Genomic DNA, 230,686 nt, shown 5'->3' with positions numbered 1-230,686 from the left:
CACATGAAAAAACTTAAAAATATTACTGGAATCAAAAACACCAAATTGATTAGAGATACCGCTCGCTTTTTTTTCAACCTGTTTCTCTCCCTTTATTTCATGTTGGTTCTACATGTCCGTTGTTATATGTATACCTGTCATTGCTTCATCTCCGACAGATGAATCTGCACCAGCTCATAACCGGCCACGCCCAACGCAGTGAACTTACCATACTCATCCTGCCTAAGGTTACGAATGTACTCGTCTCCGCGGTACAAATGCCCGGCGCACTGGAATACTTTCAGTTCTTCCTTATCGGGAGTCAAGGGAATATTGCCTACAATCCTCCACGTTCCGTTTCGAAGATTTGCCGGAGAGGTGAAAATCACGCTGCTTTGCCGGCTTCCGAACCGGTAGCTGAGAAAGGCTCCATCCTCCACATTTGTATCATCCAGCTCCAAGCGAATTACACCGAACGAAAACGCCTTTTTGAAACGGTCTTTTAGCGCACAAACCACCTGGCATACTGCAAATCGTCCATCATGCATGGGAATCATAAATATATCGCCTTCGCTATATCTCTTTCTCATACGCATCCATTAACAGCTGCAGCCGAACTAGTAATTACATTTATCCAAACTTGCACGATCACTGCCTCCTCTGACTGACCGACTCTTTACTTAACTGATTTAAACTATATCATTATTTGGTAATCCCCAGTATCCTCCAAACGATCCTTTTAAATGAATACCTGATTTTAGGTACAGCTATCATAAAAACAGAGTATATTCTCTTCAAAAAAGCATATTCTCACCAATTATGAACTCCATCTGAAAGAGACCGAACATTAAATCGAAATAGTAACTTATTCCTGTCCACCTTCGGCTTACAACAGTAAACCCGCGCTGGGCGCGGGTTCTAATGGGACTATGTTCTTATCCACCAACAATTAAGGTACCTACAAACAGGTTACCAGTTCAATCCATGTGTTTCAATGTATTGCTTTGTAGCCGCATCCCCTGAATCTACTGACACTTTACCTTCTGCTTTAACCGGAACACCTGCTTTGATGAGTAATTGACCAATGTGGTACTGTTCGTCTGCCTTGCTAATTAGACCTTCAGCCTTTGCTATATCTTCATTAGTAGCTTCCTCAGACAAAACAACGTGTGGATAGTGGACAATTCCTAGTTGATCACCTGTTGATACACTTCCTACGGTATCCATATAGAACCCGGTTACAGGAAGCTTGCTACGATCTAACATGTAGGCCAGCGTCATCGTATAGCAAGCAACCGCGGATGATATTAGTAATTGCTGAGGTTCTGCTCCATGACCGCTCCCCCCTTTTGGCACTGGGATGGCTTTTCACGGAAGATATTTGGATCAGATCATTAATTCCAACCTAACCCTTCCTAACAAAAAAAGGATAAGCAATTAAATGCCCATCCATGTCAATTACATTTTTTGCTGTGCTACAGGCCTTGCTGAAACGGCTGCTTCCTCAAATCCTTTGGCCGTAGGCCATTCTCCTTTGCTTTGCGGTGCCAGAAGAAATAGGTAGCGGACAAACGCCATAAAATACGTGGGAAGTTTGGCTGAATAAACAGCGATTTTGCACTACTTTGGGTAAGGATAGCATTGGAAAGCTGGGTCATTGCCGTGCCGAGATTCTTTAGAGGGCCTTTTCCCAAAGGCACCTTTATGTTGAGCATTTCTCCTGCTCCGTGACCTACTGCCATTCCAAAACGGAAGCCGCAGCGTATGCACCAGTTACTAACAATATCCGCTGCAATGGTGCACTGATGCCCTTCATAAAATCCATTATTTATTAGTGCATAAACAATGAGGTTCGGGTTTCCTTGCTCATTCTGCCGGTAATTCTCCAATTCGACCATCATCCGTAGTAGATGTGAAGGAATGGCATCAAAATAGAGCGGAAATGCTAGTACCATTACATCGGCATTGTTAATTTCCCGGTATTGCTCATACTTCAACTGCTTTGCATTTACCCGGTAAAAACTTAGCTCGTTGTCTTCGCTGATGAGTGGCTTGAGCTTTTCTAATAGAAATCCAGAGTTGCCCGGCCCACCTTTGGGGCTACCATTAATCTGAGCAATCTTCATTGCTGCACCTCCGTCAAACCGTGAAGTGTGTTGTGAAAAGAAACACTATAATTGGACACATCCAGATTTATTGCATTGGCCCGAGTCAATGCTTGTGCCGTTTGGCGTTCAGACTCCGTTATTCCTTCTCCATAGAAATAGACTGTGAACTTGAACTGCCGCTTGTAGCGTTGCTGGTGATGTGTCTCCCCATTTTTAATTACAAAATAGGGAAGGATATAAGGTAGTGCCCGGTTCAATACATTGCTGACGAACGGGCTGTATCCCCCATACACGTTGCGGCTGATAAGCACGAACTCATCACAGGCGGCGAGCCGTTCGCCTATGTGCTTATAGGGGTCTTTAAGCACACAGGTTCCCGGAGTGCGAACCCAACAACCAAAGCAGCCTACACAATGACGAATGGAACCCGTTTCTCCGATGATCTCATCAGTATCCCTTCTGTAGCCACTTAGCTGAGAGTCATACTCATGGTCTGCTAAATCATGGACAATCAGTCTCATTTGCTTCTCCTCCTGATTGAAGAATGACTTGCCATACCTCATGCCAATTGCCTGAATATCGAATACCGCTGCTGGATAGTAGTGATGCCACGCCGTGTACAAGCGACCAATAGGCCATCAGCATTTTGGCGTCCAGCTCTGATGGAAGACCCAAACTGCGGAACAGCCGATAGCCAGTTGCCCGGAATAACGCAAATGGCGGGTAAGGCGGAACACCTTCTGCTCCTTCGTCTACCTGAATGATAATACCCGACTGAAAAAAGAGAAATGGCAGGTAAGCAGGATGCTGCTCGAAAAAGGCAATATAGGCCGTTCCAAGCTTTTCCATTGCGGTCATGGGGTCGTTTTGCTCTTTAATGGAGTCTTGCAGGGAAGCTGTAAACTGCTCGGTTACATGATTTGCCATTGCCGTCAACAATTCCTGTATATCCTTGAAGTGGCTGTAAGGAGCTGCGTGACTGACACCGCATTTGACTGCAACTTTACGCAAGGAGAAACCTCCTAAACCCTCCTCACCAATTAGCTCAATGCCGGTTTCAATTAATGTGTTACGTAAATCTCCATGATGATAGGGTTTAGGCCGCAACAAAAACGCTCCTTTCTACATCTTTACAATGTAAAGATAACCTTTAATCTTGGCGCTGTCAAGATTAAAGGTTATCTAGGAAATCATTCAATTTTGACGAAGAACCACGAAAAAGTACCCTGAATTTCGAAAGTACTTTATGAATTTCATTCAGCAGGTCTTCTCCATGGATTGTCAGAGAATTGGACTGGCCGGATGACTTTACATGGAACTCCGGCAGCGATAGAATTCGGTGGAATATCTTTAGTCACTACACTCCCAGCCCCGATTATGCTATTCTTCCCGATGGTTACGCCTTGAGTAATCTTAACGTCACCGCCAAGCCATACGTTATCTTCCAGAATGATTGGCGCCGAATACACCCCTTTTTCTGCACGTTCAAAAGGATCTTCCGCATGATTGGCACCATACAGTCCTGCTCTCGGACCAATATAAACATCGTTGCCAATTTTCACTTCGTTACAATCGAGAATAATCATGTCATGATTGATATAAACATCATTGCCGATGGAAATATTAAAGCCGAACTCACACCGGAAATTAGACTCGATGTACACGTTCTCCCCCACTTCTGCAAACAACTCTTTTAAAATCGACATGTCGTACTCATCATCGGTATTGACTTTATGATTGTACTTCCTGCAGCTCGAAATCGCATGAGCTCTAAGTGCAGACACATCTTTTCCGGCATCATCATACATGTTACCCGAATTAATCATCTTCTTTATCTCTTCGATATTCATAAGCCCTCCTGGTCCTAGTGTATTTCTACACTTGAAGTGAACAATCCATCCATGCGAAACACGGATCTATCATTTTATGTTGTACAAGATAAAATTATATCACTGCTGCTTTCACTTCTTGTAATCCAAATTAATCTCCCGGATCTTTTCCAGCGCCACCTTCGGTTTTCGGTCTTCGGTAAGCAGGCCGTTAACCTCATGCTGCACGTCCGTAATTTGCGTATAACAGTAGCCGGAAATAAACGGAATTGCCTTAATCGCTCTGGTTATGCTGCCGAATCGCTCCAGGAAAGCTTCCTCACTGTCCACCTGATTGCCGTAACCCCAGCCATGCTCGCTCCGGAAAGCAATCCCTCCATACTCGCTGATGATAATCGGCTGGCCTTTATAACTGTAGCCTTGGGCGAACGCAAATTTCCACTCGTTGTACGTACCGCGGCTACCCGTAATCGAGTCTTTATCCTTGTAGGTTTCGTACAGATCTTCGCCCCGTTCTACATAATCATGAAGAGTCAAAATATCGGAAATGGTGTGCTCCCATCCATCATTGGTGATGACTGGACGATACGGATCAATGGATTTGGTCAAATAATAAATACCTTCCGTAAATTTCTGCTGCCGCTCGTCATGGATAATATTCTGAATGCCCCAGGATTCATTAAAAGGCACCCAGGTAATAATGCAGGGATGATTGTACTGCTGCTGCACAACCTCAATCCATTCCTTGGTAAAATGTTCCACAGCTTCATCGTTATATTCATAAGCAGCCGCCATTTCGGACCAGACCAGCATACCTTTGACATCACACCAGTATAGGAACCGGGCGTCTTCAATCTTCATATGCTTGCGCAAACCGTTGTAGCCCATCTCGAATATCGCCTCGATATCTTCTATCAGCGCTTCTTCGGACGGAGGCGTCAGGTGAGTTTCGGGCCAGTAGCCCTGATCCAGAATCAATCTTTGGTAAAGGGGAATATTGTTCAGCAGGATTTGGCCGTCTCTGATCGAGATTTTGCGCATACCGAAATAAGAGCCCACCCGGTCGAGCTCTCTGTCTCCTTTATACAGCACAAACTCCACATCAAACAGGTTTGGATTGCCCGGAGACCACAGGTTTTGTAGCCAAGGCCCGTTGATACTGCTCATCATGCCGGTTTCGAGCGTCAGCCAGGCTCTATCCACCGAAAGGCTAAGCTTCCTTACCGTTTCGCCCTTAAATGTAATTTCTGTTTCCAGCCGGAGATCATTTTTGTTGTTCGCACCGTTAAAGCGGAAGTCAAACCGGATCATTTGACGGTCGATATCCGGCGTCATTTTCACCATATCCAAGCGCGTTTCATGGACATGTTCGAGCCAGACGCTTTTCCATATGCCTGTCGTCTGCACATAAAACGAATCATGATTCCTTCCGGCCCAGCGCTGCTTGCCCCTAGGCTGAAGACAGCTATCGCTGTCTTCCACTTTCAGCACAATTTCATTTTCGGCGTTTTGCTTAAGCAGGTAGGTAATATCAAAGGAAAACCGGGCATACGCCCCTTCATGCTCCCCCGCAAAACTACCGTTTACATAGCAGGAGGCTTTGTAATCCACACCTTCGAAATGCAGGATCGTTCGTTTCCCTTCTGCCTCTGGAGAAAGTGCCAGCTTTCTGCGATACCAGATCTGCGCATGGAATTTCTCCTCGCCGATCCCGCTCGCCCGGGTCTCATAGGTAAATGGAACATTTATTTTTTGTACGGCCGGAAAATGATCCATCCAGCGTTCCGCAACACCGGCTTTTTCATCATCGAAACTGAAATCCCACTCCCCATTCAGATCCAGCCACTGGCTCCGTACAAATTGGGGTCTCGGATAGTTTTGCATATAAAATTTCGTAGCTGCTGTGGGCATCTTAGCACCAATCCTCTCTCTGATCACTGATATATCCTCTGTATTTCATATCACAGATTACTATCTTGTTTAGAGAAAGAAAATGATTTATTCTATCTAATGACTGATCTATTATCCTATTGAGGAGTGGAATTCACTGATACATCTGAAGCGATGCGGGTACAATGTGATTCATCCGGAAGGCTTTACGGTCGACCGCCCGGGCGGCTCTGGGGATTACGTTTTTTTATTCTTCCGGAGCCAAATGGAGCTTAGGATTCATTCGCAAACTGTGTTTGTTGAACCTAATACCTTTATTATTTTTAATAAAAACAGCCCATATTTCTACCGGGATGCCGAACAGCCTCTGGTCCATGACTGGTTCCATTTTGAAATGGAGGATGCGGATGCTTTTTTTGATCGGCTGAATCTCCCTTTAGATGCTTTAATCAAAGCATATGACCCCTTGTATATTTCCAGGAAAGTGAATGATATTCATTGGGAGAATCTGCAGACTGGAACATTTCAAAATGAGATCATTGATTATACCATTCGTTGCCTGTTCATGAAACTCAGCGATATTCGAAATCATCTGGAACCACACAATCAGATTAGTAAATATTATAATCAGTTCCTGAACCTGAGAAATGAAGTTTTTAGTTCTCCTTCTACCTGGTATACCGTCGAGTTCTTGGCGGACAAGATGAATATGAGCCGGTCTTATTTTCAAAATATATACAAACAAATCTTTGGCATATCGGTAATTAACGATATCATCCTTAACAGACTAGGGTATGCCTCCTATTTACTGAAGAACACAGCATATACGATCAGCCATATTTCTGGAATTTGCGGTTATGAGAACGATGTACATTTTATGCGGCAATTCAAAAAGTTCATAGGAATAACTCCAAGTGAATACAGAGGAAGGCAAAACACCTCCAAGGTTATCTCCATATCTAACGACATGGGCTCAACCTGTTGAAGGTGTTTTGATTTGTCTCACTATTTAACTACGATTTTGTCAAAGTTATTCTCTTGCACGTTTTTTGCGGCATCGTCAAGCTGCTGCTTGGAGTCTGTTCCTTTCTTGGAGAATGATTCTTGAACGACGGTAGACATAGCTGCATAAAAGTCCTGGGTACCAAACTGCGCTTCCGGCTTACCTTCCAGCAGGCCGAACAGCTGCGGATCGTATTTGTACACATTGTCATATTTATCGTATATAGCTTTGACCTTTGAGGCATATTCGGAATCTTCACTGAAGTATTCAAGCGGTGTAGGAACATAATATTTGCCTTCAGCTTTACGCGCCTGGATCGTGTCTTCTACGGATTTCAACGCATCATCGGTAAAATAATCGAATGTAATGTAACGGAACGCCATTTCCTGCTCATCCTTCGTGGCGTTCGGGTTAATGACGAGATAATTGCCGCCCAGAATCCCGTAATGCTTCCCTCCGGCCTCGGCAGCAGGCATCGGGTATGCGATTACATCTTCAGGCTTCATCCCGCCTTCATTCAGAGCTGGCTGGATCACATCGAACGCGCCGGCAATTACCATTGCCGTCCGGCCTTGCTGGAATGAGCTGACCGCGTCTCCCCAGCCAAGCGCCCAGTCCTGCGGAATTGCATCCGCTTCCCATTTCAGCTTCTTATAGAAATCAAGCGCCTTGACACCTGCGTCTGTATTGAATGCAGTTGTAACCTTGCCGTCATTGACAGTTTGAATCTCTCCGCCGGCTTCGAACAGGAAATTTGTCCAATTCCAGCCTGCTTCATTGCCTTTGGCCATTGGTGCGATCCCTGAGATTCCTTTCTTCGGATCCGCCGCTCCCTTGGCAGTGTTATACATATCTTCCCAAGTCCAATCAAGGGCCGGGATCTTAACATTCTTTGCTTCCAATAGCTTCTTATTCACAATTGTGGAGGTAATGTAGCCATTTTGGGTTATTCCATATACTTTACCGTCAACGATAAATTGATTTTGCAGAACTGGATTAATATCATTTTTGTACTGCCAGTTATTCCAAAATTCCGAAATATCAGCCACCCAGCCCCGTTCTATAAGCAATTGCGCCTCGGTTGCCCAGGTGTTGTAGAAAGTCGGCGCTTCATCGGAGGCCATTTTCACTCCAATCTCGTTAACGTTGTATTGCCAATCATCCTTAACGATAGTCACGTTTGGATATTTTGCCTGGAACCGGGCTATCTTATCATCTTCTTGTGCGCGAAGCGTGGTATCATCCGGTAACGGATAGTGGATTTTGATCGTTATTTTCTTCTGGGTAATGTCTTCCGTTGGTTCCCCGGTCTTTACGGCGTTACTGTTGTTCGAGTTGCTCTTGCCCGCTTCACTGGAGGTTTTGTCCTCATTGCTGTTATTGCCCCCGCAGCCTGCCAGCAGCGAACCGGCCAGCATCAGGCACGTTAATAGTGTTGTGAACTTGCGCATTGAAACTCCCCTTTTCCATTTGTGTTGTCGCTACAGCTTAATCTTAATGCCCCGTCACACTTAAGACGATGTGCATTCATATGGGGATCATGTGTGTCTTTACGATCTGAAATCGCTATCTCCCATTCCTCTATCCCTTGACCGCCGACAGGCTTACGCTGCGCATAATGAATCTCTGGAACACAAGAAACACGAAAATCGGCGGGATCATTACCATGAACAAAATCGAGAATTTAGTACTGCTGTCCAGGCTTCGCGCATTGATGACATACTTGTAGATCGCGGTTGCCAGCGTGTATTTATCCTCCGTATGCATGACGAGCGACGGCCAGAACCAATCGTTCCAGGCGGTGGAAAATATGAAGATCGAAAGCGTTGCGAAAATAGGCACGGACAGTGGAACCGCAATCCGCAGGTAGCTGGTCAGGTCCGAGGCGCCGTCGATCCGCGCTGCTTCGAAAATTTCCGGGTGGATGCCGTCGAAGAAATTTTTCAACAGCAGAAAGTAATAAGCATTTGCTCCGGCTGGAAGCCAGAATGCCCAGTATGAGTTCAGTAAGCCCAATTCTTTCAAATTCACAAAGTTCGGAATCATGTAGCTGGAGGCCGGAATGAACAACGTCATTAAAATGAAGAAGTAAATCGCCTTGCTGTAAGGAACCCGAATCCGCGAGATACTGAAGGAGGCTAGACCGAGTACCACAATCGTCATCAGAAGATTGCCTCCGAAAACGAACAGTGTGCTTTTGAGGAAAATCGGCAAATCAATATAATTCCAGCCTTTTCCGAAGTTCTCGAAATGCCATTCCGTCGGGAAAAAACGCGGCGGGAACGTGTTAACCTCCTGGTTCGATTTCAGCCCGTTAAACATCGTCATTGCGATTGGATACAGCATTGTGACTGCCATCACCGCAATGCACAACATCATGAAGCCATATACGATTTTATTACCCGGCTTCTGCAGGTCAGAAGAAGAAAGGATGCCTCTCTCTGCCATGTTAGTATTCCTCCCTGTTCAGCTTGAATTGGATAATGCCGAGTACACCCAGCACCAGAAACATGAGTACACCAAGCGCGGTTCCGGCACCATAATCAAGCTGGGTGAATGCGTATTTGACTGTAAGGAGTGCATAGGTCAGCGTAGCCTTGTTCGGCCCGCCGTCAAGCATGGCAAGTTGAGACTGGTATGACTGGGAAGTCCCGATCAACTGCAAAATTAACATCAGACCGATCAGATTCCGTATCGACGGGAGCGTAATGTGCCAGATTCTTTTCCATACACCCGCACCGTCGATTTCTGCCGCTTCGTACCAATCCCTTGGAATGCTCAGAACGCCTGCCAGATAGATCAGCATCGCTGAACCGAACTGCTGCCACGTTTCCATGAATACGAGTGAAACCATGGAGAACCTTCCATCCGAAATGAATGAGACTGGTTCGGCACCGAACCAGCCGAGCACCGCATTGATCGGTCCAACCGGGTCGTACATCCATCTCCACATGCCGTAGAGCACGACGCCCGGCACGACAAAAGGCAGATAGGCCGCGATTCGCGCGAACCCCTGGAACCATTTCAGTTCAGAAATCGCGATCGAAGCAGCAATCGGCACCCAGAAACCGATGACCAGTGTCAGCAGCATAAAGTATAATGTGTTTTTGACAGATACTAGCAGATCCGGGTTGTTAAACACCTTGATATAGTTGTCGAAGCCGACGAATGTGTTGCCTTTGACAAAATCAATATTGTAGAAGCTGTAAACCATTCCCTTGATGATAGGGACCCACAGGAAAACGATAAAGATTACGATGGCCGGCACGAGGAACATGTACCCCCAAAAGTATTTCCTCCATGGCGGCTTTCTCTCCGGTTCCTTTATCTTGCGTTTTTCTGGTTCCTTGACTATGCTTCCTGGTGAAATCACTGCTTCTTCCATGAGATTCCCTCATTCCTCTATAATGTCTAGCTTTTATTTTAGAAAAAGGAGGGAGAACCGAACATGTCTAAAACTATGTGAATGATAACCGATCTTCCGTTGTTGCGTTCCAAGGTTATTTTTTCAGGTCAGTGGGACTTACGCCAAAGTGCTTTTTAAAAATTTTGCTAAAATGCTCCGGCGATTCATATCCGACCCGCTCAGCGATTTCATAACGGCGCAGATCCGTATTCAGGATGAGCGCTTTGCTCTCCTCCATCCGCAGCTTGATTACGTATTCCCAAAGATTGAAGCCGGTGTTCTTCTTGAAAAGATAGCTCAAATAATTGGGGCTGACATGGTTTTTCTTCGCTACCTCATGAATGGTCAGACCTTTTTGATTGTAATTGGCCTCGATATATTGTTTGGCACTTTCGACGATCCGGTTGTTCTGCGTGGTTAGTTCTTCTGAGGAAGGGTCATGGGTATAGTTATGCCAATTGAAATCACCATAGTAAAAAACAGGACAATCCCCCAGGTCCCAGCCCCATTCAATCGCTTTATCCGCCTGCCGCTTCAACAAGCTAATGAACTCCGAACCTTTCAGGATTTGGCTAATACCGATGACGGACCCAATACCCAGATACTTCTGCACATGATGATGCAAACTGCGTCCGATCATTTCTAGCTGATTGATTTTGTTCACATCGAGCTCATCGTAGCCCGACTCACTCCACTGCAGAATTATACTAAGTTCATACTGGTCTGAATAACACGCCAATGCGTTCCATTCCGTATACAGCAGCTCCTTAGCCACGTTGAGCACGGCATAATGGAACAGCCTTATATCGCTTTCGGAATAGGCCGATGCACCGTTATTCGTCTCCCCGGAGCCTTTGTTGTCCAGCTTCAGCTTCATTTTCAGAACTGAAAAATAAGGTCCGAGAAGCCCCAATTCCCGCTCCAGTTTGCTATGCTTTTTTCCGTCCACATCGGCGGGGATATTATCCCGAAGCAGACCGATTAACCCTTCATTATGTTCCGCAACCGGATTTTCCATATGAAAATGCTCCGCATGCCGTGACAAATAGTCGTCGAAATTCTGTGTCGGCTTATCCATTTTTAGCAACGCATTGCGGACCGAATCCAGGAACTGCTCACTGTTCAGCGGTTTGATTAAATAATCTTTAGCTCCCAGCCTCAGTGCCATTTGGGCATAATGAAACGTTTCGTGCGCTGAGATGATGATCGTCTGCACCCAGGGCTTAATCAATTTGGCCTGCTGCATCAGCTCAATACCGTTCATCCCTCCCATCTGGATATCCGTCACAAGCAGATCAATGTCCTCCATCCGGATATAGTCCAGGGCCTCCTGCCCGCTATAGGCGGTGTAAATCCCTCCAATCCCGAGTCCTGAAGATGTTAGCAGCCCGGCCAAGCCTTGGCAGATGAGCGGCTCATCATCAACGATCAGAATATTGTACATAGTTAACTCCTCCTGGTTACCTAGTTCTGCATCTGGTTTGTTTGGGGAAAGTGAAGTGTTGTCCTCGTTCCCCCTCCTGGGCGTCTCTCAAAAGACAAACCGTAATTGTTGCCGAAATGAAGTCTAATTCGCTGATGAATATTTCGGATGCCGTAACCGAACGCAGGATCGGGTGTTTCCTCATCCAACAATCGGTTGATCAACTCGTAATCGACGGGTTTATAACCGTTGTCTTCGATATTGATGTAAATCTCATTTTCCTCAGTCCGGGCACGAATGAGAATTTCCCCGTCTTCGCCCATATGCTTCACGCCATGAATAATCGCATTTTCGACCAGAGGCTGCAGCGAAATTTTGGGAATCAGGGCCGGGAGCAGCCCGGCAGGGATCTCGATCGTGAATCTGAAACGGTAATCGTGCCGATGCTGCTGAAGCTTAATGTAGGCGGATACATGCTCCAGTTCTTCTTCCAGCATAATGAGCTCCCTTCCCCGGCTCAGACTAATTTTCATCAGCTTAGACAGCTCCTTGATCATTTCGGCAGAGGCGCTATTCCCCTCCATCGAACTTTTCCAGTAAATGCTCTCGAGTGTGTTGTACAGCAGATGCGGATTGATTTGCTGATATAGCAGCTGCAGCTGCGACTCCCTTTGCTTCAAGTCCATCTTATATTTGTAATGGATCAGATCGTTTAGACGATGAGCCATGTCGTAAATCGAAAATATCAGCACATTGATTTCGTCCATTTTGTTTCGCTGCGGCGGTTCGGGCACGACATTACCGGGTTCATACCGTCTTACGAAATACACGAGCTTCTGGATCGGCGTCATCAGAGAACGCCAGAAATACAGCATGAAGACCAGGCTGGCGGCAAAATAGACGATTGATATAAGCCAGATCAGCTTTTTGATTTCGTTCTGCTGCTGAAGCAGGGCTTGAAGCGGTACTTTGTAGACCAGCTTTTGCTGAAGCGCGGCATTATTATTGATGACATAAATATACTTACTCGTAATGACATCCTTGACGCTGACCCCGGAATCAATGGAGTTCGCTTCGGGAGGCAGTTCAAGCATCGTGCTGGGATCGGAAGTGCGCGCGGTTAATATCCGGTTATCCCAATCGGTAAAAAAGAGTTCACCATCCGGCAGTGAAACGGTTTGCAGTGCTTCGCCCACCCGGGCCTCCAGATTCGTTACGACCAGTACACCTATCGTTCCGTTTTGGTAAATACTGTTGATCGCCCGGATGTAGGCCAGTGTTTTCTGGTTACCCTGACCTTTGGTAGGCGGCGATAAATGCTCGACCAGTTGGAGATAGCCCTTCCCCTTCTTCGATACCGCTTCATCGAACCACTCCGGTTTTTCTTCGTCCGAGAAAAAGTACACACCTGATTTCTGCGGTCCCGGATAAAACGGTGCAAAAAAATAGGTGTTTTTCGGATCATAAACGTAAAGCGAGTAATACAGCGGCTCACGTTCGTCCGTCTCCTGTGAATACGTCGTCAGGAGATTCTCTAGTTTTTCGTAGTTTTTCACTCGCTCCAGCGCCGTCTCTCCGCTTGAAACCGGATTCAATTGCTGCAGCAGCGAATTTTGAAATACGGTGGACGTTACCTTGTTCACTGCTTCGATATCGCGGTTGATGAGCCGGAAGTTTTGTTTGCTCAGTTCGATATAAGCGTTCGTGACATTCCGCTTCAAAATTTTCCCTGCCTGATCATTGCCATAAAAGTTCAATACCAGCAGCGGGATGATGATTACGAGGAACAGCAAAATTAACTGCTGCTTCACGTTCATTTTATTGAGCGGATTGGCGGGTTTAGGTTTCAACGGTCTTGCCCCCTCATGCTTTAAGTGTAGCAAAAAAAACAAAACGGAAAGTATGTGTGTTTCTACGCACTTCATGGGCGCTTCTCCGGTTCCGGGGCAACCCGTCGCGTGAGACTTTTCGTCTTGGCATTTCTTCCCTAGTGTAATGGATTTCGTACCGGTTGCCAGCAAAAAAATACGGCTCGCCATGCGAAAAGGACCTCAGGGTAAACCCTAGGGTCCTTTTCATGGGCGTTCGAACAACGCCCGAATTACTTTCGCCACTATCCAGTGTTAAAATAATCAAACCAATTCATGCAGCCCGGCAATCACGCGATCCGCCTCGCCCAGGATGCCGGCGCTTCCGATGCCGACCACAAGACATCCGGCGGCTTTTCCTGCCCGGACCCCAGCAGCTGCGTCTTCGAACACGACGCATTGGGTAGGGTCAAGGCCGAGCGCCGCACTCGCCGTTATAAACACCTCAGGGTCAGGCTTCGCCATAGACACCTTCGTTCCGTCGATCACGGCATCGAACAGATCCGTGATGCCGAGCCGGTCTAGGATAAATAGCGCATTTTTACTGGCTGAGCCGAGTGCGATTTTGACACCTTGGACTCTAAGCGCCCGTAAATACTCCGCCGCTCTCGGTAAAATCTCCGAAGGTTCGAGCCGGGAGATATATTCGATATACTCCTGATTTTTAGTCTCCGCCAATTCATTTCGTTCTTCTTCGCCCATCTGCAAGCCGCCCACCTCAAGCAGAATATTCAGAGACTCCGCCCGGCTTACTCCCTTCAACCGCTCGTTGTCCGCCTCGGAAAATTCGAAACCCAAGCGTTTCGCCAGCGAGCGCCAGGCCAGATAATGGTATTTCGCCGTATCCACGATGACTCCATCCAAATCGAAGATAGCGCCTTTCATCGTTTCCAGCATGTGCATCTCTCCTTAATCTATAGTACAAACCGCACCATTTCTCCCGGCTGAACAAGGGCTGTGTCTCCTCCGGCCCGGAATTCCAGCGCCCGGCTGTTGTCTTCCATCGCCTTCACTAAGATTTCATCGGTGCTAACCCGGACCGTAAACCGCTGGCCCAGCAGCACTGGGCTGAACTCCAAAGAATGCCAGTTCTGAGGCAGTTCCGGTTCGAGACGCACCGTCCGCCCATCGAACCGGATACCGGCGAACCCGAGCACCGCCGCCATCCATGCTCCCCCGTTTGCCGCAGGATGAGTTCCTCCGATGTACAAATCGCCGACATATTGCTTGGAGTCGCCAGTAAGGTCGATCGTGGCTGTGCGGAGAAAGTAGGAATATGCCCAGTCCGGGGAGCCGATATCTGCAGCTACCAGAGCGTATATACAGGAACTTAGGCTCGACCCGTGCTCGGTCCGGGGCTCGTAAAACTCCCAGTTGGCACGTTTGGTTTCCCAATCATATTCATCCTCGAACAGATGAAGCATCAGCGCCACATCAGCCTGCTTCAGAATCTGCGTCGTTGTCGCCAATCCGTTTCCGCCGCCCAAGTACTCGTTTTTATTGAGAATTCTGGACTTTAACTCCGGCAGCGTAATATCTTCCAGGGTGAAATAGCGGTCGAACTGCTCGATCAGCCTGGTTGTCGGGTCCGGATGCGGAACATACAGACGTGCATACAAATCGGAGATATGCCCGGGCTTAATTGCGCCCCCCTCCATCAAAGCCTCGTATTGGTCAGGACTTTCTTCGCGCAAATAAGCAACCGCATCCAGGGCGTAGCGAAGCGTGCGTTTCACCATCGCATTCGTGAAGGCGTTGTTGTTGACCCGCTCGTGATACTCGTCCGGGCCGGTCACATCGAGAATCTCGTAGCGTTCCTTTCCCGGATTATAGTAAGCATAAGAGTAAAAGAAACGGGCACATTCCCATATCGTCTTCGCTCCGCCATCCCGCAGGATGCTGCCGTCTCCGGTAAAACGATAATACTGCCAAATCCCGCAGGCAACATCCGCGCTGATATGCACCTGTTTGTCGCGGAAATAGGTGCGCATCGGCCGTCCGGTAAACACGTCGTTCACGTTGAACAGCGTGCAGGCGTCATCGCCCGTCTCCTGGCTCTCCCAGGCGTAAAAGGCCCCTTCATACCCGTATTCCGCTGCCTTTCTCAGCGCGCCGCCCAGTGTATGAATTCTGTACATCATGATGTTGCGTGCTACCTCTGGCTGCGTATACAGGAAGAACGGCAGCATGAACATCTCGGTATCCCAGAATACCGCTCCTTTATATACCTGGCCGGACAAGCCCCGGGCCGGGATCGACAACCGCTCCGAATGCCCGGGTGCGACGATTAACAACTGATACAAGCTGTAATGCAGCGCCAGCTGTGCTTCCTCGTCGCCTTCAATTACCACATCGGTGCGGCTCCATTTCTCTTCCCATTTGCCTGAATGCTCACTCAGCAATGCCCCGTAGCCGAGTCCGGCCGCTTCACGGCATAGTCTTAGTGCAGCAATGCCCGGATCTCCCGCGTTATCCTGGCCGGTGAACACTGCCGCGTATTTGTACAACGTATACGTTTCCCCCGCGCGGCAGGAAATCCGGATTTCCCGGAAGATGGAATCTGTTCCAAGCCCGGAACTAGCAGTTACTTCAAACGGTAGTCCCGGAGCGCCTTCCCAGGTTTCGGCGACAGCCACCGGCACTTTAAGCTCATGAGTCGAGGCGGTCAGCAGCAGGCTGCCTTCCCGCTCCGAACCCTTAAATTGCTCCAGATGCGGGCCGTTAATATCCCATACCTCTCCGTCAATGCCAGTAAAGATAACAAGCTCTCCGTCTGCATCCGCCTCTACTGTCAGCCGGGCGGCAAGCAGGTTCAGCCGCTTCGCGCAGCAAAACCGCTCTGCCGTCAGCGAAACCCGCCGTTTCGTCGTTTCACTGTCTCCAACTACCTGAAACACCGTACGGCGGCGGTGAACTGCCCGGCGGATGTCGAGCTGCTGCTCATGCTCGAGTACTTCAGCACCCGCACCCTGCCCGGTTCCGGCGGAATGGACGCTCAGCGGCGTCCCGTCCCATTCGAGACGTGCAAACAACCCATTGGGTGCGTTCACCGGTTCGCGCCACCGATCCCCCACCCGGTCGTACAGACCGGCCAGCGTCACCGCCGGCAATTCCTCCCGGGTAGCTTCCTCCATCGTGCCCCGGTAACCCATGTACCCGTTCCCGATCATGAACTTATTGCCGCTCGCGGCGATCCGATCTTTGTTGAAGCCCCGTTCACTTATAATCCATTCCATTACGCCTTCACCCAACCTTTACTCGGGGAATAGTGATATTAACGGCTTCTGAGCCGACACGGCAGCTCTGCCCATACACAGTAATATCGACGGGCTCGCCCGATTCAGCCCGGAACAATACATATTCCTTGCAGACTTCCACGAATAGCTTCGTTCCGCGGAAAGTAATCGGAAAGCTGTATCGTTCCCAGCGGTCCGGGATATCAGGATTAAACGTGAGTTTCTCACCATCCGAGCGCATGCCGCCGAAGCCATAGACGATATTCATCCAGGCAGCGGCGATGGACGTCGTGTGCAGTCCCTCCCTGGTATTGCGGTTATAATTGTCCAAATCGAGTCGTGTAGCAAACTCGAAGAATTTGAACGCTTCCGCCGGCCGGCTGATCTCGGAAGCGATGATCGAATGGATCGACGGCGATAGAGAGGATTCGTGAATGCATCTCGGCTCGTAATAGTCATAATTTGTGCGCTTCACTTCCAGCGGGAATTGCCCGCTGTACAGGAACAAGAACATCAGCACATCTGGCTGCTTGATCATATCGTACCGGTACAACCGGTCGTAGGACCAATGTGAATACAGAGGGAAATCCTCTACCGGAATAGCATGGATGTCTAGATGCGGCATATCGAAAAAGCCGTCATGCTCCTCGTATATGCCGCTCTCCTTATCCTGCGGGATCTTCATCCGTTCTGCCTTGTTCGCCCAATCAGCCTGCTCTTCCGCGATCAATCCGAGCCGCTCCGCAAGCGCTTCGTAAGCGGCTTCTTCCTCTATGTGCATCTGGCCGATCACTTCGAGCGTGTATTCAAACAATTTTTTTGCCATCAGGTTGATGTAGCAATTGTTGTTGACCATCAGTTGGAATTCGTCCGGCCCCATGACACCGAAATAGCCGAATTCACCGGTCTTCTGGCCAAACTGCCCTCGCGAAGCATAGAAACGGCTGATTTGAATCAGCATTTCCAGCCCTTTTCCAAATAAAAACGCTCTGTCCCCGGTGATATTCACATAGTGACGTATCGCGTATGCGACAGCGGTTCCCACATGAAGCTGAAGATTCGAGTGCTGCCACAAGTCGCAGCTTTCTGTTCCGTCAATCGTAGCGATCGGATAGAACGCACCTTCACAGTCCAGCTCCTTCGCCCTCTGCAGCGCGTAGGGAAGCGATTTATAGCGGAACTCCAGAAGACTTCTCGCCGCTTTCGGATTGTTGAAAATGTAAAACGGCAGACAATACGACTCCGTGTCCCAAAATGCCAGGCCCCGGTAGGCTTCGCCGGTCAGCCCTTTCGCCCCAATATTGAAGCCGGAGTTATCTCCGTGGTAAGTCTGGTACAACTGAAAAATACAGAAGCGGATTCCCTGCTGATTCTCCAAGTCTCCTTCAATCTTAATGTCGGAAGCCTTCCACATATTGTTCCAATATTCCAGCTGTCGCGCAGCTGCTTCATCGTAATCGAGTATGAGACACTGCTCCGCCTGCTGAACTCCCTTCCCCCAAACGTCCTTGTGTTCGAGTGCGTGGTCCTTTTCGGCGTAATTCATGACCATCTTGTCCAGCGTCGTGCGCTTCCCTTGCTCCAGCTTGAGCAAGACGTCACAGCCGATAAAACGGTCGCTCTCTACAGACGAACTGTTGAGCTGCGCGTCTGTTTTTAACCGGAAGGCGGAGAACAAACGATTCTTCGTATTAACGGTTTGTGCCATTATTGCGGCCATGCCGCCGATTTCTTGCCGATTCAGTGTCTCCCAGTAACAGCGTCCCTGATCCTCATGAACAATGGAGAAGTCCAGCCCGGAACGAACCTGGACCATACTAGAGAAATTCAGCGGCTCGAACGTAATCCGTTGGCAGCCCAGATGGGAGACGGTCATACTCACAAACCGCTCGAACCGGATTTTCACGCTTTTTCCGTTATTCAAGTGCCATATAAGTTCCCGAGTATATACTCCGCTTTTGAAGTCCAGCTCGCGGCGGTAGTCACTGAACCGGCTTTCCGCCAAATCCAGGGTTTCCCCGTCAATCGTAATCCGTGTATACAGCCAATCCACCGCGTTGACCATGAAACGTAGCGATTTGATGATTCCTTTATAGTGGGCTTCAACTTTGCTCTCTTCAAATAGCCCGTTAAAGTAGCTTCCCAGCAGGCTGTCTCCGCCGTAACCTTCTTCCGGATAGCCCCTGACCCCCATATATTCGTTTCCCAGCGAAAAAATCGACTCGGAAACCCGGTTGCGGTCCGGGTCAAACCCTTCCTCTACGACTCTCCAGGGGTCTACCGTCAAGTATTTGTCCGCGATTTTCGGCATGCTAATGTTTCCTCTCCTTTACGCTTTTGCTCTGTACAATTACAGAATAGCCAAAAGCGAAAGGCGGCCAAATGTCCAACTCTCATGAGCTTGTGTGTTATCTTACGGAGTTTCGGTTCGTGGTTGGTTTGCTGTGTCGTTCCCTCGAAATCTTAGTTCTGCACATGAATCCGATAGAAACAAACCTATTTATGTAAACCCAACCTATTTTACAATTAATAGGAAACTACTTTGCCTGATCTGAAGATGAAGGGAGGCACATGTGTTAACTTGATACCGTTTACATTTTCGTTATGAGCATAAGATGCGATTTATCGAAGGGACTTTAATCTGAAGGGAGAGTTGAATTCGTGAATAACCAAAAACGATTTATCGCCTGGGTGTGCATTGTAACTTTAATCGCAGGAACGCTTCTGGCATCTGTTGGCTTTCCTGCCTCCTCTCATGCAGCAGGACGGCCTAATCTGGCGGCAGGGGCATCCGTATCCGCGTCCGGACATGCCGATGTTTATGTTGCCTCCAATGTCACGGACGGGAATTCCGGTACGTATTGGGAAAGTGTCAACCATGTCTTCCCTCAATGGGTACAGGTTGATCTCGGCAGCACGGCCTCCGTTGATCAGGTTGTCCTGAAGCTACCGGCCCAATGGGAGAGCCGTACGCAAACCCTTTCCGTGCAGGGAAGCACGGACGGAAGCAGCTTCTCGAATCTTAAAGCTTCAACCGGATACACATTTGATCCGAATACCGGAAACACGGTAACGATTGACTTCACTGCAAGCATTGTCCGTTATGTACGTATCCATGTAACTGCGAATACGGGCTGGCAGGCAGCGCAATTATCCGAGATTGAGGTCTACGGTACGATTCCTCAAGTTGAGCCCTCGCCGATCCCCGGGAAAATTGAAGCTGAAAGCTATACTACAATGAGCGGTATCCAGACCGAACCGACTGCAGATACCGGTGGCGGTCTTAATGTAGGATGGATAGATGCCGGCGACTGGCTGGACTATAGTGTAAATGTACAGAGCGCCGGAACTTATAATGTAGAATACCGGGTAGCTGGAAATACCGCCGCCGGCGGGATTCAGCTTCAATCGGGCGGAGCAACGCTGGCTGCTACAGAAGTACCGGATACCGGAGGATGGCAAAATTGGCAGACCGTCTCAGCCATTGTTACGCTTAAGGCCGGGCCGCAAACCATCCGCGTCTTGGCGAGCGGAACGGGTTTCAATCTGAACTGGCTCCAATTCACCCCAAGTTCCACTTCAGATAACGAGGCTCCTACGCCGCCCTCAGGCTTAGCTTTTACGCAGCCGGATTCAGGTACGATTCTCCTCGCTTGGAACGCCTCGACCGACAATGTGGGCGTTAGCGGATATGACATTTACGCCAACAACCAGCTTCGAGGCAGCGTTAACGGCTCCACCCTCACGTATAAGGACACACAGCCCGCGAACATAACGGTGACCTATTACGTGGTTGCCAAGGACAGTGCCGGAAATGGTTCCGCACCAAGCAATTCCGTAACACGCAGCGGCTCAGGCACAACTGAGTCAAACCTCGCAATCGGCAAGCAGATCACTGCCTCATCTTCTACATTTTCTTTTGTAGCCTCAAATGCAAACGACAACAACGTAAACACCTATTGGGAAGGCAGCGGACATCCAAGCACCCTCACCATAGACCTTGGTGCCAATGCCAACGTTACTTCGGCAGTACTCAAGCTAAATCCTGACAGCGCATGGGCAACGCGCACCCAGACGATCCAGGTGCTGGGCCACAATCAGAATTCCACGACCTTCACGAGCCTGGTCCCGGCAGCCTCGTATACATTTGATCCAGCTTCTCACAATACCGTGACCATTCCTGTCAACGCAAGCTTGAGTAAACTTCAGCTTCGGATTACGGCGAACTCAGGAGCGCCGGGAGGACAAGTCGCCGAATTCCAAATTTTCGGTACGCCTGCACCTAACCCGGATTTGACGGTTACGGATATCTCCTGGTTACCTGCTTCTCCAGATGAGAGCCAAGCCGTAACACTAAAGGCAACCGTTCAGAATATTGGCGCTGTAGCCTCACCCGCTACAAGTGTAAACTTCTATCTTGGTACTGCGCTGGCTGGTACGGCTAATGTCGCCGCACTTGAGCCAAACGCTTCGGCGAATGTCTCCGCGGTCATTGGTGCAAAGGATGCCGGCTCTTACACCGTCATCGCTAAGGTGGACGAGGATGGTAAGGTCTTTGAAACAAACAAAGCGAATAACAGTCTTACTTCAACTTCACATTTAGTCATAGGACAAGTGCAAAGCTCCGATCTCATCGCTGCCACTTCCTGGACACCGGGCAACCCGAGCACCGGCAACACAGTCTCCTTTACCGTCAATCTCAAAAATCAGGGAACGATCGCTTCCGCGAGTGGATCTCATGGAATCAAGGTGGTGCTGAAGAACCCTGCAGGCGATATTGTCAAGACCCTCACCGGTTCCTATAACGGTTCTCTGACCCCAGGAGAATCGGTTAACGTCACCATAGGGACATGGACAGCCGTCAACGGAAGCTACACCGTAACGACCACAGTTGAAGCTGATGCTAATGAAGTAGCGCTCAAGCAGTCCAACAACAACAGCGTGTCCAGGCTGTATTCCGGCCGCGGCGCCAACATGCCGTTTACGATCCTGGAGGCAGAATCCTCGGCAAACAGCACCAATGGGTCAAAGCTCACCCCGAATTTTACACCGGGCGATTTTGCCGGAGAAGCCTCAGGCCGTTCGGCGGTCTACCTGGATAAGACGGGCGAATATGTGGAATTCACACTGCCCTCACCAGCGAACGCATTCGTTCTGCGCAATGCTGTTGCCGAGAATAGCACGGGAACAGTTAGTATTTATGCGGACGGCGCGGATAAAGGCAATTTTACCGTGACTTCCAAGTTCTCTTATGTATACGCAACACCTTCAACGCTCGGACGGCTTGGATACGATAATTCAGGATCCAAGGCTTACTGGCTGTATGAAGATGCCCAGCTCATGTTGGACAAAGTCTATCCGGCCGGGACCAAAATCAAGATTCAGAAAGATGACGGAGATATTCCTTGGATCTACGTGGACATGATTGAGACAGAGAATGTTGCTCCGCCCGCCTCGAATCCGGATCCGGGCAAATATGTGCAGGTGTCCGGCACCAAGTCCATCGAGCAAGCCTTAAGTGAATTCCGGCAGGACCCGTCCAAGAAAGGGATCTTCATTCCCGCTGGGGAGTGGACGATTTCATCCAAAATCTACTTGTACGGCCGGGCGACAGAGATCATCGGTGCTGGTCCATGGCACACCAAGCTGGTAGCTCCAAAAGATCAGACGAATACAGATGTCGGATTCAACATCAGTTCGGCCGCTAACGGTTCTACCATCAAGAATTTGTCTGCTTGGGGTAACTATGTCTACCGTCAGGACGGTCCGGGCAAGTTCATTGACGGCAACGGGATGCAAAACGTCACCATCGACAACATTTGGGCTGAACACTTCATCTGCCTGTATTGGGGGGTGAATTCCTCCTACAATACGTTCACAAACAACCGGATTAAGAACGTTTTTGCCGACGGCATCAACATGACCAATGGTTCTTCCTATAATATCATCAATAACAACTATGCCCGCGGGACCGGCGACGATTCGTTTGCCCTGTTCAGCGCGATTGATTCAGGCGGCTCCTACAATCTAGGCAATAAATACACTAACCTCACCGCCACCAATGTCAGACGTGCAGCCGCTTTTGCCATCTATGGAGGAGAGAATAATCTATTCCAGAATCTGTACGGCGCTGATACGCTAACTTATCCAGGCGTAACCATTAGCAGCTTAAGCTTTGGATATAACACATTAGGCTTCGGTAACCAGGATACGATCATCGACGGGGTGACCCTGGACCGTACAGGTGGTGATTTCTGGACCAGTGTGGGAGCGGATGATAAGATCAACGATTATCAGAACTATGCAGCCATCTGGTTCTTCGGCGGAGACCGCGATTTCAAAAATATCCTTGTCAAAAACGTCGATATCAATAACCCGGTCTACTTCGGACTGATGTTCCAATCGAAATCTCCGGAAAATCTGCCGATGCAGAACGTTAGGTTGGAGAACATTACGATCAATAACCCGACCCGCTACGGCATCAAGCTGGTAGCAAAAGCTGAGGATGGGCAAGGTCCTGCCGTCGGCGCAGCAAGCTTCACTAACGTGAAAGTGAATAATCCGGGTGTAACCGCGATCTACGGCGAAACCAAAAACCCCGGGTTCAACGTCATTCGGATATCAGGTAATAACTGGTAAAATAGATACGATATACTCCCCTCCATGTAGACAGGTTAAAAATAAACCAGCTACTTGGAGGGGAGTATTTTTGTCGAATTCACCTTAAGAATTTCTTTAGAAATATCCTACGATGTTCTTCAGGATTTGTTTTTATGATGAATTTTAGTGGATTGGGGGGTCATCTATAATAAATGAATATCTATGTGAAAATTTTAATCTATCTCGGCAGCAGCTTATTAATTGCATTCTTCTTGACATTAATTCTCTCTTATTGTTTGGCTTATTTTCTTGTTGGTTTATCACAGTTTGTTGATGATTCTACTACCAGATTTTTCGCAGATGATGTTTGTAATGTTCTTCCCCACCCTCTCCCCTCTGCACACTCTTCAGGTTTTCTTAAGATTTTCTTTAGAAATACTCTCATCAATTCCTTAGTTTTTCTCGTTACGATACCTCTATCGACAAGAGGAGCTGAAAATAATGACCGGTAATACAGTGTTAGACTTTATCCATCAATATGGTTATCTATTCTTTTTTCTCGCCTTTTCCTTGGGGCCATTTGGAGTCCCGATCCCCAATGAAATAACCATCCTTACTGGTGCCATACTAAGCCGCTCAGGCGTTATTAATCACTGGACTGCTTATATCTGTATTCTGGCAGGTTTTCTAACGGCGATCACGGTTGCCTATTTTGCAGGAAAGTTATTCGGTCACGGATTTAAGAAAAAGCTGTTGAACAATAAACACTATCTACAAGCCGAATCCATCTTAAGAAAAAGAGGCAATGCAGCGATGTGTATCGGGATGTTCATCCCGGTTGTACGTTATTTTATGCCTTTGCTGATTGGACTGAGCGGTATTCATTATAAAAAATTTGCTCTTATTGCGTACTCAAGCGCCTTGCTCTGGACGATAACTTTTTTTGCTTTAGGAACTTTTTTTGGAGATCCTATTTTATCATTGCTGCATGCTTGAGTTTTGAGGCCGAAACCAACCTGAAATTAGAAAGGATACGACAGAAAATGAATACAATCTTAGTTGTAGACGACGATCCGGATATTCGAGATGTGATCCATGTATATTTGCGTAATGAAGGATACCGTGTAATTGAGGCAGCCGATGGCGGGGAAGCGCTGAACATCATCCAATCAAGTCCCGTCCACCTCGTTATTTTGGATGTCATGATGCAACGCATGGATGGGATCACTGCCTGTATGAAAATAAGAGAAATTTCAAATACTCCAATCATCATGCTTTCGGCCAAAGAAGAGGATATTGATAAAATTATCGGTTTGACTACTGGAGCGGATGATTACATGGTCAAGCCGTTTAACCCTTTGGAATTGATCGCTCGTGTAAAAGCTCAATTCCGCCGGCAATCATTAATTGGAAAAGAAGAATTCAAATCGCTGATCCTGATCAAAGACCTGGTGATCGATAAAAATAAGCATTCCGTTAAACTGAAAGGAAATGAGATTTCGTTGACCCCTTTGGAGTTCGCGATTCTGCTGCTGTTAGCGAGCCGGCCTGGTCAAGTTTTTAGCTCAGAGCAAATCTACGAAAGCGTGTGGAAAGAGCCTTACGGGTATTCTGACAATACCGTTATGGTTCATATTCGCAATCTCCGGGAGAAATTAGAGGAAACTCCAAGGGAACCTCAATACATTAAAACAGTATGGGGAGTTGGCTATAAAATTGACTAAGCGTGCTCGAAAGCTACACCACAAAAAGCGAATTCAAGTCAATATTCTAATTCGGATGATCATCAGCCTGGTAATTTCAATTAACATAAACAATGTTTTCATTTTAACTTCACTTAAACTTGGTAATGCTATGGAATCTGATTGGTATCTTCGTTTTTTCCCTTATCTGAATACACCTTTGTTTATCGTTAGTTTCATCAGTATCTTTTTATTCTTGACCCACAAAATTGTACAGGACTTGATCAAGCTTGAGCAGGGGCTTGAAATTATCGCTGAAGGAAATTTGGGTTATCGCGTAACTGTCGACCGTCAAGACGAACTTGGAAATGTTGCCATGAACATTAACAGAATGGCGGAGCGTTTAGAAGAACAAATCGCGAAGGAACGCAAAATCGAACAATCTAGGATGGAAATGATTACAGGCCTCTCACATGACTTGCGCACTCCTCTTACAAGTATCATCGGCTATATCCAGCTTCTCAAAACTGAATCTTTCCAAGATAAAGACGAATATTCACGTTTTGTTCAGAACACGTACAACAAGGCTGTACATTTGAGAAAGCTGCTTGACGATTTGTTTGAATACACCCGGCTAACCTCTGTCGACGATACCCAATTGAATCGGAAGAAAATTGATTTATTCCAGCTTTTAGAGCAATTGCTGTTTGAATTTGAACCGCTTGCTCAAGAAAACGGCATTCAAATTGCAAAAGAGATTGGAGCCTCTCCAATAAGCACTTTTGTGGACAGCGAAAAAATTGCCAGAGCGATCGACAACCTTTTGATGAACGCCTTAAAATATTCCTTCAAGCCCGGAGTGATTCACGTTCGATTGATACAGCATAGTACACATATAACTATTGAGGTTCAAAATAAAGGCACACCACTTACGGAAGATCAAGTAAATAAGCTGTTTGACCGGTTTTATAAGGTCGATTTTTCAAGGAGCAGTGAAGGCATTCAGGTCGGATCCGGTCTCGGTCTTTCTATTGCGAGGAATATCGCGGAGCTGCATCAAGGCAGCCTGACGCTTCATCATACCGGTGACGTTTTTTCGTTTCAAATGACGTTGCCACTATACACTTCTAACCATTGAATTTAGTCATTAAGGTTGACGAGCGAGGATTAAGAAAATATACAAAACAAGGCAAAAAACTTCATCAAGCTTTTATGCTCAATGAAGTTTTTTTGCCTTATATAATTACGTCTTAATTAATTATAGTTATATTTCAAACTCTTCCGTTGAAACTGAAAGACCGCCGTTCTGCAAACCATTGTTATTGGCTACAGCAAGAACGTACACTCTATATTTAACCCCTTTAACAATTAATTCACCGTTAACATCCCTTCTCGAGGCTACAACTGCAGGATTCGTTCCATTAGGAGTTATCGACGTAAAATACGAGGATTTAACCGCAATTGCTTCCGCAGAACCAAAACCTTGCTTGGATGGAACTACCAGGATCCGGTATTCCGAAATATTGGACTCGTTAGCGGATGGGTTGAATCTGACTAGTATTTTTCCATCATTCACACTATACGTTACATTGGTGACCGATCTCACCGGAAGCTTAGTAGATAAAGTAATTACATTCGACTCTGAAGACAACACATTGGTGCCGGAATACTTCCCGCTTCCAACGGTTAAGACATATATTTTGTAGCTGATGCCACTCTTAATCATTGTACCGTTTACGTCCCGCGCGGACGATTTCAAGACTTGACTGGTGCTGCTTCCTGAAGTGCCTACCGCCGTATAATTGGAGCTGGAGACATTATTCGCCTGGGATAAGCTGAAGCTGCTGTAACTGGAAGTAGGGACCACCATGATACGATACTGGTTAATGTATGTCTCATCTGTGGCATGGTTAAAGGATACTTTTAAATCACGCCCATCTTCGTAATCACTCACATCACTTACATCCAGGTTCGAAATAGGTGACAATCTGTAGTCTAGAGTTAACGTAATTAATGGTGCGTCAGCCGAAAGAATATTGGTGCCCAAATTTTTCCCGCTTCCAACCGCTAACACGTACACTCTGTAAGGTGTTCCATTCTTAATGAAATCACCACGCACGTCTCTTGCTGACGAGGCTAACACTTGACTGGTGCTAGATCCTGTTGTGCTCACCGTTGTGTAATAAGAGCTGTAGACATTATTCGCCTCAGATAGACTAAAGTTGTTGTAATAAACTGTAGGCACAATTAGAATTCGGTACTGGCTAATATACGTTTCATCTGTAGCGTGGTTAAAGGATACTTTTATATCCCGGCCATCTCCAAAGTCACTAACGTCGCTTACACTTAAATTAGAGATATTTACCGAGGACAGCGTAATCGCAGATGAAGCAGCAGACAACAAATTATTGGCTGCATTGCTTGCACTATCTACCCCCATAACAAACACACGGTAACTAACTCCAGTCTTAATCAGAGCCCCATCCACGTCCCTGGCTCCAGATGACAATATTTGGGCGATATTGGATCCCGTTTTGTTGACCTGCGTATAATTTGAACTGATAACAGCATTGGCTGCCCCTAGACTGAATGAGGAATAATTAGAAGCTTTGACCACAAAAATCCGGTAAGAGCTTATCCTGGACTCATCCGATACTTTATTGAAACTTACAAATAAATCACGGCCATCACTATAATCACTCACATCATTTACTTGTACGTTGCTTGGCGCAACTACTACAGTATTATTGTTCAGGGTTATCGCCGCCGAACTAATCGAAAGAGCACTGGTGTTGTTGCCTTTACCCACTGCCAGGATATAAGCTACATAGGTTTGATTGCTTCTAATGAGTTCACCATCCACATCCCTTGAATTAGCTGTCAGTCTAATCGTAGGGTTAGTGCCTGTAACTAATACCGTGGAGTAATTGGAGGACGTTACCTTTTCTGCAGAAGATAGGCCAAAGGAACTCCAAGCTTTTACAATCATTACCCGGTAATGATCCACCAGTGATTCATTAGAGGATTGGATGAAGCTGATCTGAAGATCCCGGCCGTCACCATAATCACTCACATCCTTTACCTGCACATTCGATGACGGATTTACAATCCCGCTTGCGCCGTCTGAAGTTGTTATGGTCACCACTTTTGTAACCGGGTTCCACCCCACCTTATGCCCCAGTGCCTCACTGATGAATCGTGTAGGAACCATCGTTCTCCCTTTCAAATTTTGACCAGGCACATCTAAAGTTACGGTTGTATTGTTAATCGTGGCTATCTTTGAGCCAATCTTTAACATAATCGTTGTATCATCTTTAGTGGCAGTTACCGTCTGGGATTTCTGATTCCACTTGATGGTGGCATTAAAGGCTTCAAAAATTGCCCGTAACGGTACCATCGTCCGTCCATTCACCATCACCGGTGCCCGATCTGTAGACAATTTAACTCCGTCAATAACAATGCTGATGGGCGAATTAGCAGCGTTCACTGAAGATTGAAGCATCATCGGCAAAGCTAATAAGCCCACTAAAATAGAAATACATAACTTCTTCACAGATTCACCCTCCTGGAATGACGATTACATTCTTTTCCTAACCCTTTGACGCTCCGACATAGCTAAAAGTTTCACGCTTTATTGGTTACAATATTTTAGTCTATGTGATTAAAAAAGACCGTGAAAAAACAACAAAGCAGCGATTCTCCCGTTATTGGAAAGCCGCTGCTTTGTGTTTTTGGTCATCAATCACTTCAATATGTTAATTAAGGTCTAATCAATACCTTAAGTGCTTCACGTTTATCCATTGCACGATAACCCTCAGGGACACCGTCAAGATCTACCGTTACATCAAATACACGGCCAGGTTCCAGTGTTCCATCGAGAATATCCGGTAATAGCTCTTCCATGTACGCACGTGTTGGTGCCGGCCCTCCCGCAAGCTTGATGTTCCGCCCGAATAGACTTGCAAAGCCAACAGGAGCTTCTTCATACTGCGGAACGCCTACGCGGCTAATCACTCCGCCAGCACGCACGGCACCCAGACTCATTTCGTAAGCAGACATCAGCCCGACACACTCCAGAACAACATGTGACCCTTCCCCATTTGTCAACTCCCGGACTTTGGCAATACCTTCTTCTCCTCGTTCAGGAACAATATCAGTGGCACCAAATTCAATTCCCAGATCAGTCCGTTTCTTATGCCGGCCCATCAAAATAATTTTTTTGGCGCCGAGCTTCTTGGCTGACAGAACAGCAAGCAGCCCGACAGCCCCATCTCCAATCACTGTCACCGTTGTATTCTCATTTACGCCTCCCATCAGCGCAGCATGGTAGCCTGTACCGTAGACATCAGATAATGTCAACAGGGAAGGCAATAAAGGGGAAGTTTCATCAATTTCGTCAGGCAATTTGAACATACTTCCTTGTGCTTGCGGTACTCGGACAAATTCAGCCTGGCAGCCGCTCATGAAGCTTCCGTGTACACAGGAAGTCATCAATCCTTCCCGGCAAAACGGACAGGTGTTGTCTCCAACCGCAAAAGGCACTATAACCAAATCGCCCTTCTTGAATCCGGAAACAGATGCCCCCATTTCCTCTATTCGTCCAATAACTTCATGTCCCATGGCTTCCCCATGCTCATGGGCATGCATGTTATGATACGGATGCAGATCACTTCCACAAATACACGCAACAACAACCTTTAATATGGCATCTGTTGGCTCTTGCAATTGCGGAACGGCTACTTCTTCAACGCGAACATCGCTGGCTGCATACATAATATTTGCTTTCATTTTTAAGCTCCACCTTTTCTAATAATAATTTAACGTAACATACCTCATTATCTAAAACCGGCATTAGACCCATACACCGGATGTGGTACATATGAATCCTCCAGTAATGAAATTTCTTCAGGAGTTAAGATAACCGAAAGTGCGGCAGCCGCATCTTCAAGGTGAGTGATTTTCGTAGCGCCGATAATAGGAGCTGTGACCGGTTCTTTCTGCAGCAGCCAGGCAAGTGCGATTTGAGCGCGGGGAACGCCATATCTTGCTGCGATTGCAGCAACCTGATCAATAATGATCCTGTCGGCTTCTGCAGTCGCATCATACTTAGCTTTTTGCACTTGATCGGTTTCAGAACGTTGTGTGGTCTCTTGCGAATTCCGGGTCAATCTGCCTGATGCAAGAGGAATAAATGGAATGACACCGATGTTTTCTTCCTTGCACAGCGGCAGCATTTCCCTTTCCTCTTCACGGTAGATCAGATTATAGTGATTTTGCATCGTCACAAAACGGGTCCAGCCATGCTTCTCAGCGACATGCAGCGCCTTTTGAAACTGCCAGGCATGCATAACAGAAGCTCCGATATATCTAGCTTTCCCGGCTTTTACTACATCATGTAATGCTTCCATGGTTTCTTCAATCGGTGTATGATCATCCCAGCGGTGAATTTGATACAGATCGACATAGTTGGTTCCAAGGCGTTTGAGACTTTTATCAATTTCACTCATAATTGCCTTTCGGGAAAGTCCGGAGCCGTTTGGACCTTCATGCATGCGCGAAAAAACTTTTGTCGCCAGAACAATTTCATCCCGGTTAGCATAGTCCTTAAGTGCACGGCCGACAATTTCCTCGCTTGTTCCTTCTGCATAGACATTTGCCATATCGAAAAAGTTGATGCCAAGCTCCAAAGCTTTTTTGACTATAGGACGGCTGTTCTCTTCATCAAGTGTCCATTTGTGAGATCCTCGTCCAGGTTCACCAAAGCCCATACAACCAAGGCAAAGCCTAGAAACATCCAACCCGGTATTTCCAAGTTTCACGTATTCCATTTGATTCCCTCCCGGCATTAGCGATCAGATAATAATTTCCCTCCGAAACCAATGTTTTCTCTCTCGCTTTCCTTAATCAAAACAAAAGCCGACTCGGGTACATTCATAATATCCTCTACAATACGACATTCAAGGCAGCTTCAGGATGGAGAGCATAAGCCGGATACGCTTTTGCAGCTTGCTCTACTTGTTCGTCGGATAGCTGCATGACTCCATAGACTGCGTAAGGTGCCAGATAGCGGGTCCCGATCATATTGCTTGTTGCCTGGAAAGGCCGCAGCAGCTCTGGAAGGGTATACGTGAATGCACCGTCAGGTGTATAGGAAGCTTCAGGAGCACCTAAGCTAATTGCAAGCATTAGTTCCTTGCCGTGCAGTTTGTTGCCCGTGCTTCCGTATGCCCAACCATAGGTAAGAACGGCATCTTCCCATTTTTTCAGCAGAGAGGGTGTGCTGTACCAATAAAAAGGAAATTGCAGAATGATACGGTCGTGCTGCTCTAATAGCTCCTGCTCGGCTTTAACGTCAATCTCCTCGTTGGGATAAGCTTCGTATACACGGTGTACAGTAACACCATCTTGTTTGTCCATCTCCTCTACCCAGCGGCGATTGAGACGGGAACCAGAAAGGTTGGGGTGGAATACGAGTACGAGTGTTTTCATTCAGAATCTCTCCTTATCTCTATTTAGTAATTCGTTGTAGTGGCTGAGATAAGAATAACAGGAATAAATATAGATTTCTTTGTCAGGAAGCTCATTTTGTTTGTTCATTTAGCTCATCTTGACTTCATCCTCTGTGAGCTTAGATTTCTGCCTAAATTCCGATGGCGAGAGGCCAAAACGGAGCTTGAACACTTTAGAGAAATGGGTGATGTTCTCAAATCCGGTAGAGTAGCAGACATCAGTGACGGAAAGCGTCGTTTCTAACAGCAGCCTCTCAGCTTTATCCAGCCTACGGTTGCGAATCCACTTCAAGGGAGAAGTATGGTAGGTTGCCTGAAATTCCCGTTTGAACGTCGACAGACTTCTGCCCGATAGATACGCCAGATCCTGCAGGGATACGGGATTAGTGAAATTCTCCTCCATGATTCTAGCGATACTGTTATTGTCATTGTCATAGCTGCCCGGCTGCACCAGCTGATATAAAAACCGTTCATTTGAATTTGTCAGATGAAACAGCAGCTCCATCAGTTTGATCTTAACCAAACCGTCACTGACCTGGCTAGGCTGGTTAAAATAAGGCTGCAAGGACACAAAATAAGTTCGGGTAAGATCATTAACCGGAATAATGGACACCGGAACAACATCGCCTACGGGATAAATCGGCTTCACTCCAACGAATTGCACAAATTCCTCCAGTAATTTTTCATTTAGAAAAAACATCATATAATCCAGCATGTACCCGGAACCGGATTCCCCCGATTTGTCATATTCAATCAAAATTGATTTATGAATAAATATCATTTCATTACTACGTACGGTATATTCCCGGTCTCTGAAACGAACCGTATAGGTCCCTGATTTCACGTACAATAACAGATGATCCTTAAGAAAATAAGAGCCTTTTCTCCCTTGAGTATGCAGGCAGAAAGTAATTACAGATAAGCCGTTTTGCTGTAAGCTTCCTGTTTTGTCTGGTGCCTTGATCAGTTCTTGCGGTGCCTTGAGCGCTTTTCCAATACTATTGGACATGAGCAGTCCCGCCTTTTTTATGCTTTTGATTTATGAAAGCTACCCCAATACCAGCTAATCCAATCAATAATAGGATTATTGCATTAGTGGAAACCAGCGCTTGCACAGTATGGACGTGAAATATTTGTCTAATTAACGTCCCTTCATACGGTGAAAGTGTGGCTCCTAAGTTATAAGCGACCAACACTATAGTGGTGCCGAGCTTAGCCATTTCCGCAATTTGCTGAGTAAAGGTATGCAGCAGATAGGGCATGATGCAACGGAATGAAAATCCGATAACCATTGAACACAATGTAGTAAGGGCGATACTTTGCGAGACCGTAACTACAAACATGGATATTCCAAGTAAAAGAATGGATAAAGGAACGATAAAATCACTGACCCATTTATAGATCCTTCCAAATGAGAAGCCGGCAATAAAGGCTCCTAAGCCTATAAAAGCAATCATATTGCTGCCGTTCGTTGCGTTTCCAATATTCTGCTCCAAAAGCAAAGGAGTAATCTGGATATTATAGTTGATAAAAATAGTTACAATCGCAAACAGTAAAATGCCAAAACCAATCATCACTTGAAAAGACTTTCTTTTGTCACTTGGATTGATTGATTTCGTTGTCAGGTGTTCCGTTCTGTTTTTCTTCAACTTTCTTTTATCACCGGGAATAAAGAAAATGAATGCTACAAAAATGGGTAGTGCCAGCGCATAAACATAAAATGATGTATACCAGCTGATTCTCAATAATTGGCCTACAAGCAGCGTCAGACAAATTCCGCCAAGTCCTTCAAAGGAGCTTTCTAATCCAATTAAGGTTGCCTGTTTACCTGGATTCTCGTGATACAAATCGCTGATCATCTGAATGATTAACCGGTTAAATAGGCCTATTCCCAAACCAAACAAACAGCGGGAAATGAACAACAGTGAAAAATAATCATGCTGTAGTGCGGGGAATATCCCTGCAACGAGAACAACTCCCAATCCCGTTAATATGGTTACTTTCTTCCCAAGCAGAAGCTCAAGCCGATTTCCGGCTAAAACACCGAGAATGACGAATAGTGAAGGTATTGTAGTCAATAACCCTACATGCGTTAGAGATATTGCCGGAAAATCCTTTGCTATCGCAGGAATGTTAGCAGCGATTACTGGTCCTGAAGAAATTAATAACGCAACTGACAGTAATGAATATATCTTTAGCTTTTCCATGGGTATTGAGTTATTCATGCATCCATCCCTTTCACCCCAATATCATTTTGTCTCTCACTTTATCACTTGGAGTTAACTTTAAGTCAAGGAAGCAAATACGATTTTTTATAAAGCAATAACGCATGGAGTCATGGACTCGATGCGTTATTGCTTTTTCATTGATTAGCTGGTCAAAGCTCTTTACCATTACTGCTAATTACTTTTTTGTACCAATCAAAGGATTTTTTCCTGCTGCGTATTAACGTTCCATTTCCGGAGTCATCTTTATCCACATAAATAAAACCGTATCTCTTACTCATCTCTCCAGAACTTGAACTTACCAAATCAATACAGCCCCAGGTAGTATACCCCAGCAAATCAACCCCATCCTCTTCCACTGCTGTTATAAAGGCTTGGCATACTTCTGGCTCATACAATAATGCCCCCTCTTTTTGGTGCTAGATAAAATAAAACAAACGAGAGCGCTTTATAAATTCCTGTTTACAAGCTTCCCACCTCCACAAATAACTTCTCTACATAACAAAAAAGCTATTTATCTGTAATACATAAAGGCTGCATTCACTGCACCTTTAAAATATCACCACATAAATAGCTATAGCCAATACCTATATCTCATGCTTTATTATGCCTTTAAGGCATGCTTGATATGTTGTAAAAAGCGGGCCGCGGTTTGGCTGAAGATCTTGTGTTTTTTCCAGACAATTACACATCCGAATTGAAGCTCGGGATAAAAGGGTATAAAGCATAAATTGTCAGATTGCTTCATTGCAAAAGCACCCTCAATACAAATTGCACTCCCCATTCCCTCTTCCACGAGATTAATCACATTGGATATTAAGTTATAGGTAGCTACAAGGCGTAATTGTGAATGCTCATCGGCAAACCAACTGGCAATCTCATTTTGTAATACAGACCGGCTGGGTATAAGCAGAGGCACTCCGGCCAGATCTTTAGAAGTCACATATTCCTTCTGTGCAAGCGGTGACGAGGTCTTTGTAAGAACTCCCCAGCGTTCCTTTTGTGGCAGTCTGATGAAATCGTATTTTTCAATATGAATAGGCTCTAGCAAAATCCCAATTTCAAGTAATCCCTTATCTATTTTCTCCTTTATCTCATCGCCTGTCCCGCTAAAAATGTGATAACTAACCTGCGGATATTCAATATTGAATTCTTTTAACAATTTTAAAATAACATTTGATGTTAATGATTCAACACTTCCAATGGATATCGTTCCTCCGACCAGGTTGTTCTGATCTTTAAATTCTTTCTCTGTTTTATCCGCAAGGATAAGGATTTCTTCAGCTCTCTGACGCAAAAGCATCCCTGCATCCGTTAGTGTTATCTTGCTTTTCCCGCGTACAAACAATTGAGTTCCTAAGTCTTTTTCCAGATCGGCCAACTGCCTGCTTAACGTCGGTTGTGTCACGTGCAGAATAGTCGCCGCATGTGTAATGTTTTCTACACGGGCTACTGTAAGAAAATACCGAAGCACTCTTAATTCCATTGCTCCTCCTGATTTACATTTATTTTAAAATCTCAATTGTTACGACCACTTAAAGTTAAGGTGCTATTCCAAACCTTTCAAGGATTCAATCATATTGATTCCGGTCACTTTACGTCTGAGCAGCAGGTTGGCCAAAAGAGTGAGCACATAGGCGACCAGTGCCGACACCAATACAATAAACAAATTTAAATGATTCGGGATTTGCTGATGGGTGCTTGACAACGCTTTTACAACCATCTTATAGACATATCCGCAAACCGGGAAGGCCGCTAGCACTGCCAACGTCGTAATAAATATATTTTCCAAAAATATAAGCCGGTTGATTTTGTTTTTGTAATAACCCAACACTTTAAGCGTTGCAAGCTCGCGGTTCCTCTCGTAGATATTGATCGACGATATGGTGTAGATCGCGCCAAAGGAGAGGATGACTGCGCAAATAATAAACATTATAAAGACAAAGCTGTTTTGCTGCAAAATGTAACGGGCCTCCTTCCGGAGATCCGCCTTATCGTAAATGGCATCCACTCTTTGATCTTGCTCAAAATAGCTCCGGATGCCCGCCGGATCTGCCGATGGATCGGTTTCCAACAAAAGCGAGGTTGGCTTGTATGTCAGCCCCAAGCTGGTCAAATACTCCGGCGTGATGTAGAAAGTCGGGCTTGAATACTGCGTAGAGATGTTTAGCACCTTCATCTCCACCGTTTTGTTGCTCATCCCGGGGGCAGTAAACGTAATTTGGACGGTATCCCCTTCAGCAATACTGTATTGATCGGCATAAGATTTCGGCACCAACACACCAGTATGATCCAAATACAGCGGATTGTCTTTTTCGTCATAGAAATGAATAAGATTGTTATCCTTTTCCGTTACAAGCAACGAAGCTTTTTCAGTTTGGTTATCCTTTTTAAGTTCAATGGGAAATGCGGACAAGACGTGATGGCTTTTAATACCGGCGGGGAGTCTCATTAGCAGGTAAGCGTGTTTTATACCATGAGGCCTATGGACGAGGCACACTTGCGGCTATTTACGAAAAACTGGATGACAAAGACATACGGCAAGCCCGCGAGCAGGACATTTCGATCGAAACGTTGAGTCTTCAGAAGTTATTCCTGTATTTGATCGAAGGGGGGCTTTGAAATGGGGACTTTGGCCGTTCATTTAAGGGCAACTTACAGACAACTCAAAATGTATATCTGGTTCGTCCTGATGATCATCGTGCTTGGTAGAATTGCTGAACTTATCGTTACCTCTCTTACAGACAGCAGCGGAATATCCCGCCTATCGGAGACCAACATGCTCATTCTGCTTTTACCGCTGATGGCCATCGCGTTGCCGCTTAGTTATTTCAAACGGATCGTTCATTTGGGCGCTAGCCGAAAGCAATATTTCAAAGGTCTGCATGCCGTTTTTGCCGTCTGGGCGGCAGCCGTTGCTTTGAGCAACTCCATATGGATCACGCTGCAAATCCATGTATTACACAATTATGCCAGCACCGTTGACTTAGTCGATGCCTTTCATTGGAATGACTTTGGCTTTGCAGGCTCATTCCTTTATCAGACGGCCTTTTACCTGATGGCCATGGCACTTCTGAGCATGTTGGTATCAGGGTATTCCAGCCCTGTCGGCTGGCTGTTGTCCGCGTTGATTCTCACGGCCATCCCGGTCGGAACGGCGGTTCCTTCGCTGAGGGTGCATGTCGTATCCTTTTTCAAAACGCTGCTGTTTAACGATTCGCTTCTGCTAGGCGTCGGATTCAACCTCTTGCTTTACCTTCTATTTGCGGTAGGCGGGTGGCTTTTCACGAGGGTGAGAGTTCATTAATGACGCGAATAGAAAATAGAAAAAGGCAAAACCCTACCTCTTTCTAAGGTGGTGGGTTTTGCCTGATTTAACGGATTTTAACCTCCATAAACCTCAAATGAATAATGTCCCGCACTGAGGCCTTTTGGCAAGCCGTTGTAGACAATCCTTACATACCTTCCGGTTGCGTTAAACCGGTCAACCCGCGTCTGAGCAGTTGATGTTTGACCAGTCTGGTTCGAGGCTACATTCCACTCTATCCCGTTAATTGAAGTTTGAATGACGTACAGGAAATTACCTTCCTGATGGAATTTCACCCGGATTCCTGTGAGAGCTTGTTCCTCTCCCAGATCGACCTGCCACCAGTGACCCGGGAGCTCGTCCTCCGCCAGCCACATCGTATGCCCGATGCCATCATTCCCGTTGCTTGCTTTATGATGGTTATCTTTCACGCTATCACTTGCAGCTTTTTTGCCCAAGGCAAGCTCACGGCTCTGAGGGATTTGCACCCCTTCCGAATGGGAATCAGGCTCTTTTTTCTTCAATAACATGCGGAGTGCATTGATTTCCAGCGTCATTCCGGGAGCAAAGTCGTCAGTGGACATGTAATCCATCAGGCTTTTACGAAGCTGTGCCGCTGCAGGTCTGTGCTCCAATGCATCCTCGATATTAATGCCACAGATGAGTAACTTGCCCATACCGACGTTATATTCCGTAAGATTTGTCAGCTTCCGATTATGATAGAAATTAGGAATAACCTGAACGATCGGATCAAATGGCAAATCATCATTTATTACGAGCGATACTGAATGATCGAGCAGATCCTTCCATTGATACTCTGCATACTCCCTTGTCGGGAAGTGTTTCAGTGCCGGATGAACAGGATTTACGATAATACCGCATGGATTTTCAGTTGCAAAATGTACCGGGCTCCAGAAGACAGGATGGAACTTCCCTCTAGCTGAATGTTCTAGCTCACCCTCTTTGGCGAGGAAAAGAATTCGTTCTCCATCTGCCAATTTACGCAACAACTCGTCATCCAGTGTTTTGGTTACTGTAATTTCTGGCGTGATATCGACCTGCTCCTCCGTGTGAGGATATACCCAGATTGGCCATTCGTTACGAATTTCCGTACCTACCAATTCCAAAGATACTGTCAACCGGTCACTTTTTCGGATTTGTTTCAGAACCTCAGTTGTAAATTGTCCAAGGACAATACCGGATCCAAGAGGAATCTTCTCTGCCTTTACATAACCATGATCAAGACTGATCCCTTCCCCATCCGCTATAATCCATTTAGTGCAGGCGTCTGATAAATCGCTGGGGCCGAAATGTGCCATATTTATTTCTGCAGTATAGGTGTCCTCAGTGGTGTATATCCGTTTTGGCATACGGAGAAGTAACACAGTAGCATCACAGAAATTACGGAATTGCCGGGGGTCTATCAACCCCTTAGACTTCCAGAATGCATTTAAAATACCGACAGTAGCCGTACTTTGACCTGGAAAGTCATGCAAATCAAGCAACTGGAATCCGCCGAGCTCCGGCGTACGCAGTGCTGCTTCGATTTCTTCACGGTATAATTGGAGCGCAAGCATGCCGGAGCCGTGGACCAGCTTACGAATATCGCCCAGCAAACCGCGTTTATCCAGATCCGCACGAATGACCTCCAAATTGACCGGACGCAATGCTCCATGGTACAGTTCGATCTCTTCAACATCCGGATAAACGGTATACTGGCCTACTTCATGTGTCACAACGGGAACTGGCCTTCTGGCTATAGCCTCACGGAAGTCGATAAGCGTGGAACTGGCTATCCCATCAAGAAAATATTGTCCGCGTGCTCCGGCTTCATCAACGGTCTGGGCGCAGAACAGATCATCTGCCGGGTCCAGCGGACGGTCCCAATTCGTGGTGAGCGTATACATATGCCTGTCATCAAATGCCTTCAGGTCTGCGACCATGCTGTGAAGCAAATCGAAATCACCGTTCAGCTCGTTTCCGTTGCTGTAAATACAGAAGGATGGATGATTCCCGTATTTCAGCAGGATACGACGTGCTTCTTGAGGTAAATAAGCGTAATGTTCCGGATGCGCCCCGACCGGCGAATTCCACGTATCCATCCACATTGGACCTTCAACCTGCAGATAAAAGCCTAATTGGTCGGCAGCTTCAAACGCTTTTTCCGGCGGGCACCAGGAATGAAACCGGATATGATTCAAGCCGTAATCCTTAGCCGTTTCGAATAGGCTGAGCCAATCGGCTAGCTCCATCGGAGGATGACCTGTCAACGGGAAAATACAGCATTCCAATGTTCCCCGCAAAAAAAGCGGCCTGCCATTGATCTCCAGCACTCTCCCATTTCGTTGAAAACTCCGCAAGCCGAACGTTTGGCTGGTTACTGTCTCTATCTGCAGTTCCCCAAGGTTAACCCGTCCTGCGATCTTCATCTCATAAATATTGGGGTTGAACTCGTCCCATAATAGCGGTTCATCTCCCATCTGATATAACCATTCAAAGGACTCCGAGGAGAACGCAGAAAGCTGCATGGTTTTCAGAAGGGTTGGCGCTCCATGCTGTATTTTGCCGTGACAGATACTGGCTGTTAAATCTATTGTTGCACGTATCTCTAAATCGGTTGTATTGTGACATGTGCCTTTAACAGTTACTGAGTGCAGCCCCGGGTCGGGATATATCTGTAGATCCTTAATGAAGAATGGCTCTAACGCTTGCAGCTCGATTCGTCCAACAATTCCGTTCCAGATGGATTGGGTTTCTTCAGTGTATGCGCTGGGATAGGTACCTAGATTCTGGATGTCACGATTATCTACCCGAATGGTGAACCGGTTTGTCTCTCCAGTCCGAATATATGCGGTCACGTCAAACTCATGAGGAACAGACAGACTATCCTGCTGGCTGACAAGCTGTCCGTTCACCCATAATGTCGACTGGAACATTACCCTTTCCAGAAATATCATGAAATTCCTGCCCGCCCATTCAGCCGGAACTGCCGTCTCGTATTCGTACCAGGCAGCTCCATAGTAGGAATAGCGCTGGCGTAAGGAACGGACTGACTCCCTGTTCATCTCATCGCTCCACTCCTGTACATCACCTACTTCATTCAAAGTCAATGTACCCGGTAGTCTTACAGTCCCTTGAGATTTGAACATCTTGGAATCATACCAAAGCTCCGACTCCCCCCTATCCTGAGGATCGAGAGCGTATTTCCATGTCCCCGTTAGATTAAGGGTTTTTGCCTGCTGTGTATATGTCATATAGCCACTCCCTTTACAATGTCGAATTGCTAGCTAATGCTTTTATCTTGTGTTAGACTCATATACAATTGTAAATTAGAGCAGCTCCTGAAAGGAATGAGGATATGGCTAATAACCCTAACTATCCTGCTATGCGCATAATGGATGAGCAGTATACACATCCCGCTGGCATCCTCGTATCGGACTATTACAGTCAACCTTACGGATATACCTGCTACCGGCCTGAGGGGACCAAGGATTGGCTAATTATGTATACTTTATCGGGTAAAGGCTCCATATATAACGGAGACGGAGAATATCTGTCCTGTACAGAACGTATGTTAACTATTGTATCCCCCGGAACCCCCCAGGATTATTTTACGGATGAAGGATATACGTGGGAGAAACTGTGGGCACACTTCCTGCCACGTTTGAATTGGATGGACTGGCTGCCCTCCAGCAATACGAAGGGTCCGATCTTTCATCTGCACATCGACGATGAGAACTCCAGCCGTGCCATAGAGTCAGCCTTCCGGAGAGTATTATATTATAGACTGCATAGGGATATATTGCTGCGGGATGAGTTGACGCTGAATGCGCTTGAGGAGATTATTCTTCTGGTCGCCAGCCAGAATCAGCGGAAGAAGGAGCTGGACCCCCGCATAAGCGAAGTGTTGGATATACTCGGTAAAAATTATATGGAAGAACATTTAGTTGAGGACCTTGCCAGTAGAGTATGCCTCTCTCCTTCCCGGCTGTCCCATTTGTTCAAACAACAGGTGGGTGATACCATCATCGAAACACTGATCAAATACCGGTTAAACCAAGCCGAGAAGCTGATCAAATATACGGTACGTCCAATTACTGAGATTGCTCTTGGAGTCGGGTTCAATTCCCCGGATTATTTTTCAAAAAAGTTCACCGGTTATTTCGGAGTGAGCCCATCTAATTATCGTAAGCAGCAAAGGGATAGAGTGAACTAGAAAACCCGCGCTGGGCGCGGGTTCTAATGGGACTTGGTCTATAGCGGATTTTTAGTGCCTTCCATTCATATTCAAGGATTAATCATATACTTCATCCATAACCCGCCATCGTCCAGTTTTTCTACACTCTTTAAAAAGAAATTTACCGGCTTGGTTTTTTGTAGTCGGGCGCTCGTTTCAAATAATGTCAAAGAGTTAGCTGCACCATCTACTACCGGGACTAAGACTAAGCTAACCTCATCAATTAAACCTTCATTCAAAAAGGAGCCGTTTAAAACTCCCCCACCTTCAAGTAAAACTTTATCGATAGAAAATAATTTTTTTAGCTTTTCCACTACTACAGTGAAATTCAAGCTTTCTTTGCCGCCAAAAATATAAGAAATGCCTAGTTTCTTCAGATGAGCTAGGTAAGCATCCGATACCTGTTCAGTTAGTACTTCTACAATATGATGACCAAATCGATCATCATCATCTGTAATGATATTTTTTGTCCATCCTAATTTTCCGGAAGGGTCTATTGCAACTGCATAGTTTTTAGCATCGGTTTCCGCTACGTAATCTGTTCTAGGGATAATCGGAGTGTTTTCTTGATCCAGGTTTAATTTATTTCCAAATGTGAAGTGTTCCTCCATGGTAATTCTTCCGCAAATCCATGCCTGGCATCCGTAATGATCATGAATTTCCTCGTATTTCTTGGTAAAATATGCTGTTCGATCCTCGCCTAAGTAATCTCCAACGATTTTTCCATCCAATGACGTTAGCATATGACAAATAATATAGGGTCTGTCCAATACTATCCCTCACTTTCTTTGCTCTTCCTTAGTAAAATGGTTACAAAACTCAAAACCAAAGACAGTAATCCTACTAATACCACGTACGGTGTGCCTATTTCAGATATAAATAATCCGCCTACTGCTGCACCAATGGTTGTCCCAATGTTACATGCAGATAAAAATAAACCATTAGCAAAATCAGGTGCTTCGGGAGCTGCGGACATCATCAGGTATTGATTTATGTTTGCTCCTATTCCCGCTAAAATCCCCCAAATTAAAGTAATGATCGCCGCCGGTATGCTAAACTGACCAAATAAGAATAATAGGATATAGACAGTTCCCAACACAAAGGGAAAGGATACTACAGACTTGTAAGCATGATTAGTGAGTAGTTTTCCGGCAATTATATTTCCAATTATATTGGCACCACCATATATAAATAACGTTAAGCTAATCGTATTCAAAGGCATATTCGTAACAGTTTCCAGATACTCAGCAAGATACGTATAGACTCCAAATACAGCTGAGTTTAATAAAATGATTGCTAAAATCGAAAGCCATGTCATTGATTTTTTTAATATGGATACTTGTGCACCGTAAGAAAGTCTTTCCTCAACAGGCATAGACGGAACAAAGAGTATTGTAGCAATGAATACCACAGCGTTAACAACTGCAAAGAATACCATCGCCATTTGTAAAGAAAATGTATTCGCAATAAAGCTTGCGATAGGTACACCAATTACCATACCGGCAGACACTCCAATGAATACTTTTGAAACAGCTTTTGGAGCGTCTTCCTTGCTAACTGAAGTAGCAGCTACTGAAAATGCCAAAGAACAATAAACCGGATGAAACAAGGCTGGAATAATGCGGGCAATTAATACAATGGTAAAGTTAGTTGTAAATATGGAGACAATGTTTCCCAAAACGAAAACACCAAGTACAAGTACCATGACCTTCTTCCGATTTATACCCGAAAATAATAACGGCATAGTCGGCCCAGACACAGCAACTGCGAGTGCAAAAAAGCTTACCAACCACCCTGCTTTGGCTATACTGACATCAAAATGCTCTGAAATAGCAGGCAGTATACCAATAAAGCCCATTTCAGTATTTAAAATACCGAAGACTCCTACGGTTAAAATAAAAATCAACAAATTGTTTCGTTTAGCCAAAAAAACAACTCCTATCTTCACATGTAAATTGCTGGATTAACAAAAGAATTTGTTTAATCAACTTCTGTCTATTATTATATGAGTAAGAAGCTTACAATCAATGGTTAAAAAAGCGCAGTTTGTTGATATCTCAACACAGCAATTGAAAATGTTAATTATCTATTAAAGATTGGTGGAGTACAGGATGGCAAAAATGGACCGGAGAATTATTAAAACGCAAGAAGCCTTGAAAAAAGCTGTAATTGAATTGATGAGAGAAAAAAATTTCGATGAGATCACCATTCAGGATATTGCCGACCAGGCCAACCTAAACCGCGGAACCATTTATCTTCATTATCAGGACAAATATGATCTGCTCGATAAACTGATCGAATCACACATGAACGAATTGGGCGAGATGGATGAATGGGCATGTAAGCTGGATTGGAGCAATGGGCTTGTACCTTTTTTTGAGTACTTTGAGAAAAACTATTTATTTTTTTCAACTATGTTAGCCAGTAAAGGAGCCCCCTCTTTTAGAACCCGGCTTCTTAATTATGTTATGGAAGGATTTAAAGGGGAGGTTGATAGAGAAAGCGGAAGAAATGTGGATTTAAGTGAAGATGTTATGCTGCAATATGCCGGTACCGCTTATGTAGGGGTGATTGAATGGTGGATTAGAAGTGGAATGCCGTATCCGCCGCAAATCATGGCTAAGCAAGTTGGAGCATTATTGGAGAGAAGCTTATAGTTGAGGATAAAAAATGCCCTGGTAAACAAGGCATTTTTTTATATAGTACGCCAGCTCAGCTATTACAATAATTCGATATACCCTTCTGTTCCATTCACGCGAATCCGTTGCCCGTCTTTGATCAGTCTGGTAGCATTTTCTACTCCGACAACTGCCGGCAAGCCATATTCACGCGCGATTACTGCTCCATGGGTCATCAGTCCGCCAACTTCGGTGACTAAGCCTTTGATGGATACAAACAATGGTGTCCAGCTAGGATCAGTAAACGAGGTGACTAAAATATCTCCATCTTCCAGATAGGCATCTTCCATATTTAAGATGACACGTGCCCGCCCCTCAATCACTCCGGAAGAAACAGGCAGACCTGCAATAGCTTCAGCCGGCAAATTTTCTCGTTTGTACTTGCCGGAGAGTATTTCGCCATCAGAAGTGATAACACGTGGCGGAGTTAGTTTTTCATATAACTTATACTCGTCTTTTCGTTTGCCGATCATCTTGTAATCCAATTTTTTGGTGCGTACGGCTTCGTGAAGCTCTTCAAAAGTGAGGTAATAGATATCTTCTTTTTCACGAACAATGCCCGCTTGTACTAGTTGTTCGGCTTCTTTCAGTAAAGCCTTCTTATAAACGAAGAAGCGGTTAATATAATTATATTTTGGGTATTCCCGATATCCAATGAGATTCCGGACTAGGTCAATCATTCGTTTTGTCTCTTTGGCTTTTTGTTCGCCATCCGGTAATTGCTTCAATCGCTCTAATAACTCTTGTTCTTTTGCCAACGCTTCCTGTCGCCCCTGCTCAAACTTCCGCTTTCCGGCATTAGGCTCAAAGTTTTTGATGTTACCCAGAATCATGGAGACAAGTGTAATTGGTTTTTCGCTCCAACGGGTTCTGGTAATATCGATTTCTCCGGCACATCGCATTCCGTATTTGCCCAGATAAGCATAGATAGCGTCTTGGGTTTCCTGTCCGCCATCAAATTTAACCAGCTCATCCAGGAAATTATCTTCTTTTACATGTTGTAAATAATTAATGACTTCCGGATAAGGACGTATCACATCTGCGACATCCATTAGAGCCAGACCCATTTCCGAAGTGATATTGTTTGGTACAGATTGAGACAGCGTATCTGCTGCGTTTTTTTCACCCAACCACTCCAGCATTTTTTCATTGATCCATGATGAAGCATTCATAGCAGTCATAATCACACCAAAGCTTCGTGGATCAGCTACGCTCTTCCTCTCCCTTAATTCCTGGATATCTCCCGGGATAAAATCAAATAGATCGGCTCCTGATTTCGTTTGGATCTTATGTTGCAACTCTTCGATCGCTGCTTCACCTCGCTTAATCAAATCAGAAACGATTGTCGGATCGTAATCGTTCAGTGTTTGATAATTCGCAGGCGCCTGATCTTGATTGCTTTTACCGTTACTCTGTTCTTTCTTATCTTCCGGTATCGGTTTTATAAAATTCCCCCGCTCTATGACGGTCGTCAATGCATCTTTTATGAGCGGATCGTTTTTTCCCAAGACATTTATTAAAGTTTCCCTGCCGGAAGATGAAGCCAGCATAAGTGAGACATCAACAAACAACCTTCCACCGGCTTTACGCATGGGAGCAGGAGTTAGTAACAGGTAAAAAGACAGTCCCAGTGGTTTCATGGGGTCGGTCATCATTTGTTGATGACCGACGGATACGTAAACGTGATTTTCTTGATCATTCACTTCAGGGATCGGGTATAAAGTAGTGATCGGCCGGCTCTGGACAATATAAAATGTACCATCAGCCAAACACCATTCGATATCTTGCGGCTGGCCGAAATAAGCTTCGATCTGTCTTCCGATGCGTGCCAGCTGTAGAATTTGTTGTTCAGTAAGTGTTTGAGCCGTTTGCTGATCAGGATCGAGCTGCCGGGTCTCTGTTCCGCCTTCTTTTCGCCCGTGGATAGCCAATTTTTTGGTTGCGATTCTCTTCTCGACGATTTCCTCTTCCCGCACTTTATAACAATCGGCAGATACCAAGCCGGAGACCAGCGCTTCACCAAGTCCAAAACCGGCATCAATGGATAGCAGCTTCCGATTGGAGGTTATCGGATCAGCGGTAAATAAAATCCCTGAAGTCTGCGGGAAAACCATCCTTTGTACGACAACGGATAAATGAACCTGACTGTGGTCAAACCCATTTTGCATACGGTAGATTACTGCGCGATCCGTAAATAGGGAAGCCCAGCATTTGCTGATATGCTGCAGGATCGCATCCTTGCCGATGATATTTAAATAGGTATCTTGTTGACCGGCAAAAGAAGCATGCGGCAAATCTTCAGCAGTCGCACTAGAACGCACTGCAAAGCCAAGTTCATCACCGAACCGGGAGAGATAGTGAGTAACTGCGCTCACAACATCGGAAGGAATTTCTGCTTCCATAATGATTTGTCGAATCTTCCTGCTGATTTCAGCAATTTGATCCCGATCTTCTACTTTTAGCATGGTTAGCTGACCCACCAAAGCATGATATGTTTCGTTTTGTTCGATGGCTTTTTGATATCCCGCTGTTGTAACACAAAAGCCTTCGGGTACTTGTATTCCTTCAATCTTGGATAATTCCCCTAGATTCAACCCTTTTCCGCCAACGAGCAAAAGCTGCGTGTTGTCCATTTCCTGAAAACCGAGAACCAAAGTACTCATTCAACATCTCTCCTAATCCTTTAATTGAGAAAAAACATTTGACAAGAGTTTGGTGGCGTGGTACACTTAGAGTGTAGGATGCTATAATTATGAAAAAATAACTTACGACGGTCGTGTTTTGATTATATCACCGTGTCTGTTTATGTGCAATATAAAGAACCTGGAGTTTTTCCAGGTTCTTTTTTCGCTTTCCCGCTATTATTTTATGGGATTCTCACCTGAGGGGAAGTAAACGACCGATAATCTCCGTCCCGCCGCCAATTTCGGATTGGATGTATTCAAGCTGTTCCTCTGCGGCAGAGAAAATCACCGCTGTCGACGGGCCTCCTGAGGCGTTCAGCTTCTCCGTGATCCCTGAAACTGCCTGAAAACTGCAGCCGTTCAGCTCAGCCAGAAGATCAGCCTCATACCCGGCCCCCTTTGAGCCGACCGGATGAATCTCATGCACCTCAGGTGAGGCTACAAGTGACTGTAGCTGCCGGATGCTGCATATTTTTGCCCCTTGCTCCAATACTGCACTCCCGATCAGCGGTTCCCCCAGCATAACCACACAGTCACCGGCAAGCGACCGCTTCAGCTTCAGCCGTTCCTCATCGGTTTCTCCGATAACGGTAATCCCTACGCCTGTCTGGCACGACCCGAAATTGTCCTCCGTGCTGCCATTCAAATGGGCCTCTGTGAGTCCGGCTTCGTCCAGCAGCCTTTGTATTCCACGGATAATTTCGCTTCCTGTCGGATACTTTTCCACAGCTAAGGTATCCACTACGGTAAGAATGTCCGCACCTACGGACAGAACCTCCATAACCGCAACCCGGGCTGTATAATAGCCGACGATATCCGGCGGAGTCTGCACAGCATCCATTGGCTTGTTTCCGATACTTGCGCTAGAGTCACAGCCTATGACGAGCAACCGGCTTCCCGCTCTTCGCACCAAAGTTAAATCACGAATTTTTTGTACTGATGGTTTCATTATTGCAATTCCCCTTGATTTGGAACCGCGAATTGGACTCACGGTCTAACCTTAATATTCACCTTTAATTACAAAAAACGAGCCCCGAATGGTTCCAGCCAGTTTGGACTTTTGTCTTGCAAACTTAAACTTTTCTTCTAACTCCTTGGGTATCTCCATCCCCTCGGAAAGCTTAAAACCAACGGCCCGCTTCTTAGGGTCATCAACCGTATACATGACATTAATCGAAAGACCATCCTCATAAAAGACATAGGCCATTTTGATATTTTCCACCTGAAACCGTGACGTTTCTAAAGGTTTGGCTGCAAACTCAATGTCCCGTTCCTCTTTCAGAATTTGGTTCACATAGTCAAGGGTCTCCTGGCTTTCGCTGGCTGGTACAACCGTAAATGTATGCTCGTATTTGTTCATAAAGTAACGGGCTTCATTTGCACGTAAACCGGCAAGCGCTTCTGCTACAGGCGAAGACTCTAAACCAATCGTAGACACATTTTTAAAATCAACGATATAGGACAACTGCGTCCCTCCTCTCATCTCTTTATTTCCGTACAACAGGAATCCACATTTCACCAAAAACTAAGCCGTTCCGCTGGCCCATCTCCACCGATGTATTAGGCGCGCCAACATAGGCAACATTCTTTGCTTCCGGCAAGGCTTGACCAAAGGCAATGCCGGCAAGCTTATTATTTAATTCATCAGCCGTCTGTGCTTCTCCTTTAACAACCAGGTATTCTCCCTTAGGAAATTGAATGACTCTGGCTTCTTCCGGTGCCGCCGCTGCTTCTGCCAGGACGCCGGCATAATGCATCATCTTGCCATTCACCGCTTCGTTCACGGCAAAAATGTAGTCATTTGCGGCTATAGCTTTTAAAATATCGAGCCTTCCATCTTGGCTGACGTCCTGCCAAAAGTCTGACTTTTCCTTATTTATACCAGCATAGTCTGTGTAATCGCTCTTAAGCTCAGTTCCTAAACCTATAACGGTAAAGCCTTCTTTTTCTACCAGGGTATATTCTGCCATATTCAAAACCTTCCTTTTTTGTGGATTATCAAATGATTTGTCTTCTTCACTTGATGAGTATATGATAATCTTGAATCATGTCAAAAAATGATACTGTTTAGGAGCCCCGATGAAAAAAGTTGAACGGATTAATATCATCATGCGGTATATCAACAACCGCGCCCACTTTACAATTTCTGAAATCATGCAGGAATTTAACATCTCCCGTTCGACAGCGATTAGAGATATCAGAGAGATTGAGGCCATGGGCATGCCGCTAGTCGCTGAGGTTGGAAGGGATGGGGGCTATTCTGTCATGCATAACTCGGTCCTTCCCGTTGTCCGCTTTACCGATAATGAGGTCAAAGCTCTTTTTATTGCCTTTATGGCCACAAGAAATCAACAGCTCCCCTATCTAAAGAGCCGTCAGTCTTTAACTGAAAAATTACTGGGTCTCATCTCGAGCAACCAGCAGGATGACCTTTTTCTTTTGAATCAAATCTTGCTTTTTGAAGGGACCAACCCCTATAATCCCGACCTGCTTGATCTTTCAGACCTCCCCCATCCCATGCTGGAAAAACTGATCCAAATCCTTCTTTCGGATAGCTATTTATTGATTACCACCAAAGAAGATAAGGTAATCAAGTCTTATCCAATCTATCTCTTACACCTTTATCGTGAGAAAAGTCTTTGGCTGATTGAAGGCTTTGACTTACAGGAAGAAAAGAAGCAGATTTTTCCTGTGGACCATCTCACGGATGTCACGCCCTACAGGGAGAAAAAAAGACTAAGCAAGAAAATGATTTTAGAAAAACTAAGTAAGCAGGAAGAAGTAAACAATCTTGTCCTTGAACTTGGTCCAAAAGCGATTGCCCAATTCAAAAAATACCATCCACTAAAAGTTTCAATTTCCTATACGAATCCTTACCAAACCACAGCCATTCTTGAGACTTTTATCAATGTAGATAAGCCTGAAGAATTGACCGAGATAATAAATTGGCTACTTTTCCTGGGTGGGGATATTAAGGTTAGGGAAGTGCCAAAAGAAGTCTTAGAAGGTTTACAAGATAGATTACGCTTATACTGCCCATAATTAGCGGCAGTTATCCCTTTTCTACAATTTCACTTCATCATCGCTAAGGAAGACACGGATTACAATATCCTGGTCATGGTTGCCGAAGCCGGCTCCATAAAGTGTCAATCCTCCAATGTTATCGGCCTTCTCGTCAACTGCGAAGCGAAGTGTCCAGAATTGTTCCGCTAGCTTGATATCTGCGATGGTCACGTCTGACATCCGCTCCTCATCTATAAATGTACCAGTGGAATCAATACGGATCGTCTTCAATAATCCATACTGGTTCACATTTCTATGCCACCATTTCGGCGTATATTTGCCCCGCGCAGCCCTGCCAAAGTCAGCCGGGCTTGTCCAGGTCCCAAGCACAACACCGTTAAAGATGAATTGAATATCCGAAGGCCAATGATCACTCAAGCCGGGCGCTTCTGAGGCAATCTCCATCGAAATTTCGATGGCATCTGCAGCTTGATCAGGAAGCAGATAGTTAGGCGTCTTGTACTCTACATATCCTAACCCGAACCACAAAATGGCGGCGTGAACCCGCTCGGGATCGAGAAAGTAGCGCGGATCGTCCCAAATTCCGATTTCCTTTTCCCGGGTGCCAAGCCCGCATGTAGGCTGGATGTCAAAAGCGGTATAATGACCGACTGAAATCGTCTGCTCTCTTATCCTCTTGCTTTGGCTGGCGGATGGCAGCTTGATCTCGATATGTTTTTCTGTGAGGAAGCACATTTTATGTGTGCCTCCCTTCAGGCGAACCCTGCGGCTCCCGACTAATCCGGCTTGCTCAAGCTTATGGATGTGCATGGTAACGATGGAAGGGCTAAGCTCTAAATTAGCCGCAATATCCTTTACATTAATTTCTCTGTCGGCAATGAGGCTCATAATTCTCCATCTGACTTCACTTGCCAATGCTTCATATAACGGCATGAATTTTTGTTCTCCGTTTGCTTTGATCATAATCATTAACTCCTGACTATGTTTATTGAAATCACATTTATATTAATTTAATAAAATTAATATGAAACTTCAACCTTGTTTCATTGAAAGTTTTTATTCAATGGTGTTTAATTCTTGTTAGTTATAGATCATACTGAATTCTTGTATATATGAATTTATTAATGAGGTGGAGAAATGAAATTCAATAATCCGGTCGTCAAAGGATTTTATCCTGACCCCAGCGTATGCAAAGTTAATAATACCTATTATCTGGTTTGCAGTTCCTTTCAGTATTTCCCTGGCGTTCCGATTTTCGAAAGCAAGGATCTGATCAACTGGACCCAAATCGGTCATTGCCTGACACGAAAGAGCCAGGTTCAACTGGAAACTGTGGACAGCTCCGGCGGTGTATTTGCTCCTACCCTGCGTCACCATAATGGACGGTTCTACATGACAACCACAAATGACACTACACGTCAGAACTTCTATATCTGGACTGACGATATTTATGGTGAATGGTCTGAACCCATTTATGTCGATCAAGGGGGAATTGATCCGGATTTATATTTTGAAGAAGGCAAAACGTATTTCATGAGCAATGGGACTGACGATTTCGGAGCCAGCGGCATTGTCCAATGTGAACTCGAAATTGAAACCGGACGCAAGCTGACGCCTAGCCGTTCAATATGGCAAGGAACCGGCGGACGTTATTTGGAAAGTCCTCACATGTATAAAATAAATGGACGATACTACCTGATGGCTGCTGAAGGCGGAACCGAATATGGCCATATGATTACTTATGCCCGGGGAGATTCAGCTACTGGCCCGTTCGAAGCCTATGCGAACAATCCTGTACTGACTAATCGTAATTTGGGCGGTTACGAGCTGCAGGGAGTCGGCCACGGTGATTTGATTCAAGATGACGAAGGGAACTGGTGGCTCTTCCATCTCGGATTCCGGCAAACGGGTCAGTATCTTACGTATCACCACTTGGGACGCGAAGTGTTTCTAGCCCCGGTTACCTTTGGAGAGGACGGCTGGTTTACAGCAGGCCATAATGGCACCACCCTTTTGAGTTTCGAGACAGATCGTATCGCAGACACAATCCTTCAACAGGAAAAGAAGGTCTTTACGTTTGAGAACACGGATTGGAATCTGGACTGGTGTTATCTTCGCCATCCGGTTGCCGAGCATTATCAGTTAGAATCCGATAAGGTGAAGCTTACAGGAACCGGAGTGACGCTGGATGTTCCGGCATCCCCGACATTCATAGGCATTCGTCAAAAAGACTTCAATGCGGTCATTTCATGCGAAATCAGCCTGAACAGCGGCGAAGCAGGTATTACGCTCTATATGGATGAAAACCACCACTATGATTTGGCACTGCGCGGGAATCAAGATGGATACGAAGTTATCGAACGGCTTAATATCGGAGAAATTAAATCTGTTGAAAAAGCTATAGCTCTGAGCAATTGCAATCATGCCACATTGGTTGTTAGGGCTACCCCTACTCAATATCACTTTTACGTGCAGATAGAAGGTACTGAGACCTTGCTTGGAACTGCCCAGACGAGATATCTCTCCTCAGAAGTAGCAGGAGGGTTCACAGGTGTACTTATCGGTCTGTATGCCACTGGAGAAGCCCCTGATTCCACTGCAGAGTTTACACGATTTAGCTGCGTGTATTCTTAATACTTATTTTAAGAAAGACTGCCGGCAATATCGCCGGGCAGTCTTTCCCTTTCTTATCAAGTAGTATGCTTCTCTTCATATTCGCTGGACAATTCCTTAAGCGGTTTGATTTTACCATGGGGATGCTGAGCTTGCTTTCGTGACTTCCAGGCAGCTTCGTTCCTTCTCTTCTGGTGAGCCATAAAAGATATCCTCCTCTGGAAATTGAGATGTATACTACTCCCTTATGTTGTCATTCCTGGGCTACGTTCATTCATATATATTGTTTGCATCATAAATAATGTTGCCCAGCCCGCCATCTAACCTCTTCAAGTTTTTGTCCACTGCTTTTGCAAAATAGCTTTTTTGCCCCATGAACTCAAATGGGATATCATCTGTCTCTCTGTTCATAATTTCACTGCAAAGAATGATTATTTGTTGAAGGATTTCACCTGGAGCCACGGCTTCATGATGGCACAAGTATACACGGTCATATTTCCCTCTGGTTTGTAAATCCAAATGCTTCATAGACTGTTGATACTTCTCCACCGAGTAGGAATTTTTATCGAACAGGAAGGTGGAATGGTTACAGGCATCCCCAAGGATCAATGTCCGTTCTTCTGCGATCAGGATAGCCATCGTTCCCGGGGTGTGGCCTCCTGCCGCATATATCTCTAAGTGAATCCCCCCTAAATCAAAGCTATCTCCCTCCTGCAGCTCTTTGAAATTGGGATTCATGACCATAACGAAATCGTTGTCTTCAAGCTTAGGCGTCCTGTCCCCAAGGGCCATTGAGATGTATTCTTTTCTGACTTCCAAATCTTTATGTTCCATGAATACCTGGATATCCTTTGAACTCATATAGACCAGGTCAAATTCAGGAGCCCCCATCGCATGATCCACATGCCCGTGTGTGAGAATAACCGTTAACGGTTTTTTGGTTAATTTCTCAACAAATGCTTTCAGGTTTCCGATCCCCAAACAGGTGTCAATTAATGCGGCCTCCCGCTCTCCTTCAATCAGATACAAAAATTCATTCGTTAGGCTTGTAATTTGCGTTACATGTTCTGAAATTTTTTGCGAGGTGTAATAGTCCATGTTCTCCTCCTATTGCTTCAGCACTAAAATTTCTTCGGCTGCCGCCTCGATATCCTCTTCCCTGATGCCAAAGAAATCCATCTTCTTCAGCGTATTTAATGAATGTGACAGCCCGTCTATATCTCCAAGTGAAATAAATTCAACCGCCATAGGAATTCTTTTCTTTAAGACTTCTAGCGCTTTATCATGTTTGGCCAATTCGGACAGGCGCGTATTCATGGAGAATAAATTTCTAAAATCCTTCAATGGATAGTAGGTAAATTCATGAATTCCTGCTTCCAAAAAAATCGTCTCTCCATCATATTCGGGAAGCTGTACTTCGGCGGTCCGGGAGAAAGGAACTTCAAATCTAGCCCATACACTGCCGTCCGCATTAAGCCTCCACTGTGATCCATACTTTCCGCTAACGGAATCATACTCTGCTGAAAAGTATTGAAACTTTCCGGTGATCTGCGGAGCGAACAACACCTTCTTGAATCCGGCTTCCAGAGGCCTGATTCCTCCAAGATCCCTGTAGAGGTATTCAACAACCGAACCGTATGCATAATGATTTAATGAGTTCATAACGGTACCGCTCATGCTGCCGTCTGCGAGTACCGAGTTCCACCGCTCCCAAATGGTGGTGGCGCCCAAATTCACACAATAAAGCCAGCTTGGATACTCTTCTTGCAGCAAAAAGTCTAAGGCTTCCTCCTCCATGCCATTTTCGGCCAGAACCTTGCACATAATAGGTGCCCCTACAAAACCGCCGGTTAATCTGTTGCAATCCTTATAGAATCTTTCACGAAGACCTTCCATCAACTTATCTTTATCTACATATATGCCAAAATTAAAGGCAACCAGGTAACCGGTCTGAGTGTCTATACTTAATCTGCCTGAAGTCGTAAAGTACTCATGAAGAATGGCCTCTAACACTTTCTCCGACAATTCTACGTATTTTTTTTCATCTGCTTCTTTTCCCAGTATGTTAGCAGCCTTAGCGACCATTTTAATAGATTCATAATAGTAGCAGGAGCTGATAAAGCTGTCGTCAGTACCGCCTTTGAAGCTCTGCGGTGATCTCCCGTCTTGTGCTAACCAGTCTCCGATATGGGAGCCGAAATTGTACAGGTATTGCTGGCCCCGCTTCTGATCTTCTCTTGTTATATAATCAACCCAGTCTTTCATCATAGGATAGTTTTGTTCCAGAACATCCTTGTCTCCGTAATGGCTGTAGAGCACCATCGGTAAAAATGTTCCAATGTCGCCCCAAACGCTAGTTGCAATTGGCTCACCGAACACTGGAATAAACGCCGAAATGATTCCATTATGTTTCATTTGTTCAGTTCTTAAATCATGCACAAATTTATTGTAAAATGCCCTTGTATCCATGTTATATGACGCGGTTCCTGCAAATACTTGCGCATCTCCAGTCCAGGCCAGACGTTCATCCCTTTGCGGGCAATCCGTAGGAAAATCAATGAAGTTTGACTTTTGACCCCATAGACAGTTTTGAAAAAGCCTGTTGATCTTTTCATTTGAAGTTTCAATATATCCGCTTTGATCCAAATCAGAGTATAGAACTTTAGCAACAATATCATCCTTAGCTACATTTCCAATCCAGCCTGTGACCCGGACATACCGGAATCCAAAGAAGGTAAAATGGGGTCTTACGACTTCTTCTGTACCATCCGATACATAAATAAATTGGGATTTGGCTGAACGGTAATTATCATTGTAGAAGTTCCTGTCCTGCAGTATTTCTCCAAAATCAAAGATTAGCTTTGTTCCTATTGGGGACGTATTGCGGAATTCAATAAACCCGGAGAGGTTCTGCCCCATGTCCAGTACCGTCTCTCCCGCAGGTGTAACTATAATTTCCTGAACAGCTCTTACTTCTTTTACTTTAACGGGCAGGCTGTATCTGCTGATCAGCTTAGCTTTGTCCAGATCGGCAATACGGACTTCTTTTTCTGGATTGGCTTGCCCGGACCATAGCATGCGGTTGATAATTTCTCCATCATAGATATCGCTTAGTTCAATATCAGAACCGAGGTAATGCCAAGTTTTATCCGTGTGTATCACCTGGACTTCATCATTCTGGTACGTAATATGAAGCTCGGCAATGCAAGCAAATTCACTTCCGAAATTCTCTTTCAAATCGCCTAGTCCAAAGCGTCCTTTATACCAGCCGTTCCCGAGCATAATCTCCACCGTATTGTTACTGGACAGCATACCGGTAATATCATAGGTCTGATACTGATATTCACTGTGATAATCACTATACAGAGGGGCGAGATACTCGTCCCCTGCTTTCATTTTATTAATTGAAACTTCATATAGACCCAATCCGCTAATGTACAGGCGGGCACTTTTAACGGGATTCTCTATAGAGAAATCTTTCTTGAACAGTGGATGGAAATGATCTCCTTCCTGGGTACCAATCCAACTGGCACTCCATTGTTCATTCATTTTGCCTGTCTCAAAGGAGGCTGTGCCGCTTGTAGCAACCTCCCCTTCTTCTGTTTCGACTTCAATGCGATAATAGTACTTCGTCTTAGGCTGACAATCCATTAGGATTGCTTCTCCTGTAGAATCCAAATTTTCGTTTTCTTTGATATATAGAACATTTGCAAAATCCTCAGTTAAGCTCACTTCTATTTTTGCTCTCTTTTGCCGCTTTGACTGGGTATCCTTAACCTTCCACGAGCACTTTAGCATTGGATATGCGAAGCCAACCGGATTCTTGATTCCGTTCATTCTTACATCTGTTACCTTCATGTCTTTGTCTCCTTACTGTAGTTTACTTACTCTTGCTTCCTGCAATTCGGATAGTATCCTATCTCTCTCCTGTCCTTTGAATTTGCATAATAAAAGTGGGATGGAGCCCAGAATGGAACTGATCCCGGCCCCAAAAGCAGTAATGAAAAACAGGCCTTTGAGAGTAAATGCTGACTGCGTGACGGCATCCGTATTAAACTGAATGGCGGTCAGCAGGATACCGGTGACAAATGAGCCTACTGCAGACATAATCTTTGCTGTCAGTGATTGAATCGAGAACATTAAGCCTTCTGCCCGGTAGCCGGTCTTCCATTCTGCATAGTCTATTGAATCAACGACATATATTGTGGATAGACTCATACTCATCGAGATGAAAAAACCTGCGAATATAGAAATGATGAAAACAAAGGTTAAATTTTGATAACCCACAATATAATAAATTGCTCCTGTTATTACTGAAACAATTCCGCTATAAAGCAATAAATGCGGCGTTCTGACTACTTTAAGCAATTTCGGAATAACCACAGGCGTCAATAAAAATCCGATCATTGTAGGCACCATAATAAACGATAGCAGTGCGATACTGCCGAGATTATAAATCGCATAGTAACTGGTCAACATCGTAACAACCATCGTTAATACCTGGAAAAATTGACTGACAATATACGCCTGCAACGGTTTGTTTATTTTCAATATGTTAACGATGCTCTTAAAGCTGGTCTTCTCGGTTCTGGGCTTCACTCTTTCTTTCGACACAATAAACAGGGTGATAAAGCTAATAGCCGCAAGCAAAGAGAACAGCCAGCCCAGATACGAATACCCTTGCCCACTGTGAGGCAAACGTGCAAAGTAGGATACTAGAAGCCCTCCTGTTAACGAGACCAAGAGCGATCCGAGCGTCGTAGCAGATCTCGTTAAGCTGACAATGGAATTGCGTTTCTGAGGATCTGTGGAGATAATCGCCGACATGCTCCAGTAAGGGACATCGAAAAGTGAAAAACCAATACCCCAGAGTGTATAAATAAGTGCAACATAGGTAATCTGTAAGGCATGTGAAGAGAAATTGGGATTAAAAAACAACAATGCGGTGATAGCCGCCCAAAACAACCCTCCAAACAAGATATACGGTCTCAGCTTCCCATACTTCGTTCTTGTATTATCCATCAGAACACCTACAACCGGATCGCAGAAAGCATCAATAAACTTCGTGACCAGCAGAATAGTCCCGATAGTTATCGGAGATATTTTCATGACGGAAGTAGCGAATATCATAAAAAATGTAGATACTAATCCCGAGAGGACAGAGTCCCCGAGCCCTCCAATGGTATAACTAACCAGTTCCCTCTTCTTAAAGGGTGTTTTAACAGCGTTTTCATAATATTGCTCAAAACCTTTGCTCATCATCTTCCCTCCGCTCAAGTTACCGTTTCCCCTTATAACTGTCCAACTGACCAAACCTTTTTTGGATATCCAATAGAGCTATAATAAATCATGTAAACCCTTTCACCAATGTCGGTAGCTGTTGTTTTGACTAACCAAAAGTGATACATTCACAAGGGGAGGGAATTTAATGAACTATAAGGAATTAGATGTTTTATTGTTCGAATTAACAGATTTGGAGAAAGAATTGCAACACTCAGAGCTCTCTGATGAAACAATAAAAGAAAAGATCCTCTCGCCATCCTCTTCAAGTGAGTGGATTCCTACCTACACCATGGAAAATAATGTTCTGAAATTGAATGTTGCAGATGAAATATTTGTGATTTCAAGACATACCCGCTTCGCCAAAATGCTTAATCACACGCACAATTTATTCGAAATGAACTACATTTACAGCGGGACCTTCTATCAGGAAATTCAGGGAGAAAAGTTCAAATTAAGTGCAGGGGATATTATCATCCTCAACAAGAATGTAGAGCATTCTATCAGTAAAGTGGGACAAGAGGATATCTTAATCAACTTCCTCGCGAAAAATGAATTTTTCGACAACCAGTTCGTGTTTAAAATCCTGGGAGATAATATTCTAGGCAAAACGATTGCTTCAATCATAACCAATATAACCAAAGAAAAGAATTTTCTATTATTTCGAACGGAAAACAATTGGCAAATCAAACAAACGATTCAGAACATATTGTGTGAAGCTTTTGACAGTAAACCCACCAATCCCGAAATTATCAAAGCGTATTTAACGATTCTATTCAGCAGGCTTCTGGAAAGTGAAAGCTACGAGATTTTTCTAAGGGAAGGCGTTAGAAATACCAGCATATCCGTAGTCGATTTATTGGCTTATATGGAGGAGAACTATTTGGACATTACGCTGGAACAAACCGCGAAGCAATTTCAATTTTCACCGGCCCATTTGAGCAGAATCGTTAAAAAAGTGACTGGAAAAACCTTTTCAGCAATCGTCCAGGAACAAAGGTTCAAACACGCTGCATTGCTGCTGCAGTTGTCTGATCAGAGTATTGATGATATTTCCAGAGAAATCGGCTACAACAACCTGACCTTTTTCTATAAAAAGTTCCAGTTCCTATATGGGATCACTCCGAATGAGTACCGGAACTCCTTTAAAGCAAAGTAAAAAAAAAGAGAGGATTGCTCCTCTCTCTTAGTGAAAATCAGATATCAAGCGCAGCATGATATCCTTGATATATCGCAGTTGTGATCGTAGATGCCTTAACACAATCTCCAATCTGTGCAACATAAGGTGCACAATCAATTAACTCATCCACTGCTTTTCTTCTTGGACGTTGTCCAAGCGCGCAAATGACTGAACCGCCTGGAACAAGATGCTCTTCACCATTTGGATCAGCGCAAACAACACCTTCCTGCTTAACACGTAGCCCTTTAAATCCTAAATGAACCTGAATGTTATTCTTTTCGATTTCTTTTAGCATAATTGGACGATGTCTAATATTTGCATCTGGAGCCAGTTCCGTCCTCATCTCTACCAGATGTACAGATTTGCCTTCCTGGGCAAGATGAATGGCTGCTTCACAGCCTGCCAGACCGCCTCCCAATACGACTACGCTATCGCTAACCCTATCCTTCTCCAGATAATAGTCATTAACAACAACAACGTTATCACCGTCAAGTCCTGGAATTGGAGGAACAATTGCTGCCGAACCGACAGCTATAATTAATGCATCAGCATTTTCTTTCTCTGCATACTCTTTAGTGACAGATGTATTCAAGCGAATCTCAACACCGGAGTCTTTGGCTAATTTTCCAAGAGTCACACCTAACTCATACATTTCGTACTTAAACGGAATCGCCTGTTCTCCCCTCAAAATACCGCCTACCTCGTCAGACTTCTCACATAGAATGACTTTATGCCCGCGTTTAGCTGCAGTAAGAGCTGCATAAAGTCCGCCTGGGCCTCCGCCTGCTACTAAAACCTTACGCGGATTAGGAGAAGGATATATTTCTGTCCCATCCATTTCACGGCCGATCAATGGGTTAACCGTACAGCGTCTTGTCGATGTCTCCGCACGTTCCGCCATACAGGTGAAGCATCTCAGACACTTAATAATATCCTCGTCACGGTTGCTCATTACCTTTCTTGGAAGCTCTGGATCGGCCAACAGTGCGCGGGCCATTTCAACAACATCCGCCTGACCGCTGGCAATGATTTCTTCCATTTGAGCCGGGTCATTTAATCCGCCAACCGTTGCAACCGGAACACTTACATGCTTCTTGATTTCTGCTGCGAGATAAACATTGCTTCCATGAGGCAGGAACATCGAAGGGTGCGTGATTCCAAAGCCTGTCTGGTAGGTTCCGGCAGATACATGAAGCAAGTCGACTCTTGATTCGATTAATTTGGCAATTTCAATGCCTTCTGTCAGATCATAGCCGCCTTCAAACAACTCCGAACCACTCATTCTAAACTCTATGGGAAAGCCGGGACCCACAGCTTCACGGACGCTATCCAGAACCTCCTGTGCAAAACGTACCCTGTTCTCCAAAGATCCGCCATACTTGTCTGTTCTGCGGTTGAAATAAGGCGAAAAGAACTGGTTAATCAACCATCCATGTCCGCCATGAACCATGATCATTTCATAACCTGCTCGCTTAGCAAGTCCGGCGCATCTGCCATACGCTACTACGATATCAGCAATTAGTTCTTGTGTAAGCTCTTTTACTTCTCTGCCGTCAGGACGGACTCCGGGACTTGGTCCCCATTGAGCAAGTCCTTGCTTCTTATTTTTATCAGTCAGATATGTTCCTGCATATTGCCCGGAATGAGACAATTCCACACTGGCAATTGCACCATGACGCCGAATAGCATCTGCTGTGTAGGTAAAGCTTGCAAGAGAATCTACTGTCTGCAGATCTAGATGGTACATATGGGAGGCTTCTGTTTCGGGATGAACCACAACTTCACTGACTGTAACTGAGGCAGCACCGCCTTTTGCCCGTAATTCGTAAAATGCTGTAGATTTGGGGCCAATCGTGCAGTCTGCTGTAATGTCTGTACCTCCCATAGGTGAGCCAAACATTCTATTTCTGAAGGTTACATTTCCAATGGTGATGGGTTTGCATAGGTTTGGATATTTTCTTTGCATGATTTCATTCTCCTTCTCTGTAGATGTTTCTTTCTTACGTTTAAATGATAGCTTTCTGATTCTTATTCGCAGCTCTCTCCTGATACTTGACAGCCCGCTTGTATACAAATGTTAGAATAAATCCGGTTATGCCAAAAATGGCGGCAATGACAAAAGCTCTCTGATAACTACTGTCTGTACTGTATACATTCTTCATAATGGACGGCCCGAAATATCCTGCTAATGCAAATCCAATAAACATAATTCCATAATTCACACTGTTATTTTTTGCACCAAACTGATCCGCAGTAAATCCGGGAAATACCCCCATCAGTGCGCCAAAGCTTAAACCGATAACGGAAATACCGATATAAAATGTCGCAACACTACTTTCACCTGAAAAATAAAGCAATGTGAGTCCTACTACCGAAAAGAGAGAAGCAAAAGCCAGGGTATTGATTCGGCCAATTTTGTCTGAAATATAGCCTGCAAGAATTCGTCCGCCAGTGTTAAACAGAGCAAGTACAGAAACAACTGTCGTAGCGGCTGCCGCAGACAGGCCAACCATTTTTTGAGCTATAGGTGAAGCTTGAGATGTACACATTAGTCCGGCAAAAGCTCCACTGATCAATAGCAAGATCATTACATAAAATAGTGGACTTGCAAGCATGCCTTTCCAGTCTTTGTCGTTTTTTAACGAACGGCCAACATTGACAGCCTTTGGTGTCCATCCTGCCGGGACAAAATCAGATGGGCATTTCTCAATGAAGAATGAAGCGGCACATACAATAATAAGGAAGGCTATACCGATTATTTTGAATGCTGCCGTTACACCAGAGTGACTGATTATACCATTGGCAATGGGAGGTATAATCACTGAGCTTAACCCATAAGCAGCCGTTGTTACACCGCCAACTAATCCGCGTTTGTCAGGGAAAAACTTAATCGAGTTGCTAATTGTGCATCCGTAGACCATTCCTGTTCCAAGGCCGAGTACGATGCCATAAGCAAATACCAGGAAGCCTACAGATGTTGCGAACCCTGATAAAATCATACCGCCCCCAAATAATAGGCCCCCTACAAAGATCACTTTCTTTGGTCCGAACCTATCATTAACCCAGCCACCTGAAATCATTGTGATAGGCCCTACTGAATTGGTAATTGTAAATGCAATAGCCAAATCACCCGGTGTTAGGTGAAGTCCTGTAATGCTGCTCAGATATTCTGCCATTGGGGCAGCAAATACACTCCAAGCATAGATTGATCCAATACACAGGTTAATAAAGCAGCTCGCAATCAGGATAATCCATCTCTTTTTTGTAAATTCCACTTCAATTCTCATCTCCTTATATTGTGAAATCATTCACATCGTAATTCGATTTAATATTAGCATGAGGCTTTAAATATATCAATATAAACATGTACATATTTATATGTTTCATAAAACATGTTTTCTTTCTTCTACGCAATTTTATTGTTGACTGGCTAAATATGTTATACTAAACACAAAAACGAAGATCATCCGTAGGAAGAGAGCCATATGAGAACTTTAAAATACGCCATTTTAGGTTTGCTAAATAAAGAATCAATGACTGGTTATGATATAGGTAAAGAGTTCAGTAAAGATCTGGGTGAATTTTGGAATGCAAAGCACAGTCAGATCTATCCGGAATTAAAGAAGCTGCTTGACGAGGGTCTAATCGTTTACGAGATTCAAATTAGCGGGGAAGTATTAGAAAAAAAGCTGTATTCCATTACGGAGAAGGGTAAGAAGGATTTTTTGCAATGGTTGAAAAAAACAGAACCTATCGAGCCCACTCCTAAAGACGTGTTTAGACTGAGAATGTATTTTTCGAATAACTTGGATGCAGCTACCCGATTACACCTGCTAGAGCATCAACTGCTTCAACATCAGGACAGGCTAGCACATTTACGCAAAAATAAAGAACGTTATGACAGCATGCCTCCGCTTGACAGTGATAATTTTGGTGATTATCTTGTGTTAGATGGTGCTATTTTACGTGAAACTGTAACGATACAATGGCTCGAAAATTATATTAATATTGTAAAAAAACAACCCATTTAGTACATACAGAAAGACCCTCACCAAGCTGGTAAGGGCCTTTCTTATGCTTGCTTGTATTATTTAACATCCTTGCCTGTAAAAAGTGAAACTCTTGCTTTTACCAGCTCGGTATATTCCTTCTCCATTTTCTCTGCTCCAACGTCGTTCATTTCTTTGAGGAATGCATCATATAGCTTGTCGAAGTCTGCAGGCTTAGCGAGAATGGCTTCCGGAATGCGTTTGTGAACGATGTCCTGCGTCTTCTGGTAGATGACCTGATAATCCCCATCCGTCGGAACCTGCATATTATACAGTGCCCCCCATTCTTTGACTGGGAATTCATCCGCAGCCGGGAACAGATCCTTCCATGTCTTCGCCTTATAAGCCGCTAAAGCTTCCTTCTCGGCATTCGAGTAGCTGGCGATGATTTGTTCCGGGAAGTTGGTGGTATAGTAATTGTCAGTTGAATCCTTGACCCCGTCTCCGTAACGGACTCCAAAGATCGAGTACAAACCGATGCCTGTTTGTTTCGCGAAGTTAGCTGCATCATTGACTTTTTGGTTACGGATCTCATCCGGGATTACGCGCTTTCCATTCTCAACATTATACTGCTTGCCTTCGATTCCCCAATTTCGCAGAACCTGTCCTTCATCTGAGGACAGCCAGTCGATAAATTTGATAGCACGGACTGGGTCTTTGCAGGATGTCGAGATGCTAATGCCATACCCGTCAACACCGATGGCCTGCATGGAATTATCTTTGAATTGCTTACCCATTGTAACAGGCAAATGAGCGTACGTATATTCGTCTTTGCCGGCTGACTTCAGAGCATTCTCGGCGTCCTGGTATTCCCATTCTACAGAGGTAAGGCCGAGCACGCGTCCGCTGGAGATTTTCGATTTATACTGATCATCCTTTTGCACAAAGGAATCCTTATCCAGCAAACCTTCATTATACATATGATTCAGCCAGCGGAAGTAATCTTTTTCTTCCGGACGTTTGTAATGAAGCATCGTTTGATAAGTTTCCGGAACCACATAGTATTCACCGTCACCTGCCCCACCTGTAGTCGCCGCGGCTTGATTGGTTACGGTAATCATACTCTTCCAGCCATCCGCATTTAACAACAGCGGAATCGTAGGCTGTCCGTCCGTTGTCGGGTGTTTGGCCACATATTTTTTGAGGGCGCTTTCATAATCCTGAACTGTTTCAATTTTCGGATAACCAAGTTCCTTGAGAACTCTAAGCTGAATTTCAAATCCGCCCGTTGCATCAAAAACCTGTTCATCTACCCCGACATTGGTTGGAATTGAATAAATGGCTTGATCTTCCTTGCTGTATTTCATGCGGTTCATACTCTTGCTCATAACCTTTTTAATATTTGGAGCATATTTATCGATAAGATCGGTCAAATCGATAATCCCGCCTGCATCCACCAGCTTGCCAAGCTCTCCTTTGGCGTAGATGATATCGGGAAATTGTCCGCTGGCCGCCATTAAAGAGATTTTGTCCTGTCCGCCGCCGCTTCCTACATCAAATTCGGCATCAAGAGTAACCCCGGTTTTGGCGATAATTTCTTTCCCTACATCATCCTGCATGTTGTTCCAGTTCGGATTAGCGTCAGCTCCAAAAAATGAAAACGTAATTGGGCTGGTATCATCGCTGCTGCTACTGTCATTTACATTATTGGCAGTGTTGTTTTTTGTGCTGCTGCAGCCCGCCGATAGGAGCAGCATACTTGCTAACAGCGCTATTCCGCATTTCTTCGGCAATTTCTGAATCATGGTCATCATTTCCCCCTTATAGTGTTAAGAGTGACTGTTTTCGTTATTAATTTTATCTTTTACTCCTGCTGCAAACCTTGATTATCAAGTCATAAAACAGCATAATATGGACATAGACAACAACGGACTGGGTGGGAATATTTTGAGTAATGTATATCTAAACTGGTTTACGACCGATGAGAAATTCCCCTTTTTTATTCAATATGGAGGACATGAGGAGGAGATATCGCTTCACCAGCATGTGGATTTCTCCGAATTGGTCATCGTACTGAATGGTCATGCTACACATGTCGTCAATAATGAAGAATCTTTTATCAAGAAAGGGAATGCATTTGTTCTGAACGGCGGAACTCCTCATGCTTACAAGGCACCACATGATTTCAAAATTTGCAACGTAATGTACAAGCCTGAGATGTTGAAGTCAGCCGGGCCGGATCTGCGGTCCTTGAACGGTTATCAGGCGCTCTTCATTCTGGAGCCGTTCTACCGCAGCATTAATCCATATCAAAGCAAATTGAACATGTCGATTGCAAGCCTTGAATATGTCTCGGCGTTAGTTTCAGTCATGATTAAGGAATATGAGACCAAGCAGCAAGGCTATCAAACCATGCTCGTATCACGGTTTATGGAGCTTGTCGTTTATTTGTCCAGGCAATATGACCATCAGGAGACAGGGGTAGACAATAGTCTGATGCATCTGGCCAGTGCAATTTCTTACATTGAGGACCACTATCTGGACCAAGTGACGCTTGAGGAGATTGCGGCCAAATCGGATATTTCCGTCAGACATTTGAACCGGATTTTCCAGGCATATTATCAAACAACGCCGATTGCATATCTTCACCGGCTGCGTTTGGAGCGGGCTTGCACATTGCTAAAGCAAACGAACCGCTCCATTACAGACATTTCATACGAGTGCGGATTTAACGACAGCAATTACCTCACCCGCCAATTCAAAAAAAGCTATGGTGTGACGCCGAAAGCATTTCGTAAAATGCAATAACCGATGCTTCTGCCGGCATTTCTCTGTTTGCCAAAAGTCATTTCAGACAAAAAGTGCTGATCTGTACATCGCCCTTGAGGTGCAGGTAAACCTTATATCGTTCTATTGGGACAAGCCCAGATGGAACCTCACATTCCACAGTCGTCCAAGCTTGAGTTCCGCCAGTAGGCAGTACGGGACAGACAAGAACGAAATCACCTTCAGGGGAATTAAGCGTTAAGGTGATCTCCCCTCCCCGGATATTACCCGTAACCCTGGCGGTGAACTTTACCGGCCATTCGCTTAGAGCTACGTCATGGAAAGCAATCCAGCCGCAGTCTTCAACAGGGCGAATGCTCTCTCCTCCTTCGCGGCATTCATCAATGTAAACCTTGTCATAATCATCATAGTTAACCGCTTTAACCGATTCCCCAAGTGAGCGTGCAGGGATCTTCTCTCCTTCTACGTACAGTGAAGCCATAGAAGTGATGTTGGAAGAAGATGGCCCGGCCATGAGCGTGTACATTCCCTTCTCCACACAAAACCGTTCACGGGTTACGTCCCAGAATGCCAGTTCCTCCGTCTTAAATGTGAATAAAATGGTTTTGGATTCTCCCGGGTGCAAATACACCCGCTCGAAACCTATCAGCGTTTGTAGTGGACGTGGGACACGCGAGCTATCGGCTCGAATATAGAGCTGAACGACTTCGTCACCAGGTCTGCTTCCGGTATTGCCAACATTGACAGAAACTGAGAACGTTGCATTTTCGTTGACAGCCACGCGGTCGAGTGACAGCTCACCGTATTCAAAGGTTGTATAGCTAAGACCATGACCGAACGGGTACAGCACTTCTCCATCGAAATACTGATAGGTGCGCTTTCCCTTTATAATGTCGTAATTCATAAGATCCGGCAGTTGATTCACCGAGCTGTACCAGGTCATGTTTAACCTGCCGGCAGGATTGTAATCACCAAAAAGCACATCGGCTACGGCATGGCCGAGCTCTTGACCGGCATGCGATGTAAATACGATTGCTGGGACATGCCCGTTTACCCAATTTATCGCAAAGGGATAGCTGCCAACGATTACGACAATGGTCTTTGGATTTACAGCCCGGACTGCCTGAATAAGTGCATGTTGAGCAGGAGGCAGTATGAGATTTGCCCGGTCGACTGTCTCTTTTCCATTGATATAGGGGTTGTTGCCGACAAATACAATTGCCGTCTCTGCTTCTTTTGCCAAGTGCATGGCCTCTTCAATCCCGTGGTGCACGATCTCAAGGACAAATTCGCCGATGCCGTCATCTTCATTTACTTTTAAAAGCCCAAGTTCACTTAGGACAACAGGTTTGTTATCCCATGATTTTATCGTGATGCGGCCATTTTCCAGCACTTCGAACCTGAGCGTTTCCTTGACGTACCAGCCTTCCACTGCTTCTGCGGTAGCAGTCATAAAACCATTTTCACTTTCCGTTACATATTTATTACTGTCCATTGCCCGTAATGTGAAGCTTCCGAAGCCCCAGTCATTGTACTCAAACACTGCCGCCTCAGCTGCGGTGCTGCAATCTGCCGCTAATACAGCGGGAATATTCTCGTGATCCCGTATGCACACATATTTCCCGCTGGTAACTGAGCGTAAGCGAATTTGATCCACACCTGTTGTATATCCAACCGGAAGGTCCTGTATTTTTTCTCTAATCCCTTGGAGCGGGGTAATGCGGTAAGGCGGCGTTCCGCTATAAGCATCAGTGAAAGCCTCATTAGCCAAAGGTCCGATTACCGCAACAGAACACATTTTTGGCCTTAGCGGCAACACACCATCATTTTTCAGCAGGACAATGGATTCTTTGGCTGCTTCAAGTGACAAAGCCTTGTGCTCCGGAGAACACAATTTCTCCTCTGGAACGTGGCTGTAAGGATTCCGCTCTGCAGGATCAAATTCGCCCAGCCGAAACCGTACGCGAAACGTATTACGCAGCGCCTGGTTGAGGTCATCATCCGTCAGAAGTCCTTGATATAGTGCATCACGCAGCGCTTGAAAGGATAGCGGCTGATCATCCGTTATGCTATCAATACCAGCTTTGATCGACCCCGCTACGGCTTTTGCATAAGAATCAGTGTAATGATGATCAGTCACCGTTCCCAGAATGTCCCCGGCATCGCCAACAACAAAGCCGTCCATGCCCCACTCGCCTTTGACGATATCGTTCACTTCAGAATTAAGGTTGCATGGAGTTCCGTTAACTCCGTTGTAAGCAGTCATTATGGAACCGGCGCGGCCCTCCCGGACCGCTGGTTCAAATGCCTTTAAATAATATTCGCGTTTATTGCGCGGGTCGATGCTGACTGATGCACTGCCACGGTTCTCTTCATTGTTGTTGGCATAAAAATGCTTTAACGTTGCGACTGCCTTGTAATAGAAAGGGTCGTTTCCCTGAAGACCTTGGACCAGGCTGGTTGTCAGTTTTCCCGTTAAATAAGGATCTTCTCCATACGCTTCTTCGGTACGGCCCCATCTTGGGTCCCGCTCCATGTCTACTGTTGGTGCCCAAATCGTTAGACCATTAACGGTGGGGTTGCGCTGATAGTACACCCTGGCCTCCTCGCCTATAGCGGAGCCGATTTTGTTGAGCAATTCGGGATTCCAAGTGCAGGCAAGACCTATGTTCTGTGGAAAAACGGTTGCTTCTCCTAGCCAGGCTACCCCGTGCGCTCCCTCCGTGCCGTGCTTGTACTTGTGTATTCCAAGACGCGGAATATCCGCCTGGTACTGGCACATCAGTTCGATTTTTTCCTCGCGGCTAAGGCGCAGAATGAGGTCATCAACCCTCTCTGCCAGCGGCAGATCCGGGTTCCGATAAGGAAGCATTATTCAGTCACCTCATAATCGAACCAGTCAAATGACGCAGGAGCAGGGTCCGGCGCTTCAGAGATTGCATACATGGCTGCCATTACTCCAACAAAGCCGCCCGCGACTTCGGTGGAGAGAAGATGGGTTTCACCCCAGCCTATTTCTATTGTATCCTGTTGTGAGGTATGGACAGATGCCACAAATTTCTCGGGCAGAGCCTGGAATTGAAGCACAATCGGCCCTTCAGGACAATCGCGGGTTTCCACCGTCTGCATTGAACCGACTGTCCGGCGGAAGATCAGCTTCCTGCGGCCTTGAACGGATTTTACTGCCAGGTCGTAATGATGCTTCTCATCCATATACATGGTTAATCCCGCTTCTTCTCCATCGTGCTTCGGATCGAACTCCAGCTTAGTCTCCACTCTGCAGGAAAAGTGACAAAGGCGGCGGCCTACAAAGGTGGGAGAACCCACTTCATTTAATGTTGCTGCTTGTCCATGCAAGACAAGAAATCCCGGACGTTCCGCTAGTGACCAGCTTCCCTCAGCAGGATTACGTAAGAATGTCCAGATCATATCCAGCTTCACATCATTGAAGTCGTCTCTGCGCGGCTTGGCTGGCCATGACACTTGAGGCAGCTTGGGAGCATCCATGACCGGCTCAATATGCGTATTATTGCCTACAATAGGCCATCCATCAGGTGTCCAGCTCACTGGCGCCAGAAAAACCTCTCTTCCCAAATGATGTCCCATCGGGTAAGATACCGGTCTTATCCCCAAGCACACAGCCCACCAGCTTCCGTCATGGGCTTCGATTAAATCCGCATGGCCTGTTGCATATATGCCGTTCCCCATACTTCTATTCGTGAGAATCGGATTGCTTGGACAGGCTTCAAATGGCCCATAGGGATGTTTGCTTCTTGCGATCGTTTCCATATGTCCATATTCGGTTCCCCCTTCGGCAATCATCAAATAGTATAGTCCGTTGATTTTGTACAAATGAGGTCCTTCGGGATGAGCTCCTCCTGTACCTTTCCAAATCAAGCGTTTCTCTGACAGTGTGGCTCCGGTTTCAATATCAATCTCGCATTGGTAGATGCCATCGCCATCAGCTCCGGTAGTTGGAGACTGTAAATATACGCGGCCGTCGTCATCAAACAGCAGAGAAGGATCGATACCACCTTGCGCGAGCTTCACCGGTTCCGACCAAGGTCCCTTAGGGTTCTGTGTCTTGACAAAGAAATTCCCGCCTCCGCTTACATTGGTAGTCACCATGTAAAACCAGCCGTTGTGATAACGGAGGGTTGGTGCATAGATTCCGCCAGAACTCCATGCACCCGAAAGTGGAAGCTGTTTCTCTGTTGTGAGGCAATGGCCGATCTGCCGCCAGTGGACCAGATCCTTGCTGTGAAAGATAGGGACTCCAGGGAAATATTCAAAAGAACTTGTGACTAGATAGTAATCATCACCGACACGGCAAATACTTGGATCAGGATGAAAACCCGGTATGACGGGATTGTTGTACTGCATAATCCGCACTCCTGTCTATTTTTTATACAGATTATATAGCTCTCTCTGTTATTTCCACATTGTAGTATACTTTCACTTTGCCAAACCTTCATTTTCAAGTCATATGTTTAGCATGATCTAGTCATTGCACTCTCCAGTTTCAAAAAATCGTCGATCGTTGCCATGTCAGTGTCCACCTCATCCATTGATTTCTAATTTTCGGGTTAAAGAAGGCGTCCAGAAGTAACCTGCCATCCCCAATAAAGTTATCAATCCACCAAAGAATTGAAACCCGGAGATCGTCTCACCCAAGAATAAGTAGGCTAGAAAAATAGCCAAAACAGGTTCTCCAATTATCCCTACAGAAACCGTAGTAGCCCCTATTGATTTCAACAGCAGATTAAAAATATATTGTCCAAATATGGTTGGGATTACGGCAAGCAAAAAGAAATATATCCAATCCGCTGATTCATACTCGACCAAGGAGTAATGATTGAATAAACTGCTGACGAGCAGAACGCTGCCACCAATAAAGAAAACAATAACACTGTATAAATTGGCGTCGATTTTGTGACTTACTTTTTGTCCTGCCAGCATATATGCCGAAACAAAAATGGCCCCTATTAAGGATAATCCGTCTCCTATTAACGCCTCCCTTGAAACCCCGATGTCTCCCCAAGCTATAAGGACTGAACCGGACAGAGCTGCTGTCAGACAAACAATGCTTAACAGGCTTCTTCGTTCTCTGAATAGATAATATGAACCGATCATTACAAATAAAGGCTGCAAGGTTAAGATGACCATCGAACTTGCAACGGAGGTATGCTTCAGGGATTCCATCCAAAATAGAAAGTGCAATCCGAGAAACAGGCCGGCTAAAATCACGGTACCCCAATCTTTTTTGCTCATCGGGAAGGATCGGAGCGTTTTCCAAGGAACAAAAGGAAGCATAATAATTACTGAAATATATAATCTGTACATCCCGGCTACAGAGATTGGTGTATCTGAGGATTTGATCATTATGGAAGAGATCGAAACAGCCAGTATGCTGATGAAAAGCAAAATGTACGGATGTAACTTTAACGACGGTTTATTTATTTTCACATATATACCTCCATGCTGTTCTATACGATTCCTGTGCACAGGATTGTCGTAATGAATCTAGGCCAGGTATAATAATATCATCAACTCCTGATTGGTTGTGCAATTATATCTTTCATTAGTATAGAAATATCGTCATTTGGAAGGAAGGTGCGTTTGGATGGAAAAAAAGCTGCATGAGACCATCTTGTATCCTGATACTTCGTTTCCATATATTATGTACACGGCTTCTGCAATTGAAATGATCCCTGAGGGCAGAGGATTTAACGATTTACATTGGCACGAAGATCTGCAATTCACTTTAGTTACAAAAGGAACACTGGTAATACAAGTGAATGGTATTGATCATGTATTAGAAACAGGCCAGGCTATTTTTATTAATAAGGGCGTTCTTCATGTTACAACGGAGCTAAAACAGAATGGTCAATATGTCAGCTTTAACTTCCCTGAGAAACTGCTGGCTTTTTATGCAGATAGCACTATGGAAAAAAAGTATGTACTCCCTTATACAAATTCATTCTTATTGGCTTACGTAATCAAGGGTACTGCTGAATGGGAAGGTCAAGTCCTTGAAATGCTGCGGGAAATGAAAAAGAAATTCGATACGGGAAAAAACTGGGGATGGGAATATGAGGTTTCGATCAAAACCGTACAATTATGGTTAACCTTAATCTCCAATATTTCTCTTTCGTCTGAAGAAGCACCTAAATATTTCAAGCTGCAGCAGGAACGGCTTCAGGTTATGCTCAGTTTTATTCATCAGCACTACTCTAACAACATAACACTGCAAGAAATCGCTGATGTAGCACATCTGAGTGTTTCGGAATGCAATCGCAGTTTTAAGAGAACTATTCATATGACAGCTTACGATTATTTGATTAAGTACCGTATTAAGAAAAGCAGTGAACTGTTGATGTCAACCGATTATACAATAACCGAAATAGCCCAAAAGGTCGGGTTCAATCATGTAAACCACTTCATTCAATCCTTTAAAAAACATCATGAAAAAACACCTAGAGATTTCCGGAATTATAGAAATGAAATCATTGATTAATGTAAAGCGCCGAGAAATTAAAAAGAGAACGCCCGGTTAGGGACGCCCTCTTTGATTTAATCGAACCGGTATGTCCAAAATTGTTCTGTCCCGAACCGGTTCCGGATCTCCTCATCTGTCAGTTCCCGATTCCCAACAAGCTCCGCTGCCTGGAATTGCGTACGGTGTGCCTGAATTGAGGCCATTTTCTCGGCAAGAAATGCGGTCACGTCTATGGTTACGTCCGCTTTTCCGATCATCTGCTCGTGATTGCTGGAGAACGCGTTGCAATATACAAGTGGCCGCTCTGCTTCAGGGAGTTGGCTGATCGTTCGGATGACAGCGGCTCCTGTGGCATCGTGGTCAGGATGCACACTGTACCCTGGATAAAATGTGATAACTAGCGACGGGTTCAGTTCCTTGAGCAGCGCTTTGACTGTATTGTCCAGCAATTGCTGGTCTTCGAACTCGACCATTTTATCGTGGAAGCCTAGCATTCTTAAGTCTTGTATGCCAATCGCATTGCTAGATGCTGCAAGTTCTTCCTTACGGATGCCCGGTAAGGTGACACGGTTTGCGAACGGCGGAATCCCCATGTTTCGCCCCATCTCCCCTAAGGTCAGACAAGCATAGGTAACTTGAGCACCGCTTTGTATGTACATTGCTAACGTCCCTGCTGCAACGAATGATTCGTCGTCGGGATGGGGGAACACAACTAAAATGCGCTGATGTTCAGCTCGTGTAGTATTCATGGCTTCTCCTCTGCTTTTCATCAGAACTTTTCCCGGCTTAGTTGCAGTGCAACCATTAACTTTCCTTGACTGTCGTGCCCAGCCATGATGAGCCGCTCGTTATCTAACTCATCTACGTGTGTAAGGCCCTCGGCATAAATCCAGCCCTGTGTTGTCTTTAAGCCTATCCGGTATGGACCCGTGCCGGAGATGGAGCCATGTGTATATCGGACAACCGCATTGGAAATAAACGCTGACGCCGGGTGACGGGTACTGTCCAGGTGACTGGTGTAGGCTCCTGTTGTGACTTCAAGGTGTACATATAAATCCTGACCGGCAAGGCGGTCGATCCGGGCTTGTATCTCTGGTGGATGAATCGGTTGCATGGTAGCCTCCTTGTGTGTGATAACGTGAAGTATGGTGTTATTTTAACACAATAAAGCAGCATTTTTAATGATGCCTAACCATGTTTTTTGTCCTTGTTGTGGCGAGTCCAGGGATACTGCCTCTACTGTATCGTCAAGAAATTCCGTCTCTATGCTACAATAAAGAAAGACTGGAGGATGAATTGAAAATGTCTTTTTGGTCCCATCACAGAAATTCCTTAACTGCAGGCATTATTCTGCTGATTGTGTTTATAAGACTACTGCCCGATGAGATGTGGGCAAGATGGATCACATTCATGCTGTATCTGATTTATATTCTCGGTTTGTGGGGAGTTCACGTGTTGTCCTCCACCCGAATGCGAGGTCTGTTGTCTATCCTTCTCTATGCGGCGTTGATTGGATACTGGTTGGCTTTTCCCGGTCAGATAGCAATACTACTGTCTCTGCAAGGTGTGCTAATCAGTTACAGCGCGCTGAAGCTGACTAACTGGACAGCCGAGCTTCTATGCTTATCCTTCACGCTGTTAACGTTTCAGCTTTTAGTGCTGTATGACAGTCAAACCTGGGAGATACTATTAAGGGAGAATCTCTTCGTTTATGTCGGTTTGTTCGTGGGGTTTCGCTTGATCCGGCTAAGAAGACTTCGGCAGCAGGAGCAACTCCGGTATACGGAGGAACTGGCGGTAATGCATAAGGAATTGACGGAGACACACACAAAACTGCAGCAGGCCCATGAGGAACTGGAGCTGGCGACCGTGCAGTCGCTGCGTTACGCAGTGCTGGAAGAACGCAGCCGGATTGCCCGTGACATTCATGACAGCATCGGACATCGTCTAACGTCCGTTATTGTGCAGCTGCAGGCGCTCCCCTATGTCCTGAAAACCGACGAAACGCAAGAATCGGAACAAATTGTAAAAAATGTGCTGGAAGTGGCGCGCGGTTGCCTGCAAGAGGTGCGTTCTGTCGTGCATAATCTCGGAGCCGACGGGACAGGTGCCGGTCTCGTCTCGCTGCGCAGCCTTGTTCAGCATACCACTGTTCCTTCCAGCTTGGAGATTCATCTGGATATGGAGGAACAGGCTGATCAAGAGAATTGGCCGCTGGAAATCGCCGTCGTGCTGTACCGCTGTCTACAGGAAGCGTTGACCAATACGATTCGTCATGCAAATGCGCAGAAGGTAGACATCTCTGTGACGCAGAGTGAGAATGCTGTAGAATTCCATTACCAGGACGACGGTATACTTACGCCAGGCAGCGATTGGCAAGAAGGCTTTGGATTGGGCGGCATTCGGAAACGATGCCAGGATGCGGGCGGACATTGCATGATTACAGTGAAAGAGCCGCATGGTATGGTGATTGATATCTGGCTTCCACTGGAGGCCAAGGAGGAACATAGACTTGGATAATTCACGTATTTTGCTGGTTGACGACCAGCCGCTTGTGCGGCAGGGCATGAAATATATTATTAGCGCCCAACCCGATATGGAGGTAGCCGGCGAAGCCAGCAACGGCCTGGAGGCCATTGATTTGGCGTTAAAATTGGACCCGCATCTCATTCTGATGGATGTACAGATGCCTAAGTGCAGCGGAATAGAGGCTGCACGGCAGATTTTGCAGCAGCGGCCCGGCTGTAAAATTGTCATCTTGACTACCTTTGATACGGAGGAATACATTCTTGACGGCATTCGCGCCGGCGCCATTGGTTATCTGCTCAAGGATACTGAAGCTGAGGACCTGCTGGCCGCAATTCGGGGTGCGCTTCGCGGCGAAGTGATTTTCCGGACGGCACACGCTGCGAAGCTGATCGGACAGGCACTAGAGAAACAAGGCACGCCCTGGACTCTTCAGCAATCAAATCCGCATTCGGCTGAACAGACTGACCTGAAGCAGATGTTTACCAACCGCGAGCTGGAGGTGCTTCAGCAAATGGCTTATGGTCTTCGCAACGAAGCAATCGCCGCCAAGCTATTCCTAAGCGAGAGTACCGTCAAGACACATGTGCACCGGATTTTGCAGAAATTCGACGTCCAGGATCGCACGCAGGCCGTGGTATATGCTATCCGGAACAGAATAGTGGAATAGACGAGCAGCACCTTCCCCTATCCATCTACAGGTGGATGAGCGAATGCAAAAATCAAACGGCAGGTGGACGTGGTAACTCCTTGCATAAGGTTATGATGAAGCTATCAACTGACCTGCAAGGAGGAGTTTCATCATGACAACCAGCCATTGGATCTCAACATTTGCTATTTTTGCCGTGCTCGTGATAAGTGTATACGGCCGTAAGTCATTTAATCTGGTTCGCTTGCTCTTGCCTATTCCTATTCTGGCCTACTTTGGATCAACGTATTTAAAGGATATCCCTAAGGGCGGAAATAATGGATGGCTGCTCGCAGCTTTTATCCTGTTCGGCGGCCTAATCGGTCTACTTCTCGTTTTACTAGCCCGTGTAGAATATGATTCAAAGGCTGGAAAATCGTATATTTCAACTGGTATACCTAGCATTGCGGTGTTGTCCATAATCTTTGTTCTGCGTGTTATTCTAATCGAGTGGGTCACGCATAATGGACAAGAAGCTTACAATTTCTCAATAAAACACCATTTTGATCTTAATCTGCTTGGACCGATTTTTATACTAATGGCTACAGCAATGATTATTGTTCGTGTAAGTGGCATATTCATCAGAGTCGCACAGAGCAAATCTAGAACATTGACTAAACGGGTTGTATAAATCATCTCTGCGAACAGCAAAACTTTATCGCAGGGATAGATACACTTATTTCGGCTAAAAAGCCTGTTTATTGGACCAGGTTCTTGTCCCGTCAAAGGAGAAGGACTTGGTCCCTTTTTTAATGTATTACATTAAGTATCTTCCCGTTATCGACTGCTTCGAATGGATGATCTGCGAAGGTGTGCCCTCGAACACCACCTGGCCGCCTTTGCTGCCTCCATCCAGTCCCATATCGATAATCCAATCTGCTTGGCTGATCACATCGAGGTTGTGTTCGATGACGATCACCGTATTGCCGGTATCTACGAGGCGGTTCATGATCTCTACAAGGTGCCCAATATCTGACATATGAAGGCCGGTCGTCGGCTCGTCCATTACATAAATGCTGCCCTGCTTATGCAACTCACTTGCCAGCTTGATGCGTTGGCATTCCCCTCCTGAGAGCGAACTGAGCGGCTGGCCGAGTGTAATATAGTTGAGTCCCACATCGCTCATCGCCTGGAGCTTGCGCACAACCTCTTTTAGCTGAAAAAAGTCCAGTGCCTGTTCCACAGTCATCTCCAGCACATCTGCAATTGACTTGCCGTTCAGCTTGTACGCAAGCACCTCTTCCTTGAACCGTCTGCCTCCGCATACTTCGCATGGCAGCTTCACACTCTCGAGGAATGCCAGGTCTGTATACACAACACCGAGCCCCTGGCAGTTCTCGCAAGCGCCCTTGGAGTTGAAGCTGAACAAGCCTTGATTCACCTTGTTCGCGGAAGCAAACGCCTTGCGCACATCATCCATAATGCCCGTGTAGGTCGCGGGGTTCGAGCGGGTTGACACTCCTATTGCCGATTGGTCGATAACGATCGCATCCGGATGCTGGCTGAGGAATACTTCGTTAATCAGCGTACTTTTGCCTGAGCCGGCGACACCTGTAACTACTGTCAGTACTCCTGTTGGGATATCCACACTCACATTCTGCAGGTTGTGAAGTGTAGCTTCCTTAATAGGCAGCTTGGCGGTTGGCTGTCTGAAATCGTGCTTCACCTGGAGCGGTCTCTTCATATAGTTGCCTGTCAGCGTACCTGCCTCCAGCAGTCCCTGGAAGCTTCCTTCATACACGATGGTACCGCCGTGGCTGCCTGCATGGGGCCCGACGTCGACAATATGATCCGCCAGCTTGATTACATCGGGATCATGCTCGACAACAATTACGGTATTGCCCTTGTCACGCAGCTTCTGAAGCAATTCATTTAACCGGTGTACATCACGGGGGTGCAAGCCAATACTAGGCTCATCGAAGATGTAAGTGACCTCTACGAGACTGCCGCTCAGGTGCTTCACCATCTTGACGCGCTGTGACTCGCCGCCGGACAAAGTATCCGTCTCGCGGTCCAGCGTCAGGTAGTCAAGTCCGATATCCACCAGATGCTGTAGCCGCTCCGTCAGCGACTTGACGACCGGCGCGGCGGCAGGATCGTCAATCTCCCGAATGACGCGAATAAGCGATCCGGCCTCCATGGAGGACAGCTCTGCAATATTAAATCCATTGATCCGGCAACTGAGCGCGGCCTGACTGAGTCTCGCGCCGTGACAACTGGAGCAGGGACCCTCGGAGATGTACGGCGCAACAGCCTTCTGTGTGCGCTCGGACTTCATCTTCACATCCTGCTTGATGTATTTGTTGGTGAACTTCTCAATGACGCCTTCCACTGTAATATTCATTGCCTTCCCGGCGAAATCCATCTTCACTTTCCTTGCCTTGGCGTACAGCAGCTGCTCCAGTTCCTCCTCCGAATAATCGCTCAGCTTCTTGTCGGGATCGAAGTCCCCCGACTGCAAGATCATGTTCAACTCCCAGCCGCCCATCGAATAATCCGGCAACAGAATTGCCCCTTCATTGAGCGACTTTGACATGTCCAGCGCTTTGCTCATGTCAACCCCCAGCCTGCGGCCGATGCCGCTACAATCGGGGCACATGCCTTGCGGATCGTTAAATGAGAACATGTTAGCTTGGCCAATATAGGGCTGACCTACTCGGGAGAAAAGAAGACGAAGAATTGGCGAGATATCGGTAATCGTGCCCAGCGTGGAATGAGAACCGCCGCCCAGCCGCTTCTGATCTACAATAACCGCCATGCTCAGGTTCTCAATCGCGTCTGTATCCGGCTGCGGAACGCGGGGCAGGAAATTACGCACGAACATGCTGAAGTTCTCATTCAGCAATCGCGTGGATTCTGCAGCAATCGTATCAAAGACGATTGATGACTTGCCGGACCCGGATACTCCGGTGAAGATCGTGATTTTCCGCTTCGGAATGCGCAAGGATACGTTCTTAAGATTATTCTCTCTCGCACCCGAAATTACGATATACTCCTGATTTGATTCGCTCATGTCAACATCCTTCCGGGTAGTGTTAATGGACACCGTTTTGTCACACTTAGATTATAGGCGACCACTTGGTGTTGTGTCATCAGGATTAATATACCCTCATACAAAAGAAACCCGCAAAAAAAGTGCATAGCCGCCGCCATGCACTTTCCCAGATTCTCATATTCTTCTAATCCTGTTGTAAAAACGTCCGGGTCCGCTCAAGCCGCGGGCTGCCAAAGATCTGCTCCGGTGTTCCCGATTCGGCAATTTCCCCGTTGTCCATGAAGAATACACGGTCCGCCACATCGCGGGCAAAGTTCATCTCATGCGTGACGATCATCATCGTCATGTTCTCCTCCGCAAGCTGGCGGATAACCCGCAGCACCTCGCCGGTCAGCTCGGGATCAAGCGCCGATGTTGGCTCGTCAAACAGCAGAATGTCCGGGTTCAGCATCAGCGCTCTGGCGATAGCTACCCGCTGCTTCTGCCCGCCCGACAGCATGGAAGGGTACACGTCCGCCTTATCGGCAAGACCCACCTTGGAGAGCAATTCCATGCTTTTGGCGGTAATATCCTGAACACTCTCCCGCTTCAGCGTTCTCGGAGCAAGCTCCAGATTCCCCCGTACGCTCAAGTGGGGGAACAGATTAAAGTGCTGAAACACCATGCCCATGGTCGCGGTGATCTCCCTTATGTCCGCGCCACTAGCGTATTTGCCGTTCTCTACCAGCGGCTTGCCGTGGATTAAGATGCTTCCGCCGGTAACCTCCTCCAGATGGACAAGACTGCGCAGCATCGTGCTTTTTCCGGAGCCGGAAGGCCCGATCACCGCTACAACCTCTCCCGGGCTCACATCAAAGGTAATCTTTTTCAATACATCTAGACTGCCAAAGGATTTCTGCAATTGTTTGACTTCAATCATACTACTCATAGTTGGACAGCCCTTCTACTCAAATTTGAAACGTTTCTCCAGTGCCTTGAAGAACAGCGTCAGTATTAGTGTCATCAGCAAATAAATAACGCCGGCTACTACAAATGGGGTCACCGTAAAATCACGGTTCACCGCCGTCTTCGCGTAATTCAGCAGCTCCGGTACGGCTACGGCATATAGCAAAGCGGTGTCCTTGACCAGGGTAATCGACTCATTGGCTACCGCGGGCAAGGCGATCCGGAACATTTGGGCGAGAATTACCTTGCGCAGGGTCTGCCATTTGCTGAGCCCGAGAACCTTGGCCGCTTCATGTTGTCCTTTATCAATTGAGAGCAGCCCGCCGCGGAAGATCTCGGCAAAATAAGCGCCATAATTAAGGATAAAACCAAGACTGGCCGCGACGAAGCGGTCCAAGACCAGATACTGACCAATCACCGGAATCTGCGGCAATCCGAAGCAGAAGAACAGCAGCTGCAGCAAAAGCGGAGTTCCGCGCATGACGTAAATATAAGTGTGTGCAATCCAGGCCAGCGGTTTGATGGTGCTCTTGGCCATCAGCGTCACCAGCATTCCAAGCGGAATGGACAGCACGATGACAATCAGGAACAGCAGAACGGTCGTCCGCGCACCCTCCAGCATTGGTCCGGCAATTTTAATAATATAATCCATATTCATTTCTACAACCGACTCCTATGGGTAACAATCTTAGTTCAGTACTTTGTTCTCTCCGAACCACTTCTTGGATATTTCGGCAGCCTTTCCGTCACTGCTCAGTTCGTCCAGAGCCTTCTGCAGCTCAGTCAGCAGCGCTTCATTGCCCTTCTTTATCCCGATGCCGTATTGCTCAGGTGCAAGCGATTCAGCCAGCAGCTTGTAAGTGCCCGGTTCCTTGGACATGTAATATTTAGCCACCACTTCATCGATGACCACTCCATCCAGCCGTTTGGACTTCAAGTCCGTCAGGGCAAGCACATTGTCCGGAAATTCGGATACATTCGCAATCTTCGCTTTGACCGGGCTGGAATTCAGGGCATCGGCAGCAGATGAGAGACTTTGCAGTCCGACTTCTTTTCCGGCCAGATCATCCAGCTTCGTTAACGATGAATCCGCCAGCACGACAACAACCTGGCTGTTCTCCAGATAAGGCTTAGTAAACAGCACCTTCTCCTTGCGCTCGTCCGTTATGGTGTAGCCGTTCCAAATCATATCAATGCGCCCGCTGTTCAGCTCCGATTCCTTGGACGACCAGTCAATCGGCTGGAAGGTAACCTCTTTACCCATTTTCTCAGCCGCCGCTTTCGCATAGTCAATATCAAAACCGACAATTTCATTGTTATCATCCCTGAAGCCCATCGGGGCAAACTTATCATCTATGCCAATTACCAGCTTGCCGTCATGGCCGTTTGAACCGGAGCAGCCTGCTATTGCTGCAATTGCCATAACTATTAATAGAACCATTAAGCCTTTTCTCTTCATCTCTCTAATCCCCCTAGTAAGTAACACACAGTATCATACGCTTTAGTTCGTTAACACGTTATCAGGTTATCATGATAACATATCATGTGAGCTGCGTCGATAGCAACATAATAATAGAAATGCAAAAAGTGACTCTCTACGAAAGAGGGTCACTTTTTTACGCTATCTTATGTTCCTTTAAAGCTACATTTGATAAATGTATTTGACCTTGTTATTGATGAAGTATAAGTACACGTTGCCGTAAACGAGATATCCCAAATCTTCGTTAATGCTGTCAGGCTCGCCCCAGGAAAGGAAAACCTCCTCCGGCTTCATACCGACGATTACCCTCTCTTCACGGATAGCCGTCCATGCTTTGTCGCTGATGTCTAAGAAACTACGCGGATTTTTAAAATAAAAAAGTCCGGTAATGTATTCATACCGGTTACCGCTCGGCTCTATCTTCATATTGATATCCTGACCATTTGCCCGGCGGATGATGATCTCCAGATTTCCATTATTAGGATTGGAACGGAGGTCTTTGATCGAAACCTTCTCCATATTCTTAAAAGGGCTGTTGGGAATTTCCGAGTTTATCACCCATACAGTCTGCCCGTTAAAGAAATTCCTAAGTGCTTGGAGCAGTTCTCCGGTGTACAGGGTATAGTTCTCATAGGTGTCCAAATCCAGTGTCCAAATGGTTCCTGCTTCATTCTGCATGGTGAAGGTCAGGCTGATATCATCATACTGGACGTCTGTCACCCAATGGCTACCTGGATGCCCGTACAGGTAGACCTTTTTGCCGACAGCCAGGCCCATGCTACCAGGCAGCTTACTGATCGCGTACAGCATGCTATTGCTCTTCGCCTTGCCCTCCTCAGTGCTCCAGATGAACAAAGATGTCGCGCTGGAGGCGTATTTGCCGTCAATGGCTCCGAGCTTAAGCAGCGTTTTGAAGGCGACATAATTAGAGTTGTTGTACAGGACAGAGTTGTCCTTGCTTAGCTTGGTGCTTCCTTTGCTGCCACTAATGGTTACAACAGAGCCTGCAGAGGCAACAGAAATATCCGGGATCTGATTCAAAAGCTTCACCGGCACATATGAAGAGCCGTTGACGAGCACTGACTTGGAAGCCGAGATAATAAGCTTGCCGTCTACAAAGGTTGAGATTTCCTCATAAGACGGTGAAGCGGCTGCAGCGGCCCGTCCGGTACCCGCAGGATAGCCCAGTCCTACTACGAGCAGCAGGGCGGTGAGCAGCATTACAATTTTTTTCATAGGTATTCTATTTCCTTCCCCCAATGATGTATGCTGTCCGGCTGAATGCCGGAGCAGCTCAATAGTGATTTCGACGGGAGACCAATAATTTCCTCCATTAATTTCAATGGAGTCCCAATACACTCTTGGCCTGTTTTTTCCCTGACTCAAGAATGCTGTCACTCACTACGGGATCCTTTATACCTCTGGCGAGTATAAGCGATCCAATCATAATGCTGAGCACTTCCCCGCCGGAAGACTTGTCACAGCCTGCAATCTCTGAGATGAAGTCAATAAACCGCTCCAGCTCTTGACTAAATACTTCACGTATCTCTTCTGAAGACTGGGCTATTTCACCAGAAAGCGTTGGTATAATACAGCCTCCCTCGATATTATCCCGATGGGCTGCACTCAAATATTGATTAATAACCGCATCAAATTTCGAATTATCATTCTCCTCCAGCGCAACTGTCCGCAAAGTATCCAGTGTATGATTTACAATACTGCTGCACGTTTCAGCGATCAGTTGTTCTTTGCTTGCGAAATGCGAATAAAATCCCCCATGCGTTAAACCAGCCCCCTTCATGATAAAAGGGACACTTGTCTCTCTAATCCCATTTTTTCTAAAAGCTTGAGCAGCACTGTCAAGAATACGAGCGCGAACCTTAGCTTTATGGCCTACTGGATATGGCATTTCAACACCCTCTTTAATTTGAATCAAAATATTATATTCATCATATTATCATATTTCAGTTGTTCAGACACTGGTTAATGTGCAATGACAATTGTTGACCTTTTAAAATATGATGACTATAATATATTATGATCATCATATTTTAAGGCGATGGAAAAGGAGCGAGTACAATGGATATTTCTCAACAAGTAGCTTTAGTTAGTGGAGCCAACCGGGGGTTCGGTAAGTATTTGTCTATGGAACTCTTAAAAAGGGGTGCAAAAGTATATGCTGGCGCAAGAAACCCGAATTTGGTCAACATTCCTGGAGCCATTCCTTTGCAGCTTGACATCACAAATCCCGGCTCCGTAAAGGCTGCGGCGGAAGCTGCTCAAGATGTTACTCTGCTTATTAATAACGCCGGTTCGTCAACTGGAGCCTCTTTTCTAACAGGCAGCTTGGACGATATCCAGTTAGAATTTAATACCCATGTATTCGGCACGCTTTCAGTGATTAAGGCTTTTGCACCTCTTATCGAGAAAAATGGCGGCGGATCAATTTTGAATATTTTATCCGTATTATCATGGTTCAGTTCAGACAGTGCGGGAGCCTACTCGGCTGCAAAGTCTGCTGAATGGGCAATGACTAATGCTCTACGATTAAGTTTAGCCCCCCGAAATATCACAGTCGCCGGGTTACACGTAGGTTATATGGATACTGACATGACTGAAAGATTAAATGCCCCTAAGTCTGATCCAAAAGAGATTGCCAAAATTGCAGTAGATGGTATTGAGGCCGAGCTTTATGAAATCCTTGCCGATGAGATCAGTAAGAAAGTGCAAAAAGGTCTTGCCGGCGGCGTTAAAGCTTTATATCCGGAATTAACAAAATAAAGCAACACAATATTTGAACTCTCTTAGCCGGGGGCTGGAGATCTCTGCGCTTCACCTGGAGATCCTCCAGCCCCCCACGGTTATAACATGTAAAGTTTATCGGGTATAAACTATAATTTTCTATATTCACAGGGCCACCTTTTCCTGCTAACATCATTTGTAAGCGGTTAAATTAGCATATACTTCCGAAGCGGTTGTTGTACGAACCTGAATCTGTGAAGCATTGCTGACAAAAATATTTAGGAGGAAATGACGTGACCAAGCCTGTGCAGCCAAATGAGCCGATTGTAACTCATATGTATACCGCGGACCCTTCCGCACATGTATTTGAAGACAAAATTTATATTTATCCCTCTCATGACCTCGATCAAGAGATGGTCTCTAATGACAACGGCGATCAATACAATATGGAGGATTATCATGTTCTGTCCTTGGAAGAAGAAGGCTCCGTTTGCGTAGATCACGGCGAAGTGCTTCATCTGAAGGATGTTCCGTGGGCCAAGCAGCAAATGTGGGCCCCTGATGCCGCATACAAGAACAATACCTACTATTTGTATTTCCCGGCTAGGGACCATGATGATATTTTCCGGATTGGCGTAGCGACAAGCTCCTCCCCTTCGGGGCCATTTAAGCCTGAACCGGACTATATTCCCGGCAGCTTCAGCATTGATCCCGCCGTACTCGTCGATGACGATGGCAAAGCCTACATTTACTTTGGCGGCCTGTGGGGAGGCCAGCTTGAAAAATGGCAGACAGGCACATTTATCGCGGATGCCGAGGGGCCGGACGCAGCAGCACCTGCACTTGGGCCAATCGCAGCGGAATTGAGCGAGGACATGCTGAGCTTCAAGGGCGAAGCCAAAGAAATATCCATTGTCGATGCGAATGGTGATCCGATCCTTGCCGGCGATGAAGAGCGAAGATATTTTGAAGGTCCATGGGTACATAAATATAACGGTTATTATTATCTTTCTTATTCCACCGGCACTACCCACACTATTGTTTACGCTATCAGCAAAAATCCGCTTGGGCCTTATGTATATCAAGGAAAGATCCTTACACCGGTGGTAGGCTGGACAACGCACCATTCCATTGTTCAATTTAAGGAAAAATGGTATTTGTTCTACCATGACAGCTCCTTATCCGGGGGAGCCGACAATAAGCGCAGCGTGAAATATACGGAGCTGAAATACAACGATGACGGCACCATTCAAACCATTCATCCATACAAGGATGCCATAGAATAGTTACAGAACAAACGGCTGTGCCGCCTTTCAAGGTCGGTGCAGCCGTTTCTGTACAATTTCCGCTTCAGAACACAAATTGAACCAGGAGCATATAGAGCAGTGTGCCGCCAGCGATGGATATCAACATATTTCTTTTCTAGATATGAAGCCAAATAATTAGGGCAATGGAAGTCAATTCGGGTACACCGTGGTTCCCGGAGAAAATGGTGATATCCTTGATGCTGTAGATCACTAGCAAACCTAGAGCCGCCGAAGGCAGCACTTTGCCGAGATATTGCACATACTTTGGTGCGGGACGTCCCGAGGGGAACAGGATAAATGGAATGAATCGGGTCAGCATCGTTCCCAGGACAACCATCCCTATCGTGATGATTTTCTCAAGCAAGGTCATGGACATCATGTCCTTCATCTGCCTTTCTGTCTGGAGATTTTCTCATAAGGGAAAGAACAAGAAGAAGACCGATCATAGATGGAACGATAAAGCTGCCACTGCCCCAGATAAGCAAGCAAACGATGGAGATGCCTAAACCCAACAATGCACTGTGATGTGTGCTCTCTTTCATCCATTGTTCAATAAAGATAACCACAAAAAGAGCCGTCATTACGAACTCAAGACCTTCCATATTGATGTGAACCAATGAACCGAATATTCCGCCAATGGCAGCGCCGAGTATCCAGTAGCTATGATTAAGCGCGGTCACGAAAAACATGTACCACCCCTTGTCCACTTCCTTGGGGATGTTTGCCGTGTAATTGATTGAAAACGATTCATCACACATTCCGAAAATCAGATAGAACTTTTTGAGTCCGGTCCCCCTGTATTTCTCAAGCATGGATATGCCATAAAATAAATGCCGGGCGTTGACCATTAAGGTCATTAGCAGGGCACCTAGTGGATTGAACGGACCGAGCAGCAGGTTCACTGCAACAAATTCCATGGATCCGGCAAAAATAAGCAGAGCCATTAGGATCGCATATCCCGCGCCAAAGCCGGATACATTCATGAAAATGCCGTAGGCAATCCCTAGAAACAGGAAGCCGGCCAGTATGGGGACTGTGGATGGAAAAGCCGATTTAAATGCCAATTGAAGCTCACTTCTGTTTATCATGGTTTGCATAACTCCTTGACAAGATTGTTTTTCTTCGTTAGTTTAGCAATGTCAATCCATACAATCAACGATGGAATTGTATGCATTACAATATTAGGAGGTGTGCTATGCCATACAATTCGTTTGAACATTATCCGATGTCGTGGAAGCCAGACAGAGATAGATTGACACGGCCGCTTTACCGCTCTCTCGCCCTGCTGCTGGAGCATGACATTACGCATGGATTTTTGGCTCCGGGCACAAAGCTTCCCCCTCAACGGGAGCTGGCCGATTTTCTGGATGTGAACTTCACAACAATTACACGCGCATACAAGCTTTGTGAGCTGAAAGGATTAATTCATGGTGTAACCGGTAATGGTACCTTTGTCTCTGCGAACGCGGCCCAATCAATTACCATTTCGAAGGCTCCATCTTCCAACGCATCTATTGATCTTGGTTTTGTGGCCTCATTCGAACAGACCAATGAGCTGGTTGCCGAGACCGTTAAGAATGTAGTGGAGAAAAAATATCTGGAGCAGTTGTTGAATTACAATGATCCTGCAGGTATTCCGCATCAGAAATTGGCCGCGCTCAATTGGATGAAGACCTTTGGTGTCCAAGCTGAAACTGAACATGTGGCCATCGTTTCGGGAGCGCAAAATGCCCTGGCGATTACTCTCCTTGCACTGTTTGAGCCCGGGAATCGAATTGCGGTTGATATGTATACGTTTGCTAATTTTATTGAAATTTCCAAAATGCTCCGCATCAAACTAGTCCCTATTCAGGGTGATGATTGTGGAATGCTGCCTGAAGCTCTGGAAGACCAGTGTTCTCACTTGAATATACACGGGGTGTTCTTGATACCTTCCTGTGCCAATCCTACGACCATTATGATTCCGGAGCAACGAAAAAAGGAATTGGCTCAGGTCATTCAAAAGCATCGTTTGATCCTGATCGAGGACGACATTCACGCCTTTTTGTCAGCGGGCATTATTGAGCATTATGCTAAGCCGATGTATCAGCTGCTTCCTGAACAAACGGTTTATATTTGCAGCACCTCCAAGTCCATCTGCTCGGGTCTTCGAGTGGCCTATATCGTGTTTAACGAAGCCTTCAAAGACAAAATGATGAAGGGCATATACAACGTTAATGTCAAGACATCCTCACTCGACACTGAGATCATAACCGAGCTGATTCTGTCAGGAAAGGCAAATACGATTGTTGCAGAGAAAAAACAACTGGCTCAGACGGCCAACCAGTTGTTTGCCCAGTTCTTCCCAAGCGCACCCCGCATGGGACATCCGCTTAGCTTTTATAGATGGCTTCCTTTGCCAAAAGCTAGGCGCGAAGCTTATTTCCTGGATCGGGGGATTCGTGTATACCATTCCAATCGGTTTCTGAGCGGAGGTAATGCGGAAGAGAGCTATCTAAGAATAGCTCTTTCTTCCACTGGTTCTTTGGAGGAATTAAGAAGAGGCCTAGAGATTTTAAGAGGTCTGGTTAGCAATTAAGATTTAGCATTTACAATTCCGTAATGAATAAGGTCTTCAAATTTATTTTCTTTATATACATGCTGTAATAGTACGCCTTCTTGCACCATGCCCGATTTTTGCATAACCCGTCCAGAGCCTGGATTTGAAGCAAAATATCTCGCGTATACTTTGTGGTAATGCTTTTCTGAAAAAGCAAACTGAATGACCGCTTTTGTTGCTTCAGTTGCATACCCCTTCTCCCAATTGTCCTCACCTATCCAATATCCAAGCTCGCCGTTTCTGTGTGTTTGGTTATTGGTGAGTCCTATGGCTCCATAAAGCTCGTTAGTACTTTTGTCAGTAATGGCAAACTCATATGATTTGTTATTGTTGAAATTATCTTCATGTGTCTGAATCCAAGATATTGCACATTCAATGGGGTATGGATAAGGCAGAGTCAATGTACTTTTATAGATATTGTAGTTATTGCAGAGCCCGGAGACACGTTGTGCATCAGATAATTCAAAGGGTCTTAAAATCAATCTTTCGGTAGTAATTGTTCTTTTCTCTTGATTGTACATTGATTTACCTCCGTCACTTCTGCCCTTTCTATATTTTCTTTAGTTCACCTTATATATTTAGTCGTTACATAAGTTCGTGCCGGCTCCGCTGCCGATTCTGGAAGGTTACAATTTCCCGCAGCCCCGCCTGCTTCAGCAGCTCCAATTGCTGATCCGCATAGCAGCCGAGGTCGTCAGGAAAGTGGGCATCGGTAGAAGTTGTGAAAAGTACCCCCTTGGCCGCCAATACCGCCAGAAAAGCTAGACTTGGGCACATTTCCTGGATCGGATAGCGGTACAACATTCCGGCGTTGATCTCGGTAGCCGTATCATGCTCGACCAGCAGATCTGCAATCCGCTCATACATCGGCAGCAGCCGCTGCTCGTCCGGGCGGTAGTTGAAGGCCTTCAGGTTATCCAGGTGGGCAACAATATCGAACAGGCGCGAAGAAATCGCACCACCGACAAGCTCGAAGAACCGGGTATAGAGAGCTTCCAAGTCGAATTGTTCAAAATGCTTCTGCGTCGCCGGATTGTCAAAGCCCCAGCCATCAACAAAATGCACCGAGCCGATGACATAGTCGTACGGCTGTTCCTCCAAGATCCTGCTTAGCTCCTGCTCGCAGCCCGGGAAATAATCGGCCTCAATGCCGAGCCGCAGCTCAATCCCTTCTTGCCGCCACTTCTCCTTCTGGCTCTGAATGCAAGCTGCAAATTCGTCCACATCCGCTATGCACACCTGTTCCAGCCATTCCCGCTGCAAGCGGCCTATCGGGCTATTATCCAGAAGCATGTGCTTCTCGGAATAAGCTTTATATTTCTTGAATCGGTATAGATGATCGACGATGCCGACAGTGTGCATACCGCGCTCCTTGGCTTGCTTCAGGTACAAGTCCAGCCACTCACCGGTATAAGCCCCGCCTGCAATGCGCCGTTCCAGCAGACAAAAGCTTTCCTGCATCCAGGCCAGTGTGTGTTTCTTCTCACCGCTGTCAGCCATAGCTGTCAGACTCTCCAGTGTACGCTGCAGCCACCTTGGCGAATACGGCCCTTCTTCCAGATGAAGATGAAAATCTACCTTCATTTTGTAAGTCCTCCTGATATATTCCTGTCAACGCTAGTCAATTACGCTGCCATCCTCCAGCCTGATCCAAGTCTCGAAGCGCCGTTCTCCTTCCAGAAGCTGAATGATCCGTGCGCCCCGCTGCAGCGCCCCATATGTGTTATGCCCGGTAACCCGGCCATAGGCCAGCGTAATTCCGTGCAGATTACCTATGTAATCATTGTCATGATCATGCCCGGCGAAGGCTGCCATCACATCCCCCGCTTCCAGCATTGCCGCGAACCAGCCGCTGTTCACTTTGGAGCAGCAGACCATTTCGCCTTTTCTCCCCGCAACTCTTCCCGATTGCCACACTTCATGATACTCAGGAATGGGAATGTGCATAAAAGCCAGCGCAGGCAGCGCCCCGCCGTTTCTCTCCCGGATCTTGGCTGATTCCCGGGTATACCAGGCAATCTGATCGGGGTGAATCCAGGCATATCCGCCAATTGCTTCAGGCGCATATTCACCCGAATCCACGAAATACAGTGCTGCTGCTTCCCGGTCTCCGGTATGGCTGAAGAGCGGCAGCACATAGTTACCAGTACCGTGGATCTCTTCCGGCCCCGCTTCGGCCATGCATAACTCATATTCTGTCAAAATCTCCTGCAGCTCCGGCCGGGTCACTCCCTTCTCCGAATCGTGGTTGCCATAGATCACGGCAAATGGCGTTTCCGCCCGTGCCGCAACCTCAATGACCCTGCGGAAGGTGGCCTTTGGGTCCACCGTATCATGGCTGTAAATCAAGTCGCCGCTGAACACTACCAGATCCGGCTGCTCGGTTTCCATAATGCGCTCCATAAGAGCCAGTGTCCGGGCATCATGCTCCGGGTTGATCCCGTCTTGAAGATGAATATCGGTAAATTGCACAATCTTAAAGGTTCCATCCGTGTGGAAGGAGAGACGTCGCTTGTTCATTTTGAACCTCCTGGGATTCAAATTCTCATTTTGAGATATCTGTGTTGTATTGTGTGTGATTAGTTTGTTTATTGTGTTCTTTTCTTTTAAAATATCATTAATATCCAAAAGAATGCAAGAGAAACTTTCTTTCCTAAGGACGATCCGCTGTGATCTTGAGGCTTTGGAATGCCTTCACTCCTTCAGCAAACCGCTGTAACCCATCTTTAAGCCGCACTTTCGGACAGGCGTAGTTCATTCGAATGAACGTGCTGCCGTTTCCGCCAAACATGGCCCCTTCCGAGACATACAGCCCCGTTTCTTTTCTTATATACTCGCATAAGGTTTTTGTATCCCGGGTTACAGCACTGCAGTCTATCCAGGCCAAATAGGTGGCTTCCGAATGAATGACTTGAAGCTTCGGGAGCTGACTTGCTGTAAACTGTTCGAGAAGCTGCTTGTTCTCCATTAGGTAGCCTAATAATGCAGCAAGCCAAGGTTCGCCTTCTGTAAATGCCGATATGGCTGCTTCAACCGCAAAAACATTAGGTTCAGCAACCTCATCTGTATTAATCCCCCGATTCACGAGCTCTCGCAATCTAGGATTTGGTACGATAATACTCGAAGATTGTATTCCCGCAAGATTAAATGCCTTCGTTGGTGCTACACAGGTGATACAATGTTGGGCAATTTCTTCTGAAACCGATGCAAAGGGGATATAACGATGCCCAGGATGGGTTAAATCACAATGAATTTCATCGGACAGGATAAGGACATTGTGTTTGATGCACAGATCCCCCACCTTTTGCAGAACATCGCTGTCCCAGACCTTACCGATTGGATTATGCGGATTGCAAAAAATTATCAGCATGGTTTCGGGAGCGGCCAGCTTTTTTTCCAGATCCTCAAAATTAATAGAATACGTATGGTCCGAATATACCAGTTCGCTTACGAGAACGTTTCTCTGATTATTCACAATAGAGTTGTAAAAAATATTATATACAGGGGCCAGCACCAGCACATTGTCACCGGCCGTGGTCATTTTGCGCACGATGGAAGAAATCGCCGGCACCACACCTGTGCAGAACATTATCCATTCGTCCTGAACACGAAAATGATGTCTCCTGCCCCACCACTGGGCAACTGCATCAAAGTAGGCGTCCGGTACGGAGGTGTAGCCAAAGATACGGTGGTCTAATCTTTTTTGAAAGGCCTCGATCACTTCTGGGGAGGTCTCAAAGTCCATATCCGCTACCCACATGGGCAGCTCCTTGGAGCCGACGTCCCATTTATAAGAGTTTGTACCGAAGCGGTTCGTCATTTTATCAAAATTATAATTCACAAGGCTCACCTGCCTGTTCCAGTTCATACCGGGTATTTGCAGCAGAAATATCTTCATCATCCAGGATTAATTCGCCAATGTCCTTCGCTTTAATCTTTCCGGCAATCGGGTTCTTCACACTGTCAATCCGTGTCGCTGCATCCACATCGATCGTCGAATATTCAAATGCCAAATCCGTATTGATGAGCTTTCCATTCTCAATGACCAAATGATCCATGTAACACATGCCTTGATTGCTTTCAATGGTACAGTTGATAAAGGTGATATTCTTGGAATTCCAGCCGAGATACTCGCCAATGATAAGCGAATCATATACAGTAACATTCTCACAATTCCAAAAGGCGTCTTTTGAGATCAGCTTCGCGTTACGGATTTCTATATTTTTCGCACCATCAAAGGCATAATTCCCTACCAGGGTCAAATCATCAATTGTAATATTCTGACTGTTCATTCCAAAGTAATCTCCATGTGCAGTCACATGCTCCAAGCACACGCCTTCACAATTCCACAAGGTCTCCTGTGCATTTGGAAAATTTACATTCACCAGGCGGATATCGCTTGAACGCCGTAATGTTTTGGGCGCTTCTATAACACTGTCATGGATTGAAATATGGCGCGTATACCAAATTCCCGAGCGTGCCATTTCCAGAAATGTGCTGTTCTCCACATGAATGTGTTCGCTATACCAAAGCGGATACTTCCATTTAAAAATACTATTATGGATTGAAATATCGCGGCTTTCCTTCAGCGGCGATTCACCATCCGCAAAAACAGAATTTGTGATTACAAGCTCCCTGCTTTTAAAAAGCGCCCGCTCTCCGGTTAACAGTTGTTGATTCAGTGTGTTCAAAGGTTATTCCTCCCATCTCTTAAAGCCAGCTTACACCTTGAAGTTAACTCTAAGTCAAATTTCAATAATTAATACTTGCATTGAAGTCCACTTTAAGGTCTATACTTCTTCATGAACCCATGAAAAGCTGAAAGGAATGACGGATATGCCAAAAAAACAGACAGCAGGACGGGACCTGCTGGGCGATTTCGCGCCTAAATTTGCTGAGCTCAACGACGATGTCTTGTTTGGTGAAGTATGGTCCAGAGAGAAGGAATTATCTCCCCGCGACCGCAGCATGATCACCGTTTCTGCATTAATTGCCGGAGGTAACTTTGAACAATTGACTCCCCATCTTCATAAAGCGAAGGAAAACGGAGTGACAAAAGACGAAATTGCGGAGATCATTACTCATCTTTCGTTCTATGCCGGCTGGCCCAAAGCCTGGTCTGCATTTAACCTTGCAAAGGAAATCTTCAAAAGCTAAAGAAAGAAGGAATAAAATATGGCTAACGAACAGTTAAGCAACAGTACGATCTTCCCGCTTGGACAAAAGGTTCCAGCAAACTTTATCGGTGATGCTTACCTGCAAATGGTGTTTACCGATGCTACCCCGCTCAATGCACCCATTGGAAATGTGACCTTTGCTCCGGGCGCCCGCAATAACTGGCACTCTCATAAAGTCGGCCAAGTCTTATTGGTGACCGGCGGCGAGGGCTGGTATCAGGAAGAAGGAAAGCCGGCGCAATTGCTCAAAACCGGCGATGTGGTGAATATCCCGCCGAACGTGAAGCACTGGCATGGCGCTACCAAAGACAGTTGGTTTGTACACTTGGCGATCACGCCAGGTGATACGGTTTGGCTGGAGCCTGTTGACAGCGAATGGTACGATAAGCTCTAAAAATAACGCATCGAGTCCACGGATTCGATGCGTTATTTTCATATTGGGGTCTGGTCGTAACTGCGGGGAATGTTTGGACTTCCGGCCGCTGTTGTCTCCAGATTTCTTGATTTGTACCGCTGTTCGCGGTGGAAATCCGCAGACAAAGGCGGACGCTACCGCTCCTACAGTTCCAAACTTCCCCTCCGTCACTTCTGCCCTTTTTATGTTTTCTTTAGTTCAACTGATAACGCCTAAATGACAGTGCTGCAATACATAAAGCAATAGCGACCGCTGCAAGTCCTGTCCAGCTTACCCCCAGCATAGATGAACCTTGAGCGGCAATCCCGCCGATTCCGGCGGCTGCAGCTATAGAAAGAGCTATCATACTTTCAATGGTTAAAATCCTTGGATTCGTTGATTACTGCACAAATGATAGCGAAAGATATTTCGAGAAGATGAGGCCGATATTAAATGGTGGCTGAGGAATGGGATGCCCTTTTTATACCGGCAGGGGAGAAAGCTGGAGAACAGCGACTGAGCTGTTCCTGCTCGCAGCGCTGTATTTTATCGGGACTGCTGTGTATGTGCCTGATTTCTCTGAGGTTACTCTTCTATAAACTCAACAACCTCTGCTCAAGCATTATTGCTAATTCTTCAGCGGTATTCCAAACGATTGGACGAATATCTGATGTGTGTACAAAAAGCTTATCGTCATCGCTGCTGTTCACGGTCCATATCACCGGGATATTCAAACCGAGCGCATATCCTGCCGTAAAATACACCTCAGGGGATTCGCCGGTTATATCCGCGATAATCAGCTTGCTGTCCGTGATAAGCTCCAAGGAATACTTTTCATGAGTCTGCGTTTTCGTATGTGTAAGCAAGCGCGGCAGATAGCCACACTGCTCGATTTTAGGCAACAGCTTTTCCAGCCACTCAGTGCGTAGCTCCTCCTTATCCGAGATGAGAACGAAGCATGGCTTTAATTCTTTCCCTTCAGTGCTTGCGGCGGCCTCGCTCCATCCTTTTTCCGTAAGCTTAAAGCTCAAGCCTTCCCTGATGAGCAGCTGCTCATTTCTCAGCTTTTCGATGATATATACCAGCTCTTGCTGATTGGGAGAATACGTCAGGTTGTAGCTGCTGGAGAGTGGGTGAATGACAACCGCTTCCTCTGGGCCTTCGGAATGTCTGTACAAATATTGCAGTAGCCGGTGTCCTTTATCTTCAATGGTCACAGGGATTTTCGGAGAATTGGCAATGGACTCCATGTCCTTGACCGATAGAGCAACCTTTTCATCACAATCTGTCAACTCCCGGATGTAAGCCGATACTAAATGAAGCATGTCACGTTTCTTTTGATATGGGAAGGAATTAATAGGTTCGTAGCTGTCTCTCAGTAGACTATAGAACCCGCCGGGTGAACAAGAACAGCCTAAATATCTATCGTAATCGCCTTCCGGTTTAATGGGGACAATCTCATCACAGAACAAACAATGTTTCTTATTCATGTCAACATATCACCTCTTATTAATAATATCCCCTACCTTACCAATATTTTTTTGAAAAGTAGACAAGAAAATATTTCCTTCAGCGCCGGACATGGTAAGTGAAATGATCAAAAGAGCCACTATGATCCCACCAGGTTTTTGTGTCTCAAATCACTATTGCCGCGTAGCAAAGGACGTATAGTTAAGTAGTCTGGAGCTCTGGCAGACATGATTTTTTTCGGGTAGGAGGTATTGTTGTTATGAAGAGATATATCCCCAACCAGCACGGAGCTTGGGCCATGCTTATCCTCCCTTTTCTGTTCGGAATAGCAGCTTCTACAGGGCAGGTTATACACATTCCGTTGTTTGTTTGCTGGCTTCTGATCTACTTGTTCAGCTTCCCCTTGCTGCAATGGGTAAAGACAGGGAAATCTGAACGTTATATTCAGCCCATTAAGGTATACGGGATTCTGCTGCTGCCGTTAAGCATTTATCTGCTGATTTCCGAGCCTGAGCTATTATGGTTTGTCCTTCCACTGGTTCCCTTGTTTGCTGTTAATCTCTACTATGCCAAAACCAAAAATGAACGCGCCTTGCTCAATGACATCTCGGCTATCCTAGCATTTTGCCTGATCATTTATCCTGTAGCTTATGTCGGCAAGGGAGATAGCTGGAGAACAGCGACAGAGCTGTTCCTGCTTGCGGCGCTGTATTTTATCGGGACTGCTGTATATGTCAAAACAGTTATTCGTGAACGAAACAACCTCCGCTTCTATTACGGATCAGTTCTGTATCATCTGCTGTTTGCACTGGTTGGGATGCTCCTATTCCCTTCATTGCTTGCTCCACTCGTCATCCTGCTGTTGCGGGCGGCAATCCTGCCAAAGACAGGGGTTACAGGCAGGCGTACCGGTATGATTGAAATAGGCTTTTCCCTCATGTTATATGTGTCTGTGCTTGTGTTGTATTTCTAGCCTTTGGCAGCAAAAAAGGATGCTCTTCTATTGGTGATTCAATAGAGGAACATCCTTTTTGCTTGCTATGATGTTATTCAACGATCATGTCCTGATTGCTGGATCCTGGAGGGACGATTGGATATACATTCGATTCCTCGGTAATATCGAACTCCATGACGACAAGGCCGTCTGTATCGAGCGCAAGATCAATAATATGCTTCGCCTCGGCCAGATTGCGTGCCCGGAAACCGTGAGCGCCAAAGGATTGGGCCAAGGCAACAAAATCTGGGGAACTGATGCGCACGGAAGAATAACGGCGGCCAAGAAATAGCTGCTGCCACTGTCTTACCATGCCCAGGTAGCCATTTTTGAAGATGGCGACTTTGACGTTCAGCCCCAGATCAACAGCGGTCATGATCTCCTGCATATTCATCTGAAAGCTGCCGTCTCCTGTGATGCAAACGACATGACGGTCAGGAAAAGCCACTGCAGCGCCAATGGCCGCAGGCAAGCCATACCCCATAGTGCCAAGCCCTCCGGAGGTCAGAAAAGAGCGGGCCTCCGTGAAATTATAATGTGTAGCCGTCCAGATTTGGTGCTGGCCTACATCCGTAGCGATGATGGCATCTCCATCTGTAGCATTTTCTATACACTGGATTACCTCTTGGGGCATCAACTGGGTATTCTGCACCCGGCGGGATTTCGCTGAACGCTTACGCCAGCTCTCGATTTGCTGATCCCATGCAGAATGCTCCTGAATATGTATGATCTCTTGCAGTCCGGTAAGCAAATCTGCACATTGTCCAGTAATTGCAAGATCAATCGGAATGTTCTTGTTAAGCTCCGATGTATCTATATCGACTTGAATTTTATAAGAGTCCGGGGAGAACGCCTTCCGGTTGCCGGTAACGCGGTCACTGAACCGAACCCCGAGACAGAGCACAACGTCGGCACTCTGCAGCGCACGATTGGCAGCCACTGTCCCGTGCATTCCGACCATACCCAGATGCAGGGAATGTCCTGATGGGAAAGCACCTAAGCCCATTAGCGTGCTGGCTACGGGAAGGTTGAATTGCTCTGCGAACTCTTTTAACAATGCCGGAGTATTGCCTGTTATACAGCCCCCGCCAATCAGCACAAGCGGACGTTCTGCATGGTTCAACCGTTCTGCTGCAAGCTGAATATCCTGAAGCCCAATGTCGGCATTCGGGTGATATCCCCGGATCGAGGGCTGATGTTTCTGAGCGTCAGAATAGCTCTCACTTATGAAGCTCGCGGTCATCACATTCTTCGGCAGATCAATAAGGACTGGCCCTGGGCGTCCAGTTGTAGCGACATGGAACGCCTCATTCACAATTTTCGGAAGATCAGCGATTTCCCTGACAATGTAGTTATGCTTAGTAATGGGCATCGTCATCCCATAAATATCTACTTCCTGAAAGCTGTCCAGCCCAATAAGCTCAGTGGAAACCTGGCCCGTAAGGACGATTAATGGAATGGAATCCATAAAAGCTGTGGCAATTCCGGTAACTGCATTGGTTGCACCCGGGCCGCTGGTGACAAGCGCCACTCCCGGGCGACCTGTTGCTCTTGCATATCCGTCAGCGGCATGAACCGCTGCCTGCTCATGCCTAACTAGAACATGCTGGATGCTGTTGTAATCATACAAGGCATCGTACAAAGGCAATACGGCACCGCCCGGGTACCCGAATATGGTTGTTATATTTTTCTCAATCAACATCTGAATCAGCAGCTGAGCTCCGTTCATTGGTGCAATTCGTCTCCTGTCATATAAGTCGTAATATGTGCTCCGTCAACCGCCAATATAGGACATCCCGATCTTCGTTCTGTTCCTTACGGTTTGTTCCGTCCGTTCATCGGAATAGCGGTCTGCCCGCAGCTCCCATACGCTCCTTATGGCTGCAAGCAGGCTCCGGTCATCCGCCCCGCCGCGAAGCAGCGCCCTAAGATCAAAACCACTCGAAGCGAACAGGCAGGTGTAAAATTTCCCGTCAGAGGATAACCTGGCGCGTGTACAGGAGGAGCAAAAGGATTCAGACACCGAAGTAATAAATCCGATCTGCGCCTCGCTGTCCTTGTACCGGTAGCGTTTGGCAACCTCTCCAAAATAATTGTGGTCAAGAGCTTCGAGCTCGTAGGTTTCCTGGAGGCGCTCCAGAATTTCTTTTTTCGTTACGACTTTTTCGAAGCTCCAGCCATTGTCATTACCGACATCCATATACTCGATGAACCGCAGCGGTATATTTCGTTCTTTGAAATAACCGGCCATTGGCAGAATTTCCGACTCATTCACGCCTCTTTGGACCACCATGTTCACTTTGACTTCAAAACGGGCTTCTATCGCACGATCAATCTGCTTTAAAATAAAGTCAGGCTTGATGCCCCGCCCATTCATCCTTCCAAAAAGCTCCGAATTCAGCGCATCCAGGCTGATATTCAGCCGGCGAAGCCCCGCATCGTATAACGGCGTCGCCTGATGTCCCAGCAGCATCCCATTGGTCGTTAAGCCGATATCTTCCACACCGTCAATTGTTCGAATCTTACCAACCAGCTCGGGAAGATTACGCCGCATCAGCGGCTCGCCGCCGGTCAGCCGGATTTTGCTTACGCCAAGAGAGACGAACAGTCTGGTCAAACGCTCGATTTCATCAAAGGTCAGCAGCTCGCTTGTCGGCAGAAAGGCATAATCGTCACCGAATACTTCTTTTGGCATGCAGTAGGAACAACGGAAATTGCACCGGTCTGTTACCGATATCCTCAAATCGTGGATGGGCCGCCGCAGTTGATCTTGTAGTGGATGTGCATTCATCTGGCCATCGTTCCTTTCGAAAAGCTTACTTCAGCGAGATATCGCTAAACGTGCCGACATACCGGACATCTTCACCTGTCTCGTCTTTGACAGCACTGATATTCAGCCACTGCAAATACTCCTCGCCATTCTTGCGTTTGTTCCAAATTTCACCCTGCCACATCCCTTTCGACTTGATCTCACTCCACATATCGAGGTAGAAATCCTTGGATTGGCGTCCTGACTTCAGAACACTAGGGTGTTTGCCCAATACTTCCTCTTCTGTATAGCCTGTAAGCTTCGTAAATGCCGGGTTGACTGTCTTGATGAGGCCGGTTACATCTGTTACGAGAATTCCCTGTCCGGTTGAGTTGAACACTTCAGCGGTTAGCGCCAAGCGGTCCTGATAATACAGCCATACTACAAGCACCAGACTGGCCAGCGCTACCTGCGACAGCAGCATGAATCCGATTGAATATTGGCCTGTAGCCGAATAAATGATAGACAGCATAATCGGTGGAAAAAAGCCGCCAAGCCCGCCCATCATGGACACAATCCCGTTGGCAATCCCCGCCTGCTTATTGAAGTACAGGGGCATCAATTTGAAAATTACGCCGTTTCCGATCCCCGCACTTACCGCAATCGCAAGGCAGCCCGCTGTATACAGGCCCATGGAAGGCAGAAATGCAAGTACGATCGCTGCAACCGTATAAATACTGAACGTGCCAATCAGCAGGAACAAAGGCTGGAATTTATCCGCAAGCCAGCCGCCTACCGGACGGAAAAAGGTAGCAACCGCAATGAATCCGGCTGTGCGCATCCCTGCATCCACTTTATCCAGGCCGAAGTTCGAGACCAGGAAGTTCGGCAGATAAATCGTGAATGCCACGAATGATCCGAAGGTAATGAAATAGAACAGTGAGAACAGCCAGAGCTTCTCATTTTTGGCCACACCTTTAATCTGTTCGATAATCGGTGTTTTCAGCTTGGGTTCATGCCGGTCGCCGAAAAGGAAATTCAACGCAATAAACACAAGCAGCAGGATCAAGTACAGCTTAACAGTCGGCGACCAGCCAATCTGTTTGGCTATTAACGGAGCGGAAAAGGTTGTAATGGCAGTTCCGATATTACCGATTCCGTAGATCCCGTTAGCCAGACCATGCTTTTCTTTGGGAAAGTACTTTGGCAGCGAAGTAACCCCAACGGAGAATACAGCTCCGCCGATTCCAAGAAACAGTCCTCCAATAATTAGATGAGTCATCGTAGAGGCTTCACTAATAAAGTAGACAGGGAACAGGAGCATGATAAAGCTGGTCATAAAGATAATGCGTGCTCCAAAAATGTTTGCATAATAGCCAAGCGGAATTCTTAAAATTGAACCTAAGATAACTGGAATTGCTGTGACCATTGCCAATTTTCCGGGCGGGATGCTGATGTCCTCGGAGATAAAGGGCATTAGGGAGGAAATAATAACCCATACCATAAATCCGGTGATCAAGTTTAACGTTTGTAGCGGCAACTGCATCTTTTTGATCATTCGACTCACCTTTTCGCATTTATTCTCATGATTGTCTGTACAGATACTCCTGTCCTCATTGTATCCGCCGATCCCCCTGTCCAGATATAGGGGAGTACCCTTTCCCTGACAGGGTAAACCCTGAAAATAAATATAAGGAGCTTCATGGCCGGAAAATAAAAAAAGCCGCTTCAAGAAAAAGCAGCCAGTGTGTTTCAGGTAATGAGCGTATTCAGTTTTTGGCTTAGCCGTTCTTTGTCCAAGCGGCTTAGCTGCTGTTCAGCCATCGGGTAAATGACCGTCTCTTCTTTTACAAAATGCACAGTCAGTACTTCAAAAGCCTCTCCGGCGTTTTGAACAGCTTCACGGATATCCTCAAGGGATAGCAGATCCAGTTCGCCGCTTGTGTGATGCAGGAAATGGACGATATATCCGTCAATCTCACGGTGCTCCTCTTGAATCCCAACCAGCGGTCCTTGTTCAAACCCGATATAAGTGCCCAGCAGCGGAAAAAAATGCTCTTCTTCCTTCGTGGTATGTTTCTGCAGCGGATTGATAAAATCAAGAATTCCTTCACGCAGCTCTTGCAGCCGCCTCCTGCCTTCCTCCAGGCTTATCGTTTCCTGTTCAAACCACAGCACGTTGGCATGCCATTTTCCCATTAAAAAGGATAGATAGCGGTGTTCATTTTCAAGAATACGCATGGCGGGTGTTGTAAACTGCAATTCTGCATAATCCGGCATGCAGCGGCTCCTCCATTCGCTGGTTAGAAATCCAGCATTTTTTTTCTCAAAGCGTATTCAACCAGCTCGGGCCGGCTTTTCAGGTTCAATTTCTCCATGATTTTAGCTTTGTGGGCTTCAACCGTTTTTACGGATATGAACAGCTTTTCCGCGATTTCCTTGTTGCCATATCCCTTGGCGATGAGCGGCAGAATCTCTAGTTCCCGTTTTGAGAGCAGCTCGAAGAGATCTTCTGTAGTGGTGGTCTTATCCTTTTTGATGAACTCGCGGACAAGAGAAGTCGCCATTTTGGGATGGATGTATGTTCCGCCTTCGTAGATGGTACGAATGGCAAGTAGAAGCTCCTCGTCCGGCGCGCTTTTGAGCACATAACCGGAAGCTCCGTTCTTCAGCACATGGAACAGGTATTCTTCATCATCGTGCATGGTGAGAATCAGGATTTTGGTATCCGGGTAGTCCTCTTTAATCTTGCCTGTTGCGATCAGGCCGCTTTCTCCCGGCGGCATGCTCAGGTCCATGATAAGAATATCCGGCCGGAATTTGGCTACCATTGTATAGGCCTCTTTTCCGTCAGCCGCCGCTCCTATAACCTCAATATCATCCTGAAAATTCAGGATCATGGAGAATCCGCTGCGTACTATCGCATGGTCGTCTGCAATGACGATCTTCATCAGAATCTCATTCCTTTCCTTGTGCGAGCCCTACTGGAATCTGTAAAAGGATCCTTGTGCCTCTGCCAATCCCCGAATCCACGCTGAAAGTACCGCCTACCAATTCTGCCCGCTCCTGCATGCCATAGAGTCCAAGTCCGGTCCCGCTGGGTTCGTCCCCCTGATGAAAGCCTACTCCATCATCTTCGATCAGAAGCCGCAGCACACCGTCTATTTCTGTAAGGGACACTTTGACCGTATCAACCTGCGCATATTTTAGGGCGTTCAATAAGGCTTCCTGACAAACCCGGTACATGACCGTTTCGATTTCACTTTCATATCGTTTCTCTGCAAGCTGGGTCTCATATTCGATCACAAGACCATAGCTTTGCTCCATCCGCTTGAAGTGTGACCGAAAGGCAGCATCCAGTCCCAGATCATCGAGCGCTGCCGGCCTAAGCTCCACAGACAGATTGCGGATATCATTCAGCAGCCGGGTCATCGATACTTCGGTGTGCTTCACTTTTTTGAGCAATTGCTCGTCATCAGTCATATATTTGAGCACGCGAAGATCAATCACGGCGCTCATTAGCTCCTGGGCCACGCTGTCATGCAGCTCGCGGGAAATCCGCTTGCGTTCCTTCTCTTGCGCTTCAATGATATGCTTCATCATTTTGTTCTGATAGAACTTTTCTTGCGTCTTGAACTGTCTGGTTAAATCTCTGAGCATAAATACCCGAATGCCGTTCTCGAAATCTATCGTATGGAAGGAGGCTGCGTAAGGCACAATCCCTTTGTCCTTCGTCTCCAGGTACACCTGATAAGAAGTGAAATCCTCAGAGTCCGGTGTATTGAAATAACAATTAAGACATGTGCGCAGCTCCGTTTCACTCGTATACCCCCGGCAAGTTCCGCAGAGGGCCAGGGGATTTCCCTGATACAGCAGCTTCAAGATATCTTTGTCTACGATATTCTCGGCAGCCGGATTCATTGCCAGGGCTTTCCCCTCATTGTCAAAAAAGAACATGGCCTCCGTGCTGTTCTCAAACAGCTTCGTCATCAAAGCATTTGGCAGATCCATTCCGGGTTTCATCAATTCAGCAACAAGTCCTTCCCGTTCAAGTCTCCAATTCCTTTACGCGCCACTGCTTCGAGGTCCCGCAGCATATCATCGGTTACCTGCCGTTCTCCCCTGAAGCCGCCGAGAAGCACGCCTGCAACCCGGGCATCATTCCACATCGGTACAGCTACTATGCTGTTCAAATTCTCCATCTTAATAATTGGAAAGGTAAACAATGTATCAGGTTTCACATGTTTTTGCACAGAAGAGAGTAAAAACGGCTTGCCGGTCTTGAATATGATGCCCGCTATCCCTCTTCCGGATTGCAGCACAATCCGTTTGAATCGGTCATTCGTGTTCCCGGAGGCGTATTTCCATCGGATAACATAGTCATATTCTGCCGGTTCAGCAAGGGCCAGTGACAAGAAATCATAACCTAAAGCCTCGCGGATTTGGTCAAGCTCGAGCTGGTAATCCACCTTATTCATCATCGTTTTCTCTCCTAAATTGAACAGGAAAGAAGATCACGCTTGCTTTCCTTAATTCAATTTTTTATTTCTTCTGTATAGAATATAACTTCTGCCTACATAATTCAACGGAACACTCCAGACATGGACCAGCCGTGTGAACGGCCAAAAGGCGAAGATGGCAAAGCCCGAAAGAATGTGCACCTTGAAGGAAAACGGCACATCGCCCATGAGTGACGGATCGGGTCTGAACATGAACAGGCCCCGGAACCAGACGGAAATGGTCTCCCGGTAATCAAATTCAGGCTGCACGGCGTTGGTTACTACTGTGGAATACATCCCCATGAAGACGATGAAAAGCAGCAGTGCATTGACAATCAAATCGGAGGCGCTGCTGAGCCGGCGGACGTTCTTGATCGTAAACCGGCGGGAGGTGAGGATAATCATGCCCAGCAGTGTTGCCACGCCAAAAAAGCTGCCAATGTAAACTGCGCCAATGTGGTAGAGATGATCATTTACACCTACCGCCTCCAGCCATGTCTTCGGAACCACAAGACCGCCGATATGGCCGAAAATGACCGGAATGATTCCAAGGTGGAATAAGATACTTCCATATTTCAGCTGCTTCTTCTCGATGAATTCACTGGATTTAGCGGTCCAGTTGAACTGGTCCTTACGGTAGCGGAAAATATGTCCAACGATAAAGACTGCCAAACAAATGTAAGGGAAAATAACCCATAAGAACTGACCAGACATATTCATTAACTAATGGCCTCCTGCCCTGCACAAGCTTTAAATGTTTCACGGAGTCCCTTCACCAGGTGGTAATAAGGACTTTGATTTTTCTCCAGCGCCTTGAGCAGATGATAGGTGCCATCCTCAAGGATCGCAATCAGCATCCGGAAATTCTCGGGAGCTCCCGGGACTTCAAGCCATTCGGCGGCATACAGAAATTCGCACATAAGCGGAAGATAGTCGGGCAATTCGCCTTCCGGCATTTCCAGCCCAAACATTTCGTACAGAAGCTTCAGCTTGGCGAGCATCTGCCCCCTCTCTTTGGCCTCCTCAAATTTAAAAAAGGTCATATACAGCGCGCAGTCTTTCTGGAAATCAAAAGTGGCCGCATAGCTCTCCTGGATCTCATCCAGACTGAAGGTCTGCATGACTGACCAGTAGGTGTGCACATGGGCATAACCCGGATGCCCGCTGCCGAACGCCTCTTCCAGAAAAGCCGGATGAAAATCCAGCTTCTCCGGGTACATGAGCTGCAGGGCGAAATATCTGAAGGACGATTTGTAATTGTGAAGTTTGGTCAGATCAATCACGCCAAATCCCTCCATAGAAGTTTTCTTCATACATTTCCTTGCCGGACTTCATTGCGGTTCCGGTAGAGCTGACCGGACCGCAGCCGTCACAACCGGAGCCTGAGCCCATATCGCCCATGATATGTCCGAATCCGGTGGAGCCTTGCGCACGGTAAGGATTCATATGCTGTTCCTTGTGGGAAGTCGGGATTACAAAACGGTCTTCATATTTGGCGATGGCGAGCAGCCGGTACATTTGCTCCGTCTGCTCTGCGGTCATGCCCACACGTTCAAGCCGGCTAAGATCGAACTCCTGTCCTGCGGATTTGGCGCGCATGTAGGAGCGCATCATTGCCATCCGCTGCAAGGCTTCTTTTACCGTACCCGTATCCCCTGCAGTCAGCATGTTCGCCAGGTACTGGATCGGCGTCCGCATTTCTTCGATGGCCGGGAAAATCATATCCGGGTTCTTTAGCGAATCTTTGCCTTCAAAGTAATTCATGATCGGGCTAAGCGGCGGCACATACCATACCATCGGCAGCGTGCGGTATTCCGGATGAAGCGGGAATGCCAGCTTATGCTCGATGGCAAGCTTGTAGACCGGGGAGTTCTGCGCAGCCTCCAGCCAGTCTTCCGAAATGCCGTCTTTTCTTGCCTGAGCAATCACTTCCGGATCATGCGGATTCATAAACAGATCGCATTGTGCTTTATATAGATCTTTTTCGTCCGGAGTTGAAGCGGCGTCAAGGACTTTGTCGGCGTCGTACAGGAGAACGCCTAAATAGCGAATCCGGCCGGTGCAAGTCTCGGAGCAGACCGTCGGCAAGCCCGCTTCCACACGCGGGAAGCAGAAGGTGCATTTCTCTGCTTTGTTGGTCTGCCAGTTGAAGTACACCTTCTTGTAGGGGCAGCCTGTCATGCAATATCGCCAGCCGCGGCAAGCCTCCTGATCGACAAGCACAATTCCGTCCTCGTCCCGTTTGTACATCGCACCGGAAGGACAGGAGGCCACACAGCTCGGATTAAGGCAGTGCTCACAGAGTCTGGGCAGGTACATCATAAAGGATTTCTCAAAATTGAATTTGATCTCTTCCTCAATCTTCTGGATGTTCGGATCAAGCGGTCCGGTTACATGTGCGCCAGCCAGATCATCCTCCCAGTTCGGCCCCCATTCCAGATCCATCTTCTCGCCCGTCACCGCAGAATGAGCCCGGGCGACCGGGGAATGCTTCTGTTCGCCTGCATTCGTCAGATGCTCGTAGTTGTATGTCCACGGCTCGTAATAATCCTTCATTTCCGGCATGTCGGGATTGTAGAAGATTTTTCCAAGTGCGATCTTGGACAGCTTGTTGCCGGATTTCAGTTCAAGCTTGCCTTTGCGAAGCTGCCAGCCGCCCTTGTAGAGCTCCTGGTCTTCCCAACGCTTCGGATATCCGATTCCGGGTTTAGTTTCGACGTTGTTGAACCACATATATTCCGCGCCTTTGCGGTTAGTCCAGGTCGTCTTGCAGGTCACACTGCAGGTGTGGCAGCCGATGCATTTATCCAGATTCATTACCATTGCTACTTGTGCTTTAATTTTCAAGCCAGTTGACCTCCTTCATTTTGCGTACGGCTACGTAGACATCCCGTTGGTTGCCGATGGGACCATAGTAGTTGAAGCCGTAACTGAGCTGTGCATACCCGCCGACCATCTGCGTAGGCTTAAGATGAATTCGTGTAGGCGCATTATGGCTTCCGCCGCGTGTGTCTGTGATTTCGGAGCCAGGTACTTGAATATGCTTGTCCTGAGCATGGTACATGAACATGGTGCCTCTCGGCATCCGGTGGCTGACGACTGCGCGTGCCGTTACGACACCGTTGCGGTTGTACACTTCGAGCCAGTCGTTATCGGAAATGCTGTGCGCTTCCGCATCCTCGTTGTTGATCCACACCGTTGGACCGCCACGGAACAGCGTCAGCATATGCTGGTTGTCCTGGTAAGTGGAGTGGATATTCCACTTGCCATGCGGTGTTAAATATCTTAATACAAGCGTATCCAGTCCGCCCTTCACTTCCTTGTCGGAAGTTCCGAAGACCATAGGCGGCAAGGTTGGCTTATAGACAGGCAGCGATTCTCCATACTGCAGGAAGATCTCATGGTCAATATAGAAATGCTGTCTTCCTGTCAGCGTGCGGAAAGGAACGAGCCGTTCGATATTCGTTGTGAATGGCGAATAGCGGCGGCCTTGCTTGTTCGAGCCGCTGAATACCGGTGTCGGAATCACTTCCCGCGGCTGTGCGGTGATGCTCTGGAAGGTGATTTTCTCTGCCGCCCGGTCAGCCGAAATATCTCTTAGCTCAACGCCCGAATCCTTTTCCGCTTGCGCATATGCCTTCTGGGATACCCGGCCATTGGTGGCTGAAGACAAATGAAGAATGGTATCTGCCACCTGGCGGGCAGTTTGCAGCTTCGGCAGACCGTTTTTGATTGACTCATCGGTATACACTCCGCTAATCCGCTTCAGTTCCTCGTATTCTTCGGCTACGGAGAAGCTGATACCGTGCGCACCTGCTTTGCCTGTTGCAAGGTTAGGCCCAAGCGAGCTGTATTTGTCATGAATTTTGGTATAGTCGCGCTCCACGATGCTTAGATTTGGCATTGTTTTGCCCGGAATGGCTTCAATTTCTCCCTTGGCCCAGTCTTTGACAAGGCCCATAGGCTGTGAAATCTCACTAATTGAGTCATGGCCCAGCGGTGAGGCAACAAGATCTTTATAGACCCCAGGCAGATGCGATTTCGCCATTTCGGAGAAAACCTCCGCAAGCTGGCGGTAAATATCCCAGTCCGAACGCGATTCCCACAGCGGATTAACTGCCGGGTTGAACGGGTGCACAAACGGGTGCATGTCTGTTGAGGACAGGTCTGTTTTCTCATACCAGGTAGCCGCAGGCAAAACAATGTCTGCATACAGCGGTGTTGTAGTCATCCGGAAATCGAGCGCGACCATCAGGTCGAGTTTGCCTTCTACATCTTCCCTCCAGATGATCTCCTCCGGCTTCTGCTCTTCATTCGGCTGGGCAAGCAGCCCATCGGAAGCTCCAAGCAAATGCTTCATGAAATACTCCTGCCCCTTGGCGGAGCTTGAAATCAGGTTCGAGCGCCAGATAAACAGTGAACGCGGGAAATTCTCCGGTGCGCCGGGGTCTTCAACCGCAAAGCGGGTTGTCCGCGACTTGATCTCTTCCAGGGTGTGGCTGATAATCTCCGGATTGGACTTCTTCCCCTGCTGCGCAGCTTCTTCAGCAAATAGCAGACTGTTCTTGTTGAACTGCGGGAAGGAAGGCAGCCAGCCGAGACGCGCAGCAAGCACGTTATAGTCAGCCGGATGCTGATAGGCTACATCCCCGCCCGTCGGCGATTTCAGTGAATCGGTGCCGCTCTCCTCGTAACGCCACTGTTCTGTGGCAAAATAGAAAAACGATGTGGCATTCTGCTGCCGGGCAGCACCTTGCCAGTCCTTGGCGAACGCGACGGTTGACCAGCCTTCGATCGGACGGCATTTCTCTTGACCGACGTAATGCGCCCAGCCTCCGCCATTCACACCTTGGGAAGCGGTTAGAACGACCAGATTCAGGATGGAACGGTAGATGGTATCACTGTTGAACCAGTGATTGATCCCTGCGCCCATGATAATCATCGAGCGTCCGCCTGTATCTATTGCGTTCTGGGCAAATTCACGGGCAATCTGAACTACAACACTAGGTTTCACACTCGTAATCTTCTCTTGCCAGGCAGGCGTGTAATGAGAGGATTCATCATAGTAGTCCTTGGCATTAAGCGGGCTGTCTGTACGTGCGATGCCATACTGGCTCATCATCAAGTCATAGACAGTGGCGACAAGCCGTTCTGTACCGTCCGCCAGACGTACTTTTTTGACCGGAATCATCCGTTTAAAAGTGCCATTTCCCGAATTATCGAAGTACGGGAACACGATTTCTGCCCACTCTTCGCCGTGGCCTTCAATGCTCAGCGCCGGCTCCACTTTGCTTCCATCTTCCCGCTCAAGTATCAGGTTCCAATCTTTGCCCTGCTCCCACCGCTGCCCCATGGTGCCATTAGGAACAATCATTTCACCGGCTGACTCGTCAAAAATTACAGGCTTCCAGTCGGAATGCTCCGAGGTGTCGCCGAGATCGCTTGACCGGAGGAAACGGCCGCCTTTAAGCGCATCTTCGTGCGGGTCCAGCAAAATCAGAAAAGGCATGTCTGTGAATTGCTTGGCATAATCAAGGAACATCGGTTCTTGACGCTCCATGTAGAACTCATTCAGGATTACATGTGTCATGGCCTGGGCGAGCGCAGCGTCAGTCCCGGGATTTGGCGCCAGCCAGTTGTCGGCAAATTTGACATTCTCCGCAAGGTCCGGTGCCACCGATACAACTTTGGTTCCTTTATAGCGCACTTCCGTCATGAAGTGTGCATCCGGTGTCCGGGTAAGCGGCACATTGGACCCCCACATGATCAGGTAGCCGGCATTGTACCAGTCGGAGGATTCGGGAACATCCGTCTGCTCACCCCAAATTTGCGGAGAAGCCGGAGGAAGATCGGCGTACCAGTCATAGAAGCTCAGCATTTGTCCGCCCAGAAGCGATATGAAGCGCGCGCCTGAAGCATAACTGATCATTGACATTGCCGGAATGGGAGTGAAGCCGGCGATCCGGTCGGGACCGTATTTTCTGATCGTATAGATGAGCTGTGCTGAAATAAGGTGCAGTACATCGTCCCACGCCACACGAATATGACCGCCTTTGCCGCGGGCCTTCTTGTACTGGCTAGCCTTCTCAGGATCTTCTACAATGCTGGCCCAGGCGTCAATGTAATTGCTGTGCTGGGACAGGGCTGTTTGCCATAACCGCCACAGCTTCCCGCGAATATAGGAGAATTTCACCCGCAGAGGACTGTACTCGTACCATGAAAATGTGGCTCCGCGGGGACAGCCGCGCGGTTCAAACTCAGGCATATCCGGTCCGCAGGAAGGATAATCAATCTGCTGGTTCTCCCAGGTAATGATGCCGTTCTTCACGAACACCTTCCAACTGCAGGAGCCTGTGCAATTGACTCCGTGTGTGGTGCGGACTACTTTATCATGTGACCAGCGCTGGCGGTACATGTTCTCCCAATCCCGGTTCTTCTCTTCGAGAATGGACCAGTTCCTGGAATAGCTTTCGATTGGTTTAAAGAAATTAAGGCCGTATTTTTTCTTCATCTGAGACGAACACTCCTTTACAGCATTCAATTAATACCATTATGTATCTGCGGCGCCATACTTCCCATTAGGGAATGTCCTATTGAGCAGCGGGAATTCCCTCGATTCTTAGTCAAAGCAAAAAAGCCTTCCTCACTGTGAGAAAAGCTGATCTTAAACGCTGCCGAAGCGCGGGAATTTGATGCTGTAAGGGACTTCCCTCTTTTATATCGGGTAGAAGCCTTACCGGGAATTTCACTACTTTCTTGTGTGCTATACTGAACAAAAAACGAGAGGATGAAGCTATATGTCAGGACCTTCATTACGCCAGTTGCACGCCCATCATGCGATTCATCAGGGAGGGCTATCCGGTGCTGCCGCCAAAACCGAAGAGATAGAAGAGCTTCTGAAAGTGAACGAATTCGAAGTGACCCGCCAAGCGGCCGACCATTTGATTGAGTACTGGGAAACGCGGATTCTTAGTCACGCCGATGCTGAAGAAGAAGGCTTCTATCAGGAAGTCGCTGAGAAAAATCCTCATCTGCAAGATGCAATTACCCGTTTATCTCGCGATCATGAACTGTTGAGAATCATAGTAAGAGATGTTAAGACAGCGCTTGGTACTGAAGGCCTTACTCCTTCGGTGATTCGGCAGTTCTACGCGCTGCTGGTTCTGAACTCCGTTCATAGCCGGGATGAAGAACGTCTGTTGTTTGGGGAGTCATAATCCTATCCTGCTGCAGAACAGCCCGCAAATCATCTTTGTTGCTCAATAAATCTTGCAGTGTGTATTCATCCAGCACCTGCAGATAGGCTTGAAGCGCTTTGCCAAGCGCTCCTTTAAGTCCACACACCGGGGAGATCGGACAGCTGCCGCCTGAAGGATTGAAGCATTCGACAAGATAGAAATCGTCCTCCATCCGGCGCACGACCTCCCCGATATTAATCTCTTCAGGTGCAAGGGCAAGCCGTACCCCTCCTCCCCGCCCTCTTACCGTTTCAATATATCCCGCCTTGCCTAGTTCGTGCGAGACCTTCATCAAATGGTTTTTGGAGATATGGTATGCGTTCGAAATGTCTTGTATGGTTGATAATTCAGATAGCTCTTTGGCTCCAAGATATAGGAGAATTCGTAAAGAAAAATCCGTGTACAACGTAAGTCTCATGTTTTTCTCCAATCGACATGCATAGTAAGTGATATTTATTACAAATAATATCATATATATTGTCCAAATTGTTAAAGTGGTATTTTAGATATATCTTTTAATTTAAAATCAGTATATATTAATTTTGTACTAATTGAGAGGAGTGGATCGTTATTTTATCACAGCAAACCAGGGACATTGTCAAATCCACAGTACCCGTCTTGGCAGAACATGGCACAACCATTACATCGGTGTTTTACCGGAATATGTTCGCCGCCCATCCTGAGCTACTTAATGTATTTAACCATGCCAACCAGGCACAAGGCCGTCAGCAGGCAGCACTTGCGAATGCGGTGTATGCAGCGGCAGTCCATATTGACAACCTCGAGAATATTCTGCCTGCAGTGGTTCAGATCGCACACAAGCATGTCAGTCTTGGCATTAAGCCGGAGCAATACCCGATCGTCGGCGAATTTTTGCTGAAAGCGATTAAGGAAGTGCTGGGTGATGCCGCAACGGATGACATTCTTAAGGCTTGGGAAGAAGCATATGGTGTCATCGCAGCTGCCTTTATCGGCGTTGAAGACAGCATGTATAAGGAAGCGCGGGAACAGGACAATGGCTGGAACTTCTTCAAGCCGTTCACTGTAGTGAGCAAAGTGCAAGAGAGCGACAATATTACATCGTTTTATCTGAAACCGTCTGACGGCTCCAATGTGCCGGACTACAAGCCAGGCCAGTATATCTCTGTGCGTGTTTTGATCCCGGGTGAGAAATACACAATGATCCGCCAGTACAGCCTTTCACAAGCGCCAAAAGCGGATGAATTCCGCATTTCCGTAAAACGCGAAGCAGATAATGATCCGAATGGTGTTGTCTCGCTGTATCTTCATGAGCAGGTGGCTGAAGGAGATACTGTTGAAGTTAGCGCTCCAGCCGGTGAATTTTTGCTTGATGCTTCCAAAACAACACCGGTAGCCTTTATCTCTGGTGGCGTAGGCATAACGCCGATGATGAGCATGCTCGAAACCGTGTCGTCAACCACGCCGGACCGGCCGACTGTATTTCTGCATTCTGCGCGGAATGAAGCGCTCTCCGCTTTCGGTGCGGATATTGAGAAATATGCTGCGGCTATGAGCAACGTCAAGACCAAAACCTTCTATTCCAGCGGTCCCGATGGCATAATTACAGGCGAAGTCCTGAAAGCATATGTGGACATTTCCGGTGATGCGTATGTTTGCGGTCCGGTACCTTTTATGGAAGCCATGATCCGGGAATTACACGCCCTAGGAATGAAGGAAGAACAAATCCACTATGAGTTTTTTGGCCCGTCCTTGCAACTGGATAGCAACTAGGCATGTGCGTCAAATCACTCAGGCTCCTTACCCGCTGCGTTATGCTTTCTGTATTGAAACTGCCACTTGATGGTAAGTAAGATTTTCAGGAGGATTGCATAATGGATAAGGTAGCTGTGGATTATGAGAAAATGTATTACGGATTTCCGGTGATTTTGGTGAGCTTTTACGATGCCGATGGGCGTCCGAATGTAACTACAATCTCTTCTTCGTACAGGGGTATCACCAGCAATACGCGGATTTACAACGTTAAGGAAATACAAATATAAAAAGCCTAATTTCTCAGGTGTTATAGGTGAGAAATTAGGCTTTAGTTACTTCAGAAATGCACCCGTTTGCGGTATAATTTTTTAGCTATTTTTATTATTATATAAACTATTTTTAATCCTCACGAGGTAAGATTTTTACGGTTGCACTTACAGGTCCTTCCCTTAACATAAAGGACAAGTTTGAAACAACGTTCATCCTATCGATTCACATTTTAATGACTGTCTTCAGGAGTGGATCATTCGGATTAATCTGCCGCTCCATTGCATTCTGTAACTCGTCTAGTGGAAGGATATCAGTTACATACTTCTGCGGATCGATCACTCCGCTGGCAATCAAATCAATGGTTTCTTCGAATTCCACTCTTGTACAGGATACACTTCCAATCAGCTGTATCTCCTGAAGGACGGCTCGGTTCATGGAAAATGAGACTTTAGGATCGATAGAATTTCCGATCATTAGTACTTTTCCGCCCGGTTTCACCGCGTCGATGCATGTGTCCAGTGTATCGCCCAGACCAACGGCCTCAAAGGCAATGTCAAATCCACCATCAGATGCCTGCTTGAGAATCTCAGCCTGATTCGGATTATTTCCATCGAAGTAATCATCAAATACACCGAATTCCCTGGCTTTTTCTATTTTAATATCGTTTACCTTAGACACTGCTACATACGAGGCGCCGGCTTTCTTAGCAAGTTCTCCGATAAAATGTCCGATGATTCCGGTTCCTACGACCAGCACCTTATCATGAAGCTTGATGCCGGACTTCTTTACTGCATGGTAAGCGACCATCAGCGGATCAATGAGACTTGCTGCCAGATCCGTTACGCTGTCCGGAAGCAGATAAGCATTGGACTCTCTGCCCACAAACTTCTCTGCATAGGCTCCATTACAGACAAATCCAATATAGTTCGTACCGTTTACCTCTCTGCACAGATGTTCCTGACCTCCCATGCACATGTCGCATTTACCGCAATACAGATTTGCCCAGAAAGTCACACGGTCACCAGTCTTAAATCGCTTGCTATCGCCTGGGTTTGTGACTGTACCGCAGAACTCATGCCCCATAACAAAATCGGAGTCTCCCTGTTCACCCCAGCCCTGTCCGACCTTCCACATATGGATGTCGCTTCCGCAGACACCGCATGCATTCACATCAATTTCCAGCATGCCTGGTTTCATTTCCGGTGCTGGAATACTCTTTATCTCAATTTTCTTCGGACCTGTCAGCACGGCGGCCTTCATCATTTTTACAGTCATCAATATGTCCTCCCTTGTTTTTACTTCTGATTAGGTAAATCATTACTTATTCGGCTATGAATCATTCAGGGTAAACTATTTTAATCCTCACGAGGTAAGATTTTTACGGTTGCACTTACAGGTCCTTTGCTTAACATAGCTGAAAGATACATATTATTACCGTATTTGTCTTTGTAAGCTTCATCAATTTTTTCAGTTAATGCAGCATCCGTATCCAAAGGCTGGAATGTAACCTTGTACTCCTCATCATTTAATTTTATCTTTCCAGCTTTTTGTTGAACAGCGGATTTATACCACCTTGAATTAAGACCGTTATAAGCTCTGACATATAGATTATTATCTACAACAACAGACCAAATCCAAGTTGGTGTCCCCGGAGTTTTACCGTCACTGTAAAAGGGTGATATATACATATCATCAGCCTTTGAAAAAGCATCAATTTGTTCTTGGCTCCAATTGATTTGCATAGCTTTCACCTCCTATTTTTTAACAGTTGATCCATAATTCACTTTATAACGTAACCAAACTGCATTTCCCCTCAATTTTCGCACCTTAGACTCAACATGAAGTAATACAAATACCTTGTTTATTTTAATTTCCCGCCAAATACCGGGAAGAAACTATGCTCACCGTAATCCTGGATGTGCCCCACATTCTTCAAAGTCTCCATATCTGCATCTTGAATAACAAAATCAAGGTCTGCATTGTTTCTCATGTGATCCGGATTTGCCGTCTTAGGAATTACTACAAGACCTAGCTGTAAGCAATAACGTAGGCAAAGTTGGGCAATAGATACCCCGTACTTATCAGCTATTACTTTCATCCCTGCATGATCAAGGACTGCACCGTGAGCAATTGGTGAATATGCCTCTACCAGAATGTCATTTTTCTGGCAAAATTCAATCAACTCGAAGGGGGTATTACTCACATGTGCCAATATTTGATTTATCATGGGCTTGATTTCACAACTTGAATGAATATTTTCTATATCATCCTGAAGGAAGTTAGAAAGACCGATTGCCTTTACCTTGCCTGTCTTATAAGCACCCTCCATTGCTGACCATACTTCTTTGTTTTCCTCGAAGTAACGGTTCTCCTCACGGAACTCCTTCCAAGGCTGTGGGCTGTGGATAATCAGAAGGTCAATGTAATCCAGTCCCATCTTTGCTAAAGACTCATCAATGGACTGCGTAACTGCATCGTAGGTCTTTGCTTCTGCAGCAACCTTAGTCGTGATGAAAAGTTCTTCTCTAGCGACACCGCAGGAACGGATTCCTTCGCCTACACCAGTTTCATTTATATAAGCCTGAGCCGTATCAATATGACGATATCCGATAGATACCGCATCACGGACTGCCTGTGCTGTCTGTGCATCGTCAAGTAGCCATGTACCAAGACCTAACTTTGGAATTTCAATACCATTTGATAATTTGTAAGTTTCATTAAACATGTTTTTGTCTCCTTTGCATTGTTATATTATTTGTAGTGCTTTGTCTTATATAGTTGGTCTTCTCATTTCTTATTAGGAATTTCTTCAATTTAACCCTCTGAATGATTTTATTTCATTTCTATTATTCCAAGAGTGCTAAACTAAATTCACTTAATAAATCAATATTGATTGATTAATCAACATCTGTTTATAATTATAAATGGATTAAAGTTGCGTTCAATAGTTAAATTAACGCAATTCGTTGATTACTCAACACATCAATAAAAATTGTTGAATTTATTTAGATAAAATGAGGGAAAATAAATGCCTAAAGTGGATAGAAGAATAACCAAAAGCCAAGAAGCTATCAAAAAAGCTGTTATCGAACTGATGTCTGATAAAAATTTTGATGATATTACCATTCAGGATATTGCTGACCGGGCAAATGTTAACCGAGGAACCATTTATCTTCATTACTCAGATAAGTTTGATTTACTGGATAAAATCATTGAAGAACATATTAATGAACTAAAGGTAATGTGCGAATCAGCAGCTGAAATGGATTTAGATTTTGTAGAATCGAATGTAGGCTGGTTCGAATACTTTGAGAGCAACTATTCATTCTTTTCAACGTTGTTAGCAAGTAGTAAAGCATCTTTTTTTCGTAGTCGGTTCCAAGAGCTTCTCATCGAAGAAATGAAAAATGATATTGACACAACAAAAGGGATAAATCGAGAATTGAATGAAGAGGTAATACTTCAATTTATTGTTACATCTTTTGTAGGAATTGCGGAATGGTGGATCACAAAAGGGATGCCTTACCCGCCTCGTGTTATAGCAATACAACTAGGGATTTTGATAGACAGAAATCTCTAAGTTTCCCCAAATGCTATTTCAATAGTTAAACAGTTAGTGATAACAAAACATGTAATGTGGACTGTAACTTATCAGGTGACGAGTGGTCTGAGATGAAGATGATTGTAACTGAAGTGTCTGAAAGATGAGAAAGGGATAGTTTCGATGATGGTTAAAGTAAAAGTTGGTAATAAAGCTAGGTAATATTCGCAACTAATTATAAACACTTTATAAACTTGTTAAAAAAGTCAATCTCTCCATATAAACTCGGCTTTTTGTTTTCGAATTTCCTTAACGTACAAAATTTCCATTATGTTGGCGGTACCCCGTACACGTTGAAGGATATGATGGTCCTTGGCTTCAGCAGCAAGGGATATGCCATCAATCAGATAAAAGAGGTTCGTGATTTCATCGTCAATGTGCCTGACCGTTCTCTGGTAGAAGCAATCAGCTATTGCGGAGCGCATTCCGGATATGATCTGAACAAATTTGACAACGTCAATCTAACGCATGTTCAATCGCAGGCCGTTAATGCTCCTATGATCCGGGAATGTCCAATCGCCATTGAATGTACGCTCACGGATGTAATCGAACATGATGAGTTCAAGGGGATTACTAACATACTGGCTAAGATCAAGGGCAGATATGTTGCCAAAGAGTACCTGAACGCTGAAAACGGATTGGATTCCTCCAAATTTGACCATGTTCTCTATATCGGGGACGGCCGCCAAAAGAGCTTTAGATATTTGCAGTAGACAAATAGGGTTTCAGAGCTTATCCCTAAGTTCTGAAACCCTATTATTATGATAGCGTCCTCTTATATAAAACTGGTATTGCCGCTGCTATAAGGATCATACCCATAAAAGCGGGTGCGGCAGACCCAAGCGATACATAGATTTGACCTCCAATGATCGGCCCGATCATTCTTGCTAAAGCCTGAATAGATTGGCTGCCCCCTTGAATCCTTCCTTGTTCACCAGAATCGACAGACTTGGAGAGCATTCCGTTGAATGAAGGCCCAAAGATCGAATCACCAAACCCGAATACAAACATTCCAGCGATAAAAAGCGGATAAAATGAGAACAAAGCAGATAGCGCAATAAGACTGTAGCCTATAATCTCCGAGACCATTCCAAGAATTGCTATCTGTGTATCACTAAGTTTTATCAAAAGCTTTGGCATGATGAAACCTTGTGAAAGGATGTCTTGGACGCCCATAATTGAGAATATAAGTCCGATTAGTGTTGGCTTCCAACTGAAGGTATCCATTGTAAATTGTGATAAAACTGACTGTAAAGATCCGCCCGGTATCCAAAGCAAGAACGCTGAGACAAGCAGCCTTTTTAAGCTTTTCATGGAAAGCAGGTTTGCAAGCTGTGTAAATGGATTCAGTCTTACCAAGGTAATCTCTTTCAGTCTGCTATTCTTGTTAAGGCTCTCAGGCATAAAAAAGTATCCATACACAACATTCAATAAAGTTATTGCTGCTCCAAAATACATGGGTACAGCATAACCAAACTTGGCAAGCAATCCGCCTAGAGTCGGGCCAATGACGGTGCCTACACCTACAACCGCACTCACCCACCCGAAGTATTTGGTTCTCTGCTCTGGAGGAATGATGTCGGCAAAATATGCGAAGATCGTGCTTATGCTCCCGCCTGTTATACCTTCTATTATGCGCCCGGCAAATAGCACCCATAGAGCTCCTCCTATGCCGAAAACCAAGTACCCGATTGCGGAACCTAAAAGGCACACTAAGAGCAATGGACGACGGCCATATTTGTCGCTCAAAGCTCCAAGTACGGGAGCTGCAAAAAACACACAGACTGCATAAGATGAGGTCAGCAGCGTAACAACTATAGCTTGTTCTCCCGGATTGCTGATATAAGGCTGCACTAAGAATGGGACGACAGGTGCTATGATGCTGAAGCCTATTCCGCAAAGAAACACAGAGATAAGACCGAAGATTAAAGCGTGTGTATCTACGGTTTGTTCTGTGTTCTGTTCATGGTGTGATCTAAACTTAGACATTAAATTCTCCTTCGAAAGCTGTTATTTTGTTTCCTTGGAAACACGATTATCGTAGCGTTATTTTGTTTCCTTGTCAACAAAATAATAGCAATAAAAAAGGCAGCCTCTTCTCAATTGAGCCCGGCTGCCTGTGGTTTCATTTTCAATATTCAAATTTATTCCGTCTTAACATCTACACCCAGTTTCTTTATTTCTGCATCCAAATGCCTGCTATACTTATCCAGGAAGCTAAGCATGCTGTCAAATTGTTCATCGGTGACCTGTTCAAATACGGCCTTATCCCGCTCTTGAAATTCCTTGTGCAGGTCCTCATGGATTTTATAAATGACTTTCCCTTGCCCAGTAAGCCTAAAATAGATTTCTTTCTTGTTATCCGGCTTCTGGTAGCTCTCGATAAGGCCTTTATTTATGAGCTTCTTAGTTAGTTTACTTATGGCACCGCGAGTCATATAAAAGGACTCCGCGAGGTTTGTCACGTTGGAATCCGCATTTTTTTCGATGTATTCGATGCAATGTACTTCAGAAGACTTATAACCCCTAAGACTGTCTTCCATCTTATCCTTATTAAGCCAAACCATCTTGTTATACAAGTCCCTGAAACCCATTAAGAGCTGATCTTCTTTATTCATGGTCTGTCCTCTCCCACCCGCTCATGCAGCTTTGCTTGTTCGAGTAAATTGTATACGAAATCGGCTTTTGCAATCATTCCTTGTACAGATGTGCTTCCGAAGTGCTGTATATCAATAACGTCTTCTCCGAAAGCCTTGAAGAGATTTGCCTTTTCGCTTTGAAATATAGTATTCCACTTTTCATCGTAAGGAACCACACTTATATTTTCATCAATTTCCATCTAATATTTCACCCACTTTATTATCCCTGTTTTTACCATGCGGAACACACTGCCTATCTGAATCGTTATTAATGTATTATAACAAATTTCAAATAAGTTAGAAGCATATAGCAACGCAGCTCAGATTGCACGAAGCCAGGCGCATCTTGTTATCTGAATCTGCGGAAGCGGCAGATGCTGCATTTCGGGTAGGGTATGAAAGCGCTAGTACCTTGGGTATTTATCCTTATCCGCTTCGGTAATTTCCCTAATCACCCGGCATGGGTTGCCGGCGGCTATAACCCCTGAAGGAATGTCTCTGGTCACTACGCTCCCAGCCCCGATAACCGTATTGTCCCCTATGCTGACTCCCGGAAGAACAGACACTCCCCCGCCAATCCATACATTATTTCCTACCGTGATGGGATAAGCAATTTCCAAGCCCTGATTGCGTTGTTCTGCATCCAGCGGATGTCCGGCAGTGTAGAATCCAACATTCGGCGCAATAAACACATTGTCCCCAAATTCAATCTTAGCCGCATCCAGCATGACACAATTATGATTACAGTAGAAGTTCTCGCCAATTTCAATATTATATCCCTGGTCGCATAGAAAGGGCTGCTCAATCAGAAACTTTGTTCCGGTCTTTGCAAAAAGTTCTCTGATCATGGCCTCTCTCTCCGCTATCCTGCTTGGACGAAGGTGGTTATAGTCATAACACAGCTCTTTGGCCTGAAGACGTTCTTCCACCAGTTGTTTATCATTATTATTGTCGTACAGCAATCCTTTTTGAGCCTTTTCTTTCTCAGTCATTGCCATTGCAAAAATCTCCTTCGATTGTAAAGGTGTAGTGTCCAATCAGTTTATCCGAATACCTTGCCAGGCGCAACGTCAAGCGCATTTTGCCTCTTTGGAGGAAAATTGCAGTGCCATGTCGAATGATAGAACCATTATGAAGAAAACGAAAATATGGATCATATCTACAATATTTATGGTCGTCTTGAGTGCGCTGCGTTATGAATGGCTGCAGTATACGCTGGCTGCAAACTATCCTGTTGCGGAACGGGGGGTGCTGGATCTGCGGGGATGGGAATCTCTAAGCAAACATTCTTTGCCGTTGAATGGCGAGTGGGAATTTTATCCTGGTGTACTTCCCTTTGAGAATGGCAGTTCAATGTCTGGGCTTCAATCACCGAAACAATGGGTCCAGGTTCCGGCCAGCTTGAATTTCAAAGAGGGTTCATCTGGCAAGGGGAAGCATGGCTCCGGCACTTACCGCTTGAGGATTCTTGTGGACCCGGACAAGGGAGAGTCTTACGGCGTCCACATCACGAGGATAAAAAGTGCATCAGAAGTATACATAAACCGTGAGCTGCTCGGACACTCAGGACAGCCGGGACTGACCAAAGACAGCTATTCACCGCTGGAAAAACCGTATACGATGTATTTTACATTAAAAAATGAGAGAGAAATTGAACTTATCATACAGGTCGCTAATTTTGACAGCATTCGTGGCAGCGGGATTGTTCATTCCGCTACCTTCGGACTGGAAAATGTACTTAGAAAAGACATGGAATTAGAAGAAAATGTGCTCTGGATTGCTTGTGTGGCTTATGCTCTTCATGCCCTTTACGGATTTTTATTATATATATTAGGAGCGCGGAATAAGCAACTGCTGTCCTTTTCCATGATGGTGGTTTGTGTCATTTTCGCTACGCTGCTAACCGATGTACGGCTATTGTATAAATGGCTTCCCTTTTCCTACGTCTGGGGATACAAAATTATTTATATCGTTATGCTGTCAGGCGCGTTTTTTTTGCAGCAATTGATTAAGGACAAATTCCCTGCATGGTTGCCGCCCCGGGCGGTTCGAGTCTACAATTTCCTGTGCGGCATTGCGATTGTGGCGGTGTGTCTTCTGCCTTTACGTATTGTACAGGGGTATGAAGCCCTGTTCTTTGCGCTAATGTTCATTCCTTGTCTGCTTATGCCCTATGTGATGTACAGAGCAACGGTCAGGCAGGTGACGGAAAATATTTATCTGCTCCTCGCGGCTCTCGCTGCGGTTAGCAGTATGATTTGGCTGATTATTTACGAAAAAGCTCGCATGGAGGTTCCCTCATATCCCTTCGACCTAATTATAGCGATGATTTGTATTGCGGCCTTTTGGTTCAAGCGTTTTATCGGGGTGTCACGGGACGCTCAGAAGCTCGCAGGTATACTGCAAAAGGCGGACAAGCAGAAAGACGAGTTTCTTTTTACAGTAGCCCATGAACTGCGCAATCCGCTGCACGGGATGATTAACCTTTCACAGTCGGTTGCCGATAGAGAACAGAATAAACTGGGGGTTAACAGCGCTAATGACCTGCACCTGCTGGTCAACGTTGGCCGCCGCATGTCTTATATGCTGAACGATTTGCTGGATATGGCCCGGCTGAAGGAAAATCAGATTCATTTGCATTTTGAGGCTGTCTCCGTTCATGGCGTTGCTTCCAGCGTGCTTGATATGCTTCGTTTTATGACTGAGGGCAAGCCGATTCAGTTGGTCAACCGCATTCCGGCGGATTTCCCTTCAGTATTTGCTGATGAGTATAGATTGAATCAAATTTTGTTCAACCTTGTACATAACGCAATTAAGTACTCCGAAGCGGGCGAGATATCGGTGAATGCCGAAGTGAAAGCCGGACGGGCAAGCATATCGGTTGCAGATACGGGGATTGGGATGGATTTGGAAACAACGAGCAGAGTATTCGAAGCGTATGTTCAGGCACCTTTGGATTCAGCCTCCCCAATGGGAGGCGTTGGCCTGGGGCTTAATATATGTAAGCAACTGGTTGAAATGCATGGAGGAACGATAGGGGTACGGTCGGAGACCAATGTAGGCTCTATTTTTACTTTCACATTAAGGCTTGATTCTGACGCGGCTGATGAAAAGCTCACTGCACCACAGCCTGAATCTCCAGATAAAATTGCTGTAAGCAGTGAGGCTATAGCTACTTTAAATGAGTCCCCTTCTGACATGGAGCTAAACCCCACTTCGTCTCCTGACAGGATGCGGCTGATGGTTGTTGACGATGATCCGGTTAATCTTAATGTGCTTAGAGCAATTTTTGCAAATGAGCCATATGATCTCTTTTCGGCTGTCAACGGTGTAGAAGCACTGGCACTGCTGGAAAAAGGCGAATGGGACATCATTATTTCGGATGTAACCATGCCGATCATGTCCGGATACGAACTGACGGCGCGAATTCGCGAACGTTATTCTATTGCAGAGCTTCCAGTCCTTCTTTTGACGGCCAGTGACCGGGATAAAGATATTGAGGCGGGATTCCGGTCCGGGGCAAATGACTACGTAACCAAACCGGTGAATGCTACGGAGCTGAAATCCAGGGTAAGGTCGCTGACCAATCTCAAAAAATCGGTAAACGAAATCTTGCGTATGGAAGCTGCTTTGCTGCAGGCACAAATCAAACCTCATTTCTTAATCAATACGTTTAACGCGGTATCTGCACTCAGCAAGATTGATCCAATCAAAATGGATGATTTAATTGATGAGCTGACCAACTATTTCAGGCTTAGCATAGATTTTCGAAATTCGGACCGCCTGATCACACTTGACCGGGAGCTTAGCCTCATTCGTTCCTATCTGTATATCCAGCAGAAGCGGTTCGAGGACAGGCTTCAGGTTGTATGGGAGCTTGACGATAATATACAAGTCCGCATCCCTCCTCTGACAATTCAGCCGCTTGTAGAAAATGCGGTAACTCATGGCCTATTAAAGAGGTCTGCGGGTGGTGAAGTCCGAATTAGAGTAGCCGATATTGGCCGGGCTGTCGAGATTTCTGTTGCCGATAACGGGATTGGGATGGATGAAGAAACACTGAACCATATTCTGGATATTAAAGCAAACGGAAGAACGGGGATTGGTCTGCTGAATACCGACAGGCGGTTAAAACGATTTTGCGGCAGTGCGCTGAGAGTGCAGAGCATTGCCAATTCGGGGACTGTAGTTTCATTCCGTGTGGAGAAAGAACGCTTATAGCAATTTTACGCAGCACAACAGCCGGGATCTCCCCGGCTGTTTTAGCTTTGTTCACTGAAGTTAATCAAGCCATCACTCAGTTGATCTCCAAATAATCAAGGTACGCATCCCATGTTCCGTCATCTGCCGTAACAACAAGCTCAATCTCTTGATTTCCGGTTCCATGACTGACATTGGTTAGAGTATAGACCGCAGGACTGCTTCCGCCGAAGTAGAAGGTACCTTTCGTCACACCACCGATCTTCAAATCGACTCTGGCCATATTAGAGTTATTTGAAGCCCCACGAAGTGAAAAATTATGGGTACCGCTCCCGAAATACTGCGTGTATTTCACCGAGTCATTGCCCGCATATAAAGCGGCTCCGTTGAACGGTGAGCTGATATTCGAGGTGTACTGGCCGCCTTTAGTCATATTCTCTGCTTCCATTTTCGTGCCTGTGCTTGGAGTAGGAGTAGGTGTTGGTGTTGGTGTTGTACCACCGCCTCCGCCGTCAGGCGCGACGGCCCGGCCTGTGCTCGGCGAGATCATGCCGGAGCACAGGCCACGGCTCTTGAGATTCTGCGCGATCTGCGGAATCGCTTGGAGCGTAGTCTGGTACTGGTCATGCATCAGAATTACATCGCCGTTTTGCAGCCTGCCCGCAGCGGCTACGATCTGGGCGGTGGTAGCGCCGTTCCAGTCCTGGGAGTCAACGTTCCAGAGTACTTCGGTAAGACCATTTTGGGCCTCAAGGGACTTTAGCGCTCCGTTGGTCTCGCCATACGGCGGACGAAACAGCTTCGGAGCCGTTCCGGTAATCGACTGGATCGCCTGCTGAGTCCGAGTGATTTCCGACGACATCTGCGAGCTGCTCAATGTAGTCATGTGAGGATGCGTATAGGAGTGGTTACCTACCCACATGCCTGCAGTCACTTGGTCCCGCACCAGAGACGGGTTATTCTGCACATTTTGCCCGAGGTTGAACATCGTTGCGCGCAGCCCGGACTGCTTCAGCGCATTTAGCAGATTGGTCGTATTACTGGGATTCGGGCCATCGTCGAATGTCAGGCCTACGTAGCCCATAGAGCAGCTGGCATCGGCAGCATTCGCGACAGGCTTCGCCGGATTAGAGAATGAGAACAAAGTACCGAATAGTACCAGGGCCACGGCCCCTTTTATTACTTTTGAAGTGAACATAATAGTATCTCCTCACACATGAAATGCTAATATGGTCGTTCGCTTATTCCGAACCGCTTCATTTAATTAATTGATCTCCAAATAATCAAGGTACGCATCCCATGTTCCGTCATCTGCTGTTACCACAAGCTCAATCTCTTGATTTCCGGTTCCATGACTGACATTGGACAAGGTATAGACCGCAGGATTGCTCCCGCCGAAGTAGAAGGTACCTTTTGTCACACCACCGATCTTCAAATCGACTCTGGCCATATTAGAGTTATTTGAAGCCCCGCGAAGTGAAAAATTATGGGTACCGCTCCCGAAATACTGCGTGTATTTCACCGAGTCATTGTTGGCATATAAAGCGGCTCCGTTGAAAGGCGAGCTGATATTAGAGGTGTACTGGCCGCCTTTAGTCATATTCTCTGCTTCTATTTTCGTGCCTGTGCTTGGAGTAGGAGTAGGTGTTGGAGTTGGAGTTGGAGTTGGAGTTGTACCACCGCCTCCGCCAATCGTAATTGTATTACTGGTTATCGTGGCACTGCCGCTGCTTTGATATCCCTCTACCGTAAGCGAAGTTTCGTACATCTTCCCCATGGTCATTCCTCTGCTCTCCCATGCTTTAAAGTGTTCGCTAACAGATATGGTTCCGCTCGTACGTTTCGATGTCCGGACACTCCAATATTGCTTGAAAGTTGTGTTGCCTTTAATGGAAGGCTGATTGACTCTGAGGGTCTCATATATATCATATGTACCCCCGTCAACGGTAATAGTGCCTTTGGAGGTTCCACCTGGCGGGCGCCAGCTGCCCCAGCTATCGACGATATAATATTCTACGAGCGGGTCAACTGTCCATCCATAGACACATAAATACGAATTGCCGTTTGGCTGGTAGTTGGCACTATAGTTTACTGATATGTTTCCAATTTGCTGATGTGTCTGGGTCTCATCGAATTTCTTGCCTTTACGGAATAATGCATTTCCAATGTTACTCCACTGGGCACTGAACGTTCCGCCACTATCCAGAGTCATACTTGTGGTCCCTGAGTCCTTCCACAGCTCATAGTAATAGCCGTCTTGGGTGCCGGTTTGATTTGAAGTGATTGTTGTTGCCGCCTGTACGTTTGCCGTAGGCAATATAAGCACAAAACAAATTAAAATCGCCCAGGCTAGCCTCATTCTTTTTGCTTTCATTTGAATTTCCTCCCATATATATTATTGTAAGCGATTACATTAAATATGTTACCATAGCTCCTTTATAATTTATCTGCACAAATTTAAGGTTTTACTTTGGAAATTTTAGTATTTTTATGGGTTGGTCTCTCTGCACACATTAAAAGAAAAGTAACCTACCTTTAATTAGGCAGGTTACTTGTTGAACAAATTGAGTCTATTTAAATCTGAAAACGAACGGGTGTGTCACATAAGACTGTTAATTATTTTCCAGAATCGACTCCCGCAGGCTTTTGGAAAGACTTTTAACAACCAAATTATAAGAGTGGTCGATCATAAAAAAGATATCAGCCTCTGGCACAGAACCATCAAGGGTGACGGAGTTCCAGTGTTTTTTGTTCATGTGGTAGCCTGGCCGAACTTTATCATGCTGCTCTCTCAAGTTATCTGCGATTACCGGGTCGCACTTTAGGTTGATGATCGTATGCTTCTCTAAATTCTCAAAAATAAGAGCGAACATTTTACCTTCGATTCTGATTACCAACGGATCAGGCCCAAAGGGATAATCCTTAGCCGCTCTCTTTTTCTTTAAACAGTATTCTATTATATTCTCTTTCATATTGTCCTTCATATTAGCAACGCTCCTACTTTGACTTTCACCATATAATCTTATACTAAGGTCCGTTAGGTATAAAATCAAGAAAGGCCGCTATCTGCTAAGTGTTTTTTCCTTTTCACCTATAGTCTGCTCATACCGTGTGATTTTAGTTTCCAAACGTTCCAGCGTTTTTTTCATAACTTCCATTCTTGAGATGAGCTGTTTACGTTCTTCTATCAAAAGGTCTTTTCGTGCCTCGGCAGTTTCATCGCCCTGTTGCAGCAGCTCAAGGTACTCAATCAGTACTTCAATCGAAAGACCGGCATTTCGCATGCATATAATGAACTCAACCCAGTTGCAGTCTTCTTCTGAATACTCTCTATTGCCGCTTTTGTTGCGGTTCACGTGAGGAATCAGTCCGATCCGTTCATAATAACGGAGGGTATCCTGTGAAATATTGAATCTCTCGCTTACTTGCTTTATCGCCATCGCCATATTCACTCACCGCCTAATACCGTATTGTTCACAACTACATAGAGAAGTGTACAGTCTGGAGTTAACTCCAAGTCAATACCCAGCCGGTACTTTAATGGTTATCTGAACTAAAGACAAGCTTGGCCGACTGCTTGGCCTGTTCAATCACATTCATGACCTTCTCGCTATGCTCCAGCATCACCTTGACCTTTGCCAGATCCTGCTCTCTGATGATACGCTCAAATTCAACGAATTCATCATACATACGATGAGGATGATCCTTGTGATCCACCCGGATTGGTGTTTCCTTATTAGGAGTGTAATAGAAGAAGTCGCATACATTCGCTGAACTTGGCACGTGTATATATGCTTTATTTCCTTGAATGTTCACACTGCTCTGGGCAGTACTGTCCTTCGACCCGATGCAGACACACTTGAAATTGCCGTAATCAAGCAGCAGCACACCGGAAGTATCAATTCCACGCTCCATGTTGGCGTAGTACTCCACCTTCTCAGGACTCCCGAAGAAGCCGACCACCAAATGAATATTATATAAATTAATATCCATCAACGCTCCACCGGACATTTCCGGGCTGAATGCAGGTGGAGTCTCTCCGGCTTTGAAGGCGTCGTAACGGGAGGAATATTGGGAGTAGTTGCATTCCACGATCTTAATCTCACCGAGCTTAGGCAGAAATTCCTTCATCTCCAGAACATTTTTTAAATACTGATTCGTGATTGCTTCCACCAATACCAGCTTTCTTTGCTGCGCGAGTTCTTTCAGCTCACGAAATTCTTTCACATTAGAGGTAAAAGGCTTCTCACAAATGACATGCTTGCCGCTGAGCAGCGCTTCTTTCGAATATGCATAATGAAGATGATTGGGCAGCCCGATGTAGACAGTATCGACCTCCGTATTCATCAGCATGTCGCTGTAATCCGAATAGGTCTGAGCAATCCCGTATTTCTGTTGCAGATCAAGAATTTTCTCCTGGCTGCCAGCTCTGGAACAGATAGCCTCCAAAGAGATGCCAGGGATCTCATGAATAAAACCCAGCAAATCCCCTACGATCATTCCGGCTCCGACAATTCCCAATTTCATCTTAGCTGCACCCCTCTATGCCTTTTTCAAGGATTTGCATGACTGCCACCGTTTCTTCGTCCTTAATCACTTTTTCTTTGCCATGGACAATGGCCTGATAAATATCGTCGTAGACTCTGGCGTAGTCCCCTTTTTCCGAGACGACCTTTTCTTCATGATACTTGCCTTCATCATCCAGATAGGTTACAATGCCATAATGCTCCGGCAGGTCGATACCGAAATCAGCATGTCCCTTAGGCAGATAAAATAATTTCAGATGCTCTTCCTGACGGTCGATCGTTTGTTTTACGAATACCCCTTTTTTACCGTACACCGCAAAGCTTGGCCGTGCTTTTAAGCGGAAAAAGCTTGATTTGATGGATACTTTAAGTGAAGGGTAAAAGAAATCCAGATCAAAGTAATCATTCATTCTCCCGGGACCCAGCAATTGCCGAACATCGTAGTGAATGGATTCCGGTGCCCCAAAATAAGAAAGTGCCTGGTCAATAGTGTGAACTCCATGTCCGTACAAGTAACTGTTAAACTTAGAAAATTGCGTTACCGAAAGCGGAGTTTCCGGGCGGTAATAATCATAATTCAGCTCCACTTCCAGCAACTCGCCAAGCTTGCCTGATTCAATCACTTTTTGGGTTGTGAGGAAATCCGAATCGTAACGTCTGTTCTGGTAGCATTGTATGATCAGGTTCTTCTCTTTAGCGTATTGAAAGATGGACACCGCTTCATCTGTGGTTAACATGAATGGCTTCTCAACAAGCACATGCTTGCCGTGGTCCAGCGCCATTTTGGCATAAGCATAATGGGAGTCTATATGTGTGCAGACAACGATCAACTGGATCTCTGGATCATTCATCAACGTTTCAATATTATCGGTGTAGAGCACACCTGGCGCCTTCTCCCACTCACTTTTCTCTGGATTGCGGGCGTATATGGTTTTCACTTTCAAATTATCCCGGTTCATCGAAAAAGGCAGATGATAACGGTTTGTGCTTTTGCCATTCCCGATATATCCAATGGTCAGCATGTACATTCCCCCCTAAGGTTTTGTTTCATTTATTATAGAAGAAGACAGTCGGACGTAACAGATTAGCCGGCAAAACGGTACAATCGACCAATTCCTCGTGTCCAAGGCGGTTAATTTTTGAACAAAATGTTTATTGAGGTGAAGCTATTGAGGATACTGCTGCAATTAGCGGAAATGCATAACTTTACGCCTAACGAAAAAAGCATCGCCGCCTATATTTTGACTCAAAAGGAAAGCATGCTGCATTTGAATATTCAGGAGCTGGCAAAAGCAACATATACTTCGCATTCGGCGATTAACCGGTTAACGCACAAACTGGGGTTATCCGGCTTCAAGGAGTTCAGCATCAATCTGGCCCGTGAATTCCAGCAAAGTACCCAAAGTATTTCCAGCGTTGATCCCAACTATCCGTTCGGTCTGGATGAGTCTCCTCTGCAAGTGGCGAAAGAAATTGCCGAATTAATGAAGGAAACGATTGATAAAAGCTTTACCTTCATGGATGATGGCCTGCTGGCACAGACAGCCGCGCTGCTGGATCAAGCTGCAAGGATCTTTATCTATGCCGTAGGCGATTCCCAAATCCGGGCGAAGAGCTTTCAGAACAAATTGATTAAAATCAACAAATACGCAGTAATTGCCACCGAGCTGTCGGAGTGGGCTTACCATACGGCTAATCTCACACCAGAGGATTGCGCGATCTTCCTGACCTACCACGGACAGTCGCCGATTTATGTAAAAGCAGCACGGCATTTCTCACGTGAAAAGATCCCTTTCATCACGATTACGGCGTCCCGTCAAAGTGAAGTGGCCAAGCTCAGTAATCTGTGTATCTATGTGCCTAATGATGAAGAAAAACATGCCAAAATCGGCACATTTTCCTCCCAAATCGCCTTTGAGTACGTACTGAACGTGATTTATTCTTGTATCTATAAAATTTCTTATACAAAAAACAGGGAATCCTCGGCGCGATCATTCAAGAGTATCACCCATAAGCAATATGAAGAATGAATATCCCTTCCGTTGAATCGGCGGTATTGACGTAAAAAGGAGTTTACCCTGGACAATCATTAGGTAAACTCCTTTTTCTATACAACCAGTTTATCGGCCCATGCGTTCAGCCCGCCCGTCATGTTCACTATTTTATAGCCTCTCTCATTCAAGAGCTCACAGGCAAGTCCGCTTCTGCTGCCGCTCTGGCAGATCACGATGGTTTCTTGCTCAGGGTCCAGTTCGTGGAGTCTTTCCAGAAGCTGCCCCAGCGGGATATGCTTGGCCCCCTTGATATGCCCCATAGCCCATTCCCCATTTTCACGGACATCCAGCATCCTGAGGGAAATCCCTTTATTCAACTGTGCTGCTACTTCCTTAGACGTTATTGCTTTTGGAATGTTAAATGCCATACAAGTCCTCTCCTTTGGTTAAAAAGCTCATTTTATCAGTGACTTTTGACGAGCAGCTCGATGGCCTGCTTGACCAGTTTGCCGGTATCCTGATTGCCCGCTGCCTGTTCTGCCAATATGCATTGATGCAAGTTTTCCGCCACCAATTGCGCTATGGCTTTATCCGACGCATTGCGAACAGCAGATAGCTGAGCAACTACTTCCTTACAGGAATTACCTTCCTCCATCATCCGCAGTACGCCTCTAACTTGCCCTTCTATTCTCCGCAAACGGGTTTTTAGTTCATCTGTATACTGTATTTCCATTATCACATCTCACCTTTCTGATCATCTCATTTCATATACCCCTAGGGGTATTATATAGCTAAAAATAATTTTGTACAACCTCATGCCTGGATACAGTGATTCAACGGGATTTCCCGCTAGTTTATCAAATGACCCGCCTTACAAATGAGCGTACCTACTATCAAGAAAAAGCCCTGGATAATATCGGAATGGACCGGTATTCTTCCAGGGCGCAGATAGAAATTGTGAACATCCTTAAGGCGAATTATCTTAAGCTAAGTCGAGACCTGGCAGAGCAGCAATGTCCGTGCCGGTAATGACGGAAACGATACTTGTGCGAAGCTGCTCCGCATTGGGCGCCTGGTATGGATCGGCATTGAAAATGATAGCGTCGGCAATGTATCCTTCCGCAATACGCCCTAATTCGTTGCCGCTTCCCAGAATCTCAGCAGCGTTATCGGTGGCAGACTGCCACGCTTCTGCGCGGGTCAAGCCGTACTCCATCAGCGTATCGAGCTCCTGAAGGTTGTACCCGTGGAGCGCAGGCGTGGCATAATCCGTACCGAATCCAAGACGGACTCCTGCTCTTTTGGCATAGTCAATGGCTTTTGAATGGGCTTCGGCGGCGCGGGCAGCCCGATCGCAAATCACCTGGTTCAGCGCCAGTACTCCTTTCGGATCTGCAGCTATGCGGTAAATCGAAGCTGTGGGCACATAAGCAGTCCCGGACTCAGCAAGTCTGCCTGCCTGATCCGCAGTCAGGAACATTCCGTGTTCTATAGACTCTACGCCAGCACTGATAGACCAGTCAATTGTCACTCCACCCCAGGTATGAACCAAGACTTTTTTATGGTGGGCATGCGCATTCCGGACAATGAAAGCGAACTCTTCCTCCGAAAAATTCGGATCAAGCACTTTGTCAGTAGGCGCTCCAAGACCGCCAGTGGCCATGATTTTGATCCAGCCTGCTCCTGTAGCGAAGATTTCTGCCATCCGGTGCTCTAAATGCTGAACGCCGCGGGCATCTGCTGCGCCAAGCATATCGCTGCTGGTCTGTACCCGCAGCGGCTGCTGATAGTGCTGCACAAGATGCTGAATGGTGCTTGGGAGAATCCCGCCCGCATCGCGCGCAGTCGTAACACCGGTCCGCAGTGTCGCTTCAAAGGCCTTGGCCTGCATAGCTTCAACCTCGCCGCTGCTCCGTTTCAATTGGTCGGCGTGGTCAAAGTCTGTCCAGGCCAGATGCGTGTGGAGATCAATGACACCCGGACTTATCCATAATGGTGTGGCAGGTTGAGATGACTCGTCGTGCTGCGGCTTCGAGCTTTCAACAATGGATGAGAACCGTCCGTCCTTGATTACAATGTCAAAACGTTTCCCTGAGGTGCCAGCAATGGCAATATCCTTGAAGGTTTGCAGCTCTGGATGGTTAATGATCATGCTCATTCCCCCCAAGCCAGCCGGACAGCCGTTATGGCATGGTCAGGTTCTTGATTTAACAATTGAGCGAGTGTAGCCACAGCTTCTTCCACGCTTTGCCGGCTTGCGTTCGCTCCAAAATGATTGATCCGCAGAAGCTCCCCGAACAATTCTCCGTCCCCTGGAGCCACGATGCCAATAGGCCGATCTATAAGCAAATTATGCTCCCCTGCAATTCGAACCGTTGTTGTCAACGTAGAATAATGTCTGCTATCCTTCTGCCACGGCGTAAGCCCCAATGCCTTAATACCGGCAACGGCTGCGGCTGCGGTCCGTTCGTGACGCTTGATCACCTGTTCCAGGCCTTCCTCTTCAATTTGTGTCAATGCCTGTATCAAGGCTCTGGCTTCCAGAGTCGGGATATTTGGCGGAACGCGTAATGGTATAGCGCTGCCCGCAGATGGCTTCAAGTCCAGCAGGGACAGAATCGAATTACGCGGTGCACTCAGGTTAGACGCAAGGAATTCCCAGCCGCGAGGTGAAATGCTTACGGCACTGACACCGTTAGGCCCGGACAGGGCTTTTTGTGCACCAATCACTGCAAAATCCACTTCCCATTCATCCACCAGCAGGGCCTCTCCCCCGACTGCCGACACGGAGTCCGTTACCGTAATGAGGTTATTATCCTGGGCGAGCTTGAATATTTCCTTGGCGGGATTAGACCCGCCTGTCACCACTTCTGCCTGCACAAAGGAAATGGCGCAAGGCTTAAACTGCTCAATCGCGGAAGCAACCTTCTCTGCAGTAACCACCTCGTCAAAGGGGACCTTCACTTCAGTAACCGTTGCTCCGCCGCGCTTAAGCCATTCTCCAAATAAACTTCCATAAGGACCGGTTACCACGTTTAGAATGGTACGCCCCGGCGCAGCTATTCCTGCAGCCACCGCCTCAATTCCCAAAATAGCCTCGCCAGGGATGATGACCGGGGGGTGCTGAGTAGACAAAAGCTTGGAGAGCAACCGCGTAAGCGTATTGAACTCAGAAATTGAAAGCGGGACAAATCCTTTATGTTCTTGGTTCATAAAAACCTCCTGCTGATCTTGATTTCGGCATTTTCGGAACTGCAGATAACAGCTCGCGGCTGTAGGCAGCTTCAGGACGAGTAAAGAATTGATTCTTGGGACTGTTCTCAACAAGCTTGCCCTGCCGCATAACGGCTACTGTATCGCTAATCGCATGAATAACTCCCAGATCATGGGAGATGAACAGCATAGTCAGATTAAGCTCAGTTTTGAGTGTGTTGAATAGTTCGAGCACACTAAGCTGAACGGAAACATCCAGGGCACTCGTCGGTTCATCCGCGATCAGAAGGCTTGGCTCAACGCTTAATGCGCGCGCAATAGCGATCCTTTGGCGTTGTCCGCCGGAGAATTCGTGCGGAAATTTGTCCAAGGCTTTTGCCTCCAGATGAACACGTTCCAAAAGCTCTTTGCATCTTTTCTCAACCGCCGTGCGGTCTACAATCTTATGAAATAATAGCGCTTCGGAAAGAACCTGCCGGATGGAATGCTTGGGATTTAGCGACGCATCCGGGTTCTGGAAGATCATCTGTATTTTTTTGTGCTGTTCACGGCTGCGCTTCTTCACTAATTTCTGAGCTCCCAGCAGAATCTGCCCTTCATCAGGAGCGATCAATCCGGCAATTACCCGTGCCAAAGTGGATTTGCCAGAACCCGACTCGCCGACAAGACCGAGGGTGGTATGCTCCTGCACACTCAGATTAATGTGATCCAGCGCAGTAAATCCGCCGTAGCGAACTGTTAGATTCTGTACCTCCAGCGCAGTATTCATTCAGCTTCGCTCCCTTCAAGTTCCGGCAGCGGAAGCACGGAATCAATCAGCATCTGTGTGTAGGGATCAGACGGATTTTGCAATATATACTGAGTCTCACCATGCTCCACAATCCGCCCCTGCTTCATCACACATAACTTGGAGCATAAGTTAGCTGCAATCGCCAGATTGTGTGTTACAAATACCATGGCAAAACCCAGCTCACTTTGCAACCGGGTAATCGTTTCGATAATTTGCCGTTGAACGGTAACGTCCAGCGCGGTTGTCGGTTCATCACAGAGCAGAATGTCCGGCTTGCATGCCAGTGCCATAGCGATAACTACTCGTTGACACTGACCACCCGACAACTGGCTCGGATAGCGGTCCGCTTTCTTTAAAGAATCGGGAAGCCCTAGCATTTCGAGCAATTCCAGCGCTATTCTGCGTGAAGCCTTCCGGCCGGCTCTCTGCCTGTAATACACGACTTCCGCGAGCTGATTGACAACCGGGCAGAGCGGGTCCAGCGCACCTCTGGGGTCCTGGAACACCATCGCGCTGCTTGCCGCAGTCTCGATGACCCCTCCGCTCTGCTCTACCCCACGGGGAAGCAAGCCTAGAATGGCACGCAGCGTAAGCGATTTGCCGGAGCCCGACTCGCCGACGAGTCCCAGGCTCTCCCCTTTGCCCAGTGAAAAGCTGACATTGCTGACCAATGGTTCTTTTGACTTTGTAGCGAGCGACAGAGAATCTATTGTCAAAATCGGATGTGTAGCCATCATTTTTTCCTCCATATGTCTGCCAGCCCATCACCCACAAGCGACAGCGCGATCCCCGTATACACCACTGCAAAACCGGGAACGGCCGAAAGCCACCAGGCGGTAGTTATGAAGGACTGTCCGTCCGCGATCATCGTCCCCCAGTCTGGAGTCGGGGGGGCAATGCCAATGCCAAGATAACCGAGTGTTACAATGGCGACCAGCAGCCCAACCATATCGGCCATTAGGACAACTACTGCTTGAGGCAGAACATTAGGCAGGAGATGGCGCAGAATAATTCTTACTCCGGGAAGTCCCAGAGTCTGGGCTGAGGCCACCCATTCCTGCTCACGGAACGATGCGCTGAGACCTTTGACTACACGGGCAAATACGATCCAGCCCACAAGCATGAAAGTGATATAAATCCCCCGCTCGCCCGCCCCGCTGGCAAAAGCCACGATAATAACAATCAGATAAAAAGGAAACGCGATAAAAGTATCCGTAAGCAGCGTAATAACAGTATTAATCCATTTGCCGTAATACCCCGCAAGCATTCCCAGAAATATGCCGGTGCAAAAAGGAACGATTTCCGCCAGGACCATGATTTTCAGATCGGTTCGTGCAGCATAGATCAGTCTCGTGAACAAATCGCGCCCGAGCTGATCTGTTCCCAGCCAATGCGTGGCGGACGGCGGCTGCAAAAAAGCGCTCAAATTCTGCTCCGTGGGCTGGTAAGGACTAATAAACGGTATGAATACAGCCAGGAGAATCAGCACTGCAAACATAATGCTCCCTACTAGAAGGGATGGTGCTCCCCATATTCGCTTAACAGTGCCTTTCTTCTTGCTGCCCTCTTGCAATTGTGGGTCTATCGTTATAGGATTCATTGTTTTCCTTTCGTTCTGGGATCGAGCCACCAGGACAGGATTTCAATCAGGAGGCTGATGATCACCACTGATATCGCACAATAAAGTGCTATTCCTTGAATGACCGGGAAATCCCGTTTCGAAATTGAAGTAAACAGCAGGCTGCCAATCCCTTTGATGCCGAATACCTGCTCAACGACCAGTGTGCCGCCGATTAAATAAGAAATATTGACACCCAGCAGCATCAGTGTTGGAAGCGCAGAATTGCGCAGCACATGCTTGAACAGAATAACCCTGCTTGGTATTCGCGCTGCCTTCAAGGTGACGACAAAATCGGATTCCAATACTTCCAGCATCTGGGCCCTTAACGAACGAACCAGAGTAGGAATCTGTGAAAAAGCGACAGTAATCGCCGGAAGCGTAAGACTGTATAAGGTTCCGGTCCAGCCTTCACCAACTCCCCCAACAGGGAACCAATGAAGACGGACACTAAGCAGCAGAATCAAAAGGATGCCAACCCAGAAGATTGGCATGCCCAGAGTGATTGTAGGAAAAATACGGATCAAATGATCCAGCAGCTTGTCTTTGTTCGTGGCTGCAAGTGTGGCAAGCAGCAGCGAAATTACGATTGCCAGAGCACAGGCCATTGCTATAAGCAGCAGAGTAATAGGAGCCCGCTCGGCTATCAGCTCTCTTGCAGAGATTCCCGAAACAATGGAATTTCCGGTATCCCCTTGCGTAAACAGTGTCTGCACAAAACGGATGAACTGCTCCCCTAAAGGGAGATCCAGCCCAAGAGTATGATGCATACTCTTGAGCGCCTCCGGTGTGCTGTATTCACCCAAAATCATTTTTGCAGGGTCCCCCGGCACGATTCGGATCAGGAAAAAGACTGCTGTCATCACGCAAAGGATCACTATCAATGCTCTTGCAAGAGCGATCACAAGCCAACTGTATGAATCATTCCTACCTGTTGATGGAGTTAACGTGTTATTGGATTTCATCATTTTCCGGTGCGGACTTCTTCCAGGCGCAGGCTGCCGTTAGGCAAAACAACAAGACCATCGACTGAAGAGCGGGCACCAATTAGAATATCCGGGTAGTACAAAGGAATGTAAGGCACTTCATCGGCAAGCGTCTGCAGCAGTTTGGAGTAGATTTGCGCGCGTGCATCGCCATCTGCTGTCTTTTGCCCGTCATAGAGCAGTTTGGTTACATCTTTATTCGTATAATGCGTCCAATACGATTTGCTGAAGCCTTCCGGATCGGTCTGGAAAGCAATAATCGAGTTCGCTTCAGGGGAGTCAGCTTGACCGCTGTTCAGCATTGCCGCAAAATCATAAGCGAAGAAACGTTCCCGGAAAGTAGCCAGCTCAGTGGATTCAATCTCGATCTTGATGCCGATGGCTTGACCCGCTGCCTGAATAATTTGCGCTTCTTGGGCTCTGGTGCTGTTGCCGGATGCTACAAGCAATTTTGTAGTGAAGCCGTTCGGGAAGGCGGATTTGGCAAGCTCCTCCTTGGCTGCAGTAACATCGTAGTTCAGCGGCTTGATCGTATCATTGGAGTTATAAGGAATGGTGGTCGGCAGCAAAGAATTTGCAGTCTGTGCATAACCAAACGTAAGCGCCTTGGTCAAGCCTTCACGATCCAGCGCCAGCGCCAGAGCACGGCGGACATGCACATCGGAAAAATGTTTGTCCAGAGTATTGAAGAACAATTGCTCTGTTACCCAACTGCCGTTCGTTACTACTGCTGTGTCAGCGCCATTCTTGATTTCGTCTGCGTTCTGCAGCGCCAAAGATTCAATTGCGTCAACTTCCCCAGCCTTAAGCTGGTTGATCGCCTGGCTGTCGTCTTCAATCAGCTTATACACAAGCTTGTCAATGTATGGCTTGCCTTCCTGCCAATAGTTAGGATTCTTAGTGAAGGTCAGATCGCCTGCAGGGTCCCATGTTTCAACAACGAAAGGTCCCGTACCTATTGGTTTCTTGAAGAATTCTGCTTCGGTAGCCCCGCCGAAATTATCCGGAATAATCCCGTTAGAGAAGTTGGACAGCTCGGAAATAAACGGTGTATACGGTTCTTTTAGCGTAATCACGAGTGTCTTGTCGTCCTGCGCTTTGACAGAAGCAACCTTGGCTGCGATTGCCAGCGGACCGCCTACCTTCAAATGCCGGTTAAGCGAGAACACCGCATCCTTTGCAGTTACAGCCGTGCCGTTCGAGAACTTCAAGCCGTCGCGGAGTACAAAGGTATACGTCAGCCCATCTTGACTGATGGTGTGTGACTTGGCAAGCCAATCCACAATCTCGCCCTTGCTGTTAAAAGCGACCAGAGATTCGAATACTTTGTCAATCGCAAATGCATTGTTCGACGTAATCTCATTATGTAAATCAAAAGAGGTTACTGAAGCAGGCCGTCCATAGACAAAGGTTCCTCCCGCTGCAGGCACATCTGTATTTGCACTCTGAGTTGCCGCTGGGCTTGTTGTTGCCGTAGCGCTGTTATTTTGTTTAGGATCATTCTTGGACGCGGAGCAGCCTGCTACTACCACTAGCAGAATTGCTAATGCTCCTATCCAAATCGACTTTCTAAAAGATGCTGTAAACTGTGACATGTCTGACCCTTCCCCTTCCTATAAATCATATAAGTTTAGTATGGATTGTATTATGGATCAATCACCATCGTCTGTCAAACAAAAAATCATATTCCCAAAGTGAATGTAACTAATATATCCAATGCTAGAAATGTATATGCTTCAATTAAGCAATGCTGTTATTACCTCCTGCATGTCTTCTGTAAATGAGATGGTCTTGTCCTCATTTCCTTCCATGCCTTCGGGATTATGTTTGTTCAAGCGGATTAAAGTCGCATGCTCATTGCGGTACGTAAGCTTTTCAAAGGGATAACGAATAATGCCCGGTGTATTATAACCCACCCCTAGTTCCAAATACACAGTTTTCTTTCCGTCTGCCGCACACAGAAATTCGTTATAGGAATCATTTCTATCATACCACTTCCCGTCCTGAACGAAATATTGATTAATTCTAAGGTGCGGATTCATCTCTCCGCCGCACACCGGGCATTTGGGAACAAGTTCAGAGGGAATCCGGCAATTAGCAGTTTGCTCAAGCATTTCCTTGACCAAAGCTTCATTATTGTACAATTTATCATGACAAGCTGCAGCACACTGTAAAAAGCCATAGTTGCCTTGAATTTCAAAAATTTTATTCTGCGGAAAACCTGCCTTCTCAAACTGGCTGTCCACATTGGTTGTGATGACAAAGTAATTATGGTTCTGCACCCACTGATGCAAATCGGTATATAACTTGGTGCTGGTCGCTTCATACCGGTTAAGGCTGATATGTCTGGCCCAATAGGCCCATCGTTCTTCCTGGGTCTTGAATGGATAAAAGCCGGAAGAGTACATGTCCGTTAAACCGTACTTTTCAATGAAGGGCTTGAAATTCGAGGTGAATCTTTCCCCGCTGTATTCGATTCCGGCAGCAGCGGATAAGCCAGCCCCGCCTCCTATCATAATATATTCCGCCTGATCGACAGCCGATTTCGCTCTTCGGATTGATTGCTGATCTATATGCTTCATCTAGTTGTCCTCCAATACTGATTCGTAGATTTCGCGGTCCTCGTCGCTGAACACATTAAAAATGATCTGCCCAAAACGTCCAGGATGCTGTTGTAGCCAAGCCTGCACTGCGTTTACGGCTACGATGGCCGCTTCCTTTTTGGGATAACCGAACACTCCGGTAGATATTCCGCAAAAAGCAACTGAACGGATGGAATCAACCTGAGCCGCAAGCTCCAAGCAGGAGGTATAACAACTAGCCAGCAAAGATTTCTGCTGCCCTGTGACCGCTTGTCCAGCCGCAATGATGGGGCCAACGGTATGCAACACAAACCTGGATGGCAGGTTGTATGCTCTTGTTATTTTAGCAAGACCTGCCGGTTCGGCATGACCCTGCAGCTCCATGATGACATTGCAGTCCTCACGAAGCTGCGGGCCGGAGGCTGCATGAATGGCATTGTCAATGCAGGCATGAAAAGGCTGGAAGCAGCCCAGCAGCCTGCTGTTAGCAGCGTTCACGATAGCGTCGGCTTCAAGCTCGGTAATATCTCCCAGCCATAGGTATATTTCTGGAGCGGGATTTTGGTTCATAAAGCGGGATTGTTTCGACACTGGTGTTAGATCCGAAGCTTTGGTAATCGTCTTGAACTGCTGTTCATATTGCAGGATTACATCCATATATGGATTGAGCTTCGCAGTGGCTGCGCCCGGGGTCTTAATGGTCAGAGCCGCCTTGATGTAGGCCCTCTTCTGGTCATTTGATGCTGAATGAATACCTTCCATATAACATTCCGGGTCTTCAAGAAGCAGCTTGGCTGCTGCCTCTATGCTTTCCAGGTATTGCTGTTCGGTTAACCGCTCGTCTGCAATTGCCGGGTACGGTTGATCTACACGGATTTTTGCCCGGTATGCGTCCAGTTCAAGATTAGGTGCTTCATGTCCCATTCTTAATCCTCCTTTACTGGCTGAATTTTGCAAGGATCAGCCTTGATTCATCGCCTTGCGGATATCATAATCACTGATGTCGATATCCAAAGCCATACCCAGAGCCAGCTTGGCAAGCTGATTGCCTAAATAGGGCCCCAATGTCAAACCGGACGCACCGAGTCCGTTGGCCGCAATAAGGCCTCCCCAACCGGGAATTGCTCCAATCACGGGCAGAAAACCGGGCGTAAAGGGGCGGAAACCAACCCGCACCTCCTGAAAAGTGCTGTTTGCTAGACCAGGCGCCAGGTCTAGCCCCTTATTCAGAATTTCGTGAATTCCACCTGCGGTGACCCTTGTATCGTAGCCTTCAATCTCATTTTCATGCGTTGATCCAAGGACGATCTTTTGCCCTTCAAAAGTAAGCAGGTACTGATCATTAGGCGGGATAACGACCGGCCAGTTACCTGTATCTTGCGGGTCGGGAAGCTCTAAATGGACGATTTGCGCTTTTTGATAACGAACTTCAAAATGAATACCCAAAGGCTCCAGCAGTGGACTAGCCCACGCCCCCGCACATACAATAACAAGGTCAGCTGCAAAGGTACGCGCTCCGACAATTACTCCCGTTACACGGTTTGCGCGATACTCAAGTGAAGCATCCCCGTTTACAAAGACGGCCCCATTACGCTGTGCTGAACGGATGAGCGCGTCGCGCAGCGCACGGCCGTCTACACGGGCGGCTCCGCTGATATGAACAGCGGGATACCCTTCTGCCAGCAGGGGAAAACGCTCACGGGATTGTGATTCGCCCAGCTGTGTAATTTCACCGATTTCCGGTGCATCCGCTTTTCGTATCTGTGCGCGTTCTTCCATCCGGGTGATTTTCTCCGGGTCAGGATGAATGCTAAGGGCTCCCACCTGAGCATAGCCGGTTTCTGTTTCACCTTCGCCATGAAGCTGTGCAATTAATTCAGGGTAATAACGGGCGCCGGCTTTGGCGAGGCGGTACCAAGCCTGGTTGCGCCGCTGGGACAGCCAAGGACAAATGATGCCGGCAGCGGCGGCGGTTGCTTGTCCTTTATCTTTACGGTCTACTACCAGGACATCCGCCCCCATTGTTGCTAACTGATAGGCTGTCGATGCCCCAAGAATTCCTGCTCCGATTACGATGACCTTCTTCATACGTACATTTCCTTTCCTGCATCAAACGCCATAGTGTGCCTTCAGTATACCCGCGTCTCGGATATAGAAAAAGCCAACACCGGAGATAAGGTGCTGACTTGAACTGTTTTTCTAAAAAACATCAGGCAATAATTGCAGAAAGCTGCAGCTCAAGCTTCTCTAGGGTCATCGTTCCTCCACCGAGACGAATATATTCCCCATCCTTCTGCAGAAGCAGGGTCGGATAACTCTGCACACCAATCTGCTGGGCGGTAATGAAATCCTTGGCAGCTTCTTCAGCGGCAGCAGAAGTCTTCAATCGTGCCGTTACAGCTTCAGGGTCTAGGTCAAAGGCAACCGCAAGCTCCCGATAGGTTTCGGTGTCGCTGAGACTTTTGCCCTCGAAGTAAAACGCATGCTGCATAGCTGAAGCCAGGTATACTGCACGTTCCGGTGCAAAGGATCGTAAGGCAGCAAAACCAATTGCCGCTGCTTCTGAGTCCAGAATAAAGGCATCATCTTCAAGCAAGCTCTGATATCCAGCGCCAAATTCCGCACCCGTAAGCTGGCTGATCCGGTTGTTCGCTTCAGCAATGTGCGGGTAAGCGCTGATCGGCTGCTTACGTTCTCCCGTAAAAAGTCCGCCAGACAGAATGATCAAAGGCAGCTCAGGATGTTTTTCCCGGAAAGCCCTCAGGGTCTTTGAGAACCCGTAACACCAGCCGCAATAAGCATCCCACACATAAATAAGATTAAGATTATTTTGATTCACAGAAATAACTCCTTTGTAATCCGCTTTTATTAAAAGCCATCCTGTAACTATTATGGTTACATTATAAGGCGGATGTCAAGAGAATACTCATTTCGGAGGAGTACACTTCCGTTATCAACCGGAGATCAAGCCGTATTTTACAAAGCTCTGATAAAGCCCGTCTTCCTCGATGTTGCCTGTAATATCATCTGCGAGTTCCTTCAGGGCCGGCTTCGCATTGCCCATAGCAATACCTATGGCGCAATACTCAAGCATCTCAGCATCGTTCATGCCATCTCCAATGGCTATGCTGTCTTCCCTGGGAAAATTCAGATGCTCAAGCAAATCAGCAATAGCAACTGCCTTATGAATACCTGGAATCATCAGCTCTCCGCTGTCCTCGCCAAAGAGCGGGATTGTACACTGAATGGCCTCAAATTTGCCGTGGAATTCCTGCTTTACCTGCTCGAAAGACAGACTGCTTTCCAGAAAACAAACCTTGTTGACATCCTCCTTATACATGTCCGTCTCCCCGTAAGTGATGCCGGTAATGAAGGGATGCGGTGAAAGCTGCATTTGCTCCTTGGCCGCAGGGTCATTTTCAACATCTCCGTAAATCCTGCGTTCCAGGTGCGCCTTCAGGTTCCTGCTTCCATATAGGGCTGAATTGGATTCCAGGTAGAAATCCACGCCCTGCGCATCGAAGAAATCCACCATATGGCGGACATCCTCAGGCTTAACCTTTTTATGATAAAGAGTCTCGCTGCCGGACTCGACGTAGCCCCCTCCTGCTCCAATTAGGCCATCGAAGCCGATGCTCCAAATCTCCTCATAGATTTCCGCCTTCGAGCGGCCTGTGCACAGGTACAGCAGATGGCCGTTCTCCCGCGCTTTTTTACAGGCGATTTGTGCGGATTCAGGCACGTTTCCGTCATCTCCGACAAGTGTTCCATCAATATCTATAAAAACAATTTTTCTGCGTTCCTGAGTCATTGGCATTCAGTCTCCTTTTGAGGCTTAATGTATGCTGCAAGAACAGTGTAAACTGTGGAATGCATTACAGGTCAAAGGATATTTTGTGATATGCTTGTCCATGAGGTGGCTCTATATGGCAAATATTCAGGAAATCGCCCGTCTGGCGGGCGTATCAACCACTACAGTCTCGCGTGTACTTAACGGGCACCCATATGTTAGCGGTTCGATCCGGGCTAGAGTTCTTGAGATTATTTCACAGCTTGATTATGTACCCAATGCCAATGCAAGATCCTTAAAGAAGGGCTCCACCCGGTTAATCGGGATCATTGCGGTTTCACTCAGCCCGCTGCTGCTTAATTTCATTCGCGCATTCACGGAGATTGCTCAGCAATACGGGTTCAATATCACCCTGTTCATGACAAACGGAGATTTGGAGAAGGAGCTTGTTGCGCTTGAAATGCTGCGGAGCAAACAGTTGGATGCACTGGTATGCGTGCTGCGGGCTAATGATTGGGAAGTGATTGAAGCCTACACGAAATACGGTCCAATTGTGACCTGGCAACGCTTGCAAAGCGAGAAAATCCCTTCTGTCTTTATGGACCAGTATCAGGCCTACATGCTCGGCATCGAACATCTCTATTCCAAGGGCTACCGCAAAATACTCAGCATCTACGCCATGTCCAAGGGTCTCAATACGAAGGAACGCAAGCGGGCATACACCGATTTTGTGGCAAAATACGATATGCCGGATCACGGGTTCCCGCAGTTTCAGGACAAGACCTCCATTCAGGACGGTGAAGAGCTCGCCGGATGGTGGATCGCCCAGACGGACAGGCCGGATGCCATATTCTGTTCCAACGATGAAGTCGCTGCCGGGGTTGTTACGGAGCTTCGGAGAAGAGGATTTGCGGTTCCCGGAGATGTGGGCATTATGGGTTTTGACAATACCGAAGTGGCTCATTTGCTCGATCTGACAACCATTCACTCTCCGGTAGACCTGCAAGCGGAAAATGCGTTTATTCTGATTCAAAATAGACTGGCCCAGTCCGGCCTTGAGCTTCATTCCCTGGAATACAGACTCATTGAGCGGAGCTCTACCTGAAACACAAAGACCGTGCCACAGGTAAGTTCCGCCGTGCTCCTGAGAATCACCTTACCGGCTCTGGAGCTGCAGCCTCAGGATCAAAATCCGCCACGATCAGCATATCCATATGCCGGGCATGCCGGAGCAGATAATGGACGAAGCTTTCTTTGAAAAGACTGCGCCAGAGAGGTTTACGCGAATATCCGATGATTAGCTGTGTTGTCTGCACTTCATTCATCCTTGTCAGCAGGTGCTGATGGACGCTTGTGCTGCCGGCTGCCTGTGCGACCTCCATCTTCCCGCCAAGCCGTTCTGTCAAATGACGCAGTGCATCGAGGCGTTTCTGCTCCTCGGGCGTGCGTACCCCTCCGCAGTGTACATAATGTACGTACCAGTCTGCCTTCAGCCGGTGTGCAATGCGGAAGCCGCGGCGAATCAGCCGTTCCGCCCGTGGTCTGAGGTCCACACAGACAAAGATCACCTCCCGTCTGCTCCAGGGCCCCCGCAGGGAATTATCGCGATCCCAGGCTTCCAGCCGTTCATCTACATCATCGGCAATTTCACGAAGGGCCAGCTCGCGCAGCGCAATCAGATTCCCGATCTTGAAAAAGGATTCAAGCGCCTGATTCACCTTTTCGCTCGCATAAATCTTCCCTTCCCGCATCCGTTCCTGCAGCATTTGAGGCGTGACATCTATCAGCTCCACCTCGCCGGCCATCTTCAGAATCGCATCCGGCACCGTTTCCCGGACACGCACACCGGTTAGCTGTGCCACTGCATCGTTCAAGCTTTCCAGGTGCTGCACATTCACCGTTGTAATTACAGAAATCCCGTTTTCGAGCAGGCGCATGACATCCTCATAACGTTTTTTGGACTGGCTTCCGGGTACGTTGGTATGTGCGAGTTCATCCACCAGCACAACCTCAGGATGGCGGGCAATAATCGCATCGGTGTCCATCTCCTCCAGTTGTGTGGACTGATAGAGAACTTTGGCCCGCGGAATCATGGTCAATCCGCCGATTTGCTTCTGGGTTTCCTTTCTGCCGTGAGTTTCCAGCAGGCCAATGACGACATCAATGCCCCTGTTCAGCAGCAGATTGCCTTCCTGCAGCATTTTGTAGGTTTTCCCTACGCCGGGAGCCGCACCGATATAGACCTTGAAGGTTCCCCGGTGGATTCCCTCAATCCTCTGCTCCATCTCTTGTTGGGTCAAACGGTGAAAAGGCTCCTCTGTTTCCTTAGACTGGGGTCTAATCGGCAATATCCGTTCCCCATCCTGCTCCGCCCGGTCAGCCATCAGGAACACATCAATATTCCTTGTTCTCCGCAGGACCCGGTTTGCGATAGAGCCCTGCCATTTTTCCTGCCAGCGGCTTTTTTTGGAATGCCCCATAACGATCCGGGTTACGTTGTTTTGAATGGCATAACGCACCAATACGGGAGGAAGCAGGCGCAAATTTGCCAGAGGCAGCTCTTCAAACCTGGCCTCCACCCGCTCTACCAGCTTCGTAATGGAGCGCTTGAAGCTTTGCTGCTCCTTCGTAAGCTTACGCTTGGGGAGGACGAACGTCACGACCATGAGATCGCCGTTAAGCCGCTTCGCAATTTGCTGGCCTCTTCTCACATACAGTGAACCGTTCCAGTGGTATTGCGTGGAGACAAGTATCCGTTCGCTTGCGCCGGAAGGCCCGATAAGACCTTGCTCCTCCCGATGCTTCTCCAGCGTTTCATTGACGCCTTCCGCTACCAGCCGAAGTGACAGCTCGCGAAGCACGCCGAGATTCCCCCGGCGGGATAGCGCCGGATGGGCATCACCGCCGAGCACCCCCTCCTCGATTCTTTTAAGAACCGTCTCGGGAGACACGTCGATCAGCCGCACCTCATCCGCCAGCTCCAGCGTGTTGAGCGGTACGGTTTCTTCGGCGCGGATACCGGTTTTTTGATGAATGATCTCGGCCATACCTGCCAGCTCATATACATTAATCGTCGTGATCACACTGATGCCATTGTCCATTAAATAACGGATATCCTCCAGGCGGGTCTTAAACCGCGCCCCCTTCCGGTTGCGGTGTGCCAGACCGTCCACCAGCAGAACCTCAGGGTTGCGCTGCAGCAGAGCTTCCAAAGGAAGATCCTTCTGCTCCTTGCCGTCCTTCACCCAATGAAGGCTGGGGACACGCTCCAGATTCACAAGCTGTTGAACAGTTTCCGCCCGCTGCATGGTTGAGACGGCGCTGATTACAACATCTATACCCTGCTGCTTCAGGAGCTTGCCTTCCTCCAGCATATGGTACGTTTTACCAGATCCGCTGACGGAACCGATAATAATTTTTAGCCTACCCCTGTGCAACTGGTAAATGGAATCCAAAATTTCTTCCGGTGTTTTACGTTTGTATGGAGCCATAAATAGGTCAACCCCTTCCGTTCTCGCCCAGGGCAATAGCTTACAGATTTTTTTAATCAGGAATAAATAACTGAGGTGGAATTTCTCCACTTCATTCCGCTGAGTGACCTCCCCCTGGATGTTTAGTGGGAAAAACACCACTTATTTCCTTGTAAAATCATTGTTTGGATGGAAATGGAGAGAATTAAGTCTACTTTTTCCATCTAATCACCAAAAAGTCGGTGAAATTCACAAATTAGGTTTCCTTTTTCCACTTCATCCAATCTCGCGGTTCATTCCGTAAGCGATTACCCTGCGTTCTCGCCGCTCATGCTTGAAATCTCAAATGAAAACTACCCTGTCCGCTTCGGACAGGGTACAGCCGGCTATTTCGCCGACATTTCCATTAAAGCCATATTCAGCTTCAGCACATTGACCCGTTCCTCGCCAAATAATCCGAGATCGCGGCCTGTGGTATATTTCTTCACTAATGCTTCCAGTTTATCCTCCGAAATTCCTGTCAGTTTGCTGATTCTGGGAATCTGTACAGTGGCGGAAGCCGGGGTGATATCCGGGTCCAGGCCCGAGCCTGAATTCGTCACCAGATCAACCGGCAGTTGATTCACTGGAACATCAGGGTTATCCTGCTTCCACTGGGCGATTGAATCGCGTGTGCGCTGCAGCATATCAGGATTCGATGGTCCATAGTTGTTCGACCCCGAAGCCTCTGCCTTGTAATCAATGCTGGATACGCGCCCGTGGAACAACGCCGGATTCGTAAAGTTCTGTCCGATTAGTCCAGAGCCAACCACCTGGCCCTCGCTGTTCTTCAGCAGGCTGCCGTTTGCCTGGGAAGGCATGAGCACCTGGGCAATGGCCGTGGAAGCCAGCGGATATACAATTCCGCAGAGTACAATGAACACTACGCTTAGCCTAACTATACTTATCCAATAAGAACCTTTTGACTCCTGTTCCTGTTCAACTGGTTCTGAATTGATAGTTCCCATTCTTTACTTCATCCTCTCTCTCACCCTTATGTCTATCCGTCAAATCCAAATACTGACCAGCAGATCAATCAGCTTAATGCCCACAAACGGAACCAGAATTCCTCCCAGCCCATAGATGAAAATATTCCGGCGCAGCAGCTTGGTAGAGCTCATTGGCTTATAGGATACACCTTTCATCGCCAGCGGAATAAGCAGCGGGATGATAATGGCGTTAAAGATCAGCGCCGAGATAATCGCAGAGCTTGGCGACCCCAGCCCCATTACGTTCAGCACATTCATCTCCGGAATAGCGAGCGTGAACATCGCGGGAATGATGGCAAAATATTTGGCAATATCATTCGCAATACTGAAGGTCGTCAGGGCGCCACGGGTCATCAGGAGCTGCTTACCGATAGCCACAACCTCGATAATCTTAGATGGGTCGGAGTCCAAATCGACCATATTGGCAGCTTCCTTGGCGGCCGATGTGCCGCTGTTCATCGCAAGACCCACATCCGCCTGTGCCAGTGCGGGCGCATCGTTCGTGCCGTCGCCTGTCATAGCTACCAGCTTGCCCTCGGCCTGTTCACGGCGGATAACCTCGATTTTATTCTCCGGCGTGCTTTCGGCAATAAATCCGTCCACCCCGGCTTCGGCGGCTATTGTCGCGGCAGTAAGCGGGTTGTCACCGGTACACATAATGGTCTTGATACCCATTTTGCGCAGTTCGTCGAACCGTTCCTTCATCCCCGGCTTAACCGTGTCCTTCAAATAAATAAGCCCGTAAATCCGGTTGTCTACTGCCACGGCAAGCGGGGTCCCCCCTTTACCGGCGATCTCGTTAGAGCATTTATCCAGGTTGTCCGGGATCAGCCCTCCCTGCGAAGATACCCAGCGTTTAATGGAGTCTACAGCTCCTTTGCGCACCATGCGGCCGTCCTTCAAGTCCAATCCGCTCATCCGCGTTTCGGCGCGGAATTCAATGAACTGTCCTTCCAGTGCGGAATCGTAGCTGTGTCCTTGCTTTTTGACAAGTTCAATGACGGAACGGCCTTCAGGCGTCTCATCCTTCAGGGAGCTGATTGCCGCCCACACAGCCAGTTCTTCTGCACTTTCCTTGCCCACAGGAACAAATTCGCTTGCCATACGGTTGCCGTAGGTGATTGTGCCTGTTTTATCGAGAATCATCGTATTGATGTCTCCAGCGGCCTCAACCGCTTTTCCTGACATGGCAAGCACGTTGAACTGAGTCACCCTGTCCATGCCCGCAATACCGATGGCTGACAGCAGACCGCCGATTGTCGTTGGGATCAGACAGACCAGCAGCGCGATCAGAACCGGGATTTCCAGGTCAACATTCAGATAAGATGCAATCGGACGCAGAGTGACAACCACAATCAGAAAGATAATCGTCAAGCTGATTAAAAGTGTGCTCAGCGCAATTTCATTCGGCGTCTTCTGCCGTTTAGCCCCTTCGACTAGTGAGATCATCCGGTCGAGGAAGGACTCACCTGGATCACTTGTAATCCGCACTTTAATCTCATCACTGACAACCCTTGTGCCGCCTGTGACCGAGTTGAAATCTCCGCCCGCCTCTTTAATAACGGGAGCCGATTCCCCGGTAATCGCTGATTCATCTACGGAAGCCAGTCCTTCAATGACCTCACCGTCGCCGGGAATCAATTCACCCTGGCTGACGACAACAACATCACCCTTGCGCAGCTCGGAAGAGGCAACAGTTTTGATGGCTCCGCCCACCAGCTTGTTTGCGGAAATATCCTGTTTCGTTTTCTTAAGCGTATCGGCCTGCGCTTTCCCCCGGCCTTCCGCCAGCGCTTCCGCGAAGTTGGCGAACAGGACGGTAACCAGCAGGATGAAGAACACCGTAATATTGAAGCCTATGGAATCTTCGGCATTGAAATACTCAGGCGCAAGGACCATCAGCAGCACAATAAAGGTTCCAATCTCAACGACGAACATGACCGGGTTCTTCATTAAGGTCATCGGGTTCAGCTTCAAGAAGCTGTCCTTGACCGCACTTTGTATGATAGGACCTGTCAGCAGCTTTTTTCTTGGTACAGTACTCATTGTGTTCTCCCTCTTCCTAACGTAAGGTCAAATATTCGGCAATCGGACCGAGGACAACGACCGGCAGAAAGGTCAGCGCGCCGATGATCAGCACCGTACCGATCAGAATACCGGTAAACAAGCCGTTGTCTGTGCGGAAGGTGCCAATCGTTTCAGGAACCGGCTTCTTGCGGATCATGGAGCCGGCAACCGCGAGCATCGCAATAATGGAGACATACCGTCCCAGCAGCATTACGATCCCGGTGGTAATATTCCAGAACGAAGTGTTGTCCGCCAGCCCTTCAAAACCCGAGCCGTTATTAGCGGCAGAGGAGGTATATTCATATAACACCTGTGTCAACCCGTGAAAGCCCGGATTCGAAATAGCGCCTTTACCCAGCTCGGTCAGGAAGGCTCCGGCAGTCGGTGCCAGAATAATCAAGGGATGAATCAGAATGGCGATCGCAATCAGCTTCATTTCCCGTGCTTCAATCTTCCGTCCCAGGAATTCCGGCGTTCTGCCAACCATAAGCCCGCAGAGGAAAACCCCCAGAATGGCATACATCAGCATGTTGACCAGACCGACGCCTTTGCCTCCGAACACGTTGTTCAGCATCATCAGGGCCAGCGGAGTAATGCCGCCGAGCGGTGTGAGAGTGTCATGCATATTGTTAACGGAACCCGTTGTCGCCGCGGTTGTCACAGTGGTGAACAAGGCACTCTGCGGGATGCCGAAGCGAACCTCCTTGCCTTCCATACTGCCCTGCGAAGCATTGATTCCCATCGCATTAATCGCCGGATTCCCCTGGGTTTCGGCATAATAGTTCAGCCCCAGCAGCAGCACGAACAAGGTCATCATGGCGCTGAAGATCATCCAGCCCTGGCGTTTGTTTTTGGCGAACAGTCCGTACATATAAGGCAAGGCTGCCGGCAGCGTCCACATCGACAGGATTTCAATGATGTTGGTCAGCGGCGACGGGTTCTCAAAAGGATGCGCAGAGTTCGCCCCGAAAAATCCGCCGCCGTTCGTTCCCAGATGCTTGATCGATTCCAGTGAGGCTACAGGTCCGATTGCGATCTGCTGTGAAGCTCCTTCCAGCGTTGTTACCTGAAGAGTAGGCTTTAGTGTCTGCGGAACCTGCAGCGCCACAAGCACTAGTGTAATCAGCAGCGCAAGCGGGAGGAATACACGGGTGATCGCCTTCACGAAGTCTTCGAAGAAGTTCCCCACGCTATCCCTGCCGGTAATGCCTCTCACAAAAGCTACGGCTACAGAAAATCCGCTCGCTGCCGAAGTGAACATCATCATGGTGATGACCGCCATTTGCGAGAAATATGATAGGCCGGTCTCACCGCTGTAATGCTGCAAGTTAGTGTTGGTCATGAAGCTGATTACCGTATTGAACGAAAGTGTCTGTTCCATCTTGCCGGTTCCATTCGGATTAAGCGGCAATGCGCCTTGCAGGCGAAGGAACAAATAGCTGAAGGCGACCAGTACGATGTTGGTTGCCAGAAAGCTGATGGCATACCTCTTCCAGGACATTCCCTTGCGGTTGTTCAGCCCGCTTAGCTTGAAGATCCCCCGTTCAAAACCACCGAATATCCGGTCTGTCCGGTTCGGTTCATTTGAGAATACATGATATAAATAAGTTCCTACTGGCTTAACCAGCAGCAGTAGTATGGCAATGACAGCAATGATTTGCACTATACCCACGGATGCTCCTCCTTAAATGTAAAAGCTGACTTAGAATTTCTCCGGATTAATCAAGGCGTAAATCAAATACAGAAACAATAACAAGGTTGCTATAATGACCACCGTCATTGCCCGGTTCCTCCTTTATCATCAACAGCCTTCCCGCACCACAGTACAAATGTGTAAAATAAAACGAATAACCCGGCCAAAGCCGCCACCATATACACATCCAGCATCGCTTTTGCCACTCCCCTCTCTCTACTTTCTTCTGCTCTCCAACTCTTTTATTCTTCCGGTTTAGCGTAACATTTCTCCCATTAGTTCAGGGTTAGAGTTTTCATGAGCAGATAAAGATTGCATTAAGATGCGCTAGAAACATTCTCATAAATCAGCTTTTTCAAAATATAAGAATTTATATGTTTCACACTATAAATTATCCTTATATTTCTCGCTGAAACGGATACCGTCCTTTTATGGACGGCGTAGCCGTTTCTACTTGCCCTTGCGGGAGATGTCCCGGACAAATTCTTCAGCCGCTTTACTGACGTTCTCATCCTCATAGCTGTCAGTGCTATGCAAATCGAAATAGTCGAATATTTTTTTAATGCTATACAGCAGCACCAGCATGAGCGATACAAGACCGGTATTTTTCAAAATTTCATTCATACAAAAGACTCCCTCTCCCTTATTCTTGGTTTACGGGTATAGCGTATCACTCCCGCCATTAGTTAAGGGTTAGGGTTTCTATGAGCGGATAAAGATTGCATAAAGACCTGGAAACTGAAACAGCGACAGCCAAGGACGAGAAAATAAAGTCCTGGACTGTCGCTGTTTTATTGAGCTTACATGCTCCGTTAGCACGGATTCTTCATTTGTTGCGCTATACTGCAGTCAAGATAATCGGCTGATCCTTTGTAATGATAATGGTGTGCTCATGCTGTGCCACAAAGCTGTTGTCCGGTACACATAACGTCCATCCGTCCCCTTGCTCATCGGCATACCTTGCCCCTGTAGATAAAAAGGGCTCGATTGTAATGACCATCCCCTCTTTCAATCTCCGTTTATCGTGCTTGTTATATACGGGTAGAATCTCGCTTGGGGCCTCATGCAGAGATTTCCCGACACCGTGGCTGCACAGATTCTCAATGACAGTATAGCCGCCTTTTTCAGCCTCGCTTTCAATGATCCTTCCGACTTCGTTCAATTTCACACCAGCTTTAAGCGAAGAGATTACTTTCATCATCGTGTCGTGTGTGTATTGGCACAAACGCATTAATGACGGCTCGTATGGAGCTATCGGAAAAGAATGTCCCGAGTCCGCATAATAGCCGCCCAATTCAGCCGAAACATCAATGTTTACTAAATCACCCGGTTGAATGATCCGATTGCCCGGTATTCCGTGGGCAACTTCGTGGTTAATACTAATACAGGTGTTACCAGGGAAATTGTAGGTTGCTTTAGGTGCTGGCACAGCCCCATGTCTTTTCAGAAACTCTCCTCCAATTTCATCTAATTCCCTGGTCGTAATTCCGGCGCGCGCGTGACTTTTCATTTCTTTTATAGTCATCGCGACGATTCTGCCAATTTCCTTCAGGCCATCAATATCGTCTTGTGATCCTATTGTCATACAAGCTCCTCCATAATCCAGATTAATTGATTATAACATAATATTCCATGTCCGTTGGGGACAACCCCTCGTTTTTTGCGCAGGATCAACATGAGCGTTTGTTGTGGACGCTCCGCGAACGGACCGTTGTTTGGGTCGCTGTTGTCCCCAGATTTTATTTATTCTCCTTAGCGGTGAAAATCCGGGGACAAAGGCGACCGCTGCCGCTTTTCCACAATCAGTCCGTCCTCTCCGCTGCTTTGAGCTGAAAAAGTTTCTACACCTGAAGCATCCGATACCCCACGCCAATATGCGTCTGGATGTACTTTGGCTGCGAAGGCGTTTTTTCTATTTTTTTTCTTAAGGTTGCCATAAAAACACGCAGCGCCGGAATGTCATAGGTATGCGTGCCCCAGATTTCATGCAGGATATAATTATGCGTCAGCACCTTGCCTACATTTTTTGCAAGCAGGCATAACAGCTTATACTCAATGGGAGTCAGATGAATCTCTTCGGCATCCAGCCATACGCAGCCTGCTGCATAATCAATTTTCAGGCTGTCATTGGTAAATATGGAGGCATCCTTCTGCAGCTTATCCGTGTCATTACGGATGCGCCGCAAGGTCACCCTTAGCCTGGCCAGCAGCTCTTCCACGCTGAAGGGCTTGGTCAGATAATCGTCCGCACCTGCATCCAGCGCATCAATTTTATCCCGGTCCTCACTGCGTGCGCTGACTACAATAATTGGGATATTCGACCAAGACCGGACTTTGGTAATGATATCCACGCCGTCCATATCGGGAAGCCCCAAATCCAGAATCATAATGTCCGGCTGTCTGGAGGCTGCCTCCAGAATCGAAGCAGCCCCCGTTTCAGCCGTGTGATATTTATAGCCCTGTGTCTCCAGGGTGGTAGTAATCAGCTTGCGGATCGGTTTGTCATCCTCTACAACAAGGATCAAAGGCTTATTCATGCACACTCACCTCTTCAGCCTGCAGGGTAAAGCGGAATACTGTACCTTGCGGGAAATTATCATGTACCTCAATAGTGCCGCCGTGGGCAATAATGATGGATTTGCACAAAGCAAGCCCGAGACCTAAGCCTCTCCGGCCATCCCCACGGATATTGTCAGCCGTATAGAACATATCGAACAGTTTCGCCTTGGCCTCATCAGAGACACCGGGTCCGTCATCGGCCACAAGCACAACCACTAGATCCTCTTCACGCCGCGCCGAGACCGTGATATGCGAGCCATATTGCGTATATTTTATTGCATTGTCCACAATATTGATGAGCACCTGAACGATGAGCCGGGAGTCCATTTTTGCCATGATCAGCTCGTCATTCGCCACAGACTTAATATGATGGTCCTTACTGTCGCGGTTGATGTGAAGCAGCGCTTCCGCAATGACCTCCTCGAGCAGCTCCGGCTGTAAATTCAAATTTAATGTGCCGTTATCAATACGGGTTATCGACAGCAGGTTCTCAACCAGATTATTGAGCCACATGGACTCATCATAAATATCCGTGTACAGCCCTTGCTTCTGCTCCTCACTCAGCACTTTGGAGTTTCCGATGAGAATTCCCGCATTGCCGGAGATGCTGGTCAGCGGGGTACGTAAATCATGGGAAATGCCCCGAAGCAGGTTGGCGCGAAGCTGCTCCTGTTGAATCTGCATGGATATTTCTTTTTGCTTCTCGTTCAGGTGTTCCTTCTCCAGCGCCAGCGCACACTCTCCCAGCATAGCAAACATGAGGCTTTTCTCAAAAATCCCCAAAGGGTCCTCCTGCTCCATAACAATGGCCGCTACCGCAAAAACAGAATCGCCTCCCCGTACCGCGTGGTACAGGCAACTGGCCGCTGAGAAGGTGTCCGTAGTCGCTCCGGCGCGCTTGTTGTTCTTGTATACCCAGTCAGCAACCGCACGCTCATTATCTTCCGTATAAATCAGCGGATCAACAGCCGATTCTTCTTTTGCATAAATGAGCGGCTCAGCCAAGGAATTCTCCCCAACCGGATAAAAAATAACTGTTCTGTCTAGCAGCTTCACCATTTGATGCGCCGTTTCGTTAATGATTGCAGGTGTGTCTTTCGCCTGCTGCAGCTTACGGCTCGTTTCTAATAGCACCTCAGTGCGATAGGCCTTTTGCGCGGATTGACGGGCCTGTTCTTTTACACGCATGGTCAGAGTACTTGAGATGAAGGAAGCTGACAGCATAACCAAAAAGGTTACCGGATAACCCGGATCATAGGCGGTCAGTGAATAGTAAGGCTCAGTAAAAAAATAATTGAAGACAAGCACGCTTAATACCGAAGTTATCGCGCTATATATCCTGCCCTTGGTAATAATAGCACTCAGCAGAACACCCAGAATATACACCGTGATAATGTTCGCTTCCCGAAAACCCAGAAATTGGAACCAGAGTCCGATCAAGGTGCAGCCAGCCAATATTCCCACGGTGTTGACTGTGTCCACCAATGAGAAATTTGGGGATTTTCTATACTGGGGGAACCATTTGTAGAAGGATGGCTGAGTGTCAGGGATGATATAAAAATCAATATTCGGCGAAGAGGCGGTCAGCCGATCCACGACATTTGGTTTGGCAAACCATCTTTTTTTGTTGTTATGGGAACGTCCCATAACGATTTTTGAAACCCGGCTGGTTCTGGCGTATTCAGCAATCTGCCCCGGGATATCCTCCCCGTACACCGTTGCAAGCTGTGCTCCAAGCTGCTCGGCCAGCCTAAGGTTCGCCCTTAGCTCTGTCTTGTTTTTTTGGGTCAGATGCTTGTTCTCCGGTGTTTCCACATAGAGTGCTGTGAAATTCCCGTGGAACGCATCGGCCATTCTCGCAGCAGTGCGGATAACCTTTTTGTTGGTTGCAGCCGAAGACAGGCACACTAAGATATGGTCTTTCGTATAGTACTCGTTATTTTGCTCCTCTGCACTGATTTGCAGCGCGATCCGGTTCAACTGCTTCGCCGTGTAACGCAGCGCGATCTCACGCAGGGCGATCAGTTTTTCTTTGCTGAACAAATGCACATGCTCGTTCTGAGCCGGTTCATCCTGATAAATCTTCCCTTTGTTCAAGCGCTCCATCAAATCATCAGGTTCAATATCGACCAGCTCAATCTGCTCGGCGCTTTCGAATACGCTGTCAGGAATGCGTTCATGCACAGAGCTGCCGGTAATGGCGGCGACAACATCATTCAAGCTTTCAATATGCTGAACATTAACAGTAGTATATACGTGAATTCCTGCCCGGAGAAGCTCCTCAATATCCTGATATCTTTTTTTGTGCCGTCTGCCGTTAGCATTAGAGTGGGCGAGATCATCCAACAAGATCAGCTCCGGTCTCCGGCGAATCGCACGATCCAGATCAAATTCTTGGATAACAGCACCGTTAAGGGGGATTTCCAGTGGCGGAATTTGCTCCAGTCCCTCTGTAAGAACTGCCGTTTCCGGCCTTTCATGGGACTCGATAAAACCTGCGACCACATCGCTCCCGTTCTTTTGCTCCTCCTGTGCGGCATTCAGCATGGCGCAGGTTTTGCCGACACCCGCCGCATAGCCGAAAAATATTTTAAGCCGTCCGCTTTTTTTCTCCGCAGGTATGTCTGAAGTCCGATGAAGCAGGAATATCCCCCCCTTTCTGAATTTTAGCGCTAGTATATCACGTGAAAAATCAGCATAGTGTTACAACTTTGGCCGTAGCATTAAGATTGCATTAAGATCGTATTAAGATAGAAGTTATTTCGCCATATCTTTTCTGCGTCTGACACTGTAAAATCTCATAGCCGCCGGCACGCCTTTTATTTCGAGGATTCCGTCATAGATCATCTGTCTAAGCCGGTATTCAAAGTAAGCATCACCGATATATTGCTCACAGTAGGCAATGGCCTCTCCGATCAGCCGGGCTGATTTGAGAAAGCCGTTATCGCCGGCAGGTGGCTTAAGCTTATCCAGATTGTCCAGCAAATAATTATCAAAATAATCGGCAGGTACCTGGACCACAGCACCGTCACGCCAGATTCGCAGTACTCCGGCCCGCCCGGTGATGGCTTGCCACTCCCGCTGCAATTGCTGGACTAGGGCATTATCCAGTCTCCCGCTCCCATCCATATGTAAAAGCGCATCGCAGAGCTTGTCTGCCGGAATCTCCCCTGAGTACCGATACTCTATAGAGGCATCCGGCCGATTGTACAGCTCCTGGGCTACAGCACAAGCATCATATACTGCAAGCACATTGCTTGTGCCATGCAGCAGATGGAGCATGTGCCGCATGGCCGTCTGCTCAGTGGCATTATTGCTCGTCCATATAACAACCTCTGCCTGTTGCGGTATGCACTCTATCCTGCCTTGAAGCTCATTATATTCTTCTTCAAATTCAGAGTAAGCTTCCACAGCACCGGCGATATTATCACGGAACCAGGTACTCCGTGCTTGTCTGCCTTCAGGAGAGTCCAGCTCCAGGAGCGGGCCGATGGAATAGTTTTCTCTGAAAACTATCAGCTTATGTGTCTCTTCCCAGCCAAGACCAAGAAGTGCCTGTTTCAGGCTGCCTGCAAAGGAGTCGCCGTATACGAGATGAACATGAGTGCAGTGCGGCACCGGGTCCCAGCGATTTCTTTTTTCCTGCAGCCCAATAAGCTCATCGTACAGCTCAATCAGTTCGGCTACCGGCGCTTCAGCCGGCACTTCCTGTTCCTTCAGCAGCCGGATCTGCGCCAGTATGAATCGGAGATACGGCTTGAGCTCGCCTTCCCGCAAGCTATCCGTTGCCCTTATGATCTCTTGCAGCCCATTTCTCATTTGATCTCCTCCCAAAACGTAAGTCGCTCTATTCATTATAAGCCAACCCCCGGAAAGAAATCATCCCGGGGGTTGGCTTACAGGTACGTTATGGAAGGCTCTATTGAATAATGGATGAAATGAAACGCGTCATCTCGCTGCTGGTCTCATTCAGACGTTCAATAACATCGCTGAACTCGGTGACAAGCTCGGCCTGTTCATGAGAGGAAGCGGCAATGGCTTCGATTTCCTTCTCCATCAGTTGAATGGAACGCTGAACGAGGCTTAGCGATTCTTCAATGGACTTGGTCGCTTCCTTCGTATTGACCGACAGCTTGCGGACCTCTGCTGCCACTACACCGAAGCCTGCCCCCTGCTCACCGACGCGGGCCGCTTCAATAGCCGCATTCAGGCCAAGCAAGTTCGTCTGCTCGGAAATCTCACGGATGAAGCCGGCCACTTTGCTTACCTGCGTGGACTCTTCTACTGTCTTTCGTGAATTCTCCAGGATTTGTGCCGTGGTAGCCGACAGCTCTTCAGACTGGGCAGCCACGTTCTGGACCATATCGACCAATTGGCCGCTGATCAGGTTAATGCTCTCGGTCAAATGCTCCATCTTGTCTTCGTTCTCCAAGGTATAGGCAATCGCAAATGCGCCGATGACTTCCCCTTCCCCATCGAGAATCGGCACTGCGGAGGAAATCACAGTGGACCCATATAATTCAGGCGACAGGCGATTTGTCGTTGCGCGTCCTGCAAGGGCATTCCCGAGCGACGGATCATCCGGCGGAATGGGACTTCCTTTGGTCAGCCCGAAGTCGAGCACCTTGCTGGGTGCGTAATAATGAAAGATTTCCTTATCCGTAATTCCAATCATAATATCCTGGGAATGAATCTGCTTAAAAAAAGGTGCGGCCAATACTAGTGCAGTCAAATTATCCATAAGGCATCTCCTAAATGTGAATATTTATAATTATTATCGACACATTTTGGATTTTATTTAGCAAAAATTATGAACAGGGCAGTCCACGAAGCGCATAAAGCCGGTTAAAGCCTCGTTTCTTCAGTAGCCGCGCAGCCTTTTTGCTTTTATACAGGCTATCGGACACGATAAGAACAGGTTCTATAGTATATCAATGAAGGCCAGACCATTTACAGGCCAAAGATAACGTATGAACCATAAGGCACATATAACAAGCAGCATTATAACAATTAACACCTAAAGCCCTCCTTTCATATTCAAATCAAAAAAATGTTGATTACACATACCCCTATGGGTATAATATGATCGTAGCCAGTTTGAAATCCGCTGTCAAGAGATCATGATTTAAGTGCAGGAGTTTGATTTCAATATCCTTATATCGTAATATTGCGATATTAGGATTCAATAAAGGCGAAATGAGGTGTTACGCTCTATGGACAATAATTTCAAAACCTATAACGAAACGGCTGATATCTTAAAAGTTCTGGCTCATCCCGTTCGATTATGCATCGTTAAAGGCCTGCTGAAAAAAGGAAGCTGCAACGTAAGTTTTATGCAGGAATGCCTGGAGCTTCCGCAATCAACGGTTTCCCAGCATCTTCAGAAGCTCAGAGCTGCGGGCATAGTTGAGACCGAACGAAACGGCCTTGAGGTGAATTATTCGGTCAAGAATGAGAAAGTCAAACAGCTAATTCAATTATTTTTGGGAGGAACAGATGATTATGAGTAAAAAAGTACTGATTGTCGGCGGAGTTGCGGGAGGCGCTTCGGCCGCAGCCCGGCTGCGCAGATTGGACGAAGAGGCACATATTGTGATGTTTGAGCGTGATCCTTATATTTCTTTTGCCAACTGTGGTCTGCCCTACTATATCGGGGGTTCCATCCAGGACCGTTCCAAGCTGCTCGTTCAGACTCCTGAGGCGATGAATAGACGCTTTAACATTGATGTGCGGATTCAGAGCGAAGTCCTCTCGATTGATGCTGAGAACAAGACGGTCCGTGTTCAGAGCAAGGACAAAGGCGTGTACGAGGAGAGCTATGATGCGCTTATTTTATCCCCGGGTGCTAAGCCTATCCGCCCTGCTCTGCCGGGTATTGAAAGTTCCAAAATTCACACGCTGCGGAATATACCTGACACGGACCGGATCAAAGCCAAGATTACTGAAGAAGCTACACGCTCGGTTGTTGTCATCGGGGGCGGCTTTATCGGGGTAGAAATGGCGGAGAATCTCAGAGATTCGGGTCTTGAAGTAACGCTGATCGAAGCAGGTCCGCAGATCATGGCTCCCTTTGATACTGAGATGGCTTCAGTGCTGGCCAAGGAGCTTGAGGATCACGGGGTGAACCTTATTCTCTCTGATCTGGTGCAAGGATTCGCAGACAAAGGAACCCAAATTGAGGTTAGTCTATCGAGCGGCGCTACGGTTCAGAGTGATATGGTTTTGATGGCTATCGGGGTATCACCGGACACCTCCTTCCTGAAGGACAGCGGATTGGAGTTCGGTCCCCGAGGGCATATCTTAGTCAATGAACGCATGGAGACCAATCTGGAGAATGTGTTTGCGGTTGGTGACGCCGTGGAAGTCGTAGATTTCGTCAATGGCAGCAAAACTGCTATTCCACTGGCCGGCCCGGCGAACAAACAAGGCCGGATTGCTGCGGACAATGTATGCGGACTGGGAACAACCTACAAAGGCTCACAAGGAACATCCATCATTAAAGTGTTCGGCCTGACCGGAGCTGCTACCGGCAACAACGAAAAAACGCTGCAGCGTCTGAATATTCCCTATCATGTTATCCATGTTCACCCTAATTCTCATGCCTCTTATTATCCGGGCGCTACTCCCTTGTCCCTGAAACTGCTCTTCGATAAACAAGGAACGGTGCTCGGAGCCCAGGCTGTCGGCTATGACGGAGTGGATAAACGGATTGATGATATTGCGACAGTGATCCGCTTCAGAGGCACAGTTACAGATTTGACCGAACTTGAGCTGTCTTACGCCCCACCCTACTCATCCGCGAAGGACCCTGTCAATATGGCGGGTTATACTGCGGAGAACGTATTGTCAGGGTTGACCGAGGTTTTTGTTCCGGCAGATCTCAAGCAGCGTGACAAGGACGACACCATCCTGGTGGATGTGCGCTCGGAGCTGGAGCATGCGAATGGCCACATTGAAGGCTCCATCAACATTCCCGTGGACGATCTGCGTGAACGTCTGGCCGAGCTTGATCCAAGCAAGGAGATCTGGGTCTACTGCCAGGTTGGCTTGCGGGGTTATACGGCATCCCGGATACTGCAGCAGCATGGCTTGCGGGTGAAGAACCTGACCGGCGGCTACAAAACTTATCTAATGAGTAATCCTGTTCCCGCCAAAAAAGATGATCTGACCGCCCCGCCTGCGCCATCTGAACCAGTTAAAGAACCGTCCGGCTCTCTATCAGAATTAACACCCGATGATGTTCTGGACGCTTGCGGACTGTGCTGCCCGGGACCGCTCATTCAGGTAAGACAGAGCATGGACCGTCTGCAGGACGGACAGATCTTGAAGGTAACTGCCTCCGATCCCGGTTTCTTTGAAGATATTAAGGCTTGGGCGCAAATGTCCGGTAATCGGCTGATGAAGCTGGCCAAGCTGCCTAATGGTATGATCGAAGCTTACTTATGCAAAGGCATCCCGGTGGAGGATAAACCGGCAAACTCCCTAGAGTCTCAAGCTCATAGCGGCAGTACGATGGTTGTTTTCAGCGGGGACCTGGATAAGGCGATTGCCTCATTCATCATTGCTAACGGAGCTGCCTCCAGCGGCAAGAAAGTAACGATGTTCTTCACCTTCTGGGGACTGAATATTATCCGCAAGCATGAGAAGGTAGCCGTGGACAAGAACTTCATGGGTAAAATGTTCGGCGCGATGATGCCCCGGGGCAGCCGGAAGCTCAAGCTGTCCAATATGCACATGCTGGGTATGGGCTCGCAGATGATCCGTTCACTGATGAAGAGCAAGAATGTTTTATCATTAGAGGCATTAATCCAATCAGCTATCGACCAAGGTGTTGAGATTGTCGCCTGCCAAATGTCCATGGATCTCATGGGCATCCGCCATGAAGAGCTTATTGACGGTGTCGGCCTCGGAGGCGTAGGTTATTATCTCGGTCAAGCCGAGCATTCCGGCCATAATTTATTTATCTAAAGATGAGATGCCCCACAAGCCGGTAAAATGGCTGTGGGGCAATTTTTTTTCGACCATCTCCACATATACGTTCAAATGGAGTCTCTGGCACCACGGGACTCCGGCTGGCTGCTCTATTCAGGAAGCGCGTGTCAATTGCGGCGAGCCGTTCGCTCTATGCCATCAGCGATTACTTTGTAAAGTTGGTGCGGCAGGTCGTGTCCCATGCCCTCAACCAACATTAGCTCGGCGCCCGGGATGGCAGAAGCCGTGTCCTCGCCACATGCCGGGACGAATAGGGGATCATCCATCCCATGAATGACAAGAGCTGGTACTTTTATGGTTGCCAGCCGCGGACGACGGTCACCGGAGACAGCGATCGCGGCAATTTGTCGTCCGACACTGCCTGGATCGTAGGCTCTCTGAACTTCTTCCAGAATGAGCGCACGATAAGCGTCTTCTTCAAACGGAAAGCCGGTGCCAGCGATGCGCTTGGCAAAAGAGAGGCTGTGCGCCAAAAATCCTGCTTCATCCTCAAAGGGGTTCGGCGCCGGTTTAGTCATCATCGCCATGACTTCCTGGGAAGCTTGCGGAAGGGCGGGATTACCGGAACTAGACATAATGGAGGTGAGGGATAACACCCGTTCAGGGTACCTACTAGCTGCAATCTGGGCGATCATTCCGCCCATTGATCTGCCTACGAAATGTGCCCGGTCAATGGAAAGGGCGTCGAGCAGTCCGATGGCGTCGCCTGCCATGTCATCGAGAGTGTAAGGGATGTCGGGTCGCTGTCCCGACATGAGAGCAGTCGCTAGTGCGTCAAAATCCAGCGTCCGATAATGGCTAAAGTGTGTCGAGCAACCTACATCGCGATTGTCAAAGCGGATCACCCGAAAGCCCCGCGCTGCCAATATTTCGCAAAACGGAACCGTCCACCGGATCATCTGGGTTCCAAGCCCGGCGATTAGGATAATAGCCTCGTCATTTTCGTTACCGAAACTATCATAGGCCAACTCAACACCGTTAACTTTCAAAATATTCATGATCATGTTCTCCTTCAATTAATTTGTGAATCTTCGCTTTCTTTCATAAGCTCTCTTCAGGGAATGCATTTGCGGCTAATCTTTTGACATGGTTTCTGATATCAGGTGCCCAATCATCGATGAAGTGGTAAAAACGCTCCAAATCACCAGCATACAGTGCCCGCAAAGCTTCTTCGTATTGAGGGAAGTTCCCGGCCATAGCTGTCATAAAGTTATATGTTGCTTCTTGTGATTCTCGGATACTGCTCTGTTGTTCTCCAGCACGGCGAGCCTCATCAATGAGTTTTCGTAATGTTACGGACGCTCCTCCAGGCTGACTCTTGAGCCATTCCCAATGTCGCGGCAATAATGTAACCTCACCGGATACAACTCCCAGCTTGGGTCGACCTACCCGCCGTGTAGGCTGGTCATTCACTTCCGTAGCAGGAAAGTCACCAAACTGTTCTCCTAACCGTTCGAGCACATCATCTGTCTTCCCACGAAAATCAACATCTATTGGCTTCCCCGTGGAATCGTCAAAAATAAGCAGCTGTGTAAGGTCTCTGTCATCCAGAGTATCCTTCACTGCAGAAACAACGTGCTGCAACGAACCACGTGCGACGACTTCCACACCCAAAAATGCCGTGTAGTAAAAGCCCGTTAGTTCATTTCTCATGCTGACCTCCTCCTCTGAATACCTCACTAATTATACCCGGGTAAAAATAAAAAACAATATTACCCGGGTAAATTTATTTTTCAGTTTCGCCATAATTACAGCTTGGCTGCCATGAATACGTTTTCTTTTCGTTCGTAGACTATAAAGTCTGACCTCATGTTCTCAAATCAGAAAGAGGAGGAAAATGAATGATCTTTGGTTTCAGGAAGCTCAGGTTAGTTTTGCTTGCTTTGGTGCTGCTTGCGGGTGCTTACGCCTATCCCGGTCAACCGGCTAAGGCCGCCGGCGCGGAAGGCTATTATCACACCTCCGGCAACCGGATTGTGGATGCTGCAGGCAACCCGGCAGTTTTTAACGGCCTCAATTGGTTTGGCTTTGAAACCTCAAATTATTCCCCGCACGGCTTATGGTCACGTTCAATGGATGATGTGCTGGACCAAATCAAAGCAGAAGGCTACAACCTGATTCGCTTGCCTTACTGTAACCAAATGTTTGATGCAGGCTCGCAGGCTAACAGTATTGATTATGCCAAGAACCCGGATCTAGTGGGCCTGAAGCCGATTCAAATTATGGATAAACTGATTGAAAAAGCCGGCGCCCGCGGGATTCGGATATTCCTCGACCGGCACCGGCCGGATTCCGGCGGACAATCGACATTGTGGTACACTGCAGCCTATCCTGAATCCCGGTGGATCAGCGATTGGGTTATGCTCGCCGGACGTTATGCTAATAATCCGGTCGTCATCGGAGCAGATCTCCATAATGAGCCGCACGGAACGGCAAGCTGGGGCACCGGTGATCTTAACACAGATTGGCGGCTTGCCAGCCAGCGGGCAGGAAATGCGATTCTGGCCGTGAACCCGAACTGGCTGATCATTGTAGAAGGCATCGAAAAAAATGTGCAGGGAAACTCCAGCGGTTATTGGTGGGGAGGCAATCTGACGGGGGTACGGAACTATCCGGTTGAACTTTCGGTACCGAATCGCGTGGTCTATTCCCCGCATGATTACGGTCCCGGCGTCGCTTCACAGCCCTGGTTCAGCGCTGCCAATTTCCCGAACAATATGCCTGAGCTCTGGGATAGTATGTGGGGTTATATCAGCAAAGAACAAATTGCGCCGATTCTTGTGGGTGAATTTGGCGGACGCAGTGTGGATAACCTTTCGGTGGAAGGAAAATGGCAAAATGCGTTGGTGAAATATATTGGTCAGAACAATCTATACTGGACCTACTGGAGTCTTAACCCGAACAGCGGAGATACGGGCGGTCTGCTGCTGGATGACTGGACCTCCTGGAATGAACCGAAGCAGGCGATGCTGGATACTATTATGAAACCGGTAACTTTTACTCCCATTGGCGAGCCTGGTGGTGGGCCGGACCCAGGGAATCCCAAAGTGACTCCTCTCTATCGCGTTGGTGAAACGGGAGCCGCTGTCAACTCAATCAGGGCGAGCCTGCAGTTGAAGAACGAGTCGGGCGCCTCCATCCCCTTGAGTGAACTAACAGTCCGCTATTGGTATACCAGTGAGGGAAGTACGGCGCAGACCGTGGAATTTGATTACGCAGCTATTGGCAAAGAAAAACTGCTGACCTCGGTTGTTTCTATGGCCCAGCCGGCAGCCGGTGCCGATACCTATGCTGAAATCAGCTTCACTTCAAACGCAGGCTCTCTCGCCGCTTCCGGCACAACCGGTGACATCCAGTTCCGCATTCACAAAAATAATTGGGCGAATTATAACCAGGCCGATGATTATTCCTTTAAGCCATCCCTTACCAGCTACACAGCGAACGATCGGATCACGGTCTACCATAAGGGAAAGCTGATTTATGGGATAGAGCCTTAGAATGCAGCGTAAAAAATAAAATTTAAATGAAGACCTAGCAAGGCGTCGCTGACAAGTTCGACGCCTTGCTGCTGCATCCGGGGGATGCATTATTTAGGCGTCTGTGCTTTGGCCAGTGCGCTCTCCACCGACTTGAGATAGGCCTTGGAAGTGAGGGTTGCGCCGTTTATCGTATCCACCTGCAATGACTGTGAGGCCATTACCCTGCCGTATAATGTTTTCGTGAATTCAAGCGGTTGGTTCTCTTTGTTCTGTAGCAGTTCAATAGCCGTAACCTTTCCAGAGGATATTGTAACTCGAACTGAATTAGCTCTCCACTTGTACATCCCTCCTTCGTATTCCCCCACATAAATGCCATCTTTGAGATGTTCAAAATATGACGAATCAAGAGCAAGGTTCTTCGCTTCACGGTGCTCTTTGGACAGCATGGTCCAGGAAACAGCGCCACCTATAATCAGCAGAACAACGATTCCCAGAAATATCTTTAATAATAATTTCTTCATACACTCAGGCTCCCTTCTTCTATCCTCCTGCTAAGGGCGTTTAACCATACGTGTCCCCAAGAAGTCAAACAGGCGGCCGAAAATTCTTTTGAGGGGCCCCATAGATACAGTGTAATAATAGCCGGACTCGAACCAGCCCTTCTCCTCGTAATGCCTGTAATCGCGGTACTGGGGATTCAGCATACTCTTGATGTTTGTCCGGGCCATACGAAACAGCATCAGTCTGAACAATGAAGGAACAGGAATGGAAGTACGCATGAGCTCCTTGTGAAATCTGGCTGCAGCTTTCTCCAGTTCGCGGGAGTTTCTTAGTTGCACAGCTTCGGTTGTTGGCTCCAGTGTCTTCAAGACTAGGCCCTTGGCGACTTGAAAGCCGTAGTATTCTCCCATGCTGTCAAGGTATTTCACAATTTTCTCCCCGCCGAGTATTCCTTGAGAGACGATTGACGTAAAGGTCTTGCCAAAAAACTGCGGCCTATGAAATACAAATGCGAGCCGGTCCAGTAAATTCTTCATGGGTGCAGATACTTGAAATGCATACACCGGAGTCGCAAAAATAACGCCATCGGAAGCCTGCATCTTCTCCAGCAGCAAATCACGATCATCCTTTAAGGGGCAATCTTCCTCACCCTTGTCAAAACAAACCTTACAGCCGAGACAATAGTCCAGCCGGTAATCTTTTAAAAAGACATACTCAAATTCAATTTCCGCATGGTTTCTTAGGTACCTCTCAAATTCGCGTACCGCCTTATACGTTGCCTGCTTTCGCGGAGTGCCGAGAAATGCTGTAACTTTTTTCATTTAAGTCCTCCTTTCAGGGCGCTTTTATTAATTACAGTCGTAATGAATGAATAATATTTTATTCATTCATATTGTAGCACAGGCCTAAGGTGTCTTCAATCTGTTCTTGTCTGAATAGACCATAGCCGCTGAGCGATTCAAACGATACCCTTAAGCTATGAAAGATAGTTAAGAAAGGATGAAACTGATGTTAGAGCATCACAAACAAACCCTGGAGAGGCTGGTGCAGAAGCTGGAAAAGAACCCTGCTTGCCTGGCTGTCATCACCAGCGGTTCGGTCGCTCAGGGACAAGCAGGGGCCACCTCCGATGTGGATGTCCACCTGTTGGTAGCCGATGAAGCGTATGAAGAATATTACAACAGCAATACCCTGTCCTTTGTGGATCGCGAGGTCAGCACCTATGAAGGCGGCTACGCAGATGTGAAGGTTATAGACCTCCGTTTTCTTGAGCTTGCCGCCACACAGGGCAATGAACCAACACGGTATGCTTTTACCGGGTCAGAGGTGCTGTTCTCCAGAATCCCCGGTATGGATGAACTGGTGGCCCGAATCCCAGTCTACCCCGAGGAGAACCGTGAACGGAATTTGCAGGATTTCACGGCCCAGATTTATTTGCATGCATTTTATTTCGCCAGGGAAGCTGCGAAGAAGAATGACCCCTACCTGCTCGTTCATGCGGTGAGCAATCTGGTCTTGTTCAGCGGCCGGATTATTTTGGCGTACAACCGGGTACTGTTCCCGAGTCACAAGGCTTTGCTTGATACGGTGGAGACTGTGGAGCACAAGCCGAAAAATTTCAGGAAGCTGGCCAGTGAGCTACTGCAGAACCCAAGCGCTGACAAAAGTGTGCGGTTCGCCACAATGATGCTCGTATTCTATAACCCGGGCCTTTCCTTTGATCAGGCACTAGGGATTTATGTAAAGAACAATGAGCGGAACTGGATGGAGCAGCCTCCTCCTTTACAGGATCGTTAATTTGCACAGAAAAACAGCCTGCATGAAGTACCATTGGTTCTGGCACTTAATGCAGGCTGCTGCTTGTTCACCGATGGACCCAGCCTTGTTCAGCCGCAGACATAATTCTGGATTGGAGCTTTACCCGTTCCAGAGAAGGCTCAAGTTCCCCCGCCCGGCGTCCATCCAACATTCCAGCAAAGGCTTCAAGCTGGTTCACATAATAATTCATTGGCGCAAACTCATGGAGAGTGCTGCGGTTCTCAGGCAGGTCATGGCGGATTTTGATTTTGTAGAACCCTTTGATCGCCCGGAAAAAATCCGGAACCGTCAGCACCGTCCGATCAAAATACAGCGTATGCGAAGCGCGATAAGGCAGCTCAAAAGAAGTAAGACACTCTGCCTCCAAACCGCTACTATAACGGAGCGCTGCCTGGAAGGTCCAATCACAGCCATCCGGTCCGGCAAACTCGGACTGAGCGGAGACCTCCGTGTTCTGAAGACCAACAAGCACTTGCAGGAACTGCAGCCAGTAGCAGCCCAGATCGGCAAAAGCTCCCCCGCCTTTATGCTTGCTGCTGCGGTAATTCCCGGAGTGCCTGTCTTTGGCGGGTACGGAGATGCGTGTCCTGATTTTGCGCAACTGACCGTATTGCCCGGAGTCTACAATAGACTTCAAGGCTTGCTGCCAGGGATGATGCGCCACCATCAGACCTTCAACGAGTCTAAGGTCTGGTGTGCGCTCCGCAGCAGCTTTCAAGCGCTCCGCCTCTTCAGAAGTTAAGGCAATCGGCTTCTCGACCAGAACATGCTTACCGGCCTCGAGTGCCTTTAAGGCCCACTCCGTGTGCAGCTCATTGCTAAGGGCAATATATATGGCATCCAGCTCTTTCATCGCCAGGAGCTCGTCGAAACTGCCTGCAATGCAGGGGATCTGGTAGGCTTCGGCCATCTTCACAGCTTTCACTTGTGTCCGGTTGGCAATTGCGGCTACGGTTATAGGATCAACATACCGGGCCGGTTCGAGCAAGGCGGGGACAGCAATATTCGAGGAACCAAGAAGGCCCAGCCGGTAGATACTTTTATTGCTTCCGGTATTCATATGTGTGTCAGAGCCGAAGAAGTGTTCAGATACAGCACGTTGCATTTGGAGCAGGCCGGGGACAAGCCTTCATCCAGAATCCGCCGCAGCCGGTCGTAGCGGTGCGAGTTCCATATTTCCGTTAAGGACTGCTCGTTCACATTGCCGATAGACAGCTCTGAGAAGAATTTGCAGGCGCTCACTTGTCCATTTGGGGCAATATCCACTCTGGTGCTGAGCGCCAGGCATTTCGACGAACTGCGCGAGGCCATTGGCTTACCGGCCACGAAATCCTCAATTTCATCGAAATCCAGTCCAGGCTGGTAACGGATACGGGTATTATGCCAGGTATGCGCATTGATCTGTTTGAGATCCTCGGTCAGCCTGCCGACATTGCCGGGCTTGATATGATACTTGAAAGCATGCCAGCTGCTGCGGTGGTTCGGTTCCAGCTCGGCAAGCCACTGAAAGTGGTCATTGTAGAACTGGTCCATAGCCAGGCTCGTCTCCGGGGAGATATACCAGGGGAAGCACAGCAGCACCAGATCGACTCCCTTTTGTTCAAAAAATTCTACCAGCTCATACAGCCTGCCGATCATATTGTCGTTGATCACATTATGCACCGAAATTCTGCCCTTGAACTTCCCCTGCTCCCGCAAGGCCAGCAGTCTGTCCACATTCTGAAGCACTTTCTGAAAGGAGCCCTTGCCGCGCAGCCAATCATGCTCCTGCTCAAAACCCTCGATCGGGATCAGCAGCTCCAGATTGTCCGAGATCGCACACAGCTCCTCCTCGTATTTATCAATCATGTAAGCGTTGGTGCAAATGGTTGTATCCCGGGGGTGCTTCTGCAAGAGCTCCAGAATTTGTTTGGCTTCCCGGTGAAACAACGGCTCCCCTCCCCATAAATACAAGCGGGACTGCACCTCATCCGTTTCCTCCAGAAGTTCACGGATCATTTCTACATCCATATCCAGATTCTGCTCCGCCTTGTCCATATCATGATGATAGCCGGACTCGTTCCATTGATAGCAATGCTTGCAGCGGAGATTACAGCGGTTGGTCAGCTTCAATGACATAATTTCAGGCATGACCGTCTTGAATCCGGGATCTTGCTTCCGCTGTCTATGCGGTACGACGACATTCTTGATCGTGCGTTTAAGCGCCTCGAACGATTGGGTATCCAGGGTTACTTTACTGGTAGGTTGCATTAGCTTCTTCTCCCTTCCGCTGTATAGAGACGTTCCACATAGCTCGCAGCATAATCAGGATAACGTTCCCTGGCAGTCATAATGTTGTCCGACAACCGCCGCAGCTCTTCGCTGTCGAAGCCGGTTTGCTGCCACCGCTCAAAACGGATGCCGTAGCCGAGAGCTTCCCAGAGGTCACTGTTAATCTTCTCATGAGGGCCAAACGGCTCCAGCAGCACTAACGGGGTTCCCGAAGCCAGTGAATCAATCAAAGCGCCTCCCCCGGGCTTGCTGATGACGGCCGCAGCCTGCCGGATAACTCCGAACATTCCCTCGTGATAGTGATGACAAAGCGGAAAGCTGTTGGTTTCACTTTTGCTCACTCTGGAAAATGGAGGAAGGGTGTATTTCCCGTCCTCGTCACGGAGCCAAGTCCGCCACTCGGGATCGTTCATATAGTACTGTCTCCCGGCGATATCATCACCGATCTCCTCGGCGCTGTAAGCGGCAATATCGAGCTGGTACCCCGCCGACTCCAGTTCATTGAACTTTTGGCGGAACGTTCCGATTCCCCAGCCCCCGCCATGAACGACCAACCGGCCGTTTCTTGCATGAGCAGACAGCGGTTCCAGGGGGCCCGTAGAAATGCGGCACAGCACCTCCCGCTTCTCGCGGTCATACAGGCTAACTTCATGGTAGCCATCGGCATAGCCTGGGTTCAGCTTGCGCAAATTTTTCCAGGAGGGTGAAAGATCAGCGTCGATATATAGCAGATCAACAGATATTGGCCTATTGGCAGCTTTCCGGTACATATCCATAACATGAACCCAGTGCCCGGACAGCACAATGAAATGCCGTCTTCCCTCTGAACGCCAGCGCGCAAATAAGGTTTCGACAGCGGTCATATCAAGGCTGTTTCTAATGTCTCCCGGTATTTTTTGTGAAGTCAGCGCCACAGCAAAGCTCTCCCTATAAGCTTTGCGGCTGTCATCCGTCTGTTTCTTTTTACCGTCAGTCATAAGCGTTTCAAAGACCTCAGCCTCCGCCTGGAGACCGAGTGTCTTGAGTTTACGTTCAATCAGCAATCCGGGGACATAGAAGCCAAGCCCAAAACCAGAGCATAGAATTGTCACTGTATCCTTCATCTGCTGCTTCCTTTCATTATCGCAAAATGGTATAACCTGATCTTTGCAGCGCTTCGTTCAGCTTAAGCGAAAGTCTATTTTTATGTTCGCTGCCGGGATAGACAAGTGCAGCATACAGCTTACCTTTGCCGGAACCCGCAGGACGAAGGGTTCCCGACGATAAAGGTATGACGCCTTCCCCGCTCCCAAGGGTGAACAGAATGCCTTCCTGCTCCAATCGCTGCAGAAGATCCCCGTAAAGAGCGCCGCTCTGGGGGATTAGCGGGACTTGTATAAGACAGGAATGCAACTCTTCTTGATTAATAAGACGGTCTACTTGATGTTTGATCAGACTCATCGACTTTCTGGCGTTGATTTCTACCAAAGGTGCGAGTGTTCCATCAAGAAGCAGCATCGAATCCACGCAGACATCGCCATGATAGCCATCCGCATACAGTTCCTTTCCGATCTTGTGCATGAGTTCCCAGTAGCTCTCCCGCTCCAGCTTCTCGAGCAGCCCCGGAGCCGGAGAATGGGATTCACCAAAGGCAAAGCCATTGTTCACTAGCTGCTGCACAGACAGAATGGAGATCACACCTGCCGGATCAATGTAGAATTGACAGGAGAAATCCGATTCGCGATCAAGTAAAGGCTCCAGCACAAAGCGTATTCTTTTATCCTTGTTCCTGCTGGAATCAAGGTAACCGGTGATTCTCCGCAAGGTTCGTTCATTATCCACAAGCTGGTTTCCTTTACCGGATACGCCGTACTCATCCTTGATCAGGAACGGCCCCTGCGTAAGTAGCTGCTGCCCAGTCTTCAGCATCTCGGTTATGCTGGAAACTGCAACGCCTACGTTGGGCAGAGCTAATCTATCGCGCATCGCAATCGAGTAGGTTTTGGTATTCACCTTGCGAACCGTCTGTTCATCAGGAAGATTGGATGACATTTGGTAGCGCCGGGCGGCGTGCTGTGTCCCGGGAAGTACGGCAAAGGGTTCAAGCACCGCTCCTTCGGGGATTAGCGACCCTACAGTCCCTTCCGGCTCCAGCCTGTCAAGCAGTTCAAACACATTAAGCTTGTCCAGCGTTCCGGAAGTATCGCTACCTCCTATCAGCGGATACAAATTAGTGTTGAATGAGTGTCCGAGAGAACGCAGATAATCGAACTGTGCCTTCTCCATGCCGTGGCGTGTCAGCAGAACATCGTCACTGCCACAGAAAACAAACAGCATCTCATCCATAGCCTGAACAATGGATATAGCGCTGGCATCGGGTATTGCAGGCAATACGGCCAGATCCTCCTCCCGCCAAAACCGCTCCGATTCAAAGCTGCCGCAATGCACTGTGGTCTTCATCGTACGGCAAGTCCGGCAACATACTCGGTAAACCGGTCAACCGATTTCAAATGCTCCAGATCAAAGGTGTCGAAATCAACCTCAATATCAAACTCATCTTCGATTCTCAGAATAAAATTAATAATTTGCAGCGAATCCAGTGCGGCATCCATTGTCAGATCGGAAGCTCCGTTCAGCGTTTGCAGCAGCCGAGGCTCCTCCTTGATTTCGGCGATGATTTTAATTATTTTTTGCTGCATATGTGTACCCCTTTCTGCAAGTGTTAGGAAATAATGTTATGAATATATCAAAATATAACATGTAAATATATGGTTGAATGCGCCAAAATATTCAGTTATACTAGGGTGGTTTCAAGCACTTATCGCAATTTTTCTTATAAGGAAGTAGGAAACGGAGGTTTGTCTATGGAAATTTATCCGGTAGTTACTGGAGAATATCTATTTGATACCCATTCACCGGTTCAATTGCTCCTGACTGAGGAAACACTCACATCAGTACGTCATCAGCATGATTTTATGGAAATTGCCTATGTCTATCAGGGGGAGGGAATACACCTTGTTGCCGAGAATAAAATACAGGTTGCAAAAGGCGATTTATTTGTGATTCCACCCGGAGTGTCTCATGTATTCCATCCGCAGGATCTAACCGGCTCCGAGCCGCTTCGTATTCTGAACTGTATGCTGAGATCCGAAGTGTTCGAGGTCCCTGCGGAATTGTCTGAACACTTCTCCCAAAATGACCTTGCCGGAATAACTCATTTACGGGAGCAGAAGTGCTGGTTCGGATACAGGGAGCAAAACACGGAATTGGCAGATTTGTTCAGCCGTATGCAAGAATTAAGTAACGATGATTTCCCCATGAACAAGCTAAGAATGTATTCATTGCTGTTTGAGCTTCTCGGCCTGATCGGTCCGTCTGCCTGTATTCCGTTCAAAGATAGTTCGCGGAAAAACAATGATCCGCTCCACGATGTGATCCTGTTCATGATTACTAATTTTCGGCAAAGAATTTCGCTGAAGGAGATCAGCCGCTATATTTCTATGAGCTCCCGGCAATTTCAGAGATTATTCAAACTAAAGACCGGTAAATCCTTTATCCAAATGCTTCAGGAAATCCGTATGAAGTACACCTGCATTCTGCTTCTCTTCTCGGACCTTGGTATTCAGAAGATTGCCTTGGAGGTCGGGATCGGGGATATGAAATATTTCTACCGTTTGTTCCGCGAATACAGTGGAATGACTCCAGCCAGTTACCGCAATTGGCTGCATAGCCATTTTTCATCAGTTAAGGAGATGATGAGCTATGTTGAACATACTGCCCGTTAAAAGCACCCCCTACCCCACGATTCGCAGTTGCATAGATGACAGTATCCAGTCTGTAGCCGAAGGGCTCAGCAAAGGCAACAAGTGCATGTACGGCAACGCCTGGCAATTATCGTATGAAGATCAGCAGTCTCCAGATCAACAACTGATTGAGCGGGTGCATATTCCACATATCAGCCGGGAATATCTCGCTGAGTATCATGGAATCCAGTTCAGCTATATCGCACGGGATGATTCATTCATGGATAGCCACTTCATGCTCGATATGCTGGAAAGCCAATTAGCTTCAGGTATGCCAGTGTTGGTTGGGTTTGATTCGTACGATTGCCCATGGTGTGTCGCCTACCGCAGGCTGCATACCAGCCATGCCTGTCTTGCCATTGGGCTTGACCGCTTGCACCGCAGGATTGAATTATTGGATGCGTATTATGGAAGACCTCATGAAATCGTTGATTTTGACGAGTTCGAACAAGCCTGTCATTTCTACGCGATATTTACAGAGTGTGAGGAGATGCGTTCTCCTGCCAATTGGCACAGCGTTCTTCAGCATACCCTTCTCAATCCGGCAAATGATCTGCCGCCTGCCGAAGTGGCGGATCATCTCAGAGTCTACGCCAACTCCTATCTGGAAACGGGAATTTTGGCAGAATCCCCCGCGGAGTATAGCTCTTACTTCTTGATGGCAGCGAATAGCATCCCTATCAGCCGGGTGAGATACAGCCTATTCCTGAATTACATTTCTGGAGATTCCAATCCAGCAGCTCTCAAGCGGATCGCGGCTAGCTATCAATATGTCGGAGAGCAGTGGCATGCGATCAATCAATTCATAATAAAGGTCATGTGCTCAGGCAATAAGCTGGATCAGCGAAGTAAAATCCATAAAAAAATGCATGAAATGATTAACATAGAAGAGAAGATGCTGCAAGAGCTTGAAAGTTTGGTTGTGTAAAACTGTCTAAGTAGCCTTCTTTTTTGACCGAATTAGGGCTTGTATCAGTTCATTTATGGGAGGAAAAATGTTGAACGCTGAGCCATCATGGATGAGATTAGGATTTAACGAGCCTCCTGACCAAAACTCCGGAGAAGGTGTTGGTCTAATCATCATCGACGATATTTTGCCACATCCAGCACTGAGTCACCTGGCAAAGAATCTCAAACATGTAGTTGTGGCAGACGATTTATCCATAACATGTTGTAATATTGCTAAAGAGAGTTTTAATCCTAGTACACTAGATCAAGGCATACATGGATTAATGACCGTGCTAACGCTAGCACATAAACCATTCACCCTTGATGGATTCTTTCATACAGGTATTGCCTCCGCGGGTAATTTTGTTGTCTTGTCACATGGTGCTTTCAAAAATGGAGAAGGCAATCGTCTCAAACATGGAGTCGACTGGATTCTTGAAAATTTACCCGAATTCAACATTCGAATCATATTAAGTTTGGGATGGCATGCCCAAGATAACACAGTACTATTAGAAAGAACAAAGTATAATTCCACAGTTCAAGGTTTAGCTGCAGTAGTCGAAAAAGGAATATTGGTTGTTTGTGCAAATGGAAATAGCGACATCGGTACAATTCTGCCTCCCATAGATTATTTGACCGTAGGGGGATATAACGACCGAGGACGATCTGGGCGCGAACATCACACTCCGTATCCAAGTGAACCCTTTGGATTTAATGGTGACGGACATTTACGGCCGGACATTCGCGCACCACGCACGCGGATTGCCATTCCTTATTGCGAAGGGGACCCCGACATCGGAAGACTATCGTATTACGCAGGAACTTCAGCAGCTTCCACTCTAGCTGCTGGTGTGTGCATGCATTTGATGTCCCGATTTCCGTATATCAGCCTGATAACATTAAGAAATGCATTAGCCAGTTATGGAGACAAACTGGAAGGAGACACAAATTCTGCATCGTGTATAAATGTGAAGCGAGTAATTGAAGCCATCTCTCAAGGGTACAGAAGCGATCAAAACATCGAAAACCAAACCTTTGATAACACAGGGGTTATTAAACGGGCCGTTGATTTGAGTAGAACGATACGTAACAATGGAGTAACACGAGACAAATTGTGGAAGCATTCAGATGATCCCGACCCTATTTTTCGAAGAATAGCAGTTCATTCTTTGGGGCCACCCGCTAATCAATCCGAACGAGAAGAGTATTGGTACCGATTCCAGATGGAATCACTGGACAGCGTTCGCTCCTGGTATTTATTTGGGTTGCTGCAGGCTGCTGAGAAAATAGAACTGGACAGATGGATTCTATTAGCAGATAATCCACACTGGTCAATACGGTGGTGCGTAGCAGAGTTTCTTAGCAGGTTTCCTGAATTGCCTCAATTAGAAAAGACGCATGATCCAGAGCAGGTAACCCTTTACGCTCAACCAGTGCTTGATTGGTTTGAGAAAAACTATTAATTTTCATAAAGTATGAGCACTCAACCCTCTTTACACTCCCTGTTAATACAGTGCAATAAAATAACGGCAGCACTGAACTTTTTTCTTATCCAGTGCTGCCGCTGTTTCCATTGTAGGAATTAGTCTATGCTTATTTGCTGAACAACTGCTCGGCATCATCAAGCGCCATGCTTTGGCCTATCGAGGAGTAGTCGAGCCATTTTTGTCCATCAAGGAGATAGACGTGATTGTTTTTGACAGCCTTCAGATTTTGCCATACCGGATTCTTCTCCAGCTCTTCGAAGTTCCCCTTCGCTTCCTTGCCCTTGCTGATAATTACGAAGATGGCATCGGCATTAAAGTCAGGCAGCACCTCCTTGGAAATGACCTGGTACGGCTCGTCAGCCGGAATCTTCTCTACTCCGTCGGCCATCTTGAGCTTCAAATCCTTGAACATAATCGGTCCGAGTGGTTTCTTGGTTCCCATCACGCGCAGCTCCTTCGCTGTCATGCGAATGGCCATCACTTTGGCATCTGCACCGAGCTTTGCCGTGATCAGGCTGCTCGTTTGTTCAGCCTTAGCTTCATAATCCTGAATAAAAGCATCTGCTTCCTTCTCGCGCCCAACATTTGCGGCAATTCGTTTCAGATGATCTTTCCAGGTTCCGCTATTCATGTCAATGGAGATCGTTGGAGCGATTTTTTGGAATTTGGCCAGATCCTCTCCCGAATATTCTTCATCAATATAGATGACATCCGGCTTAAGCCCGAGTACTGCTTCCATATCCGGGTCCGTAACCACCCCAAGCTTGGTCACTCCCTGCAGCCGATCCGCCACATGCGGCAAAAAGTCTTTCACATCACCGCCGACAACTGAGCCAACAGGTGTAATGCCCAGGGCAAGCAGGTTATTGGTAATATGAATCGACATTGAAGCGATTCTGGCATTGGGATCGTGGGTTATCGCGTCCGCAGCAGGCTCGGCAGATGCAGATGCTGACGGTGCGTTTGTTGCTGTAGAATTTGCCGCCGATTCCTTGGATTGCCCGCAGGCGGACAACACGGCAAGCAGCAGTATGGAGACAAGTGTTAAGGTTAGTTTTTTCATATGAGCAGATTCCTCCAGGTTGTAAGGTCAGTCTTTTTTTGGACGGCCTAGCCGTCTCTACTTGTGAACAGCAGATATAAAAAGTACGGGCCGCCGATTGCCGCAACAACTACGCCCGCGGGAATGGCATTTGGCCGAAAAATAGATCTGCCGATGGTATCGGCTGTGACCAAAATGACCAGGCCGATCAGTGCGGCCACCGGCAGGGAATAGCGGTGCTGCGGCCCCGTGAGCCTTCTTGAAATATGCGGGGCGATCAGTCCGATAAAACCTATTCCGCCTGCAACCGATACACTGGCACAGGAGAGTGCTACAGCCATTCCCAGCAGCCGCAGCCGTTCACGGGTAACATGGCTGCCCACGCTGTAGGCAATTTCGTCACCCAGCACGAAGAGATCCAGCGCTTTGGAACGGCTGTAGATCAGCGGCACCAGCACAATAATCCAAGGCAGCAGTGCCAGCACATGTATCCAATCCCTTCCCCAGACACTTCCTGCTAACCAGCGTGCTGTAAATGCATAGGTATCCTCGTCCAGCTTCAGGGAGAGCAGCAGCGTAACCGCACTGATACCGGCAGCAACCGCAATGCCGACCAGGATTAACCGAATCGGGACTATCCCTCTGTGGCGGTCATAAGCGAAGATGAAGATCATCAGCGCGGCTAGGGTCCCCCCAAGAAAGGTGAACAATGGAATCAAGAGCGCCATCGGACCTTCCATTGTACGGAAAAAGGAGACAAAGATAATCAGCCCGAGTGCTGCTCCGGTATTGATTCCGAGTATGCCGGGGTCTGCAAGGGTATTCCGGGTAGTTCCCTGAAATACGGCCCCGGATATTCCAAGCCCGATCCCCGCCAGCATCGTTACGATGATCCGCGGCATACGATATTCGAACAGAATCATTGAATCTTCGGCTGAACCATAACCCAGTAGCGTTTTCCATACTGTTCCCGGCGATAAGGAAATCGTCCCGGTGTTCAGGCTGACCGTTATTACGGCCATTGCAAGCAGCAGAAGGATAAGGCTGACCAGGAGAGCCTTCTGCCCTCTTCTTATTTCGTGCACTTTCATATTCCGCTTCATCCTATAGCTCCCTTCCCTCTCGGCGCGCCAAGTAGAGGAAAAAAGGAACGCCTACCATAGCGACCATAGCGCCAATTGCAAACTCCTGAGGCGGATTTACCATACGCGAGGCGAAATCGGCCCAGACAAGCAGAATGGCTCCAAGCAGTGCAGAAAAAGGGATCAATACCCGGTAATCCACGCCCAGCAGCCGGCGGGCGATATGCGGCACTACCAGACCTACAAAACCAATAGACCCTGCCACCGCCACCGAAGAACCGGCAAGGATTACAGCAGCAAGAAGCCCAAGAATGCGAATGCGATTCGTATGTATTCCCAGATTGACGGCTGTCTCATCGCCCATTCCCATCAGGGTGATCGGTTTTCCCAGCATGATGGCCCATACAATTGTGATCAGGACTATTGGTGTAAGCAGCCGCAGATGCTCCCAGGTTACTCCAGCAACACCCCCGGCATACCAGAAGGCCAGATCCTGGCTCAGCTCAAAATAGATGGCTACTCCAGTGCTAAGCGAGTGCAGAATAGCCGCTACCACCGCTCCAGCAATCGTCAGCCGGATTGAGGTTAAGCCCCCCTTCGCTGCGGAGCCCAGCAGGACAATAAACAGTGTGGTCAACGCCGCCCCGATAAAAGAAAACAGGATCAGCTCCGAGTAGGCCATTCCCGGCACAATGGCGAAACACACAGCAACTGCAAAAGCAGAGCCTGCATTTACCCCAAGTATTCCGCTGTCCGCCAGCGGATTGCGTGTAACCCCCTGCATGATCGCGCCCGCCACCGCAAAAGCCATTCCTGTCACTGCCGCTCCAAGCACACGGGGAAGTCTAAGATCATGCACAATTTGATGAGAGGTTAATGAGGGATCATATTGAAAGACTGCCGCCCAGACCGTCCGCAGCGTCAATTCCTTGGCCCCGTATGAAATGGACAGGAAAATAGTCAGGAATAATCCCGCTGCTGCAGCGATAAACCATAGGCATGTGCTGATTCTCCGAGTTAGTTTCATATGTTTTCGCTTGGACAGCCTCCCTCTGTTCACTATAGATAATGATAATCAGTATCAATTATATGTATTTAGCAGCTTGTTGTCTAATGAAATATTCCGCCAATCGTCTGTGCGTATGCCCGTGGTTATTTGCTGCGGTTATTCATATTCTGTTATATCTGTTCCCTTCAGAAATCCGAATGAGAGGATCTGTCCGATGACTACAAAGGAAAAGATAAAACCGAAAATACAACGCACACTGGTTAGCAAATGGTTAAAAACAAAGATTCTGCTGAAGCATCCGCGTTTGAGTCAGCTGATTCCGACAACAGTCATGTATTCACAGGAAAGCCTCAATACGATGTTAAATAAACACAAGATGGTCTATGTCAAGCCGGTTAACGGCTCATGCGGCAATGGCGTTATCAAGGTTATTAAACACAGTGAGAACAAATATGCTTACCATTCCGGCACTTCCCCGCGCAGCTTTTCAACATTTTCAGGCCTCTATACCGAGCTGGGTAAAAGAAAACTAAACCGCCCGTACCTGATTCAACAAGGGATACATTTGCTGAAGTATCAGGAACGGATCTTTGATATCCGCATTATGATCCAGAAGAATGAGGTTAAGAAATGGGAGGTCAGCGGTTATATCGGGCGGCTTGCGCACCCGCAAAAGGTCGTAACCAACTTCCATAACAGCGGAAAACCTCTCCCCTTGGAAACGCTGCTCAGCCCTTATCTCAAGGGTGATAAGAAAAAAGAGTATATCCGTAAGCTGGTGAACCTGGGCTATGAGGTTGCGGATGCTTTTCAGAAAAAAAACCCGGGCTTTAAGGAGCTGGGCCTTGATATTGGAATAGATAAGGAAATGAAGCCGTGGATTATTGAGGTTAACACCTATCCGGATGCATATATCTTCAATCAGTTGAAGGAAAAAAAGATGTTCCGCAGAGTAATCCATCTCAAGCGCATAAACGGTTTGATTAAGGCCCGCAAAAAAGTTGACAAGAAATAGACCGGCATAGCAGCGCGAATATACAAAAAAACAGGAAACTGCTGTCAGGCGGTTTCCTGTATGACCTGCATGGTCTCATTTATTAAATGCCCCATAATCCGTAATCGAGAGCTTAATATCAAAGGTAACGGGGGTTTGGCTAAAGACATCGTCCCAATGGTCCTTTAGATTTTTCCATATTTTGGGATATTCAATACTTAACCGGTCCCCAAATCCGGCAACCTCTACTTTGTAGGTCGACTGCATCTTTTGCATTAATTGTTCAAGCATATCTGTCAACCGTTTTTTGAAGAACTGCTCCCTCTCTTTAAGCGCGGGTACCTCTGTTGAACGCTGCTCCGGGTCCCAATTTTCAATTAAGCGTCCTTCCGATTCGATACTTACGTGAAATGAGACCTTGTTGTCTTCCATAATTTTAGATGTTATTTTACTTTTTGCGGACTTGATTTCATATGTTATCGGTTCATGGTGCTGATTGTACGCCTTGATCGTCCCGCCTTTGACCTCTCCATTAATCCAGGCAATACTCTTCAGGTCGTTCTGCTCCAATGACCCGATCCACTTGCCGGTTTTCCCCTTAATAATTCCGCCTCCAGAAAACTCGAGCTCTCCGTTCGCTTCGACAATATTTTGCAGCACAAAGCTTTGCTTGGAATGCATAAGCGCATCCAGAGTAGAAAGCTTCACAGCCTTCATAATTTTGCTGGTACGAAAACGGTTGCGGATCATTTCCCTGATATGGAAGGAAGGAATTTCGTCCTTATCCTTCATAACAAAAGCATCTGCTGCCCGCCCCTCATTCAAGAAGACAAACAAGCTTGGACGGATATCGTTGTCACGCAGCACAAAATCCATCAATTGCTGTATCGTCTGCTGCTGCAGCAGTTGCGAAGAGATTACGATTACTTTCAGGTGGTGACCAATGATCGGGCGGTCCAGACGAATCGAGTATTGGCGGAAAATCTCAAGCAAAGAGTCGCCCGTTTCCGAGACATTGGTATAATTAGGCGTTTTTTCGCTAACGGATGACTTGGATGAACTGCCGCCGCCGAACGATTTTTTCGGAACAATTTGAATGGTAGCCGTAATCTTGTTGTTCTTATAATAGCTTCCTCCCTCATTCTCTAAGGCCTGCTCTGTCGACGTAAGCTCTCCTTTGTCAAGAGCCAGCCCGGTGTAGAGACTTAGATCTTCAATTTCCTTACTGCTCCAGCAGCCGGATTGAGTGATTAGGAGCGTAGCAACAAGCAGTACAAGGAGTGGTTGGCGTTTACACATCCTGCTTCAATCCCTTCTTTCGAATGATCAGCACTACCGACAGCAGTACAGGCACCAAAATAAACAAAATCACCCCCATGATTCCGATAGCATCCCCAAGGGCAAACACATCATTAATACGTTTGGGAATCATGGTTGAGATAAATATCAGCGGCATCATTCCAAAGATTACAGGGACTAGCTTGAGCTTGAAGACCTGGGAAATCCCCAGGGACGCATTGAAGAAGAAGCTGCAAAAGTTGCAAAACATCTGCATCATCCAAATCACCAGCAGCGGAAACTCGAACCGTTCAAAAAAGTATCCGGAAATCTCAAAGCTGCGGACTAAATCTATGGTAGGCCACGTGCTCATAGCTACCGCATCTATGGACAATCCTCCTACAACCAGAATTACTGTCATCAGGTATAGGCCCATCGGTATGCCAATTCCAATTAACATCGCTTTGACCGCATGCTGAGGATGCTGCATGAAGGCTGTAATCGTCATCACCACTTCACAGCCCGTGTACACAAGGATAGTAGACTTTAATCCCTTAATTACCGGCATAAAGCCTTCGCTCAGCACAGGACGTAGATGGTTAATGTCAAATACTCTGATGCTAAAGATGTAACATAAGAACAAGACGAGGATACTGACAGGGAAAATAATTACATAGGCTCTGGCGATGGAATTGATTCCTCCAAACACCAGATACGCCCCCACCCAGATGAACGGAATGACGATAGCCCAGTCGGGTGTGCCCTCTAGCAGAAAAAACAACGTAATTTCAACTAATACGCGTATCTCAAAGCCGGCTATGGTCATGAAGTAAATGATTAACAGCGTGCACAAAAATCCTCCAAAATATGTACCGACGATGCGCTTGGAGTATTGATAAATGGTCTTGCCGGGGAATTGTTGACTTAATTTCACCATTACCCAAATCACCAGCATTACAATGGCTCCGCCCAGCAGTACAGACATCCATGAATCAGGGGTCTTGGCGGCCTCTGTCACACTCCTCGGCAAAGTCAGGATTCCCGCACCCAGTACCGTATTCGTCAAGAATAACGCTGCCTGTTTTGAGGTGATTTTATCATCGGAACGCACAAACATTTCTAATCCCCCTTCCAAAGATCACAGGAGCAAGCTTGACCTTGAACACCTGAGAGATCCCCAGGGAAGCATTGAAGAAGTAACTGCTGAAAATACAATACATTTGCATCATCCAGATCACCAATAGCGGAAACTCGAAGCGTTCAAAAAAGTATCCTGAAATCTCAAAGCTGCGCACTAAATCAATTGTAGGCCAGGTGCTAGTGACTACAGAATCAATGGATAGGCTTCCAATAACCATAACCACAGTCAGGATGTATAAGATCAGGGGTATCCCGATTCCCGTTAACATGGCTTTTACCGCATGCTCTGGATGCTGCATGAAGGCTGTGATGATCATTACCACCTCACAGCCCGTAAAGACGAGTACAGTGGACCTCAGCCCCCGAATTACCGGCATAAAGCCTTCACTCAGTACAGGACGCAAATGGTTAATATCAAAAAATCTTACGCTAAGGACATAACATAAGATCAAAATTAAGAAGCTTATGGGGAAAATAATTTGATAGGCTCTGGCGAGGGAATTGACTCCTCCAAACACCAGATACGCTCCCAACCAGATGAATGGGATGATAATTGCCCAAATGGGCGTCCCTTCGAGCAGGAAAAACATCGCTATTTCCGCTAATGCACGATTCTGGAATCCGGCACTGATCAGAAAGTATATGATTAACAACGAGGACAAAAATCCTCCAAGATATGTGCCCACGATGCGCTGGGAGTATTGATAGAAGGTCTTACCGGGAAATTGTTGGCTCAATTTTACCATTACTACAATTGCCAGCATTACAATAATCCCACCGAGCAATACGGACATCCATGCATCCGGAGTCTTGACCGCTTCCACTACGCTTCTGGGCAAAGTCAGAATTCCCGCGCCCAGTACCGTATTCGTCAAGAATAACGCTGCCTGTTTTGAGGTGATTTTATCATCGGAACGCACAAACACTTCTTCTCCCCCTTCCTCTAACTTCCTAGGATCTGCGTTTTTTCTTTTGCGGCTTCATCATCTCCGGTCTTCGTTTCATAACCGGGATCGGAGCACGAATGTAGAGGTCCTTCCAGTCACTAAAACGCATTGGTGTGAAGGGGGTAACATAAGGCACTCCAAAGCTCTTTAACTTGGTGAGGTGAACGATGATCATCAGAAAAAACAATATCGTACCGAACATCCCTAGTACGGAGGCAAATAACATACCCACAAAACGCAAAATGCGGAGTGTTATGCCGGCACTGTACATCGGTATGGAGAAGGAAGAGATCGCAGTAACCGCAACGACAATCACCAGAAATGGACTGACAATCCCGGCATTAACAGCAGCATCCCCAATAATCAAGCCCCCTACGATGCCCATTGCCGGTCCAATAGGTTTGGGCAGCCGAATCCCCGCTTCACGCAGGATCTCAATGGATACCTCAAGAATCATAACTTCAATAACAGATGGAAACGGTACGCCTTGCCGGGTCCCAATGATGGTAATCGCCAATTGCGTGGGGATTAGGCCGGGATGGAACGAGATAAACGAAATATACAATGACGGAGCCATCAATGCCAGAAAGGCTGCAAAAAACCGCAGCAACCGCAGCATAGTTCCTGGAAGCCACCGCTCATAATAATCCTCTGGAGATTGCAGCAGCATGCTAAAGGTCACAGGGACGATGAGGGCAAACGGGGTGCCGTCCAGCAGTATGGCTACTCTTCCTTCCAGTAACGAGTTAATCACCCGGTCAGGCCGCTCTGTATTCTGAGTCTGCTGAAAGGGGCTCAAATAATTGTCTTCAATCAGTTGCTCCACGTACCCGGATTCAGCGAGAAAGTCCATATCTATTTTGGAAATTCTATCCTTAACCTCCTGAAGCAACTCCTGGTTAACGATATCCTTAATATAGGCAATAACCAGCTTTCTCTTCATGCGGCTTCCAACCTCGTAAAGCTTCATTTCCAGATTTGTACTCAGGCCTTGGCGGCGAAGCATGGAGGTATTCTCGCTCAGCACCTCTGAAAATGCGATCCGCGGCCCGCGAAGCAAGGCTTCCGAGGTTGGTTCTGTAATCGCGCGTTTGCTCCCGTCCCGCGTTCCCACCAGCAGCGCCGTAGACATTCCTTCTACGATTAATGCTGTATAGCCATATAGAACCATCTCCTGCAGGCTGTCCATTTCATTGATTTCACTAAGCTCAGTCAGTGGAAGCATGCTTTCTTTTAACAGGGATAGGGTTATTGCTTCATTGTCAGCTTGGTTATCTAGCATCAACACCTGCAGCACCTGCTTGTTAATCATTGCTTCATCCTGCATGCCTTCTACAAAGATAAGCACTGCTCTGAGCTTATGCGCCTTCACCGTAAATTCACGAAAATGCACATCACTGTTCTCGCCAATGGCTTGCTTAATGGACATTAGGTCAGCATCATAATCCCCGCTAAGCTTTGGACTGGCTGGTGCATCCTTATTCGAAGCTGGAGGGTGAGCCGGGGCTTTCCCTGCTTTTGCGGCCCTTCCGCTCCCGATAACGGAGTACAGCGAGTTGTAGATAAAATAAATTCCTATCGGACACACTAGCGTTATTGCGGCCTGCATAAATATTTTCCAATCAGGAATATAAGAAACAATAGTTGACCACATCCTGATCATCCTTTCGCAGGTGCTAGGCTATAACCTAAAGTGTGCCAAATAACAGTTTTCTTTAGTCACAGTTAATAAAACTCACCTAAGGTAATTCCATCCATAACCCTAACGGGAATATGCCCATAACAAAGACTCCTGCCAGAGAGTTGTTCACTGGCAGGAGTCAGTTATTCAATATGAAGTGTAATGTCAGGCAGGGCTGCCTGTATCTGCTTGAAGTAACCGAAAAATCTCCAGAAGCAGTACATTCAGGCTGATCCAGACTCCGCCGAACACATAGCCGGCAGCTACATCACTTGGGAATTGTACATTCAAATAAATCCGGCTTACCCCAATCAGCAGACAAACCAATATTACCGCTGAAGTAACCAAAATCCGAATGAGTCTGCTGCTGTTATGACGAAGAATCAAAAATGCGCAAAAACCGCAGACCGTGATTGAAGTTAATGTCTCCTCACTCGGAAAGGTATTAAACCATTGAAACCCGGCAGCAACCGGTCCGGAACGATGAAATAATAGACGCAAGATTTCGTCAAGCCCCTCGCCTCCAATGACCACCCAGAACAGAAAGAAAAGCTCCAGCAGCTTTTCGCGGGCATAGATGGCGATCCCAAGAACGGCTATTGTGATCACAGGGCCGTAGAAATAAATCGAGCCGAGCCCGGTGAGGCGGTTCATGAAGATTTGCCACTCAGATCCAAAAAAAGAATGGACGATGTAGCTCGTAACCTCATCAAATTGAGTAAACTCCTTAGCGAGGAAATCCTGAATCAGTCCCAGCATCAAGGAAACAAACAATACAAAGGCTGCAAATGAAGTTAGCACCAGGAATCTGACTTTGCCCAGCGAGTGAAAGTGCTGCATTCCCTGGGTAAGCAACCGGTTTAAGGCTGCAAACAGCCTTTGTCTGTACTTTTTCACAAGATAAATCATCAGGGTAAGCACAGCGGAAGCAACCGCAAAGAGGATCATATAACGATTTACACTTTGGTGATAGACCTCCCATTTGGGACCCAGGATTTTGCCAAGAGAGATGAATAGGCCGACCCAGAAAATCGCACCTGAATAGGCATATATCGCATACTTTCGGAAAGGCATGCGTGTTGCTCCACTGAAGTATCCGGTAATATGTCTGACCCCGGGAATGAAATAAGCAACAAACAATAGCTTGTTACCGTATTTCTCGAACCACACATTCATTCTCAATAGTTGCTCTTCCCCCAAATGGACACGGTGCCCATGCTTGTGCAGGAATGGCTGGCCCAGCCGGTAGCCGATCCAGTAAGAAAGCGTAATGCCGGCGGTTGCGCCGGCACTGGCTGCTATAATGCTGAACATGAAATTCAGCTTCCCTTCAAAAACAAACAGCCCCGTGTAGCTCAAAAGCATTTCACCCGGAAGAGGCAATGCAAGCATTTCAAGAAATATGGCGACGAAAATCAATCCGTAACCGTAATGTTCAAGCCATGTGTTCAAGCCCATTGGTCCCCCTCCTCTTCTTTATAGTGTGTACATAATCAGAATTCTATTGCACCCGGAAATGTAACTGTGAAAATGCTGCCTTCGCCAACCACGCTAGCCGCGGTAATCGTTCCTTCATGCGCTTCTGTAATCCATTTGGCAATGGAAAGGCCGATGCCGTAACCTCCAAGCTCCCGTGCCCTCGATTTGTCTACACGGTAGAAGCGCTCAAATATGCGGGGCAAATCCTCCGCGGCAATGCCGATTCCGCTGTCTTTCACCTCAATGATCAGCTTGCGGGACCGTCCTTCGCTCCGGGACATCGTGAGGCTTACATTGCCGCCTTCCGGCGTGTATTTGATCGCGTTGTCGAGCAGGATCACAAGCAGTTGCGACACTCTTGCTTCATCGCCGTTCATCATCAGCGTTTCAGCGGCATGAAGGCGAAGCGGGATTTGCTTAGCGGCCGCTATCGGCTGAAGCGAACGGACAAGCTTATCGGCTGTTTCCACCAGATTAAAAGGAGCCTTCTGTAGTGTAGCCGCATCGGAATCCGAACGGGCCAGTGTAAGCAGGCCATCCGACAAACGGATCATTCTTCTGGCCTCATCCCTCATATTGTCCAGCACCTTGCGGGCAAACGGAGAATTATCCGTTACCCCCTCCATTTCCAGCGTGTCGATTGACGATAAGAGCACGCTTAAAGGAGTTCTCAGCTCATGAGAAGCGTCGCCAACAAATTCCTGTTGTCTGGTGAACGAGCGCCTGACCGGAACCATTGCTTTGGATGACATCTTGTAGCTCAGGAAGATTGCCAGCCCGAAAAAAAGCAGCGCGATGACGATCAGGATTACAGCCAGCCACTGAAGCAAACGGAACAGTGCGGACGAATCTTTGACAGCATACAGGGTTCCAATGGCCTGCCCATCGTGAAACAACGTTTTACCAGCGATGAGGAGCTGGCCGGAGAGATCCTTCTGTCCTGTATTGCTGCTATCCGATTCACTGTACCGCACTGTCCGGTACACGGTCTCTTCGCCTGCTGGCACTAATCCCTTCAGGAATATGCTAATCTGGTTGACCGATAGGGAGAAAGGCAAATTTGGAGTCAGCAGCTCTCCGTCACGATTTACAAAGATCCCGCTGATTTCTCCCGCCCTGGCCGAAGTATCATCACTTGCCCCTTCTTTTGGAGGACCTGGAAGCCGGTTCTTGTCTCCCCCATACTCTCCATCTCCCCGCATCGAACCCGCCTTCTGCACAAGCCAGGTTTCGAGCTGCTGCTTCTGCTCGTTAATCAGCAAATAATGCAGCAGTCCATAGACCGTGGCAACGAACAAGATCAGAAATGTGATCAGAACAACGCTGTACTGGATGGTGAGCTTCCGCTGGGTGCGTTTGAGCAGGTCAGTACCTCTGGTTTTGCCAAATAAAGATTTCCATTTCTTGCGCAGCTTATTTGTCAATTTTGTAGCCGACCCCCCGTATGCTCTGAATCCAGCCTTCCCCGGTTATCCCGGCCAGCTTTTTACGCAGCAGCTTGATTGTGGCATCAATTGTCTTAGGCCCGACATCCGTTTCAAGCCCCCAGATCCGGTCCAGAATAACCTCACGGGATAAAACAATCCCGATATTTTGCACCAAAAGATCAAGGAGCTGGAATTCGCGGGGAGTGAGCTGCACCTCGCTGTTCCCGGCTTTAACCCATTGGGCGGTACGGTTGAGGAAGATGCCGCCGACCCGGATTTCCTGCTCCAGAATCGGCGCGAAATTCCGGCGCTGCAAGGCCCGAATGCGGGCGAGCAGCTCGTCTATTTCAAAGGGCTTGATTAAATAATCGTCGGCTCCGGCGTCCAGGCCAGTGATTTTATCCGAAAGACTGTCCTTGGCGGTCAGCATCAGCACGGCCCCCATATATCCTTCGCTTCTCAGCCTCCGGCATATGCTAACCCCATCCCCTGCCGGCATCATCCAATCCAGAATCAGCAGGTCGTAGACAGATCCGGAAGCATAAAGATAGGCATCTTCACCGGTCATCACCCAGTCCACGTCGCATTCGGCTTTTTTCTTCAGCATGTGGGCAATCAGTTCGCCAAGACGTGAATCATCTTCAGCCAGCAGTATTCTCATGGTAATATCCCCTTTAGCTAAGTGAAGTAATGATTTAAGGATAGCATCGGATAATGAAATTTACATGAAAAACAGCGGGTACTCCTTTCACCATATTTTCACCAAGCTGAAGTAATCTCCAAATAACAACAAAACGAAATGAGGTAGATCACAGTGAAAAAGCAAACATGGATTAAATGGCTGACCGGATTCTCTGGAGCCCTGCTATTTACAGGATTCGTCGGGTATATCGACAATTCCGGTTCAGCACATAGTGATAATAGTTCCCTTACAGCTTCGTCCAATTACGAACAGAATCAAGACAATGATAGTACCTCAACAATGCAACAGCCAAGGGAGCGCCGGGGAGATTTCGGATCAGGCTTCGACAGGAATCAATCCGCCTTCTCAGGCAATTCGGATTCGGGAGACAGCCAGAGTGATGGAAGAATCCGCACCCGCGCATCTTAAGGGGGACGAGAATAATGAAGCATTTTCGGGCGATGAATACAGATTGCTATACTTATGGTCTGCCGGACGCTGCTCATGAACAAGCTGTACAATGGTTCCGTTCTGTAGAAGATGAGCTAAGCCGTTTCAAGCAGGACAGCGGGCTGACGAAGCTGAACCGTATGGCTGGCGCTCCGGTGACAGTCTCTCCTCTTTTGCTCAAGGTGCTGCTCAAGGCGGATAAGTTTTATATCGAAACGGAAGGCTTGTTCAACCCTTATCTGGGCAAATTTCTGGCTGCTGCCGGGTATCGAGACAGCTTCGAGCATATAGGAACGGGAGTCGAGGCATCACAAACGCAGTATGTACCAGACCGGCTGCCTGAATTCTCATCTGTTCTTAGCTTGGATATTGTTCGCAGCTCCGTTACCCTCTCTCCTGGCTATGCTGTTGACCTTGGCGGCATTGCCAAAGGGTGGAGCGCGGAACAATTTGCAGGCAAGCTTATCCGGGAAGGAATACACCAGGGGGCCCTGGATGCCGGTGGCGATATTATGCTGTGGGGGGAAACTGCGCGACTGATTGATATTGCCGATCCCTTCATGCCTGACCGTAATATTGCAGCCATCCGTCTGAATACCGGGGCGGGCATCGCCACCAGCAGCCGAATGAAGCGCAGATGGACCGCAGCGGATGGGAGTGAGCGGCATCATATCCTGGATCCACGCACCCTAAGACCCAGTGCCTCGGATCTGGGGCAGGTGACGGCAATCTGTCCAACGCTTACGCAGGCAGAGGTTTATGCGAAATGCATTCTTATTCTGGGCTCGGAGCAAGGACTGCCCTGGCTTGAGCGCAACCATCCTGACTGCAGCGCTATTGCCGTCCGGGCGGACGGCGTGGTCATGAAGACAGGGCAGGCAGAATGCTGCATCTTAGAACAGCAAGGAGGCGGTGCAAATGCAAGCTTGGTTAAGTAATCTCTCAGATAGCTTATCGGTCTGGACCACAGTAAGAGCAGCGGGATTCACTTCATATCTGCTGTTATTTACCGCTATAATTGCAGGACTACTGCAGGGCGAGGCATGGGCAAAAGGAACCCGGCGGGCCCAGCTTCTGCTGATTCACCAATGGAGCGGCTGGTTTGGGCTGCTGTTCGGCATCGTTCACGGGCTGGTGCTCACCTTTGATAAATATGTGGGATACTCGTTTTTCGACATTGTCATTCCTTTTGCCGCGAAAAATGAACCCCTCTGGACCGGACTCGGCACCCTCTCTTTTTATATGCTGCTTGCAATCATGATCAGCTCTGATCTGATGCGTAAAATGAGTAAAAAGCTGTGGCGTGCGATCCACTTTCTTGCCCTGCCAACGTATGTTATGGCCCTGCTTCATGGGATCATGCTTGGCACTGACAGCAGCACGGCCTGGATACAGGTCCTGTACATGCTGACTGCACTCGCAGTTGCCTGCATGGTAATTAGAAGAATAAGATCAGGACGGGGAGTCAAAGAGAAGAAGCGGCGGGTATCCGTTTCTATTGTTCAGCATAAGTGAACGATGGAGTTGCTCACTGCTGAGTCCCCCAAAAGAGAAACAGGCATGAAAAAGAGACGTGTACTGTAAGCGGTGCTCCACTTCGGATCATGGCTTTCAGTGCACGTCTCTGTCGTACAAAAGCGACTTGATGAATTCGGCGTCAAGTCACGCTCTCCCCACATGAATACTACTGATTGGGTGACGCCCCCAATTGTATCGTAAGCTTGGGTTCCTCTATCGGACCTGTTCGATCCTTCTCTTCATACACGCCTCTCAAAAGTGTCACCGGGGGCAATGTCTCTGCGAGCACAACGCCGTTTCGGAATACGTACCTTGGGGACAGGCGCTGGCGGATTAAATCGTCAGCGGTCTTCGCATCGAATAACAGAAACGAGGCCGGGGCTCCTACCTTGAGGATACCTCCATGAAAACTGTAATCCTCCAATTCCATCGCCGCAGCTCCACTTTCCGTTATCATCCCAATCAGGCTTCGCATTTCGGAGCGTCCGCTCATATGGGCCAGATGTGCGGCCATATGGGCGGCATCTAGCGGATTTCCCGTACCCAGCGGATAGAACGGAGAACGAGTATCGTCGTGGGATAATGCAACATTGATGCCTGCGCCATGAAATTCTTTAATGCGCGCAATTCCTCTACCCTTGGGGAAGCTGTCATAGCGGCCTTGCATCACACTGTTAATCAGCGGACAAGCAACGATGGAAAGACCAGACTGCTTGAGAAGCTTCATTATTTTCTGAAAATACGGTTCATTATAATAAGCTGAGGCGTTTGCATGTGCCGCTGTCACCTGAGAGCCCATCCCTGTGGATAGCGCCAGCGATGCGCAGACCTCCAAAAACTTGGAGTTCATGTCATCTGTCTCATCACAGAAAACATGAACATAAGCGCCGCTGCGCTCTGCAAGATCAAACACTTTGCGCAAGGACAGTACTCCCTCTTCCCGGGTATGCTCCAGATGGGGGACTGCGGACACTCCGTCTGCGCCCATCCGCAGGGCTTCCTTCATCCGCTCCTCATTAGACGGACAGCCTATGATTCCATCCTGGGGAAAAGCGGTAATCTGGATGTCTATCTGCTCGCGGTAGCGTTCTTTAAGCTCCATGACCGCTTCCAGCGCGGTCAGCTTCGGATCTCCAATATCAACCATCGAGCGCAGATGGAGCACACCGTAGCTGAGATAGTGGCGAATCATGCGCTCTGCTCTTGTGATGACATCCTCCTTCGTGAGCTTGAGCTTTCTTGAAGACCAGATTTCGATCCCTTCTGTAAGTGTGCCACTCTCGTTCCAAACAGGATTTCCAGCGGTCAGAACCGTATCCAGATGAACATGAGGTTCAACAAACGGAGGCACCAGCAGTCTGCCTTCCGCGTTAATTGTTTCTACAGCAGTCGCTTCTGTCAGATGACCTATGCCCGCAACCCGTCCATCCCGTATACCAATATCAACACCTGCAACGTCTCCCGCCAGATGGACATTCTTCACAATCAAATCATAAGCGTTCGTCATCTCATCCCCGCCATTCACTTAATGCCTTTGGCACCTATTCGGAATTACTCCTTACTTTCCAGGAAGAAATTGATTGGTGAACACATTGTCAATCGGCTCAGCTTCCTTCAGAATGCCGATGTCGACCAACTGCTTTTGCAACCCTTCCCAGATGCCCTTGTTCATATAGCCGACACCGTTCTTCTCCGCGTCCCCGCCGTAGATAAGTGGTTCTTGAGCCTTCGTGCCGAATGCCATTGCTTCCAGCTTCAGGTCCGGGTTCTTTTCCTGCATGCTCTTGTTAATTTCTTCGGAATTGTCCTTGTAGTAATCCCAGCCCTTGACCGAGGCCTCGACATACGCTTTAACGATATCCGGGTGGTCCTTCATGTAGTCTTCCGTGGTGAACAGAATGTTGCCATACTGCTTGTAGCCTAGATCATAGTTGAGGATATAATCAACATCCACCCCCTGCGCCTGCATAGAAAATGGCTCAGAGGTAACATAAATCTGGGTGGCGGAGTCCGGATCAGCAACGAAATTAGCGAGCGAGCCTGTATACTTCATCTCTTCTACCTTGTCAAGCTTATAAGCCTTCTTGAGATAATCCCAGTACGATACGCCACTGCCAACGTAAACCTTATGACCGTTCAGCTCAGAAATATCCTTGTATTTTCCTTTATGATACATAATGCCCTGCGGGTTCTTTTGGAAGATCGCTGCAATTGCTACGAGAGGAATCCCGTTTTGCCGCGCCTGCAAAATCTCATCTGCCTGCCCCATTCCAAATTCGGCCTTGCCGGAAGCAACAATCTGCGATGCGGAGACACCAGGTCCGCCGGATTGAATCGTCATGTCAAGACCTGCATTCTTATAAAAGCCTTTGGAGAGTGCTGCATACTGTCCGCCATGCTCCGGCTGCGCAAACCAGTTCGTCACCTGTGTGACTTTCGTCAGCTTGACCTCAGCGGGCTTGTTACTAGATGTCTCGCTGCTCTGAGCAGCCTCTCCATTCTTATCGGACCCGCAGGCCGACAACGCCATGACGGCTGAAACGATTAGAGAGAACCCAACTAACTTGATTTTCTTGTCTCTCGTACTGTTTGCGCGCATGTTTCTTCCTCCCTTATCCAAATGAATATCTATATGTGCATCCGCATGTTGCGCAGATAAACACCCGAGGAAATCAGCCTGTCTGGGTCAAATCTCTAAATAGTCAGGGAAACTACGGTGGTCTGGGCTGAAAAACGCGTCAGTGCAAATATCAGAGACTTGCGGTCGCAGCGCTGCCTAACGGGTCCGTCCACTGCTGCTTCAACTGGGACGTATAGATCCAGCGGTTCTTGTTATATACCCAACGTGAGGCAGGGATTTCTTGTAACAGTTCTTCTCCTGAACCTGCATCGAGGACAACGAAGCTTGCCGGATTACCAGCAGTAACGCCATATTCAGGAATCCCGGATATAGCTGCAGGTTGATGAGTCAGCATCCGCAGCACCGTAACAATATCCTCCTCACGGGCCAGATGTGCTGCATAGGCCGTCATAAGACCCATTTGCAGCATGTCTCCCCGGCCAAAAGGGTGAAACGGGTCCTGAATGTTGTCGGAGGCTGCCGCAAGGGGAACTCCCGCGTTCAACAGCTCCTTGACACGCGTTATGCCGCGTCTTACGTTGCCTTGATCGCCGCGGCCCTGCAGATACAGATTGACTGCAGGAAGAGTGACTGCTCCGATTCCCGCTTCTGCTATCTTAGTGATTAGCCGATCTGCCTCCTGCTGAGTCATCGCCGATAGCGAACACAGATGGCCTGCTGTCGCTCTTCCTGCATAGCCGTGCAAGAGGACTTGGTCGCAATAGAAATCTATCGTCTTTACTTCAGGATGATCAGATTCATCGCAGTGCAGGTCAATCGGTCGGTCAAACGCTGTGGCAAGCTGAATCGCCCAACGAATGCCCTCATTCGGATCAGGCGTGAGGTGCGGCGCTCCGCCGACACCGTCGATACCCATCCGCAGCGTCTCCTCGGCGAACTCGGTAAGCTCCCGCTTGTGGGCTGGATCGTAGAAAAACATTGGAAAGTATTGGATGTCAAGAACATCCTTCACAATCTCTCTGGCCTCCAAAGCTGCCTCTACCGTACGAAGGGCAACCTCACGGCCAAGATGATAAGGGACATCAAGATGGCTGCGCAGTGACAGGCTGCCGAAGGAGGCTGCTCGAAGCGCAGCCTGGACGATCCGCTCCTTAATCGACTCCTTGCTGAAGGTCGGGGCAACGGAACGATAACTCTCGATGGCTTCAAGAAGCGTTCCTGAACGATTGCGCACATGAGCAATCGTGTAGGCTTTGTCCAGATGCATATGAACGTCTACAAATCCGGGCAGCACCACCCGCCCCTGCAAATCAATTGCTCCGGCTGTCCGAAGCTCCTGAGCGTTTAGTTCGGTGATCGGCAGGTGCTCTTCCGAAACAACGGGGCCCTCTTGGGCCTGAATGGATACCCACTTCCCGTTCTTGATCCTTAGCTTGAACAATCCGCCGCTCGCGGCAAGGGGCAACCTTGCGTTGACAGCTTCCAGATCAGTTGGCATGCTGATACCATCCTTTCAAGTCTAACGTGCGCTATCCTTCCGACGAACTCATCTCGGACTCATGCCAGGAGCTGAGCATCCACTTGGAGAAGGCATTAACCAGCAGGAAGAAAATGATTCCGAGCAGAGACGCCGAAAGGCCACAGGCGAATAGATAAGCAGTTTGAAGACGGGACGCCGCCACGGTGATGGCATATCCTAAGCCTCCTTGCCCTCCTCCGATGCCGGCGATGTATTCGCCCACGATGGCTCCGATAACGGCAAGGGTACAGGAAATTTTCAGGCCGGCGACGATGTAAGGCAGTGCAGACGGCAGACGCAGGCGAAACATGGATTGCAGAGGAGTAGCGTTGTAAAGGTAAAATAGGTTCTTCATGTTGTGTTCGGTGGAGTTGAGTCCGATCAGCGTATTGGACAGCATCGGGAAAAAGCCGATCAGGAATGCAATGATCACTATGGCGTTGATTCCGGCCCCGAACCAAATTACGATGATCGGCGCGATGGCGACAATCGGAATGGTCTGCATAATAATGGCGTAAGGGTAGATACTTCGCTCGACAAGCTTCGAGCTCGCCAGAACAATTGCGAATCCAATCCCGAGTACAACACTGAGGAGAAACCCAAGCACGGCTTCAACAATCGTTGTATACACCGATACCCACAGATTTGCGGCGTTCTCCGACGCAGCCAGAACGATATCGGAAGGCTTTGGCAGCAAATAAGGCTTAATATCGGCCAGCCGGCAGAAAATTTCCCAACCGCCAATGACAATCACAAACGCCACGACGGGCGGGAGCGCCGTTTTCCACCATGACTGCTTGAACAGGCTTAATTTCCGCTCCGGCACCACTCTCGGGGGTGTCTTAGTAAGAGAATGAAGACTGGAGTCTGCGGCCTTCATAACGATCTCTTCACTCATTGGTTATCACTCCTTGTCGTTTCCAGTGGAGCAGGGGTCTTCAGCTTGCCCGGGTTAAGCAGGGACCGCGGGTCGTTCGCATGTTTGGCCGCACGCATCGCCTCCATTTGCCCGCGTCCGCCCATATCAAGCAGCCATGTGTGGGGATCATTGATTACCACGCCAATCGAACGGAAAAATTCAATGATCTCATATAATCGTTCATGAGAGGTATAGCGGACGATAGGAAGTGCGGCGGGGACGACGACACCAGCAGAACGAATGAATTCAAGGTGCAACAGAACTTCTTCTCCGAACTCTGCCTTGATTTGACCGATTTGCCGGGGGAAATCTACAGGGTCAAAGCCTGCCTGAAGATAAGTAAGTGAAGGATCTGTCTTAAGCGCCCATAAGGTGGTGTGGTTCCAGGTGAAATCGGATAGCCCGATAGTCAGGTGGTACTGATCTGAGGGGATCACATAGCCGATGCGTCCGCCAAATATGGCGGCATGGGACTCAAGCGCAGTCTGGGTACCTTCCTCCGTCTCCAGAAAACACACACTCGCCCCCTGCTCTAACCGTTTTACGATCGGCTTAAAGAACGATGGAATTGGCCATTCGATGGGAGTGACCAGTCGCTTGCGAATGGAGTCATCCAGAGCCACAGCATGAGCGAAACGGTACGCTGCTTCAAAATCATCAAATTGCACGACCGTCTGCCGCCAGGTTACCTTTGATGCGACGGGGATCTTCAGCTCCGTTACGACGCCAGTGGTTCCGTAGTTATGAATGTAAGCAGCCAGTTCGGGGCCATTCACGATAAGCCTCCGGGGAGTTTCTTCCATTGTATATACGACCGCTTCCAGCACGTTTCCATCCCACAAATTCCCCCAGGTGATGGAGCCTATGCCTCCAGAACCTCCGCACACGAAGCCGCCTACCGTAGCTTTCACGAAAGTACTCGGATAAATCCGCAGTTCCTTGTCTTGTTCACGAAGCTGCTTCTCCAGTACCCCCAAGCGGACGCCGGCCTGAACCCGGACGTATTCATCAGTCACCTCATGCACGGCGCTAAGTCCGCTGAGGTCGAGGACAATCCCACCTTCGAGCGGTACTGCCTGGCCGTAGTTCCCAGTTCCCGATCCGCGGGTAGTGATTGGAATTCCGTTGCGATAAGCGAAGGACAGCACCTGTGTGACCTGCTCCTCTGTCTGAGGGATGACGATTGCATCGGCTTTCTTGTCCCGTAGCAGCGGCTCCAGTACAGGGGAATACCAGTAATAATCCTTCGAAAGCTTATCAACTTGCTCTAAACTGAGCAGCAGCCTATCTTCTCCGACAATCTCCGTCATTTCCTTAGTCCAAACAACCGTCATCATATAGCCTCCCTATCGTCAAGTTCTGTGAGTCAGTGCTGCAGAGCATCCGATACGGAACGGACAATCTGTCCGAATTCCGGTGTGGTCCGAAAAGCTTCAGTGCGGGGAAAAGGAACCGGCACATCAATTACAGCGGCTACCTTCCCGGGTCTTGGGGTCATGACAGCTACCCGGGTGGACAAAAATACAGCTTCGAAAACATTGTGGGTGACGAAGAGTATAGTCATTTCCTTGTCCTGGCTCCAGAGGTCCAGCAGCTCAAGCTGAAGCGTCTGTCTCGTAATCTCGTCCAGTGCGCCGAACGGTTCATCCATCAGCAGCAGTTTCGGTTTAGAGATGAGCGCCCTGGCAATCGAAGCTCTCATCTTCATCCCCCCGGACAGTTGTCTGGGCATGGACTTCGTATAATCCTTCAGCCCCACCAGCTCAAGCACATGTTCCGCTTCTAGCTGACGCTGCTTGCGGGGGATGCCACGAATGGCCAACGGAAGGGCCACGTTGTCAATAACGGAGCTCCAGGGCAACAGCGTATGGTCCTGGAAGACGAAGGCGGTATCACTTTGTTTGCGGGCCTGCTTGGGTGAAGCTCCCATCACCTCAAGCACCCCGCCCGTCGGTTCGGATAGACCTGTGATCATTTTGAAGATTGTTGACTTGCCGCAGCCGGACGGGCCGACGAAACAAAGAAATTCACCCTCACTGATAGAGAGGTTCACGTCCTGAACGGCGATGGTGCCATTCGGATACACTTTGGACACTTGCTCCATTGCCACTCTTTCTTTTCTGGCCGCTGTCACTTCCATATGCCGTTTCAGCTCCTCTCCTTAATCCTTCATGGATTCCATATCAAACGCAGCAATTTCCATAAGAGCTTCCGCCAGAAGCGGTCCCGCCTTCTTAAGCATCGCCTCGCCCCGCTCAGGTGTTGCTTTGGTTGCGTCGCCGGCAATTCCACTGCGGGAGATGTCTTTCATAACCCATGCAAACGATCTGGAGCGGAAGTTGAACGATACCGACTGAGGAAACTTAGGCATTTCTCTTACTGCCAGCTCGGGATGAACCCATTCCGGACAGACTGCCATTAGCAGGGAAGTCTCGACATCACCAGCGTGAATGCCGCTCTTCTTCTCATCATCATCGGTGAAAGAATCGCTGTAACGGACTGCACCCGGATCAAGGCGGTATACAGCGAGTCCGGTTGAGATTCGGATCTCCCTAGCCATCATACCGAGAAGATCAGCATTGCCTCCATGAGTATTGAACAGCAGCAGCTTTGTAAACCCGCTTCTGGCGAGGGAAGCGCCAATGTCCTGAAGGAGCATCATCATCGTCTGGGCTGACAATGTAAGGGTCCCTGGGTATTCGGTGTGTTCGGTGCTTTTTCCGTAGCTGAAAGAGGGGATTAGCCAAATCTGGGCGTCATCAGGCAAGTGCTCAAAGGCTTCGGCCAATAACGCCTCTCCAAGTAAAGTGTCAGTGTAGACAGGCATATGCGCCCCATGCTGCTCGATGGCACCTACGGGAAGGACAATCAGCACCTCCTCCTTCGGCAGCTCCCTGATCTCCTGTGTTGTTAGTCTTGGCAGAAATCGGCGATTAAAGGCATTTCCGGTGTATCTGAACATCGAACCACTCTCCTATCATTTCAAATTTGAATTATGTGATGTAAAATGACATAACGAGGCGATTCCCACCTCCTTTTCATACTTAGCATGGACAATTAGGTTGTTTTTTCGAGAATCAAGTTAACTAAACTAACATTCGTAAATCATATATATCACATAAACGAAAGTTTGCATAGCATAAATTCACACTAAATGAACATTAGTTAACATTTTTTTGCTGACAACAGAACTTTCGAAGGCTATAATTGTCAAAAAAAGAGATTTTCCAGGGAGGATTCATCTATGCTCATGGGAACAAGACAACATGAAATCCTGAAGCTGCTGGAGCTCAAACAGCAAATCACGATCATGGAGCTCGCAGAGACGTTCAAAGTCTCACATATGACGATCCGCCGCGATCTGGACCAATTGCAGTCCGAAGGCAGAATAAAACGGTCCCATGGAGGAGCTGTCAAGGTTAAACGATTCATGGGTGCTGATTACGACCAGCGGGCCAATGAACACAAGGCGGAGAAAATGGCGATCGCGAGGGAAGCAGTGAACCATATTCAGGACGGGATGAGCATTATTCTGGATGCGGGAACAACGGTCGCGGCTATGGTGGAAGAATTGGAGAAATTCAAAGGTCTGAAAATCATTACCCGTGATTTGCACACAGCCCTGCTCCTCTCCAACGAAGAGCGATTCGGCAGTTTCGATGTTTACTGCACAGGGGGCCGGCTTAGCAAGTGGGCATACAGTCTGGACGGAATTTATGCGGAGAAGATGCTGGCTTCGTTAACAGTGGATGTAGCTTTCCTTACATGTGAAGCTATTTCACATGCCAAAGGGGCTATGGCGTGGTCACCTGTACTCGTAGGCGCAAGGCAAACGGCTATGAATGCGGCGGACAAAAATATTCTACTGGTGGATTCGACCAAGTTCAGCTACAGCTCGCTTGCAATTTTCTCCAGTCTGGATGCGTTCGACGAGATCATTACCGAAGACGGACTCGATGAGGATGAAGCGGATGTGTACAAGAGTGCCGGCTATCCACTTCGAATCGTCCCCGTGAAATAATCGCTATTTCTCCGGCAGGAGCTGCATCTGCTTTCTGAAGTCTGTAGGCGCAAGGCCTGCATTCTTCTTGAACTGCTTGGAGAAATAGAACATGTCGCTGAACCCGAGCTGTACGGCGATTTCGCTAATGGTGCTGGTTGTAGATGTGAGCAGCTCCTTGGCTTTGTCGATCTTTTTTCGCGTTATGTACTGTATGGGCGGCACGCCGAGCTGCTTCTTGAACAGGCGGATGAAGTAATTGGGATGCATGTGGGCAATCTCGGCAAGCTCATGCACCGTAATATTTTGTTCAATATTCGTTTCAATGTGGTTCAGGATTTTGGTTAGCTTTTCGACAGAGGACAGATTTTTCAGAGTGATTTCATTTGGTTCCAGCTTGCTGAGGTAATAGGAAAAAAGCTCCATCAGCTTGCTCTTGGCGAGCAACTGGGCGTAGATCTCACCCGATTTGACGTGGAGTACGATACTGCTGAACATTTCCTTGACAACCTCGCGGTCCACGGCGCTGCATGTATGGCTCAGCTCCAATATTTTGAACAGATTAATATCTCCAGACTTCACACTGAAGTGACACCAATATTTGAGAAAAGGCTGATTGCTGATACAGGAATAAGATTGCTGCACTCCCTCCGGCATCAAAAAAAGCTCACCAGGCTGAGGATAATATTCCTGATCCCCGATCTTCAGCCACCCTTCGCCTTCGCAAATGAAATAGAACTTGCTATAGTCAGGTGTATAGTCCAAATCCTTCCACTCCGTGCTGCACAGATTATAGTCAGCCATAATTAAATCGAGCTTCAAGTTGGAAATGTAGCTGGTGAGCAGCGTGTGGTTATCCATAAAGAGACCGCCTCAGAGAGTTATTTTTGTACATCAACAAGTTAATGATCTACATACCTATTCGTTCCATCCCCCGCTACAATGAGAGCGGTACAAGAATTACGAGAGGATGGGAATAATAATGGACAAAGCCGGATATTTACAATTGATCAAGAATACGATTGAGTGTGGCAGATTCAAGGATACCTGGGATTCGTTAAGTGAGTTCAAGGTTCCTGCGTGGTACAAGCAAGCAAAATTTGGCATCTTCATTCATTGGGGCCTCTACTCTGTTCCTGCGTTTGGAAACGAGTGGTATTCCCGCAATATGTACATGCAAGGCTCCCCGGAATATGAGCATCACCTGGCTGTATACGGCAAGCATGCAGATTTCGGCTATAAGGATTTCATCCCGTTATTCAAGGCGGAGCACTTTAATGCGGCCGAATGGGCGGAGCTTTTCAAGCAGTCCGGGGCGAAATACGTTATGCCGGTTGCAGAGCATCATGACGGTTTTCAAATGTATAAAAGCGCATACTCACATTATAACACGTACGAAATGGGGCCAAAACGTGATCTTCTCGGTGAAATGAAGGCTGCCTTCGCCGAGCAGGAGCTGGAGCTGTGCGTGTCTTCACACCGTGCGGAGCACTGGTTCTTCATGTCGCATGGCAAGGAATTCGAATCCGATGTGCATGAGCCGTTAGCTCCCGGAGATTTCTACTGGCCGTCAATGCCTGAACCGGATCATCATGACTTGTATGGTTCTCCCCCAACTGATGAATTTCTGGAGGACTGGCTGGTCCGCTGCTGTGAGCTGGTTGACCAGTATCAGCCTAAGGTGTTTTATTTTGACTGGTGGATTCAGAACGCCGCCTTTAAGCCTTATCTCAAGAAATTCGCCGCATATTACTACAACAGAGGTGAAGAATGGGGTTACCCTGTGGCGATCAATTATAAGCATGATGCCTTTATGTTCGGCGCTGCCGTTCCCGACGTGGAGAGAGGCCAATTTGCCGGGCTTAAGCCTTATTTCTGGCAGACTGATACAGCCGTGGCCAAAAACTCCTGGTGTTATACCGAAAACAACAATTACAAATCCGCTGCGGAGATTATCAGAGATCTGGTCGATATCGTCAGCAAAAACGGCAACCTGCTGCTGAACATTGGCCCTAAGGCGGATGGCACTATTCCCGAGGAGGACAAGAATATTCTTCTGGAGATCGGGGGATGGCTAAAAGCTAACGGCGAAGCTATCTATGATACGGCTTACTGGCGCACGTTCGGTGAAGGTCCGACAGAAATTCAGGAAGGCCAATTTACTGACGGGAAGACCAAGCTGTTCACAAGTGAGGATATCCGTTTTACAGTCAAAGGCTCAGTTCTATATGCCACCGTCCTTGTGTATCCTAAGAAGGGCTCTGTGCACATTCAGTCACTTAAGGAGAATTCCCCTCATTTCCAGGGGATCATCAAGCATATCAGCATCCTTGGCTTCGATGAAGTCCCGGCCTGGAAGCGAACGGAAGAAGCTCTTGTAATTACGACTAATACAGTTGCAAGTATGCTGCCGGTTGTGTTCAGAATTGAGCTGGATTAATAAAAATTTTATGCTTTCAAAATAAAACTTGCTATATAAAAGTAATATGCTATAATAAAAACATGTTAAGAAATAAATCAGATTAGGCAAGCAAAATCAACTATTTAGGAGGAATTTCAAATGACAACTCTAAACATCGGAATTATTTTGGGCAGCACCCGTCAAGGACGTGTAAGCCCGCAGGTAGGCGAATGGGTAAAAGGTATTGCGGATGCGCGCGGAGATGCGAACTATGAGATCGTAGATATTGCCGACTACAAATTGCCTCTCCTTGGAGAATCGGATGACTATGCTCCGGCACAGGCTTGGGCGGCTAAGCTGGCTACTCTGGACGGCTTCGTATTCATTGCCCAGGAATATAACCATAGCGTTACAGGCGCTTTGAAGAATGCGCTGGATTCCGCCCGTGAGGAATGGAACAACAAAGCAGCGGGTATCGTCAGCTACGGCTCTGCCGGCGGCGTTCGTGCAGCCGAGCATCTGCGCGGAATCCTTGGCGAATTGATGGTCGCTGACGTTCGGGTACATCCGCTTCTGTCCCTGTTCACCGACTTCGAGAACGGCTCTGTCTTCAAACCAGCAGAACTCCACACTGCCAACGTAAATGCAATGCTTGATCAAGTGCTTGCCTGGAGCGGTGCTTTGAAACCATTGCGTTCCAAATAAAAAAGAGCTGCTCCAAAAGCCACTTCAAAATCTGAAGTGGCTTTTTTGGGCGTTCAATATTAGTTGAACTATAGATTTTCATATTAGGTCTGGTCGTAACTGCGGGGAATGTTTGGACTTCCGTCACTTCTGCCCTTTTATTTCAACTAATATAGCTATGCTGCTTACTTGAGTCCGCTTTGCTCCTGCACTGTATGAATTTGACCGTCCGTGGAGGCCGCAGCTTCTGAGGAAGCATGGCCCGGGCCGAGCAGATTCAGAATAACCACTCCGATGATGATGAGGGCAATGCCAACAACACTTGCCGCATTAATCTTTTCCTTCCAAATAACTACCGAAATAATCACTGTTGCAACTGTGCCAAGCCCTGACCAGATCGCATAGGCCGCATTCAGCGGGATGGTCTTCAGCGATATCGACAAGAAGTAGAACGAGCAGACGAAAGCAATAACCGTCACGATGGACGGGTACAGTCTGGTGAATCCCTGAGAAGCCTTCAGCATCGAGGTTCCAAGCAGCTCACTGGAAATGGATAAGGCCAATAATAAGTAAGCCATCATTTCACCTCCTTCGCCGAGTGCAGCAATTCGTTTCGGATCTGCTGCTTCAATTCCTTATCAGGAGGCGCAAGGCCGAACATTTCCGCAAACCACAGACCGTCAGCCGCAAGTCTGGCAATGGTCGATTGCACAGGATCAAGTCCGTCATTCTCAATATTGTGCTGCCACTTCTCATACGCAGAACGCATGCTATTTAACGATTCGGGATTGAAAAAGAGCGCCGAAGACAGCACCGGACCCATTTCATTACCGACACCTGCATCATCAAAGGTAGATTCGATATAAGCCCTGCTCCATCTCCCCCGTTCCTCTTTGTCCCGCGCAATTCTTTTAGCCACATCGGCCTCAAAGGTTGCCGTCATCTCTTCCACCACACCAAGCACCAGCGCTTCTTTACTGGGAAAATGGTACAACAGACCGCCTTTGCTGACGCCTGCCTTCTTGGCGACCAAATCCAGAGTCAATTGCTCTCCGCCCAGCTCCTTCATCACAGATGTGGCAGCAATTAAGATTAGCTTCCGTTTGGGGATTTTCTCCTTATCTTGAGCTTGCGAATCCATATTTCATCACCGTCCTGAAATGACTATACCGTCTGGACGGTTCAGTTGTCAAATTAGCTACCCGTATAATAATCTTCCGTCAAAGCAATCGTTGATATCCGTATCCGTCCCGGAAAGCTTATCATTTTCAAGCCGAATCCAGCCGATTGTGCCGTTCTTCGTCTTAATCTTTCCATACTTCTTGGTGTCTCCGCCCAGAAAATAAACCGTCTCCCCCGGCTCTATCCATTTGAGGATATCCTGACTCCCGGAGGTTTTGTAAACCGGAAACCGCACTTTGGCGACCCAGGGAGTCGGCGGCTCCATAGGATAAAAATCTGCAGGAGCTTCTTTCCACAAGTGATTGCTGCCCAGCTTATATTTTTCAAGATAGAACCAGCATTGAAAATCATAGGCCTGTCTGGAAGAAATGGCGATTCCCCGCCCATCCATCGCTTGCACGTTTCCGGTATACCCGTCCAGAGTCCCCATGCTGATCAGCTTTTTTCCGTTGTAGTAATAGTAATTCGTGGAACGCTGCGCGCTTACATTGACATCCTCCAAGGCGAGCTCAAAATACGGGTCTTGGATATCGGCATCTACGATTTTGAAATAGGGTCTCGGCACAAAATTGGACAGAAAAAATTTCACTGAAGTATCATTCACCTTAAGCACCCATTCGTCATCTTCTTCATTGTGTTTGCTTAAGATCATTTGGATATGGTCAACTGTTCCGTCACCGTTTAGGTCCACATAGGCATTTTGAAGCCTCTTTGAATCCTTCTCATGAGGATAATCCAGCATATGATAATCTACATCCCACACCCGTTCCAGCTTGTTTGCTGCGAGCAGCTTTTCGTGTTGTTGAATCAGCTTGATATTCTTGCGCTCGATCTCTGACAGACCGTCTTTATAATCTGGATCGGGCTTGTACCAGCGTTTACCTGCAAAGAATGCTTTCAGGTCCGCCCGCTTAAACACCAATCCATGACGCGCAAATATCTCATTTCGAGCCAGCTCCAGCATTCTGCTGTCGATGTTGCTAAGATTGGCTTCAGTTAACAACGTTGTGCTGCTGTCTTGAAATATATAATCTCTGCCTTGAAAAGCTTCCGAATCCTTGCTTGGAACATTTTCCGTTATATGTATTTCCGGCGATTTCTCCGGCTGTGCGGCTTGCTCTGCATCACATCCGACAATCTGCAGCGGCAAGGCTGCTGTAAGAAATAAAAGTTGAAGTTTACGGCGATTCAATTTAGTTTGCCTCCCTCCCGCAAAATCCGCTCCAGCCGCTCCAGATCTATGCAGGTCTCGATGCCTTCCGGGTGCCAATGCTGCATACAGCCTGAATGATGGAGCAGCACACATTGCGGTTCGTATCCCATTTCTTTCGCTTTATATCCGCCGGAAATCAGATTCAGCACACAGGCGATACCGACGATACCGACCTCTCCCTTCTGAATGCGCTCCCGGCCGAACGCAGTCGAGGCATGCGGGATCATCAGCACCTTGCAGCCGTAGGCTGCAGCCATTTTCGTAGCAGCATTTACCCGGCAGTTCACGGAACAGCCTTTGCAGGCATATCCAGTCCCCTCTTGTACAGCCCGGCAAGCCTCAGCCGATTTATTGCGCATGCACACGGGGAGAAAGACCATTTTTTCTTTGGCTGCCAGGAAGGCATCATGAAAGACCCGGTTCATGATCTCAGCGCCCACCATATTCAGATGATACTCCACACGTGCGCGGCTGCAGAAGATGCGGTTTTCCTGCCATTTCAGGCGCTGCTGGTTACGTTCAATATATGAATCTACGCTGGTTGTGTAGCTGCCCAGACGCTCGACACTTTCGTGTTCGAACCAGATGGCTTTCTTTACTGCTTTTACCAACATACTGTCGCTTTCCCCATTCGGCAACCCCTTCATAAAATCCAGCCAGAGCGTGAGGCGTTTACACTCCTGCTCGAACTCTCCGCTCGCCTGCAGCCAGCCAACAAGTCGAGCGAACTCTTGCAAACGAATCCGCTCCTTGGGCTGTCTATGCCGTGCTAATATGGCGGTTCCGGCAAACCCTTTCAGCCGATCCACCGCTCTGCGCGCACCCGCGCTCCGTCCTTTTTGTCCGTAAATTGATGACAGCAGCCGTCCGGTAAACACACTGCCCGCAACCGCTCTATCTCCATAGACTTTCCATAATACACCAATCATCAAATATTCAAGGGCACACACGTCTGGAGCGAACGGTTCCAGCTTGCGGAGTGCAAGATAACGGCTGAATTTGCCTACAGCTTGTTCTGTATGCAATTTTGCCAGCACCTCATCGGTAAAAGCGGCAACATCCGCATAATAAGTTTCTGTCCCGCCACTGCTATCACTTAAAGAGTAGGTTAACGTTTCTATGAAGTTTTCACTCATAAAGATCACCTCTTGCTTAGCTATATGACCAAGATAGCATTTCCAGTGAAAGCTGTCAGTGATCGGACATGCTTCTACCAGCGATTTTATTGGCAAAAAATGATACGATAGTACAGATAAACCTGTGAGCTAAGGAGAACTCAAGATGAATCAGCTTGTATTTTTTCTGGGACCGGCAGGCGCGGGCAAAACCACACTGGCAAAAGCCGTAGCCACCCGCCGCAAAGCCGCTGTTTTGGATATGGATATTCTGCTGCGTCCTGCCGCCAATGCCATCATGACGATGCACGGACTGGACCCGGCGGACCGGGATTCCGCTGAATATAAACGGCTCTGCCGCGACCTGGGCTACCGGATTACAATGGATGCCGCGCTCGACAATATGGGGCTGGATTGTGATGTATATGTAGTTGGACCTTTTACCAAGGAAGCTGCAGATGCAGAGTGGATCAGTAGCGAATTGGCCCGGATAGGACGCTCCCTTCAGGATACCCAGGTCAAGGTAGTGCTGGTGGAGCTGGGGAGTGAGGAGCTGTACCGGGAGCGGATTGAGGGCAGACACTCGCAGCTGGATGACTGGAAATTCAACCACTGGAACGAATTCCGTTCTGCGCTGGGAAGCCGCGCGGTGGCATGGCCGCTTCCGGCCGGGAATATCCGGCGCATTGACAATTCGAACCCGGATGTTCAGGCTGCCGCCGCAGAAGTGGAAGAATTCATTTATGGAAGAGCCGAAAAAACCTTGCTGGCAGAATGAGCGCCAGGCAAGGTTTTTTTCGGTTACAATGGGGGGCGATTAGGTCTTGGAGATGTAGCTGCGCCAGCCGCTGAACGAGGTAATGTCTTCGGCGGTGTCTGCCGCGTAGCCTTCGCAAATGAAGCCGCTGACCTCTTCGCCGTTCTCCAGCTCCACCTTGCCGATGCCAAGCGGCGCAGGAATAGATGCGGTAAATGCGCCGAATGAAGCAAGCGGCATCTCCCACAGCTCCAGTCGGATGGAAGCTCCACCCTTCGTCTGCTTGATCAGCCCCGGCTTGGCCGGCACCGTCGGGAGCTTGTACAGCTTATATTTCGCTGCCGTTGCTGCCTCGCGCAGAAATTGCGCGCCGCTGCTGTTCATTTGCTGCTCAAGCGGCAATCCGCGCATGTGCAGGCCACATACCGCAACCGTAATCGTCTGCTGCTCCATCATTGCTCCCTCCCTCCATTCTTCGAATACAGCTTGGCAAAAGCGCGCAGCCGTCCCTCATCTTCAGCCGGTGTGAACAAGCTGATGCCGAACGGAAGGCTATCTTCCGCTTCACCCGCAGGCAGCGCCACCGCACAAAGATCCAGCAGATTGCAATGATTGGTATACAGTCCCATCTGGCTGTTCGTAAAGACCGGATCTTTCCGCACCTGATCCCGCGTCCAGGTTCCGCCTGCTGTCGGCAGCACAAGCACTGCGTCCTTCAGCAGCTTCCGCGCTTCAAGCTTGAAGGTCTGCAGCTTGTGCATGGCCTGGAAGACGGAGGCGGCAGTATACTCTGCTGCCGCTCCGGAGCGCAGAACGGTCTCCGTCACCGGGAAGGCCGTTCCGGGATTCGCTTCTATGAAGCTGCCGAGGTCGGCCCAGCGTTCGGCTACCCACGGACCGCCGTACAGAATCGCGGCGGCTTCCGAGAACATCGCGGTATCGACGGGAACTAGCGGAATCCCAAGCTCTTGCACACTCACGAGTGCGGATTCCCAGGCTTGTCTGTAGCTGTCAGCGAATGGCCCATAGAACATTGGCGTCTCTGCCGGAACCGCTATGCGCAGCGGCAGATTCTCTTCGGGCTGCGGCAGGGGGCGCGACCACGGATCATCTTCGTGGAAGCCGCTTGCCGTGCGGTCTACCTCAAGCGCATCCGCGAGCGTATGAGCCATAACGGTAACGCAGTCCAGGCTGGCACAGGCTGGAACGACGCCAACCGTCGGCCAGGAGCCCAGACTGGGCTTCCAGCCGACCAGGCCGTGCAGCGCGGCAGGCACGCGCCCGGAGCCGGCGGTGTCGGTTCCGAGCGCGAAAGCGGCCTGCCCCCGGGCAACGGCCACCGCGGAGCCGGAGCTGGAGCCGCCGCTGATCAGCTCCGGGCGCAGCGCGTTATGCGCTTCGCCGTAGGGACTGCGGGTACCGACGAGACCGGTGGCGAATTGGTCCAGGTTGCTTTTTCCGACCGGAATGGCTCCAGCGGCGATCAGACGTTCAACCACACCGGAATGCCGTTCAGGCATGTAGGAATATTCAGGGCACCCCGCCGTGGTTAGCACCCCGCCAAGGTCAATGTTGTCCTTGATGGCAAAGGGAATCCCCCAAAGCGGGTAATCCAGCGGATTCCGCGCAGACAAGCGGTCCAGGTAAGGCTGTATGAACTCCAGGTCCGGGGCTGTGATCCAAATATTCATCCTCTTGTCTCTGTCTGCGCGCAGAATAATTTCATGAATGATTTCGTATGGAGTAGTGTCCCCGCTCAGATAAGCAGTCCGCAATCCGGCTATCGTCAGTTTATGCGGGATATCCTTATTGTTCATTTGCTTGCCTCTCCTCTCTTAAGTGACAATACTGACCAGAAGCTGGCCCGCCTGCACAGTTTCACCTTGAGCGACATAGATCGCCTCAACCGTCCCTGAGGAGGTTGCCTTCTGATTGAATTCCATCTTCATGCTCTCCTGAATGACCAGCGTGTCGCCTTCATTGATGTGCTGGCCCGGGGCAACCATGATCTTCCACACACTGCCCGGCATGTCGCTGCGTACTCCGATTGTGCCGGGCGGCAGCTCCTGCTCAGCTTCCGGCTGTGCGTGGTCCTGCTCGGACATGTATTCGGCGAGCCCGAGCTTTTTCCAGTTCTCGCGTTCCGCTTGGAACGCACTCTGCTGGCGGGCCCGGAACTCGGCGGTGCTCTCTTCAATCGTTTCAAGGAAACCCAGATATTCGCCGAGATCGAAGGTAGTTTCTTCAATTTTTGCTTCAAATCGGCCAAGCAGGAAATCTTCGCGAAGCGTCAGCAGCTCCTCAGCGCTTACCGGATAGAACCGGATTTGATCGAAGAAGCGCAGTAGCCACGGCTTGCCTGGCTGGAAGCTGTCTGTAGATCTGAGGCGATTCCACATCTGGATGGTGCGTCCGACAAATTGATAGCCGCCCGGCCCCTCCATGCCGTACACACACAGGTAAGCTCCGCCGATGCCGACTGCATTTTCCGGGGTCCAGGTGCGGGCCGGATTGTATTTGGTTGTGACCAGCCGGTGGCGCGGATCAGTCGGCGTTGCCACTGGAGCGCCCAGATAGACATCTCCAAGGCCAAGCACAAGATAATTGGCTTCGAAAATGATTTTCTTGACGTCTTCAATGCTGTCCAGTCCGTTAATTCGGCGGATAAAGTCAATATTGCTCGGACACCAGGGGGCATCCGGCCGGACGGTTTGCTGGTAACGCTCAATCGCGATGCGGGTGGCGGGATCATCCCAGGATAACGGAAGATGCACAATCCGCGAAGGGACGCGGATGGATTCCAGCGGCGGCAGCGAGCGGTCGATCTCAGCAATGAGGAGCGCCGCTTCCTTGACGGTCATCCGTGATGCATCCAGATGAACCTGCAGGGAGCGGATGCCCGGAGTCAGGTCCATCACTGGAATTTCTCCATGCTCCTGAACTGCCTGCATCAGCGCATGAACCTGGAAGCGGAGCAGGAGATTCAGTTCCATATCCCCGTATTCCACCAGAAGGTTGGCATCTCCACTGGCGCGGATCGTAACCGCAAACTGGCGGCCCGCTGCTTCGTGATGAAGAATTGGGTAATCTGGTGCCACTTGGGTGCCAGCACCTTGCAGCGCAGGCAGATTAGCCCTGTTCTGGCCTGTCCCAAGCTCAAGCAGGAACTGCTCCTGTGCTTCACGGAGCCTCTCCGCTTCTTCCAGCGTCAGCAGCCGGAAGCTGACCTTGTCTCCCGGACGAAGCTGACCGATCTTCCAGAACTCCGCTGAAGCGGTAGTGACAGGGCAGACAAAGCCGCCAAGCGACGGTCCGTCCGGACCAAGCAGAATGGGCATATCGCCGGTAAGATCAAGAGCGCCTATTGAATAGGCGTTGTCATGGATGTTAGAGGGATGTAGTCCGGCATCGCCTCCATCCTCACGTGCCCAGAGCGGTGCCGGTCCCATCAGACGGACTCCGGTCCGGGAGCTGTTGAAATGCACCTCCCATTCGGTTCCGGTAAGCTGTTCCAAATAGGACGGATTCAGGAACTCCTCGGTGCAGTGAGGTCCCGGAACTACGCCGATTGACCAGTGCCGGACAAGTGCCGGACGGTTCCCGGGAAGCAGCTCCACTGCGGAGGGCAGGGCCGCCGCAGGCTTGACGCCCAGCACATCCCCCGTCCGCACTGCGCGCCCGCCATGTCCGCCGAAGCCGCCAAGCGTGAAGGTGGAGGCGCTGCCCAGAACCTGGGGCATATCCAGGCCGCCGCCAAGCAGCAGGTAAGCGCGCATTCCGCCCTGTGCCTCGCCGAACGCCAGCGTCTGGCCCGCTTCAGCCAGGACCGGGCGGAACATTGGAACAGGAAGACCGTCCAGCACTGGCTTCATATCGGCTCCAGTCAGACAGAACCACATGGCGCCGCGGAAGCGGTAAGTTCCGCCGCGCAAGGTCAGCTCAAGTCCGGGAGCAGTATCGGGATTGCCCAGAAGCTTGTTGCCGATCCGGAAGGCGAGCGGGTCCATCGGTCCGCAGGGGGGAACCCCCACATCCCAATAGCCAGTCCGTCCGGGATAATCCTGCACAGTAGTCTGTACTCCACCATCCAGTACCTCCAAGGCATGCTCGGATGGCGTGAATCCGTCCAGCAGCCGGGTATAGACACGTCCGGCAGTGAACTCCTGCTCTCGAAGCAGTTCGGCAATATAGGACAAATTCGTGGTCAAACCATAGAAGCGGCTCTCTGCCAGCGCCTCAGCAAGCTGATGAATGGCCTCTTCACGGCTCTTACCATGAACAATAATCTTCGCAAGCATCGGGTCATAGAGTGTTGTCACCTCTACACCATCTGTCACCCAGGTTTCATTGCGGGAGCTTTCCGAGAGTATTACTTGATCCAGCCGTCCCGCACTGGGGCGGAAATCACGCAGGCAGTCCTCGGCATAAATGCGGGCCTGGATGCTGTGCCCTTTCGGTTCAGGCACAAGCGCCTGCAGTCCGTGCAGCTCATCAGCAGCTTCACGAACCATCCATTCCACGAGATCGACGCCAAGCACTTCTTCGGTGACCCCATGCTCCACCTGCAGCCGGGTGTTCACCTCAAGGAAGTAAAAGGCCTCAGCATTCGGATCGTAGAGAAATTCGACCGTTCCGGCACTGCGGTAGCCAGCCGCTGCCGCCAGCATGCGGGCGGACTCCAGCAGTTCGGCCCTTACCCGCTGCGGCAGCAGCGGAGCCGGAGTCTCTTCAACCACCTTCTGGTTGCGCCGCTGAATCGAACAGTCCCGCTCACCCAGAACGGCGATTTCACCCGCCCGGTTGCCGAAGATTTGCACTTCGATATGCCGGGCTTTGGCGATGTATTTCTCTAAGAAGACACCGCCGTTATTGAAGTTGGACGCTGCCAGATGGGTTACGGCAGCGAAGGCTTCCCGCAGCTCTGACGCCGCACCGCAGATACGCATCCCGATCCCCCCGCCCCCGGCTGTGCTCTTGAGCATAACCGGATAGCCGATGGCTTCGGCTGCATGCAGCGCGTCCTCAAGTTCGGTCAGCAGCGGGGTTCCCGGAAGCAGCGGGACCCCGGCGGCTTCGGCGATTTCCCGGGCTGAGTGCTTAAGTCCGAACATCTCCATCTGCTCAGGCGATGGACCAATGAACACAATCCCCTGCTCCCGGCAGGCACGGGCAAATTCGGCATTCTCGCTCAGAAAGCCATAACCGGGATGAATCGCCTGCGCGCCGGTCTGCTTGGCAATCTGCAGGATCAGTTCAGCGTTCAGATAGCTGAACTGCGGAGCGCCTTCCCCGATCAGTACTGCTTCATCCGCTCCGGCAACATGAAGGCTGGCTTGATCTGCTTTGGTATAGACAGCTACAGAAGCAATTCCCATGGCCCTGAGCGTACGCTCAATGCGGACGGCGATTGCGCCTCTGTTCGCGATTAGCACTTTTGTAAACATAGTTGCCCTCCTCCCTGAAGATTTGATCTTATTTATCCCAGATTAGTACCTGCACCGGTGTCGGATTATAGGCATTGCAGGGGTTGTTAAGCTGCGGACAATTGCTGATCAGCACCGTGGTCCGGCGCTGTGCCTGCATCTCCACATAAGCACCGGGAGAGGATACCCCATCCTCGAAGGTCAAACCGCCTGCTGGGGTTACAGGCACATTCATGAAGAAATTTATGTTCGGCGCCAAATCGCGTTTGCTGTATTTGTGGCTCTCGGGGTGGCGTGACAGCTCGAGCATGAAAGTATCCCGGCAGTTATGCATATGCCCCTTCTCATGGGCATACCGCACGGTATTGCTCTGTGAAGAGCAGGCTCCCCCAAGCGTGTCATGACGTCCGCAGGTATCAGCCACTATGGTCGCAAGCGGCTGACCCGATTCGGTCATCAGCAGAGAGCCGGTGGTCAGATAGATATTCTTCTGGGCAGCGATAGATTGCACCGCGCTATAGTGATCTTCGGGATGCTCTGCATCATAGAGCAATGTATCCGCAGCCTGGTTGCCCTCCAGATCAACAATCCGCAGCACCTGACCCGGCTTCAGCTCCTGCATCCAGCCTTCACCTGCGGGGATGATCATGCTATATATTGCTTCATCAGCCTTACGGCTGCTTTCCACCCGATGAAATCCATTCATTTTTTTATCCTCCCTGTTACTATTGATGTCCTTCAGCCTTGAAGCGCGTAATACTTCCATGTATTTTCGAAGGCGCGCCGGTTCTCCGGCCGGGCGTTCACACATTCATCGTCCGCTTTCAGCGGTTCAGCATCCAGAATTTCGATTTTGACCGGAACCGAAGGAAAGACGCTGCTTGGATCAAATGGATTAGGAGTATTGGAAACCAGCAGCAGAATGTCCATTTCCGTACGCAATGTTACAGTGGAGCCCTCAGCACAATGCCCGTCTGCAAAATGCATATTTCCTTCCTCATCGCAGAAAATTTTGGAGAACAGATTGATGGCCGGTGACAAATCCCTGACCGCGAGACCATTACGCACCAGCTCTACGGAGAAATTGTCCTGGCCGCAGCGGTAACGTTCATTGCGCACCTCCTGGTAGCGGCTGATTCCATATTTGGCTTCCGTCACCGAACGCAAGGTATAACCGCCAAGCGGATCATGCCAGCCCAGAGAGTCCTGAACAATGCTGGCCATAGCGCGTCCGTTGTCGCTCATCAGCACATGGCCTTGAGTCAGGTGGGCAGTGTGCTGTGCCTTCAGGGTATCCGGCATGTTATAGCGCTCCGTTAAGTCCTGCATGTTGTACAGAAGAAGTGAAACATTGGCCCCCTGCTCCAAAGCCGTAAAGCGGACCAGCTTCCTCTTCCCGATTCTGCCTGACCATTTGCCTCCCGGAGTCATAGTTTCACTCCAATGCTGCTGCGATTTCATCCTGCTCATCTCCTCTAATGTCTGTATTATGGAAAAATAAAAGGGAGACATCACAAGACTTGGCGTCTCGATGATATCTCCCAGGTTTTTATCCTTCCGTGTCCGCTGGCCGCTCGGCGGCAAGCTGTCTACTCTCGGACCAGCCCCGGCTGCGGTGCCGGCGGAACCCTAGTAGACTATTAGTTATTCAATTAGAATCGCGATAGCTTTTACGTCAGTTAATATAACATTAGATTCATTTTTATGTCAAACAATAATTCGGAAAATGACATTTTTCAGCATTTTTCGGCACAATTACAGTGAATTTTATGTTTTTTTAAAGAAAAGCTTGTCAAAATAAAAATCTATATGTTAGTATACGTAACATAAATTAAAAACAAAACAGTTTACTAGGGTTCCGCCTTAACGGGGTCAGGTCCGAGAGTAAACCACTTGTTGCTTTTGGTAGCGGCATGTGACACGGAGGGATAAAAACCCGGGAGATTATTACCAAATAATCTTCCGGGTTTTTCATTTTACCTAAAATAACATAAGGAGGCAGCAGTTGGATTTAACGGATAGGACAGTAAATAATACATTATACGGAGGGTACCTAAATGAAAAAGCATCAAAAAGGATTTTTCGCACTCGCCATGTCCACTCTGCTGTTTATCGCCGGCTGTGGGGCGGGCAATGCGAACAATAAAAGTAATGATGCCGGCAACGCCGCAGCAACCACAGCGCCAACCACAGCCTCAAGCTCAGCCGCTCCGGCAGCAGATGATGTGAACATCCGTTTTGGCTACAGTCCATGGCTCGGTTCAGCCGGTGCGATTGTTGCCAACGAGAAGAAAATTTTTGCCGATAAAGGTGTAAATGTAGAATTTGTGCAAATGGAAGGCAATACGAAGGATGCGTTTATGTCCGGCAAGCTGGATGCGGTTGTCCAATCCCTTGACGCCGTTGTACAAATGAAAGCCACTGAAGATCCGAAGGACCCGGTTCAGGTTATTGCTGTTATTGACCGCTCCAAAGGTGCGGATGGAATTATTGCAAGCAAGGATGTCGCCACTCTGCAGGATCTCAAAGGCAAGGATGTTGCCGTATCCATCGGTTCAGTCGCCCACTTCCTGCTGTTGAATGCACTTCAGACGGTTAACATGAAGGAAAGCGATGTAAATATTGTCAATATGAATAACAACCTGGCCGGCTCCACCTTCATGGCAGGTAAAGTCGATGCAGCAGTAACCTGGGAGCCATACCTGTCCGAAGCCGCCGCCAAAGACGGACATCTGCTCTACTCCACTAAGGATGCGCCGAATTTGATCGTTGATGCACTGGTTGTCAAGAAGAGCATGATTGATGAGCACCCGGAAGCGCTGAAAGCAATGGTTGCTTCTTTTGATGAAGGACTGAAGCTGTTCAGCACTACCGATGAAGGCAAAAAAATCGTTGCCGATGCGCTTGGGATGGATGTTGCTGCTGTAGACAGTACGATTGCCACATTGGATCTGACGACCTCAGAGGCCTCCAAAACGATGCTGGTTGATAACAAGGCAGAATGGGAAACTACGATGAAGGGATTCTCCGCATTCTTCATGGACCAGAAGATCATCACCTCGCCAGTCGATCCTGCAGGCATTATCAATACGTTCCTATACCAATAAAAAGGAGAATGAATAATGGAAAAAGAATCGCGTAAAATCGTTGGCAATCCCGCCCTCCTGCTGGTTGACCCGCAAAAAGGAATCTACAAATCTCCCGCCAAGGATGTGGAAGCGTCCGTAGTAGCGCTGGAGCGTGTGCTGAAAGCTGCCAGGGAAGCTGGCATGCCGGTCATCTTCTTCCAGGAAATTCACCGCAAGGAAATGGTCGATTATGGCCGGGAGCTGGACGGAACCGAGAACATCCATTGCCTTGAGGGCTCGGAGTATATTGATATTATTGAGCGTCTGCAGCCTATTGATGGAGAGTTCACCAATATGAAGCGCCGGTATAGCTGCTTTTTCGGGACAGACCTGGACATTCTGCTGCGCGGGCTGAACATTCAAACGCTGATCATGGGGGGCTATTACACAGATGTCTGCGTACATTACACCGCTGTGGATGCCCATCAGCATGATTATTATATCCGCGTCCTTCATGACGCCTGCCGTGGCTCCAGTGATGAAGCACACGAAGCGTCTCTCAAGGCCATGACTTATCTGCAGCACGCATCCCGCACAAATTCCGATGAAATGGTTCCATTAATTGAAGCTTGGGGCAAAGCACAACGAGCATCCGTTTAATACGGGTGCTTGTCAACCATAAGTAATCCGCAAGGCTGCTTAACGGAGGGAGAGCTTTTAGATGAAGAAAAAGAACAACAGGCAGTTGTTCAAAATCCGCGGCGACATCAGCCGCAAGGTATATTTGATCACTGTAATTGCTACATTTGCCGCTATACTCGCGATTTGGAGCCTGCTCAGCTATGGGAATATGGTCAGCGCAACCTTTTTGCCGTCACCGGGAAAAGTATGGCAGTCCTTCACAACGAATCTGCAAGATGCGGATTTCTGGGGGTATGTCGGAATCAGCGCCTACCGTGTACTGATGGGCTATCTGCTAACCTGTCTGCTCGCTATTCCGCTCGGCATTCTGGCCGGTACGTTCAAAATTTTCGAAGCCATCATCGTGCCTGTAACCGAATTTATCCGCTATATGCCCGCTACGGCCTTCATTCCTTTAATTATTGTATGGATCGGGCTGGGTGAATCCGCCAAAATATCGGTGATCTTCGTTGGATGCTTCTTCCAGATGGTACTCATGGTTGCGGACAATGCCAAATCTGTCTCCGGCGAACTGCTTCAAGCTTCTTATACACTCGGTGCACGCAAAATCCAGGTACTCCGCAAGGTGCTGCTGCCAGCGTTGCTTCCGGATCTGATGAACTCGATGCGCCTGATCATGGGCTGGGCCTGGTCCTACCTGGTGGCGGCTGAGCTGTTCGCTGCAAGCTCGGGGCTTGGATTCATGATTATTCGCGCACAGCGTTATATGCAGACTGAGACTATTTTCATGGCGATTCTTATCATCGGACTGCTGGGGCTGATTATTGACCGGCTGTTCGCACTGCTCAACAAGAAGCTGTTCCCTTGGGCTGAAGGAGGACGATAAAATGAGCACAAACGAATCCAGAAAACGCAAAATCGTAGTCAATGCCTTATCCAAAAGCTATGAAACTAAAAAGGACACTTTTCTGGCCCTGGATCATGTGGACGCGCATATTTATGAAAATGAGTTCGTTACCCTCGTCGGCCCTTCCGGCTGCGGGAAATCCACCATGCTGCGGATCTTGGCAGGTCTTGAAGATGCTTCCTCGGGAGCGGCCTCCATCTCCGGCAGAACAATTGAAGGTCCGGGTGCAGACCGCGGTGTTGTTTTTCAATCCTATACACTTTTCCCCTGGCTGACTGTCCGCGACAACATCGAGTTCGGTCTGGCGCTAAAGAACGTTCCGCGCAAGCAGCGCAGAGAAGTCTCAGATAAATATCTGGAGCTGGTGAATCTTGTGAATTTCGGGGATACCTATCCCAAGCAGTTGTCCGGCGGTATGAAGCAGCGGGTGGCAATTGCCAGAGCGCTGGCCAATTCCCCGGAGATGCTACTGATGGACGAGCCCTTTGCCGCACTGGACGCGCAGACGCGGGGAGACATGCAGGAGCTGCTGCTGAATATTCAAAAGCATGAGAAAGCAACCATCCTCTTCATCACCCACGATATTGAGGAAGCGATCTTCCTGTCGGAAAGACTGTATGTGATGAAAAGCCGTCCCGGCCGCATCGTCCGGGAGATTGAAATCCCCGCCGATATGCGCCAGAACAAGGAACTTAAGGATTCGGAGCCATTTATCGCGCTCAAGAAGGAAATCGTTGATCTGCTTCATTCCAAGGAATAATATCATACGCGAATCCGGGCCAGCAGCCCTGTGCGGATAGGAGGCATTATGGCAGCTACTGCAGTCAAAAAATTATACGTCCTGCTGTGCGGTTTCGAGGTGCTCCCGCTGGGAGTTTCCATCCGGGGCAGCGATAACCGCATTATTGTTGCAGAGCCGATCTGCGCTTATCTTGCAGAAACCGAGACAGGCTGGGTCCTGTTCGATACAGGCATCGACGCTTCACGAATCCATGATCCGGTCCTGGCCAAGACCTATTATACCGACCGGGGCTGGACTACACTTCCTGTTGTGCATCCTGCACATTCTCTGACCGGTCAGCTCAAGGAAATAGGAGTGCACCCGGAGGACATTCAACAAGTCGTGCTATCCCATATGCACGCCGATCATACCGGCTATCTGAAGCTGTTCCGCCACGCGAAAATTATCGCCCAGCGGGCAGAACATCATTATGCTCTGCACACACCGCCTGAGCTGGGAAATATCATAGAGGATTATAATCTTCCCGAGCTGGACTGGCAGTTAATTAAAGGAGACTGCGAGCTGATGCCAGGCATACAGCTCATCTCTACACCCGGACATACGCCCGGGCATCAATCCGCACTTATCTCTTTGCCTGGAGGGAGCCGTCTTGTGCTCACCTTCGATGCCGGAGACTTCCTGCAGAATTTCGAGCAGGAGCTGCTTCCCGGCACTGCAAGTGATGACGCACAGGCGCTGGCTTCCATCCTGCGGCTGAAGCAGCTTGCCGAAGAACCCGGCAGCATTCTGTTCCCGCTGCATGATCCGAATTTTATCCAGACTGCCAAGCTGGCACCGCTCTACTATGATTGAAATGTGCAAGGAGATGTAACGCATTGAAATCCACACCCAAGCAGGCCGCCTCCGTCCCGCTGGCGCCTATTATGATTGCTGTCTTCTGCAGTGTATTTATTTCGAATCTGAATACTAGCACAGTCAATCTTGCCGTTCCGACGCTGATGAAGGTGTTTCATACCGAAATGCCGGTCATCCAGTGGGCGCTTACGGGATATATGATGGCTATAGGCATCGGCTCACCGCTCGCCGGCTTCCTGATTTCCAGATTCGGCACGAAGAAGGTGTACGCCACTACGCTAATCGGCTTCTCCTTCGCCTCTCTTCTCTGCTCCTTGGCCTGGAATCCCTTCTTCCTGATTGCCGCACGGGTGATTCAAGGGGGCTGTGCCGGACTGATGCTGCCCGTCACACTTACCCTGCTCTACCGGACGGTTGAACGCAAGCAGCAGCCGATGGCAGTCAGTCTCTGGGAAGCAGCAGGCTGGCTTGGGCCGGCACTTGGCCCTGCCGTTTCCGGCCTTTGTCTGCAGTTCTTAAGCTGGCGGTGGCTGTTCCTGTTGAACTTACCGCTGCTCCTGCTGTCCGTTCTCCTTGTCCTCCGCTATGTACCCGCAAGTCCGGGGGATTCAAGCATGCGGCTGGACAAGCTCAGCGCTGTATTATCCAGTGTCGGCAGCTTCACTGTGCTCTTTGCCTTCAGCAAGGCCTCCGCCTGGGGCCTCCTGGACAGCAGAACCTTACTGCTGCTCGCGGCTGGAATCCTGCTGCTGATTCTCTTCGTTAGACGGCAGCTCAGAGCGGATACTCCGCTGCTCGAATTTCGCGTATTTCAGAACCGCACTTACGCGATAAGCGTGCTGATGCTCGGACTGATTAATGCCGCATTGTTCGCGGCAGTCTACTTCGTGCCTTATTTTCTCCAGACGGCCAAAGGTGTCCCCGCCGCCAGCACCGGGCTTGTAATGCTGCCCTCTTCTGTTGTGATGGTGCTGCTGCTCCCATTGGTAGGCAAGCTGTATTCCCGGCTGGGGCCGATGAAGCTGGCGGCTGCGGGGATTTCCCTGATGGTGCTTGGCACCTGGATGCTCTCACGCATGACGGTGGATACGGCTAATAGCGAAGTGATTCTGTGGACGGTTACCCGCAATGTCGGCATCGCCTTCTCATCAATGCCGCTGATGAATGCAGGTCTGTCCGGCCTGTCCGATAATCTGATTGGGTACGCCACCTCAATGACCAGTTGGTTCCGCCAATGCATGGGTTCGCTGTCTATTGCAATCTTCACTGCGTTCTACACCTGGAGAACAGTGGTGTACACTTCAGCCGGGCCGGCAGCAGTAAGCAGCTCTGAAGCCGTAGTCTTCGGTGTGCAGCAGGTGTTCATGCTGGTAGCCTTCATGCTGGTCTGTATGCTGCCGCTAGTGCTTACCTTCCGCAAATCGGGCAAGATTTCCTGACAACTGTATAAGTGGAACTTTAGATTTTCATATTAGGGTCTGGTCGTAACTACGGGGAATGTTTGGACTTCCGGCCACTGTTGTCGTAAGAATGTTTTGGATTGTACCGCTAATAGCGGATAACATCCGGAGACAAAGGCGGACGCTACCGCTCCTCCAGTTCCAAACTTCCCCTCCGCACTCCTACCTTTTTATGATTCCTTTAAAGTTTAACTTATATATGCTCCCTGCTTCGAATAAAAAGGGCTGGCTCATTCGTAGATAAATCTACTGTGAGCCAGCCCTTTGTCAACCACAGACCTCACCTTAAGCCAGGCCATGAAGCTGCTTGAACTCCTCCGGCTTCATTCCGGTCACCCGTTTGAACACCGCACAAAAGTAGCTGGTGTTCTCGAATCCGGCCTGCTCCGCGATCTCATAAATTTTTTTCTCTCTGCCGCTGAACATCAGCTGCTTGCTCCGGTTAATCCGTTGTTTGTTGATGTAGGTTACAGGCCGTTCATGCATCGTCCGCCTGAACAAGCGGCATAAATATTGCGGCGAGACAGACGCCACGTCGGCTAATTCCTTCAGCGCCAGCGGCCGGTGCAGATTAAGCTCAATATGCTGGAGCACCGGCTTGATGCGTTCCATCTCATCCTTCTCATTCGCAGGGGCCGACAGCAGATATTTGAGGTCAAGCAGCAGTGCATAAAGCAGCTTGGAACGCTCCAGATTCTCCTCCAGGTCATTGCCGTTTGACATCAGCAGCATTTTCTCCAGCGGCTTCATCAATTGGTGATTGCTGAGCCTTCCCAGACCGGATTCCCGGATTCCGGCATACAGCAGCATCCCTCCAGCCTCCCTTCCGCTGAATGAGACCCATGACAGCTTCCACTGCTGGCTGATGGGTGCATAGGCATGCCTGATATTCGGGAACAGAAAGAAGACATCACCCGGCTCCACAATGTACCGCTTATCCCCCAGAATCAGCTCTCCCTTGCCTTCCAGCACCTGATGAAGCTGATAATCCGGAAAGCCTGTAGGCCGCTCCATTTCAGGCTGATGCTCCCAGAATCCGACGGTTGTCACATATAACGGGAGTAACGAGATTTCCTCCGTCTCACAAAAGATCAGTTTGCTCTCCATATCTGTTCTCCAGTTTCATATTTTGATATGCGTGCGAATATTTTACTATATCCCTTGCAATGTCTCCAATTTATAATATGAATATCATAACATGAGGAGATGTTAATGTGCGCAAGAAGTTTATCTATCAGCCGCCAGCCAATGGCTACCCGGAATGGAACAACAACCCTGAAATTTTTCAACTGAACCGTTTGGAAGCGCATGCTTCCATGATTTCTTTCACCAGCATTAGTGAAGCCTTGCAAGGAGATAAAACCGCCTCCCCTAATTACCGTTCGCTGAACGGCACATGGAAATTCGCCTTCGCGGAAACTCCGGAGCAGCGGATCAAGGACTTCTATACAGCGGACTATGACAGCAGCAACTGGGCTGAAATTCCTGTACCGTCTCATTGGCAATTCCATGGCCATGACTACCCTCAATATACGAATGTGCGTTATCCGTGGGCGGTATCCGAGCCGGATTTGAAGCCGCCTTTTGCGCCAACAGTCTATAATCCGGTAGGGTCCTATGTTCGGACCTTTACAGTACCGGAAGCCTGGACAGGCCAGCCAGTCTACCTCAGCTTCCAGGGCGTAGAATCCGCCTTTTATGTATGGGTGAATGGAGAATTGGTCGGCTATGGCGAAGACACCTTTACCCCTTCTGAATACGACATTACTCCATACCTTCAGGAAGGTGAAAATAAGCTGGCGGTTGAGGTCTACCGCTGGTGTGATGCAAGCTGGCTGGAGGATCAGGATTTCTGGCGGCTCAGCGGCATTTTCCGTGATGTCTATCTTTATACAGCCCCTCCTGTTCACATTGCCGATTTCTTCGTTCATACCGATCTGGATGAGAATTACGTTAATGCAGAGCTGAATGTGGACCTGAAGGTCGAGAATTATTTTAACGCGAAATTAAGCCCGTACACGCTTCAAATGCAGCTCTATGACGCCAGCGGCAAGACGGTCTGGGCAGCACCGGTGTCTGGTGAAGTATCTTTTAATGAAAACGATGTCCTGAAGCTCAAGCTGGGAGCGCCTGTTGCGGACCCGCTTAAATGGAGCGCTGAGAAGCCTAATTTATATACACTTGTCATTTCATTGCTGGATGAACAGGGCCTTTTACTGGAAGCGGTCAGCAGCAAAGTGGGCTTCCGCACATTTGAAATCAAGGACGGCCTGATGAAGATTAACGGAAAAAGAATTCTCTTCAAAGGCACGAACCGCCATGAATTCTCCTGCGAGACCGGCCGTGCGCTTTGCAAAGAGGATATGATCCGCGACATTGAGCTGATGAAAGCCCATAACATCAATGCGGTGCGTACCTCCCATTACCCGAACCAATCCATTTGGTATGAGCTGTGCGACCAGTATGGACTCTATGTTATTGACGAAACCAACCTGGAGACACATGGCTCCTGGAAATATGGGCAAAAGGAACTGAATGAATTCAACGTTCCTGCAAGCAAGCCGGAATGGCGCGCCAATGTGCTGGACCGCTGCAACTCCATGATGCAAAGAGACAAGAACCATCCGTCCGTCATCATCTGGTCACTCGGCAATGAGTCCTTCGGCGGCGACAACTTTATCGCGATGCATGATATGCTGCAGGAAGCCGATCCGAGCCGGGTTATTCATTATGAAGGTATTTTCCACTACCGTCCATCGGAAGCGGCAAGCGATATCGAATCCACGATGTATGTGAAGCCGGTTGACGTTGAAAAATATGCGCTGAATGAGCCGAAGAAGCCATATATTCTCTGTGAATACAGCCATGCGATGGGCAACTCCTGCGGCGGTCTGCATTTGTATACGGACCTGTTTGACAAATATGATATCCTCCAGGGCGGTTTCATTTGGGACTGGGTCGATCAGGCGATCCGCACCAAAACTGCTGAGGGTATCGAGTACTTGGCTTACGGCGGCGATTTTGGCGAAACCCCGCATGACGGCAACTTCAGCGGCAACGGCTTGCTGTTCGCCGACCGAGAAGTAACGCCTAAGCTGCTTGAGGTTAAGAAATGCTATCAGAATGTGAAAATAACGGCTGTTGATCTTCAAAAAGGCCTGTTCCAGATCCGTAACGGATTCTTGTTCACGAATATTGAAGAGTTCGAACTGAACTGGGAAATTGCCTTGAACGGTCAGGCTGAACAGCAAGGTGCTCTGCGCGTCTCTGCAGAGCCTGGGGAAACCGCCCAAATCACCGTTCCTTATGAATGGAGCTCCATTACCGGGGAGCAAGAAGCGGTTCTCACCCTTTCCTTCATCCAGCATGAGGCAACCTCTTGGTCGCAGCCTGCTCATGAGATCGCCTGGGAACAGTTTGTATTGACACCTTACATCGGAAGAAACGCTTCCCGAGCCGCTGGAAATGGGCTGCGCGTAACCGAACAAGAGAAGGCTGTTACTATTCAAGGTGAGCAATTCGCGCTGGCATTCAGCACCGCAACCGGGGACTTATTCTCTTATACATCTTCCGGGAAGGAACGTCTGCTTGCACCTGTAAGACCTAACTTCTGGAGAGCGGTAACGGACAATGACCTGGGCAATGGCCTGGACAAACGCTGTGCAGTCTGGAAAGAAGCTTCCTACAACAGAACACTCACGGGCTTCTCCTACTCTACCAGCGACAATCTCTGCGTTGTGACGGTCAATTACCTGCTGGCTACGAGTCCTGCTTCCACATTGCGTCTGCGCTATGAAATTGCCCCGGACGGAACTGTGGAAATCACTCAGGAATTGAACCCGGGAAACGCCGACCTGCCGGAAATTCCCGAATTCGGGCTGGTGTTCTTGCTGGATGAACAGCTCGATACTGTGTCCTGGTACGGCAATGGGCCGCATGAGAACTATTGGGACCGGAAGACTGGCGCCAAGCTGGGACGTTATACCGGCAAGGTGAGTGAGCAGTTCACTAATTATCTCCGTCCTCAGGAATGCGGCAACAAAACCGATGTACGTTTTGCCTCCCTTACGGAGAGCGCAACAGGCAGCGGATTTCATCTGGAGAGCACCTTGCCTATGGAAGTTAACGTGCTTCCTTGGACGCCGGAAGAGCTGGAAGCAAGCGATCATCCTTATAAGCTGCCAGTTTCCGCCAAGAGTGTGCTGAGAGTCAACTACAAACAAATGGGTGTCGGCGGAGATGATAGCTGGGGCGCACCAACGCATGATCAGTTCACCCTACCGGCTAACCGGCCTTATACTTTCCACTTTACCCTGTCCATACTTTAATCTAAAAGGCGCGATCACCGGCATGAAGCTGGGGGTCGCGCCTTTTTTAATAATGAGAGTTTATGATGAACCACTTAGGCGAATGAACCATATTATGGGTTATATATTTCCTAAGGAGGATACAATGATGCAACCTTATTGGGGGCCTTGTTTTACCGCAGAAAGAATGCGCTATGCTTATCCCCATCCCCATCCGATGCCAATGTATATGCCGGCAAAGCAGGAATGCCTGAGCAGAGCGCAGGTTGATTACATGAATCACATGAGGTCGCTTTGGGAGCAGCATGTGGCCTGGACCCGGATGGCAATCATCAGCATTGTTTTTGATTTGCCTGACATTGATGCGGTTCTGGCCCGGCTTCTGCAAAACGGGCCGGATATGGGGGAAGCGATTAAGCCCTTCTATGGTGAAGCTGCAGCCCAAACCTTCAGCAATCTTATTAAAGAGCATTTAGTCATTGCAGCAGACCTTGTCAAAGCCGCTAAGGCAGGCGACCAGCAGGCTGCTGCGGCAGCGGAGAAAAAGTGGTACGCAAATGCTGACCAAATTGTTGAGTTTCTAAGCCGCATCAATCCGTATTTCCCGAAAGAACAGTTCAGGAAAATGTTCTATTCGCATCTGGCATTAACGAAAGCAGAAGCTGTATCCATGCTGAATAAAGATTACAAATTAAGTATACAGATCTTTGACCGGATCGAAAAAGAAGCTCTGATTATGGCTGAAATGATCAGCTCTGCAATCATTAATCAATTCCCGCAAATGTTCTGATGGTTCAGCTTCAGGCCAGCCGTTCCTGCCATCCCAGATACTTCCCTGCTTCCCTGAAGCTGCCGATCTCCCCTGCCCCAACCGCTGCGCATAACGCTGCGCCGACCGCAGCTTCTTCCGATGCTGAGCTTAGCAGCAGCGGCAGTCCGAACCTCTCCTCTACCTTCCTGCAGAGAACCGGATTTGTGCGCAGCGCGTTACCGGAGCCGATTAACCTTGTCCAGGGCTTCGCGGGTTCCGCATCTCCAATGCTTCTATAAAAAGCATACAATTCATCGGCCATTCCTTGAAGAAAAGCATGGGTCAGCATACCGGGTGTGAAATTGCCCGGCGTAATTCCCTCTATACTGCCCTGCGCTTCTGGATTAAGCCGTGTTCCCAGAAACTGCGGCTTCACCTTTAGACCGCCTGAGGAGGTCCCATTCTGTAAAAGTGTGTCCATTAACGGGTATAGCGCACCCTGGGTTTCCCCGGTATATGCTTCAATAACCTGCCGGAAGAATTGTTCCAGAAGCGCATAGGATTTCCCGCCGCTGAGGGCGGCGCCGACGAGCAGCACTCCTCCACCAGGATAAGGCCGCGCCTCCAGTTCCCCGGCATAGCCGTTTAAATCAGCCATCAGCACAGATAACTGGCTTCCCGTTCCGATATTAAGCAGCATTGCTTCCTCAGGAAACGGCACACTGCCAAGAAAGCTGGCCTGGTTGTCACCAATTGATGTGTATACTGTAAGGCCGTCATCGGTGAGTCCAACCGGTGTTCCCGAAGGGACAACCTGGGGCAGCATGTCAGGATGTATCCCCGCTTTTGCAAGGGCCAGCTTGTCAAAATCACCGGCAGCGAAGCTGTAACAGCCTAATCCCGCCGCTTGAGTCGCATCCATAAGGGGCATCGTCCTTCCGGCGAGCCACATCGCCGCATAATCAGCAATTGTGCACAAGCTGACTGCTTCATGAGGGACAAGGCCATGCTTCATGTTATAAAAATGCGTTGCCAGGCCATAACCGGGGGCGACGGAATATCCCGTTGCTCCGCTTAGCTTCTGCGCATAGGTATGAGAGCTGTCATTGTCATAAGGCAACCCTCCTCTGCCATCCTGCCAGGTAAACAGCGGACTCACATGCTTGCCAGTTTGATCTGTATAGACAATGCCGTGCATTTGTCCGGTAAGTCCAATTCCCGCTGCCTCCGGCTCCCGGGTTAGCAGTTGCTTTAGCACCTTTTCCACCGCTTGCACAATAACCTCCGGATCTTGCAGGCGCTCCCATTCCCCTTGACTGGCGGACAGGTTAGCCGGATTCGATTCTGTGATGACATGCAGCACACAACGCTGCTCCAAATCGTATACCAGGCCCGAAATGGAGGTCGTCCCAATATCCAGTCCGATCATTTTCATAAGCTTCCCTCCTGTTCACTTTTAAGCATTATACATAACTTACAGCCAACTAAAAAGGGTACAACAGCAGCCCTGAATGGCGCTATGTACCCTTTGGCTTTTTAAAATATAAGGATTTATATGTTTTACGCCATAAATCATCCTTATATTTCTCGCTGAAACGGATACCGTCCTTTTAAGGACGGCGAAGCCGTTTCTGCTTAGATTTGCTTAATTCAATTAATTCTTAATGAATGTCCAGTCATCCACCTTAACCCAATTGCCGGCATTTGCGACACTGTAGACACCGATCTGGGCGGAGCCATTCGTCACATTGATATTGGGAATGGTCACTTGCGTCCAGCTGCCTATGGCAGTGTTGATGGCTGCATTCTTTTCCGCCCCGCCGTAGTTCTTCACAAAGATCTGGGCGGTCGATTGCCCGCCGCTGCTTTGCACCCATACTTTTAACGTATACGTGCCGTTAGGTAAATTGGTCAGATTCTGGTACCGGCTGGCGCTGTAGGCTGCTGTTCCCGATTGCTGTGCAGACCATCTTCCGGTATGCCCGCCAAGTACATTGCTGTTCGGGTCCGCTGCGGCATTCGTCCAATTCGTCCAGCCCGCCAGAGCAGTCTGTGCTACCCGGTCCGCTTCATAGCTCGGGTTAAGCGCATAATTGTTACCGTTTCCAACACTCCACGTGCCAGCTGCCGCATCTAGATTAAATTCGCTCAAAGAATTGAGTGTTGGAACGGTTCCGTTAAAAGTAATCGGCATCCATTGATTGTACCCGATCCCATTTCCGGCAAAATCACTCCAGCGGTCGCCTCCGAACAGGATTGTGGTGCCGGAGGTTCCCTGTACGCTCACGAACAGCCCGGTTTGTGTGACATGCGAGAAATCCGCATCCGTATTATTCATTACCGCTTCAGCGGAATACGGGCCGAGAATATTGGTGGCGGTAATATAGTACGTGTGGGACGCATTCCAGCCGTGCAAATCGGAGGAAGCCAAATAATAAACCCCATTGTACTTGAACATGGCGTTGCCTTCCCGGCCGCCCGAACTGCTGTTGAACACATTGGTGGCCGGTTCGACATTCAGATAATCCGAGGCGCGCAGCGGTGATACATATAGATGGCTCCGCCCCTTGGTGTTGCTGAAGACCAGATAAGGCTTGCCGTCGTCGTCGATAAATATTGACTGATCCCCTGACATGTTGTTCACTACATTGGCAATGGAGGACTGCACATGATCAAAAACAAAGGGTCCTGTTGGACTGCTGCTCGTTGCAAAAGCGATTCCCGATCCGGCGGACCCGACATATTGGGTAATGAGCACATATTTCTTGGTATTGCTGTTGTAGACTACACCGAGCCTGCCCACCCAATCGGTATCCCAGGTTGAACCATCGGAAGCTGAGTTAATAACATTTCCTTCAAACTTCCAATGGACCAAATCTGTAGAAGAATAGCAAGTCACTGCATTGAAGCTGGAATCATTGTTCTTGGAGACGGGATTGTTGTAGTAGGTCACCGCCCCGTTATACTTGACGCCATACCAATAAAAAGTGCTGCCTACCTTCAAAATGCCTCCGCCCTGCGAGTAGATAGGATTGTTAGAGGTATCCTTCCAGAACACATCGTTTGTGAGTGTTTCGCTTGAAGCACCCGCACTGGCTGCCCCAAAGAGCAGTACGGCAGACATAAGCAGCAGAAAGCTATGAAGAAGGCGATGCTTTTTAACAAAAGCTTTCATTGTCGACTTCCTTTCCACTTTGAGATATTGGCAGTTTCATCTTGCTTATCCGGCAATGCAGTCCTCCTCCCCCTCTATAATTGTGCAGCGATTTATACTATAACGTTTTGATTTTAAATAGTAAGGGTACAAACTTACGATTTACTTTGAATAGTAACGTTTTGTGATTTTTTCATGAATATTCCATATCCAATCAAGCCCCCGAGGGTGTTAAGAATAAGATCATCCACATCGAAAGTTCCTATAGAAAAGATAACCTGGGAGCATTCCAAGCCTAAGCTTAACCCCAGGGAGTAGAGGAGCGCTTTGACAAAGCTTTTTTTTACCGTTAATCGTATGAATATCCCATGAGGAACAAACAGGGCGATATTCCCCACCAGATTGATAAAATCATTCGGATTGGACAGCCTTTCCAGATTGCCCCTTATGGATACAAACGGAATGAAATTCGCAAAACTCAACCGGTTCTGAATGCTCCTGGGATCACCCAACGTCCGCTGAAGTTGTTCCCAAAGATTTCCGATGTCCCCCGGCCCAAACTTGAACAGGATGATCTTGATCAGCAGGTACAAATACACGACATAGAGCAGGATAATTAGACTTCGACTCAGCCGCTTCATATCTTCCACGTACTCAACAGGACCGTGACGATAACGCCGTCGCTGTTGTTTCCTGAAATTTCATAAGGATGGCCAGCCGGAACTTGAATGCTCGCATTCTTGGAAACGGGGGCATACAATACCAGATATTTTCGGTTATCGACAGTAATCTGCACTCTCTTCTGCTGCTTCAGATATTCCAGATATTCTTCCAGAACCATATTCTTGTCCTTCATAATTTGGCTGTGGGGCAAGCCGACATAGCGGAAATGCCATGCTTCATATTTAATGCCGGTAATTGCTGTCTTGTCCTTCGGATATCTTAAAATAAATCCATAGCTCCAGGCGTTAGCTTTGAGCCAATCTCCTTCAGCCGCTTTCCCGATTTCACCAAGGGTAGAACCGATATCCAGCGATAACCCTGAGTTATGCTCGCTATATCCTGCAGGCAGCGCATAATCGGCTCCTTTCTCCCGGTACAGCACCTCCTGCTCTTCAGAATCCCTGTAGCCGCTGCTGATCCGAAAATGAGTAACCCCCTCCTCTGCCGCAGCTTCCGTCAACTGTGCAAACTGCTCCGTCACAGATTGCGACAGCCGTATTGAATGATCGAGCAGGCTAAATCCGCGGGTCAGCTCATCATGCCGGGATAACTTAATGATGTCAGAGGCAATACCTTTCTTATGGATAGGATAATCTTTATTGACCAGTATCAGATTCCCCTCGTAAATTTGTTCCTTATCAATATGTATCGTTTTCTCGCTGCTCTCAGCGTCTGATTGCACAGCGACATTCTCTGTACCCGGCCGGTATTTTTTTGACGCCTCTTCCTTCTGATAGAATTTAAATCCGACGACGAGCAGTACTATGCATAAAAAAAGCCACTTCTTCACAATAAGCATCTCCCTTTAGTGTGTCTTCACCTAGACTAATGGGAAATGTTTAAGTTCAAAGTGGGCTAAAAATAAAGTTTTTCTTAAAATATCTGCTTCCGCCTCATTTCAGGAGCGCAGCGGCAAACGCACTTCAAAGATCGTCCGGGTTACGCTGCTCTCGGCGGATATCGTCCCCCCGTGCCCCTCCACGATATTTTTGGCGATAAACAGGCCGAGGCCGGTACTGGCTCCACTAGAGGTTCTAGCCCGGTCGCCAGTGTAGAACATGTCAAAAAGATACGGCAGCTCCTCCGGCGGGATGAAATGCCCGTAATTGATCACCTGAACAACCGCTGCTCCGGAAGCAGCCTCCTGCCTGCAATGTATATCCACATATTGCCCGTCCTTGCCGTATCTCAAAGCATTGGTCAGAAGATTCTCAAAGACACGGGCAAGCAGCTCCCCGTCTGCCGGAACCGTCAGATGAGGATCAATGTAAAGCCGGGAGACCAGTTTATTCTGATCAAACAGCGGGAACAGCTCCTCGTTCAATTGCAGCAACAGCTCACTTAAGTCAATCGGCTCCTTATTCACGGTCAGCTTCCCGTAATTCATTCTGGTGATCTCGAACAGCTCTTCGATCAGCTTCTCAAGCCGCTGCGATTTGGCATAGGCAATGGTTGTATAATGGCGGGCCTGTTCAGCCGTCAAATCCGCGGATTTCAAAATAAAATCCAGATACCCCAGAACAGAGGTCAACGGGGTCCGGATGTCATGGGCCAGGTTCAGCACCAGTTGATCCTTGCTGCTCTCAGCAAAATCGCCTCTTTCCAAAGCTTTCTGCAGCTGTTCACTGGCCCGGTTGATGTCTTCAGCAATGAGCTGGAATTCATCGTGAGAGGTTATTTCCACGCGCGAGTCAAAGTCACCGTTGGCCAGCTTATGTATCCCCCCGGAAATCCTCTCAAAATAATCTGCGTAGCGCTTGGTCAGCAGGAAGAAAAAGATAATCGCTAGCGGTATAAACAGGATTAAAAAGAAATTCAAATCCCCTACCTGGTTTATGAAAAGTCTCATGCGGGCCAAATCATCCTCCGCAAAGACCTTCTCATGATAATACTGCTGCAAGCCTTTATAGACCAAATAAGTGAGTAAGCCTGAGATGAGCATGCTAAGTCCGAACAGCATCAGCATACTGGTGCGAAAGCTGCGCCTTTGTCTAGTCATTGAACGTATACCCTACTCCCCATACGGTTTTTATAAATTTCTTCGGGTCATCGCCTAGCTTCTTGCGGAGTGTACGGACGTGGACCATTACCGTATTCCCGCTGTCGTAGTATGACTCGCCCCAAACCTGCAAAAAGATATTCTCCGCACTGAACACCTTATTAGGATGACTTGCGAGCAGATGCAAAATATCAAATTCCTTCGGCGTCAGCTCTACCGTTTGATCATATATCGTAACTGTGCGTTTTTCCGGGTCGATGGTTAATCCGCCGATTTGCAGCATAGACGGGGAATCCGCGGGTGACGAATTCAACACTATGAAGCGGCGCAGTTGGGCCTTGACCCGTGCAACCAATTCCATCGGGTTAAACGGTTTGGTCATATAGTCATCTGCCCCGATGACCAGTCCGGTGATTTTATCCAGATCCGAGGCCTTCGCGCTCAAAAAAATAATCGGCATCCGGTATTTCTCGCGGATTTGACGGGTGACCTCATGACCATCCAGCTTCGGCATCATCACATCGAGTATTGCCAAATCCACCGGCTGGGATTGAATAGCCTGAATGGCTGCGCTCCCGTCGGCGACAGTGATCGTAAGATACCCTTCCTTTTCCAGATGCATGGCGATCAGCTCGGCGATTTCAGTCTCATCATCCGCAATCAAGATCGTAATCGGCT

General features: G+C 47.9%; 203 protein-coding genes, 4 pseudogenes and 2 riboswitches (2 of these 209 only partly in view). Of the genes and pseudogenes, 55 read left to right on the top strand and 152 right to left on the bottom strand.

The annotated features are described in order from the left end of the window. From AC0LWN_RS02840 to AC0LWN_RS02805, 8 genes are all read right to left on the bottom strand, one after another. Window positions 1-77, bottom strand: partial view of a hypothetical protein gene (locus AC0LWN_RS02840; protein WP_474663115.1) — the beginning only. It extends 2,200 nt beyond the left edge of the window; 77 of the gene's 2,277 nt are visible here — the first part of the coding sequence; its start codon is at window positions 75-77; the stop codon falls past the left edge of the window. 60 nt (window positions 78-137) lie between these two features. Further along, a complete protein-coding gene (locus tag AC0LWN_RS02835; protein WP_458962259.1) occupies window positions 138-569 on the bottom strand; it encodes an immunity 26/phosphotriesterase HocA family protein in 432 nt (143 codons plus the stop codon). Between the two features lie 379 nt (window positions 570-948). After that, window positions 949-1,335, bottom strand: coding sequence for an OsmC family protein (locus AC0LWN_RS02830; protein WP_474663114.1), 387 nt, complete (start codon window positions 1,333-1,335; stop codon window positions 949-951). A 119-nt stretch (window positions 1,336-1,454) separates the two neighbouring features. Beyond that, a complete protein-coding gene (locus AC0LWN_RS02825; protein ID WP_474663113.1) occupies window positions 1,455-2,105 on the bottom strand; it encodes a flavodoxin family protein in 651 nt (216 codons plus the stop codon). Next, window positions 2,102-2,608, bottom strand: coding sequence for a flavodoxin family protein (locus tag AC0LWN_RS02820; protein WP_474663112.1), 507 nt, complete (start codon window positions 2,606-2,608; stop codon window positions 2,102-2,104). Before AC0LWN_RS02820 ends, AC0LWN_RS02825 begins: the two co-directional genes overlap by 4 nt. Continuing rightward, window positions 2,589-3,194: a TetR/AcrR family transcriptional regulator gene (locus tag AC0LWN_RS02815; RefSeq protein WP_474663111.1), complete on the bottom strand. Its 606-nt coding sequence runs from the start codon at window positions 3,192-3,194 to the stop codon at window positions 2,589-2,591. The genes AC0LWN_RS02820 and AC0LWN_RS02815 overlap by 20 nt, the downstream gene beginning before the upstream one ends. A gap of 146 nt (window positions 3,195-3,340) precedes the next feature. Next, a complete protein-coding gene (locus AC0LWN_RS02810; RefSeq protein WP_474663110.1) occupies window positions 3,341-3,937 on the bottom strand; it encodes a sugar O-acetyltransferase in 597 nt (198 codons plus the stop codon). A gap of 111 nt (window positions 3,938-4,048) precedes the next feature. Continuing rightward, window positions 4,049-5,827 carry a glycoside hydrolase family 2 protein gene (locus tag AC0LWN_RS02805; RefSeq protein WP_474663109.1) on the bottom strand — a complete coding sequence of 593 codons (1,779 nt, stop codon included), beginning with the start codon at window positions 5,825-5,827 and terminating at the stop codon, window positions 4,049-4,051. 271 nt (window positions 5,828-6,098) lie between these two features. Here AC0LWN_RS02805 and AC0LWN_RS02800 point away from each other — a divergent pair, with 271 nt between their 5' ends. After that, the gene (locus tag AC0LWN_RS02800; protein ID WP_474663108.1) at window positions 6,099-6,791 is read left to right on the top strand and encodes a helix-turn-helix domain-containing protein; all 693 of its coding nucleotides are present in this window, start codon (window positions 6,099-6,101) and stop codon (window positions 6,789-6,791) included. A 20-nt stretch (window positions 6,792-6,811) separates the two neighbouring features. On the opposite strand, the gene AC0LWN_RS02795 is transcribed toward AC0LWN_RS02800, so the two are convergent. The 8 genes from AC0LWN_RS02795 to AC0LWN_RS02760 all read right to left on the bottom strand — a co-directional run bounded on the left by AC0LWN_RS02795 (window position 6,812) and on the right by AC0LWN_RS02760 (window position 19,053). Continuing rightward, entirely contained in the window at window positions 6,812-8,260 is a 1,449-nt protein-coding gene (locus tag AC0LWN_RS02795) for an ABC transporter substrate-binding protein (RefSeq protein ID WP_474663107.1), read from the bottom strand. 130 nt (window positions 8,261-8,390) lie between these two features. Then, complete coding sequence (locus tag AC0LWN_RS02790) at window positions 8,391-9,257, bottom strand: carbohydrate ABC transporter permease (RefSeq protein WP_474663106.1); 867 nt, start codon at window positions 9,255-9,257, stop codon at window positions 8,391-8,393. A 1-nt stretch (window position 9,258) separates the two neighbouring features. Continuing rightward, complete coding sequence (locus AC0LWN_RS02785) at window positions 9,259-10,086, bottom strand: carbohydrate ABC transporter permease (RefSeq protein ID WP_474663571.1); 828 nt, start codon at window positions 10,084-10,086, stop codon at window positions 9,259-9,261. Between the two features lie 223 nt (window positions 10,087-10,309). Further along, the gene (locus AC0LWN_RS02780) at window positions 10,310-11,659 is read right to left on the bottom strand and encodes a response regulator transcription factor (protein WP_474663105.1); all 1,350 of its coding nucleotides are present in this window, start codon (window positions 11,657-11,659) and stop codon (window positions 10,310-10,312) included. 20 nt (window positions 11,660-11,679) lie between these two features. After that, window positions 11,680-13,488, bottom strand: a complete 1,809-nt coding sequence (locus AC0LWN_RS02775; RefSeq protein ID WP_474663104.1) for a sensor histidine kinase — start codon at window positions 13,486-13,488, stop codon at window positions 11,680-11,682. A gap of 282 nt (window positions 13,489-13,770) precedes the next feature. Further along, a complete protein-coding gene (pgmB, locus tag AC0LWN_RS02770) occupies window positions 13,771-14,403 on the bottom strand; it encodes a beta-phosphoglucomutase (protein WP_474663103.1) in 633 nt (210 codons plus the stop codon). 17 nt (window positions 14,404-14,420) lie between these two features. Further along, a complete protein-coding gene (locus AC0LWN_RS02765; RefSeq protein ID WP_474663102.1) occupies window positions 14,421-16,742 on the bottom strand; it encodes a glycoside hydrolase family 65 protein in 2,322 nt (773 codons plus the stop codon). A 7-nt stretch (window positions 16,743-16,749) separates the two neighbouring features. Next, a complete protein-coding gene (locus tag AC0LWN_RS02760; protein WP_474663101.1) occupies window positions 16,750-19,053 on the bottom strand; it encodes a glycoside hydrolase family 65 protein in 2,304 nt (767 codons plus the stop codon). A gap of 350 nt (window positions 19,054-19,403) precedes the next feature. On the opposite strand from AC0LWN_RS02760, the gene AC0LWN_RS02755 reads away from it, so the two are divergent. The 4 genes from AC0LWN_RS02755 to AC0LWN_RS02740 all read left to right on the top strand — a co-directional run bounded on the left by AC0LWN_RS02755 (window position 19,404) and on the right by AC0LWN_RS02740 (window position 26,162). After that, window positions 19,404-23,381, top strand: a complete 3,978-nt coding sequence (locus AC0LWN_RS02755; RefSeq protein ID WP_474663100.1) for a carbohydrate-binding protein — start codon at window positions 19,404-19,406, stop codon at window positions 23,379-23,381. 462 nt (window positions 23,382-23,843) lie between these two features. Further along, complete coding sequence (locus tag AC0LWN_RS02750; protein WP_474663099.1) at window positions 23,844-24,338, top strand: DedA family protein; 495 nt, start codon at window positions 23,844-23,846, stop codon at window positions 24,336-24,338. A gap of 47 nt (window positions 24,339-24,385) precedes the next feature. Beyond that, a complete protein-coding gene (locus tag AC0LWN_RS02745; RefSeq protein WP_474663098.1) occupies window positions 24,386-25,066 on the top strand; it encodes a response regulator in 681 nt (226 codons plus the stop codon). Further along, window positions 25,059-26,162 carry a sensor histidine kinase gene (locus AC0LWN_RS02740; RefSeq protein ID WP_474663097.1) on the top strand — a complete coding sequence of 368 codons (1,104 nt, stop codon included), beginning with the start codon at window positions 25,059-25,061 and terminating at the stop codon, window positions 26,160-26,162. The genes AC0LWN_RS02745 and AC0LWN_RS02740 overlap by 8 nt, the downstream gene beginning before the upstream one ends. A gap of 126 nt (window positions 26,163-26,288) precedes the next feature. Here the strand turns inward: AC0LWN_RS02740 and AC0LWN_RS02735 are convergent, their stop codons facing one another. The 9 genes and pseudogenes from AC0LWN_RS02735 to AC0LWN_RS02695 all read right to left on the bottom strand — a co-directional run. Continuing rightward, window positions 26,289-28,577, bottom strand: a complete 2,289-nt coding sequence (locus tag AC0LWN_RS02735; RefSeq protein ID WP_474663096.1) for a copper amine oxidase N-terminal domain-containing protein — start codon at window positions 28,575-28,577, stop codon at window positions 26,289-26,291. Between the two features lie 206 nt (window positions 28,578-28,783). Continuing rightward, window positions 28,784-29,812, bottom strand: coding sequence for a zinc-binding dehydrogenase (locus AC0LWN_RS02730; RefSeq protein WP_474663095.1), 1,029 nt, complete (start codon window positions 29,810-29,812; stop codon window positions 28,784-28,786). A 47-nt stretch (window positions 29,813-29,859) separates the two neighbouring features. Beyond that, the gene (locus AC0LWN_RS02725; protein ID WP_474663094.1) at window positions 29,860-30,852 is read right to left on the bottom strand and encodes an aldo/keto reductase; all 993 of its coding nucleotides are present in this window, start codon (window positions 30,850-30,852) and stop codon (window positions 29,860-29,862) included. Window positions 30,853-30,967: 115 nt separating this feature from the next. Next, window positions 30,968-31,513, bottom strand: a complete 546-nt coding sequence (locus AC0LWN_RS02720) for an NAD(P)H-dependent oxidoreductase (RefSeq protein WP_474663093.1) — start codon at window positions 31,511-31,513, stop codon at window positions 30,968-30,970. A 108-nt stretch (window positions 31,514-31,621) separates the two neighbouring features. Continuing rightward, window positions 31,622-32,542, bottom strand: a complete 921-nt coding sequence (locus AC0LWN_RS02715; protein ID WP_474663092.1) for a helix-turn-helix domain-containing protein — start codon at window positions 32,540-32,542, stop codon at window positions 31,622-31,624. Beyond that, a complete protein-coding gene (locus tag AC0LWN_RS02710; protein ID WP_474663091.1) occupies window positions 32,532-33,758 on the bottom strand; it encodes an MFS transporter in 1,227 nt (408 codons plus the stop codon). The genes AC0LWN_RS02715 and AC0LWN_RS02710 overlap by 11 nt, the downstream gene beginning before the upstream one ends. A gap of 152 nt (window positions 33,759-33,910) precedes the next feature. Then, a pseudogene (locus AC0LWN_RS02705) lies at window positions 33,911-34,120 on the bottom strand (family 1 glycosylhydrolase); the annotation flags it as partial. Window positions 34,121-34,362: 242 nt separating this feature from the next. After that, a complete protein-coding gene (locus AC0LWN_RS02700) occupies window positions 34,363-35,244 on the bottom strand; it encodes a LysR family transcriptional regulator (protein WP_474663090.1) in 882 nt (293 codons plus the stop codon). 63 nt (window positions 35,245-35,307) lie between these two features. Then, window positions 35,308-36,204: pseudogene (locus tag AC0LWN_RS02695) on the bottom strand (ABC transporter permease); the annotation flags it as partial. A 177-nt stretch (window positions 36,205-36,381) separates the two neighbouring features. On the opposite strand from AC0LWN_RS02695, the gene AC0LWN_RS02690 reads away from it, so the two are divergent. Next, a complete protein-coding gene (locus AC0LWN_RS02690; protein ID WP_474663089.1) occupies window positions 36,382-37,065 on the top strand; it encodes a hypothetical protein in 684 nt (227 codons plus the stop codon). A gap of 77 nt (window positions 37,066-37,142) precedes the next feature. Here the strand turns inward: AC0LWN_RS02690 and AC0LWN_RS02685 are convergent, their stop codons facing one another. Next, window positions 37,143-40,319: a DUF8487 domain-containing protein gene (locus AC0LWN_RS02685; protein WP_474663088.1), complete on the bottom strand. Its 3,177-nt coding sequence runs from the start codon at window positions 40,317-40,319 to the stop codon at window positions 37,143-37,145. A 104-nt stretch (window positions 40,320-40,423) separates the two neighbouring features. Between AC0LWN_RS02685 and AC0LWN_RS02680 the strand changes: the two genes are divergently transcribed. Beyond that, entirely contained in the window at window positions 40,424-41,281 is an 858-nt protein-coding gene (locus AC0LWN_RS02680; RefSeq protein WP_474663087.1) for a helix-turn-helix domain-containing protein, read from the top strand. A 71-nt stretch (window positions 41,282-41,352) separates the two neighbouring features. On the opposite strand, the gene AC0LWN_RS02675 is transcribed toward AC0LWN_RS02680, so the two are convergent. After that, window positions 41,353-42,072, bottom strand: coding sequence for a dihydrofolate reductase family protein (locus AC0LWN_RS02675; RefSeq protein WP_474663086.1), 720 nt, complete (start codon window positions 42,070-42,072; stop codon window positions 41,353-41,355). 2 nt (window positions 42,073-42,074) lie between these two features. Then, complete coding sequence (locus tag AC0LWN_RS02670) at window positions 42,075-43,229, bottom strand: MFS transporter (RefSeq protein ID WP_474663085.1); 1,155 nt, start codon at window positions 43,227-43,229, stop codon at window positions 42,075-42,077. Between the two features lie 184 nt (window positions 43,230-43,413). Between AC0LWN_RS02670 and AC0LWN_RS02665 the strand changes: the two genes are divergently transcribed. Beyond that, complete coding sequence (locus AC0LWN_RS02665; protein ID WP_474663084.1) at window positions 43,414-43,959, top strand: TetR/AcrR family transcriptional regulator; 546 nt, start codon at window positions 43,414-43,416, stop codon at window positions 43,957-43,959. Between the two features lie 62 nt (window positions 43,960-44,021). Here AC0LWN_RS02665 and ppsA read toward each other — a convergent pair whose 3' ends face one another. The 4 genes from ppsA to AC0LWN_RS02645 all read right to left on the bottom strand — a co-directional run bounded on the left by ppsA (window position 44,022) and on the right by AC0LWN_RS02645 (window position 48,634). Then, window positions 44,022-46,643, bottom strand: a complete 2,622-nt coding sequence (ppsA, locus tag AC0LWN_RS02660) for a phosphoenolpyruvate synthase (protein ID WP_474663083.1) — start codon at window positions 46,641-46,643, stop codon at window positions 44,022-44,024. A gap of 214 nt (window positions 46,644-46,857) precedes the next feature. Continuing rightward, a complete protein-coding gene (locus tag AC0LWN_RS02655; protein ID WP_474663082.1) occupies window positions 46,858-47,613 on the bottom strand; it encodes an AIR synthase related protein in 756 nt (251 codons plus the stop codon). 51 nt (window positions 47,614-47,664) lie between these two features. Then, the gene (locus AC0LWN_RS02650) at window positions 47,665-48,129 is read right to left on the bottom strand and encodes a DUF8821 family protein (protein ID WP_474663081.1); all 465 of its coding nucleotides are present in this window, start codon (window positions 48,127-48,129) and stop codon (window positions 47,665-47,667) included. 22 nt (window positions 48,130-48,151) lie between these two features. Then, complete coding sequence (locus AC0LWN_RS02645) at window positions 48,152-48,634, bottom strand: GyrI-like domain-containing protein (protein WP_474663080.1); 483 nt, start codon at window positions 48,632-48,634, stop codon at window positions 48,152-48,154. A 109-nt stretch (window positions 48,635-48,743) separates the two neighbouring features. Here AC0LWN_RS02645 and AC0LWN_RS02640 point away from each other — a divergent pair, with 109 nt between their 5' ends. After that, entirely contained in the window at window positions 48,744-49,706 is a 963-nt protein-coding gene (locus AC0LWN_RS02640; RefSeq protein WP_474663079.1) for a helix-turn-helix transcriptional regulator, read from the top strand. Between the two features lie 21 nt (window positions 49,707-49,727). Here AC0LWN_RS02640 and AC0LWN_RS02635 read toward each other — a convergent pair whose 3' ends face one another. Beyond that, on the bottom strand, window positions 49,728-50,651 hold the full coding sequence (locus AC0LWN_RS02635) for an ArsR/SmtB family transcription factor (protein WP_474663078.1): 924 nt from the start codon (window positions 50,649-50,651) through the stop codon (window positions 49,728-49,730). A 174-nt stretch (window positions 50,652-50,825) separates the two neighbouring features. Between AC0LWN_RS02635 and AC0LWN_RS02630 the strand changes: the two genes are divergently transcribed. Further along, on the top strand, window positions 50,826-52,322 hold the full coding sequence (locus AC0LWN_RS02630; protein WP_474663077.1) for a glycoside hydrolase family 43 protein: 1,497 nt from the start codon (window positions 50,826-50,828) through the stop codon (window positions 52,320-52,322). Window positions 52,323-52,378: 56 nt separating this feature from the next. Here AC0LWN_RS02630 and AC0LWN_RS02625 read toward each other — a convergent pair whose 3' ends face one another. The 4 genes from AC0LWN_RS02625 to AC0LWN_RS02610 all read right to left on the bottom strand — a co-directional run bounded on the left by AC0LWN_RS02625 (window position 52,379) and on the right by AC0LWN_RS02610 (window position 57,563). Further along, the gene (locus AC0LWN_RS02625; protein WP_458962228.1) at window positions 52,379-52,504 is read right to left on the bottom strand and encodes a DUF6254 family protein; all 126 of its coding nucleotides are present in this window, start codon (window positions 52,502-52,504) and stop codon (window positions 52,379-52,381) included. A 67-nt stretch (window positions 52,505-52,571) separates the two neighbouring features. Then, window positions 52,572-53,399, bottom strand: coding sequence for an MBL fold metallo-hydrolase (locus AC0LWN_RS02620; protein WP_474663076.1), 828 nt, complete (start codon window positions 53,397-53,399; stop codon window positions 52,572-52,574). Between the two features lie 9 nt (window positions 53,400-53,408). Next, window positions 53,409-56,159: an alpha-L-rhamnosidase gene (locus AC0LWN_RS02615; protein WP_474663075.1), complete on the bottom strand. Its 2,751-nt coding sequence runs from the start codon at window positions 56,157-56,159 to the stop codon at window positions 53,409-53,411. A gap of 12 nt (window positions 56,160-56,171) precedes the next feature. Then, window positions 56,172-57,563 (bottom strand): MFS transporter, encoded by a 1,392-nt coding sequence (locus AC0LWN_RS02610; RefSeq protein ID WP_474663074.1) that lies wholly within the window; start codon window positions 57,561-57,563, stop codon window positions 56,172-56,174. Between the two features lie 166 nt (window positions 57,564-57,729). On the opposite strand from AC0LWN_RS02610, the gene AC0LWN_RS02605 reads away from it, so the two are divergent. Continuing rightward, entirely contained in the window at window positions 57,730-58,740 is a 1,011-nt protein-coding gene (locus AC0LWN_RS02605; protein WP_474663073.1) for an AraC family transcriptional regulator, read from the top strand. 37 nt (window positions 58,741-58,777) lie between these two features. On the opposite strand, the gene AC0LWN_RS02600 is transcribed toward AC0LWN_RS02605, so the two are convergent. Both AC0LWN_RS02600 and AC0LWN_RS02595 read right to left on the bottom strand, forming a co-directional pair. Then, window positions 58,778-60,727 (bottom strand): oxidoreductase, encoded by a 1,950-nt coding sequence (locus tag AC0LWN_RS02600; RefSeq protein ID WP_474663072.1) that lies wholly within the window; start codon window positions 60,725-60,727, stop codon window positions 58,778-58,780. A gap of 40 nt (window positions 60,728-60,767) precedes the next feature. After that, on the bottom strand, window positions 60,768-62,036 hold the full coding sequence (locus AC0LWN_RS02595) for an L-lactate MFS transporter (protein WP_474663071.1): 1,269 nt from the start codon (window positions 62,034-62,036) through the stop codon (window positions 60,768-60,770). 210 nt (window positions 62,037-62,246) lie between these two features. Here AC0LWN_RS02595 and AC0LWN_RS02590 point away from each other — a divergent pair, with 210 nt between their 5' ends. After that, window positions 62,247-62,792, top strand: a complete 546-nt coding sequence (locus AC0LWN_RS02590) for a PadR family transcriptional regulator (RefSeq protein ID WP_474663070.1) — start codon at window positions 62,247-62,249, stop codon at window positions 62,790-62,792. A gap of 56 nt (window positions 62,793-62,848) precedes the next feature. Here AC0LWN_RS02590 and AC0LWN_RS02585 read toward each other — a convergent pair whose 3' ends face one another. Next, window positions 62,849-64,561, bottom strand: a complete 1,713-nt coding sequence (locus AC0LWN_RS02585) for an ABC transporter substrate-binding protein (RefSeq protein ID WP_474663570.1) — start codon at window positions 64,559-64,561, stop codon at window positions 62,849-62,851. A gap of 136 nt (window positions 64,562-64,697) precedes the next feature. On the opposite strand from AC0LWN_RS02585, the gene AC0LWN_RS02580 reads away from it, so the two are divergent. Continuing rightward, the gene (locus AC0LWN_RS02580) at window positions 64,698-65,558 is read left to right on the top strand and encodes a helix-turn-helix domain-containing protein (protein ID WP_474663069.1); all 861 of its coding nucleotides are present in this window, start codon (window positions 64,698-64,700) and stop codon (window positions 65,556-65,558) included. Window positions 65,559-65,595: 37 nt separating this feature from the next. Here the strand turns inward: AC0LWN_RS02580 and AC0LWN_RS02575 are convergent, their stop codons facing one another. The 3 genes from AC0LWN_RS02575 to AC0LWN_RS02565 form a co-directional block, all read right to left on the bottom strand. Further along, a complete protein-coding gene (locus tag AC0LWN_RS02575) occupies window positions 65,596-68,409 on the bottom strand; it encodes a glycoside hydrolase family 3 protein (RefSeq protein WP_474663068.1) in 2,814 nt (937 codons plus the stop codon). Next, window positions 68,409-69,920: a glycoside hydrolase family 43 protein gene (locus AC0LWN_RS02570; protein ID WP_474663067.1), complete on the bottom strand. Its 1,512-nt coding sequence runs from the start codon at window positions 69,918-69,920 to the stop codon at window positions 68,409-68,411. The genes AC0LWN_RS02575 and AC0LWN_RS02570 overlap by 1 nt, the downstream gene beginning before the upstream one ends. 177 nt (window positions 69,921-70,097) lie before the next feature. After that, the gene (locus AC0LWN_RS02565) at window positions 70,098-71,003 is read right to left on the bottom strand and encodes a DMT family transporter (protein ID WP_474663066.1); all 906 of its coding nucleotides are present in this window, start codon (window positions 71,001-71,003) and stop codon (window positions 70,098-70,100) included. Between the two features lie 157 nt (window positions 71,004-71,160). Between AC0LWN_RS02565 and AC0LWN_RS02560 the strand changes: the two genes are divergently transcribed. Further along, the gene (locus AC0LWN_RS02560) at window positions 71,161-72,054 is read left to right on the top strand and encodes an AraC family transcriptional regulator (RefSeq protein ID WP_474663065.1); all 894 of its coding nucleotides are present in this window, start codon (window positions 71,161-71,163) and stop codon (window positions 72,052-72,054) included. A 56-nt stretch (window positions 72,055-72,110) separates the two neighbouring features. On the opposite strand, the gene bshB2 is transcribed toward AC0LWN_RS02560, so the two are convergent. Then, window positions 72,111-72,785: a bacillithiol biosynthesis deacetylase BshB2 gene (gene bshB2, locus AC0LWN_RS02555; RefSeq protein WP_474663064.1), complete on the bottom strand. Its 675-nt coding sequence runs from the start codon at window positions 72,783-72,785 to the stop codon at window positions 72,111-72,113. A gap of 20 nt (window positions 72,786-72,805) precedes the next feature. Next, window positions 72,806-73,150, bottom strand: coding sequence for a YojF family protein (locus tag AC0LWN_RS02550; protein ID WP_474663063.1), 345 nt, complete (start codon window positions 73,148-73,150; stop codon window positions 72,806-72,808). A gap of 188 nt (window positions 73,151-73,338) precedes the next feature. Between AC0LWN_RS02550 and AC0LWN_RS02545 the strand changes: the two genes are divergently transcribed. From AC0LWN_RS02545 to AC0LWN_RS02535, 3 genes are all read left to right on the top strand, one after another. Next, complete coding sequence (locus AC0LWN_RS02545; RefSeq protein WP_474663062.1) at window positions 73,339-74,556, top strand: sensor histidine kinase; 1,218 nt, start codon at window positions 73,339-73,341, stop codon at window positions 74,554-74,556. Further along, the gene (locus tag AC0LWN_RS02540) at window positions 74,543-75,232 is read left to right on the top strand and encodes a response regulator (RefSeq protein WP_474663569.1); all 690 of its coding nucleotides are present in this window, start codon (window positions 74,543-74,545) and stop codon (window positions 75,230-75,232) included. Before AC0LWN_RS02545 ends, AC0LWN_RS02540 begins: the two co-directional genes overlap by 14 nt. A 133-nt stretch (window positions 75,233-75,365) precedes the next feature. Next, on the top strand, window positions 75,366-75,881 hold the full coding sequence (locus AC0LWN_RS02535; RefSeq protein WP_474663061.1) for a hypothetical protein: 516 nt from the start codon (window positions 75,366-75,368) through the stop codon (window positions 75,879-75,881). A 126-nt stretch (window positions 75,882-76,007) separates the two neighbouring features. Here AC0LWN_RS02535 and AC0LWN_RS02530 read toward each other — a convergent pair whose 3' ends face one another. From AC0LWN_RS02530 to AC0LWN_RS02505, 6 genes are all read right to left on the bottom strand, one after another. Then, window positions 76,008-78,263, bottom strand: a complete 2,256-nt coding sequence (locus tag AC0LWN_RS02530) for an ATP-binding cassette domain-containing protein (protein WP_474663060.1) — start codon at window positions 78,261-78,263, stop codon at window positions 76,008-76,010. A 166-nt stretch (window positions 78,264-78,429) separates the two neighbouring features. Then, window positions 78,430-79,173 carry an amino acid ABC transporter ATP-binding protein gene (locus AC0LWN_RS02525; protein ID WP_474663059.1) on the bottom strand — a complete coding sequence of 248 codons (744 nt, stop codon included), beginning with the start codon at window positions 79,171-79,173 and terminating at the stop codon, window positions 78,430-78,432. A 15-nt stretch (window positions 79,174-79,188) separates the two neighbouring features. Beyond that, window positions 79,189-79,848, bottom strand: coding sequence for an amino acid ABC transporter permease (locus tag AC0LWN_RS02520; protein WP_474663058.1), 660 nt, complete (start codon window positions 79,846-79,848; stop codon window positions 79,189-79,191). Between the two features lie 30 nt (window positions 79,849-79,878). Continuing rightward, on the bottom strand, window positions 79,879-80,649 hold the full coding sequence (locus AC0LWN_RS02515) for an amino acid ABC transporter substrate-binding protein (protein ID WP_474663057.1): 771 nt from the start codon (window positions 80,647-80,649) through the stop codon (window positions 79,879-79,881). Between the two features lie 183 nt (window positions 80,650-80,832). Continuing rightward, window positions 80,833-81,906: a hypothetical protein gene (locus AC0LWN_RS02510; RefSeq protein WP_474663056.1), complete on the bottom strand. Its 1,074-nt coding sequence runs from the start codon at window positions 81,904-81,906 to the stop codon at window positions 80,833-80,835. Window positions 81,907-82,009: 103 nt separating this feature from the next. Continuing rightward, window positions 82,010-82,579, bottom strand: coding sequence for a TetR/AcrR family transcriptional regulator (locus AC0LWN_RS02505; RefSeq protein WP_474663055.1), 570 nt, complete (start codon window positions 82,577-82,579; stop codon window positions 82,010-82,012). A 170-nt stretch (window positions 82,580-82,749) separates the two neighbouring features. Between AC0LWN_RS02505 and AC0LWN_RS02500 the strand changes: the two genes are divergently transcribed. Together AC0LWN_RS02500 and AC0LWN_RS02495 are read left to right on the top strand one after the other, a co-directional pair. Next, complete coding sequence (locus AC0LWN_RS02500) at window positions 82,750-83,451, top strand: SDR family oxidoreductase (RefSeq protein ID WP_474663054.1); 702 nt, start codon at window positions 82,750-82,752, stop codon at window positions 83,449-83,451. Between the two features lie 254 nt (window positions 83,452-83,705). After that, window positions 83,706-84,698: a glycoside hydrolase family 43 protein gene (locus AC0LWN_RS02495; RefSeq protein WP_474663053.1), complete on the top strand. Its 993-nt coding sequence runs from the start codon at window positions 83,706-83,708 to the stop codon at window positions 84,696-84,698. A gap of 64 nt (window positions 84,699-84,762) precedes the next feature. Here the strand turns inward: AC0LWN_RS02495 and AC0LWN_RS02490 are convergent. Further along, window positions 84,763-85,095 (bottom strand): annotated as a pseudogene (locus tag AC0LWN_RS02490) (branched-chain amino acid transporter permease). After that, window positions 85,076-85,807, bottom strand: a complete 732-nt coding sequence (azlC, locus tag AC0LWN_RS02485; protein WP_474663052.1) for an azaleucine resistance protein AzlC — start codon at window positions 85,805-85,807, stop codon at window positions 85,076-85,078. The pseudogene AC0LWN_RS02490 and the gene azlC overlap by 20 nt, the downstream one beginning before the upstream one ends. Before the next feature lie 107 nt (window positions 85,808-85,914). Here azlC and AC0LWN_RS02480 point away from each other — a divergent pair, with 107 nt between their 5' ends. After that, a complete protein-coding gene (locus AC0LWN_RS02480; protein ID WP_474663051.1) occupies window positions 85,915-87,297 on the top strand; it encodes an aminotransferase-like domain-containing protein in 1,383 nt (460 codons plus the stop codon). Here the strand turns inward: AC0LWN_RS02480 and AC0LWN_RS02475 are convergent. From AC0LWN_RS02475 to AC0LWN_RS02455, 5 genes are all read right to left on the bottom strand, one after another. Continuing rightward, window positions 87,294-87,839, bottom strand: coding sequence for a GNAT family N-acetyltransferase (locus AC0LWN_RS02475; protein ID WP_474663050.1), 546 nt, complete (start codon window positions 87,837-87,839; stop codon window positions 87,294-87,296). The genes AC0LWN_RS02480 and AC0LWN_RS02475 overlap by 4 nt on opposite strands. Before the next feature lie 64 nt (window positions 87,840-87,903). After that, window positions 87,904-88,902, bottom strand: a complete 999-nt coding sequence (locus AC0LWN_RS02470; RefSeq protein ID WP_474663049.1) for a histidinol phosphate phosphatase domain-containing protein — start codon at window positions 88,900-88,902, stop codon at window positions 87,904-87,906. 33 nt (window positions 88,903-88,935) lie between these two features. Further along, on the bottom strand, window positions 88,936-89,838 hold the full coding sequence (locus AC0LWN_RS02465) for a metallophosphoesterase family protein (RefSeq protein WP_474663048.1): 903 nt from the start codon (window positions 89,836-89,838) through the stop codon (window positions 88,936-88,938). A 133-nt stretch (window positions 89,839-89,971) separates the two neighbouring features. Further along, complete coding sequence (locus tag AC0LWN_RS02460) at window positions 89,972-91,138, bottom strand: MalY/PatB family protein (RefSeq protein WP_474663568.1); 1,167 nt, start codon at window positions 91,136-91,138, stop codon at window positions 89,972-89,974. 10 nt (window positions 91,139-91,148) lie between these two features. After that, window positions 91,149-92,009, bottom strand: coding sequence for a DUF3737 family protein (locus AC0LWN_RS02455; protein ID WP_474663047.1), 861 nt, complete (start codon window positions 92,007-92,009; stop codon window positions 91,149-91,151). A 145-nt stretch (window positions 92,010-92,154) separates the two neighbouring features. On the opposite strand from AC0LWN_RS02455, the gene AC0LWN_RS02450 reads away from it, so the two are divergent. From AC0LWN_RS02450 to AC0LWN_RS02440, 3 genes are all read left to right on the top strand, one after another. After that, window positions 92,155-92,475, top strand: coding sequence for a carboxymuconolactone decarboxylase family protein (locus AC0LWN_RS02450; RefSeq protein ID WP_474663046.1), 321 nt, complete (start codon window positions 92,155-92,157; stop codon window positions 92,473-92,475). 18 nt (window positions 92,476-92,493) lie between these two features. Then, complete coding sequence (locus AC0LWN_RS02445; RefSeq protein WP_474663045.1) at window positions 92,494-92,889, top strand: cupin domain-containing protein; 396 nt, start codon at window positions 92,494-92,496, stop codon at window positions 92,887-92,889. 467 nt (window positions 92,890-93,356) lie between these two features. Continuing rightward, on the top strand, window positions 93,357-93,488 hold the full coding sequence (locus AC0LWN_RS02440) for a hypothetical protein (protein WP_474663044.1): 132 nt from the start codon (window positions 93,357-93,359) through the stop codon (window positions 93,486-93,488). Here the strand turns inward: AC0LWN_RS02440 and AC0LWN_RS02435 are convergent. Beyond that, window positions 93,483-94,379, bottom strand: coding sequence for a hypothetical protein (locus AC0LWN_RS02435; RefSeq protein WP_474663043.1), 897 nt, complete (start codon window positions 94,377-94,379; stop codon window positions 93,483-93,485). The genes AC0LWN_RS02440 and AC0LWN_RS02435 overlap by 6 nt on opposite strands. 239 nt (window positions 94,380-94,618) lie before the next feature. Here AC0LWN_RS02435 and AC0LWN_RS02430 point away from each other — a divergent pair, with 239 nt between their 5' ends. Next, entirely contained in the window at window positions 94,619-95,332 is a 714-nt protein-coding gene (locus tag AC0LWN_RS02430) for a YwiC-like family protein (RefSeq protein WP_474663042.1), read from the top strand. A gap of 73 nt (window positions 95,333-95,405) precedes the next feature. Here the strand turns inward: AC0LWN_RS02430 and ilvB are convergent, their stop codons facing one another. The 11 genes from ilvB to AC0LWN_RS02375 all read right to left on the bottom strand — a co-directional run bounded on the left by ilvB (window position 95,406) and on the right by AC0LWN_RS02375 (window position 109,112). Then, complete coding sequence (gene ilvB, locus AC0LWN_RS02425) at window positions 95,406-97,082, bottom strand: biosynthetic-type acetolactate synthase large subunit (RefSeq protein WP_474663041.1); 1,677 nt, start codon at window positions 97,080-97,082, stop codon at window positions 95,406-95,408. Between the two features lie 45 nt (window positions 97,083-97,127). After that, complete coding sequence (gene moaA, locus AC0LWN_RS02420; RefSeq protein WP_474663040.1) at window positions 97,128-98,144, bottom strand: GTP 3',8-cyclase MoaA; 1,017 nt, start codon at window positions 98,142-98,144, stop codon at window positions 97,128-97,130. Window positions 98,145-98,169: 25 nt separating this feature from the next. Beyond that, window positions 98,170-99,660, bottom strand: coding sequence for a nitrate/nitrite transporter (locus AC0LWN_RS02415; protein ID WP_474663039.1), 1,491 nt, complete (start codon window positions 99,658-99,660; stop codon window positions 98,170-98,172). A gap of 194 nt (window positions 99,661-99,854) precedes the next feature. Then, entirely contained in the window at window positions 99,855-100,382 is a 528-nt protein-coding gene (locus AC0LWN_RS02410; protein ID WP_474663038.1) for a hemerythrin domain-containing protein, read from the bottom strand. A gap of 23 nt (window positions 100,383-100,405) precedes the next feature. After that, window positions 100,406-101,053: a response regulator gene (locus tag AC0LWN_RS02405; protein ID WP_474663037.1), complete on the bottom strand. Its 648-nt coding sequence runs from the start codon at window positions 101,051-101,053 to the stop codon at window positions 100,406-100,408. Between the two features lie 7 nt (window positions 101,054-101,060). Next, a complete protein-coding gene (locus tag AC0LWN_RS02400; protein WP_474663567.1) occupies window positions 101,061-102,125 on the bottom strand; it encodes a sensor histidine kinase in 1,065 nt (354 codons plus the stop codon). Next, window positions 102,125-102,583 carry a GAF domain-containing protein gene (locus tag AC0LWN_RS02395; protein WP_474663036.1) on the bottom strand — a complete coding sequence of 153 codons (459 nt, stop codon included), beginning with the start codon at window positions 102,581-102,583 and terminating at the stop codon, window positions 102,125-102,127. The genes AC0LWN_RS02400 and AC0LWN_RS02395 overlap by 1 nt, the downstream gene beginning before the upstream one ends. A 48-nt stretch (window positions 102,584-102,631) precedes the next feature. After that, window positions 102,632-103,321, bottom strand: coding sequence for a respiratory nitrate reductase subunit gamma (gene narI / locus AC0LWN_RS02390; protein ID WP_474663035.1), 690 nt, complete (start codon window positions 103,319-103,321; stop codon window positions 102,632-102,634). Beyond that, window positions 103,321-103,884 carry a nitrate reductase molybdenum cofactor assembly chaperone gene (gene narJ, locus AC0LWN_RS02385; protein WP_474663566.1) on the bottom strand — a complete coding sequence of 188 codons (564 nt, stop codon included), beginning with the start codon at window positions 103,882-103,884 and terminating at the stop codon, window positions 103,321-103,323. The genes narI and narJ overlap by 1 nt, the downstream gene beginning before the upstream one ends. Then, complete coding sequence (narH, locus tag AC0LWN_RS02380) at window positions 103,877-105,448, bottom strand: nitrate reductase subunit beta (protein WP_474663034.1); 1,572 nt, start codon at window positions 105,446-105,448, stop codon at window positions 103,877-103,879. Before narH ends, narJ begins: the two co-directional genes overlap by 8 nt. Further along, window positions 105,438-109,112 (bottom strand): nitrate reductase subunit alpha, encoded by a 3,675-nt coding sequence (locus AC0LWN_RS02375; protein WP_474663033.1) that lies wholly within the window; start codon window positions 109,110-109,112, stop codon window positions 105,438-105,440. The genes narH and AC0LWN_RS02375 overlap by 11 nt, the downstream gene beginning before the upstream one ends. 286 nt (window positions 109,113-109,398) lie before the next feature. On the opposite strand from AC0LWN_RS02375, the gene AC0LWN_RS02370 reads away from it, so the two are divergent. Next, window positions 109,399-109,818: a hemerythrin domain-containing protein gene (locus AC0LWN_RS02370; protein ID WP_474663032.1), complete on the top strand. Its 420-nt coding sequence runs from the start codon at window positions 109,399-109,401 to the stop codon at window positions 109,816-109,818. A 13-nt stretch (window positions 109,819-109,831) separates the two neighbouring features. Here AC0LWN_RS02370 and AC0LWN_RS02365 read toward each other — a convergent pair. Beyond that, window positions 109,832-110,257, bottom strand: a pseudogene (locus AC0LWN_RS02365) (RrF2 family transcriptional regulator); the annotation flags it as partial. Between the two features lie 152 nt (window positions 110,258-110,409). Between AC0LWN_RS02365 and hmpA the strand changes: the two are divergent. Both hmpA and AC0LWN_RS02355 read left to right on the top strand, forming a co-directional pair. Further along, window positions 110,410-111,591: an NO-inducible flavohemoprotein gene (gene hmpA, locus AC0LWN_RS02360; RefSeq protein ID WP_474663565.1), complete on the top strand. Its 1,182-nt coding sequence runs from the start codon at window positions 110,410-110,412 to the stop codon at window positions 111,589-111,591. Between the two features lie 101 nt (window positions 111,592-111,692). Beyond that, window positions 111,693-111,860 (top strand): hypothetical protein, encoded by a 168-nt coding sequence (locus AC0LWN_RS02355; protein ID WP_474663031.1) that lies wholly within the window; start codon window positions 111,693-111,695, stop codon window positions 111,858-111,860. A gap of 205 nt (window positions 111,861-112,065) precedes the next feature. Here AC0LWN_RS02355 and AC0LWN_RS02350 read toward each other — a convergent pair whose 3' ends face one another. The 3 genes from AC0LWN_RS02350 to AC0LWN_RS02340 all read right to left on the bottom strand — a co-directional run bounded on the left by AC0LWN_RS02350 (window position 112,066) and on the right by AC0LWN_RS02340 (window position 114,568). Further along, the gene (locus AC0LWN_RS02350) at window positions 112,066-113,118 is read right to left on the bottom strand and encodes a zinc-dependent alcohol dehydrogenase (protein WP_474663030.1); all 1,053 of its coding nucleotides are present in this window, start codon (window positions 113,116-113,118) and stop codon (window positions 112,066-112,068) included. Between the two features lie 80 nt (window positions 113,119-113,198). Then, complete coding sequence (locus AC0LWN_RS02345; RefSeq protein WP_474663029.1) at window positions 113,199-113,585, bottom strand: DUF2255 family protein; 387 nt, start codon at window positions 113,583-113,585, stop codon at window positions 113,199-113,201. Window positions 113,586-113,704: 119 nt separating this feature from the next. Further along, window positions 113,705-114,568 carry an aldo/keto reductase gene (locus AC0LWN_RS02340; RefSeq protein ID WP_474663028.1) on the bottom strand — a complete coding sequence of 288 codons (864 nt, stop codon included), beginning with the start codon at window positions 114,566-114,568 and terminating at the stop codon, window positions 113,705-113,707. A gap of 303 nt (window positions 114,569-114,871) precedes the next feature. Between AC0LWN_RS02340 and AC0LWN_RS02335 the strand changes: the two genes are divergently transcribed. Both AC0LWN_RS02335 and AC0LWN_RS02330 read left to right on the top strand, forming a co-directional pair. Then, window positions 114,872-115,423, top strand: coding sequence for a TetR/AcrR family transcriptional regulator (locus AC0LWN_RS02335; protein ID WP_474663027.1), 552 nt, complete (start codon window positions 114,872-114,874; stop codon window positions 115,421-115,423). Between the two features lie 323 nt (window positions 115,424-115,746). Further along, window positions 115,747-116,157, top strand: a complete 411-nt coding sequence (locus tag AC0LWN_RS02330; RefSeq protein WP_474663564.1) for a flavin reductase family protein — start codon at window positions 115,747-115,749, stop codon at window positions 116,155-116,157. A 46-nt stretch (window positions 116,158-116,203) separates the two neighbouring features. Here AC0LWN_RS02330 and AC0LWN_RS02325 read toward each other — a convergent pair whose 3' ends face one another. The 4 genes from AC0LWN_RS02325 to AC0LWN_RS02310 form a co-directional block, all read right to left on the bottom strand. Further along, window positions 116,204-117,433 (bottom strand): MFS transporter, encoded by a 1,230-nt coding sequence (locus AC0LWN_RS02325; RefSeq protein WP_474663026.1) that lies wholly within the window; start codon window positions 117,431-117,433, stop codon window positions 116,204-116,206. A gap of 155 nt (window positions 117,434-117,588) precedes the next feature. Beyond that, window positions 117,589-118,062 carry a MarR family transcriptional regulator gene (locus AC0LWN_RS02320; RefSeq protein ID WP_474663025.1) on the bottom strand — a complete coding sequence of 158 codons (474 nt, stop codon included), beginning with the start codon at window positions 118,060-118,062 and terminating at the stop codon, window positions 117,589-117,591. Beyond that, window positions 118,059-118,283: a GrpB family protein gene (locus AC0LWN_RS02315; RefSeq protein ID WP_474663024.1), complete on the bottom strand. Its 225-nt coding sequence runs from the start codon at window positions 118,281-118,283 to the stop codon at window positions 118,059-118,061. Before AC0LWN_RS02315 ends, AC0LWN_RS02320 begins: the two co-directional genes overlap by 4 nt. A 204-nt stretch (window positions 118,284-118,487) precedes the next feature. After that, a complete protein-coding gene (locus tag AC0LWN_RS02310; protein ID WP_474663563.1) occupies window positions 118,488-119,075 on the bottom strand; it encodes a sugar O-acetyltransferase in 588 nt (195 codons plus the stop codon). Window positions 119,076-119,193: 118 nt separating this feature from the next. On the opposite strand from AC0LWN_RS02310, the gene AC0LWN_RS02305 reads away from it, so the two are divergent. Next, window positions 119,194-122,304 carry an ATP-binding protein gene (locus AC0LWN_RS02305; protein WP_474663023.1) on the top strand — a complete coding sequence of 1,037 codons (3,111 nt, stop codon included), beginning with the start codon at window positions 119,194-119,196 and terminating at the stop codon, window positions 122,302-122,304. Between the two features lie 76 nt (window positions 122,305-122,380). Here the strand turns inward: AC0LWN_RS02305 and AC0LWN_RS02300 are convergent, their stop codons facing one another. The 6 genes from AC0LWN_RS02300 to AC0LWN_RS02275 form a co-directional block, all read right to left on the bottom strand. Continuing rightward, on the bottom strand, window positions 122,381-123,481 hold the full coding sequence (locus AC0LWN_RS02300) for a polysaccharide deacetylase family protein (protein ID WP_474663022.1): 1,101 nt from the start codon (window positions 123,479-123,481) through the stop codon (window positions 122,381-122,383). A gap of 66 nt (window positions 123,482-123,547) precedes the next feature. After that, window positions 123,548-124,657 carry a glycoside hydrolase family 11 protein gene (locus AC0LWN_RS02295; RefSeq protein WP_474663021.1) on the bottom strand — a complete coding sequence of 370 codons (1,110 nt, stop codon included), beginning with the start codon at window positions 124,655-124,657 and terminating at the stop codon, window positions 123,548-123,550. Window positions 124,658-124,895: 238 nt separating this feature from the next. Continuing rightward, window positions 124,896-125,255, bottom strand: coding sequence for an MmcQ/YjbR family DNA-binding protein (locus AC0LWN_RS02290; RefSeq protein WP_474663562.1), 360 nt, complete (start codon window positions 125,253-125,255; stop codon window positions 124,896-124,898). Window positions 125,256-125,345: 90 nt separating this feature from the next. Next, window positions 125,346-125,723, bottom strand: a complete 378-nt coding sequence (locus AC0LWN_RS02285; protein WP_474663561.1) for a MerR family transcriptional regulator — start codon at window positions 125,721-125,723, stop codon at window positions 125,346-125,348. A 97-nt stretch (window positions 125,724-125,820) separates the two neighbouring features. After that, entirely contained in the window at window positions 125,821-126,810 is a 990-nt protein-coding gene (locus AC0LWN_RS02280) for a Gfo/Idh/MocA family protein (RefSeq protein WP_474663020.1), read from the bottom strand. Between the two features lies 1 nt (window position 126,811). Beyond that, the gene (locus AC0LWN_RS02275; RefSeq protein ID WP_474663019.1) at window positions 126,812-127,831 is read right to left on the bottom strand and encodes a Gfo/Idh/MocA family oxidoreductase; all 1,020 of its coding nucleotides are present in this window, start codon (window positions 127,829-127,831) and stop codon (window positions 126,812-126,814) included. Between the two features lie 147 nt (window positions 127,832-127,978). Here AC0LWN_RS02275 and AC0LWN_RS02270 point away from each other — a divergent pair, with 147 nt between their 5' ends. Next, complete coding sequence (locus tag AC0LWN_RS02270; protein ID WP_474663560.1) at window positions 127,979-128,839, top strand: MurR/RpiR family transcriptional regulator; 861 nt, start codon at window positions 127,979-127,981, stop codon at window positions 128,837-128,839. A 77-nt stretch (window positions 128,840-128,916) separates the two neighbouring features. Here the strand turns inward: AC0LWN_RS02270 and AC0LWN_RS02265 are convergent, their stop codons facing one another. From AC0LWN_RS02265 to AC0LWN_RS02200, 14 genes are all read right to left on the bottom strand, one after another. Continuing rightward, window positions 128,917-129,231 (bottom strand): rhodanese-like domain-containing protein, encoded by a 315-nt coding sequence (locus tag AC0LWN_RS02265; protein ID WP_474663018.1) that lies wholly within the window; start codon window positions 129,229-129,231, stop codon window positions 128,917-128,919. 35 nt (window positions 129,232-129,266) lie between these two features. After that, the gene (locus AC0LWN_RS02260; RefSeq protein WP_474663017.1) at window positions 129,267-129,536 is read right to left on the bottom strand and encodes a metal-sensitive transcriptional regulator; all 270 of its coding nucleotides are present in this window, start codon (window positions 129,534-129,536) and stop codon (window positions 129,267-129,269) included. Between the two features lie 249 nt (window positions 129,537-129,785). After that, a complete protein-coding gene (locus tag AC0LWN_RS02255; protein WP_474663016.1) occupies window positions 129,786-130,955 on the bottom strand; it encodes an amidohydrolase family protein in 1,170 nt (389 codons plus the stop codon). A 2-nt stretch (window positions 130,956-130,957) separates the two neighbouring features. Next, window positions 130,958-132,016 carry a pyridoxal-phosphate-dependent aminotransferase family protein gene (locus tag AC0LWN_RS02250; protein ID WP_474663015.1) on the bottom strand — a complete coding sequence of 353 codons (1,059 nt, stop codon included), beginning with the start codon at window positions 132,014-132,016 and terminating at the stop codon, window positions 130,958-130,960. After that, window positions 132,000-132,785, bottom strand: a complete 786-nt coding sequence (locus AC0LWN_RS02245) for an ABC transporter ATP-binding protein (RefSeq protein ID WP_474663014.1) — start codon at window positions 132,783-132,785, stop codon at window positions 132,000-132,002. Before AC0LWN_RS02245 ends, AC0LWN_RS02250 begins: the two co-directional genes overlap by 17 nt. Beyond that, on the bottom strand, window positions 132,782-133,543 hold the full coding sequence (locus AC0LWN_RS02240; RefSeq protein WP_474663013.1) for an ATP-binding cassette domain-containing protein: 762 nt from the start codon (window positions 133,541-133,543) through the stop codon (window positions 132,782-132,784). Before AC0LWN_RS02240 ends, AC0LWN_RS02245 begins: the two co-directional genes overlap by 4 nt. Continuing rightward, complete coding sequence (locus tag AC0LWN_RS02235; RefSeq protein WP_474663012.1) at window positions 133,540-134,406, bottom strand: ABC transporter permease; 867 nt, start codon at window positions 134,404-134,406, stop codon at window positions 133,540-133,542. The genes AC0LWN_RS02240 and AC0LWN_RS02235 overlap by 4 nt, the downstream gene beginning before the upstream one ends. After that, window positions 134,403-135,389 (bottom strand): ABC transporter permease, encoded by a 987-nt coding sequence (locus tag AC0LWN_RS02230; protein ID WP_474663559.1) that lies wholly within the window; start codon window positions 135,387-135,389, stop codon window positions 134,403-134,405. The genes AC0LWN_RS02235 and AC0LWN_RS02230 overlap by 4 nt, the downstream gene beginning before the upstream one ends. After that, window positions 135,389-137,005, bottom strand: coding sequence for an ABC transporter substrate-binding protein (locus AC0LWN_RS02225; RefSeq protein ID WP_474663011.1), 1,617 nt, complete (start codon window positions 137,003-137,005; stop codon window positions 135,389-135,391). The genes AC0LWN_RS02230 and AC0LWN_RS02225 overlap by 1 nt, the downstream gene beginning before the upstream one ends. A 141-nt stretch (window positions 137,006-137,146) precedes the next feature. Beyond that, window positions 137,147-137,992, bottom strand: a complete 846-nt coding sequence (locus tag AC0LWN_RS02220; RefSeq protein ID WP_474663010.1) for a Sir2 family NAD-dependent protein deacetylase — start codon at window positions 137,990-137,992, stop codon at window positions 137,147-137,149. Further along, the gene (locus AC0LWN_RS02215) at window positions 137,993-138,916 is read right to left on the bottom strand and encodes a protein-ADP-ribose hydrolase (protein WP_474663009.1); all 924 of its coding nucleotides are present in this window, start codon (window positions 138,914-138,916) and stop codon (window positions 137,993-137,995) included. Between the two features lie 36 nt (window positions 138,917-138,952). Beyond that, complete coding sequence (locus AC0LWN_RS02210) at window positions 138,953-140,080, bottom strand: NAD(P)/FAD-dependent oxidoreductase (RefSeq protein ID WP_474663008.1); 1,128 nt, start codon at window positions 140,078-140,080, stop codon at window positions 138,953-138,955. Between the two features lie 121 nt (window positions 140,081-140,201). Further along, on the bottom strand, window positions 140,202-140,831 hold the full coding sequence (locus AC0LWN_RS02205) for a DsbA family protein (protein ID WP_474663007.1): 630 nt from the start codon (window positions 140,829-140,831) through the stop codon (window positions 140,202-140,204). 114 nt (window positions 140,832-140,945) lie between these two features. Continuing rightward, window positions 140,946-141,803 (bottom strand): Cof-type HAD-IIB family hydrolase, encoded by an 858-nt coding sequence (locus AC0LWN_RS02200; RefSeq protein ID WP_474663006.1) that lies wholly within the window; start codon window positions 141,801-141,803, stop codon window positions 140,946-140,948. A 115-nt stretch (window positions 141,804-141,918) separates the two neighbouring features. Between AC0LWN_RS02200 and AC0LWN_RS02195 the strand changes: the two genes are divergently transcribed. Beyond that, entirely contained in the window at window positions 141,919-142,887 is a 969-nt protein-coding gene (locus AC0LWN_RS02195; RefSeq protein WP_474663005.1) for a LacI family DNA-binding transcriptional regulator, read from the top strand. Between the two features lie 46 nt (window positions 142,888-142,933). On the opposite strand, the gene AC0LWN_RS02190 is transcribed toward AC0LWN_RS02195, so the two are convergent. From AC0LWN_RS02190 to AC0LWN_RS02140, 11 genes are all read right to left on the bottom strand, one after another. Continuing rightward, on the bottom strand, window positions 142,934-145,273 hold the full coding sequence (locus AC0LWN_RS02190) for a histidine kinase (protein WP_474663004.1): 2,340 nt from the start codon (window positions 145,271-145,273) through the stop codon (window positions 142,934-142,936). Between the two features lie 365 nt (window positions 145,274-145,638). Beyond that, on the bottom strand, window positions 145,639-146,259 hold the full coding sequence (kdpC, locus tag AC0LWN_RS02185; protein WP_474663003.1) for a potassium-transporting ATPase subunit KdpC: 621 nt from the start codon (window positions 146,257-146,259) through the stop codon (window positions 145,639-145,641). Window positions 146,260-146,298: 39 nt separating this feature from the next. Further along, window positions 146,299-148,326, bottom strand: coding sequence for a potassium-transporting ATPase subunit KdpB (gene kdpB, locus AC0LWN_RS02180; RefSeq protein ID WP_474663002.1), 2,028 nt, complete (start codon window positions 148,324-148,326; stop codon window positions 146,299-146,301). 16 nt (window positions 148,327-148,342) lie between these two features. Continuing rightward, on the bottom strand, window positions 148,343-150,019 hold the full coding sequence (gene kdpA / locus AC0LWN_RS02175) for a potassium-transporting ATPase subunit KdpA (protein ID WP_474663001.1): 1,677 nt from the start codon (window positions 150,017-150,019) through the stop codon (window positions 148,343-148,345). A gap of 30 nt (window positions 150,020-150,049) precedes the next feature. Then, window positions 150,050-150,127 (bottom strand): K(+)-transporting ATPase subunit F, encoded by a 78-nt coding sequence (gene kdpF / locus AC0LWN_RS02170; RefSeq protein ID WP_474663558.1) that lies wholly within the window; start codon window positions 150,125-150,127, stop codon window positions 150,050-150,052. Window positions 150,128-150,490: 363 nt separating this feature from the next. Beyond that, window positions 150,491-150,664 carry a hypothetical protein gene (locus tag AC0LWN_RS02165; protein WP_474663000.1) on the bottom strand — a complete coding sequence of 58 codons (174 nt, stop codon included), beginning with the start codon at window positions 150,662-150,664 and terminating at the stop codon, window positions 150,491-150,493. Between the two features lie 214 nt (window positions 150,665-150,878). Continuing rightward, window positions 150,879-151,625, bottom strand: coding sequence for a type I methionyl aminopeptidase (gene map / locus AC0LWN_RS02160; protein WP_474662999.1), 747 nt, complete (start codon window positions 151,623-151,625; stop codon window positions 150,879-150,881). A 256-nt stretch (window positions 151,626-151,881) separates the two neighbouring features. Next, window positions 151,882-152,577: a response regulator gene (locus AC0LWN_RS02155; RefSeq protein ID WP_474662998.1), complete on the bottom strand. Its 696-nt coding sequence runs from the start codon at window positions 152,575-152,577 to the stop codon at window positions 151,882-151,884. After that, entirely contained in the window at window positions 152,570-155,221 is a 2,652-nt protein-coding gene (locus tag AC0LWN_RS02150; RefSeq protein WP_474663557.1) for a DUF4118 domain-containing protein, read from the bottom strand. The genes AC0LWN_RS02155 and AC0LWN_RS02150 overlap by 8 nt, the downstream gene beginning before the upstream one ends. Before the next feature lie 135 nt (window positions 155,222-155,356). Next, complete coding sequence (locus AC0LWN_RS02145; protein WP_474662997.1) at window positions 155,357-156,418, bottom strand: DUF1835 domain-containing protein; 1,062 nt, start codon at window positions 156,416-156,418, stop codon at window positions 155,357-155,359. Window positions 156,419-156,518: 100 nt separating this feature from the next. Then, complete coding sequence (locus AC0LWN_RS02140; protein WP_474662996.1) at window positions 156,519-157,340, bottom strand: methyl-accepting chemotaxis protein; 822 nt, start codon at window positions 157,338-157,340, stop codon at window positions 156,519-156,521. Between the two features lie 472 nt (window positions 157,341-157,812). Between AC0LWN_RS02140 and AC0LWN_RS02135 the strand changes: the two genes are divergently transcribed. Beyond that, window positions 157,813-158,109: an ArsR/SmtB family transcription factor gene (locus tag AC0LWN_RS02135; RefSeq protein WP_474662995.1), complete on the top strand. Its 297-nt coding sequence runs from the start codon at window positions 157,813-157,815 to the stop codon at window positions 158,107-158,109. Further along, on the top strand, window positions 158,102-160,567 hold the full coding sequence (locus AC0LWN_RS02130; protein WP_474662994.1) for an FAD-dependent oxidoreductase: 2,466 nt from the start codon (window positions 158,102-158,104) through the stop codon (window positions 160,565-160,567). Before AC0LWN_RS02135 ends, AC0LWN_RS02130 begins: the two co-directional genes overlap by 8 nt. Before the next feature lie 131 nt (window positions 160,568-160,698). Here the strand turns inward: AC0LWN_RS02130 and AC0LWN_RS02125 are convergent, their stop codons facing one another. Both AC0LWN_RS02125 and AC0LWN_RS02120 read right to left on the bottom strand, forming a co-directional pair. Continuing rightward, on the bottom strand, window positions 160,699-161,589 hold the full coding sequence (locus tag AC0LWN_RS02125; protein ID WP_474662993.1) for an alpha/beta fold hydrolase: 891 nt from the start codon (window positions 161,587-161,589) through the stop codon (window positions 160,699-160,701). Between the two features lie 43 nt (window positions 161,590-161,632). Beyond that, window positions 161,633-162,244, bottom strand: a complete 612-nt coding sequence (locus AC0LWN_RS02120; RefSeq protein WP_474662992.1) for a DUF2239 family protein — start codon at window positions 162,242-162,244, stop codon at window positions 161,633-161,635. A 188-nt stretch (window positions 162,245-162,432) separates the two neighbouring features. Between AC0LWN_RS02120 and AC0LWN_RS02115 the strand changes: the two genes are divergently transcribed. After that, complete coding sequence (locus tag AC0LWN_RS02115) at window positions 162,433-164,088, top strand: cellulase family glycosylhydrolase (RefSeq protein ID WP_474662991.1); 1,656 nt, start codon at window positions 162,433-162,435, stop codon at window positions 164,086-164,088. Window positions 164,089-164,177: 89 nt separating this feature from the next. Here the strand turns inward: AC0LWN_RS02115 and AC0LWN_RS02110 are convergent, their stop codons facing one another. Continuing rightward, entirely contained in the window at window positions 164,178-164,591 is a 414-nt protein-coding gene (locus AC0LWN_RS02110; protein ID WP_474662990.1) for an FMN-binding protein, read from the bottom strand. A gap of 30 nt (window positions 164,592-164,621) precedes the next feature. Further along, on the bottom strand, window positions 164,622-165,392 hold the full coding sequence (locus AC0LWN_RS02105) for a flavodoxin family protein (protein WP_474662989.1): 771 nt from the start codon (window positions 165,390-165,392) through the stop codon (window positions 164,622-164,624). A gap of 187 nt (window positions 165,393-165,579) precedes the next feature. On the opposite strand from AC0LWN_RS02105, the gene AC0LWN_RS02100 reads away from it, so the two are divergent. Further along, window positions 165,580-166,368 (top strand): hypothetical protein, encoded by a 789-nt coding sequence (locus AC0LWN_RS02100; RefSeq protein ID WP_474662988.1) that lies wholly within the window; start codon window positions 165,580-165,582, stop codon window positions 166,366-166,368. A 67-nt stretch (window positions 166,369-166,435) separates the two neighbouring features. Here the strand turns inward: AC0LWN_RS02100 and AC0LWN_RS02095 are convergent, their stop codons facing one another. Genes AC0LWN_RS02095 through AC0LWN_RS02075 form a run of 5 tightly spaced genes read right to left on the bottom strand, consistent with a single transcriptional unit; the run spans window position 166,436 to window position 171,338 of the window. Further along, entirely contained in the window at window positions 166,436-167,449 is a 1,014-nt protein-coding gene (locus tag AC0LWN_RS02095) for a Gfo/Idh/MocA family protein (protein WP_474662987.1), read from the bottom strand. Further along, entirely contained in the window at window positions 167,446-168,639 is a 1,194-nt protein-coding gene (locus AC0LWN_RS02090) for a radical SAM protein (protein ID WP_474662986.1), read from the bottom strand. The genes AC0LWN_RS02095 and AC0LWN_RS02090 overlap by 4 nt, the downstream gene beginning before the upstream one ends. After that, window positions 168,639-169,763 (bottom strand): glycosyltransferase family protein, encoded by a 1,125-nt coding sequence (locus tag AC0LWN_RS02085; RefSeq protein ID WP_474662985.1) that lies wholly within the window; start codon window positions 169,761-169,763, stop codon window positions 168,639-168,641. The genes AC0LWN_RS02090 and AC0LWN_RS02085 overlap by 1 nt, the downstream gene beginning before the upstream one ends. 16 nt (window positions 169,764-169,779) lie before the next feature. Next, window positions 169,780-171,099 carry an ATP-grasp domain-containing protein gene (locus tag AC0LWN_RS02080; RefSeq protein WP_474662984.1) on the bottom strand — a complete coding sequence of 440 codons (1,320 nt, stop codon included), beginning with the start codon at window positions 171,097-171,099 and terminating at the stop codon, window positions 169,780-169,782. Next, a complete protein-coding gene (locus AC0LWN_RS02075) occupies window positions 171,096-171,338 on the bottom strand; it encodes an acyl carrier protein (protein ID WP_474662983.1) in 243 nt (80 codons plus the stop codon). The genes AC0LWN_RS02080 and AC0LWN_RS02075 overlap by 4 nt, the downstream gene beginning before the upstream one ends. A 165-nt stretch (window positions 171,339-171,503) precedes the next feature. Between AC0LWN_RS02075 and AC0LWN_RS02070 the strand changes: the two genes are divergently transcribed. From AC0LWN_RS02070 to AC0LWN_RS02060, 3 genes are all read left to right on the top strand, one after another. Further along, window positions 171,504-172,424 (top strand): AraC family transcriptional regulator, encoded by a 921-nt coding sequence (locus AC0LWN_RS02070; RefSeq protein WP_474662982.1) that lies wholly within the window; start codon window positions 171,504-171,506, stop codon window positions 172,422-172,424. Further along, window positions 172,402-173,370, top strand: coding sequence for a cysteine peptidase family C39 domain-containing protein (locus AC0LWN_RS02065; RefSeq protein WP_474662981.1), 969 nt, complete (start codon window positions 172,402-172,404; stop codon window positions 173,368-173,370). The genes AC0LWN_RS02070 and AC0LWN_RS02065 overlap by 23 nt, the downstream gene beginning before the upstream one ends. A 67-nt stretch (window positions 173,371-173,437) precedes the next feature. After that, a complete protein-coding gene (locus AC0LWN_RS02060) occupies window positions 173,438-174,853 on the top strand; it encodes a S8 family serine peptidase (protein ID WP_474662980.1) in 1,416 nt (471 codons plus the stop codon). A 130-nt stretch (window positions 174,854-174,983) separates the two neighbouring features. On the opposite strand, the gene AC0LWN_RS02055 is transcribed toward AC0LWN_RS02060, so the two are convergent. From AC0LWN_RS02055 to AC0LWN_RS02045, 3 genes are read right to left on the bottom strand one after another with little or no spacing between them, the layout of a single operon-like run. Beyond that, window positions 174,984-175,940: an ABC transporter substrate-binding protein gene (locus tag AC0LWN_RS02055; protein WP_474662979.1), complete on the bottom strand. Its 957-nt coding sequence runs from the start codon at window positions 175,938-175,940 to the stop codon at window positions 174,984-174,986. 47 nt (window positions 175,941-175,987) lie between these two features. Then, a complete protein-coding gene (locus AC0LWN_RS02050; RefSeq protein ID WP_474662978.1) occupies window positions 175,988-177,010 on the bottom strand; it encodes a FecCD family ABC transporter permease in 1,023 nt (340 codons plus the stop codon). Between the two features lie 13 nt (window positions 177,011-177,023). Continuing rightward, window positions 177,024-178,028 carry a FecCD family ABC transporter permease gene (locus tag AC0LWN_RS02045; protein WP_474662977.1) on the bottom strand — a complete coding sequence of 335 codons (1,005 nt, stop codon included), beginning with the start codon at window positions 178,026-178,028 and terminating at the stop codon, window positions 177,024-177,026. Between the two features lie 196 nt (window positions 178,029-178,224). On the opposite strand from AC0LWN_RS02045, the gene AC0LWN_RS02040 reads away from it, so the two are divergent. Continuing rightward, the gene (locus AC0LWN_RS02040) at window positions 178,225-179,025 is read left to right on the top strand and encodes a YheC/YheD family protein (protein ID WP_474662976.1); all 801 of its coding nucleotides are present in this window, start codon (window positions 178,225-178,227) and stop codon (window positions 179,023-179,025) included. 75 nt (window positions 179,026-179,100) lie between these two features. Here the strand turns inward: AC0LWN_RS02040 and AC0LWN_RS02035 are convergent, their stop codons facing one another. The 7 genes from AC0LWN_RS02035 to AC0LWN_RS02005 all read right to left on the bottom strand — a co-directional run bounded on the left by AC0LWN_RS02035 (window position 179,101) and on the right by AC0LWN_RS02005 (window position 187,617). Beyond that, window positions 179,101-180,303, bottom strand: coding sequence for a Ger(x)C family spore germination protein (locus AC0LWN_RS02035; RefSeq protein ID WP_474662975.1), 1,203 nt, complete (start codon window positions 180,301-180,303; stop codon window positions 179,101-179,103). Then, window positions 180,296-181,399 (bottom strand): GerAB/ArcD/ProY family transporter, encoded by a 1,104-nt coding sequence (locus tag AC0LWN_RS02030; protein WP_474662974.1) that lies wholly within the window; start codon window positions 181,397-181,399, stop codon window positions 180,296-180,298. The genes AC0LWN_RS02035 and AC0LWN_RS02030 overlap by 8 nt, the downstream gene beginning before the upstream one ends. Next, window positions 181,380-182,348: a GerAB/ArcD/ProY family transporter gene (locus AC0LWN_RS02025; RefSeq protein WP_474662973.1), complete on the bottom strand. Its 969-nt coding sequence runs from the start codon at window positions 182,346-182,348 to the stop codon at window positions 181,380-181,382. Before AC0LWN_RS02025 ends, AC0LWN_RS02030 begins: the two co-directional genes overlap by 20 nt. Before the next feature lie 25 nt (window positions 182,349-182,373). Further along, complete coding sequence (locus AC0LWN_RS02020; protein WP_474662972.1) at window positions 182,374-184,023, bottom strand: spore germination protein; 1,650 nt, start codon at window positions 184,021-184,023, stop codon at window positions 182,374-182,376. 192 nt (window positions 184,024-184,215) lie between these two features. After that, the gene (locus AC0LWN_RS02015) at window positions 184,216-185,508 is read right to left on the bottom strand and encodes a bifunctional DedA family/phosphatase PAP2 family protein (RefSeq protein ID WP_474662971.1); all 1,293 of its coding nucleotides are present in this window, start codon (window positions 185,506-185,508) and stop codon (window positions 184,216-184,218) included. Between the two features lie 35 nt (window positions 185,509-185,543). Continuing rightward, entirely contained in the window at window positions 185,544-186,953 is a 1,410-nt protein-coding gene (locus AC0LWN_RS02010; protein ID WP_474662970.1) for a sensor histidine kinase, read from the bottom strand. After that, window positions 186,943-187,617: a response regulator transcription factor gene (locus tag AC0LWN_RS02005; RefSeq protein WP_474662969.1), complete on the bottom strand. Its 675-nt coding sequence runs from the start codon at window positions 187,615-187,617 to the stop codon at window positions 186,943-186,945. The genes AC0LWN_RS02010 and AC0LWN_RS02005 overlap by 11 nt, the downstream gene beginning before the upstream one ends. A gap of 153 nt (window positions 187,618-187,770) precedes the next feature. Between AC0LWN_RS02005 and AC0LWN_RS02000 the strand changes: the two genes are divergently transcribed. Genes AC0LWN_RS02000 through AC0LWN_RS01990 form a run of 3 tightly spaced genes read left to right on the top strand, consistent with a single transcriptional unit; the run spans window position 187,771 to window position 189,603 of the window. Next, window positions 187,771-188,067, top strand: a complete 297-nt coding sequence (locus tag AC0LWN_RS02000; protein WP_474662968.1) for a hypothetical protein — start codon at window positions 187,771-187,773, stop codon at window positions 188,065-188,067. Between the two features lie 14 nt (window positions 188,068-188,081). Then, on the top strand, window positions 188,082-189,026 hold the full coding sequence (locus AC0LWN_RS01995; RefSeq protein WP_474662967.1) for an FAD:protein FMN transferase: 945 nt from the start codon (window positions 188,082-188,084) through the stop codon (window positions 189,024-189,026). Then, complete coding sequence (locus tag AC0LWN_RS01990; protein WP_474662966.1) at window positions 189,007-189,603, top strand: ferric reductase-like transmembrane domain-containing protein; 597 nt, start codon at window positions 189,007-189,009, stop codon at window positions 189,601-189,603. Before AC0LWN_RS01995 ends, AC0LWN_RS01990 begins: the two co-directional genes overlap by 20 nt. Before the next feature lie 169 nt (window positions 189,604-189,772). Here the strand turns inward: AC0LWN_RS01990 and AC0LWN_RS01985 are convergent, their stop codons facing one another. The 7 genes from AC0LWN_RS01985 to AC0LWN_RS01955 all read right to left on the bottom strand — a co-directional run bounded on the left by AC0LWN_RS01985 (window position 189,773) and on the right by AC0LWN_RS01955 (window position 197,587). Beyond that, window positions 189,773-191,113 (bottom strand): amidohydrolase family protein, encoded by a 1,341-nt coding sequence (locus AC0LWN_RS01985; RefSeq protein WP_474662965.1) that lies wholly within the window; start codon window positions 191,111-191,113, stop codon window positions 189,773-189,775. A gap of 51 nt (window positions 191,114-191,164) precedes the next feature. Next, complete coding sequence (locus tag AC0LWN_RS01980; protein WP_474662964.1) at window positions 191,165-192,205, bottom strand: ABC transporter substrate-binding protein; 1,041 nt, start codon at window positions 192,203-192,205, stop codon at window positions 191,165-191,167. 151 nt (window positions 192,206-192,356) lie between these two features. Further along, a complete protein-coding gene (locus AC0LWN_RS01975) occupies window positions 192,357-193,685 on the bottom strand; it encodes an amidohydrolase family protein (RefSeq protein ID WP_474662963.1) in 1,329 nt (442 codons plus the stop codon). A gap of 31 nt (window positions 193,686-193,716) precedes the next feature. After that, the gene (locus AC0LWN_RS01970; RefSeq protein WP_474662962.1) at window positions 193,717-194,604 is read right to left on the bottom strand and encodes an ABC transporter permease; all 888 of its coding nucleotides are present in this window, start codon (window positions 194,602-194,604) and stop codon (window positions 193,717-193,719) included. Continuing rightward, entirely contained in the window at window positions 194,601-195,962 is a 1,362-nt protein-coding gene (locus AC0LWN_RS01965) for an FAD-binding oxidoreductase (protein WP_474662961.1), read from the bottom strand. The genes AC0LWN_RS01970 and AC0LWN_RS01965 overlap by 4 nt, the downstream gene beginning before the upstream one ends. A 29-nt stretch (window positions 195,963-195,991) precedes the next feature. After that, window positions 195,992-196,765 carry an ABC transporter ATP-binding protein gene (locus AC0LWN_RS01960; protein WP_474662960.1) on the bottom strand — a complete coding sequence of 258 codons (774 nt, stop codon included), beginning with the start codon at window positions 196,763-196,765 and terminating at the stop codon, window positions 195,992-195,994. A 21-nt stretch (window positions 196,766-196,786) separates the two neighbouring features. Continuing rightward, the gene (locus AC0LWN_RS01955; protein WP_474662959.1) at window positions 196,787-197,587 is read right to left on the bottom strand and encodes a creatininase family protein; all 801 of its coding nucleotides are present in this window, start codon (window positions 197,585-197,587) and stop codon (window positions 196,787-196,789) included. Between the two features lie 282 nt (window positions 197,588-197,869). Between AC0LWN_RS01955 and AC0LWN_RS01950 the strand changes: the two genes are divergently transcribed. Beyond that, a complete protein-coding gene (locus tag AC0LWN_RS01950) occupies window positions 197,870-198,646 on the top strand; it encodes a DeoR/GlpR family DNA-binding transcription regulator (protein ID WP_474662958.1) in 777 nt (258 codons plus the stop codon). A gap of 3 nt (window positions 198,647-198,649) precedes the next feature. Here the strand turns inward: AC0LWN_RS01950 and AC0LWN_RS01945 are convergent, their stop codons facing one another. Continuing rightward, complete coding sequence (locus AC0LWN_RS01945; RefSeq protein ID WP_474662957.1) at window positions 198,650-199,486, bottom strand: AraC family transcriptional regulator; 837 nt, start codon at window positions 199,484-199,486, stop codon at window positions 198,650-198,652. A gap of 121 nt (window positions 199,487-199,607) precedes the next feature. On the opposite strand from AC0LWN_RS01945, the gene AC0LWN_RS01940 reads away from it, so the two are divergent. After that, window positions 199,608-201,065: an alpha-L-fucosidase gene (locus AC0LWN_RS01940; RefSeq protein WP_474662956.1), complete on the top strand. Its 1,458-nt coding sequence runs from the start codon at window positions 199,608-199,610 to the stop codon at window positions 201,063-201,065. Between the two features lie 120 nt (window positions 201,066-201,185). Continuing rightward, window positions 201,186-201,731, top strand: a complete 546-nt coding sequence (locus AC0LWN_RS01935; protein WP_458965418.1) for an NADPH-dependent FMN reductase — start codon at window positions 201,186-201,188, stop codon at window positions 201,729-201,731. Window positions 201,732-201,895: 164 nt separating this feature from the next. Here AC0LWN_RS01935 and AC0LWN_RS01930 read toward each other — a convergent pair whose 3' ends face one another. From AC0LWN_RS01930 to AC0LWN_RS01915, 4 genes are read right to left on the bottom strand one after another with little or no spacing between them, the layout of a single operon-like run. Beyond that, the gene (locus tag AC0LWN_RS01930; RefSeq protein ID WP_474662955.1) at window positions 201,896-202,288 is read right to left on the bottom strand and encodes a DMT family transporter; all 393 of its coding nucleotides are present in this window, start codon (window positions 202,286-202,288) and stop codon (window positions 201,896-201,898) included. Then, window positions 202,288-202,851 (bottom strand): TetR/AcrR family transcriptional regulator, encoded by a 564-nt coding sequence (locus AC0LWN_RS01925; protein ID WP_474662954.1) that lies wholly within the window; start codon window positions 202,849-202,851, stop codon window positions 202,288-202,290. Before AC0LWN_RS01925 ends, AC0LWN_RS01930 begins: the two co-directional genes overlap by 1 nt. 57 nt (window positions 202,852-202,908) lie before the next feature. Then, on the bottom strand, window positions 202,909-204,084 hold the full coding sequence (locus AC0LWN_RS01920) for a YARHG domain-containing protein (protein ID WP_474662953.1): 1,176 nt from the start codon (window positions 204,082-204,084) through the stop codon (window positions 202,909-202,911). Then, window positions 204,081-205,241: a DUF116 domain-containing protein gene (locus tag AC0LWN_RS01915; protein ID WP_474662952.1), complete on the bottom strand. Its 1,161-nt coding sequence runs from the start codon at window positions 205,239-205,241 to the stop codon at window positions 204,081-204,083. Before AC0LWN_RS01915 ends, AC0LWN_RS01920 begins: the two co-directional genes overlap by 4 nt. Window positions 205,242-205,386: 145 nt before the next feature. Here AC0LWN_RS01915 and AC0LWN_RS01910 point away from each other — a divergent pair, with 145 nt between their 5' ends. After that, entirely contained in the window at window positions 205,387-205,998 is a 612-nt protein-coding gene (locus AC0LWN_RS01910) for a P-loop nucleotide/nucleoside kinase family protein (protein ID WP_474662951.1), read from the top strand. A gap of 39 nt (window positions 205,999-206,037) precedes the next feature. Here AC0LWN_RS01910 and AC0LWN_RS01905 read toward each other — a convergent pair whose 3' ends face one another. The 5 genes from AC0LWN_RS01905 to AC0LWN_RS01885 are packed head-to-tail and all read right to left on the bottom strand — an operon-like array spanning window position 206,038 to window position 212,861. Next, window positions 206,038-206,433: an allophanate hydrolase-related protein gene (locus AC0LWN_RS01905; protein ID WP_474662950.1), complete on the bottom strand. Its 396-nt coding sequence runs from the start codon at window positions 206,431-206,433 to the stop codon at window positions 206,038-206,040. Beyond that, on the bottom strand, window positions 206,430-207,794 hold the full coding sequence (locus AC0LWN_RS01900) for an allophanate hydrolase (RefSeq protein WP_474662949.1): 1,365 nt from the start codon (window positions 207,792-207,794) through the stop codon (window positions 206,430-206,432). Before AC0LWN_RS01900 ends, AC0LWN_RS01905 begins: the two co-directional genes overlap by 4 nt. Before the next feature lie 18 nt (window positions 207,795-207,812). Then, window positions 207,813-211,421, bottom strand: a complete 3,609-nt coding sequence (gene uca, locus AC0LWN_RS01895) for an urea carboxylase (RefSeq protein WP_474662948.1) — start codon at window positions 211,419-211,421, stop codon at window positions 207,813-207,815. A gap of 28 nt (window positions 211,422-211,449) precedes the next feature. Beyond that, complete coding sequence (locus AC0LWN_RS01890) at window positions 211,450-212,106, bottom strand: urea amidolyase associated protein UAAP2 (RefSeq protein WP_474662947.1); 657 nt, start codon at window positions 212,104-212,106, stop codon at window positions 211,450-211,452. Between the two features lie 32 nt (window positions 212,107-212,138). After that, window positions 212,139-212,861 carry an urea amidolyase associated protein UAAP1 gene (locus AC0LWN_RS01885; protein WP_474662946.1) on the bottom strand — a complete coding sequence of 241 codons (723 nt, stop codon included), beginning with the start codon at window positions 212,859-212,861 and terminating at the stop codon, window positions 212,139-212,141. A 75-nt stretch (window positions 212,862-212,936) separates the two neighbouring features. Then, window positions 212,937-213,044: riboswitch (guanidine-I (ykkC/yxkD leader) on the bottom strand. Window positions 213,045-213,239: 195 nt separating this feature from the next. Then, a riboswitch (guanidine-I (ykkC/yxkD leader) is annotated at window positions 213,240-213,345 on the top strand. Window positions 213,346-213,457: 112 nt separating this feature from the next. Between AC0LWN_RS01885 and AC0LWN_RS01880 the strand changes: the two genes are divergently transcribed. The 6 genes from AC0LWN_RS01880 (at window position 213,458) to AC0LWN_RS01855 (ending at window position 219,053) form a co-directional block, all read left to right on the top strand. Beyond that, a complete protein-coding gene (locus tag AC0LWN_RS01880) occupies window positions 213,458-214,507 on the top strand; it encodes an ABC transporter substrate-binding protein (RefSeq protein ID WP_474662945.1) in 1,050 nt (349 codons plus the stop codon). 15 nt (window positions 214,508-214,522) lie between these two features. Further along, on the top strand, window positions 214,523-215,128 hold the full coding sequence (locus tag AC0LWN_RS01875) for a cysteine hydrolase family protein (RefSeq protein WP_474662944.1): 606 nt from the start codon (window positions 214,523-214,525) through the stop codon (window positions 215,126-215,128). Between the two features lie 61 nt (window positions 215,129-215,189). Further along, window positions 215,190-215,996 (top strand): ABC transporter permease, encoded by an 807-nt coding sequence (locus tag AC0LWN_RS01870; protein WP_474662943.1) that lies wholly within the window; start codon window positions 215,190-215,192, stop codon window positions 215,994-215,996. A gap of 1 nt (window position 215,997) precedes the next feature. Next, the gene (locus AC0LWN_RS01865; protein ID WP_474662942.1) at window positions 215,998-216,777 is read left to right on the top strand and encodes an ABC transporter ATP-binding protein; all 780 of its coding nucleotides are present in this window, start codon (window positions 215,998-216,000) and stop codon (window positions 216,775-216,777) included. A gap of 48 nt (window positions 216,778-216,825) precedes the next feature. Continuing rightward, window positions 216,826-217,611, top strand: coding sequence for an N-acyl homoserine lactonase family protein (locus AC0LWN_RS01860; RefSeq protein ID WP_474662941.1), 786 nt, complete (start codon window positions 216,826-216,828; stop codon window positions 217,609-217,611). Between the two features lie 23 nt (window positions 217,612-217,634). Further along, window positions 217,635-219,053 carry a DHA2 family efflux MFS transporter permease subunit gene (locus AC0LWN_RS01855; protein WP_474662940.1) on the top strand — a complete coding sequence of 473 codons (1,419 nt, stop codon included), beginning with the start codon at window positions 217,635-217,637 and terminating at the stop codon, window positions 219,051-219,053. A gap of 306 nt (window positions 219,054-219,359) precedes the next feature. On the opposite strand, the gene AC0LWN_RS01850 is transcribed toward AC0LWN_RS01855, so the two are convergent. Next, the gene (locus AC0LWN_RS01850) at window positions 219,360-220,181 is read right to left on the bottom strand and encodes an AraC family transcriptional regulator (RefSeq protein ID WP_474662939.1); all 822 of its coding nucleotides are present in this window, start codon (window positions 220,179-220,181) and stop codon (window positions 219,360-219,362) included. Window positions 220,182-220,288: 107 nt separating this feature from the next. Here AC0LWN_RS01850 and lacZ point away from each other — a divergent pair, with 107 nt between their 5' ends. Next, the gene (gene lacZ / locus AC0LWN_RS01845) at window positions 220,289-223,402 is read left to right on the top strand and encodes a beta-galactosidase, LacZ type (RefSeq protein WP_474662938.1); all 3,114 of its coding nucleotides are present in this window, start codon (window positions 220,289-220,291) and stop codon (window positions 223,400-223,402) included. A 127-nt stretch (window positions 223,403-223,529) separates the two neighbouring features. Beyond that, window positions 223,530-224,171: an acetylglutamate kinase gene (locus tag AC0LWN_RS01840; RefSeq protein ID WP_474663556.1), complete on the top strand. Its 642-nt coding sequence runs from the start codon at window positions 223,530-223,532 to the stop codon at window positions 224,169-224,171. A 10-nt stretch (window positions 224,172-224,181) separates the two neighbouring features. Here the strand turns inward: AC0LWN_RS01840 and AC0LWN_RS01835 are convergent, their stop codons facing one another. The 6 genes from AC0LWN_RS01835 to AC0LWN_RS01810 all read right to left on the bottom strand — a co-directional run. Beyond that, window positions 224,182-225,567: a sedoheptulokinase gene (locus AC0LWN_RS01835; protein ID WP_474662937.1), complete on the bottom strand. Its 1,386-nt coding sequence runs from the start codon at window positions 225,565-225,567 to the stop codon at window positions 224,182-224,184. 219 nt (window positions 225,568-225,786) lie between these two features. Beyond that, a complete protein-coding gene (locus AC0LWN_RS01830; RefSeq protein ID WP_474662936.1) occupies window positions 225,787-227,307 on the bottom strand; it encodes a family 43 glycosylhydrolase in 1,521 nt (506 codons plus the stop codon). A 134-nt stretch (window positions 227,308-227,441) separates the two neighbouring features. Next, window positions 227,442-227,927, bottom strand: a complete 486-nt coding sequence (locus tag AC0LWN_RS01825) for a VanZ family protein (protein ID WP_474662935.1) — start codon at window positions 227,925-227,927, stop codon at window positions 227,442-227,444. Continuing rightward, entirely contained in the window at window positions 227,924-228,799 is an 876-nt protein-coding gene (locus tag AC0LWN_RS01820) for a M15 family metallopeptidase (RefSeq protein ID WP_474662934.1), read from the bottom strand. The genes AC0LWN_RS01825 and AC0LWN_RS01820 overlap by 4 nt, the downstream gene beginning before the upstream one ends. Before the next feature lie 108 nt (window positions 228,800-228,907). Continuing rightward, window positions 228,908-230,008, bottom strand: a complete 1,101-nt coding sequence (locus tag AC0LWN_RS01815; RefSeq protein ID WP_474662933.1) for a HAMP domain-containing sensor histidine kinase — start codon at window positions 230,006-230,008, stop codon at window positions 228,908-228,910. Beyond that, window positions 230,001-230,686: the 3' portion of a response regulator transcription factor gene (locus AC0LWN_RS01810; protein ID WP_474662932.1), read on the bottom strand. It continues 4 nt past the right edge of the window; 686 of the gene's 690 nt are visible here — the last part of the coding sequence; its start codon lies beyond the right edge, outside the window; it ends in the stop codon at window positions 230,001-230,003. Before AC0LWN_RS01810 ends, AC0LWN_RS01815 begins: the two co-directional genes overlap by 8 nt.

Source organism: Paenibacillus sp. sgz302115, from assembly GCF_056120445.1.
This window is presented reverse-complemented; position numbering and strand designations above follow the sequence as displayed.

Coding starts and splice junctions, on each gene's coding strand:
- AC0LWN_RS02055 (WP_474662979.1), bottom strand. CDS start 175,940: ATGAAAAAACTAACCTTAACACTTGTCTCCATACTGCTGCTTGCCGTG.
- bshB2 (WP_474663064.1), bottom strand. CDS start 72,785: ATGAATACTACACGAGCTGAACATCAGCGCATTTTAGTTGTGTTCCCC.
- AC0LWN_RS01990 (WP_474662966.1), top strand. CDS start 189,007: ATGCAAGCTTGGTTAAGTAATCTCTCAGATAGCTTATCGGTCTGGACC.
- AC0LWN_RS02200 (WP_474663006.1), bottom strand. CDS start 141,803: ATGACTCAGGAACGCAGAAAAATTGTTTTTATAGATATTGATGGAACA.
- AC0LWN_RS02290 (WP_474663562.1), bottom strand. CDS start 125,255: ATGAAAGAGAATATAATAGAATACTGTTTAAAGAAAAAGAGAGCGGCT.
- kdpF (WP_474663558.1), bottom strand. CDS start 150,127: ATGACGGTGGTCATTATAGCAACCTTGTTATTGTTTCTGTATTTGATT.
- AC0LWN_RS02375 (WP_474663033.1), bottom strand. CDS start 109,112: ATGAAGAAAAAATACGGCCTTAATTTCTTTAAACCAATCGAAAGCTAT.
- AC0LWN_RS02545 (WP_474663062.1), top strand. CDS start 73,339: ATGTCTTTTTGGTCCCATCACAGAAATTCCTTAACTGCAGGCATTATT.
- AC0LWN_RS02280 (WP_474663020.1), bottom strand. CDS start 126,810: ATGAAATTGGGAATTGTCGGAGCCGGAATGATCGTAGGGGATTTGCTG.
- AC0LWN_RS02020 (WP_474662972.1), bottom strand. CDS start 184,023: ATGTGGTCAACTATTGTTTCTTATATTCCTGATTGGAAAATATTTATG.
- AC0LWN_RS02530 (WP_474663060.1), bottom strand. CDS start 78,263: ATGAGCGAATCAAATCAGGAGTATATCGTAATTTCGGGTGCGAGAGAG.
- AC0LWN_RS02225 (WP_474663011.1), bottom strand. CDS start 137,005: ATGTCACAGTTTACAGCATCTTTTAGAAAGTCGATTTGGATAGGAGCA.
- AC0LWN_RS02605 (WP_474663073.1), top strand. CDS start 57,730: ATGAACTATAAGGAATTAGATGTTTTATTGTTCGAATTAACAGATTTG.
- AC0LWN_RS02430 (WP_474663042.1), top strand. CDS start 94,619: ATGAAGAGATATATCCCCAACCAGCACGGAGCTTGGGCCATGCTTATC.
- AC0LWN_RS02035 (WP_474662975.1), bottom strand. CDS start 180,303: ATGTGTAAACGCCAACCACTCCTTGTACTGCTTGTTGCTACGCTCCTA.
- AC0LWN_RS02395 (WP_474663036.1), bottom strand. CDS start 102,583: ATGATGAATAAGGTGGATTACCAGCTCGAGCTTGACCAAATCCGCGAG.
- AC0LWN_RS01945 (WP_474662957.1), bottom strand. CDS start 199,486: ATGGATAACCACACGCTGCTCACCAGCTACATTTCCAACTTGAAGCTC.
- AC0LWN_RS02680 (WP_474663087.1), top strand. CDS start 40,424: ATGGCTAATAACCCTAACTATCCTGCTATGCGCATAATGGATGAGCAG.
- AC0LWN_RS02825 (WP_474663113.1), bottom strand. CDS start 2,105: ATGAAGATTGCTCAGATTAATGGTAGCCCCAAAGGTGGGCCGGGCAAC.
- AC0LWN_RS02045 (WP_474662977.1), bottom strand. CDS start 178,028: ATGAAACTAACTCGGAGAATCAGCACATGCCTATGGTTTATCGCTGCA.
- AC0LWN_RS02320 (WP_474663025.1), bottom strand. CDS start 118,062: ATGAATAAAGAAGATCAGCTCTTAATGGGTTTCAGGGACTTGTATAAC.
- kdpC (WP_474663003.1), bottom strand. CDS start 146,259: ATGGGAACTATCAATTCAGAACCAGTTGAACAGGAACAGGAGTCAAAA.
- AC0LWN_RS01940 (WP_474662956.1), top strand. CDS start 199,608: ATGGACAAAGCCGGATATTTACAATTGATCAAGAATACGATTGAGTGT.
- AC0LWN_RS01910 (WP_474662951.1), top strand. CDS start 205,387: ATGAATCAGCTTGTATTTTTTCTGGGACCGGCAGGCGCGGGCAAAACC.
- AC0LWN_RS02465 (WP_474663048.1), bottom strand. CDS start 89,838: ATGAACAAGCGACGTCTCTCCTTCCACACGGATGGAACCTTTAAGATT.
- AC0LWN_RS02805 (WP_474663109.1), bottom strand. CDS start 5,827: ATGCCCACAGCAGCTACGAAATTTTATATGCAAAACTATCCGAGACCC.
- AC0LWN_RS02630 (WP_474663077.1), top strand. CDS start 50,826: ATGAAATTCAATAATCCGGTCGTCAAAGGATTTTATCCTGACCCCAGC.
- AC0LWN_RS02510 (WP_474663056.1), bottom strand. CDS start 81,906: ATGAAAAAAATTGTAATGCTGCTCACCGCCCTGCTGCTCGTAGTAGGA.
- AC0LWN_RS02325 (WP_474663026.1), bottom strand. CDS start 117,433: ATGTCTAAGTTTAGATCACACCATGAACAGAACACAGAACAAACCGTA.
- AC0LWN_RS02435 (WP_474663043.1), bottom strand. CDS start 94,379: ATGAATAAGAAACATTGTTTGTTCTGTGATGAGATTGTCCCCATTAAA.
- moaA (WP_474663040.1), bottom strand. CDS start 98,144: ATGAATGCACATCCACTACAAGATCAACTGCGGCGGCCCATCCACGAT.
- AC0LWN_RS01915 (WP_474662952.1), bottom strand. CDS start 205,241: ATGAGTGAAAACTTCATAGAAACGTTAACCTACTCTTTAAGTGATAGC.
- AC0LWN_RS02410 (WP_474663038.1), bottom strand. CDS start 100,382: ATGCCGGATTATGCAGAATTGCAGTTTACAACACCCGCCATGCGTATT.
- AC0LWN_RS01835 (WP_474662937.1), bottom strand. CDS start 225,567: ATGAAAATGATCGGACTGGATATTGGGACGACCTCCATTTCGGGCCTG.
- AC0LWN_RS02795 (WP_474663107.1), bottom strand. CDS start 8,260: ATGCGCAAGTTCACAACACTATTAACGTGCCTGATGCTGGCCGGTTCG.
- AC0LWN_RS02475 (WP_474663050.1), bottom strand. CDS start 87,839: ATGTACAATCAAGAGAAAAGAACAATTACTACCGAAAGATTGATTTTA.
- azlC (WP_474663052.1), bottom strand. CDS start 85,807: ATGATAAACAGAAGTGAGCTTCAATTGGCATTTAAATCGGCTTTTCCA.
- AC0LWN_RS02315 (WP_474663024.1), bottom strand. CDS start 118,283: ATGGAAATTGATGAAAATATAAGTGTGGTTCCTTACGATGAAAAGTGG.
- AC0LWN_RS01905 (WP_474662950.1), bottom strand. CDS start 206,433: ATGATGGAGCAGCAGACGATTACGGTTGCGGTATGTGGCCTGCACATG.
- AC0LWN_RS02040 (WP_474662976.1), top strand. CDS start 178,225: ATGACTACAAAGGAAAAGATAAAACCGAAAATACAACGCACACTGGTT.
- AC0LWN_RS02620 (WP_474663076.1), bottom strand. CDS start 53,399: ATGGACTATTACACCTCGCAAAAAATTTCAGAACATGTAACGCAAATT.
- AC0LWN_RS02640 (WP_474663079.1), top strand. CDS start 48,744: ATGAAAAAAGTTGAACGGATTAATATCATCATGCGGTATATCAACAAC.
- AC0LWN_RS02810 (WP_474663110.1), bottom strand. CDS start 3,937: ATGAATATCGAAGAGATAAAGAAGATGATTAATTCGGGTAACATGTAT.
- AC0LWN_RS02105 (WP_474662989.1), bottom strand. CDS start 165,392: ATGAAAAAAGTTACAGCATTTCTCGGCACTCCGCGAAAGCAGGCAACG.
- AC0LWN_RS02760 (WP_474663101.1), bottom strand. CDS start 19,053: ATGCCGAAAATCGCGGACAAATACTTGACGGTAGACCCCTGGAGAGTC.
- AC0LWN_RS02305 (WP_474663023.1), top strand. CDS start 119,194: ATGTCGAATGATAGAACCATTATGAAGAAAACGAAAATATGGATCATA.
- AC0LWN_RS02210 (WP_474663008.1), bottom strand. CDS start 140,080: ATGAAGAAGGTCATCGTAATCGGAGCAGGAATTCTTGGGGCATCGACA.
- AC0LWN_RS02195 (WP_474663005.1), top strand. CDS start 141,919: ATGGCAAATATTCAGGAAATCGCCCGTCTGGCGGGCGTATCAACCACT.
- AC0LWN_RS02550 (WP_474663063.1), bottom strand. CDS start 73,150: ATGCAACCGATTCATCCACCAGAGATACAAGCCCGGATCGACCGCCTT.
- AC0LWN_RS02820 (WP_474663112.1), bottom strand. CDS start 2,608: ATGAGACTGATTGTCCATGATTTAGCAGACCATGAGTATGACTCTCAG.
- AC0LWN_RS02275 (WP_474663019.1), bottom strand. CDS start 127,831: ATGCTGACCATTGGATATATCGGGAATGGCAAAAGCACAAACCGTTAT.
- AC0LWN_RS02535 (WP_474663061.1), top strand. CDS start 75,366: ATGACAACCAGCCATTGGATCTCAACATTTGCTATTTTTGCCGTGCTC.
- AC0LWN_RS01900 (WP_474662949.1), bottom strand. CDS start 207,794: ATGAACAATAAGGATATCCCGCATAAACTGACGATAGCCGGATTGCGG.
- AC0LWN_RS02500 (WP_474663054.1), top strand. CDS start 82,750: ATGGATATTTCTCAACAAGTAGCTTTAGTTAGTGGAGCCAACCGGGGG.
- AC0LWN_RS02790 (WP_474663106.1), bottom strand. CDS start 9,257: ATGGCAGAGAGAGGCATCCTTTCTTCTTCTGACCTGCAGAAGCCGGGT.
- AC0LWN_RS02015 (WP_474662971.1), bottom strand. CDS start 185,508: ATGGGCTTGAACACATGGCTTGAACATTACGGTTACGGATTGATTTTC.
- AC0LWN_RS02255 (WP_474663016.1), bottom strand. CDS start 130,955: ATGATCATTAACCATCCAGAGCTGCAAACCTTCAAGGATATTGCCATT.
- AC0LWN_RS02345 (WP_474663029.1), bottom strand. CDS start 113,585: ATGCAAATCAATTGGAGCCAAGAACAAATTGATGCTTTTTCAAAGGCT.
- AC0LWN_RS02295 (WP_474663021.1), bottom strand. CDS start 124,657: ATGAAAGCAAAAAGAATGAGGCTAGCCTGGGCGATTTTAATTTGTTTT.
- AC0LWN_RS01875 (WP_474662944.1), top strand. CDS start 214,523: ATGGAAAAAGAATCGCGTAAAATCGTTGGCAATCCCGCCCTCCTGCTG.
- pgmB (WP_474663103.1), bottom strand. CDS start 14,403: ATGCTGGAAACGATGAAAGGCGCTATCTTCGATTTGGATGGAGTCATC.
- AC0LWN_RS02405 (WP_474663037.1), bottom strand. CDS start 101,053: ATGAAGATCGTCATTGCAGACGACCATGCGATAGTACGCAGCGGATTC.
- AC0LWN_RS01980 (WP_474662964.1), bottom strand. CDS start 192,205: ATGCGCGCAAACAGTACGAGAGACAAGAAAATCAAGTTAGTTGGGTTC.
- AC0LWN_RS02600 (WP_474663072.1), bottom strand. CDS start 60,727: ATGCAAAGAAAATATCCAAACCTATGCAAACCCATCACCATTGGAAAT.
- AC0LWN_RS02715 (WP_474663092.1), bottom strand. CDS start 32,542: ATGTCCAATAGTATTGGAAAAGCGCTCAAGGCACCGCAAGAACTGATC.
- AC0LWN_RS01925 (WP_474662954.1), bottom strand. CDS start 202,851: ATGGATTCGCAAGCTCAAGATAAGGAGAAAATCCCCAAACGGAAGCTA.
- AC0LWN_RS01965 (WP_474662961.1), bottom strand. CDS start 195,962: ATGATGACGGTTGTTTGGACTAAGGAAATGACGGAGATTGTCGGAGAA.
- AC0LWN_RS02445 (WP_474663045.1), top strand. CDS start 92,494: ATGGCTAACGAACAGTTAAGCAACAGTACGATCTTCCCGCTTGGACAA.
- AC0LWN_RS02215 (WP_474663009.1), bottom strand. CDS start 138,916: ATGGGACATGAAGCACCTAATCTTGAACTGGACGCATACCGGGCAAAA.
- AC0LWN_RS02050 (WP_474662978.1), bottom strand. CDS start 177,010: ATGAAAGTGCACGAAATAAGAAGAGGGCAGAAGGCTCTCCTGGTCAGC.
- AC0LWN_RS02645 (WP_474663080.1), bottom strand. CDS start 48,634: ATGGCAGAATATACCCTGGTAGAAAAAGAAGGCTTTACCGTTATAGGT.
- AC0LWN_RS02125 (WP_474662993.1), bottom strand. CDS start 161,589: ATGAATATTTTGAAAGTTAACGGTGTTGAGTTGGCCTATGATAGTTTC.
- AC0LWN_RS02720 (WP_474663093.1), bottom strand. CDS start 31,513: ATGAAAACACTCGTACTCGTATTCCACCCCAACCTTTCTGGTTCCCGT.
- AC0LWN_RS02780 (WP_474663105.1), bottom strand. CDS start 11,659: ATGTACAATATTCTGATCGTTGATGATGAGCCGCTCATCTGCCAAGGC.
- AC0LWN_RS02440 (WP_474663044.1), top strand. CDS start 93,357: ATGGGATGCCCTTTTTATACCGGCAGGGGAGAAAGCTGGAGAACAGCG.
- AC0LWN_RS02700 (WP_474663090.1), bottom strand. CDS start 35,244: ATGGAATTAAGAGTGCTTCGGTATTTTCTTACAGTAGCCCGTGTAGAA.
- AC0LWN_RS02110 (WP_474662990.1), bottom strand. CDS start 164,591: ATGAAGAAATTATTATTAAAGATATTTCTGGGAATCGTTGTTCTGCTG.
- AC0LWN_RS02415 (WP_474663039.1), bottom strand. CDS start 99,660: ATGATCAAAAAGATGCAGTTGCCGCTACAAACGTTAAACTTGATCACC.
- AC0LWN_RS02135 (WP_474662995.1), top strand. CDS start 157,813: ATGGACAATAATTTCAAAACCTATAACGAAACGGCTGATATCTTAAAA.
- AC0LWN_RS02520 (WP_474663058.1), bottom strand. CDS start 79,848: ATGAATATGGATTATATTATTAAAATTGCCGGACCAATGCTGGAGGGT.
- uca (WP_474662948.1), bottom strand. CDS start 211,421: ATGTTTACAAAAGTGCTAATCGCGAACAGAGGCGCAATCGCCGTCCGC.
- AC0LWN_RS01955 (WP_474662959.1), bottom strand. CDS start 197,587: ATGTTCAGATACACCGGAAATGCCTTTAATCGCCGATTTCTGCCAAGA.
- AC0LWN_RS02095 (WP_474662987.1), bottom strand. CDS start 167,449: ATGAATACCGGAAGCAATAAAAGTATCTACCGGCTGGGCCTTCTTGGT.
- AC0LWN_RS02575 (WP_474663068.1), bottom strand. CDS start 68,409: ATGCTTCCTTATCGGAACCCGGATCTGCCGCTGGCAGAGAGGGTTGAT.
- AC0LWN_RS01850 (WP_474662939.1), bottom strand. CDS start 220,181: ATGGAGAGCAAACTGATCTTTTGTGAGACGGAGGAAATCTCGTTACTC.
- AC0LWN_RS02245 (WP_474663014.1), bottom strand. CDS start 132,785: ATGAATACTGCGCTGGAGGTACAGAATCTAACAGTTCGCTACGGCGGA.
- AC0LWN_RS02230 (WP_474663559.1), bottom strand. CDS start 135,389: ATGAAATCCAATAACACGTTAACTCCATCAACAGGTAGGAATGATTCA.
- AC0LWN_RS02155 (WP_474662998.1), bottom strand. CDS start 152,577: ATGAATAAGCCTTTGATCCTTGTTGTAGAGGATGACAAACCGATCCGC.
- AC0LWN_RS02665 (WP_474663084.1), top strand. CDS start 43,414: ATGGCAAAAATGGACCGGAGAATTATTAAAACGCAAGAAGCCTTGAAA.
- AC0LWN_RS02250 (WP_474663015.1), bottom strand. CDS start 132,016: ATGAACCAAGAACATAAAGGATTTGTCCCGCTTTCAATTTCTGAGTTC.
- AC0LWN_RS02685 (WP_474663088.1), bottom strand. CDS start 40,319: ATGACATATACACAGCAGGCAAAAACCCTTAATCTAACGGGGACATGG.
- AC0LWN_RS01830 (WP_474662936.1), bottom strand. CDS start 227,307: ATGAAAGCTTTTGTTAAAAAGCATCGCCTTCTTCATAGCTTTCTGCTG.
- AC0LWN_RS02570 (WP_474663067.1), bottom strand. CDS start 69,920: ATGCAGTACAACAATCCCGTCATACCGGGTTTTCATCCTGATCCAAGT.
- AC0LWN_RS02350 (WP_474663030.1), bottom strand. CDS start 113,118: ATGACTGTAAAAATGATGAAGGCCGCCGTGCTGACAGGTCCGAAGAAA.
- AC0LWN_RS02065 (WP_474662981.1), top strand. CDS start 172,402: ATGTTGAACATACTGCCCGTTAAAAGCACCCCCTACCCCACGATTCGC.
- AC0LWN_RS02460 (WP_474663568.1), bottom strand. CDS start 91,138: ATGACGAACCGCTTCGGTACAAACTCTTATAAATGGGACGTCGGCTCC.
- AC0LWN_RS01860 (WP_474662941.1), top strand. CDS start 216,826: ATGGCAGCTACTGCAGTCAAAAAATTATACGTCCTGCTGTGCGGTTTC.
- AC0LWN_RS02285 (WP_474663561.1), bottom strand. CDS start 125,723: ATGGCGATAAAGCAAGTAAGCGAGAGATTCAATATTTCACAGGATACC.
- AC0LWN_RS01935 (WP_458965418.1), top strand. CDS start 201,186: ATGACAACTCTAAACATCGGAATTATTTTGGGCAGCACCCGTCAAGGA.
- AC0LWN_RS01825 (WP_474662935.1), bottom strand. CDS start 227,927: ATGAAGCGGCTGAGTCGAAGTCTAATTATCCTGCTCTATGTCGTGTAT.
- AC0LWN_RS02370 (WP_474663032.1), top strand. CDS start 109,399: ATGTCAGGACCTTCATTACGCCAGTTGCACGCCCATCATGCGATTCAT.
- AC0LWN_RS02400 (WP_474663567.1), bottom strand. CDS start 102,125: ATGAAACCCGGAATGGATCTGCCAAATGCTTTGATGACGAAGCTGTTT.
- AC0LWN_RS02610 (WP_474663074.1), bottom strand. CDS start 57,563: ATGATGAGCAAAGGTTTTGAGCAATATTATGAAAACGCTGTTAAAACA.
- AC0LWN_RS01930 (WP_474662955.1), bottom strand. CDS start 202,288: ATGGCTTACTTATTATTGGCCTTATCCATTTCCAGTGAGCTGCTTGGA.
- AC0LWN_RS02120 (WP_474662992.1), bottom strand. CDS start 162,244: ATGAGAAATGAACTAACGGGCTTTTACTACACGGCATTTTTGGGTGTG.
- AC0LWN_RS02355 (WP_474663031.1), top strand. CDS start 111,693: ATGGATAAGGTAGCTGTGGATTATGAGAAAATGTATTACGGATTTCCG.
- AC0LWN_RS02515 (WP_474663057.1), bottom strand. CDS start 80,649: ATGAAGAGAAAAGGCTTAATGGTTCTATTAATAGTTATGGCAATTGCA.
- AC0LWN_RS02835 (WP_458962259.1), bottom strand. CDS start 569: ATGAGAAAGAGATATAGCGAAGGCGATATATTTATGATTCCCATGCAT.
- AC0LWN_RS01880 (WP_474662945.1), top strand. CDS start 213,458: ATGAAAAAGCATCAAAAAGGATTTTTCGCACTCGCCATGTCCACTCTG.
- AC0LWN_RS02450 (WP_474663046.1), top strand. CDS start 92,155: ATGCCAAAAAAACAGACAGCAGGACGGGACCTGCTGGGCGATTTCGCG.
- AC0LWN_RS02260 (WP_474663017.1), bottom strand. CDS start 129,536: ATGGAAATACAGTATACAGATGAACTAAAAACCCGTTTGCGGAGAATA.
- AC0LWN_RS02265 (WP_474663018.1), bottom strand. CDS start 129,231: ATGGCATTTAACATTCCAAAAGCAATAACGTCTAAGGAAGTAGCAGCA.
- AC0LWN_RS02080 (WP_474662984.1), bottom strand. CDS start 171,099: ATGAAGACCACAGTGCATTGCGGCAGCTTTGAATCGGAGCGGTTTTGG.
- AC0LWN_RS02625 (WP_458962228.1), bottom strand. CDS start 52,504: ATGGCTCACCAGAAGAGAAGGAACGAAGCTGCCTGGAAGTCACGAAAG.
- AC0LWN_RS02340 (WP_474663028.1), bottom strand. CDS start 114,568: ATGTTTAATGAAACTTACAAATTATCAAATGGTATTGAAATTCCAAAG.
- AC0LWN_RS02075 (WP_474662983.1), bottom strand. CDS start 171,338: ATGCAGCAAAAAATAATTAAAATCATCGCCGAAATCAAGGAGGAGCCT.
- AC0LWN_RS02615 (WP_474663075.1), bottom strand. CDS start 56,159: ATGAAGGTAACAGATGTAAGAATGAACGGAATCAAGAATCCGGTTGGC.
- AC0LWN_RS02590 (WP_474663070.1), top strand. CDS start 62,247: ATGAGAACTTTAAAATACGCCATTTTAGGTTTGCTAAATAAAGAATCA.
- AC0LWN_RS02060 (WP_474662980.1), top strand. CDS start 173,438: ATGTTGAACGCTGAGCCATCATGGATGAGATTAGGATTTAACGAGCCT.
- AC0LWN_RS02480 (WP_474663051.1), top strand. CDS start 85,915: ATGCCATACAATTCGTTTGAACATTATCCGATGTCGTGGAAGCCAGAC.
- AC0LWN_RS02085 (WP_474662985.1), bottom strand. CDS start 169,763: ATGAAGGATACAGTGACAATTCTATGCTCTGGTTTTGGGCTTGGCTTC.
- AC0LWN_RS02730 (WP_474663095.1), bottom strand. CDS start 29,812: ATGAAAGCAAATATTATGTATGCAGCCAGCGATGTTCGCGTTGAAGAA.
- AC0LWN_RS02030 (WP_474662974.1), bottom strand. CDS start 181,399: ATGTTTGTGCGTTCCGATGATAAAATCACCTCAAAACAGGCAGCGTTA.
- AC0LWN_RS02140 (WP_474662996.1), bottom strand. CDS start 157,340: ATGGATAATTTGACTGCACTAGTATTGGCCGCACCTTTTTTTAAGCAG.
- AC0LWN_RS02115 (WP_474662991.1), top strand. CDS start 162,433: ATGATCTTTGGTTTCAGGAAGCTCAGGTTAGTTTTGCTTGCTTTGGTG.
- AC0LWN_RS01970 (WP_474662962.1), bottom strand. CDS start 194,604: ATGAGTGAAGAGATCGTTATGAAGGCCGCAGACTCCAGTCTTCATTCT.
- AC0LWN_RS01985 (WP_474662965.1), bottom strand. CDS start 191,113: ATGACGAACGCTTATGATTTGATTGTGAAGAATGTCCATCTGGCGGGA.
- AC0LWN_RS01995 (WP_474662967.1), top strand. CDS start 188,082: ATGAAGCATTTTCGGGCGATGAATACAGATTGCTATACTTATGGTCTG.
- narI (WP_474663035.1), bottom strand. CDS start 103,321: ATGAATATGTCTGGTCAGTTCTTATGGGTTATTTTCCCTTACATTTGT.
- AC0LWN_RS02300 (WP_474663022.1), bottom strand. CDS start 123,481: ATGTTCACTTCAAAAGTAATAAAAGGGGCCGTGGCCCTGGTACTATTC.
- AC0LWN_RS02750 (WP_474663099.1), top strand. CDS start 23,844: ATGACCGGTAATACAGTGTTAGACTTTATCCATCAATATGGTTATCTA.
- AC0LWN_RS01870 (WP_474662943.1), top strand. CDS start 215,190: ATGAAGAAAAAGAACAACAGGCAGTTGTTCAAAATCCGCGGCGACATC.
- AC0LWN_RS02635 (WP_474663078.1), bottom strand. CDS start 50,651: ATGATCAAAGCAAACGGAGAACAAAAATTCATGCCGTTATATGAAGCA.
- AC0LWN_RS01865 (WP_474662942.1), top strand. CDS start 215,998: ATGAGCACAAACGAATCCAGAAAACGCAAAATCGTAGTCAATGCCTTA.
- AC0LWN_RS02765 (WP_474663102.1), bottom strand. CDS start 16,742: ATGGAATGGATTATAAGTGAACGGGGCTTCAACAAAGATCGGATCGCC.
- AC0LWN_RS02690 (WP_474663089.1), top strand. CDS start 36,382: ATGGGGACTTTGGCCGTTCATTTAAGGGCAACTTACAGACAACTCAAA.
- AC0LWN_RS02235 (WP_474663012.1), bottom strand. CDS start 134,406: ATGAATCCTATAACGATAGACCCACAATTGCAAGAGGGCAGCAAGAAG.
- AC0LWN_RS02585 (WP_474663570.1), bottom strand. CDS start 64,561: ATGACCATGATTCAGAAATTGCCGAAGAAATGCGGAATAGCGCTGTTA.
- ppsA (WP_474663083.1), bottom strand. CDS start 46,643: ATGAGTACTTTGGTTCTCGGTTTTCAGGAAATGGACAACACGCAGCTT.
- AC0LWN_RS01840 (WP_474663556.1), top strand. CDS start 223,530: ATGCAACCTTATTGGGGGCCTTGTTTTACCGCAGAAAGAATGCGCTAT.
- AC0LWN_RS02240 (WP_474663013.1), bottom strand. CDS start 133,543: ATGATGGCTACACATCCGATTTTGACAATAGATTCTCTGTCGCTCGCT.
- AC0LWN_RS02100 (WP_474662988.1), top strand. CDS start 165,580: ATGTTAGAGCATCACAAACAAACCCTGGAGAGGCTGGTGCAGAAGCTG.
- kdpB (WP_474663002.1), bottom strand. CDS start 148,326: ATGAGTACTGTACCAAGAAAAAAGCTGCTGACAGGTCCTATCATACAA.
- AC0LWN_RS02310 (WP_474663563.1), bottom strand. CDS start 119,075: ATGACTGAGAAAGAAAAGGCTCAAAAAGGATTGCTGTACGACAATAAT.
- ilvB (WP_474663041.1), bottom strand. CDS start 97,082: ATGAACGGAGCTCAGCTGCTGATTCAGATGTTGATTGAGAAAAATATA.
- AC0LWN_RS02005 (WP_474662969.1), bottom strand. CDS start 187,617: ATGAGAATACTGCTGGCTGAAGATGATTCACGTCTTGGCGAACTGATT.
- AC0LWN_RS01975 (WP_474662963.1), bottom strand. CDS start 193,685: ATGCCAACTGATCTGGAAGCTGTCAACGCAAGGTTGCCCCTTGCCGCG.
- map (WP_474662999.1), bottom strand. CDS start 151,625: ATGACAATAGGATCACAAGACGATATTGATGGCCTGAAGGAAATTGGC.
- AC0LWN_RS02785 (WP_474663571.1), bottom strand. CDS start 10,086: ATGTTCCTCGTGCCGGCCATCGTAATCTTTATCGTTTTCCTGTGGGTC.
- AC0LWN_RS02655 (WP_474663082.1), bottom strand. CDS start 47,613: ATGAAACCATCAGTACAAAAAATTCGTGATTTAACTTTGGTGCGAAGA.
- AC0LWN_RS02710 (WP_474663091.1), bottom strand. CDS start 33,758: ATGAATAACTCAATACCCATGGAAAAGCTAAAGATATATTCATTACTG.
- AC0LWN_RS02470 (WP_474663049.1), bottom strand. CDS start 88,902: ATGAAGGTAGATTTTCATCTTCATCTGGAAGAAGGGCCGTATTCGCCA.
- AC0LWN_RS01815 (WP_474662933.1), bottom strand. CDS start 230,008: ATGACTAGACAAAGGCGCAGCTTTCGCACCAGTATGCTGATGCTGTTC.
- AC0LWN_RS02725 (WP_474663094.1), bottom strand. CDS start 30,852: ATGGAATACGTGAAACTTGGAAATACCGGGTTGGATGTTTCTAGGCTT.
- AC0LWN_RS02330 (WP_474663564.1), top strand. CDS start 115,747: ATGATGGTCCTTGGCTTCAGCAGCAAGGGATATGCCATCAATCAGATA.
- AC0LWN_RS02145 (WP_474662997.1), bottom strand. CDS start 156,418: ATGAGAAATGGGCTGCAAGAGATCATAAGGGCAACGGATAGCTTGCGG.
- AC0LWN_RS02190 (WP_474663004.1), bottom strand. CDS start 145,273: ATGGCTCCATACAAACGTAAAACACCGGAAGAAATTTTGGATTCCATT.
- AC0LWN_RS02165 (WP_474663000.1), bottom strand. CDS start 150,664: ATGAATGAAATTTTGAAAAATACCGGTCTTGTATCGCTCATGCTGGTG.
- AC0LWN_RS01890 (WP_474662947.1), bottom strand. CDS start 212,106: ATGAATGGATTTCATCGGGTGGAAAGCAGCCGTAAGGCTGATGAAGCA.
- AC0LWN_RS02070 (WP_474662982.1), top strand. CDS start 171,504: ATGGAAATTTATCCGGTAGTTACTGGAGAATATCTATTTGATACCCAT.
- AC0LWN_RS02220 (WP_474663010.1), bottom strand. CDS start 137,992: ATGAAGCATATAGATCAGCAATCAATCCGAAGAGCGAAATCGGCTGTC.
- AC0LWN_RS02505 (WP_474663055.1), bottom strand. CDS start 82,579: ATGCCATATCCAGTAGGCCATAAAGCTAAGGTTCGCGCTCGTATTCTT.
- AC0LWN_RS02560 (WP_474663065.1), top strand. CDS start 71,161: ATGGAAAAAAAGCTGCATGAGACCATCTTGTATCCTGATACTTCGTTT.
- AC0LWN_RS02090 (WP_474662986.1), bottom strand. CDS start 168,639: ATGCAACCTACCAGTAAAGTAACCCTGGATACCCAATCGTTCGAGGCG.
- AC0LWN_RS01960 (WP_474662960.1), bottom strand. CDS start 196,765: ATGGAAGTGACAGCGGCCAGAAAAGAAAGAGTGGCAATGGAGCAAGTG.
- AC0LWN_RS02745 (WP_474663098.1), top strand. CDS start 24,386: ATGAATACAATCTTAGTTGTAGACGACGATCCGGATATTCGAGATGTG.
- AC0LWN_RS02335 (WP_474663027.1), top strand. CDS start 114,872: ATGCCTAAAGTGGATAGAAGAATAACCAAAAGCCAAGAAGCTATCAAA.
- AC0LWN_RS02130 (WP_474662994.1), top strand. CDS start 158,102: ATGAGTAAAAAAGTACTGATTGTCGGCGGAGTTGCGGGAGGCGCTTCG.
- AC0LWN_RS01885 (WP_474662946.1), bottom strand. CDS start 212,861: ATGAAATCGCAGCAGCATTGGAGTGAAACTATGACTCCGGGAGGCAAA.
- AC0LWN_RS02525 (WP_474663059.1), bottom strand. CDS start 79,173: ATGAGTAGTATGATTGAAGTCAAACAATTGCAGAAATCCTTTGGCAGT.
- AC0LWN_RS01950 (WP_474662958.1), top strand. CDS start 197,870: ATGCTCATGGGAACAAGACAACATGAAATCCTGAAGCTGCTGGAGCTC.